Annotated in this window: 210 protein-coding genes and 7 tRNA genes (2 of these 217 only partly in view); 82 read left to right on the top strand and 135 right to left on the bottom strand. The window is 36.8% G+C overall.

Translation table 11 applies throughout. The annotated features are described in order from the left end of the window. Positions 1-709, bottom strand: the start of a protein-coding gene (locus EPI11_RS06825; RefSeq protein ID WP_128389195.1) for a redoxin family protein. The gene continues 1,502 nt to the left of window position 1, outside the view; the window shows 709 of its 2,211 coding nt (coding positions 1-709); the start codon lies at positions 707-709; the stop codon falls past the left edge of the window. 22 nt (positions 710-731) lie between these two features. Then, entirely contained in the window at positions 732-1,643 is a 912-nt protein-coding gene (locus tag EPI11_RS06820; protein WP_128389194.1) for an ABC transporter ATP-binding protein, read from the bottom strand. A 93-nt stretch (positions 1,644-1,736) separates the two neighbouring features. Here EPI11_RS06820 and yaaA point away from each other — a divergent pair, with 93 nt between their 5' ends. Continuing rightward, positions 1,737-2,495 carry a peroxide stress protein YaaA gene (gene yaaA, locus EPI11_RS06815; protein ID WP_128389193.1) on the top strand — a complete coding sequence of 253 codons (759 nt, stop codon included), beginning with the start codon at positions 1,737-1,739 and terminating at the stop codon, positions 2,493-2,495. Positions 2,496-2,510: 15 nt separating this feature from the next. Further along, positions 2,511-3,017, top strand: coding sequence for a VOC family protein (locus EPI11_RS06810; RefSeq protein WP_241657592.1), 507 nt, complete (start codon positions 2,511-2,513; stop codon positions 3,015-3,017). Positions 3,018-3,228: 211 nt separating this feature from the next. Here the strand turns inward: EPI11_RS06810 and EPI11_RS06805 are convergent, their stop codons facing one another. The 6 genes from EPI11_RS06805 to EPI11_RS06780 all read right to left on the bottom strand — a co-directional run bounded on the left by EPI11_RS06805 (position 3,229) and on the right by EPI11_RS06780 (position 8,935). After that, on the bottom strand, positions 3,229-3,519 hold the full coding sequence (locus EPI11_RS06805; protein ID WP_128389192.1) for a DUF3861 domain-containing protein: 291 nt from the start codon (positions 3,517-3,519) through the stop codon (positions 3,229-3,231). Between the two features lie 12 nt (positions 3,520-3,531). Further along, the gene (locus EPI11_RS06800; protein WP_128389191.1) at positions 3,532-5,124 is read right to left on the bottom strand and encodes a DHA2 family efflux MFS transporter permease subunit; all 1,593 of its coding nucleotides are present in this window, start codon (positions 5,122-5,124) and stop codon (positions 3,532-3,534) included. Position 5,125: 1 nt separating this feature from the next. Then, complete coding sequence (locus EPI11_RS06795) at positions 5,126-6,205, bottom strand: HlyD family secretion protein (protein WP_128389190.1); 1,080 nt, start codon at positions 6,203-6,205, stop codon at positions 5,126-5,128. Between the two features lie 5 nt (positions 6,206-6,210). After that, on the bottom strand, positions 6,211-7,560 hold the full coding sequence (locus EPI11_RS06790; protein WP_128389189.1) for a TolC family protein: 1,350 nt from the start codon (positions 7,558-7,560) through the stop codon (positions 6,211-6,213). Beyond that, positions 7,550-8,173, bottom strand: a complete 624-nt coding sequence (locus EPI11_RS06785) for a TetR/AcrR family transcriptional regulator (protein WP_128389188.1) — start codon at positions 8,171-8,173, stop codon at positions 7,550-7,552. The genes EPI11_RS06790 and EPI11_RS06785 overlap by 11 nt, the downstream gene beginning before the upstream one ends. Positions 8,174-8,365: 192 nt before the next feature. Further along, positions 8,366-8,935 (bottom strand): anthranilate synthase component II, encoded by a 570-nt coding sequence (locus EPI11_RS06780; RefSeq protein WP_128389187.1) that lies wholly within the window; start codon positions 8,933-8,935, stop codon positions 8,366-8,368. Positions 8,936-9,211: 276 nt separating this feature from the next. On the opposite strand from EPI11_RS06780, the gene epsC reads away from it, so the two are divergent. Further along, positions 9,212-10,027 carry a serine O-acetyltransferase EpsC gene (epsC, locus tag EPI11_RS06775; protein WP_128389186.1) on the top strand — a complete coding sequence of 272 codons (816 nt, stop codon included), beginning with the start codon at positions 9,212-9,214 and terminating at the stop codon, positions 10,025-10,027. A 10-nt stretch (positions 10,028-10,037) separates the two neighbouring features. Further along, a complete protein-coding gene (cysK, locus tag EPI11_RS06770; protein WP_128389185.1) occupies positions 10,038-10,946 on the top strand; it encodes a cysteine synthase A in 909 nt (302 codons plus the stop codon). Positions 10,947-11,112: 166 nt separating this feature from the next. Here the strand turns inward: cysK and EPI11_RS06765 are convergent, their stop codons facing one another. The 3 genes from EPI11_RS06765 to EPI11_RS06755 are packed head-to-tail and all read right to left on the bottom strand — an operon-like array spanning position 11,113 to position 12,833. Next, positions 11,113-11,682, bottom strand: coding sequence for a YceI family protein (locus tag EPI11_RS06765; RefSeq protein WP_128389184.1), 570 nt, complete (start codon positions 11,680-11,682; stop codon positions 11,113-11,115). Between the two features lie 38 nt (positions 11,683-11,720). Next, positions 11,721-12,359: an NAD(P)H-dependent oxidoreductase gene (locus EPI11_RS06760; RefSeq protein ID WP_128389183.1), complete on the bottom strand. Its 639-nt coding sequence runs from the start codon at positions 12,357-12,359 to the stop codon at positions 11,721-11,723. An 18-nt stretch (positions 12,360-12,377) separates the two neighbouring features. Beyond that, on the bottom strand, positions 12,378-12,833 hold the full coding sequence (locus EPI11_RS06755) for a MarR family winged helix-turn-helix transcriptional regulator (protein ID WP_128389182.1): 456 nt from the start codon (positions 12,831-12,833) through the stop codon (positions 12,378-12,380). A gap of 140 nt (positions 12,834-12,973) precedes the next feature. Between EPI11_RS06755 and EPI11_RS06750 the strand changes: the two genes are divergently transcribed. The 3 genes from EPI11_RS06750 to EPI11_RS06740 are packed head-to-tail and all read left to right on the top strand — an operon-like array spanning position 12,974 to position 14,498. After that, positions 12,974-13,540, top strand: a complete 567-nt coding sequence (locus EPI11_RS06750; protein WP_128389181.1) for a redoxin domain-containing protein — start codon at positions 12,974-12,976, stop codon at positions 13,538-13,540. A gap of 9 nt (positions 13,541-13,549) precedes the next feature. Then, positions 13,550-14,155 (top strand): thioredoxin family protein, encoded by a 606-nt coding sequence (locus tag EPI11_RS06745; RefSeq protein ID WP_128389180.1) that lies wholly within the window; start codon positions 13,550-13,552, stop codon positions 14,153-14,155. A 28-nt stretch (positions 14,156-14,183) separates the two neighbouring features. Beyond that, positions 14,184-14,498 (top strand): rhodanese-like domain-containing protein, encoded by a 315-nt coding sequence (locus EPI11_RS06740; RefSeq protein WP_128389179.1) that lies wholly within the window; start codon positions 14,184-14,186, stop codon positions 14,496-14,498. 109 nt (positions 14,499-14,607) lie between these two features. On the opposite strand, the gene EPI11_RS06735 is transcribed toward EPI11_RS06740, so the two are convergent. Both EPI11_RS06735 and EPI11_RS06730 read right to left on the bottom strand, forming a co-directional pair. Continuing rightward, positions 14,608-15,045, bottom strand: coding sequence for a DUF1456 family protein (locus tag EPI11_RS06735; RefSeq protein WP_128389178.1), 438 nt, complete (start codon positions 15,043-15,045; stop codon positions 14,608-14,610). Between the two features lie 126 nt (positions 15,046-15,171). Next, positions 15,172-15,966 carry an alpha/beta hydrolase gene (locus tag EPI11_RS06730; protein WP_128389177.1) on the bottom strand — a complete coding sequence of 265 codons (795 nt, stop codon included), beginning with the start codon at positions 15,964-15,966 and terminating at the stop codon, positions 15,172-15,174. 2 nt (positions 15,967-15,968) lie between these two features. Between EPI11_RS06730 and EPI11_RS06725 the strand changes: the two genes are divergently transcribed. Both EPI11_RS06725 and EPI11_RS06720 read left to right on the top strand, forming a co-directional pair. Continuing rightward, positions 15,969-16,421: a TerB family tellurite resistance protein gene (locus EPI11_RS06725; RefSeq protein WP_317125634.1), complete on the top strand. Its 453-nt coding sequence runs from the start codon at positions 15,969-15,971 to the stop codon at positions 16,419-16,421. A 19-nt stretch (positions 16,422-16,440) separates the two neighbouring features. After that, positions 16,441-17,004, top strand: coding sequence for a hypothetical protein (locus EPI11_RS06720; RefSeq protein ID WP_128389175.1), 564 nt, complete (start codon positions 16,441-16,443; stop codon positions 17,002-17,004). 29 nt (positions 17,005-17,033) lie between these two features. Here the strand turns inward: EPI11_RS06720 and EPI11_RS06715 are convergent, their stop codons facing one another. Further along, entirely contained in the window at positions 17,034-18,911 is a 1,878-nt protein-coding gene (locus EPI11_RS06715) for a mechanosensitive ion channel domain-containing protein (protein ID WP_128389174.1), read from the bottom strand. A gap of 206 nt (positions 18,912-19,117) precedes the next feature. Here EPI11_RS06715 and EPI11_RS06710 point away from each other — a divergent pair, with 206 nt between their 5' ends. After that, positions 19,118-19,450, top strand: a complete 333-nt coding sequence (locus tag EPI11_RS06710) for a YegP family protein (RefSeq protein ID WP_128389173.1) — start codon at positions 19,118-19,120, stop codon at positions 19,448-19,450. A 64-nt stretch (positions 19,451-19,514) separates the two neighbouring features. Here the strand turns inward: EPI11_RS06710 and EPI11_RS06705 are convergent, their stop codons facing one another. The 13 genes from EPI11_RS06705 to EPI11_RS06645 all read right to left on the bottom strand — a co-directional run bounded on the left by EPI11_RS06705 (position 19,515) and on the right by EPI11_RS06645 (position 34,076). Then, positions 19,515-19,976, bottom strand: coding sequence for a GyrI-like domain-containing protein (locus EPI11_RS06705; RefSeq protein WP_128389172.1), 462 nt, complete (start codon positions 19,974-19,976; stop codon positions 19,515-19,517). Between the two features lie 37 nt (positions 19,977-20,013). After that, on the bottom strand, positions 20,014-20,784 hold the full coding sequence (locus EPI11_RS06700) for a hypothetical protein (protein ID WP_128389171.1): 771 nt from the start codon (positions 20,782-20,784) through the stop codon (positions 20,014-20,016). Positions 20,785-20,789: 5 nt separating this feature from the next. After that, complete coding sequence (uvrB, locus tag EPI11_RS06695; RefSeq protein WP_128389170.1) at positions 20,790-22,775, bottom strand: excinuclease ABC subunit UvrB; 1,986 nt, start codon at positions 22,773-22,775, stop codon at positions 20,790-20,792. An 86-nt stretch (positions 22,776-22,861) separates the two neighbouring features. Beyond that, a complete protein-coding gene (locus EPI11_RS06690) occupies positions 22,862-23,524 on the bottom strand; it encodes a thiamine diphosphokinase (RefSeq protein WP_128389169.1) in 663 nt (220 codons plus the stop codon). Positions 23,525-23,681: 157 nt separating this feature from the next. Further along, entirely contained in the window at positions 23,682-24,506 is an 825-nt protein-coding gene (locus tag EPI11_RS06685) for a DUF4249 domain-containing protein (RefSeq protein ID WP_128389168.1), read from the bottom strand. A 114-nt stretch (positions 24,507-24,620) separates the two neighbouring features. After that, positions 24,621-25,448, bottom strand: coding sequence for a DUF4249 family protein (locus EPI11_RS06680; RefSeq protein ID WP_128389167.1), 828 nt, complete (start codon positions 25,446-25,448; stop codon positions 24,621-24,623). Positions 25,449-25,486: 38 nt separating this feature from the next. After that, positions 25,487-27,865 (bottom strand): TonB-dependent receptor, encoded by a 2,379-nt coding sequence (locus tag EPI11_RS06675; RefSeq protein WP_128389166.1) that lies wholly within the window; start codon positions 27,863-27,865, stop codon positions 25,487-25,489. A 687-nt stretch (positions 27,866-28,552) separates the two neighbouring features. Beyond that, positions 28,553-30,778 (bottom strand): NADP-dependent isocitrate dehydrogenase, encoded by a 2,226-nt coding sequence (locus tag EPI11_RS06670; protein WP_128389165.1) that lies wholly within the window; start codon positions 30,776-30,778, stop codon positions 28,553-28,555. Between the two features lie 278 nt (positions 30,779-31,056). Next, positions 31,057-31,281: a hypothetical protein gene (locus tag EPI11_RS06665; protein WP_128389164.1), complete on the bottom strand. Its 225-nt coding sequence runs from the start codon at positions 31,279-31,281 to the stop codon at positions 31,057-31,059. A gap of 121 nt (positions 31,282-31,402) precedes the next feature. Further along, positions 31,403-31,756, bottom strand: coding sequence for a 50S ribosomal protein L19 (gene rplS / locus EPI11_RS06660; RefSeq protein ID WP_128389163.1), 354 nt, complete (start codon positions 31,754-31,756; stop codon positions 31,403-31,405). Between the two features lie 230 nt (positions 31,757-31,986). After that, complete coding sequence (gene trmD / locus EPI11_RS06655; RefSeq protein WP_128389162.1) at positions 31,987-32,661, bottom strand: tRNA (guanosine(37)-N1)-methyltransferase TrmD; 675 nt, start codon at positions 32,659-32,661, stop codon at positions 31,987-31,989. 122 nt (positions 32,662-32,783) lie between these two features. After that, positions 32,784-33,236 (bottom strand): DUF1569 domain-containing protein, encoded by a 453-nt coding sequence (locus EPI11_RS06650; RefSeq protein WP_128389161.1) that lies wholly within the window; start codon positions 33,234-33,236, stop codon positions 32,784-32,786. A gap of 39 nt (positions 33,237-33,275) precedes the next feature. Then, entirely contained in the window at positions 33,276-34,076 is an 801-nt protein-coding gene (locus tag EPI11_RS06645; protein WP_128389160.1) for a class I SAM-dependent methyltransferase, read from the bottom strand. Between the two features lie 111 nt (positions 34,077-34,187). Here EPI11_RS06645 and EPI11_RS06640 point away from each other — a divergent pair, with 111 nt between their 5' ends. Both EPI11_RS06640 and EPI11_RS06635 read left to right on the top strand, forming a co-directional pair. Then, entirely contained in the window at positions 34,188-35,120 is a 933-nt protein-coding gene (locus EPI11_RS06640) for a peptidylprolyl isomerase (RefSeq protein ID WP_128389159.1), read from the top strand. Positions 35,121-35,248: 128 nt separating this feature from the next. Continuing rightward, the gene (locus EPI11_RS06635) at positions 35,249-35,794 is read left to right on the top strand and encodes a hypothetical protein (RefSeq protein WP_128389158.1); all 546 of its coding nucleotides are present in this window, start codon (positions 35,249-35,251) and stop codon (positions 35,792-35,794) included. Positions 35,795-35,820: 26 nt separating this feature from the next. On the opposite strand, the gene EPI11_RS06630 is transcribed toward EPI11_RS06635, so the two are convergent. The 3 genes from EPI11_RS06630 to EPI11_RS06620 form a co-directional block, all read right to left on the bottom strand. Beyond that, on the bottom strand, positions 35,821-36,201 hold the full coding sequence (locus tag EPI11_RS06630; RefSeq protein WP_128389157.1) for a GreA/GreB family elongation factor: 381 nt from the start codon (positions 36,199-36,201) through the stop codon (positions 35,821-35,823). Between the two features lie 13 nt (positions 36,202-36,214). Then, complete coding sequence (locus tag EPI11_RS06625) at positions 36,215-37,765, bottom strand: FMN-binding glutamate synthase family protein (protein WP_128389156.1); 1,551 nt, start codon at positions 37,763-37,765, stop codon at positions 36,215-36,217. 257 nt (positions 37,766-38,022) lie between these two features. Beyond that, positions 38,023-38,577 (bottom strand): thioredoxin family protein, encoded by a 555-nt coding sequence (locus EPI11_RS06620; RefSeq protein ID WP_128389155.1) that lies wholly within the window; start codon positions 38,575-38,577, stop codon positions 38,023-38,025. A gap of 57 nt (positions 38,578-38,634) precedes the next feature. On the opposite strand from EPI11_RS06620, the gene EPI11_RS06615 reads away from it, so the two are divergent. Further along, positions 38,635-38,967 carry a tRNA-binding protein gene (locus EPI11_RS06615; RefSeq protein ID WP_128389154.1) on the top strand — a complete coding sequence of 111 codons (333 nt, stop codon included), beginning with the start codon at positions 38,635-38,637 and terminating at the stop codon, positions 38,965-38,967. Between the two features lie 101 nt (positions 38,968-39,068). On the opposite strand, the gene EPI11_RS06610 is transcribed toward EPI11_RS06615, so the two are convergent. The 5 genes from EPI11_RS06610 to EPI11_RS06590 form a co-directional block, all read right to left on the bottom strand. Continuing rightward, positions 39,069-39,614: a hypothetical protein gene (locus EPI11_RS06610; protein WP_128389153.1), complete on the bottom strand. Its 546-nt coding sequence runs from the start codon at positions 39,612-39,614 to the stop codon at positions 39,069-39,071. 49 nt (positions 39,615-39,663) lie between these two features. Continuing rightward, positions 39,664-39,936 carry a serine hydrolase domain-containing protein gene (locus tag EPI11_RS19085; protein WP_128389152.1) on the bottom strand — a complete coding sequence of 91 codons (273 nt, stop codon included), beginning with the start codon at positions 39,934-39,936 and terminating at the stop codon, positions 39,664-39,666. Then, entirely contained in the window at positions 39,908-40,159 is a 252-nt protein-coding gene (locus tag EPI11_RS19255) for a serine hydrolase (protein ID WP_394343633.1), read from the bottom strand. The genes EPI11_RS19085 and EPI11_RS19255 overlap by 29 nt, the downstream gene beginning before the upstream one ends. 177 nt (positions 40,160-40,336) lie before the next feature. Then, positions 40,337-40,708 carry a PUR family DNA/RNA-binding protein gene (locus EPI11_RS06595; protein WP_128389151.1) on the bottom strand — a complete coding sequence of 124 codons (372 nt, stop codon included), beginning with the start codon at positions 40,706-40,708 and terminating at the stop codon, positions 40,337-40,339. 73 nt (positions 40,709-40,781) lie between these two features. Next, on the bottom strand, positions 40,782-42,539 hold the full coding sequence (locus tag EPI11_RS06590) for an ABC transporter ATP-binding protein (protein ID WP_128389150.1): 1,758 nt from the start codon (positions 42,537-42,539) through the stop codon (positions 40,782-40,784). Positions 42,540-42,734: 195 nt separating this feature from the next. Here EPI11_RS06590 and EPI11_RS06585 point away from each other — a divergent pair, with 195 nt between their 5' ends. The 4 genes from EPI11_RS06585 to yajC all read left to right on the top strand — a co-directional run bounded on the left by EPI11_RS06585 (position 42,735) and on the right by yajC (position 45,681). Continuing rightward, positions 42,735-43,838: a Glu/Leu/Phe/Val dehydrogenase dimerization domain-containing protein gene (locus EPI11_RS06585; protein WP_128389149.1), complete on the top strand. Its 1,104-nt coding sequence runs from the start codon at positions 42,735-42,737 to the stop codon at positions 43,836-43,838. Between the two features lie 121 nt (positions 43,839-43,959). Continuing rightward, a complete protein-coding gene (nusB, locus tag EPI11_RS06580) occupies positions 43,960-44,871 on the top strand; it encodes a transcription antitermination factor NusB (RefSeq protein ID WP_128389148.1) in 912 nt (303 codons plus the stop codon). 22 nt (positions 44,872-44,893) lie between these two features. Continuing rightward, positions 44,894-45,382 (top strand): DUF1573 domain-containing protein, encoded by a 489-nt coding sequence (locus tag EPI11_RS06575; RefSeq protein WP_128389147.1) that lies wholly within the window; start codon positions 44,894-44,896, stop codon positions 45,380-45,382. Positions 45,383-45,399: 17 nt separating this feature from the next. After that, positions 45,400-45,681, top strand: coding sequence for a preprotein translocase subunit YajC (gene yajC / locus EPI11_RS06570; RefSeq protein WP_128389146.1), 282 nt, complete (start codon positions 45,400-45,402; stop codon positions 45,679-45,681). 113 nt (positions 45,682-45,794) lie between these two features. Here the strand turns inward: yajC and EPI11_RS06565 are convergent, their stop codons facing one another. The 4 genes from EPI11_RS06565 to EPI11_RS06550 form a co-directional block, all read right to left on the bottom strand. Then, a complete protein-coding gene (locus EPI11_RS06565) occupies positions 45,795-46,373 on the bottom strand; it encodes a YdeI/OmpD-associated family protein (protein ID WP_128389145.1) in 579 nt (192 codons plus the stop codon). Then, a complete protein-coding gene (pepT, locus tag EPI11_RS06560; RefSeq protein WP_128389144.1) occupies positions 46,373-47,614 on the bottom strand; it encodes a peptidase T in 1,242 nt (413 codons plus the stop codon). Before pepT ends, EPI11_RS06565 begins: the two co-directional genes overlap by 1 nt. Before the next feature lie 167 nt (positions 47,615-47,781). Next, positions 47,782-49,098 carry an SPFH domain-containing protein gene (locus tag EPI11_RS06555; RefSeq protein ID WP_241657591.1) on the bottom strand — a complete coding sequence of 439 codons (1,317 nt, stop codon included), beginning with the start codon at positions 49,096-49,098 and terminating at the stop codon, positions 47,782-47,784. Further along, positions 49,098-50,192 carry a hypothetical protein gene (locus tag EPI11_RS06550; RefSeq protein ID WP_128389143.1) on the bottom strand — a complete coding sequence of 365 codons (1,095 nt, stop codon included), beginning with the start codon at positions 50,190-50,192 and terminating at the stop codon, positions 49,098-49,100. Before EPI11_RS06550 ends, EPI11_RS06555 begins: the two co-directional genes overlap by 1 nt. Before the next feature lie 145 nt (positions 50,193-50,337). On the opposite strand from EPI11_RS06550, the gene EPI11_RS06545 reads away from it, so the two are divergent. The 3 genes from EPI11_RS06545 to guaB all read left to right on the top strand — a co-directional run bounded on the left by EPI11_RS06545 (position 50,338) and on the right by guaB (position 53,875). Next, positions 50,338-51,366 (top strand): quinone-dependent dihydroorotate dehydrogenase, encoded by a 1,029-nt coding sequence (locus EPI11_RS06545; protein WP_128389142.1) that lies wholly within the window; start codon positions 50,338-50,340, stop codon positions 51,364-51,366. A 65-nt stretch (positions 51,367-51,431) separates the two neighbouring features. Next, a complete protein-coding gene (locus EPI11_RS06540; RefSeq protein ID WP_128389141.1) occupies positions 51,432-52,295 on the top strand; it encodes a hydroxymethylglutaryl-CoA lyase in 864 nt (287 codons plus the stop codon). A gap of 107 nt (positions 52,296-52,402) precedes the next feature. Beyond that, positions 52,403-53,875 carry an IMP dehydrogenase gene (gene guaB, locus EPI11_RS06535; RefSeq protein WP_128389140.1) on the top strand — a complete coding sequence of 491 codons (1,473 nt, stop codon included), beginning with the start codon at positions 52,403-52,405 and terminating at the stop codon, positions 53,873-53,875. 270 nt (positions 53,876-54,145) lie between these two features. Here the strand turns inward: guaB and EPI11_RS06530 are convergent, their stop codons facing one another. From EPI11_RS06530 to purB, 4 genes are read right to left on the bottom strand one after another with little or no spacing between them, the layout of a single operon-like run. Next, positions 54,146-56,029 (bottom strand): monovalent cation:proton antiporter-2 (CPA2) family protein, encoded by a 1,884-nt coding sequence (locus EPI11_RS06530; protein ID WP_128389139.1) that lies wholly within the window; start codon positions 56,027-56,029, stop codon positions 54,146-54,148. A 1-nt stretch (position 56,030) separates the two neighbouring features. Next, positions 56,031-56,633 (bottom strand): NAD(P)H-dependent oxidoreductase, encoded by a 603-nt coding sequence (locus EPI11_RS06525; protein ID WP_128389138.1) that lies wholly within the window; start codon positions 56,631-56,633, stop codon positions 56,031-56,033. Between the two features lie 6 nt (positions 56,634-56,639). Continuing rightward, positions 56,640-58,877 (bottom strand): cation:proton antiporter domain-containing protein, encoded by a 2,238-nt coding sequence (locus tag EPI11_RS06520; RefSeq protein WP_128389137.1) that lies wholly within the window; start codon positions 58,875-58,877, stop codon positions 56,640-56,642. Positions 58,878-58,886: 9 nt separating this feature from the next. Next, positions 58,887-60,242 (bottom strand): adenylosuccinate lyase, encoded by a 1,356-nt coding sequence (gene purB, locus EPI11_RS06515; RefSeq protein WP_128389136.1) that lies wholly within the window; start codon positions 60,240-60,242, stop codon positions 58,887-58,889. A 127-nt stretch (positions 60,243-60,369) separates the two neighbouring features. Here purB and EPI11_RS06510 point away from each other — a divergent pair, with 127 nt between their 5' ends. Beyond that, positions 60,370-61,317, top strand: coding sequence for a hypothetical protein (locus EPI11_RS06510; RefSeq protein WP_128389135.1), 948 nt, complete (start codon positions 60,370-60,372; stop codon positions 61,315-61,317). A gap of 10 nt (positions 61,318-61,327) precedes the next feature. Here the strand turns inward: EPI11_RS06510 and EPI11_RS06505 are convergent, their stop codons facing one another. From EPI11_RS06505 to EPI11_RS06495, 3 genes are read right to left on the bottom strand one after another with little or no spacing between them, the layout of a single operon-like run. Beyond that, the gene (locus EPI11_RS06505) at positions 61,328-62,023 is read right to left on the bottom strand and encodes an SIR2 family NAD-dependent protein deacylase (RefSeq protein ID WP_128389134.1); all 696 of its coding nucleotides are present in this window, start codon (positions 62,021-62,023) and stop codon (positions 61,328-61,330) included. Between the two features lie 9 nt (positions 62,024-62,032). Continuing rightward, positions 62,033-62,818: an anti-sigma factor gene (locus tag EPI11_RS06500; protein ID WP_128389133.1), complete on the bottom strand. Its 786-nt coding sequence runs from the start codon at positions 62,816-62,818 to the stop codon at positions 62,033-62,035. After that, positions 62,815-63,348 (bottom strand): RNA polymerase sigma factor, encoded by a 534-nt coding sequence (locus tag EPI11_RS06495; RefSeq protein WP_128389132.1) that lies wholly within the window; start codon positions 63,346-63,348, stop codon positions 62,815-62,817. Before EPI11_RS06495 ends, EPI11_RS06500 begins: the two co-directional genes overlap by 4 nt. A gap of 52 nt (positions 63,349-63,400) precedes the next feature. On the opposite strand from EPI11_RS06495, the gene EPI11_RS06490 reads away from it, so the two are divergent. After that, positions 63,401-64,075 (top strand): TrmH family RNA methyltransferase, encoded by a 675-nt coding sequence (locus tag EPI11_RS06490; RefSeq protein ID WP_128389131.1) that lies wholly within the window; start codon positions 63,401-63,403, stop codon positions 64,073-64,075. 3 nt (positions 64,076-64,078) lie between these two features. Here the strand turns inward: EPI11_RS06490 and EPI11_RS06485 are convergent, their stop codons facing one another. The 6 genes from EPI11_RS06485 to EPI11_RS06460 all read right to left on the bottom strand — a co-directional run bounded on the left by EPI11_RS06485 (position 64,079) and on the right by EPI11_RS06460 (position 68,767). Continuing rightward, entirely contained in the window at positions 64,079-64,849 is a 771-nt protein-coding gene (locus EPI11_RS06485; protein ID WP_128389130.1) for a carboxypeptidase-like regulatory domain-containing protein, read from the bottom strand. Positions 64,850-64,925: 76 nt separating this feature from the next. Beyond that, complete coding sequence (locus tag EPI11_RS06480; RefSeq protein ID WP_128389129.1) at positions 64,926-66,818, bottom strand: DEAD/DEAH box helicase; 1,893 nt, start codon at positions 66,816-66,818, stop codon at positions 64,926-64,928. A gap of 99 nt (positions 66,819-66,917) precedes the next feature. After that, on the bottom strand, positions 66,918-67,490 hold the full coding sequence (locus EPI11_RS06475) for a non-canonical purine NTP diphosphatase (protein WP_128389128.1): 573 nt from the start codon (positions 67,488-67,490) through the stop codon (positions 66,918-66,920). Positions 67,491-67,492: 2 nt separating this feature from the next. Further along, the gene (locus tag EPI11_RS06470; protein ID WP_128389127.1) at positions 67,493-68,044 is read right to left on the bottom strand and encodes a hypothetical protein; all 552 of its coding nucleotides are present in this window, start codon (positions 68,042-68,044) and stop codon (positions 67,493-67,495) included. Beyond that, on the bottom strand, positions 68,020-68,427 hold the full coding sequence (locus tag EPI11_RS06465) for a DUF2752 domain-containing protein (RefSeq protein ID WP_128389126.1): 408 nt from the start codon (positions 68,425-68,427) through the stop codon (positions 68,020-68,022). Before EPI11_RS06465 ends, EPI11_RS06470 begins: the two co-directional genes overlap by 25 nt. 1 nt (position 68,428) lies before the next feature. Continuing rightward, a complete protein-coding gene (locus EPI11_RS06460; RefSeq protein ID WP_128389125.1) occupies positions 68,429-68,767 on the bottom strand; it encodes a TM2 domain-containing protein in 339 nt (112 codons plus the stop codon). Positions 68,768-69,021: 254 nt separating this feature from the next. Here EPI11_RS06460 and EPI11_RS06455 point away from each other — a divergent pair, with 254 nt between their 5' ends. Continuing rightward, a complete protein-coding gene (locus EPI11_RS06455; protein WP_128389124.1) occupies positions 69,022-70,287 on the top strand; it encodes an aminotransferase class I/II-fold pyridoxal phosphate-dependent enzyme in 1,266 nt (421 codons plus the stop codon). Positions 70,288-70,402: 115 nt separating this feature from the next. Here the strand turns inward: EPI11_RS06455 and EPI11_RS06450 are convergent, their stop codons facing one another. Both EPI11_RS06450 and EPI11_RS06445 read right to left on the bottom strand, forming a co-directional pair. Continuing rightward, on the bottom strand, positions 70,403-71,521 hold the full coding sequence (locus EPI11_RS06450; protein ID WP_128389123.1) for a GTP cyclohydrolase: 1,119 nt from the start codon (positions 71,519-71,521) through the stop codon (positions 70,403-70,405). A gap of 6 nt (positions 71,522-71,527) precedes the next feature. Then, a complete protein-coding gene (locus tag EPI11_RS06445) occupies positions 71,528-72,502 on the bottom strand; it encodes a transporter (RefSeq protein ID WP_128389122.1) in 975 nt (324 codons plus the stop codon). A gap of 120 nt (positions 72,503-72,622) precedes the next feature. Between EPI11_RS06445 and EPI11_RS06440 the strand changes: the two genes are divergently transcribed. The 6 genes from EPI11_RS06440 (at position 72,623) to EPI11_RS06415 (ending at position 79,818) form a co-directional block, all read left to right on the top strand. Next, positions 72,623-72,886 carry a DUF4834 domain-containing protein gene (locus EPI11_RS06440; protein ID WP_241657590.1) on the top strand — a complete coding sequence of 88 codons (264 nt, stop codon included), beginning with the start codon at positions 72,623-72,625 and terminating at the stop codon, positions 72,884-72,886. A 125-nt stretch (positions 72,887-73,011) separates the two neighbouring features. Further along, positions 73,012-75,510 carry a YfhO family protein gene (locus tag EPI11_RS06435; protein ID WP_128389121.1) on the top strand — a complete coding sequence of 833 codons (2,499 nt, stop codon included), beginning with the start codon at positions 73,012-73,014 and terminating at the stop codon, positions 75,508-75,510. A 32-nt stretch (positions 75,511-75,542) separates the two neighbouring features. Then, positions 75,543-76,823 (top strand): glycosyltransferase family 4 protein, encoded by a 1,281-nt coding sequence (locus EPI11_RS06430; protein ID WP_128389120.1) that lies wholly within the window; start codon positions 75,543-75,545, stop codon positions 76,821-76,823. 405 nt (positions 76,824-77,228) lie between these two features. Continuing rightward, positions 77,229-77,711, top strand: coding sequence for a hypothetical protein (locus EPI11_RS06425; RefSeq protein ID WP_128389119.1), 483 nt, complete (start codon positions 77,229-77,231; stop codon positions 77,709-77,711). A gap of 137 nt (positions 77,712-77,848) precedes the next feature. Next, the gene (locus EPI11_RS06420) at positions 77,849-79,096 is read left to right on the top strand and encodes a glycosyltransferase family protein (protein ID WP_128389118.1); all 1,248 of its coding nucleotides are present in this window, start codon (positions 77,849-77,851) and stop codon (positions 79,094-79,096) included. Between the two features lie 2 nt (positions 79,097-79,098). Continuing rightward, positions 79,099-79,818, top strand: coding sequence for a glycosyltransferase family 2 protein (locus EPI11_RS06415; protein WP_128389117.1), 720 nt, complete (start codon positions 79,099-79,101; stop codon positions 79,816-79,818). Between the two features lie 83 nt (positions 79,819-79,901). Here the strand turns inward: EPI11_RS06415 and EPI11_RS19220 are convergent, their stop codons facing one another. After that, the gene (locus EPI11_RS19220; RefSeq protein ID WP_128389116.1) at positions 79,902-80,570 is read right to left on the bottom strand and encodes a DnaJ domain-containing protein; all 669 of its coding nucleotides are present in this window, start codon (positions 80,568-80,570) and stop codon (positions 79,902-79,904) included. Positions 80,571-80,668: 98 nt separating this feature from the next. On the opposite strand from EPI11_RS19220, the gene EPI11_RS06405 reads away from it, so the two are divergent. After that, positions 80,669-81,544 carry a GIY-YIG nuclease family protein gene (locus EPI11_RS06405; protein ID WP_128389115.1) on the top strand — a complete coding sequence of 292 codons (876 nt, stop codon included), beginning with the start codon at positions 80,669-80,671 and terminating at the stop codon, positions 81,542-81,544. A 38-nt stretch (positions 81,545-81,582) separates the two neighbouring features. Here EPI11_RS06405 and EPI11_RS06400 read toward each other — a convergent pair whose 3' ends face one another. The 4 genes from EPI11_RS06400 to uvrA all read right to left on the bottom strand — a co-directional run bounded on the left by EPI11_RS06400 (position 81,583) and on the right by uvrA (position 86,245). Continuing rightward, positions 81,583-81,951 carry a VOC family protein gene (locus tag EPI11_RS06400; protein WP_128389114.1) on the bottom strand — a complete coding sequence of 123 codons (369 nt, stop codon included), beginning with the start codon at positions 81,949-81,951 and terminating at the stop codon, positions 81,583-81,585. A gap of 366 nt (positions 81,952-82,317) precedes the next feature. After that, positions 82,318-82,704 carry a hypothetical protein gene (locus tag EPI11_RS06395; RefSeq protein WP_128389113.1) on the bottom strand — a complete coding sequence of 129 codons (387 nt, stop codon included), beginning with the start codon at positions 82,702-82,704 and terminating at the stop codon, positions 82,318-82,320. A 162-nt stretch (positions 82,705-82,866) separates the two neighbouring features. Further along, positions 82,867-83,259 (bottom strand): SseB family protein, encoded by a 393-nt coding sequence (locus tag EPI11_RS06390; RefSeq protein ID WP_164879121.1) that lies wholly within the window; start codon positions 83,257-83,259, stop codon positions 82,867-82,869. Positions 83,260-83,455: 196 nt separating this feature from the next. After that, positions 83,456-86,245 (bottom strand): excinuclease ABC subunit UvrA, encoded by a 2,790-nt coding sequence (gene uvrA / locus EPI11_RS06385; protein WP_128389111.1) that lies wholly within the window; start codon positions 86,243-86,245, stop codon positions 83,456-83,458. 94 nt (positions 86,246-86,339) lie between these two features. Here uvrA and EPI11_RS06380 point away from each other — a divergent pair, with 94 nt between their 5' ends. Beyond that, complete coding sequence (locus tag EPI11_RS06380) at positions 86,340-86,870, top strand: DMP19 family protein (protein ID WP_128389110.1); 531 nt, start codon at positions 86,340-86,342, stop codon at positions 86,868-86,870. 78 nt (positions 86,871-86,948) lie between these two features. Here the strand turns inward: EPI11_RS06380 and EPI11_RS06375 are convergent, their stop codons facing one another. Beyond that, a complete protein-coding gene (locus EPI11_RS06375) occupies positions 86,949-87,749 on the bottom strand; it encodes a T9SS type A sorting domain-containing protein (RefSeq protein WP_164879120.1) in 801 nt (266 codons plus the stop codon). A gap of 256 nt (positions 87,750-88,005) precedes the next feature. On the opposite strand from EPI11_RS06375, the gene EPI11_RS06370 reads away from it, so the two are divergent. After that, the gene (locus tag EPI11_RS06370) at positions 88,006-89,271 is read left to right on the top strand and encodes an ADP-ribosylglycohydrolase family protein (protein ID WP_128389108.1); all 1,266 of its coding nucleotides are present in this window, start codon (positions 88,006-88,008) and stop codon (positions 89,269-89,271) included. Next, entirely contained in the window at positions 89,268-89,729 is a 462-nt protein-coding gene (locus EPI11_RS06365; protein WP_128389107.1) for a hypothetical protein, read from the top strand. Before EPI11_RS06370 ends, EPI11_RS06365 begins: the two co-directional genes overlap by 4 nt. Before the next feature lie 220 nt (positions 89,730-89,949). Here EPI11_RS06365 and EPI11_RS06360 read toward each other — a convergent pair whose 3' ends face one another. Beyond that, positions 89,950-90,753 (bottom strand): T9SS type A sorting domain-containing protein, encoded by an 804-nt coding sequence (locus EPI11_RS06360; RefSeq protein WP_128389106.1) that lies wholly within the window; start codon positions 90,751-90,753, stop codon positions 89,950-89,952. A 220-nt stretch (positions 90,754-90,973) separates the two neighbouring features. Here EPI11_RS06360 and EPI11_RS06355 point away from each other — a divergent pair, with 220 nt between their 5' ends. The 3 genes from EPI11_RS06355 (at position 90,974) to EPI11_RS06345 (ending at position 93,282) form a co-directional block, all read left to right on the top strand. Beyond that, the gene (locus tag EPI11_RS06355) at positions 90,974-91,906 is read left to right on the top strand and encodes a S66 peptidase family protein (protein ID WP_241657589.1); all 933 of its coding nucleotides are present in this window, start codon (positions 90,974-90,976) and stop codon (positions 91,904-91,906) included. Continuing rightward, positions 91,907-92,380 carry a DUF1905 domain-containing protein gene (locus tag EPI11_RS06350; protein ID WP_128389105.1) on the top strand — a complete coding sequence of 158 codons (474 nt, stop codon included), beginning with the start codon at positions 91,907-91,909 and terminating at the stop codon, positions 92,378-92,380. A 317-nt stretch (positions 92,381-92,697) separates the two neighbouring features. Beyond that, positions 92,698-93,282, top strand: a complete 585-nt coding sequence (locus tag EPI11_RS06345; RefSeq protein WP_128389104.1) for an RNA polymerase sigma factor — start codon at positions 92,698-92,700, stop codon at positions 93,280-93,282. A 215-nt stretch (positions 93,283-93,497) separates the two neighbouring features. Here the strand turns inward: EPI11_RS06345 and EPI11_RS06340 are convergent, their stop codons facing one another. Continuing rightward, positions 93,498-94,160 carry an endonuclease III domain-containing protein gene (locus tag EPI11_RS06340; RefSeq protein WP_128389103.1) on the bottom strand — a complete coding sequence of 221 codons (663 nt, stop codon included), beginning with the start codon at positions 94,158-94,160 and terminating at the stop codon, positions 93,498-93,500. Between the two features lie 33 nt (positions 94,161-94,193). Between EPI11_RS06340 and bcp the strand changes: the two genes are divergently transcribed. Further along, entirely contained in the window at positions 94,194-94,646 is a 453-nt protein-coding gene (gene bcp / locus EPI11_RS06335; protein WP_128389102.1) for a thioredoxin-dependent thiol peroxidase, read from the top strand. Positions 94,647-94,705: 59 nt separating this feature from the next. Here bcp and EPI11_RS06330 read toward each other — a convergent pair whose 3' ends face one another. The 4 genes from EPI11_RS06330 to EPI11_RS06315 all read right to left on the bottom strand — a co-directional run bounded on the left by EPI11_RS06330 (position 94,706) and on the right by EPI11_RS06315 (position 97,507). Then, positions 94,706-95,104: a hypothetical protein gene (locus EPI11_RS06330; protein WP_128389101.1), complete on the bottom strand. Its 399-nt coding sequence runs from the start codon at positions 95,102-95,104 to the stop codon at positions 94,706-94,708. A 112-nt stretch (positions 95,105-95,216) separates the two neighbouring features. After that, the gene (locus EPI11_RS06325; RefSeq protein ID WP_128389100.1) at positions 95,217-96,311 is read right to left on the bottom strand and encodes a transglutaminase domain-containing protein; all 1,095 of its coding nucleotides are present in this window, start codon (positions 96,309-96,311) and stop codon (positions 95,217-95,219) included. Positions 96,312-96,329: 18 nt separating this feature from the next. Continuing rightward, entirely contained in the window at positions 96,330-97,094 is a 765-nt protein-coding gene (locus EPI11_RS06320) for a 5'-methylthioadenosine/adenosylhomocysteine nucleosidase (protein ID WP_128389099.1), read from the bottom strand. A gap of 2 nt (positions 97,095-97,096) precedes the next feature. Then, positions 97,097-97,507, bottom strand: coding sequence for a winged helix-turn-helix transcriptional regulator (locus EPI11_RS06315; RefSeq protein ID WP_128389098.1), 411 nt, complete (start codon positions 97,505-97,507; stop codon positions 97,097-97,099). A gap of 81 nt (positions 97,508-97,588) precedes the next feature. Between EPI11_RS06315 and EPI11_RS06310 the strand changes: the two genes are divergently transcribed. Beyond that, complete coding sequence (locus EPI11_RS06310) at positions 97,589-98,482, top strand: NmrA family NAD(P)-binding protein (RefSeq protein WP_128389097.1); 894 nt, start codon at positions 97,589-97,591, stop codon at positions 98,480-98,482. A gap of 20 nt (positions 98,483-98,502) precedes the next feature. Here EPI11_RS06310 and EPI11_RS06305 read toward each other — a convergent pair whose 3' ends face one another. Then, entirely contained in the window at positions 98,503-99,972 is a 1,470-nt protein-coding gene (locus tag EPI11_RS06305; RefSeq protein WP_128389096.1) for a TonB-dependent receptor, read from the bottom strand. A gap of 87 nt (positions 99,973-100,059) precedes the next feature. Here EPI11_RS06305 and EPI11_RS06300 point away from each other — a divergent pair, with 87 nt between their 5' ends. The 3 genes from EPI11_RS06300 to EPI11_RS06290 are packed head-to-tail and all read left to right on the top strand — an operon-like array spanning position 100,060 to position 101,866. Next, positions 100,060-100,824 carry an MBL fold metallo-hydrolase gene (locus EPI11_RS06300; RefSeq protein WP_128389095.1) on the top strand — a complete coding sequence of 255 codons (765 nt, stop codon included), beginning with the start codon at positions 100,060-100,062 and terminating at the stop codon, positions 100,822-100,824. A gap of 9 nt (positions 100,825-100,833) precedes the next feature. Then, positions 100,834-101,334 carry a hypothetical protein gene (locus EPI11_RS06295; RefSeq protein WP_128389094.1) on the top strand — a complete coding sequence of 167 codons (501 nt, stop codon included), beginning with the start codon at positions 100,834-100,836 and terminating at the stop codon, positions 101,332-101,334. A gap of 40 nt (positions 101,335-101,374) precedes the next feature. Then, on the top strand, positions 101,375-101,866 hold the full coding sequence (locus EPI11_RS06290; protein WP_128389093.1) for a hypothetical protein: 492 nt from the start codon (positions 101,375-101,377) through the stop codon (positions 101,864-101,866). A 26-nt stretch (positions 101,867-101,892) separates the two neighbouring features. On the opposite strand, the gene EPI11_RS06285 is transcribed toward EPI11_RS06290, so the two are convergent. From EPI11_RS06285 to EPI11_RS06230, 12 genes are all read right to left on the bottom strand, one after another. Beyond that, positions 101,893-103,728 carry an LA_2272 family surface repeat-containing protein gene (locus EPI11_RS06285; RefSeq protein WP_128389092.1) on the bottom strand — a complete coding sequence of 612 codons (1,836 nt, stop codon included), beginning with the start codon at positions 103,726-103,728 and terminating at the stop codon, positions 101,893-101,895. A 14-nt stretch (positions 103,729-103,742) separates the two neighbouring features. Then, positions 103,743-104,723 (bottom strand): FecR family protein, encoded by a 981-nt coding sequence (locus tag EPI11_RS06280; protein ID WP_128389091.1) that lies wholly within the window; start codon positions 104,721-104,723, stop codon positions 103,743-103,745. Further along, entirely contained in the window at positions 104,723-105,298 is a 576-nt protein-coding gene (locus tag EPI11_RS06275; RefSeq protein ID WP_164879119.1) for an RNA polymerase sigma-70 factor, read from the bottom strand. Before EPI11_RS06275 ends, EPI11_RS06280 begins: the two co-directional genes overlap by 1 nt. Positions 105,299-105,571: 273 nt before the next feature. Beyond that, positions 105,572-106,600, bottom strand: a complete 1,029-nt coding sequence (locus tag EPI11_RS06270) for a sterol desaturase family protein (protein ID WP_128389090.1) — start codon at positions 106,598-106,600, stop codon at positions 105,572-105,574. Between the two features lie 13 nt (positions 106,601-106,613). After that, positions 106,614-107,297, bottom strand: coding sequence for a DUF6134 family protein (locus EPI11_RS06265; RefSeq protein WP_128389089.1), 684 nt, complete (start codon positions 107,295-107,297; stop codon positions 106,614-106,616). A gap of 246 nt (positions 107,298-107,543) precedes the next feature. Further along, entirely contained in the window at positions 107,544-108,308 is a 765-nt protein-coding gene (locus EPI11_RS06260) for a glycoside hydrolase family 16 protein (RefSeq protein WP_128389088.1), read from the bottom strand. A 9-nt stretch (positions 108,309-108,317) separates the two neighbouring features. Then, positions 108,318-110,618 (bottom strand): beta-glucosidase BglX, encoded by a 2,301-nt coding sequence (gene bglX / locus EPI11_RS06255; protein WP_128389087.1) that lies wholly within the window; start codon positions 110,616-110,618, stop codon positions 108,318-108,320. A 92-nt stretch (positions 110,619-110,710) separates the two neighbouring features. Further along, positions 110,711-112,357 (bottom strand): glycoside hydrolase family 16 protein, encoded by a 1,647-nt coding sequence (locus tag EPI11_RS06250; RefSeq protein WP_128389086.1) that lies wholly within the window; start codon positions 112,355-112,357, stop codon positions 110,711-110,713. A 4-nt stretch (positions 112,358-112,361) separates the two neighbouring features. Further along, positions 112,362-113,909 carry a hypothetical protein gene (locus EPI11_RS06245; protein ID WP_128389085.1) on the bottom strand — a complete coding sequence of 516 codons (1,548 nt, stop codon included), beginning with the start codon at positions 113,907-113,909 and terminating at the stop codon, positions 112,362-112,364. 6 nt (positions 113,910-113,915) lie between these two features. Beyond that, the gene (locus EPI11_RS06240; RefSeq protein ID WP_128389084.1) at positions 113,916-115,418 is read right to left on the bottom strand and encodes a RagB/SusD family nutrient uptake outer membrane protein; all 1,503 of its coding nucleotides are present in this window, start codon (positions 115,416-115,418) and stop codon (positions 113,916-113,918) included. Positions 115,419-115,422: 4 nt separating this feature from the next. Further along, complete coding sequence (locus EPI11_RS06235; RefSeq protein ID WP_128389083.1) at positions 115,423-118,488, bottom strand: SusC/RagA family TonB-linked outer membrane protein; 3,066 nt, start codon at positions 118,486-118,488, stop codon at positions 115,423-115,425. A 243-nt stretch (positions 118,489-118,731) separates the two neighbouring features. Continuing rightward, on the bottom strand, positions 118,732-121,533 hold the full coding sequence (locus tag EPI11_RS06230) for a helix-turn-helix and ligand-binding sensor domain-containing protein (RefSeq protein WP_241657588.1): 2,802 nt from the start codon (positions 121,531-121,533) through the stop codon (positions 118,732-118,734). 384 nt (positions 121,534-121,917) lie between these two features. Between EPI11_RS06230 and EPI11_RS06225 the strand changes: the two genes are divergently transcribed. Then, positions 121,918-122,448 carry a hypothetical protein gene (locus tag EPI11_RS06225; protein WP_128389082.1) on the top strand — a complete coding sequence of 177 codons (531 nt, stop codon included), beginning with the start codon at positions 121,918-121,920 and terminating at the stop codon, positions 122,446-122,448. Between the two features lie 47 nt (positions 122,449-122,495). Here EPI11_RS06225 and EPI11_RS06220 read toward each other — a convergent pair whose 3' ends face one another. Next, positions 122,496-122,771 (bottom strand): ATP-dependent Clp protease adaptor ClpS, encoded by a 276-nt coding sequence (locus EPI11_RS06220; protein ID WP_128389081.1) that lies wholly within the window; start codon positions 122,769-122,771, stop codon positions 122,496-122,498. A 22-nt stretch (positions 122,772-122,793) separates the two neighbouring features. Further along, on the bottom strand, positions 122,794-123,627 hold the full coding sequence (prmA, locus tag EPI11_RS06215) for a 50S ribosomal protein L11 methyltransferase (protein ID WP_128389080.1): 834 nt from the start codon (positions 123,625-123,627) through the stop codon (positions 122,794-122,796). A 197-nt stretch (positions 123,628-123,824) separates the two neighbouring features. Between prmA and EPI11_RS06210 the strand changes: the two genes are divergently transcribed. Then, complete coding sequence (locus EPI11_RS06210) at positions 123,825-125,045, top strand: porin (RefSeq protein ID WP_128389079.1); 1,221 nt, start codon at positions 123,825-123,827, stop codon at positions 125,043-125,045. A gap of 122 nt (positions 125,046-125,167) precedes the next feature. Continuing rightward, positions 125,168-126,664 (top strand): aminotransferase class V-fold PLP-dependent enzyme, encoded by a 1,497-nt coding sequence (locus EPI11_RS06205; RefSeq protein WP_128389078.1) that lies wholly within the window; start codon positions 125,168-125,170, stop codon positions 126,662-126,664. Here the strand turns inward: EPI11_RS06205 and EPI11_RS06200 are convergent. Further along, complete coding sequence (locus tag EPI11_RS06200; protein WP_128389077.1) at positions 126,654-127,547, bottom strand: lysophospholipid acyltransferase family protein; 894 nt, start codon at positions 127,545-127,547, stop codon at positions 126,654-126,656. The two genes, EPI11_RS06205 and EPI11_RS06200, sit on opposite strands and share 11 nt — an antisense overlap. A gap of 114 nt (positions 127,548-127,661) precedes the next feature. Here EPI11_RS06200 and EPI11_RS06195 point away from each other — a divergent pair, with 114 nt between their 5' ends. Next, complete coding sequence (locus tag EPI11_RS06195; protein WP_128389229.1) at positions 127,662-128,285, top strand: rhomboid family intramembrane serine protease; 624 nt, start codon at positions 127,662-127,664, stop codon at positions 128,283-128,285. A 58-nt stretch (positions 128,286-128,343) separates the two neighbouring features. Next, positions 128,344-129,036, top strand: a complete 693-nt coding sequence (locus EPI11_RS06190) for an SIMPL domain-containing protein (RefSeq protein WP_128389076.1) — start codon at positions 128,344-128,346, stop codon at positions 129,034-129,036. Between the two features lie 184 nt (positions 129,037-129,220). Here the strand turns inward: EPI11_RS06190 and EPI11_RS06185 are convergent. The 6 genes from EPI11_RS06185 to EPI11_RS06160 form a co-directional block, all read right to left on the bottom strand. After that, positions 129,221-129,301 (bottom strand) — tRNA-Tyr (locus EPI11_RS06185). A 299-nt stretch (positions 129,302-129,600) separates the two neighbouring features. Further along, positions 129,601-131,934, bottom strand: a complete 2,334-nt coding sequence (locus EPI11_RS06180) for a T9SS type A sorting domain-containing protein (protein ID WP_128389075.1) — start codon at positions 131,932-131,934, stop codon at positions 129,601-129,603. A 113-nt stretch (positions 131,935-132,047) separates the two neighbouring features. After that, on the bottom strand, positions 132,048-133,646 hold the full coding sequence (locus tag EPI11_RS06175) for a tetratricopeptide repeat protein (protein ID WP_128389074.1): 1,599 nt from the start codon (positions 133,644-133,646) through the stop codon (positions 132,048-132,050). Positions 133,647-133,806: 160 nt separating this feature from the next. Continuing rightward, on the bottom strand, positions 133,807-134,967 hold the full coding sequence (locus EPI11_RS06170) for a TlpA disulfide reductase family protein (RefSeq protein ID WP_128389073.1): 1,161 nt from the start codon (positions 134,965-134,967) through the stop codon (positions 133,807-133,809). A gap of 78 nt (positions 134,968-135,045) precedes the next feature. Next, on the bottom strand, positions 135,046-136,461 hold the full coding sequence (locus EPI11_RS06165; protein ID WP_128389072.1) for an MBL fold metallo-hydrolase: 1,416 nt from the start codon (positions 136,459-136,461) through the stop codon (positions 135,046-135,048). Positions 136,462-136,512: 51 nt separating this feature from the next. Further along, positions 136,513-137,310: a sulfite exporter TauE/SafE family protein gene (locus EPI11_RS06160; RefSeq protein WP_128389071.1), complete on the bottom strand. Its 798-nt coding sequence runs from the start codon at positions 137,308-137,310 to the stop codon at positions 136,513-136,515. Between the two features lie 314 nt (positions 137,311-137,624). Here EPI11_RS06160 and EPI11_RS06155 point away from each other — a divergent pair, with 314 nt between their 5' ends. From EPI11_RS06155 to EPI11_RS06145, 3 genes are all read left to right on the top strand, one after another. Continuing rightward, the gene (locus tag EPI11_RS06155; protein WP_128389070.1) at positions 137,625-138,899 is read left to right on the top strand and encodes a Glu/Leu/Phe/Val family dehydrogenase; all 1,275 of its coding nucleotides are present in this window, start codon (positions 137,625-137,627) and stop codon (positions 138,897-138,899) included. Positions 138,900-139,027: 128 nt separating this feature from the next. Continuing rightward, positions 139,028-139,351, top strand: a complete 324-nt coding sequence (locus tag EPI11_RS06150; RefSeq protein ID WP_128389069.1) for a hypothetical protein — start codon at positions 139,028-139,030, stop codon at positions 139,349-139,351. Between the two features lie 142 nt (positions 139,352-139,493). After that, positions 139,494-139,901 carry a hypothetical protein gene (locus tag EPI11_RS06145; protein WP_128389068.1) on the top strand — a complete coding sequence of 136 codons (408 nt, stop codon included), beginning with the start codon at positions 139,494-139,496 and terminating at the stop codon, positions 139,899-139,901. Between the two features lie 35 nt (positions 139,902-139,936). On the opposite strand, the gene EPI11_RS06140 is transcribed toward EPI11_RS06145, so the two are convergent. Both EPI11_RS06140 and arsC read right to left on the bottom strand, forming a co-directional pair. Continuing rightward, entirely contained in the window at positions 139,937-142,495 is a 2,559-nt protein-coding gene (locus EPI11_RS06140; protein ID WP_128389067.1) for a TonB-dependent receptor domain-containing protein, read from the bottom strand. A gap of 65 nt (positions 142,496-142,560) precedes the next feature. Further along, positions 142,561-142,902 carry an arsenate reductase (glutaredoxin) gene (gene arsC, locus EPI11_RS06135; protein WP_128389066.1) on the bottom strand — a complete coding sequence of 114 codons (342 nt, stop codon included), beginning with the start codon at positions 142,900-142,902 and terminating at the stop codon, positions 142,561-142,563. 75 nt (positions 142,903-142,977) lie between these two features. Here arsC and EPI11_RS06130 point away from each other — a divergent pair, with 75 nt between their 5' ends. Both EPI11_RS06130 and EPI11_RS06125 read left to right on the top strand, forming a co-directional pair. After that, on the top strand, positions 142,978-143,907 hold the full coding sequence (locus tag EPI11_RS06130) for a CPBP family intramembrane glutamic endopeptidase (protein WP_128389065.1): 930 nt from the start codon (positions 142,978-142,980) through the stop codon (positions 143,905-143,907). Continuing rightward, complete coding sequence (locus EPI11_RS06125; RefSeq protein WP_128389064.1) at positions 143,900-144,946, top strand: AMP-binding protein; 1,047 nt, start codon at positions 143,900-143,902, stop codon at positions 144,944-144,946. The genes EPI11_RS06130 and EPI11_RS06125 overlap by 8 nt, the downstream gene beginning before the upstream one ends. On the opposite strand, the gene EPI11_RS06120 is transcribed toward EPI11_RS06125, so the two are convergent. From EPI11_RS06120 to EPI11_RS06105, 4 genes are all read right to left on the bottom strand, one after another. Continuing rightward, complete coding sequence (locus tag EPI11_RS06120; protein WP_128389063.1) at positions 144,943-146,562, bottom strand: M1 family metallopeptidase; 1,620 nt, start codon at positions 146,560-146,562, stop codon at positions 144,943-144,945. The two genes, EPI11_RS06125 and EPI11_RS06120, sit on opposite strands and share 4 nt — an antisense overlap. 56 nt (positions 146,563-146,618) lie before the next feature. Continuing rightward, a complete protein-coding gene (locus EPI11_RS06115; RefSeq protein WP_128389062.1) occupies positions 146,619-147,272 on the bottom strand; it encodes a class I SAM-dependent methyltransferase in 654 nt (217 codons plus the stop codon). A gap of 85 nt (positions 147,273-147,357) precedes the next feature. Beyond that, complete coding sequence (locus EPI11_RS06110; RefSeq protein WP_128389061.1) at positions 147,358-148,290, bottom strand: alpha/beta hydrolase; 933 nt, start codon at positions 148,288-148,290, stop codon at positions 147,358-147,360. A gap of 134 nt (positions 148,291-148,424) precedes the next feature. Beyond that, positions 148,425-150,053, bottom strand: coding sequence for an acyl-CoA carboxylase subunit beta (locus tag EPI11_RS06105; RefSeq protein ID WP_128389060.1), 1,629 nt, complete (start codon positions 150,051-150,053; stop codon positions 148,425-148,427). A gap of 199 nt (positions 150,054-150,252) precedes the next feature. Between EPI11_RS06105 and EPI11_RS06100 the strand changes: the two genes are divergently transcribed. The 5 genes from EPI11_RS06100 (at position 150,253) to EPI11_RS06080 (ending at position 155,106) form a co-directional block, all read left to right on the top strand. Beyond that, positions 150,253-150,897 carry a DUF47 domain-containing protein gene (locus EPI11_RS06100; RefSeq protein ID WP_128389059.1) on the top strand — a complete coding sequence of 215 codons (645 nt, stop codon included), beginning with the start codon at positions 150,253-150,255 and terminating at the stop codon, positions 150,895-150,897. 25 nt (positions 150,898-150,922) lie between these two features. Further along, on the top strand, positions 150,923-151,990 hold the full coding sequence (locus EPI11_RS06095) for an inorganic phosphate transporter (RefSeq protein ID WP_128389058.1): 1,068 nt from the start codon (positions 150,923-150,925) through the stop codon (positions 151,988-151,990). A 63-nt stretch (positions 151,991-152,053) separates the two neighbouring features. Continuing rightward, on the top strand, positions 152,054-152,980 hold the full coding sequence (locus tag EPI11_RS06090) for a phospholipase A (RefSeq protein WP_206619100.1): 927 nt from the start codon (positions 152,054-152,056) through the stop codon (positions 152,978-152,980). 104 nt (positions 152,981-153,084) lie between these two features. Then, a complete protein-coding gene (locus EPI11_RS06085) occupies positions 153,085-154,587 on the top strand; it encodes an aldehyde dehydrogenase family protein (protein ID WP_128389057.1) in 1,503 nt (500 codons plus the stop codon). A gap of 144 nt (positions 154,588-154,731) precedes the next feature. Next, a complete protein-coding gene (locus EPI11_RS06080; protein ID WP_128389056.1) occupies positions 154,732-155,106 on the top strand; it encodes a DUF779 domain-containing protein in 375 nt (124 codons plus the stop codon). Here the strand turns inward: EPI11_RS06080 and EPI11_RS06075 are convergent. The 3 genes from EPI11_RS06075 to prfB form a co-directional block, all read right to left on the bottom strand. Next, positions 155,103-156,023: an AraC family transcriptional regulator gene (locus EPI11_RS06075; protein WP_128389055.1), complete on the bottom strand. Its 921-nt coding sequence runs from the start codon at positions 156,021-156,023 to the stop codon at positions 155,103-155,105. The two genes, EPI11_RS06080 and EPI11_RS06075, sit on opposite strands and share 4 nt — an antisense overlap. A gap of 55 nt (positions 156,024-156,078) precedes the next feature. Then, positions 156,079-157,311 carry a GAF domain-containing sensor histidine kinase gene (locus EPI11_RS06070; protein WP_128389054.1) on the bottom strand — a complete coding sequence of 411 codons (1,233 nt, stop codon included), beginning with the start codon at positions 157,309-157,311 and terminating at the stop codon, positions 156,079-156,081. Between the two features lie 234 nt (positions 157,312-157,545). Continuing rightward, a protein-coding gene (gene prfB, locus EPI11_RS06065; protein ID WP_128389053.1) for a peptide chain release factor 2 occupies positions 157,546-158,647 on the bottom strand; the annotation gives its coding sequence in 2 pieces (ribosomal slippage) (positions 157,546-158,583 and positions 158,585-158,647; 1,101 coding nt in all). Between the two features lie 50 nt (positions 158,648-158,697). On the opposite strand from prfB, the gene EPI11_RS06060 reads away from it, so the two are divergent. Continuing rightward, positions 158,698-159,723 (top strand): threonine aldolase family protein, encoded by a 1,026-nt coding sequence (locus EPI11_RS06060; protein WP_128389052.1) that lies wholly within the window; start codon positions 158,698-158,700, stop codon positions 159,721-159,723. A 135-nt stretch (positions 159,724-159,858) separates the two neighbouring features. On the opposite strand, the gene EPI11_RS06055 is transcribed toward EPI11_RS06060, so the two are convergent. Further along, a complete protein-coding gene (locus EPI11_RS06055) occupies positions 159,859-160,185 on the bottom strand; it encodes a YbaB/EbfC family nucleoid-associated protein (RefSeq protein ID WP_128389051.1) in 327 nt (108 codons plus the stop codon). A 73-nt stretch (positions 160,186-160,258) separates the two neighbouring features. On the opposite strand from EPI11_RS06055, the gene EPI11_RS06050 reads away from it, so the two are divergent. Together EPI11_RS06050 and EPI11_RS06045 are read left to right on the top strand one after the other, a co-directional pair. Continuing rightward, positions 160,259-162,391 (top strand): S9 family peptidase, encoded by a 2,133-nt coding sequence (locus EPI11_RS06050; protein ID WP_128389050.1) that lies wholly within the window; start codon positions 160,259-160,261, stop codon positions 162,389-162,391. Positions 162,392-162,471: 80 nt separating this feature from the next. Further along, positions 162,472-163,512, top strand: a complete 1,041-nt coding sequence (locus EPI11_RS06045) for a PLP-dependent cysteine synthase family protein (protein WP_128389049.1) — start codon at positions 162,472-162,474, stop codon at positions 163,510-163,512. A gap of 236 nt (positions 163,513-163,748) precedes the next feature. Here EPI11_RS06045 and EPI11_RS06040 read toward each other — a convergent pair whose 3' ends face one another. The 8 genes from EPI11_RS06040 to gcvT form a co-directional block, all read right to left on the bottom strand. Then, positions 163,749-164,474: a head GIN domain-containing protein gene (locus tag EPI11_RS06040; RefSeq protein WP_128389048.1), complete on the bottom strand. Its 726-nt coding sequence runs from the start codon at positions 164,472-164,474 to the stop codon at positions 163,749-163,751. A 236-nt stretch (positions 164,475-164,710) separates the two neighbouring features. After that, a complete protein-coding gene (locus tag EPI11_RS06035) occupies positions 164,711-165,769 on the bottom strand; it encodes a DUF4097 family beta strand repeat-containing protein (RefSeq protein WP_128389047.1) in 1,059 nt (352 codons plus the stop codon). Continuing rightward, the gene (locus EPI11_RS06030) at positions 165,750-166,298 is read right to left on the bottom strand and encodes a hypothetical protein (protein ID WP_128389046.1); all 549 of its coding nucleotides are present in this window, start codon (positions 166,296-166,298) and stop codon (positions 165,750-165,752) included. Before EPI11_RS06030 ends, EPI11_RS06035 begins: the two co-directional genes overlap by 20 nt. After that, entirely contained in the window at positions 166,298-166,849 is a 552-nt protein-coding gene (locus EPI11_RS06025; protein ID WP_128389045.1) for an RNA polymerase sigma factor, read from the bottom strand. The genes EPI11_RS06030 and EPI11_RS06025 overlap by 1 nt, the downstream gene beginning before the upstream one ends. 151 nt (positions 166,850-167,000) lie before the next feature. Continuing rightward, entirely contained in the window at positions 167,001-167,711 is a 711-nt protein-coding gene (locus EPI11_RS06020; RefSeq protein WP_128389044.1) for a YebC/PmpR family DNA-binding transcriptional regulator, read from the bottom strand. 113 nt (positions 167,712-167,824) lie between these two features. Further along, positions 167,825-168,391 (bottom strand): DUF937 domain-containing protein, encoded by a 567-nt coding sequence (locus tag EPI11_RS06015; RefSeq protein WP_128389043.1) that lies wholly within the window; start codon positions 168,389-168,391, stop codon positions 167,825-167,827. A gap of 151 nt (positions 168,392-168,542) precedes the next feature. Next, a complete protein-coding gene (locus EPI11_RS06010) occupies positions 168,543-170,585 on the bottom strand; it encodes a S41 family peptidase (RefSeq protein ID WP_128389042.1) in 2,043 nt (680 codons plus the stop codon). A gap of 6 nt (positions 170,586-170,591) precedes the next feature. Continuing rightward, positions 170,592-171,674 (bottom strand): glycine cleavage system aminomethyltransferase GcvT, encoded by a 1,083-nt coding sequence (gene gcvT / locus EPI11_RS06005; protein WP_128389041.1) that lies wholly within the window; start codon positions 171,672-171,674, stop codon positions 170,592-170,594. A 160-nt stretch (positions 171,675-171,834) separates the two neighbouring features. Here gcvT and EPI11_RS06000 point away from each other — a divergent pair, with 160 nt between their 5' ends. Further along, the gene (locus EPI11_RS06000) at positions 171,835-173,334 is read left to right on the top strand and encodes an NAD(P)H-hydrate dehydratase (protein ID WP_128389040.1); all 1,500 of its coding nucleotides are present in this window, start codon (positions 171,835-171,837) and stop codon (positions 173,332-173,334) included. A gap of 68 nt (positions 173,335-173,402) precedes the next feature. Next, positions 173,403-174,911 carry a histidine ammonia-lyase gene (hutH, locus tag EPI11_RS05995; protein ID WP_128389039.1) on the top strand — a complete coding sequence of 503 codons (1,509 nt, stop codon included), beginning with the start codon at positions 173,403-173,405 and terminating at the stop codon, positions 174,909-174,911. Positions 174,912-175,032: 121 nt separating this feature from the next. Here the strand turns inward: hutH and EPI11_RS05990 are convergent, their stop codons facing one another. The 6 genes from EPI11_RS05990 to EPI11_RS05970 all read right to left on the bottom strand — a co-directional run bounded on the left by EPI11_RS05990 (position 175,033) and on the right by EPI11_RS05970 (position 180,651). Further along, positions 175,033-175,569, bottom strand: a complete 537-nt coding sequence (locus EPI11_RS05990; RefSeq protein WP_128389038.1) for a hypothetical protein — start codon at positions 175,567-175,569, stop codon at positions 175,033-175,035. A gap of 3 nt (positions 175,570-175,572) precedes the next feature. After that, positions 175,573-175,980, bottom strand: a complete 408-nt coding sequence (locus EPI11_RS05985) for a hypothetical protein (RefSeq protein WP_128389037.1) — start codon at positions 175,978-175,980, stop codon at positions 175,573-175,575. A 27-nt stretch (positions 175,981-176,007) separates the two neighbouring features. Beyond that, entirely contained in the window at positions 176,008-176,373 is a 366-nt protein-coding gene (locus EPI11_RS05980; RefSeq protein WP_128389036.1) for a DUF1304 domain-containing protein, read from the bottom strand. 11 nt (positions 176,374-176,384) lie between these two features. After that, the gene (locus EPI11_RS19250; protein ID WP_394343631.1) at positions 176,385-176,576 is read right to left on the bottom strand and encodes a GldL-related protein; all 192 of its coding nucleotides are present in this window, start codon (positions 176,574-176,576) and stop codon (positions 176,385-176,387) included. Position 176,577: 1 nt separating this feature from the next. Continuing rightward, positions 176,578-177,945, bottom strand: a complete 1,368-nt coding sequence (rimK, locus tag EPI11_RS05975; RefSeq protein WP_128389035.1) for a 30S ribosomal protein S6--L-glutamate ligase — start codon at positions 177,943-177,945, stop codon at positions 176,578-176,580. Between the two features lie 156 nt (positions 177,946-178,101). Beyond that, positions 178,102-180,651, bottom strand: a complete 2,550-nt coding sequence (locus EPI11_RS05970; protein ID WP_128389034.1) for an ATP-dependent Clp protease ATP-binding subunit — start codon at positions 180,649-180,651, stop codon at positions 178,102-178,104. A 280-nt stretch (positions 180,652-180,931) separates the two neighbouring features. On the opposite strand from EPI11_RS05970, the gene gyrA reads away from it, so the two are divergent. Together gyrA and EPI11_RS05960 are read left to right on the top strand one after the other, a co-directional pair. Then, positions 180,932-183,487: a DNA gyrase subunit A gene (gene gyrA / locus EPI11_RS05965; RefSeq protein WP_128389033.1), complete on the top strand. Its 2,556-nt coding sequence runs from the start codon at positions 180,932-180,934 to the stop codon at positions 183,485-183,487. A 15-nt stretch (positions 183,488-183,502) separates the two neighbouring features. After that, positions 183,503-184,792 (top strand): tetratricopeptide repeat protein, encoded by a 1,290-nt coding sequence (locus tag EPI11_RS05960; RefSeq protein WP_128389032.1) that lies wholly within the window; start codon positions 183,503-183,505, stop codon positions 184,790-184,792. 85 nt (positions 184,793-184,877) lie between these two features. Here EPI11_RS05960 and pheT read toward each other — a convergent pair whose 3' ends face one another. The 4 genes from pheT to EPI11_RS05940 form a co-directional block, all read right to left on the bottom strand. Then, positions 184,878-187,301 (bottom strand): phenylalanine--tRNA ligase subunit beta, encoded by a 2,424-nt coding sequence (gene pheT, locus EPI11_RS05955; RefSeq protein ID WP_128389031.1) that lies wholly within the window; start codon positions 187,299-187,301, stop codon positions 184,878-184,880. A gap of 104 nt (positions 187,302-187,405) precedes the next feature. Then, positions 187,406-187,867 (bottom strand): hypothetical protein, encoded by a 462-nt coding sequence (locus EPI11_RS05950; protein ID WP_128389030.1) that lies wholly within the window; start codon positions 187,865-187,867, stop codon positions 187,406-187,408. 16 nt (positions 187,868-187,883) lie between these two features. Beyond that, complete coding sequence (locus tag EPI11_RS05945) at positions 187,884-189,572, bottom strand: T6SS effector amidase Tae4 family protein (protein WP_128389029.1); 1,689 nt, start codon at positions 189,570-189,572, stop codon at positions 187,884-187,886. A gap of 135 nt (positions 189,573-189,707) precedes the next feature. Beyond that, a complete protein-coding gene (locus EPI11_RS05940; protein ID WP_128389028.1) occupies positions 189,708-190,775 on the bottom strand; it encodes an NAD(P)H-dependent flavin oxidoreductase in 1,068 nt (355 codons plus the stop codon). 92 nt (positions 190,776-190,867) lie between these two features. Here EPI11_RS05940 and EPI11_RS05935 point away from each other — a divergent pair, with 92 nt between their 5' ends. The 4 genes from EPI11_RS05935 to dnaK all read left to right on the top strand — a co-directional run bounded on the left by EPI11_RS05935 (position 190,868) and on the right by dnaK (position 197,335). Continuing rightward, complete coding sequence (locus EPI11_RS05935; RefSeq protein WP_128389027.1) at positions 190,868-193,369, top strand: M14 family zinc carboxypeptidase; 2,502 nt, start codon at positions 190,868-190,870, stop codon at positions 193,367-193,369. A gap of 89 nt (positions 193,370-193,458) precedes the next feature. After that, positions 193,459-194,223, top strand: a complete 765-nt coding sequence (locus tag EPI11_RS05930; RefSeq protein ID WP_128389026.1) for a DUF2490 domain-containing protein — start codon at positions 193,459-193,461, stop codon at positions 194,221-194,223. A 64-nt stretch (positions 194,224-194,287) separates the two neighbouring features. Beyond that, positions 194,288-195,265 (top strand): endo alpha-1,4 polygalactosaminidase, encoded by a 978-nt coding sequence (locus EPI11_RS05925; protein WP_128389025.1) that lies wholly within the window; start codon positions 194,288-194,290, stop codon positions 195,263-195,265. Between the two features lie 180 nt (positions 195,266-195,445). Continuing rightward, positions 195,446-197,335 (top strand): molecular chaperone DnaK, encoded by a 1,890-nt coding sequence (dnaK, locus tag EPI11_RS05920; RefSeq protein ID WP_128389024.1) that lies wholly within the window; start codon positions 195,446-195,448, stop codon positions 197,333-197,335. A 184-nt stretch (positions 197,336-197,519) separates the two neighbouring features. Here dnaK and EPI11_RS05915 read toward each other — a convergent pair whose 3' ends face one another. From EPI11_RS05915 to EPI11_RS05900, 4 genes are all read right to left on the bottom strand, one after another. Then, positions 197,520-198,206 (bottom strand): carboxypeptidase-like regulatory domain-containing protein, encoded by a 687-nt coding sequence (locus EPI11_RS05915; protein WP_128389023.1) that lies wholly within the window; start codon positions 198,204-198,206, stop codon positions 197,520-197,522. Positions 198,207-198,333: 127 nt separating this feature from the next. Continuing rightward, positions 198,334-199,095 carry a C40 family peptidase gene (locus EPI11_RS05910; RefSeq protein ID WP_128389022.1) on the bottom strand — a complete coding sequence of 254 codons (762 nt, stop codon included), beginning with the start codon at positions 199,093-199,095 and terminating at the stop codon, positions 198,334-198,336. A gap of 167 nt (positions 199,096-199,262) precedes the next feature. Next, positions 199,263-200,441, bottom strand: a complete 1,179-nt coding sequence (locus EPI11_RS05905; RefSeq protein ID WP_128389021.1) for an acetyl-CoA C-acyltransferase — start codon at positions 200,439-200,441, stop codon at positions 199,263-199,265. 191 nt (positions 200,442-200,632) lie between these two features. After that, positions 200,633-201,052: an OsmC family protein gene (locus EPI11_RS05900; RefSeq protein WP_128389020.1), complete on the bottom strand. Its 420-nt coding sequence runs from the start codon at positions 201,050-201,052 to the stop codon at positions 200,633-200,635. Between the two features lie 146 nt (positions 201,053-201,198). On the opposite strand from EPI11_RS05900, the gene EPI11_RS05895 reads away from it, so the two are divergent. Beyond that, a complete protein-coding gene (locus EPI11_RS05895) occupies positions 201,199-202,173 on the top strand; it encodes a hydrogen peroxide-inducible genes activator (RefSeq protein WP_128389019.1) in 975 nt (324 codons plus the stop codon). A gap of 60 nt (positions 202,174-202,233) precedes the next feature. Here the strand turns inward: EPI11_RS05895 and lpxD are convergent, their stop codons facing one another. After that, the gene (gene lpxD / locus EPI11_RS05890; protein WP_128389018.1) at positions 202,234-203,226 is read right to left on the bottom strand and encodes a UDP-3-O-(3-hydroxymyristoyl)glucosamine N-acyltransferase; all 993 of its coding nucleotides are present in this window, start codon (positions 203,224-203,226) and stop codon (positions 202,234-202,236) included. Positions 203,227-203,552: 326 nt separating this feature from the next. On the opposite strand from lpxD, the gene EPI11_RS05885 reads away from it, so the two are divergent. Together EPI11_RS05885 and EPI11_RS05880 are read left to right on the top strand one after the other, a co-directional pair. Next, the gene (locus EPI11_RS05885; protein WP_128389017.1) at positions 203,553-205,142 is read left to right on the top strand and encodes an ABC-F family ATP-binding cassette domain-containing protein; all 1,590 of its coding nucleotides are present in this window, start codon (positions 203,553-203,555) and stop codon (positions 205,140-205,142) included. Between the two features lie 102 nt (positions 205,143-205,244). Further along, a complete protein-coding gene (locus tag EPI11_RS05880; RefSeq protein WP_128389016.1) occupies positions 205,245-205,721 on the top strand; it encodes a hypothetical protein in 477 nt (158 codons plus the stop codon). A 110-nt stretch (positions 205,722-205,831) separates the two neighbouring features. Here the strand turns inward: EPI11_RS05880 and EPI11_RS05875 are convergent. The 12 genes from EPI11_RS05875 to tsaD all read right to left on the bottom strand — a co-directional run bounded on the left by EPI11_RS05875 (position 205,832) and on the right by tsaD (position 212,125). Then, positions 205,832-205,905 (bottom strand) — tRNA-Arg (locus EPI11_RS05875). A gap of 24 nt (positions 205,906-205,929) precedes the next feature. After that, positions 205,930-206,004, bottom strand: a tRNA-Pro gene (locus tag EPI11_RS05870). 6 nt (positions 206,005-206,010) lie between these two features. Next, positions 206,011-206,094: transfer RNA gene (locus EPI11_RS05865), tRNA-Ser, on the bottom strand. Between the two features lie 57 nt (positions 206,095-206,151). Then, a tRNA-Arg gene (locus EPI11_RS05860) sits at positions 206,152-206,225 on the bottom strand. A 26-nt stretch (positions 206,226-206,251) separates the two neighbouring features. Further along, positions 206,252-206,326 (bottom strand) — tRNA-Pro (locus EPI11_RS05855). An 8-nt stretch (positions 206,327-206,334) separates the two neighbouring features. Continuing rightward, positions 206,335-206,418, bottom strand: a tRNA-Ser gene (locus tag EPI11_RS05850). A 155-nt stretch (positions 206,419-206,573) separates the two neighbouring features. Then, the gene (locus tag EPI11_RS05845) at positions 206,574-207,143 is read right to left on the bottom strand and encodes a hypothetical protein (protein WP_128389015.1); all 570 of its coding nucleotides are present in this window, start codon (positions 207,141-207,143) and stop codon (positions 206,574-206,576) included. Positions 207,144-207,229: 86 nt separating this feature from the next. Next, complete coding sequence (locus EPI11_RS05840; protein ID WP_128389014.1) at positions 207,230-208,411, bottom strand: THUMP-like domain-containing protein; 1,182 nt, start codon at positions 208,409-208,411, stop codon at positions 207,230-207,232. Between the two features lie 2 nt (positions 208,412-208,413). Continuing rightward, positions 208,414-209,505, bottom strand: a complete 1,092-nt coding sequence (locus EPI11_RS05835; RefSeq protein ID WP_128389013.1) for an AI-2E family transporter — start codon at positions 209,503-209,505, stop codon at positions 208,414-208,416. Between the two features lie 97 nt (positions 209,506-209,602). Beyond that, the gene (locus EPI11_RS05830; protein ID WP_128389012.1) at positions 209,603-210,241 is read right to left on the bottom strand and encodes a DUF4159 domain-containing protein; all 639 of its coding nucleotides are present in this window, start codon (positions 210,239-210,241) and stop codon (positions 209,603-209,605) included. A gap of 155 nt (positions 210,242-210,396) precedes the next feature. Next, the gene (locus EPI11_RS05825) at positions 210,397-211,101 is read right to left on the bottom strand and encodes a 16S rRNA (uracil(1498)-N(3))-methyltransferase (protein WP_128389011.1); all 705 of its coding nucleotides are present in this window, start codon (positions 211,099-211,101) and stop codon (positions 210,397-210,399) included. A gap of 1 nt (position 211,102) precedes the next feature. Next, a complete protein-coding gene (gene tsaD, locus EPI11_RS05820) occupies positions 211,103-212,125 on the bottom strand; it encodes a tRNA (adenosine(37)-N6)-threonylcarbamoyltransferase complex transferase subunit TsaD (protein ID WP_128389010.1) in 1,023 nt (340 codons plus the stop codon). Between the two features lie 173 nt (positions 212,126-212,298). On the opposite strand from tsaD, the gene EPI11_RS05815 reads away from it, so the two are divergent. From EPI11_RS05815 to EPI11_RS05795, 5 genes are all read left to right on the top strand, one after another. Beyond that, complete coding sequence (locus tag EPI11_RS05815) at positions 212,299-216,747, top strand: translocation/assembly module TamB domain-containing protein (protein WP_241657587.1); 4,449 nt, start codon at positions 212,299-212,301, stop codon at positions 216,745-216,747. Positions 216,748-216,956: 209 nt separating this feature from the next. Continuing rightward, positions 216,957-217,943 carry a 6-phosphofructokinase gene (gene pfkA, locus EPI11_RS05810; RefSeq protein WP_128389008.1) on the top strand — a complete coding sequence of 329 codons (987 nt, stop codon included), beginning with the start codon at positions 216,957-216,959 and terminating at the stop codon, positions 217,941-217,943. A 31-nt stretch (positions 217,944-217,974) separates the two neighbouring features. Then, positions 217,975-218,976 (top strand): type I glyceraldehyde-3-phosphate dehydrogenase, encoded by a 1,002-nt coding sequence (gene gap, locus EPI11_RS05805; protein WP_128389007.1) that lies wholly within the window; start codon positions 217,975-217,977, stop codon positions 218,974-218,976. Between the two features lie 151 nt (positions 218,977-219,127). Beyond that, entirely contained in the window at positions 219,128-219,979 is an 852-nt protein-coding gene (locus EPI11_RS05800) for an N-acetylglucosamine kinase (RefSeq protein ID WP_128389006.1), read from the top strand. A 6-nt stretch (positions 219,980-219,985) separates the two neighbouring features. Continuing rightward, positions 219,986-220,360: a methylglyoxal synthase gene (locus tag EPI11_RS05795; RefSeq protein ID WP_128389005.1), complete on the top strand. Its 375-nt coding sequence runs from the start codon at positions 219,986-219,988 to the stop codon at positions 220,358-220,360. On the opposite strand, the gene EPI11_RS05790 is transcribed toward EPI11_RS05795, so the two are convergent. Together EPI11_RS05790 and EPI11_RS05785 are read right to left on the bottom strand one after the other, a co-directional pair. Beyond that, positions 220,341-220,721: a RidA family protein gene (locus EPI11_RS05790; protein ID WP_128389004.1), complete on the bottom strand. Its 381-nt coding sequence runs from the start codon at positions 220,719-220,721 to the stop codon at positions 220,341-220,343. The two genes, EPI11_RS05795 and EPI11_RS05790, sit on opposite strands and share 20 nt — an antisense overlap. A gap of 108 nt (positions 220,722-220,829) precedes the next feature. After that, positions 220,830-223,481 carry a putative LPS assembly protein LptD gene (locus EPI11_RS05785; protein WP_241657586.1) on the bottom strand — a complete coding sequence of 884 codons (2,652 nt, stop codon included), beginning with the start codon at positions 223,479-223,481 and terminating at the stop codon, positions 220,830-220,832. A 182-nt stretch (positions 223,482-223,663) separates the two neighbouring features. Here EPI11_RS05785 and EPI11_RS05780 point away from each other — a divergent pair, with 182 nt between their 5' ends. The 7 genes from EPI11_RS05780 to EPI11_RS05750 form a co-directional block, all read left to right on the top strand. Beyond that, a complete protein-coding gene (locus EPI11_RS05780; RefSeq protein ID WP_128389002.1) occupies positions 223,664-224,806 on the top strand; it encodes an N-acetylmuramoyl-L-alanine amidase family protein in 1,143 nt (380 codons plus the stop codon). A gap of 75 nt (positions 224,807-224,881) precedes the next feature. Continuing rightward, entirely contained in the window at positions 224,882-225,856 is a 975-nt protein-coding gene (locus tag EPI11_RS05775; protein WP_128389001.1) for an MlaD family protein, read from the top strand. A 35-nt stretch (positions 225,857-225,891) separates the two neighbouring features. After that, entirely contained in the window at positions 225,892-227,223 is a 1,332-nt protein-coding gene (locus EPI11_RS05770) for a (Fe-S)-binding protein (RefSeq protein WP_128389000.1), read from the top strand. Next, positions 227,223-227,669: an LNS2 domain-containing protein gene (locus EPI11_RS05765; protein ID WP_128389227.1), complete on the top strand. Its 447-nt coding sequence runs from the start codon at positions 227,223-227,225 to the stop codon at positions 227,667-227,669. The genes EPI11_RS05770 and EPI11_RS05765 overlap by 1 nt, the downstream gene beginning before the upstream one ends. Positions 227,670-227,677: 8 nt before the next feature. Continuing rightward, on the top strand, positions 227,678-228,472 hold the full coding sequence (locus EPI11_RS05760; protein WP_128388999.1) for a (Fe-S)-binding protein: 795 nt from the start codon (positions 227,678-227,680) through the stop codon (positions 228,470-228,472). Between the two features lie 10 nt (positions 228,473-228,482). Then, positions 228,483-228,965 (top strand): ABC transporter ATPase, encoded by a 483-nt coding sequence (locus EPI11_RS05755; RefSeq protein WP_128388998.1) that lies wholly within the window; start codon positions 228,483-228,485, stop codon positions 228,963-228,965. Positions 228,966-229,051: 86 nt separating this feature from the next. Further along, positions 229,052-230,686, top strand: the 5' portion of a protein-coding gene (locus tag EPI11_RS05750) for a glycoside hydrolase family 3 N-terminal domain-containing protein (RefSeq protein ID WP_128388997.1). Its footprint extends 1,269 nt past the window's final position; 1,635 of the gene's 2,904 nt are visible here — the first part of the coding sequence; the start codon lies at positions 229,052-229,054; its stop codon lies off the right edge, out of view.

Genomic DNA, 230,686 nt, shown 5'->3' with positions numbered 1-230,686 from the left:
TCAGGGTTTCAGAGTAGGTAATCCAATACCCTAATTGGCTGCCTTTTTTAAAGGTAGCTACTTTATCTAGAAGCTCCAAAGGATAATAATCAGGAGTTACATTAAATACTTTCAAGAAAATAAATGCCAGTAATAAGAAGAAGCCAATAAGTATCGACCAGATAAAGCTAGGCAGCAATACCGAAATAACATACTGGAAAGCCGTAAGGAATAATCCGGCAAGAAACAATCGTGCAATGATCCAGAATAATTCTGAAAAAGCAAAATTTGTAGTAGCATCCTGCGGAATACCCTTAATTAAGCTTACGATCCAGGCACCAAAATAACCCATAATGACAAGTGAAAGGATGGCGATGAGATTAGAGATTAGCACTACTGAAAATTTGGAAAAATATATAGATATTTTTCTGACGGGCTGTGTTTCCATGAGCTGCCACCCTCCGTTTTTATGATCGAGTTGCGTAATACGGCTTACAGTAATGATAATAAGTAGTGGGAAGAAAAACCCGGCAAACGGCTCTAATAGTCCTTCTATGTAAGATACATAATAATTATAAGGCAGAGATGAACCTGGTTTTTCTTTTTCGAAAAACTGAATGATAGTCCATATAATAGGGCTAATTACTCCCAGTATTATACTGAGCATATAAATGCCTGTACCTTTCTTTTTGATATGTTCTGCTTTTAGGGCAGTTATAAAGTTTTGCATTGTTATAGCAGGTGTTGAGGTGTTATTTTTGATTTACTAAAGTCATGAACCATTCTTCAAGACCGTCCAGTATTTTAATTTCATACAGGTGGGCGCCTTGTGTAATTAGATTCTTTGCAAATTCCGGGATAGCTTCCCTGTCCTGAAGTTCCAGTGTTATCTGAGTAGCATTCTGCAGTTCTGCAGTAGGGTGGTTTTCCATTAATTTTTCATTCCAGTGTGTTGCATCTTTAACAGTTAGCTGTATTTTACACGCTCCTGACTTTTTACCCAACTCTTCAATAGTACCTTCAAAACGTAGTTTACCTTTGCTAATGATCCCTACATGGGTACACATTTTTTCAATCTCAGCCAAAAGATGGCTTGATACAAAAATAGTAACACCTTTTTCACGGTTCAGCTTAACCAGCAATTTCCTTATGTCCTGGATACCGTTAGGATCAAGGCCGTTTACAGGTTCATCCAGTAATAAGAGTTCCGGTTCATTAAGCAGTGCCATTGCAATAGCAAGACGTTGTTTCATCCCTAATGAATATTGTTTTGCTTTGCGTTTAGCATCTCTGGAAAGATCAACCAGCTCCAGCACCTCATCAATTCTGCTCTCAGGAATATTGCGCAGCTTTGCAATGTATTTAAGATTGTTATATCCGCTAAGGTGCAGGTAAAGCGCAGGGCTTTCTACCAATGATCCTATGTTGTCAAAAACCTGAGGTAATTGATCTTTTAACGGTTTTCCAAAAATACTAATGGCATCGTGCTGTTCAGGAATTATTCCGGTTAACAGCCTCATAGTTGTCGATTTTCCGGCTCCATTTGGGCCAAGAAAACCATATATGGATCCTTTAGGGATATTTAATGAAACATCCTCTAGTACCTTTCGGGACTTTGAATATTGAAAATTGAGCGATTTTGTCTGGATAATGTAGTCCTGCATTTTTCTATTGGTTTGGTATTGGCTAATATAGGAAAATACTTATTGTACAAGTGCTTTTTGCGTAGTACTTTTGAGAAGCATAAAATAAGATTCATGAAAATTGTTATATCGCCCGCCAAATCGCTGGATTTTGAAACCAAATTACCATCACGTAAAAGTACTCAGCCTGCTTTTTTAGAGCAATCAGAGGTTGTTCAGGAAACACTTAAACACAAAACACCGGCACAACTGAGTGACCTAATGGCAATATCGGGCAAACTGGCCGATCTGAATTGGCAGCGTAACCAGGAATGGAAAACACCTTTTACTACAAAAAACGCCCGCCCGGCAGTGTATGCCTTTAATGGTGATGTATATATCGGGTTGGATGCTTATACTATACCTACAGCAAAACTGAATAAGCTCCAGGATACTTTGCGAATACTTTCGGGCTTGTATGGTTTATTAAAACCATTGGACCTTATACAGCCGTATCGCCTGGAAATGGGAACTCAGCTTTCTGTAAACGGAAAAAAGAATTTATATGAGTTCTGGAAACCTACCATTACAGAGGCTCTTAATGAAGAGCTGAAAGAAAACGAACTATTTATAAACCTTGCTAGTAAAGAGTACTTTGATGCCGTTGATATAAAAGTACTTAAAGTACCGGTTATAACACCTGAATTCAAAGATTACAAAGATGGTGAATTGCGCATGGTAAGCTTTTTTGCCAAGAAAGCTAGGGGTATGATGGTACGTTATATAATAGACCATAATGTAAAAACGCTTAAAGGATTGAAAGGGTTTGATTATGATGGTTACAAGTTCGATCCAAAACTTTCTAAAGAAAACACTTTAGTGTTTACCCGATAGATGTTCTATATAACAATGAAGATAGCAAAAACATATAAAGCAATCATAGGTATCTTCCTTATGGTTGCTTTATCTATATCCTGTAAAAAGGAAACAAGTAATTCTAACTTTAGCAATTCATCTGACAAAGTAAAAACAAGTATGAAAAAAGTATCTAATCCGGTGGTGTATTTTGAAATTCCGGTAGCGGATATGGATAGGGCAGTACAGTTTTACTCGGCCGTTTTTAATTTTGAGTTCAGGAATGACATTATAGATGATAATGAAATGGCTCTATTTCCTTTTACTGATGAAACCGGAGGGATTTCCGGAGCATTAGCAAAAGGGGAAATCTACAAACCAACAATAAACGGAACGCTAATCTATTTTGCAACGGAAGATATTGACCAAACCCTGAAATTAGCAGTAGAGAATGGAGGAGAGGTATTGTATTCTAAAACTTCAAATGGTGAATTGGGCTTTGTTGCCGAATTTAAGGATAGTGAAGGCAACCGGATCGCACTCCACATGGATGCCAGATAAGCATTGCTTAGAAGCCCTTCGACAAGCTCAGGGTGACAAGCATTGTGTTAATACTACAAATATTGGAATAAAGAGTCATACCGAGCTTGTTGAAGTATGACTCTTTATTTATATGTTTTTGTTATCACCTCATAAAAAGAAAACTCCGGAGCTGTAAAGCATCCGGAGTTTTCACACCAAACCAATTATTATAATGTACTGCTTAAATCAATTAAGTTGATTTAAGCTTTTTCATAAAATCTTTAAATGCCGGAAGGAACTCTTCAAACAAAGGGTTTTCCTTATTTCTAAGCATTACTTCACTAAACATTTTAAGTCCGATAGCAAATTCGATCTCCTGGTTTTTATCATTAAAAAGACTGCGCTCCTGAAGCTTTTCTATGATAGAGAAGATATTATCATGGTTATTAAACTCAACCTGTACAGGTTCATGAAGCATTTCGTCTTTTGGACTGTGCTTATGTTCCAGTGTAATTTTATAATGGTTATACTTATCGTTCATACTTTTTTGTTTTTAGTGCATAGCATCAGCGATATCAATTTTTCCTTTACCTCGTTTTACAAGCAGTATAAATGGTATACATACAAGGAAAAGAATACCCAGGTACATAAAAATATCCATGAACGACAATACAGTTGCCTGTTTTGTTACCGACAGATCCATTACCTGATGTGCTTTTGCCAAAGCTTCACTGGCACTAAAACCTTTTGCCATGAATCCTTGTTTTAACTGCATTATACGCTGCTGTACTTCAAAACTGGTCGTATTCAGGTTTGAAACCAAATCTACTCTGTGCTGCTGCCCAAAACGTGAGATGAACGTAGTAATGATGGCAATACCAAACGATCCACCTAATTGACGCATCATTCCGGTAAAGGCTGCACCTTCACCAATACTTTTTCCTTTAAGGGTAGATAATGACAGGGTAGTTATAGGTACAAACAATAAACCTAATCCCATACCACGCAATATTAGTGGCCAGAACATATGTTCAGCACCTGTATCAGGTGTTAGTACATTATGCATCCATAAGGTGAATCCAAAGAAAATAAGGAAGCCAAGGGCTACCATATACGTCTGCGGAATACCTCTCTGTATCATTTTACCAATAATAGGCATCATGAAAGCAGTTGTCAGTGAACTTGGTATTAAAAGAAGTCCTGTATCTAATGCGTCCCAACCTAAAACCGACTGTGTATATATAGGCACAATAAATGTAGTTCCATACAGTCCGAATCCTAAAATAAAACACATTATAGTACCAATGCGAAGGTTACTATCGCCTAATACCTTAAGGTTTACAATGGGGTGGGCATACGTCATTTCTCTCCAAATGAACCCTAATAGTCCAAAAACAGTTACCACACTTAAGGTAACGATGGTGCCGTCTGCAAACCAGTCGTCCTGTTGTCCATGTTCAAGTATATACTGTAATGATCCAATAAATGCAGCTAATAAACCTATACCCAGCCAGTCTACCTGATTGGCTTTAAGTTTTTCGCCATATTTAGGACTTTTTACATACATAAGGGTTAATAATGTTGCTATGATACCCAATGGAATGTTGATGTAAAATATATAAGGCCATTCGTAATTCTTAATGATATAACCTCCTAATGGCGGACCAAGGGTTGGGCCTACAATTACACCCATACCATAAATAGCCTGTGCCATTCCTCTTTTAGCTATTGGGTAGCTTTCAGTAATAATGGTTTGTGCCGTTACAAGAAGTGCACCACCACCAAGTCCCTGTATAAAACGGAAGGTCACCAGTTCCCATATGTTTGTTGCGTTACCACATAAAAATGAGGCCACCGTAAAAATAATAATGGATACTGCAAAATAGTTTCTTCTCCCAAACTGCTGCGAAAGCCAGCTTGTCATGGGGATTACAATTACGTTAGCAATGGCATAGGCGGTAATAACCCATGCAACATCTGTTAGTGTTGCACCCAGGGTACCGCGCATGTCGCTTAATGCTACGTTTACAATAGTGGTATCTACAATTTCAAGCAGCGCACATAGTACTGCCGTTATCGTAATGATAACGCGCCTGAAGCCATATTCTACCAGACTATCGTCTGCTGTTGCTGCTACTCCTGCCATATTATTTTACGTGTACGTCTACTTCTACGTTCATACCCGGGCGAAGCAGCTTGATTTTTTCTTTATCGTTATTCTCTGTAAGGCTGATTTTTACAGGAAGCCTCTGAATTGTTTTCACAAAGTTTCCGGTTGCGTTATCTGGAGGTAGTAAAGAGAAACGTGATCCTGTTGCAGGAGAGAAAGAGGCAAGAACACCTTCAAACTTCACATCTGGGTAAGCATCTGCAATGATGGTTACTTTTTGTCCTACTTTCATTTTGTTAAGCTGTGTTTCTTTAAAGTTAGCTACAACCCATGCATCCTGATTGTTGATGATATAAAATAAAGCCTGACCCGGTTGTACCAGTTGTCCTGGCTGAATGTCTATAGTTGCTACCTGCCCGTCAATAGACGCAGTTACTACCGTGTAAGTAAGATTAAGTTTTGCAGCATCAAGCATTGCCTGTGCTTTTTTGATGTTGGCAGCAGCCACATCAACTTGCTTTCCTGTTACGTTAGATCTTGAAACGATTACGTTTTTTTGATAGTTGCTGGCGTTTTCTGCCTGCTGTAATACTTTCAATTGTGCTTCTGCTTCCTGTTTTGCTGCCTGGGCCTGTTCAAACTGTTGTTTGGTTATAGAGTGATTTTTGTACAGGTTTTCAAAACGCTGAAAATCATTCGTAGCTCTCCAAAGTCTAACTTTAGCTGCTTCAATGTTTCCTTTAGAAGATTGTACATTCGCTTCAGATACCGAAATATTTGCCGATGCACCACCTGTATCTGCTTTAGCAGCTTCAAAACTTCCTTCTGCTGCTGCAAGTGCCGCTTTAGCTTCTTCAACTCTTACTACATAGTCTTTGTCATCAATTGTGAAAAGCGTATCTCCTTTTTTAACGAAGTCGTTATCTTTTACAAATACTTTAGTTATGTATCCGGTAACTCTTGGAAGAATTGGGTTCATGTTTTTTTCTACCTGGGCATCATCTGTTTCTTCATGAGCCAGGGAGTGCATGTATTTGTAAATTCCGTAAGTAGCGCCCAGCACAACCAGGACGATAAGTATAACAAGGAACTTTTTATTTGTCGGTTTCTTTTCCATGGTGATTATTTTGTAGAGGTAAGATTAAAAGAATTAGTTAGTTTACCCGATGCGTTAAGCAGTTCATAGTAACGCTGGGTGATATCGGCTTTAGAGAAAGCCTCGTTTATTTTTGATTGTAATTGCTGAACATCGGCATCAAGAAGGTCGTTAGTATCTACCAGTCCGTTTTCATATTTGTCCTTAACGATTCTGTAGTTTTCTACAGCCTGTTCTACAGCTTCTGTATAAACTTTGTTCTGCTTTAAGCTCAGGTTGTAGTTTTCAAGCGACTCCTGAACTTGTACCTTCACATGATCGGTAAGTATTTCTACCTGTTGTCTTGTTTCTTCGGCACGGCTTTCTGCAGCTTTTACTTTTTTGTTGTTCTTAAAGATGTTAGAAATGTCATACGACACGCCTATGCCAACATTAACGGCATTATATACCTGAACCACGTTTTGAATATCTAAAGCGATGTAGCCCGCTGTAAAGGCGATTGAAGGGTAGTAGTCACCCTTTGCAATCTTTACATTGGATTCGTTTGCTTTTTGCTGCCATCTCAAAGCTTCAAGATCGCTGCGTTGTGCAATAGCCTCATTTTGGGTTACAGATGGCGTTACACTACCGGCGTTCTTAAAGTAAGCTTCGCTTGGTGTCACCTGAGTACCTTCCGGAAGCTTTAGAAGCGTTATTAGCTGATAATTGATGGTAGACACCTTTTTGTTAGCATCGTCGAGTGTGAGCTGTATATTGCTTGCCTGAAGCTGTGCTTTCAAAAAGTCGTTGCGGGCTAATAGTCCGTTTTTCTCCATAGCGCTAAAATCGGCAACACGCTGGTTGGCACTTTTCAAATTCTCCTGTACAAGTTTAACTGACTCCTGTGCTTTGTACAAATTAGTGTATAACATGATTGTTTGTAATGCTACCTGTTCTTTAGCATTTGCAGCATTAAAGGTTTGTGCCTTGTACATGTTCTCTGAAGCATTTACGCTATTCTTTAATTTAAAGCCCGAAAAAATAGGCATGCTAAGAGAAGCCTGAGCCATCATGATACGGTTAACCTCTGGTGAAGCATTTGCTTTTTCACCTTCGGAAGGGGTACTTTCATTACCCAGGGAGGTCCTAAGGTTTATGGTAGGATTTGTGATCCTCATGTACTGACCTGAGACTTTAAAGTCGGGGTAGATATTGTTTTTAGCATTATCCAGGTCAAATTTAGATGTGGCTATTCTGGCATCTGCCAGGCTTGCCTCGTTACTTTTTGTAACTGCCAGCGATATAGCCTCATCCAGTGTAAGCTGTTTTTTTTCCTGTGCCTGTAGTGTTAAGGCAAAGAAAAGCAGGCCGCCGGGCAGTAAATGTTTAATTTTCATGTACTAAAAGCGCTTTAATGGTTTGTTTAATATGAGCTGTAAGCTCGTTCTTGATGTAGTTTTCGTATTCTTCTTCGGTTTTGATTCCAAGGACAGGTTCAAAGAATGGCTTGTTCATTTGGAAGTGTACTAGAGTGCCCATTATCGTTGGGGGGATAAGAGTGATGTTTACATCTTTCCTAAAGTGGCCCAATTCCTGACCTTCCTTTATAATTTTCGTAAAGGCTTGTAGGTTTTCATATTTCACATCTTTAAATGCATTCATATCCATTATTCTTTTCTTGGTAGAAAGTTCAAAATGGAGAATCTGGTACATGCATTTGTTTTTGTTTATCCGCGAGATGTAAAGATCAATCAGGCGTTCTACTTTTTCGATAGGAAGAAGGTCTTCCTTAAAAATGTTTTCGAGTTGGATTTTCATACCCGAGGTGCGGTGTATGATGAGTGCTTCGAGCAGCTTTTCTTTCGAACCAAAGTAGTAGGATATCATTGCGATATTTACCGAGGCTTCTTTAGCGATCGTCCTGATGGAGGTACCATCATAGCCATCTTCTGCAAACAGTTTTTCTGCAGCCTGCAGAATGTCTATTTGTTTGTCATTAAATTCAGTCATATACTGTTTTCTAAATTCGTCTACAAAGTTAAACAATCGTTTAAATTAAACATTTGTTTAACCTCTCCATTAACAGGTTATTAACAGAAAACGCTGTAGAAAACAACTATAGTATTTTTCTATAGTTATATGTTATGTTTTTGTTTTTCAGATGTATTGTGTATTTGTGTTAAAGTAAAACTTTATTGTTATTTATAGCCTGATCCAATTGGCTAATATTTTCTTTCCACTTGGTGTTAGCACTGATTCCGGATGAAATTGTACTCCTCTAACGTCGTATATTTTATGTCTGAGTGACATTATATTCCCTTCTTTATCGGTTGAAGTAACCTCTAAAACGTCTGGTAAAGTGGTTGGGTCGACACTCCAGGAATGGTATCTTCCTACCTCTATCTCATGACTTAATCCAGTAAAAAGAGGTTCGTTATCGACTATAATATCGATGGTTGTACCTATGCCGTGATACACTTTTTCAAGGTTAATAAGACTACCCCCAAATACCTCCGCAATTGCCTGCTGGCCAAGACAAATTCCAAGTATACTTTTTGTTGCAGCATACTCTTTTATGATGTCTTTTAATAGTCCGGCTTCATTCGGTACGCCTGGCCCCGGTGAAAGTAGCAGCTTGTCATATTGTGCAGGTTCGTCTATTGATAATTCATTATTTCGTAGCACAGTAACCTTGCAGTCAAGGTCTTCCAGGTAATGAACAAGGTTGTAAGTAAAGCTATCGTAGTTGTCGATGACTAAAATTTTCTTCATAAAATTGGGTATCAGGCTGCAAATGTATAAAACATTTACTTCTTGATTTGAGAATGTTATTAATCTACTAAATTAGTAGACTATGTGATATTTTTAGCTACCTTTGTTCTTCTTTAAACAAAAATCGCAATGAAATTTACACCGGTTTATCTGGCATGTTTATGTTGTTCTCTCAGGTAGGGGGTGCATTTGCTATGGTATAAATTAGGTTTAAATGATATCTAATTAACGCAAAAGCTCCTCTCAAAAGAGGAGCTTTTTTATTTGAATTATACAATGAAACATCCTGTTTACAGCGCCAACTATTTAAAATTCGGCGTGCTGCCAGACAAGGCAAAAACTGAATATTGGATAGAAGAATTCTTTAAATGGCTCTTTTGTATTGGTGAAGAATATACCGATTATGACTATTTTTTAGGGAAAGAAAAAGAACTTGAAAGCATAATGGATAACCTGCTTTATCGTGCAGGTTTAAATAAGGTAGAAATTAATGTATTGATCTTATCTTTAAAAGATAAGGTTAGTATACTTCATGAAAAACTTGAAGATGATTTAAAAGCCATATTTGAATTCGATCCAGCAGCAAAATCGCGATCGGAAGTGCTTATTTCATACCCCGGTTTCTTTGCTATTGCGGTTTATCGTATGGCTCATGAACTATGGCAAAACAATGTACAGGTATTACCAAGAATGATGAGTGAGTATGTACACGGCCGAACCGGAATAGACATCCATCCGGGGGCAATAATTGGAGAACGTTTTTTTATTGACCATGGTACCGGTATCGTAATTGGGGAAACATCAATCATTGGCAATGATGTAAAAATATACCAGGGAGTTACACTTGGAGCGCTAAGCGTAAGCAAGGCAGAAGCATCCGTAAAAAGGCATCCCACCATTGGGAATGATGTTACTATTTATGCTAATGCGACTATACTTGGCGGTGCTACCGTAATTGGTGATGGCAGTATTATTGGCGGCAACGTATGGATCACTAACTCGGTTCCGTTCAATTCATTGGTATACCATAAGAGTGAGATCACCATAAAAAGTAGGGAAGTGTTCCCTGAACCTTTAAATTTTGTAATATAAAAATCAATATATGAAAGCGAATAACATTTTAGAAACTATAGGTAAAACGCCACATGTAAAACTAAATAAACTATTTCCTAACCGTAATGTATGGATAAAACTGGAACGAAATAACCCTGGTAACAGCATTAAAGACAGGATCGCACTGGCCATGATAGAAGATGCCGAAACAAAAGGAATCTTAAAGCCGGACAGCGTTATTATAGAGCCTACATCGGGAAATACTGGTATTGGTTTGGCATTGGTAGCAGCTGTAAAAGGATATAAACTGATCCTTGTAATGCCGGAATCCATGAGCATAGAACGTAGAAAATTAATGTCTATCTATGGTGCAGAATTTGAGCTTACACCACGTGAAAAGGGCATGAAAGGTGCTATTGAAAAGGCTGCGGAGCTTACGGCATCTACACTCAATGCCTGGTCACCACGCCAGTTCGATAATCCGGCTAATGTTGAGGTACATAAAAAAACCACTGCACAGGAGTTAATAGCAGATTTCCCTGAAGGAATCGATTATTTAATTACCGGAGTAGGTACAGGAGGCCATATTACAGGTATAGCAGCTATTTTAAAGGAGAAATTCCCAAACACTAAGGTATTTGCCGTTGAGCCTGAATTATCTCCTGTATTAAGCGGAGGAAGTCCGGGACTGCACCCATTGCAGGGAATAGGAGCAGGGTTTGTGCCTTCTATTTATCAAAGTGAACTTATTGACGGCGTTATACAGGTAGGGAAAGAAGAATCCTATGACTTTGCGAGAAACGTTGCAAAACAGGAGGGAATACTTGCAGGAGTGTCTACTGGTGCATCATTAGCAGCGGTTAATAAAAAACTAAGTGAAATACCACAGGATGCCGTTGTGGTTACTTTTAATTATGATACGGGTGAGCGTTATCTTTCTATTGAAGGATTATTTTAAAGGATATTAAGTAAAACAAGGTTATATATGTGAAAAGACCTGGCAGATTATTATCCGTCAGGTCTTTTTTTATATTCCTCCTGCTCTAAGGGGGCAGAAGAGCAGGAGACAAAATAAAACCCCGATAGTATTACCAGGGTTTTATTTCAATTTAAAAATCTAAATATTAGAACTGTAAGTTAACAGTTAACTCAAATTCATCATAGATAGCTTTGTCTCCAATGCTTTCGAAGAAGCTTTTTGAAGCATATTCGATACCGTATTTAGTTCTGTCTACTTTAAATGTTGAAGTTGCAGAATTCTTAGCTACAGTAAGGTCAAAAGTTACCGGTTTAGTGATGTTTTTTATTGTAAGATCAGCAGTTACTGTATAAACACCTGCAGTTTTAGCTTTTACCGATTTGAAAACGATTTTAGAAGTAGCAAATTTATCTGTACCAAAGAAATCAGCAGCTTTTAAGTGTCCTTCTAATTTTTCTTTACCTTCACCTGCTTTAAGATCGGTTACAGTGATAGAATTCATGTCTACAGTAACGTTACCGCCTGATAATTTTCCAGCTTTAAAGTTAAGAACACCATCTTTAATGCTGATAGTACCTTCGTGTTTTCCAGTTAATTTTTCACCAACCCAGCTAATTTTACTTTTAGCAGCGTTAATTTTTTTGTCCTGAGCTGTAGCAGTCATTGTTGTTACTGCCAGTACTAATGCAATTGCAATTGTTTTAAGATTCTTCATCGATTTAATTGTTTTTAAAATTTATTTTGGGTTATTAATTAAAGAGTAATAAATAGTTCTTCGTTTGACTTTCTCACTTTAGCAGCGTGCTGCATAAGGTCTTCTTCATGACGGTAACCTACAGTAGCTATAACGGCTGCATTAAGTCCAAGTGCATCTAATCCAAGGATCTCATTAAACTGAGCAGCGTTAAATCCTTCCATAGGAGTAGTGTCAATCTTTAAAAGAGCAGCAGAATTGATAAGTGTAGACAATGCAATGTACGACTGTTTTGCTGTCCATGCATTTTTGTCTTCTATTGATAGACTTCCTAAAAATCCTGAAAGATAATCACCAAGTCCTTTTAAACTTTCCGGCTCAACACCTCTTATTGTACTGATATTATTGATATAATTGTTTATTTGTATATTGCCAACATTCGTTTCATTAGCAAAAACAAACAGGTGAGAGGCATCCATGATCAAATTTTGGTTGTTACCTCCGGAAGCTTCTTTAAGTTTTGCACGAACCTCCGGGCTTTCAATAACAAAAATCTTATAAGGCTGTAACCCAACAGAAGAAACACTAAGCTTTACGGCTTCTTTAAGGGTATCAATATCTTCTTTAGACACTTTTTTTGAAGTATCATATTTTTTAGTGGCATAACGCCATTTTAAACTTTCTATGTAATTGGTCATAATTTTAAATCTAATTTATTAAAAAGTCCTGTATTTTTCTAACAGGATGTTTAGTTCTTCCAATTGGCTTTGCGTGAGGTTATTTGAAAATTTTTCCTCGTGCTTTTCTACATTAGGATCAAGCGCTTTTAAAAGTTCCAATCCTCTTTCTGTAATCAGTATCTCCATCTTTCTACGGTTCTCCTCACATATTCTGCGGGTAACCAGTCCTTTTAGCAATAATTTGTCTACTAAACGCGTGGTATTGCTTGTTTTTGCAATCATTCGTTCCTGTATCACACACATGTTTGCCGGTTGTCCTTTTTGCCCTCTTAATATCCTCAGTACATTAAACTGTTCAGATGATAGGTCATGCTGCTTTAGGACTTCGTTAAAACTCTCGGCTATAATATTTTGCGTGTACATAATATTAAGCAGTGTCTTTTTACTTAAAGACATCGCGGTAGTTGATTTTATCACATCTTCTATTTTCATATTTGTAAGTACAAAATTTGTATGTACAAATGTAGTGCTATTTATATTTGTATGTACAAGTGTTGTGTTAAAAAAAGCTTAAAATTTATAAGGGCATATTTTTTGATCTAATTTTAGAGAGTTAATAAAGCCTATTGATTATGATAAACAAATGGAAAAATAAGGTACTGTTACTACTGTTTACAGGTAGTGTGATCGTGTCCTGCAATAAAAAAGAAGATAAAGCAGAAGAGGTTGTGGTAGAAAAGTCACAGGAACCAAAACCTTTAAAAGTATATACTAAAGATGGTGTAAGTGTTAAAGCATATGACTTTGATAAGCTGGAATATTTCCTGACTCAAAAAAATGACACTACCTATGTGGTGAATTTTTGGGCAACATGGTGTGTTCCCTGTGTGGAAGAGCTGCCGCATTTTGAAAAATTGAATGAAAAGTATAAAGATGATAAGGTAAAAGTAATGCTGGTGAGCCTTGATATGTATAAGATGGTAGAGAGCAGGCTGCTGCCTTTTATTAAAGAGAAGCAGCTAAAGTCTGATGTGGTGTATTTAAGAGACCCAGACCAAAATACCTGGCTGCCAAAAGTAGATTCTACTTGGACTGGTGCTTTACCGGCTACCTTAATATATAATAAAGACATGCGTAAGTTCTACGAACAGTCTTTTACTTATGACGAATTAGAGAGAGAAGTAAGCAATTTTAAATAATTATATTTTATGAAAACAATAAAAATTTTAGGAGTATTTATAATCGTAGGACTTTTGGCTGCTTTTACAGTGAAGCCAACAGGTTACAAAGTAGGAGATATCGCAACCGATTTCAGCCTTAAAAATGTAGACAACAAGAAAGTATCTTTAAAAGATATTAAAGATGCTAAAGGATATATTGTTGTGTTTACTTGTAATCACTGCCCGTATGCTGTTGCTTATGAAGACAGGATCATTGCACTTGATAAGAAATACAAGAAATTAGGATACCCGGTAGTAGCGATCAACCCTAATAATCCTGAGAAACAAAAAGACGACAGTTTCCCTAAAATGCAGGAAAGAGCAAAGGAGAAAAAATTTGCTTTTCCTTATTTATTGGATGAAGGACAGAAGATTTATCCGCAATATGGTGCTACAAAAACGCCTCATGTATATCTGCTTCAAAAAACAGCTAAAGGTAATGTAGTAAAATATATAGGAGCTATTGATGATAATTATGAAGATGCAGCAGCTGTAAAACAAAAATATGTAGAGAATGCAGTAGATGCTTTACTTAAAGGTAAAGAAGTTCCTGTAAAAGAGACTAAGGCTATTGGCTGTTCAATAAAAGCATAATACCTTTGCGAAAAATAAACACACAAGCATGAATATATCACAACAGGAATGGTTGGAAAAAGTACAGGAAGACAGCAATGCTGTAATATTAGACGTTCGTACCGAAGACGAGTGGAACCGCGGTATTATACCTGGAGCCATTAATATTGACATTTACAAAGGACAGGGCTTTATATATGCTGTAGAAGAGTTGGATAAAACCAAAAACTACTATGTATATTGCGCGGCCGGAGCCCGTAGCGGTCAAGCTTGTAATATTATGCAGCAGCTTGGTTTCGAAACTACTTACAACCTTATAGGAGGAATCTCTCAGTGGAATGGTCCGGTAGTGTCACCAGAATAATACAAAAAAAGAGCCCTAGGTCTTTTTTTGTATATATATACATATATGAAAAGAAACGGCTGTCTAAATAAATAGACAGCCGTTTTTATATGTTAGGAAAAGCTAATGCTTACTTCTTCTTTAGTTTACCGTTATTGAATTTTACTTTTTCAACAATTGGTTCCGGTTTTTTAGGACGTTGTGGCGGGCCTTTCATCGGTGGTTTTTTACCGGCAGCAGGCTTTTTAGGTTTGTCGTAAGGAACAGCAGGCGGTCTATCGTTACTTTGTGTATTTTGTTTAATGGCAGCCTTGTTTTTCTCAATGATATCCATTGCATTCGTAGGGTTTTCTTTAGTACCTCTTAAATGGATTACAAGTCCGTTAAGAAAGTTACGCAATACCTGGTCACCACACTCCATAAAGTTTGGGTGGTCAGCATTGCGAAAGAAAGCGCCAAGTTCTGCTTTTGATATCCTGAAATCTACAAGTTCTAAAATCTCTACGATTTGGTCATCTCTTAGCTGCAGCGCTACACGAAGCTTTTTGAATACATCGTTGTTGTTCATCTCCATTATTTTTTTACAAAGGTAGTGTTATTTGTTGATTTGAATAATCTTGGAGCTATTATCTGTTAAATTATAGTTTACAAATAGGTGTATTCCGATTAAAAACTTCAAATACTACCTAATGAATTATTCCATCAGCCACAAATAGGCTTCAGCAAACTCTTTGGCCCAAAGGGTTTCATTGTGCCTGCCATTGTGTACTATTTTTTTGTGTACTTTTTTCTTATTGATCTTGTCTAATACCAGTCCTACCATACGATTCATGTCGGCTACCATGTCATTACTTTCATGGTCTCCTGCCATAAAATACATTTTGGCATCGAGTTTAGGAGTGTTATGTACCAAATCGTATATTTCTTCGCCAAACCAAAATGAAGGGGAGAAGATACCTGCTTTTCCAAATATTTTTGGATATTTTAAAATAGCATAGAAGGAAACTAATCCGCCTACAGAACTCCCGAATATGGCCGTGTTTTCCCGATTCTTTTTGGTACGATAGTTCTGATCAATATAGGTTTTAAGAGTGTTTACAAGGAATTCGAGGTAATTATCAGCATTACCGCCCCCATACTTTTCGCTTATGTAAGGGCTGAGCTCGTCTACACGTTTATCGTCACCATGTTCAATGCCTATTACTATTGTTTTGGCTTTAAGGCTGTCCAATTGCTCATCGATACGCCAATTGCCTGAAAATGCTGTGGTTCCGTCAAAGATGTTTTGTCCGTCGTGCATATAGAGAACGGGATATTTTTTGGTACTATTGTTATAGTCCTCAGGGAGGTAGACCCAAATTTTCTTTTCGGTTTTTAGCTGTGGCGCATTAATGGTAAATGTCGACACGTTTTTAGAAAGGTTATCGTCGTGAGCATTTGTATTCATAATGGTAAGATACAAAATAAGCACTAAAAATTTATGGCTCATATTTGTTTGTTTTTTTAGGTCAAAAGAATAAATTAGCTGAAATTAACAATTCAATGAATACTTACGAAGAGAAATTAAGCCTATTGTCTGAAATGATTGCCTTTGCCAGAATTGACGGAGAGATACACGAACGTGAATTACAGTTTCTCAGCATAGTGGCATCACAGCTTAGGATTGAGGATAGTGTTTTTAAAAGTCTTTTCGACCAGGCGGCAAAAAAAGTAATCATCAAGTCAGAACATCAGCGTATACTACAGTTTTATAGGTTAGCATTATTAATGCAGGCCGATGGTGTACTGCATGATAACGAGCAGGTAGCTATTCGTGAAATGGGTATCAATATGGGATTAAGCCCTTTTGCTATGAAAGGTGTGTTAGTAGAGATGAAGCGTTCTCCAACGGGGATGATCGACCCGGATATTATAATGGCGCTTTTCAGGGCACAACAAAACTAACAATCAACCTATACCAATTATGAAAAAACTACTGTTTCTATGTGCTTTTGTATCTGCATTCAGTGCTCTGGCACAGGAAAGTTCTGTTTCTGAAGTTTCAAAAGATCAAATTTTCGCTGTAGACGCTAATAGCATTGCTACTCTTGCTAAGAATTCAGATAAAAAGAACACGTTGTTTTTTACGTTTGGTATTTGGTGTGAACCTTGCCGACTCCATTTACCGGGAGCTATTAAACTGGCTAAACAACATGATCTGGATTTTTATGTTCTCCTTGTGGATGGGATGACTACAGATCGTGTACGGATGGCATACCATCATATTAAAGAACTGGATCCAACCATAAAAGTCGCTGTTTTGAATGATGCTGTTTATGGTGAGAAGCTGAAAAAGAGGAATAAAAAGTTTGTGACAGAGATAACGCCGCCTCAATTTGAAAATATTGATGACTTTTCAAAGTATATCCTATTGAATAAAGCAGGAGAAGTAATTTTAGTTACTAGCTGGAAAGACAATAAGGATAACGATTGGAAAGATGATACTAAGATGCAGAAGGAAAAAATAGTTCCGTTATTAAGTAAATAAAAAAGGCTCCATAAGGGAGCCTTTTTTATTTAAGGGTTCTTATCTCCTTTAATATTTACATTAAAAGGAGGCGCCTGATAGTCTTTAGCTAAGTAGTCTGCCGGTATGGTTGTCATGCTTCCGTCACGGGCCGCCCTGTAATGAGGTGACATGATCTCGATTCCTGCTTCATTAAAGGTGTCCTGAATGTTTTGATGGAGATCTGAATAAATGGCTGCCTGTTTGTTAGGTTCTTTTGTATAGGCATTGATTTGGTAACCTACATAAAAATCATCAAGACTGGTTTGCAGAACGAAGGGTTTAGGTTCTTTTAAAAGAAGATTGGTTCTGTCTGCAGCGGTAATCAATGCCTGATAAACGTCTTTCCATGGTACATCATAACCAATTGTTACGGTTGTATGAAGTATCAGTCCCTTTTCTACTGTATCACTGCTGTAATTAATAGTGTGGCTGCTCATTACCGTTGAGTTGGGAATCGAAATAATCTCATTTTTAATGGTACGTATACGGGTAACCAGAAGCGATTTTTCGATAACATCACCCACAACCTCACCGATTTTTACCCTATCGTTAATTTTGAATACGCGCATATAGGTAAGAACCAGTCCGGCCATGATATTGGATAGTGACCCCATAGAACCAAATGTGAATAAGAATCCAAGAAATACCGATATTCCCTGAAAAATGGGAGAGTCACTGCCGGGCAGGTAGGGAAAAATTACGACTACAAGGAAAGCTAATATTAGAACACGAAGTATTTGATAGGTAGGGTTGGCCCAGTCCGGATAAAAGCCATTAATGGTTAAGTTTCCTCTCGCAATCTCTGTTTTTAGGAAACGTGCAAATTTTAAGATGTACCTGAATACTACAACCAAAACAATAATGGTGATAAGGTTAGGCAGGTAATTCCAGAATCCGAAAGCGATTTTTTTAACCGGATTAAGTATATAACCGAATAAGGCATCGGCAAAATTCTCTGTCCATGGGAAAATGCCAAAAAGTATTGGTAAAGTAATGTAGATCAATAGAAGGATGAACATCCATTTTACAAGCGTGTTAAGCATGATGAGTACTCTTACCTGCCTTCCTGCATCAAATAATTCATAGTTTTTAATTTTGATGCCTTTAATTTTTTTGTCCTGTTGTCCCTGGATCTTTGTAGCAGTCCATCTGAAAAGTTTATTTGAAAAATAGATCAAAAGACCTAACAGGCTAATTACTAGTAGTGCAAGCCCCACTTCTTTTACTAAGGTACTAAAACTGGTTTCTTTGCGGTATTGGGTAATCTCGTCGGCAATTATTTTTTTATAGACTTTTGCAAGTTCCTGTTTGGTAGTATTGTTCCAAAGGGCATCGTTTTCTGAAATACTAATAATAGTATTTTCGCTATACATTAGGTCTATAGTGGATTCTGCTTCAGTGATAACAAGTGAATCGGCTTTAAACTTATAGTTTTCTCCCAGTGCTTTTATACGGCCGGTAATGGCGTGGGCCCTCTCCATAGCAGAGAAACTGCCTTGTTTGGTATAAATGGAAAATAACGTATCGTTAAAAAATCCTGTTACTGGATATGGTTTGGCTTTGGCTCTTAAGGCATCGATCTCAGCCTTTTTTGCTGCCAGCCTTTTTGCATCGCGGTCGTTTAGTTCCTGAAGCTTTTGCTGTAACTCTTCTTTCTTAAGGTTATCGGTTGTTTTTAGGGATAATAATTGCTTTTCGAGCGCAGCACGCTTCACAGAATCTGCTACACGCTGCTGTTCTATTAATGCAATTTTGGTATTATAAGCGTCGAGCGTTGCAGCATTGATGGAATCATTGTGTACTGCAAGACTGTCTTTTTGCGCAAATACCATTGTTGAAAACAACAAGACAATAAAAACGAAAGCAGCATGGTAATTTTTTTTCATTATACAAATATTAGTTACAGATAACGTATAAATATATGAAAATTCTGATTGCTAAAAGAGTGATAGTGAGTTGGTTTTGTAGCTTAAAAGTCTTAAAAAAATGTTATTTTTTTAACAGTATTTAATAAAACCCGTAATTTTCATACTAACTTATTGTATAAGTTTTATATTATAATCAACCTTAATAATTTAAAACCAATTAAAACATGGGAAAATTTGTAATTACCAAGAGAGCAAATGGTGAATTTCAGTTCAACTTAAAAGCAGGGAATGGCCAGGGAATCCTTGCAAGCGAAGGATATTCTTCTAAGTCTGGATGTGAGAAGGGAATTGAGTCTGTTAAGAAAAATTCTCAGGATGATTCTCAGTTTGATAAACTGACAGCAAAAAACGGAAAGCCTTACTTTAACCTGAAAGCCACAAACGGACAAATCATTGGTACCAGTGAAATGTATGAAAGTACTTCGGCAAGAGATAACGGAATCGAATCTGTAAAAACGAATGCACCTACCGCTACTATTGACGACCAGACAGCCTAATTTCCAAAAAACTAAAAACCATCTTAATCATTTCTATTAGGCAATGATTAAGATGGTTTTTCATTTATTTTACGGCCAGAAAAATGTCTACTTCAGCATTGTTCCAGTCGTGACTTCGTGAGCCATATACTTCAAAGTCATAGGTGTAAGGTCTGTCCATTCCTGATTTCCAAATGCTTCTCCATGCCTCAGCTATACAATTAGGCATTTGGCCTTTTGCTACTATTTTTTGATAGTCCTGCTCCGGTATCACTAAACTGTCCAATCCTTCCGGTGTTTGGGTATCTTCACTTACTTTACAGCCAATGAAATAGGAGTAGGGTTGGGTATGGTCGCCATCATAATCGAAATAAACGGCAACAACTTCTTCTGTAAGCTTGTTTGGGATTTTTGCATAAACACCTTCTGTTTCAAAACGCTGCCAAAGGCTGCCACAGTCAATACCTGCCTGTTCGTTTTCGTTGGTTGTCTTTTTGCCTAAATTAAGACCTATCAGTTTGAATTGTGGTTGTTTTATTAATTGCATTTTTGTTTGATTTTAAATTGAGTATTAGAAAAGTTTATCAATTATTTGACATAATGAATCCAAGGAATTCTTCCCCAAACTCTGTAATACTCATTATTTCAAAAGCTTTATAGCCAATACTACCAATTCCATAATCTAATAAGAGACCCTTCGAGTAAAGACGTTGTTTGTGAAACATAAATTTTTGGTTGGTAATACCATAATGATCAGCTTTACGATTTTTTTTCAGAGGATCTAGTTTTTCTTTTAGTTCCTTAATTTCAACTTTTAATTTTCCTTCTAAACTTTCAACTTTAGAATTTTCGGTAATAAAATTCTCTTTTTTTTGTTCTTCTAAAATACTAGATAGTTCCCTTTCAAGTTCTCTTTTTTTATTAGTTTCTCTCTGAAATTTGCTATTAAAATGCCTATGCTCAAATAAAATAAAAAGTTCTTTTTCTGACAATATGGTAATTAAGTCCAAATATAAGTCTAATAATTCAGTCTCATTTGTTGGATTATTTAACTCTTGTACAATGATATCTTTGAAACGATTGAGTTTTTCCTCAGATTTTGTTGTAACTACTCTCTTTAAAATAGATTCAAATAAATCACTAAAATCCTCTGTTTTTATATTATCAATATTTACATCGGTTTCTTGAGTTATACTTTTGGCTAATATTTCTATAAACTTATTTAAACGATTTTGTTTTACTCGGCCATTATAATCAAAAACTAACTCTGTTAGAGCTGTACCGGCAAAAGGAATAGTACTAAATCCAGTTTTAGCAATACTAACCAATGTTTCTTTTGTATCAAATTTTGTCATTTTAATTATATCTTCTCCTGTAATACTTTAATTTCATCCCTTAGTTTGGCTGCCTGCAGGAAATCAAGGTCTTTGGCTGCTTTCTCCATGTTTTTGCGTTTGTCACGTATTATCTTTTCGATATCGCCTTTTGCCATGTAAGTAGTATCGGGTTCGGCAGCGATTTTAGGTGCATGTTCAATCTTATAAGCGTTGCTTTTACCTAAGGTGTTTTTCTCTATCTTTTTGTTCAATGCCATTGGTACACGACCGTGCAGTACATTATAGTTGTGCTGTTTTTCACGTTTGTAGTTGGTTTCGTCTATGGTGCGCTGCATACTGTCGGTAATTCTGTCGGCATACATTATTGCTTTTCCATTTACGTTACGGGCAGCACGACCTACAGTTTGGGTTAGCGATCGGGTGCTTCGTAAAAATCCTTCCTTATCGGCATCCAGTATGGCTACCAATGATACTTCAGGTAGATCGAGTCCTTCACGTAAAAGGTTGACGCCTATAAGTACATCGAAAATACCTTTACGTAAATCCTGCATAATCTCTACACGTTCCAGGGTATCTACCTCAGAGTGGATATATCTACAGCGAATTGATAGTTTGGTCAGGTATTTAGCAAGCTCTTCGGCCATACGTTTGGTAAGAGTTGTTACCAATACACGTTCGTCTACTTCAACGCGCAGCTGTATTTCTTCGATAAGATCGTCTATCTGGTTAAGACTTGGGCGTATTTCGATAACAGGGTCAAGCAGTCCTGTTGGACGTATTACCTGTTCTACATAGACACCACCACTTTTTTGAAGTTCATAGTCGGCAGGGGTAGCACTTACGTACACAACCTGATTCTGCATGGCCTCGAATTCCTCGAACTTAAGCGGACGGTTGTCCATTGCAGCCGGTAATCTAAATCCAAATTCTACAAGGTTCTCTTTACGCGAGCGGTCGCCGCCATACATAGCATGTACCTGCGATACGGTTACGTGACTTTCGTCGATCACCATAAGGTAGTCTTTAGGAAAATAATCCAATAGACAGAACGGACGTGTACCCGGAAGCCTGCGATCCAGGTAACGGGAATAGTTCTCGATACCGGAGCAGTAGCCCAATTCTCGAATCATTTCGAGGTCAAAGTTAGTACGTTCTTCAAGGCGTTTTGCCTCTAAGTGTTTGCCTATTTGTTTAAAATATTCTACTTGTTTTACCAGATCCTGCTGTATGTCCCAAATGGCATTTTGCAATATATCCGGACTTGTAACAAACATATTGGCAGGGTAGATGTTCAGTTGTTCGTATTTCTCAATCACTTTCGCTGTTTTGGCATCAAAAGCTTCAATTTCTTCAATTTCATCTCCAAAAAAGTGGATTCTGAACGGCTCATCACCATAGCTTGGAAATACTTCTACAATATCACCTTTTATGCGAAAAGTACCGGGTGTAAAATCGGCCTCTGTACGGGAGTAAAGACTTTGTACCAAACGATGTAAAAGCTTGGTGCGCGAGATCATTTGATGACGCTGTATCGAGATTACGTTCTTTTGGAATTCTACGGGGTTACCAATACCGTAAAGGCAGGAAACCGAGGCAATCACGATAATATCACGTCTACCCGAGAGTAGAGATGAGGTAGTGCTAAGACGCATTTTTTCCAGTTCCTCATTAATGGAAAGGTCTTTTTCTATATAGGTTCCTGTTACTGGAATATAGGCTTCGGGTTGGTAGTAGTCGTAGTAAGATACAAAATATTCTACAGCATTTTCAGGAAAAAACTGCTTGAATTCACTATACAGCTGTGCTGCAAGCGTTTTATTATGTGCCAGTACCAGTGTGGGTTTTTGTACTTCCTGGATAACATTGGCCATGGTAAATGTCTTACCCGATCCCGTAACCCCTAATAGGGTTTGGAAACGTTCGCCTTCGTTAAGTCCTGCACTCAGTCGTTTTATTGCTTCGGGCTGGTCGCCCATAGGCTGGTAATCCGATACTACCTTGAATTTCATTCTATTCTGCTTTTCTACAAATATAATAATTAGTATCCAGTTGGCAGTGGTCGTATTGGGTTTTAGAGAAGTGTTAACAGAGGTGTTTAGTCATAGCATTCCATCATTAGCAGGTCGCCTTCCTGATGTTCGATCATAACGATACCATCATTCAGGGCTTCATTGCTGCTTCCGGTGCGATAGCCTATAGTAAGTTCGTCATTATCCAGTTGGTACTTTAAATTCTTACTGCTGATACCTTTTACCTTTCCGATTGGAATAAGCGACAGGGGGGTACCCGCAGGATACCATTTTTCAAACTTTTGCTGTAACAGGAATATTTTAGAATGATCATCCAGGACCACGATTTTGATGAGATCCCGGTAACGAACTATGTTTGTAATATTGGTAATAGTATGGTCGGCACGGCGTCCGGTTGCCCATATTACATTAGCAGCAGGAAATTTACGTTCTATGAGGTAATCTAAGGCTTTTTCGAGATCTGTTTTATCCTGGTCGGGAGTATGTACAATTTCCAACGGATACTGCATGTCCCGATAGTATTCGGGGTCAAAACCCCGATCGAAATCGCCCAGCAGTACATCTACTTTAATACCCAGCTCCATGACACGTTCTATGGCACTATCCAATACAACAACAAGGGGAGACCATTCCAGTAATTGACCTAACAGCTCTTTACTGCAGGCTGCACCATTAGCAATTATTAATGCTGGTTCCTGGTCGTCGCGAACAATGTGGTGTGATGACATAAAGTGAGGCTAAAGTTTACAAAGTCATAAGGTAGTAGGCCCTTAAAAAAGGATCAACCTGATTTACCGATTGATCCTTTACAAATTTAGTATAAATTATAGTAGCAAATGCTGACTTTAGAACTTTACTCTTATGGTTTTAGGAGTAATAAAGGTTTTATCGTACTACATACTCTATTGTCGAAACCTGAGAGAGGCGGAAATATCCATAAGCGAAATTAGAAGCAGCACTTTGATTAATCATATTACCCCGAACCTGTGATGGTGGCACTTCGAATGGACCCTTATTTCCTTCTGATATCATGGAGAAAATTTTACTCATGTAGTCATAATGTTGAGAAGAGATGCCGTATAGCTCAATTCTTATTTGGTCGTCTTTAACAAGGTCATCAAAAATCCTTACAGTATTCGTGTAGTTTCCGTTTACAAAACGATCATTAAATACTGCAGACTGTCCTGTCTTTCCATTTCTTATAAAACGGTTCAAATAGAAATTGTTTTCACCGGCAGGGTCATTAAAATAGGCTTTTATCGTCATTAGGTCTTTATCTATTATAGACCCGTCTAACTGTTGATCTACATCTAAAAGATCAGGTACCGGCAGCATGGTTTCGATCGCAGTATAAGTCTGGTCATTGTAAACTACAGTAAGAGTATAAGTTTGGTTTATTACAGGTAGAAAATAATCGCAGACATAGGAGCCTTCATAGCCTTCAAATTCTTTAAATCTAAATATCCTGCCTTTAGGATTGGTTATATAAACAGTTGCTCCTGCAACCGGAGGAATCACTTTACTGTAAAAGCTGGTTGTAGTACTTAGCTTTATAACCTGATAATTTCCTTTACTACCTTTTAACCAGTTTAATGAAGCATCAACAACTAATTTTGGCTCTGCGGTATCCATATCGATATGGACAACTTCTTCACAGGATATAAACAAAAGTGAGAGAATGAGTGAGAGAATGAATAAAACTTTTTTCATCAGCAGCAATTTATTCCAAATATAGTGAAAACAAAACTTCACATATTTGGTTTACAGTTTGATACATGAAAAAATCCACCCTTTTGGGTGGATTTAAATTATTCTGGCTAATTATTATTGTATTGTGTACTCCAACTTATCGCTTTCGCTAAGACGGAAGTAACCGTAAGCAAAATTTTTACTGTTCGTTTGGTTTACCATATTACCACGAACATTAACAGGAGGCGTTTGAAATGGTCCGCTGCCGGCACCACCTTCAACCATGGATATTACTATCGACATATAATTGTTATACCTTTCAGAGATACCGTATAGATTAAGGCCAACAACATCACCGGCTTTAAAATCTTCATTGTCTATAAAGTCAAACATTTCATTTCCCTGAAAGAACTCATCGTCCAGTACATTATAATCAGCATATGGTAATACATCAGTATCATAGCGAATCAGATAAAAGTTGTTTTCAGCAGGATTGTCCATAAAGAAGAAACGTATTTCAATATCTTCATTTAAAAAGCCGCCTTCGTTATCCTGAATGACGCGCGATATTTTTGGAACTGCATATAGTTTTTCTGTGGCATTATACGTTTCTCCATTATGCATTACGGTTAATACATAGGTGTTGTTTATTACAGGTAGAAAGTTATTACAAAAGTATTCTCCTGTACCTGCAGTTTCAGTAAAGTTAAAAACAGTATTAGTAGTGGTGTTGGTAATAAACACTGTTGCTCCAGATACTATTGGAATGTCTTTACTGTAATATCCTGTAGTGGTTGTTAGCTTTATTTTTTGCTGACTGCCGTCAGTTCCTTTTAGCCAGTTGATCGATGCATCTACTACCAGTCGTGGTGCTGCAGTATCAAGATCTACGTCAACAACTTTCTCACATGCTGTAAAGAATACAGCTGTTAGAATTAAAAGTATATATTTTATATTTTTCATTGTGGTATGTTTTTTACCCTTTTGGATGATGGGGGTGACTAAAATTTAAAGTTGTAGGTTACACTTGGGATCATTCCGAAGATAGACAGCCTGCTTGCCTCGTTTGCTCCTGTCTTATCATTTTGTCTAAAGGTCATAGATGCAGTATTTTGTCTGTTATATAGGTTGTAGATACTGAATACCCATTCACCCTGCCATCCTTTTTTCTTATCAGGTTTTGGAGTATATGTTGCTGAAACATCTAAGTGGTGGTACATTGGTAAACGGTCACCATTTCTGTCTCCATAAACTGGTACGTTCACATCACCATATTGGTAGTATCCTTCTGGAAATGTTGCCGGCTGACCTGATTGTAGTGCGAATATTGCTCCAAAAGACCATTTTTCTGTGTGCTGATAAGCACCTGTAATTGATATGTTATGAAGCTTGTCATAACCAGCACGGTACCAGTTGCCATTGTTTATGCCAGTTTCACCAGGAGCTCTACCCGGAGTTTGCTGCTCAGTACGTGATAAAGTGTAAGATAGCCATCCTGTAAATTTCCCTGTGTTTTTACGTAATAATACTTCAAGTCCGTATGATCTTGCACGGCCATTAAGAACAACCTGTTCAATAGCTTTGTTGGCAATCAGGTCTGCGCCGTCTATATAGTCAATTTTGTTTTTTACTTTTTTATAAAACGTTTCTACTTCAAGAGTATAGTTGTCGTCTTTAAAGTTTTTAAAATATCCTACTGCTACCTGATCCAATAACTCTGGTTTTATAAAGTTATCACTCGGTGCCCATACGTCCAGTGGAGTAGGTGATGAGGTATTTGTTATAAGGTGCAGGTATTGTGCCATACGGTTATAGCTTGCCTTAACTGACTGACTATCGTCCAGTCTATAAGCTACACCTACTCGAGGTTCAAGGTTATTAAAATCGGCAATGGTTTTACCGCTGCCATAATGTTGTGTACCTGTAGGTGTGGCTTTCTCGTATATTTTTAGTTCATCGTCAAACGCTACCGGCTGGTTGTTAGCATAAGTATTCATGTTTTGTGAACCCAAACGATAGAACATACTGTAACGAAGACCGTAGCTGACTGTTAAGTTCTCAGTAAGTTGATGTTCTGCATCAATATATAAGGCTGGCTCAAAAGCATATTTTTTCTCTAACTGATCATGATTAATTGCAGAATCTTTACCGGTTGGTGATACTGTTCCCGGGTTAAAATCATAATAGATCGCGTTAAGGCCATAATTAAGCTTAAACTTATCTGTAAGATAATGTTTAAGGTCATATTTAAAGTTGTAGTTCTTAATACCTGAATCCCATTTAAGTCCAATAAATCCAAGTTCTAAGCCATAGTAGTAGTCACTGTATATCATACTCATGTTAGAGAATAGCCTGTCATTAAACAGGTGGTTCCAGCGAAGGTTCAATACGGCATTACCATATACATTGGTAAAACTGTTGCTGATGTCGAAAAGGTCACGCCCAAAATACCCCGACAAGTAAATATTATTGTTATCGTTTAATTTGTAGCTCAGTTTAGTATTAAGGTCATAAAAGTAAGCCGAGTTGTCGTTGTTTGCCAGTTTAAGGAAAAGGTGGGCATATGATGCTCTACCACCTATAAGAAATGAACCTCTGTCTTTTACGATAGGACCTTCGGCTAATATCCTACTGGATATTGCTCCAATACCACCAGTCATATGGTATTCTTTTTTATTACCTTCTTTCTGGTAGATATCCAATACAGAAGATAACCTTCCTCCATAACGGGCAGGAATGCCTCCTTTGTATAGTTTCATGTCTTTAATTGCATCGGCATTGAAAACAGAAAAGAATCCGAAAAGGTGGGAAGAATTAAAAATAGTAGCTTCATCTAATAATATAAGATTCTGGTCTGCAGATCCACCACGTACGTTAAAGCCTGAAGATCCTTCACCGGCATTTGTAACACCCGGTAACTGCAGGATCGACTTCAGTACGTCAACTTCGCCCATTACTACAGGCATTTTCTTAATTTCTTCTGCAGTCATTCGGTTAACACTCATTTCCGGCCTTCTTATTTCGGCTCTTTTTCGGTTGTCCGAGATTACAACTTCCTGTAATTCTTCACTATTTGTACTAAGGTTAACATTTTTACGCACGTTACTCTTTAATTCTATAGTTTCCTCTTTTGTTGCAAAGCTTACATAGCTAATTTGTACTGTATAGGTGCCTGCCGGGAGTGAAATGGAATAGAAACCATACTCGTTTGTAGTAACACCTTTTTGAAGTTCTTTAATATAAACACTAGCTCCAATAAGTGTTTCATTACTACTGTCATCGGCAATGGTACCGCTAAGAGTGAATTTTTCCTGTGCAAACACAGTACTAAAGATCAGTAGAAGGAGCATCGTGAGATATCCTTTTTTTTGTAAAATCATGATGTGGTTGTTTGATTTGATTTATTGATGATTGAACTTTACGTTGTGAAATTTTAGAACGAACCGTAATCTCTTTTTTGTGTTAATTTATCTGACAAACCTGATAACGCAGTAAGACGTGAAATAGTACTATATGTTACAGGGTCTGCTGTTTTTAACGAAAAAGGCTACGATTCTCTTTTTATAATTTTTTATGTTCTATGAGTTCTTGTTGTTCGCTTACTTCATTGATAAGTATAGGTCTTTTTTTAGTTTTTCGTAGCATTAACTGGCTAACATTCATTTCAGGTACTTTTTGCTGTAAGATCATGATGTGTTTTGTTTAATTGATGATTGAACTGTTGCTATAGTAGTAATACAACCGATTTCTATTTTACCCCTATGTCCTTTTTCATTTTTTTTAAAAAATTTTCAAAATGCTATTTAGGGCTCTATTATTATGTGGTAAATCTACTATAAATGAGAGTAATAAATATTTTGTTTTTGACAAACGGCACCCAAATACTTTCAAAATGTAAATAAACGGGGATAAAGCATTCATCAAAATGAATAGGGAGGTTATTTTTAATGCAAAGCAAACCTTTTCAGGCAGCATCGGCAATACTGAATTATCAGTATATTTTCTGCGGTAAAAAAAAAGCTATCCCATTTGGGATAGCTTTTGTATAGTTGTTAGCGGGTAAAGGCTTAAGCCAGTTTCGCTAAAATTGCATTCAATGTATCACTTGGTCGCATTGCTTTGTCAGTAAGCTTAAAGTCAGGGTGGTAGTAACCGCCTATTTCCTGAGATTTACCTTGTGCTCCGATAAGTTCAGCATCAATTTTAGCTTCATTTTCACTAAGAGCCGCAGCAATTGGTTCAAATTTAGCTTTCAATTCTGCATCTTTATTTTGAGCAGCAAGTGCTTGAGCCCAGTAAAGAGCAAGGTAAAAATGAGAGCCACGGTTATCGATCTGTCCTACTTTACGGGCAGGAGATTTATCATTTTCAAGGAATTTCTCGTTTGCAGCATCAAGTGTTTCAGATAGAACTAATGCTTTAGTATTACCTAAAGACTGTCCTAAATGCTCTAAAGATACCCCAAGAGCAAGGAACTCACCCAGAGAATCCCAACGCAAGTAACCTTCTTCAACAAACTGCTGAACATGTTTTGGAGCAGAACCTCCGGCACCGGTTTCAAATAAACCACCACCGTTCATTAATGGAACGATAGAAAGCATTTTTGCAGAAGTACCAAGTTCAAGGATAGGGAAAAGGTCTGTTAGGTAATCACGCAATACGTTTCCTGTTACAGAGATCGTATCTTCACCTTTAATGATTCTTTCTAACGTAAAGTTAGTAGCATCAACAGGGTTCATGATTCTTATGTCTAATCCGTTTGTATCGTGGTCTTTTAAGTAAGTGTTTACTTTGTTGATGATCTGTACATCGTGTGCTCTGTTCTCGTCTAACCAGAAAATAGCCGGAGTAGCAGATAATCTTGCTCTGTTAACGGCAAGTTTAACCCAGTCCTGAATAGGAGCATCTTTAGTCTGACACATTCTGAAAATATCACCAGCTTCAACGTTTTGCACCATTAATACAGTACCGCTGTTGTTGTCAATTACTTTAACAACTCCATTAGCTGTTAACTGGAACGTTTTATCGTGAGATCCGTATTCTTCAGCTTTTTGAGCCATAAGACCTACGTTTGGTACACTTCCCATTGTTGCAGGGTTAAATGCACCATGTTTTTTACAGAAATCGATAGTTGCAACATATACGCCAGAGTAACTTCTGTCCGGGATGATTGCTTTAGTGTCCTGACCTTTACCGGCAGCATTCCACATTTGCCCTGATGTACGGATCATTGCAGGCATAGAAGCATCTACAATAACGTCACTTGGTACGTGCAGGTTGGTAATTCCGTTATCAGAGTTTACCATAGCGATAGCAGGACCGTTTTTGTAAACTTCGTCAATAGCAGCTTTAACTTCAGCTTCTTTAGCATTTCCTGCTATTTTAGCATAAACATCACCAAGACCGTTACGGGTATCAACACCTAGTTCAGCAAACAGAGCTGCATATTTTTCAAATACATCTTTAAAGAATACTTCTACTATAGCACCAAAGATGATAGGGTCTGATACCTTCATCATTGTTGCTTTTAAGTGTACAGAGAATAATACACCTTTGCTTTTAGCATCGATAACTTCTTTAGCGATAAAATCTTTTAATTTTTTAATGCTTAATGCAGAGCTATCAATGATCTCGCCTGCTTTAAGTGGTGTACTTGCTTTAAGAACGGTAACAGCACCGTCGTTTGCGGTAAATTCAATTCTAACATCAGTTGCGTCTTTAATGGTAACTGATGTTTCGCTGCCATAAAAATCACCTTCTGCCATGCTGGCAACGTGTGTTTTAGAGTCAGTGCTCCATGCGCCCATAGAGTGAGGGTGTGCTTTAGCATAGTTCTTAACAGCTCTTGGAGCTCTACGGTCAGAGTTTCCTTCGCGTAATACCGGGTTAACTGCCGATCCTAAAACTTTAGCATATTTTGCTTTTACAGCTTTTTCCTCGTCCGTTTTTGGGTCTTCCGGGAAATCAGGAATGTTGTAACCTTGTTCCTGTAGCTCTTTAATAGCTGTTTTTAATTGTGGTACAGAAGCAGAAACGTTAGGTAATTTAATAATGTTTGCTTCCGGAGTGTTTGCAAGATTACCAAGTTCGGTAAGTGCATCACCTACTTTTTGATCATCTGTAAGGTGTTCAGGGAAATTAGCAAGTATCCTTCCGGCAAGAGAGATATCACGTGTTTCAACCTCTATTCCAGCAGGTGCAGTAAAGGCCTGAACAATTGGAAGGAAAGAATGGGTAGCCAGCATAGGGGCTTCATCAGTTATCGTATAAATGATTTTTGATGTTTTGGACATTTTTTCAAGTTTTTAATGACCCTTTCAGCAAACCTGCCGAAAGGCTGATTATTAATAAGTTATATCTGTTTGTTTGAGTTGCTTACAGATAGGCCGTTTAGCATAAGCTAAAGTTTGCCCAATGAAAAAGCAAGGCTCGCAAATATAGGGAAATCTAACGTAATAGGTTGTTTGTAAAATGGTAAAAAAACGTTTGAAATTTTACGAATTACAAAGTTTTTAAAGCTCAGAATAAGGATATGTCAGATTGCCGAATAGTAATAGAAAGGCCAATACTTTTATGGCTTTTCTTTCAGCTGGTTTATCCTTTCCAATAAAACATTGGTAAACTCTTTGGTGATTACCTTGTTTATTTGTCCTTTACAGTCAGGGATAGAGTAGTATCTTACGTGTGTAAGCTTTGCTTTTGCGCTTACAACTTCTTCAACCTCATAGATATGCTTGATGTTTACAAAGTGTACACCACCGCGTATATCGGCTATTTTTATAAAAATTGGATCCATGCCCAAAAGTACTAAAATATACCGAGGCAGCATATCGTTTAGCATCTTAATCAATTAGGATAGGGTACAAAAAAAATCCCATGCAATGCATGGGATTCTATATGTATTCTTGGATAAAAGATTATCTTCTTCTTTTTTCTTTGATTTTAGCTTTTTTACCAGTAAGATCTCTGAAGTAGAATATACGAGCTCTTCTAACTTTACCTCTTTGGTTAACTTCAACTTTTTGAAGTGCAGGCATGTTTAATGGGAAGATACGCTCTACACCAACAGCACCTGACATTTTACGGATTGTAAAAGTTTGAGTGATACCAGCGCCTCTTTTTTGGATTACAACTCCTTTGAAGAACTGTGTTCTAGTTTTTTCACCCTCTTTAATTTCGTAGTACACAGTGATAGTATCACCAGCTCCAAACTCAGGGAAATCTTTTTTTGTTACAAATTCGTCTTGTACAAATTTTACTAAATCAGACATGATTTTTATTTTTAAATTATTGATTCAGAGCAACATTCACGAGTATCGCCAGAGGTTAATCCGAAATAGGGTGCAAATATAATTATTTTTTTGAAGTAACAAAAGTTTTAGGTTTAAAGTTTTATTTGGGTAAGTTTTTGATTTTTAACAATATAGCTGTTTTTTGGAAAGCGCAGTTATAAAAACTTTACAGATCAGAAACTTTGAAATCTGAAAACCTGAACAAAAAACTATTCTAAAAGATCAGGTCTTCTTGTTTTTGTGTGCTCAAATGCCATGTCTTCGCGCCATTTGTCAATATGAGCAAAGTTACCGCTTAATAATACGTCAGGTACTTTCCATCCTTTATATTCTGCAGGACGTGTATAGATAGGAGGGGAAAGCAGATTATCCTGGAAACTATCTGTAAGTGCTGAGGTTTCATTGCTCAATACACCAGGTATAAGGCGTATAATAGAATCGGCTACCACAGCTGCTGCCAACTCGCCACCCGAAAGAACGAAGTCGCCAATCGAGATCTCTTTGGTAATAAACTGATCGCGTACACGCTGATCTACTCCTTTATAATGACCGCAAAGTATAATGATATTCTCTAAAAGTGACATACGGTTGGCCATGCTCTGGTTAAGGGTTTCGCCATCCGGACTCATATATATAACCTCGTCATAATCGCGTTCTGCTTTTAGCTTAGAAATACAGGCATCAATAGGTTCTATCATCATTACCATACCTGCACCGCCACCAAACTGATAGTCGTCTACGTTTTTGTGTTTGTTGGTGCTGTAATCCCTAAGGTTGTGCAAATGCACCTCTACGATGCCTTTATCTATGGCACGTTTAAGTATAGAGGCTTCAAATGGGCTTCTTAGTAATTCGGGCAATACGGTAATAATATCAATACGCATTTCTTAAGATTCAAAGTTTAAAGCTGCAAAGGTACAAAGATTTTAAAGCATAAAGCAAAAGGCATAAATTTAGGTGTATTCCTTAACTTATGCCTTTATTTACTTTATCTAAAGAGATGCTATTATACCCCAAATTGTTTTAAATGGTGGTCAAGATGTTTCCATTGTAGGGTGTCCCATTCCTGTATGGTCATTTCACCAAAGAAAGGATGCTTTTTATTTTTAATAAAGGCTTCGCCTTCCTGAGCAAATTTAGAAACCAGTTCTATAAGTCCTTTTTTAGCTTCTTCAAAGTTCGGTTCGTAGTTAATGATGAACTCCTTAGAAGTAGGTAAGTCCTTTTTTAAAGGCTGAGAATCGGTTAATTGCTTTTTTGCCGATCTGGCAAAGAAAAAGCTTATCAGCCAGTTTGATTTTAATTTTAATGTTCCCTGAGCTACCTTAATAGGCTGCTGGCAGTGTTTTAGCATCTGACTCACAGTCATTTTGCCCCATTGCGACAGGGTTATAGGAGTTAACTGCTCTATACGGTCAATTATATCTTTATTATCCTTAGGATTAAACAGGCTTTTCATATTGTAAAATTTAATAGCAAAAGTAACGATTATTTGGTGTTATTTTTTTGTTGCTTTAACAGAGTATACCATTGGAATATTATTGCCTAATTGAATGATCCTGTACTTGCCCGGTTCAAATTCTTCGGTATTTCTAAAGCAATTGTAAGGCGAGTAATCAAACTCATTTAACTCATTAATTTCCAGTCCGCTTTTTATCAAATTGTTTATTACCTCGCTCATGGCATGGTTCCAGGTTATCATTTCGTTTTCTAACGGAGCGCTCACATCTGCATACGTGCCAATTTCACTTTCAATAATGGCATCGGCTTTAAAATAGTTGTAACCGATTTTTTCGAAATTATCATCAAACATCCAAACCACAGGATGGAACTCGGCAAAAACAAACGTGCCTCCGGGTTTTAGGAAATGTGAAATGGTTTTAGCCCATTTTCCCAGATCCGGCAGCCAGCCAATAGTGCCATAACTTGTAAACACAACATCAAACTGTTCGTTTAGAACTTCATGTAAACTGTATACATCAGAACAGATAAAACGTGCCGGCACACCTGTGCTGGCTGATAGGTTGCGTGCTTCTTCAATGGCTTTATCCGAGAAGTCTACTCCTGTAACATCGGCACCAAGCCTGCCTAATGATAATGTGTCCTGCCCAAAATGGCATTGAAGGTGCAGTATTTTTTTACCGGTTATATCGCCTAACAGCTCCAGTTCGATACTATTAAGCGTAGATCGGCCTTCCAGGAATGAAGGTGTGTCATAAAATTCAGAATTTACATGAACTTCTGTCTTCTGGTTCCATGCTTTTTTGTTTATATCTATATAATTATCTTCTTTATTCATTCTTAAGTTCAAATTTTTAAGATTCGAATTTACATTTTTGTTATGACATTGCAATATGCAGGGTAGAGAATTAATTTGTAAATTTGCATCTTCAAATAAACAATAAGCATAATGGAAAACGGAATTTACGCAAAATTCAATACAGCAAAAGGAACTATTCTTGTAAAGCTGACACATGATAAAACACCGGGAACGGTAGGTAACTTTGTAGGTCTTGCTGAAGGCAACCTTGAGAACAAAGAAAAACCACAGGGGAATCCGTTTTACAACGGACTTAAATTTCACCGTGTTATTCCTGATTTCATGATACAGGGCGGATGCCCTAAAGGAACAGGTACAGGTGGACCGGGTTACCAATTTGATGATGAATTTCACCCGGAATTAAAACACGATAAACCAGGAGTATTATCTATGGCTAACTCTGGACCGGGTTCTAACGGCTCTCAGTTCTTTATTACACACGTTCCAACGCCATGGCTTGATAACAAGCATACTGTTTTTGGACATGTTGTAGAAGGTCAGGATATTGTGGATGCTATTGCAGGTGATGATGCACTTGAAAGCATTGAGATCATTAGGGTAGGTGAAGAAGCTCAAAAATGGAATGCTATTGAGGCTTTCAGGACTTTTGAAGGTTCTCGCGAAAAAAGAGTTGCAGATGCTGCTAAACAAGCTGAAGAGGCTATGGAGAAACTTGCTGCAGGTTTTGAAAAAACAGAAAGTGGACTTCGTTATAAAATGATCCAGAAAGGTTCTGGTAAAAAAGCTGAAAAAGGAAGAACAGTTTCTGTACATTACTCAGGCTCTCTTGAGAACGGACAGGTGTTTGACTCTTCTTACAAAAGAAAACAACCAATTGACTTCCCTCTTGGACAAGGTCATGTGATCGAAGGATGGGACGAAGGTATCGCTTTACTTCAGGTAGGTGATAAAGCCCGTTTTGTTATTCCTTCTCACCTTGGTTACGGTTCTCGTGGTGCAGGCGGTGTTATTCCTCCGGACGCTACTTTGATCTTTGACGTTGAGTTAATGGATGTAAAATAATACTGAATATTAGTTATATAATAAAAAGGCAGCTCTTTGGGCTGCCTTTTTTATTGTTATTGGATTTTCTTGGAATACTTTTTGAAAGATGGCTGTAGAGCTTTACTTTTGCGCTAATATTATTATTTATGAGATACAGTATCCTTATTATAGTTTTCCTTTTTACATTTTCGGTAAAGGCTCAGGTTATGCATTGTGGTTATGATTTTACATCATACATTGTACTGGACATACATGAAGCAGGAAAAAAAGAAAATATTAAAAATTTAAGAGTTACTGTGGTCGACAGTAAGGGTAATGACCTGATCAATGTGAATAATCTTTACAGCTTTAGAAACGCTAACGAGCCAATGATATTTACGTCAAACTATTTGATAGGTGACGACAATAAGAGGCTGGCTGAAGGAGCTGTTGCAAAAAAAGAACGTTACTTTTTTCCATTTGCTAAAGACAATTACCTGCTTTCTATAGCTAATACTTTTCCTGCTGATAATTTCTCTGTAAAGATCCAGGATGTTGATGGTAAAGAGAATGGTGGAAAATTCAAGACGGTAATATTGCCGCTTTACAGCTTTAATATGTACATACTTTGTTCTAACGAAAGTCAGACTGCTGCTATGAAATTTGGCCGTAAGATGAATAAACCGGTAGATGTAGTACTCGAAAGAGAATAATACTACTGCAAGGTTATATAGTAGTATTAGTTTGTTACTTCAACGATCTTTATGTTTTTAACGCCGGCAGGCATTTCCCAGACTACTTCGTCGTTTTTGCTGAAGCCGATAAGGGCTACACTTAGTGGGGCAAAAACGGATATTTTACCTTCTTTTACATTTGATTCACGTGGTAAAACTATTTTAATTTTTAGTTTTTGTCCGGTCTTAATGTCCTCAACTTCTACGTTTGAGTTGATCTGTACTATGGTTTCGGCAATTGGCTTATCTGTTTTATCGATAATAGCCCTGTTAAGTTCAGATGACAGTTGGTTTACTTCTTTAGCTATCCTTGCGTCGGTATTGTTTTTAATTAAATCCCGCAGAATGGTATAGTCATTTAGTGTAAGCGTTGGAATAGGATTCATGTTTTATATCTTTTTAAAAATTAATTAATTCTTGATTTTTATCGCTCTGGTACATTTCCTGAAAACTTTTGTTTTGGCTGTGATCTACTCTTTTAAAGAATACCTTAGGGTTAACCTGATGTATGTTTTCAAAACCGCAGGCACCAATGAACTCAGCGAGAGCCTTCATTGTGTTTTTATGGAAATTAGCCACACGTTCTGTCTTATCGGTGATATCTACACCTTTGTATAGGTTCTTATCCTGCGTTGCAATACCAACAGGGCATTTTCCGCTGTCACACTGTAATGCCTGTATGCAGCCAAGAGAAAACATCATTGCGCGTGCACTGTAGCAGGCATCAGCTCCAAGAGCGATCGTTTTTGCAATATCAAAGGCAGAGATGATCTTACCGGAAGCAAAGATCTTGATATGTTCCCTAACGCCATATTCTTTAAGAGTAGCGTTTACAAATGTCAGGGCATCTGATAAGGCCATACCCATGTAATCGATAAATTCTAAAGGAGCGGCACCGGTTCCGCCTTCTGCACCGTCAACGGTAATGAAATCAGGGATAATTCCTGTTTCTATAATAGCCTGCGCGATAGAGGTGAATTCTTCTTTTTGCCCGATACAGATCTTAAATCCTACAGGTTTACCTCCGGATGATTTACGCAGCTGGTTTACAAATACCAGTAATTCAAAGGCATTAGAGAATGCACTGTGAGATGATGGTGAATGCACATCGGTATATGGTTTTATAGCCCTTATTTTTGCAATTTCAGGTGTGTTTTTCTCTGCTGGGAGTAAGCCACCGTGCCCTGGTTTTGCACCTTGAGAAAGTTTTATCTCTATCATTTTTACGGTAGGCAGGGTTGCTCTTTCTTTAAATAATTTTTCAGAGAATGTACCGTCTTCATTTCTACACCCAAAATAACCTGTACCAATCTGCCAGATAAGGTCACCACCCTGTAAGTGGAAGTCACTAATACCGCCTTCGCCTGTATTGTGAGCAAAGTTTCCTTTTTGAGCACCTTTGTTCAATGAGGTAATGGCAGTTTTACTAAGCGCTCCATAGCTCATAGCGCTAATATTAAGTATACTGGCGTTGTAAGGCTGGTCGCACTGCGGGCCGCCTACCATGGTCCTGAACTTATCACTGGCTGCTTTTTTAGGGTAAATAGAGTGCGCTGCCCATTCGTAACCTATCCTGTTGGGATCGTCCTGCATACCAAAAGAAATGGTCTGCTTTTGGTTCTTAGCCCTTTGATAAACAATAGAACGCTGTCTTCTGTTAAAAGGTTTTCCGTCCAGTTCTCCTTCAAAAAAGTATTGGCGGAATTCCGGTCGTACCGATTCAAACAAATAGCGAAGCCTTCCTACTACAGGATAGTTCTTTTTAATGGTGTGTTTTGTTTGAAGACTGTCTGAAGTGGCAATTGCCAATATAAGCACAGGCAATACAACAAAAGCGATATTAATTTGTTTGGTAGCTGCAAAAAACAAAATAGCAGCTAAGAAAAGGATTGACAGAGACCATATAATTTGGCGTGCTGTCAATGAAGCTAAAAACTTTTTAACTAACATGATATAAAAAGATAAGGTAAAACGAAAAAGGTTCAACGAACCTAAATAAAGATTATGGTAAAATTATTCCCCTGATTGTGTAGTTGTTGAAATAAGCAGGGGGCTTATGTAATGAAGGCCTTACTGTGTGAAATAAGCACAATAAAGCTGTTCCTTTTGTAAAAAGGAGCAGGTATGGCGTTATGTGCAGTGTTGGATATCATTAATTGATGTATTTCACGCTGCAAAGGTAATGAAGATTTATAGTATAAAAAAAACTACTTCCACTTTATATTACATCCTAAACTTGGTTTTTGATAACCGGGAATGCTGCGGTTATATAAAACGCCGTCTATTGCCGTACGAAGATCGCTTCCGCTAAGAGGGATATTGTTGCCGGGGCGGGAATCGTCAAGTTGACCGCGGTAAACTAACTTGTCCTGAGAGTCGAAGAGGTAAAAGTCGGGAGTACAGGCAGCGTCATAAGCTTTTGCGACTTCTTGTGTGTTGTCAAATAGGTAAGGGAAGTCCATTTTGTTTTCAAAGGCAAATTCGGTCATTTTATCAGGTGCATCCTGTGGGTAACGTTCGGGATCATTACTGCTTATAGCAATAATGCCAATGCCCTGAACGCGATAATCGTTGGCGATCATTATTATTTCATCCATAACATGCAGTACAAAAGGGCAGTGGTTACAAATAAACATAACCAGTGTGCCTTTGTCGCCTTTTAGGTTGGCAAAAGAGTAATGGTTATTAGAATTAGTATCCTTAAGCCAAAAAGCCGGAGCTACTGTTCCTAAAGGGAGCATATTAGAAGGTGTATTTGCCATTGTTATAGAAAACTTTTATTTTAGCAAAATACGATAATTACACTTAATAAAAAAACTATGTTGACCTGGGAAGAATTTGAAAAAACTGAAATGCGTGTGGGTACTATTTTGGAAGCGAATGATTTTCCTGACGCAAGGAAACCGGCATATCAGCTTACAATTGATTTTGGAACAGAGATAGGTATTAGAAAATCATCGGCACAGATAACAAAGCGTTATGCTAAAGAAGACCTTGCAGGCAGGCAGATCGTTGCTGTGGTTAACTTCCCGAGAAAACAAATAGGTAAATTTATGAGTGAGTGCCTTGTGCTTGGTGCAGTAGGAGAGAAAGGTGACGTTATATTATTGGCACCCGATTTTAAGGTAGAAAACGGTTTGAGAATAGGGTAGTTGGAAGTTTCTTAATTTTGTTGTTTAATTTTCCAATAAATCAGTCTCAATCAAAACCTATGTTAGCTACTGTATTTGTTTTAATTGCATTATTTGCCAGTTTATATTGCAAATGAATAGCTAATATCTGCCAAGTATTTTGGTCTGTCGATACTCGACTTGATTATAAATTCGAATGTTGGTTCAAGTCCTGATTGTTGAATTGTCTGTCCACCTAAAACAGAAACTGAATACCAGCCATTTTCAAGTTTAATTGTTGCAGTTCTAAATTTCTTTAAATTTTCGATTTGCTCTGCTGTAAATTTTCTCAGATATGGCATTGTAAATAAATAAATCTGTCCGCTTTCAACTTTTAAGCAATACCCGTCTTGCTGAACTTGTAATTTATTTCCGTCTTTAAGTAATTCAGGTGTGTCGTCCGATAGATTAAAATAAATGGTATATGGTAAATTTTCAACCCCTGAAAGCGGAACAATAATTCCGTCTTCAACAACTTTGTCACCAGTTTCGTTTGTTGTGAATTCTGTCAGCAAATCATCAGGTAAATTATTTTTATTCTTGTAACTAAATAAACAGTCTGGGTCGCCCAAAATTAAATAGTCCATTAAGTCATTTAATACCTCCTCAAATTTATAAAGTCGTTTCATGGTTGATGTTTATTAATATAGCAACTAATATTTGGTAGTGAACAGCTATTTATTTTATTAGAGAACTATTCATTATAATTTGTCTTATACTTTTTTGAAAGTGATAAACAATATTAGTATCTCGATTATAAATATTTTTCAATATTATTATGTTTAGTTTTTCGGATGGAACGTAAATTTTCAAACTAACAAAACCTATTCCCCTTCCTGCATGTCCAATATACCTTCCTGGTTCTTTTTCATTAATATTTACTCCATAACCGTAGTTTGATTTATTTTCACTAAAAGTAAAATCAGAGTCGATGATTTTTGAAGTTGCCAACTGAATCAGCCCATGTTTGTTTCAAATCGGGTAAGTATGTTTTAATTGACTTATACAAATCAATGTTTCTTTTTTCAACTTCTTTTAAAACTAACACTGCTGTAATCTGTTTATTATTTGGACTGAATGCGAAAATTGTCCTTTGGAGTAAAAGATTTTTTTTAATATCAGAATATCCTGAAGCTTTCGAATACTTTGTTTTCCCGTCTTTAGTTATAAAAATTACTCCATTAAAACGTCTAGGGTTTGTTGTTTGAATTAAACCGTCTATCTTGGAAGAGTAGTCATCACTTTTTTGTCCGTAACTATTACAGCTTATTAAAATGGTTACTAAAAAAAGTCCAAAAACCTAAAAGGAATCCGGACTTCATCATAATTTGTAGTTTTTTGACGGGTTGGTTTAGATATCGTCAAAATTTACATCGGTAAAACTTTCGCTGGTAACAGCTTCTTCACCTTTTTCACCAAATAGTTTTCTAAAATCTTTTTGGTGTCTTTCAGAGATTACTTCTTCACCCTTATGATTAAGTACATAAGAGGTCATTTCGTCAAGTATTTCTCTAAAAGCAGCGAAATCTTCCTTGTAAAGATAAATTTTGTGCTTTTTAAAGTGGAAAGAACCATCTTCTTCAGTGAATTTTTTGCTTTCGGTAATGGTTATATAATAGTCATCAGCCTTAGTCGCCCTTACATCAAAAAAGTACGTTCTCCTACCTGCCCTTAAAACTTTAGAAAAGATCTCTTCCTTTTCAAGCATGTCATTTTCTCTCATAATCCTTCGTTCTTTTATTTGGTTTATGTAGCAACCAAAAATCTAAAAAAAATCTAAATAATGCAACAAAATACTACATTTCTTTTTCAGAAAGTTGTTTTAAGTATAATTCTTTGTAATATCCTGTTTGGTTTACAAGTTGATTGTGAGTTCCTTGTTGTAGTATTTCACCGTCTTCTATGATCAGTATTTTATCTGCATTTTTAGCGGATGATACCCTGTGGCTGACAATTATAGTTGTTTTATCCTTGCAAAACTCTAAAAGGTTATTCAGTATAGCTTCTTCTGTCTCGGTATCTACGGCAGAAAGGCAGTCGTCCAGTAAAAGTATAGGAGCGTCCTTGATCATTGCCCTGGCGATAGATACACGTTGTTTCTGACCTCCTGAGAGGGTTATTCCGCGTTCTCCAAGTATGGTTTCGTATTGTTTGTTAAACCCGATGATGTTGTTGTGTACTACAGCTTTTTTTGCAACAGTGATCACCTCGTCATCGTCAGCGTCTTCTTTTCCAAATTTTATATTGTTTTTAATGCTGTCGGAAAATAGGAAAGCATCCTGCGGTACAAATCCTATGCTGTTACGCAGGTCATATAAGTTTATAGCTTCAATTTCTTCGCCATCAACGGTGATGCGGCCTTCTTCTACATCATACAGCCTGCTGATAAGTGATAATATGGTTGATTTACCGGAGCCCGTACGTCCTAAAATTGCCAGTGTTTCACCTTTGTTTACGGTAAATGATACATTTTTAAGAGCTGTAATATTAGTATCGTCGTAAGTGAAAGTTACATTTTCAAAAGCAATTTGTCCTAATACCGTTGTGTGGTTTGGATTGTTGTTTTTAATATCCGGTTCTATCTTAAGGAATTCATTGATCCTTTTTTGAGAAGCTTCTGCTTCCTGAACCATAGATGATATCCATCCTAAAGAGGCAACAGGCCAGGTAAGCATATTGATGTACAGGATGAATTGTGCTACGATACCAATGCTGGCAATGCTGCCGTTCATGTACATCATACCTCCAACGTAGATCACTACAAGGTTACTTATACCGATAAGTAATATCATGAACGGACCAAAAAGGGCGCTTATTTTTGCAAGGCTAAGGTTTTTCTTAACGCTGTCTCTCGAAAGTTCTTTAAAATCATTTCCTTTTTGTTCTTCAAGGGCATATGCTTTTGTAACACGAATACCCGAAAACATTTCCTGTGTAAAACTCGAAAGTTTAGAAAGGTTTTGTTGGTATAAAGTACTTCGTTTGTTGATCTCGCTGCTTATCCAGTAAATGCTGTAAGCAAGTATAGGGAGTGGCAGCAGGGTGTAAAGTGTAAGCTTTGGAGATATAGAGTACATGTGTACGCTTATTACAGCGAAACTTATCACAGTATTCAGGGCATACATGATCGCAGGGCCAACATACTGGCGTACTCTTCCTACGTCTTCGCTTATACGGTTCATAAGGTCACCTGTACGGTTTTTTTTGTAAAAACTAGGTGAAAGGTTCTCATACTGGCGAAAAATCTCGTTTTTAAGGTCGAATTCTACATTTCGGGACATTACGATTAGTGTCTGGCGCATAAAAAACGTAAGTACTCCTCTGATAAGGGTTGTTGCTATAATCAGGAATAAGTTGTAGAGAAGTATGTTCTTTATTGTAACGGTAGATGCATTGTCCTGTTTCAGGAAATCCTGAACTGAGTTAATTGAATTAGCAATAAGCTGAGGAGTAAATAAAGAGAAGATTTGCGCTACAATCGTAATCAATAATCCTAGAAGAAATTGAAATTTATATTTAATAAAATATTTGTTTAAATACTGAAGTTCTTTCATTTTGTGTTTAAAAATATGTATTTTATTGCATCTAAAATGTTAAAATACACGGGTTTAAATGTTTTTTTATTATTTGCTGTAATCGTCTTTTATTAGGGAATGTGTAAAAAAAGCGATTTATTTTACCGTATCTTAATTATATGTGTAATTTTGTAACCTGTTTTTGAATAAATTTCAAATTTAAAAATTATTATTATGATAACAGAAGTTATTAAGGCTAACGAACTTACTAAGATCGACCCTGTTTTTGGACAGGCATCTTTTAATGACCATGAGCAAATCGTTTTTTGCCATGACAAAGATACTGGTTTAAAAGCAATAATTGGTATCCACAATACAGTTTTAGGACCAGCATTAGGTGGTACTAGGATGTGGAAGTATGCTAATGAATGGGAAGCTTTAAACGATGTTTTGAGACTATCAAGAGGTATGACTTTTAAATCTGCTATTTCAGGATTAAACCTTGGTGGTGGTAAGGCTGTTATTATAGGAGATTCTAAAATCGACAAAACACCTGAAATGATAACCAGCTTTGGTAAATATGTAAATTCTTTAAGCGGAAGATACATTACTGCTGAAGATGTAGGTACAACTACACAGGATATGGACCTTATAAGAGACGTAACACCATACGTTACAGGTATATCTGAAGAAAGAGGCGGATCAGGAAATCCATCACCTGTAACTGCTTACGGAGTTTACATGGGTATGAAAGCTGCTGCAATGCACCAGTTTGGATCTGATAAACTTGCTGGTAAAAAAGTATTGGTACAAGGTACAGGTCACGTAGGTGAAACACTTATTGACTACTTAACAAAAGAAGGTGCGCTTGTACAGATATCTGATATTAACGAAGCTAGAATGCAGGAAGTATCGGCTAAATATGGTGCTGCTATATTTACTGGTGACGATGTATACAGTGCTGATGTTGATATTTATGCACCATGTGCACTTGGAGCTACAATAAATGATGATACTATAAACAAGATCAGAGCTAAAGTTATTGCAGGTGCTGCAAACAATCAGTTAGCTAATGATATTGTTCATGGAAAAATACTTCAGGAAAAAGGTATCCTTTATGCTCCTGATTTCCTTATCAATGCAGGTGGTATTATCAATGTATATGCAGAAATCGTAGGTTATGACAAGGCTGAGGCAATGAGAAGAACTGAAAATATCTACAATACTACACTTGAAATTTTCAATGTTGCAGAGTCTAAAGGTATCACTACACAACAGGCTGCAATGGCAATCGCACAACAGCGTATTGACGATAAGAAAAAAGAAACCGCTAAATAATTAGCGTAAAAAAAATAGTATTCTTAATTTTGCGGAGCGAAAGAGTTTTTCTTTCGCTCCCTTAATTTTTAAAAGTTCTTATAGACGGATGTTAAACAGAAGACATATTCGAGTTAAAGTGATGCAGTCAATTTATGCCATGCATCAAAATGATTCAGACAATCTTGAAAAGGAAGAGAAGTTCTTATTCAATAGTATTGAAAACATTCGTGATCTGTATCTTATCATGCTTTCCGCACTTGTGGAGATAAGAAACAGTGAAGAGAAATTTATTGAAAAATCGAGCCAAAAACATTTGGCAACTCCCGAAGAGCGCAATCCCAACAAAAAATTCATCAACAATCAGGTACTTCACCTTCTTTCAGAAAGTAATGCACTTAGTATTGCAATGGAAGACTGTAAGATTACCAACTGGCAGAATAATGATGATTATATCCTGCTGTTGCTTGAGGAGGTTAAAAAGAGTGAACTGTATCAAAAATACATGCACAATAAGGTAAACAATTTTGAAGAAGACCGTGAGTTTATTGCTGACCTATTTACTGAAGTGATAGCGCCAAATGACAAACTTTACGAATATCTTGAAGATCATAAACTAACGTGGATAGATGATATTCCGGTAGTAAACACATTAATAAACAAACAGCTTAGAGTGATATCTCCGCAAGGAAAAGATGCATTCTATGTGCCTAAATTATATAAAGATTCTGATGATAAGGACTTTGTGCGTGACCTGTTTAGAAAAACAGTGCTTAACGACGTAGAACTGGCTAAAGAATTTATTGATAAAACACCAAACTGGGATACAGAACGTATTGCAGAGCTTGATGCGATTATCCTTAAAATGGCGATATGCGAATTTTTAAAATTCCCGTCTATTCCTGTTAAAGTTACTATTAACGAATATCTTGAGATTGCAAAAGAGTATTCTACACCAAAAAGTAGTATTTTTATCAACGGAATACTGGACAATCTTGTTAAAGACTACCAGGCCAGTAATAAATTAATAAAGACCGGAAGAGGTTTAATGTAAAATAGATTAAAATTTTTAAGTTATGTTGAAAAAATCTGTAGCTATGTTTGCCATAGCATCTCTAGTGCTTACAGCATCATGTAAAAAAGAAAATGCAGCGTTACGTATAGATGATGAAACTGCAAAAAAAGCTGAAATCGCTCATGCTGAGTCAGGAAACTTACCAGTAGCTAAATTTGATACTATGGATCATGATTTTGGGACGATCAGTGAAGGCGATAAAGTACACTATACTTATAAAGTATCTAATGCTGGGACAGCTGATCTTATCATAAGTGAAGTAAAACCAAGCTGTGGTTGTACTGTGCCTGATTATACAAAAACACCAATTAAACCGGGAGAAAGTGGAGAAATAGCAGTGACTTTTGACTCTACAGGAAAAAGCGGCAGCCAGCAAAAAACGGTTACCGTAACACTTAATACCGAAAAGGCTACTGAAACACTTAAGTTTTCAGCTAATATAACACCTAAGGCAGGTGGTGTAGGTGTAATACCGGCACCGTCTAAATAATTAAATATAAAAATATAATGGGTCAGATAACACAGTTTTTACCAATACTATTAATGTTTGTGGTTGTTTATTTTTTAATGATCAAACCGCAGCAAAAAAGGGCTAAACTTGAAAAAGAGTTTGAGAAAAACTTAAAAGTAGGCGACAGAATTATTACTAAAAGCGGAATACATGGAAGAATATCTGAACTTGCAGATGATTCTTTAGTGATAGAAACAATGGCAGGAAAGCTTAAAATGGAGCGTTCTTCTATTTCTCTTGAACTTAGCCAAAAATTAAATACTGCTGGTAAAGCATAAATAAAAATCCCCATCAACTGATGGGGATTTTTTTTAAACAGTCCCATTTGGTTTGTCTAGATGGGACTGTTTTGTTTGATACCCTTCGACAAGCTAAGGGGTGACTAGGTGTATTATCTGTACTTATCATTAAGTCCAATGCCTTCTAATATTAAGGGCTTTACTTTTTCTAAGCGTGCGATTATGGTTTCCTGACGTTTAGCACTCCCTACAAATTCTGTAAATTCTTTTTGCTTATAAGGTGTGAATTTAGCAAAAGCAGCAGAAAGTTTGCTTGATGCGTCTAATTCTTTCTGTAATGCCTCGGGAATGGAAAAAGCTTTCTTTTCGGGCTTTATAGCTAATCCGGCTTTTTCATTCGCTATAGCTTCCTTAATGTATTCCAGTACCAGTTTACGGTCTATATCGGCTACGGAGGCGAATCTCCATTGGCGTAATGATTTAGTAGTTCCCTCCTGTGCATTTACAAGAATACCTGCCTCATCTTTCAGGAAAACACCTTTAAAGAACCAAATAGTGAAAAAGTTTTTGAAGCCGCCTATACCCAAAACGTTCTTTCCGTTTATGGTATAGGCAGGACCACCCCATTTGGTAGTTTCAGCCAATTCGGTGGTGTTGATGATCGACTTTAAAATTTCTAGTTCATCACTCCATTGGCTGTTTTTATTCCAAATGTACTTTTCTTTTTCCATTATTTCTTTTCAGCAGTAAGCTCAGCGATCTTCACAATCACTTCTATAGCCTTTTGCATGCTCTCCACCGGTACATATTCATATTTACCATGGAAGTTATGTCCGCCTGCAAAAATGTTAGGGCATGGAAGCCCCATGTATGATAATTGAGAACCATCTGTACCACCACGAATAGGCTTGATAAGTGGTTTGATACCTAATTCGTTCATTGCTCTTTCTGCAATATCAACAATATGCATAACAGGCTCTACTTTTTCTTTCATGTTAAAGTAAGAGTCTTTTACTTCAGCAATAGCGATATCTTCACCAAATTGCTTTGCAAATTTCCTGTTTATTTTTTCGGTGATCTTTTGAACCAGTTTTTTTCTTTTTTCGAATTTTTTACGGTCATGATCACGAATGATAAGCTGTACTGTAGTTTCTTCGATGCTTCCGTTTATCCCCACTACGTGGAAAAAGCCTTCGTAGCCTGATGTTTTTTCTGGAACTTCTTCTTTAGGGAGTTTAGAGATAAATTTGTTAGCAATAAGCATAGAGTTGATCATTTTGCCTTTTGCATAACCCGGGTGAACGCTTTTTCCTTTAAAAGTTATTTTAGCACCGGCTGCATTAAAGTTTTCGTACTCTAATTCGCCTATCTGGCTTCCGTCCATAGTATATGCCCATTCAGCACCAAACTTAGCTACATCGAATTTATGTGCGCCACGGCCTATTTCTTCATCCGGGGTAAACCCAATACGGATCTTACCATGTTTAATTTCCGGATGCTGGATTAAGTACTCCATTGCAGTTACAATCTCAGTAATACCGGCTTTGTCGTCAGCACCAAGAAGCGTTGTACCGTCTGTAGTAATTAGGGTCTGTCCTTTGTACAATAACAGGTCTTTAAAGTAGTTTGGAGAAAGAACAATGTTTAATTCTTTGTTCAGGATAATATCGTTACCGTCATAGTTAGGTACTATTTGCGGTTTTATGTTTGCCCCTGTAAAATCGGGAGTGGTATCAAAGTGAGAAACAAAACCGATAACCGGTACTTCATGGTCTACATTAGATGGCAGTGTAGCCATAATGTAAGCATTCTCGTCTATAGTAACATCGTCAAGTCCTATGTTTTTAAGTTCTTCAACAAGTTGGTTAGCAAGATCCCATTGTTTTGCTGTACTTGGGGTAGTGTCTGAATTTGGATCAGATTCGGTGTCAACAGTAACATAACTGATAAAACGGTCTATAATGTGCTGCATCTTTTAATTTTAGTTTGTAATGAAGCACAAATTTACGATTTATTTGCTTTTTACTCTAAAATTGTATCAAACAATAATTGAATTAGTCAAGCTTTTTATTGTATTTATTAGACTTTTTAAATATAAAATAAGCCTCATGAGAGTGAGGCTTATATGTTTTTTGTTTATTATTTTTTATTCAGATTTATGGCTGACGTTTTTACACTTTCAGATGGTGCAGGCGGTGGTGGCGGTACTTGTGCAAATACTCCTGCCAGTTCAGTGATATCTCCTGCAAGTATCCATTCTGTCATTCCCTGCTTCCAGGCATGATGTAATTTAGTAAACTGTCCTGTAATTGCATATTCTTTTAATTGTTCCAGCGTATAAGGGCCTGATTGCTGTCCATTCAGTGCGATGTGATACATTAAAATAGGAGGTGAGGGAGGTGTATTGTTAGTACTGTTCATCATGTCGCCTAATTGATCTCCCATTACTCTGCCCATAGCCATACCTGTCATAATACCTGCCGGGTTGAATCCGGAACCACCACTTAGGTTTCCGTCACCTATTCCTCCTAAATTACCGGAAGCAGATTTTAGAACTTCTGTTTGCTGGTTTAGTTTGTGAACAGCAAAATTTTTGCCTTCAACACCCATTTCCATGTCTTTACGCTGAATGCGGGTTGTTTCATCCAGATTGGTGATCTCTATGCCTGTTTTTGCATCAATAAAGCGCGATTGCTGGTCGGCAGTCGTTTTCTTGAGCTGCATATAGTTAGGATGGGTCTTGTCTATTTCTATGGCAGAAATATCAATACGTTTCAGGTTAATACCAAAATCATTCTGTATTGCAGATTGTATTTTTTCCTGAAGTATAGTATTGATCTCGTCTATTTTTCTTTCCATCTGTACTACAGGAATACCTGTGTCAGTTGGGAGATTTAAAATTATAGATTTCGCTTTACGGGTAAAAAAGTCTTCAATTTGTCTTTTAAGATCGCTAATTTCAAAATTGACAAGACGGTTTAGTTTTATGAAATTCTTATAATCTGTAATGTTAAAAGTGATGGTACCACGTATGGCACACGGTATGCCAAGATCTATAATCCTTGGGTCAAACACGTCAAAGTAAGGGATTCCAAATCGTATCTGGACATTGCCGGAAAGATTAATGAAATAAATCTCTGCCTGAAACGGAGATTCGCCCCCGTAAGCCAGGCCAATAAACTCAGTAAGGATAGGTAAGTTTATTGTTTTAATGAGTTTATCTACGGGGCCAACAATGTAGTCCATCATAGCGCCGTCTTGCTGTTTATAAACAAAAACAGCAACTTCGCCTTCTTTTACTCGCAGGGTGCTGCCAAAACGTATGGCATTTTCTTTATCAGAAGAATTTGCAATACCGTTAGGACTCCATTTATGTACTAAATACTCCTGTTCATCACAGCGGATAACATCCATGAATCCGCCTTCACTATTACCAAAGAAATTCATTATGCCCATTATTTTTTGCTTTTTTTCTTAATATCTTTTTCTACTGTTTCAGCAAGTTTGATTAAATCGTCAAGTTTAGATTTTTGAAGAGAACTTGCGATTTCAGCTCTTTCTCTTGCTCTTTTAAAGTCTTTGTTGTCAATAAGTTCTGTTACTTCTTTTTCTATGATAAGATCTATTTTATTCTTCATTTTATCATTATCATAACTACGTCCGCTAATGTCTTTTATTTTGGCAGCAAGCAGAAGTGCACCATTATAATCCGAAGCATTAGTTAAACTGTCAATCTCCATGTCTTGCAGCTTGTCAAGATATTGTTCTCTTTCAGCTATATCTGTTACTCCTGCTGCGGCTATTTTGGCTTTACCGATACTATCACTTTTTATAAGCCTTTCCGTTTTTTCTTCAGCGGTTTCAACTTTTTTTGGAGCATCGGGAAGTTTCGGGATATTAGAAAAAATGTAAATAATTAATGCGGCAAGACCAAAACTAAGTGCGCCTATTTTTATACTGGCTTTATCGCGTTTTTTTGTTAAATCTATTATTTGCCTGGTTGTAGTATCAAGATAACTATTGATTTGTCTGTCAGCACCATATTTTTGTCGTAATTGGTTTATTTGGGTAGTAGTCATTAAAACAATTGAGTCAAACCCTTTCCTGTTTGCATCAAACAGGCTCTCTTTTTTAATTACTTTTTTATAGATTATATACAATCCAAGCGTTACTAGACTCAATAATGTAGTTGAAAAAACATCAGATGCACCTGGTGTAGGTACATAACTAAGTCCTAAAACACTATTGTCAATTTTTTTCATAGAAACATCTAATGTTTCTGTGCTTTCTTTTGAAGAAGTGTCAAGCACATAATCGCATGATGGACATACCTTACTTAGACCTTTTAAAATTTCACCACAACCCGGGCATTTGTTCGGCTGAGGCTTTTTTTTATTTTGTTCGTATAATTTTCCTTCAAGGATCATTTCAAGCTCGTCTGTGTCAAATCCCTGCTGTTGGGCTTTTCTAAACAAAACTTCTCTGTCTTTGTCACTTATATAACCATCTGCAAGGGCATATTCTACTAATTTTTCTAATTCAGGATTCATTAAAAGAGGTACTTTTATTTAATTGGTTGACCAAATTTACACATTGAACCTTATTTTGCAAGTTTTTACATCCTAATTTAAAAAATATAAAAAAACAAATTCATTTTTATTTTTTTACTTTTGCAGTTAGCAAACAAAACAGTCTATGTACAAATCGCTTATCAGGCCCATCTTATTCCGTTACGATCCGGAAAAAATCCACCATTTCACCTTTTCATCTATTCGTTTTTTAAATAGTATTCCGGGATTTCCGGCGATTTTTAAGTCGATTTATGAAGTAAATGACCCGCGATTAGAGCGTGAAGTGTTTGGGCTGAAGTTCAAAAACCCTGTTGGCCTTGCCGCAGGAATGGATAAGGATGCAAAACTGTATAAAGAGTTGTCTGATCTTGGTTTTGGTTTTATAGAAATTGGAACGCTTACACCTAAACCTCAGGACGGGAATCCTAAAAAGAGGCTTTTTCGTTTGCGTGAAGACAGTGCTATTATTAACCGAATGGGTTTCAATAATGGGGGGGTTCAGGAAGCGGTAGAGCGTTTAAAAAAGAATCCTAAAGGCAAAGGGCATGTACTTATAGGCGGTAATATTGGTAAAAATAAGGTAACTCCTAATGAAGATGCTGTAAGTGATTATGAGATATGTTTTGATGCATTGTATCATTATGTTGACTATTTTGTAGTAAACGTAAGTTCGCCAAATACACCAAACCTTCGCGAACTTCAGGATAAAGAACCGCTAACGCGATTGCTGCAAACATTGCAGGATAAGAATGCGGCTAAGCCAAAACAAAAACCGATACTGCTAAAAATTGCTCCCGATTTAACTGATGAGCAGCTTCTGGATATTATCGATATTATTAAAACTACTGGTATTGCAGGAGTAATTGCTACCAATACTACGATCTCAAGAGATGGATTACAATCTGAAAATAAAATTGAAATGGGCGGATTGAGTGGTAAGCCACTTGCAAAACGTTCTACAGAAGTAATTCGTTTCTTATCTCAAAAAAGTAATAATGCTTTTCCTATCATTGGAGTAGGAGGAATTCATACTCCCGAAGATGCTCTTGAAAAACTGGAAGCGGGTGCAAGCCTTATTCAGTTGTATACCGGCTTTATTTATGAAGGTCCGGGACTGATAAGAGATATTAATAAGAAGATTTTAGAATCTTAGGTACTGTGAAACTCAGAAAAAACGTTTTCGGAAATAAGACAAAATCTTATTATCTTTGAGCCTTTATGGAAAAGATTAAAATTATAGAATGCCCAAGAGATGCCATGCAAGGTATCAAAACCTTTATTCCTACCGAAAGGAAAATTAACTTTATCCAGTCGATCTTAAGGGTAGGGTATGATACTATTGATTTTGGTAGTTTTGTTTCACCAAAAGCGATCCCGCAGATGCAGGATACTGCAGAAGTACTGGCAGGACTTGATCTTTCTACAACACAAAGTAAACTACTGGCTATCATTGCCAATACACAAGGCGCACAGTCAGCTGCTGAACATAAAGAAATACATTATTTGGGATATCCTTTCTCTATTTCAGAGAATTTCCAGATGCGTAATACCCATAAAACCATTGCCGAATCGCTTGTTACACTTGATGAAATACTAAATATTGCCGATGCTTCAAGCAAAGAAGTGGTGGCTTATCTTTCTATGGGTTTTGGTAATCCATATGGTGATCCATGGAATGTGGATATAGTAGGAGATTGGACAGAAAAATTGGCTTCTATGGGAGTGAAAATCTTGTCATTGTCGGATACTGTAGGAAGTTCTACTCCCGATGTGATTGATTACCTTTTCTCTAATTTGATTCCGAAATACCCTAATATCGAGTTTGGAGCACATTTACATACTACGCCGGATAAGTGGTTCGAAAAAATAGATGCAGCTTATAAAGCAGGCTGTAAACGTTTTGACGGGGCTATACAGGGCTTTGGCGGATGCCCCATGGCTACAGATGATCTAACGGGTAATATGCCTACAGAACGCATGTTGTCCTATTTTACTGCTGCAAAAGCAGATACTAATATGAATCCAATGAGCTTTGAGAGTGCTTATAACGAAGCGAGCAAAATTTTTAACGAGTTTCACTAAGAATAAATTTGACTGATAGCACTATAATTATATTTTATAAAACTATCATAATAACATTTAATTTAAAAGTAGTATATTTGCATGCAATTTAACTACAAATTGCAACAATGAAAGCACATACAACTAAAATCATCGGCGAAGGACTTACCTACGATGATGTTCTATTAGTTCCCAACTATTCTGAAGTACTACCACGCGACGTTAGCATCCAGTCTAAATTCTCAAAAAACATAACACTTAATGTTCCTATAGTTTCAGCAGCTATGGATACTGTTACCGAAAGCGCAATGGCTATTGCTATGGCTCGTGAAGGCGGTATAGGTGTATTACATAAAAACATGACGATCGAGCAGCAGGCAACTGAAGTTCGTAAAGTAAAAAGAGCTGAATCGGGAATGATCATCGATCCTGTAACGCTTCCATTATCAGCAAACGTAGGCGATGCTAAAAATGTTATGCGTGAGTATGGTATTGGAGGTATTCCTGTAGTTGATGCGGATGGTATCTTAAAGGGAATCGTTACTAACCGTGACCTTCGTTTTGAAAAAGAAAATAGCCGCTCGATTCTTGAGGTTATGACTACTGAAAATTTAGTAACTGCCGGAGAAGGAACTACACTTGAAGTTGCTGAAGGTATCTTACAAAAAAATAAAATTGAAAAATTGCCGGTTGTAAACAGTGATTACAAACTGGTAGGCCTGATCACTTTTAGGGATATAACAAAACTTACTCAAAAACCTATCGCTAATAAAGACCGTTTTGGAAGACTTCGCGTTGCAGCTGCACTTGGTGTTACTGCCGATGTAGTTCAAAGAGCGGAAGCACTTGTTAATGCTGGTGTTGATGCAGTAATTATTGATACTGCACACGGACATACACAAGGTGTGGTAACCGTATTGAAACAAGTAAAAGCTAAATTCCCGGATCTTGACGTTGTAGTTGGTAACATCGCTACACCGGAAGCTGCATTGTACCTTGCTCAAAATGGTGCTGATGCTGTTAAAGTTGGTATCGGTCCCGGTTCTATCTGTACTACTCGTGTAGTTGCAGGTGTTGGTTTTCCACAATTCTCAGCTGTTTTAGAGGTTGCTGCTGCTCTTAAAGGCACTGGTGTTCCTGTTATTGCAGACGGTGGTATCCGTTATACGGGTGATATTCCTAAAGCACTTGCTGCAGGAGCTGACTGTGTAATGTTAGGTTCTTTACTTGCAGGTACTAAAGAATCTCCGGGAGAGACTATAATATTTGAAGGAAGGAAATTTAAATCATACAGAGGTATGGGATCTGTAGAGGCGATGAAAGAAGGCTCTAAAGATCGTTACTTCCAGGATGTAGAAGATGACGTTAAAAAACTTGTACCGGAAGGTATCGTGGGACGTGTACCTTACAAAGGTGAACTTTTTGAAAGTATGCTTCAGTTTATTGGCGGACTTCGTGCCGGTATGGGCTACTGCGGATCTAAAGACATCCCTACTTTACAGGAAACAGGCCGTTTTGTACGTATCACTTCAAGTGGTATTTCAGAAAGCCATCCTCACAATGTAACGATAACTAAAGAAGCACCTAACTACTCAAGGTAATTCTAAGTAATAAGTATAACTAAAAAGGCCTAAAATATAGCTAGCTATATTTTAGGCCTTTTTAGTTATACTTATTGTTAATTAATTTTTGGAATGCGCTTCGACAGGCTCAGCGTGACAATACGTGAAAAATAATAGTAAAATGATTTAATTTAGGATGAAAGCAGATAACACGGATTGAGCAGATTATCGCTGATTCTTTCTATTATAAATGCTGCTCGACAATGTGTTGTATGATATCACTGCCTTTTAGATCTTCTCTTTTACCTTTTATAATGCTTCCCCTTCTTCTTCCTTTTTAATATCTACACTTTCCCAGGCATGGTCATTGGCACCAAGCTGTGCATAGAGGTCATTTCGTAGTAACTGTTCCTGTAATTCAATTTCTTCCATGGAAGTCATAAGGAATGCTTTTTTGTCGTGGCGTTTTTTAGCAAGCCTAAAAATGGACTGTTCGTCATATTTTATAAAGCGCTGTCCCTGTCGGGTCGCGGTGTAACGTCTGTGTCCCAGTTCTACAAGGGCATCAACTCCCAGATGAACGGCACTGTACATATTTTCCCTGTAGAAATCTTTTACGCCCATATCGACCAACTCGAACGCATCGCTTCTGTTTCGGGCTCGGGCAAGTACTTTTAGGTGTGGGAAATGTTTCTTGATCAATTCTACAACTGCAAGGTTTACTTCAGGGTTGTCTATCGCAGCAATAAAAAGCTTGGCGTCTTCACATCCGGCGGCCTTTAGAAGCTCTAATCTGGAAGCATCACCATAATACACCTTAAAGCCCATTTTCCGTAAGGAATCCACCCTGTCGGAGTCCATGTCAAGTACGGTTGCAGGAATACCGTTGGTTTTTAATAATCGTCCGATAGTACTGCCGAAGTTTCCAAATCCGGCAATAATCACATCGTTTTTCTCATCGATAGTGTCATATTTGTTCTTATTCTTTTGTTTTTCTTTTACGCCAAAGAAAGGATCAATCCATTTCTCATTGATCAATAATAAGAACGGTGTTCCCATCATACTTATGGCAATAACTGCCATCATCTGGTTGGCAAGTATGGTAGGGAGCAGATTAAGCTGTATGGCAAAGCCTAGTATTACAAAGCCAAATTCTCCTGCCTGGCTCAGTGCAAAGGCAAAGAGCAGGTTCTGATCGGAGCTTTTCTTATATATTTTTCCAACCACAAGAAGTACGAAGAATTTTATGCCGTTAAAAATGGTTGAAAATACAATGATAAAGATAGGGTCGGCGATTATCAGACTAAAGTTAATAGATGCGCCTACACCGATAAAGAACAGTCCTAAGAGTAATCCTTTAAATGGAGCAATATCGCCTTCCAACTCATGCCTGAATTCACTATTAGCCAATACTACACCTGCCATAAACGCACCAAGAGCAGGACTTAATCCTACAACCTGCATTAAGTAAGAAACACCCATTACCAGCAATAGGGCAGATGCCGTAAAAAGCTCCTGCAGCCTTGTTCTGGCAACAATATGAAGTAGGGGTACGATTATGTATTTACCACCAAAATAAATGGAAACGATACTGCCAAAAACGATAAGCGTCTGTATCCATCCGGGAAAATCGGAGATAAGGGATTGATGCAATTCTTCATTACTAACACTTCCTCCTGCCATAAGAGGCAGTAATGCCAGTATAGGGATAACGGCTATATCCTGAAAGAGGAGCACGGCAAAAGCAGATCGTCCCATTGAGGTTTGTGTAAGCCCTTTTTCTTTTAACGTCTGTAAAACAATAGCAGTAGAGGAAACGGATAACGCAAGAGAGATGGTTAACGTGGTTCGCCATTCCCATCGCAATACGATGGAACAGGCGATAAACAGGACTACTGTGGTGATTATTACCTGTAGTGAACCGATTCCCATAATAAACCGCCTCATTTTCCAGAATTTTTTAGGATCGAGTTCAAGCCCGATAAGGAAAAGCATCATGACAACACCAAACTCTGCAAAGTGCATTATATCCTGCCCTTCCTGCCCAATGAAACCTAATACATAGGGGCCTATAATAATACCGGCAAACAAATAGCCTAATACAGAACTTAGCCCAAGTTTTTTTGCAATAGGCACGCAGACCACAGCTGCAGCAAGGTAAATTATAGCCTGAAAGAAAAACCCGTCTTCCATATTAGCCTAGTTTAGTTGTAAACCAATCGTTAAAGTAGTGAAAACCTTCCACTTCTGAAAGATCTAATTCCTGATGTTCTAAATAGTCCAGTACCTGGCCGTATAGTTTTCCGTTTTTGTAGTACCCTTCCTCATTCATGGAGTGTGTACCATGTACCACAAAAGGAGGTAGGTAGGTCATATTGCATTTTTTTACTGTTTGGCTAAAAGGTAGCAGCAATTGAGGTATGGTAAATTTGTCACGCCCTGTGGACGAATAGTTTTCTTTTTTTCCTCCCGTAGTTATAGACTGTAGTAAAAGTTTTCCCTGAAGGGCAAATCCTTCTTTGCCATATGCCCATCCGTGTTCCAGTACAATATCGATCCACTGTTTTAAAAGCGGAGGACAGCTGTACCAATACATAGGATGGTGCCAAATGATTATATCGTGTAGCATAAGGAGTTCCTGCTCCCTTTTCATATCAATGTCAAATTCAGGATATTCCTGATAGAGGTCATGAAATGTTATATTAGGTGAGTCAGGAATGTTTGAAACCAGTGCATCATTAGCATTGGATTTTTCAAACAACGGATGTGCAAATACAATCAATATTTTATTTGGCATACATTTTTAGCATAGTTTACAGTACTGACTGATCAATTGTTTATCGCCTACGAGCCATATGGTGTCGTTCTTGTTCAGTATAAATTCCGATTCAGGGTTTAGTATCCTTTCATTATTACGTTCAATGCCTACTACAAGTCCATTTGTTTTTTCTCTTAATTGTGCATCTCTGATACTTTTGCCTGCAAAGTCATCGCTTGTGATCTGTATTTTTTGGAGCACAACTTCACTTGCTTTGGTTTCATCAAGCGATCTGCTTTTTTCAATATAGCTTTCAAAAACAAGGATCTGTTCGTCGGTACCGATTATATACAAAATATCCTTAGGGAATATTACTTCGTTTCGGGATGGCACGTTGATCATTTTTTCGCCACGCTTTATGATGGCAATGTTTACACCCATAGTTTCCCTAAGACGCAGTTCACTTAATGTTTTCCCAACGATATTAGATTCGGAAGGCACTTCGAAGATTGCCATGTGTCCATCCCAGGGGGTAAGTTCGCTTCTTCTGCGAAGCTTTTCAGATATTTCCCTACTATTAAGATTTTTGATAAAGTGATTTTCCAGATAGTAGTATACTTTCTGTAGTTTCTTTGGAAACAGGATACCACCTCCCACAAGAACAATTAATGCACCTAATGCAATGAAAGGCGATAGGAAACTGTTTAGTAATAATCCTAAATAGAAAAGGGTAAGGCATATTCTTATGAATAAGATCAGGGTTACCGGACCCTTGTATTTGCTGTTTCGTTTAATTTCGTCCATTGCTTTTATGGCAACTCGTCGTAAGGCAAGTGCCCACAAAAAAGGCGACAATACAATGAACATTACTACAGTAATCAGTATTCTGTCCCACTGTGATTCGGAAGATTGTGGGATAATGTAACGGGATGACAGTATGATAACGCCAAGAATAATAACCGAGTGAATAACGATCTGAATAACATTTGCTTTTAGAAATATTTTCCAGTTACTCTCCGATTTTATGGTTTGGGCACTATAGCTGTAATCTTCAATTCGTTTAAGGATTTTCTCAGGTAGGATACGTTCAATAAAACTATATATACCTGAAGATGATTTTATAAGAAATGGTGTGGTAAAAGTAGTTATAGCTGATACAGCGACTACTATAGGGTAAAGGAATTTACTGGTTACGCTTAAAGACATTCCCAGTGTGGCTATAATGAATGAGAATTCACCAATTTGCGCAAGGCTTGTTCCAGCCTGTACCGATTGTTTTAATGGCTGCCCTGATACTAATGCGCCAAAAGTTGTAGACATTGTTTTCCCGAAAATGGTAACAATCGTGATGATAAGAACAGGAAGCCAGTATTCTGCAAGGGTTTGTGGGTTGATTAACATACCCACGGAAACAAAGAAGACTGCACCGAATAGATCTTTTACAGGTTTAACCAAGTGTTCTATACGTTCTGCTTTAGTGGTTTCAGCAATGATAGATCCCATGATGAATGCTCCAAGAGCAGGAGAGAAGCCGGCTGCACTTGCCAGCATAACCATCATTAAACACATTGCCAATGCTACAATAAGCATGGTTTCATCATTAAGCAGGTTCTTTGCTTTTCGAAGGAATGTAGGAACAAAGAAGATACCTGCAATAAACCATAAGATAAGGAAGAATACCAGTTTTACAGCAGACTGCATCAGTTCGATACCTGAAAACTGCTGACTTACAGATATGGTGGTGAGAAGTACAAGGAGTAAAATGGCCACGATATCTTCTACGATAAGAGCGCCAAATACAATTCGGGCAAACTTTTGACTTTTTACACCAAGTTCTTCAAATGCCCGTATAATAATAGTGGTAGAGGATACTGAAAGAATGGCTCCGAGGAAAATACTGTCGATTTGTGACCATCCTAAGAGTTGACCGGTCAAGTAACCAAGCCCTATCATGCAGACAATTTGAATGGAGGCGGTTATGGATGCAGAACCGCCAACCTTCATAAGTTTTTTAAAGCTAAACTCGAGCCCCAGACTGAATAGAAGTATAATAACCCCTATTTCTGCCCAGACTTCAACGTTGTGAATGTCTTTTACTGTTGGAAACAAATAAAAATGTGGACCCGCTAAAAATCCGGCTATAAGATAACCTAGTACAAGCGGTTGTTTTATTTTTTTAAAAAGTAAAACAGCAACCCCCGCTGTCATTAAAATAAGCCCCAAATCGCCTATAAGTGGATATAAATGATGAGAAGTTTCAGTAACAGCGGTGGTGTCTAGCATATATTATTTTTAGTGTGGTGAGATTCCTAAGTAGTTAGCCGGTGTGATGTTTAATAGTTCAGCTTTTATTTCCTCGCTTACCTTAAGGTTTCCAATGAAAGTATGGATGGCATTTTTATCGATCACCTGATTGGTCCTGGTAAGATCTTTTAGTGCTTCATACGGGTTAGGGTAACTCTCACGACGCAGGATGGTTTGAATCGCTTCGGCTACTACAGCCCAGTTTCTCTCAAGATCTTCGGCAAACTTATCAGCGTTCAATAATAGTTTGTTAAGGCCTTTTAAAGTAGCTTCAAAAGCTATTATAGTGTGCCCCATTGGTACACCGATGTTTCTTAAAACAGTACTGTCAGTAAGGTCACGCTGTAATCTTGATAGCGGAAGTTTAGCTGAAAGGTGTTCGAAGATCGCATTAGCGATACCTAAATTACCTTCTGAGTTTTCAAAATCGATAGGGTTAACTTTATGTGGCATGGCAGATGATCCAATTTCGCCTGCTTTTATTTTTTGTTTAAAGTAATCCATAGATACATACGTCCAGATGTCCCTGTCAAGATCAATCAGGATCGTATTGATACGTTTTAAGGCATCAAAAAAGGCTGCAAAATGGTCATAATGTTCAATCTGTGTAGTAGGGAATGAATGTTTAAGCCCTAGTGTGCCTTCCACAAAATTATTACCAAACTGTCTCCAGTCGGTCTTTGGGTAAGCAACAAAATGTGCATTAAAGTTTCCGGTTGCACCACCAAATTTAGCAGCAAAAGGAACGTTGAACAATAATCTTAACTGTTCTTCAAGACGTTCAACGAATACCAGGATCTCTTTACCCAAACGGGTAGGAGAGGCTGGCTGACCGTGTGTGCGTGCCAGCATAGGGATTTCTGCCCATTCTACGCTAAGCTCTTTTAATTTTGCAATAAGCCCGATAAGGGAAGGCATGTATACATTTTCAAACGCTTCTTTTGTAGAAAGCGGTATGGCTGTATTGTTGATGTCCTGAGAAGTTAACCCGAAATGGATAAATTCTTTGTAAGCATCAAGGCCAAGTTTTTCGAAGCCGTTTTTTATAAAATACTCCACGGCTTTTACGTCGTGGTTCGTCGTTTTTTCTATTTCTTTTATCTGAAGCGCATCTTCACTGGAAAAGTTCTTGTACAGGTCACGTAATGGCCCAAAAGTGCTTTTATCTACGCCCGTAAGCTGCGGTAAAGGCAGTTCGCATAATGCTATGAAATATTCGATTTCCACGAGTACGCGGTATTTAATCAGGGCTTCTTCAGAAAAATAGCCTGATAATGCTACAGTTTTGTTCCTATATCGTCCGTCGATAGGTGATATAGCATTCAGTTCAGATAAATTTTGCATTGTTATAATTACTAAATATGGGTATATCCGCAAATATAAGGTTTTGAAGTCAGAATTAAAAAAGCTGAAGAAGTTAAATTGCGTTAATAGTTAACTATATTGCTTATAAAATTCAAAGCTTTTAAAAATGTCCGGACAGTTTATAAATAGTGAGAAACTGATACTATTCGTTTTTGTCTTTTGGTTTTATTTTATAGGTTGCTTCGCTCAGAATGCAAGGGATATTTTTATTAAAGATTCTATTTACCCGATATTGAATACTGAAGCAATTAAAAATAAGGCAGAATATTTAAAGCTCAAAGAAGGAATCGTAAAATTGGAAAAGCAGTATGGTTATGAAACCAACCTGAAAAAACGTATTCTCGAAGCAGCTTATGTCCATAATGATATTACTTATTTTAAGGCTGAACTAACCCTACTTGTAAAAGACCACGGTTTTGACGTGGCCTACATGAGCGGGGATGAAAATTACTATTCGGCAATTATGAAAGGTGCATTGACAAAATGGTTCAAAGAAATGTATCTTAAAAGTCATTCTGAATGGCTGAATAATAATTTTGATAAGCAGATTGAATTAAGAAAGCTTAATGCGATTCATGAAAAAGACCAATTTGTTACTTCTTTTGCTATGAATGTGCTTAATGTTCCAGGCTTAGATACTGCACAGAAGGATGCCGTTAAAGAGCATTTAGCAGAGTATCATTATAAAACGCTGCTTCCTGTACTGGATGTTGTAAAGACGAGGAACCTACTCCCTAATGATAAAAATTTTGCGGTACTACAGAACAATTATGATACCGCACTGATTCATAATTTACAATTTAAGGGAAATATGGATAGGGTATGGGAAATCCTGTTTCCGGTTTATAAAAATGCTTATATGGCTTACGATATTACTAATGTGATGTTTCAGAATTATGACTTTTACCACTATCAGCATTATGGAACACAGGTTTTTGATTCCTATACCATAGACCAGATACCGGAACAGTCCAGGAAAGGTAATAAAGCGATTCCTGTTGAGGATGCTGTGTGGTTGGGGAAACTAAAAAAAGAGTTTAAATGGACAGAATAAAATCTGTTATTTAAAATTCGATCTCTTTTAATTTTGCTTTGATAATTTCCATCCCGGCAGACGCGGAAAGTTGAAATACCTCCAATGGATTCCTGAGGTTTGGGATAGATGCAGGGTTTGGATCTATGTAATAAATTGGCGTAGTAGATTTAGCAAAATCTATAAGCCCAGCTGCCGGATATACCTGCATTGATGTGCCTATTATTATAAGACAATCGGCTTCTTCTACTATACCTATAGCATCTTCAATTGCGGGCACTGCTTCGCCAAACCATACAATATGAGGGCGTAACTGGTATCCGTCTGGGTGAAGATCGCCCGGATTGATGTCTCTTCTCCATTCGATAACACCATGGTCGTTTAATACGCTGCGTGCTTTAAGCAGTTCGCCGTGAAGGTGGACTACTTTAGTGCTTCCTGCACGTTCGTGAAGGTCGTCTACGTTTTGGGTAACGATAGTAACATCAAAGTCTGTTTCAAGCTCTGCAGTAATGGTATGTGCTTTATTGGGTTCAACTTCAAAAAGCTGCTGTCTTCGTTTGTTGTAAAAGTCTAATACCAGCGCCATGTTTTTGTTCCAGCCTTCCGGGGAGGCCACATCCATTACGTTGTGGCCTTCCCATAACCCGCCGGCATCGCGAAATGTTTTAATGCCACTTTCGGCACTAATTCCCGCTCCGGAAAGTATGACTAGTTTCTTCTTCATGTAGTGCTGTTATACTTTACCTAATGTATATAGTTGTTCAAGTGTTGGGGTAGCGCTACCACCGGCTGGTTCAAGTGTGATACCAAAAGCCTGTGCCTGATCGTAGTTTTCTACCTTTAAAATACCATTGTTTGCATTTTTGTTATCTATTACACCTATGCTTGTAGGAGTAAGCGGATCAAGTTTAAGTGCCCATATTTGATACACTTTTCCTTCAGGAGGTTCAGGTAAACCGGCCATATCGACATAGATTTCTTTCTTGTTGCTGTTTACATATACTTTAGCATAAGCATCCGGAGCAACCTGTTGTCCTGCCAGTTGGATAACAGTACTGTATTTATCCCTTACTATAGCAAGCGCTTTTTCATCTTCAGTTTTCTTAACCTGTAAATCGGCTAACATGGACTGAAATTTGGTGCGCTCTGCAGATACTGCCTGTACTTCGTCTTGTGCTTTGTTGTATTGGTTGTACTGGAATCCAATTCCAAGTAACAGTACCGCAGCTGCTGCCCAGCCAATATAAGGCGACATGCTTTTTTTGCGTGGTTCCAGCGGAATAACACCGCTGTGTTTTTCTATCAGTATGTTGCGTATCTTTTGGTAATTTTCTGCCGAAAGATGCGGTGCTATACTGTATGACAGGTTTATGACGGCTTTCTCTATAGAAAGTATCTCTTCCTGCACCTCCGGGTGCTTGTCTGCCATTTCTTTTACTTCGTTATTTTCGGCCTCCGTAAGTAATCCGAAAACATAAAGTTCAAGTATTCCCGAGTCTATATATTCTCTCATGTTCATTGTACTTGTAAAATTGTTCTCAATTCGCTAATGCAATTCCTGTTTTGTGTCTTTACAGTGCCTAACGGTATTTCAAGCTCATCAGATGCTTCCTGCTGTGTATACCCTTTAAAGAATAAAAGATCTATCAGGCGGATACATTTTGGTTTTAACTTCTTAATAAACTCTTTAATACCAATAGCGTCTATTTTGTTAGTCGCACTTGTATTGTAATCAAGTATATGTACGAAATTGTCTGAGGATAGGTTTTTTAAACTGTTATTATGTCCTTTAGAACGGAGTCTGTCTATGGACGAATTGCGCGCGATATTGAGTATCCAGGTATAAAAACGACCTTTGCTTTCGTTGTATGAATCGATATTCTTCCAGATTTTGACAAATACTTCCTGTAGTATATCTTCACTTTCTTCCTTGTCTTTAAGGAGTGTAAAAATAACGCCATATAGGCTTTTTGAATACATGTCATACAGGGTAGTGAACGCTTTCCCGTCTTTTTTGTAGATTTGCTGAAGTAATTCTTCCTGTGTCATAGGTTGGTTTTGGTTGCCCTAATATAATAAAAAATTTTAACGCTGTACAGCAATGGATAATACATTCGATATAAAGTATCTAAATTACCTTGAAACGATTATAACCGAGAATAGGAGTGAAAAATTTTTAAAGGTGCTGTCACAGCGCACACGTCATTTTACGGTTGCTGTAGAAGATATTTTTCAGCTTCATAATGCAAGTGCTGTAATGCGCAGCTGTGAAGTTTTTGGTGTACAGGAACTTAACGTAGTAGAAGAAAAATATGGTAAGACCATTGATAAGGAAATTGCTATGGGCGCTCAAAAATGGGTAGATGTAGAACGTTTTAATAGTGTTACCAGTTGTATTGATACACTTAAGGCGAAAGGATATCGAATTATAGCGACTTCACCACATGAAGATTCCTGCTTTATGGACGATTTTGATATAACACAGCCTGCAGCCTTATTTTTTGGTACCGAAAGATTAGGATTATCTGAAGAGGTGTTAAGCCGTGCCGACGGTTTTCTTAAAATACCAATGTGCGGATTTACGGAAAGTTTAAACATATCCTCATCAGCAGCTATAATCCTGCAAAATCTTACAAGCCGATTACGAAAATCGGATGTTAAATGGCAGCTTAGCGAAGATGAAATTATTGAAAAGCGTATTGACTGGGCACGTAAATCAATAAAAGACATCGATTATATTACCCAAAGATATATGGAAAAAGCAGGAGAGGTGTAAGGTTTACTTACGGTTAAGTGCTTTATATTCTTCATAACAGCCGCTGATGGCATCCATGATCTGGAGGTCGTTTGCGGTTTTAATAAAAGCTTCAGAGTAATTGCAGCGTTCTAATATGTCTGCAATTTCATCTTTGGTAACTCCTAATAGTGCAGCGAGTGTTTCGCGGTCAAACTTTGATGCAAGAGCATTTCTTACCGCGTCATCTTTTTTCATTTCCCTTAACCTGCGCATTTCTGTTGGTTTCTTGCCAAAGAGATTGTGTAATAAGTCGGCAGGGTTAAAAATAGAGCTCAATACCTTTTTAAAAGCGTTAGGAGAGTTTTCTCCGCTTTCATAGCCTTGAGATAGGCCTGATATGCTGTAACGGTAATTTTCTTTTATAGGCGCCAGCTTGGAATCTATCTGAAGGTAGCCGGTAAGGTTGTATTTGCTGATGATGACCTCTTCGAGTGTAAAGGCTCTTTCTGTAAGCGGTATTTTGGTAACGTTTTTATATTTTATCCAGTCGTTAGCAACACGCACCTTGATGGATTGATAGCCTATAATTGACAAATGCAGTGTGTCATTTGCGGCGGCGTCAATGGTAAAGTTACCGCGGCTATCGGTCACAGTTCCTTTTACACGGTTAATATTGATAACATTTACTCCCGGTACAGGTTGTAAAGTGGCTTCATTTACTATTATTCCGGTAATTTTTTCAAGAGACTGAGTGTCCTGAGCAAAGGAATAAGTGGAAACTAATAAAAATAAAAAAACTACAAAATATCTCATTGACTGTTTATGTTTTGTAAAAGTAATAAACAAACGGGATATTTTGTAGTTAGTATAAAATTATATGAAATAATTTTTAGCTTCTTCTAGGTCTTCTCTCTCTTGGAGCTGATGATGAAGGAGAATCAGTTCTTCTTGGAGGACGTCCGCCTGGGCTAGTGTTTCTGTCGCCGCTTCTGCCACCACCGAAAGATTCGCCACCTCTTCTTTCACCACCACCGTTTCTGTCTCCGCCGCCTCTAGGTCCTCTGTCATCTCTTCTTGGTCCTCTGCTGTCGTTGCTTCTTCCGAAACTTCCACCGCCACCGCCGCTTCTACCGTTATGGTCTCTGCGTCCGCTGTTTCTGTCGTTACCATTGTTTTGAGAGATCTCAACATTAATCCTTCTACCTTCCATCTGGAAGCTGTTTAGTACCTCAAGAACGCGTTCTGTATGTTCAGGTTCAGTGTTAAAGAAAGAGAAACCTTCTTTTACATCTACTTTAAATACATCGTCACGACCTAAGCTAAGTGTGTCACGAAGGAAATCTTTAAGGCTCATCCAGTCGAAGTTATCTCTTGAACCAATGTTCACGAAGTAACGAACTGCACCGCCATCGCTTCCGCCTTCTCTTGAAGAGCTTTCACGTCTGTCAGATCCTGCAGATTGAGCAGATAAATCTCTGTTTTTCTTGTAGTAATTGATGAATCTGTTGAATTCTACCGATACCATTTTCTTGATAAGCTCTTCTTTTGTAAGATCTTTCATTACTTCATAGATAGCCGGAAGGTACGTGTCAATTTCGTGCTCAACTTCAACATCTTTTATCCTATTAGCAAGGTGGAATAGCTGTATTTCACAGATTTCTATTCCTGAAGGAATCGTTTTTTCCTGAAACTTCTGCTGTATGATCCTTTCAATTGCTGATATTTTACGTAATTCACTTTTCGTGATGATAACGATAGAAGTACCTAATTTACCTGCACGACCTGTACGGCCACTACGGTGATTGTAGGTTTCTATTTCGTCAGGTAACTGGTAATTTACAACGTGTGTAATACTGTCTACGTCGATACCCCTTGCTGCAACATCTGTTGCTACAAGCATCTGGATTTGTCTGTTACGGAAAGATTTCATTACAGAGTCACGCTGTGCCTGAGAAAGGTCACCGTGTAATGCTGCTGCATTGTATCCGTCTTCGATAAGTTTTTCGGCAACTGCCTGAGTGTCTCTTTTAGTACGGCAAAATACAACCGAGAAAATATCCGGGTTAGCATCTGCTAAACGTTTTAGTGCTTCGTAACGGTCACGGGCATTTACAAGGTAAAATTCGTGAGATACAGTAGAAGAACCTGAGTTTTTATGACCTACTGTAATTTCAAGTGGTTTTCTCATGAATTCTTTAGCGATCCTGGCAACTTCCTGTGGCATAGTTGCAGAGAATAACCAAGTGCTTTTGTCGTCAGGAGATGTAGATAATATGTTTACGATATCATCATAGAATCCCATGTTAAGCATCTCATCTGCTTCGTCAAGAATACAAAAATCGATTTTAGATACATCTACTAGGCCACGGTTAATCATATCCTGCATCCTACCCGGAGTAGCTACGATAATTTGTGCGCCACGTTTAATGTCTCTGGCTTGTTCTGTAATACTAGCTCCACCATATACTGCAACGGTATTAATACCTTTGATGTATTTAGAGTAAAGTTTGATCTCGTTTGTGATCTGCAAGCAAAGCTCACGTGTTGGTGATAAAATTAATGCTTGTGTGTTCCTGTTTTCAGGATCTATTTTCTGGATAAGCGGAAAACCAAATGCAGCGGTTTTCCCCGTCCCAGTCTGGGCTAATGCTACAATGTCTGTGTCTTTTTCCAATAATAGGGGAATCGCTTTTTCCTGTACTTCTGACGGATTCTCAAATCCTAGATCGTTTATCGCCTTCAGAAGCGATTCATTCAATCCTAATTGTTCAAATTTATTCATATATAATTTTAAAATAGGTGCAAAGGTACTGTTAATTAGCGAGATATGCTAATATTAGGTGTTGTTTTATTTTAAAAGAATAAATTGAAAATCAGAAAGTTACATTTTCAAGAAGTCGATAAGTTGTGTTACGGCTCTTCCGCGGTGGCTAAGCTGCGCCTTTTCGTCGAGTGAAAGTTGTGCGAAAGTGGTATTTAATCCTACGGGTTTAAATATGGGATCGTAACCAAAACCTTTATCTCCAGTTTTCTCTGTAGTAATTGTTCCGTCTACAATTCCTGTAAAGAGGTTTTGTTTTCCATTAAGGTTTAATGCAATAACAGTTTTAAAACGTGCATTACGGTTGGTGCTGTCTTCCAGTGCTTTGAGGAGTTTGTCCATATTATCTTCGGCACTTTTTTGTTCTCCTGCATAGCGTGCAGAGTATACACCCGGTTCTCCGTTCAATGCTTCTACTTCAAGTCCTGTATCATCGGCAAAACAATTATATCCATAACGGCTGGTTACATAATCGGCTTTAAGTATAGCATTACCTTCGATAGTGTCTGCTGTTTCCGGAATTTCTTCATGACAGCCAATGTCTTCCAGACTTAATAATTCTATTTCGGGTGGAAGCTGGTGTTTTATTTCCTGTATCTTATTTTTATTGTTTGATGCAAATACAAGTTTCATGCTTATAATTTATAGGGATTACGGTCTTCTTTACTGCAAAGACGGTCGGTAAGAGACGCAATGCCAAACCAGCGTATGTTTTCACCTTTCTTTACTCTTGATGAGGTGTAAATAACAACAATGAATTCGGTACAGTTTAAAAGTATTATAAAGGTAATGTACAGCCAGTAGTAAAGCGTTGCTCCGCTGTAATCATCAAATATGGTTGCATTGTCTGCGAAGTATCTTTTTGGGATTTCTGTGATACCGAAAAAACCACGTCCTCCAAAAATAACTCCCAGTGTCCATGCAACTGCTACGCTGTTAAAAGGAATTAACAATGCCTGGCCAATAGTAGCCTGTATGCAATGCCATCTGATAAAATAAGATGATTTTCTGTGTGCCAGATAATAGCCTATAGAGGCAAAAAGATTTATAATTGGGAAAGGTAATCCGGCAATAACTGCAACAACAGCCATAAGATAGCTTCTTGATGCTTGTTCGTATTCATTTGGATGAATGAATTCCGGAGTTTCTTTAATGGTGTCTTTTATAATCCCTTGTGTATATTCCATGCCCAGTTTATTAGTATTAAAATGATAAGGGTAATGGCTACCCATTTGATTCGTACTATGTTTTCAAATTTTTTGTAACTCTTATATAATGTGTCTTTTTTGGTGATCACATCATACAAAAGCCAAAAAGGAGCAATGAGCATTATGGCAGCCATAAGTACTCCAATTGGATTTAATAGCACTGCATCTGTGAATTTACCTTGAGATAGTAAAAGTACAGATCGTGTGCTGCCGCAAGAAGGGCAGGCTATACCGGTAGCATTTTTAAATATACATGGAGTAAAACTGTGATTGAGTATTTTGTGATACGAAAACCATAGTACCCAGCCGTAACCGGCTAATATTCCTAACGCTAAAAGCAGGTATAGCCTGTTTCTTGTCATTTTATGAAAGGAATACCTGTAGTTTTTCCATGTTTTTTTGACGGGCAATGTCCATGATAAGGAACCAGTCTACAATTGTCCATACACCTAATCCGCCACAAGTAAGTAGTTTTGCTACACCAAGGCCAGTATCACCTACAAGGAAACGATCGATACCGAAACCTCCTGCTAATATAGATACAATAAGGATTGTGGTAGGATCTTTTAATTCTACAGACTGTATCATAATCCATTTAGAATCGTCAGTTGCCAGAAGTTTTTCACGAATATAGTTCAGGTGTTGTGCCTGGAAAAATTTCGCGTTGGTCATTAAGTACATGTCTACTTTTTGTGCGTCCATCTTTTTGATTGTTTTGGTTGTTATTATCGGTAAAACTATAAAAATATTTTTACAGTTATGTTTTTAAATTTTAAAACACATTAAATTCATTGAAAACGTAATAGTAAAATGAGCTCTAAATCGCTTGTTTAAAGCTTGTAGTAAATTAGTCGCAAAACTTCTTTTTTTATTACATGCCATATTAAAAATATTATGATGTAACCAATTTAATAATTACTTTTGGTGCGTTTTTTAAAGCACACAAAACTATAATTATGGTAAAAGATCTTTTTGAAAGGATACAAAAAAATAAAGGCCCATTAGGAATGTGGGCTTCTCAAGCAGAAGGTTATTACGTTTTTCCTAAACTGGAAGGCCCGTTATCTAACAGGATGATGTTTCATGGTAAAGAGGTAATTAACTGGAGTATTAATGATTATTTAGGTTTAGCAAATCACCCGGAAGTAAGAAAAGTTGATGCTGAAGCTGCTGCCGAATATGGCGCCGCTTACCCAATGGGAGCAAGGATGATGAGTGGTCATACAACTAAACATGAGCAGTTGGAAAACGAACTGGCTTCTTTTGTACAAAAAGAGTCGGCTTATCTTTTAAACTTTGGTTACCAGGGAATGGTGTCTATCATCGATGCACTGGTTTCTAAAAACGATATTATTGTATATGATGTAGATTCTCATGCCTGTATTATAGATGGTGTTCGCCTTCATATGGGGAAACGTTTTACTTATAAGCACAACGATATTGAGAGTCTTGAAAAAAACCTTGAACGCGCTGTAAATATGGCAGAAACTACCGGTGGTGGTATTCTTGTTATTACAGAAGGTGTTTTTGGTATGAGAGGCCAGCAGGGAAAACTTAAAGAGATTGTTGCTCTTAAAGAGAAATATAACTTCAGGCTGTTAGTAGATGATGCACACGGTTTTGGTACACTTGGTAAAACAGGTGCCGGAGCAGGTGAGGAGCAGGGCTGTCAGGATGGTATTGATGTTTACTTCTCTACTTTTGCAAAATCTATGGCAAGCATAGGAGCTTTTGTAGCAGCAGATAAAGATATTATCGATTTCCTTAAATATAACTTACGTTCACAAATGTTTGCTAAGGCATTACCAATGATGTTGGTATTAGGAGCTTTAAAGCGTCTTGAAATGCTAAGAACAATGCCAGAGCTTAAAGATAAACTTTGGGAGAATGTTAATGCGCTTCAAAACGGACTTAAAGAAAAAGGATTTAATATTGGTGACACGAATACTTGTGTTACACCTGTTTACCTTGAAGGAAGTATTCCGGAAGCAATGGTAATGGTTAACGACCTTAGAGAGAACCATAGCGTTTTCCTTTCTATCGTTGTATATCCTGTTATTCCAAAAGGAATTATCCTTTTAAGAATGATACCTACAGCTACTCATACTTTGGAAGATATTAACCAGACACTTAGCGCTTATGAAGCAATACGTGTAAAACTGGAAAATGGTACTTACAAGAAAATTGCCGAGCAGACTACGGTTGACGTGTCTGCAACGTAATCTAAAATATATACTAATTAAAAATCCCGACTGTCCTAACAGTCGGGATTTTTTTTATAACTATAAAAAAGCCCTAAGCCCTTAAGGTTTCAGAGCTTTTATAATTCAAGATTTACTATAAATCCTTTTTGTATGTTTTTCTGCGTTTGTGTATAACAGGATCAAAATGCTTCCAAATGTTGTGTATGGCATGATTGTCTGCCAACTCCGGAGTTCTAAAGCAGTTTATGATGCCGTTCTCTGTAAATGTATTGTAGTATTCTTCAAATATTATAGCGGTAACTCCTTTGTTTTGGTATTCCGGATGGATGCCTATAAGGTAAAACACTACGTCTTTGCTTGTTTTCCTTGCTTTTAAGAGATGAATGAAGCCAAAAGGGAATAGTTTACCATTCGCTTTTTTAAGAGCCTCAGAGAAAGAAGGCATAACAATACTAAAAGCAATCAGGTTTTTATCTTTGTCTTCTACGAACTTAATGTACTCAGGGTTGATAAAGCTGATGTATTTCTTTTTGAAATATTCTTTCTGTATGTCTGATATCGCTACAAACGATGATAGTTTTTCATACGATGCATTAAAAAGGTCGAACATCTTGTCTACATAGGGCATCACGTCTTTCGTTTTGTTAAAAGACAGTGCTGTAAGATCATATCGTTTTTTAATAAGTGCGCTTGCTTTTACAAACATTTCAGGTTTAACGTTAGCAAAAGGAAATTTACTTTCTATGTATTCTTTTTCTGTAACATAGCCCAATTGCTCGAAATGATCTTTATAGTAAGGGTAATTGTACCAGGTAATCATGGTACCCATTTCGTCAAAGCCTTCAACGAGTACACCTACTTTGTCCAGATTAGAAAAACCTATTGGTCCTTCTACATATTCAAGGTTGTGCCTACGTCCAAGCTCGTATACTTTTTCAAGCAGGGCTTTTGTTACTTCGATATCGTCGATAACATCAAACCATCCAAAACGAACTTTTTTCTTTTCCTGAACATTTATTTCCTGCCAGTTTACTATCGCGGCGACTTTGCCTACAATTTTATTATCCCTGTATGCCAGGTAATAATAAGCTTCGGCATGCTCAAATGCCGGATTTTTTGTTTTATCAAAGCCTTCCATTTCTTCGGCAATAATAGGTGGTATCCAGTACGGATTACCTTTGTAAAGGTCAAAAGAAAATTTTATAAAATCTTTAATTTCTTTTTTCGTCTTAGCTTCTTTAATTGTAATCATAATTATTTATTCTCCCTCAGGTGATACATCGTCAAGACGCTTTTTATCTTCTTTTTCTTTGTTCTTTTTATCCTTCTTTTGTTTTTCGTTCATCCCTTTTTCAAGGTCAGAATCGCCTGGTAACAGGATATCTCTGTAATCGGCATCAAAACGCCATGAAAAGCCTACGCCACCGTATAATATTGATGGAGTATCTTTAAAATTGGTGCTTATGGAAGCATCCAGTTGCATGTTGTCGTTAAGCAAATGAGCAGCCCCCAATCTAAAAATACCATCGGAGTAAAAATCACTTTTATATCCCTGTACTTCTACAAATCCAGACCATTTAGCGCTAAAAGCCCTGGTTAGGGTAGATATAAGTCCGTAACTTGGATAGTCTGTCGTTACTTTGTCGGCAATAATGTTGTTTACCCATACAATGTTGCCAAAACGATTGTGGGTTATAACCATTACTTTTGGGCTAAGCCCATCTTCCGGAAATGAATAAGGATTATTTTTTCCTATTATATTTGCACCTGCATATACCGAAACTGCAGGAAGAATACTGTGCCATTTAAATTTATGGTTGGCTTTCCAGCTGTAAATGTTTACCTCGGGTTTGTAGTTTTTATTAGGGTCGTAAATTAAGTACTTGGCACCAATGGTAAACTGTTTAAAATCATTACGGTTGGTGGTATATATTGCATCTTTAAACTGGTCAAACTGGTATTGTACATCTACAATAAATTCCAATTGCTCAAGAAAAGCACCATAACGAAGGGTAAGGTCGAGACCAAGGCCTTTGGTTTTATTGTTAAGTACATCGTGCTTTTCTTTAATGCCGTATATACCGGTTTCTACCTGCATGACAGTTTTTCCGACAGAGAAGCCCCCCATCGATTCACCGGGGCGGTTAGAATTTATCTGGTCAGTATACTGAGCATGAGAGAGAGCAGAACTTAATAGTAGGGCAAGCGGAAATATTTTCTTTATACCGATCATGTTTGGCTCGTTTATTGGTTGGAAATAACTATGGTTTCCCAAAAGTAGTATATTTTATTATTAATTTAAGAGCCATGATTTAATTTTAAATAACAGATTACCTATTTTTGATAAAATTTTATGATAATGGAAACCGCCTCATTTACTGGATTTATAAAAACATTATTTTGGTTAATCCTTGCGTATTATGTAGTTAAGTTCTTAATCAAGATGTTTGCTCCTGTGCTTTTACAGCAGGTAGTGAAAAAAGCAGAACAAAACTTTCAGCAACAGCAGCAACAATATAGCCAGCAGCAACAACAGGCTTATACAGCCCCAAAGCAGGAAATGCCCAAAGAAAAAAAGAAGGTGGGCGAATATATTGATTACGAAGAAATTGAATAAAATGATACACAGCCTTTCTGACAAGAAAGGCTTTTTTATGACCAATAGTTATTAATTGCGCCACAATGACAGACCGTTTGTGGAAAATTAAGTATCTTCACGGCGTTTTTTTACAAAATTTATTTATGAAGAATATCAATAAGCTCTACCCACATTTTCTAGCAATTATTGGATTTGTAATTGTATCTCTAATATATTTTTACCCTGTATTGCAGGGCAAAAAGATCTATCAGTCCGATATTGCCCAATATACCGGGATGGCTAAGGAACAGAATGATTTTCGTAAACAAACAGGTGAAGAACCGTATTGGACAAACAATGCCTTTGGGGGTATGCCTACCTATCAGTTAGGGGCAAATTACCCACACAATTATATTAAGCAACTGGACAGTGTTATTCGATTTTTACCACGTCCGGCAGATTATTTATTTCTATATTTCTTAGGATTTTATATTCTAATGCGAGCTCTTAAGGTAGATCCGCTTAAAGCCTTTTTTGGGGCACTGGCGTTTGGATTATCGACCTATCTGGTTATTATTTTAGGAGTAGGGCACAATGCAAAAGCACATGCCATTGCTTATATGCCTATGGTTGTAGCGGGTGTGATCCTGGTTTTTCAGCGAAAGTACCTTGTTGGCGGACTGCTCACCTTGCTTGCTTCGGCACTGGAAATCAATGCAAACCACTTCCAGATGACCTATTACCTTCTTTTACTTCTTTTAGTGTTAGGTATTTATTTCATTGTAGATATCGTTAAAAAGAAAGAATACAGGCATTTAGGTATTTCTGTAGGAGTACTTGGAATTGCAGCATTGCTGGCTGTGGGTATGAATGCTACCAGTATTTTAGCTACCGCTGAATATACACCGACGAGTATCCGAGGAAAAAGTGAGCTGACCTTTAATGCTGACGGATCTCAAAACACTACAAACTCTGCTATGGAATATGACTATATCACCGAATATAGTTATGGTATTACTGAAAGTTTTAACCTTATCGTACCGAGATTATTTGGTGGAGGAGGTCGTGAAAACGTAGGTAACAAATCACATTTATACGAATTTATTACAGAGCAGGGCGCATCTCCGGTAGAAGCCGAAGAGTTTGCTGCTAATGCAATGACCTATTGGGGTGACCAGCCTATTGTTGAGGCTCCGGCTTATATTGGAGCCATAGTATTCTTCCTGGCTGTACTGGCTTTATTTATTGACAAACGAAAAATTAAATATGCTTTCCTGGCAGGAGCAATTCTTTCGCTATTGCTATCATGGGGTAAAAATTTCCCGGGACTTACTACATTCTTTATTGACTATGTGCCGTTGTATGACAAATTCAGGGCGGTATCTTCAATACAGGTAATTATAGAATTGTGTATGCCTGTATTAGCCTTTATGGGGCTTCAATCGTTCTTTAAATTAACGAAAGAAGAGCAGTTTAAAGGATTATGGATGTCGGCAGCTACGGCGCTTGGAATCATAGTGTGCCTGTTCCTTTTCAAAGGAGCGTTCAATTTTACAGGTGGACGTGATGCCCAGTTTTTAGAGATGTATGGTGAAATGGGACCTGCTTTTGTAGATGCCCTGAAAATACAACGAAGTGATATGTACACGTCAGATTTATGGCGTTCAGGAATATTGATACTAATAGCAGCAGCAGCATTGTGGTTCTCGATGAAGAACAAAATATCACATATTACTGCAGTAGTTATTATTGGAGTTTTCATGGTTGGAGATCTTTTCTTTATTGACAGAAACTATGTAAATAAAGAAGATTTCGTTTCTGCAAGAGAAGTAGACAGACCTTTTGAAGCGACACCCGGTGATACTTTTATACTTCAGGATACGACACACTACAGGGTGTATGAAGTACAGGGCCGATTAGCAGGTAGAACATCTTACTTCCACCAGTCTGTAGGTGGTTATAGTGCAGTTAGGCCAAGAAGAATGGACCAGTTATTTATTTACAATGTAGAAACAAAACTGGCCGATGTTATTGGTAAAGTAAACCAGGAGACCATGTCGTTAGGAAGTTCTATCCCAACACTGGATGTACTGAATGTAAAATACATATTATTACAGTCTAAAGATGGTGAATATGTGCCGTTTACAAACCCTTATGCTAACGGTGCTGCATGGTTTGCTAGTAACGTAAAAGCAGTAAGTACGGCAGACGAAGAGATTAAAGCCTTAAATACAATCGATCCTAAAAAGGATGTGATTATTAATAAACTGGAGTTTCCGGATGCTATAACTAAAACTGCTTATGCTGTAGACAGTACAGCTACAATAACACTTGATTCTTATAAACCAAACGATCTTAAATATACGTCAAACAACAAGAACGAAGGCTTAGCTGTGTTCTCGGAAGTATACTATAAGAATGGATGGAATGCTTATATTGACGGTAAACTAACGCCACACTTTGAAGCAGATTACACCATTAGAGCGCTTAAAGTACCTGCCGGAAAACATACTATTGAATTCAAATTTGAACCACAGGTGGTAAAAACAGGAAGTATTATAGCGTTAATCAGTACGTTGTTAATGCTGCTATTATTAGCGGGAGGTATCTATTTCGAAAGAAAAAAGAAGCTTGTTAATAATGATACTAAAGAAACAGTTTAAGACTATACGTTTAATAATCAGTTAACTGTAATTTGAAAAAAGTACTTATCATAACCTACTACTGGCCGCCTGCAGGAGGGCCGGGTGTACAGCGCTGGCTTAAGTTTGTTAAGTACCTGCCGGGTTTTGGTATAGAACCTATTGTATATATTCCTGAAAATCCAACGTATCCATTATTGGATGAAGGATTACTTAGCGAAGTTAGTCCGGATGTAACGATCCTGAAGAACAGGATCATAGAACCTTACGGATGGGCTTCGGCATTTTCCAAAAGCAGTACAAAAAAAATAAGTTCGGGTATCATACCACATAAAAGAAAACAGTCTTTTTTGCAGCGTATCATGCTGTGGGTGAGAGGAAACCTTTTTATTCCCGATGCCCGCGTATTATGGGTAAAGCCGTCAGTAACTTACCTTTCTAAGTATATTTCAGAGAACGCAATTGATACCATTATCACTACCGGGCCGCCACACAGTCTGCATCTTATTGGGTTGAAGATCAAGGAAAAACACAATATAAAATGGGTAGCCGATTTCCGTGACCCGTGGACAACGATAGGCTATCATAAGGCATTGAAATTGTCATCTTTTGCAGCTAAAAAACACAGAACCCTTGAAAAAAAGGTGCTTACTACTGCCGATACTATCCTTGTTACCAGTCCTACTACAAAGCAGGAATTTCAAGCATTGACAACCAAGCCAATTGCTGTAATAACAAATGGTTATGATGTAGAAACAATAGCTAAACATCCTTTGGATGAGCAGTTTACAATAGCACATATAGGTTCGTTCCTGTCGGAGCGTAATCCGCGTATCCTATGGAAAGCATTATCAGAATTGATAGCTGAAAATTCAGAATTTAAAGCTCATTTCCAGTTAAAACTGATAGGTGCTGTAAGTAGAGAAGTGCTTGATGCTATTGAAGAGTTCGAGCTATCAGGCTATATCAATAATAGGGGGTATGTCTCGCATAGTGAGGCTGTTTCTGAACAAAGAAAGTCACAGGTATTGTTGTTGGTTGAGATCGATTCGGAAGAAACCAAATGCATTATTCCAGGTAAATTGTTTGAATATATGGTATCAGAAAGGCCAATTCTGGCGATAGGTCCCGAAGAAGCAGATTTTGCAGCAATTATCAAAGCTACAAATACAGGCATCTTTATTACTTATGACGATAAAGACAAGCTTAAAGACTCCATTTTATTGTATTTTAATCAATACCTTCAAGGTAATCTTAAAGCGAATGCTATAGGACTGCAACAGTATTCCCGTAAAAATTTAACGGGGCAGCTAGCCCAATTACTTAAGAATTAATTTTCCACTTTTTGTTTCTGATATGCACTTTTTGAGTGAAATAATAATTCTGCTTAAAAGTTTTATTACTAATGGTTTGTAAAGTAATTGTCCACTTTTGGTACATTTTAATATGATGCCGAAGCTTTTAAAGCCTAATCTGCTAAAATGGCAGTCTAAATTTTTTAAAAAATAACATTTTATTATTTTACGATATAGCATAAAAAAAGCCCGTCACTCTTATGAAGTGACGGGACTTAACAAACCAACCAACCAATTATTAACAAACCTCATGATAAATCCTGAGATTTGATTAATACAGTACAAGTTGCGTGCCAAACTTTATATTTGTGTAATTATTTTTATTACAATTGAAAATTATTTCGAAACCAGTATATTTAAAGTATCGTAAACTAATGATAACCCATGACTCATTTTACAGCTAGATTTGAAGATAATAAATGTATCATCCATAATGGGACTGCTATACTTGGGGTAATACAATTTGAAGATAAAAGACGGATTGTAGCCAGCCTGATTTTAGAGAACACTATTTTCAGCGCACATCCGGCAAGTTCCAGTGATAAGAATATCGTGATCACCGCTAATGATGCTATTCTTCTTAAATTCAAATTCGATTATCTGTGGGGAGGTGCATCGCTATATGTGTATGATGAACCTACAGGATATAAAATTACCGGTAAGGCTTTCAAGCCCGGTTCGCGATTGGTAGATATAGATGGTAATGACTTGATCGTGGTCGTTAACGCTTCCAAATGGTCAGAAAACCAAGGATTAAAAATGGAGGTTATAGACACTCAGGTAACTGCTTTTCAGATAATAACTACAGTATATTATCATCTCTATACATCAGCATCAAAATTGTATAGTATGGTAGGGATTGTTTAAGAAAATCTTTGGTACAGTTTATAAGGTAATTAAGCCGTAGAATATAGCTCCTTTACTCAATGCAAATTTTAGTTTTAGAAGAAACACAGAAAAATCTCACTATCAAAAAAAAAAGCTATTTTTACAAAAAATTGTGAATGAGAACCTTTCTATTGAAGTATAAATACCAAATTTTAATAATTTTTTTGGGCTTAATATGGATAACGTTTCTTAACGAATTACTACAAATAAAAAACCAAAATATAATTTATTCTGACTCGGATAATTATAGGGAAGCAGCAAGTTTTTTTTACCACGGATTTAAAGTACATCATTACAGGCCTATTGGTATGGCTCTTATTTTTGGCCTTCCTTATCTCTTTGGAGGTGATGATACAGCGATCTACAATTTTAGTTTTATTATAAACATAATTTCCTGGCTGGGTATCGCTCTACTGTTATTCAGTTTTTTAAAAAAATATCTTTCACAAAATAAGTCATTGCTTTTTACGCTGCTGTTTTATACGATATTAGGGTCTGCGTTTGTCAATTTTCATTTGCTAACCGAAAGTATATTTACTTTTTTGATACTGCTGTCTTTTTATTTAATAGACAAATACTATACAAGTAAATCATTTAATTACCTGGCATTGGCTATAAGCATTTTGCTTTTTACGGTAGTTATAAAACCGGGAGGAATGTTTTTTGTTGTTGTACTTACAATTTTCTTTAGCAGGATACTCATTAAAAATTATAATAAGATCAGTACTATTTTTATATACCTGAGTTTAGGGCTTATAGTATTTCAGGGTGTTAAAATGAAAGCGCAGTACGGTAACTTCACGATTAGTTATATTGACGGCATTACCTACTATAATTATCTGGGTAGTAAAGCCATCTGCTTAAAAGAGAACAAAGAGTTTAATCAGGGTGAGAACAAAAGGGCTGATTATATTTTTAGCCTTCCATTACCCGAAGGAAAAATAGTTGCGGCAAAAGATGCAGTAGAACAGCTTAAAAATAACAGTATAAATTTACTAAAAGCTTATTTTCTGGATATTGCCGATAATACGAAAAGCCCGAGTGACTGCATAAGCATATGCACAAACATAGACGGGACAGCCTATTTTGAATTTGTAAAAAAATCGATGGTGATACTTTCAAAGTACCAAAACAGATTTTTTACACTTATTGGCTTTATATTGGCACTCTATTACTGTTTAAGATCCTACAAAAAGCCTGATATTTACACCTTAATGGGGCTTTATATTTTATACATCATGGCAACTTCAGGTATTTCAAGTCAGCAGGGTGACCGGTTCCATATTGTTTTCTTTCCGGTTGTTATTATCCTGATGGGCAAATTGTATGCTGAGAAATATAAGAAAACTACTTTACAAGCTTAAAAATGAAAAAACTATCTATAATTATTCCTGTTTTTAACGAAGCAAAAACTGTTCATTTAATACTGAATAAAATAAAAGCTACTGTTTTACCGGAAAGCATTACCAAAGAGATCATAATAATAGATGATCACTCTACAGACGCTACTGCTAATACAATAGAGATTTATATGGCACAAAACCAGGATATGGCGATGTCTTTTTTCAGGCATGATAAAAACAAAGGAAAAGGTGCTGCATTACATACAGGAATAAAAGAAGCTACAGGTGATTTGATTATCATTCAGGATGCCGACCTGGAATATGATCCTAATGAATACAATCTGCTTTTAAAGCCTGTATTAGATGGGCATGCCGATGTAGTTTACGGTTCGCGCTTTATGGGAGGCAATGCACACAGGATATTGTTTTTCTGGCATACTATAGGGAACAGGTTCCTTACCTTTTTATCGAATATGTTTACCAATCTGAACTTAACAGATATGGAAACCTGCTATAAATTGTTCGATGCAAATGTATTAAAGTCATTAGATCTTAAAGAAAGACGCTTTGGTTTTGAACCCGAAGTAACCGCTAAGATTTCCCGTATAAAAAAAATAAGGATTTATGAAGTTGGGATCTCTTATTATGGAAGAACCTATGATGAAGGAAAAAAAATCAATTGGAAAGACGGAATTAAAGCGATCTACTGTATTCTTAAGTATGGTGCTTTAGGAATAAAATAAACAGGATTTTATTTGATTGTAATACAAGACACAGCATTGTTGTGTCTTTTTTCTTTTGTAGTTTTAACGATTGTCTGCTAATATTACAAGAGCATAAGTAGTATAAGAAGAATAAAGAGCAGGAATAAAAAGAAAGCGGGTTTATTCGATTCACTTTCGCTGGAAGTTTCAACTGCTTTTTGATTAAGGAATTTCTCAGTCTTTTTAGTCAGTACCGCAATTTTTTGTATGAATCTGGGATCACCATCGGCAACTTTAATCAATTTTTCATGAATGGTATAGCGTGATTCATCAGGCAGGAATACACAGGATACCAGTATTTCATCCAGTATCAGGTTATTCGTGACAACATCACTACCATTAACTAAAATCGCAATGGTTTCTTCAGATAACAAGTCGTCAATGATCTTAAAAAGTGCCGCTTCATTAATGTATCCACCCGCATTAAGCACTTTTGTTTTGATCCTTTTAAAGAGTATCAGGAAAGTTACCGGAGCTGCTTTACCTGAAGAAGAAGGGTTTTTACCGTTATAATGGCTTTTATTGCCCTGCGTATAATCGTAGGCATTTCTTTTAGGAGCATCACCAAGGATAATATACGATTCAGAGATCAGCTTGAACCGCTCTTCGCTAGTTGTATCACCGTCATTTCTATCAGGATGGTATTGCAGTGCCAGCAGCCTGTACGCCTTCTTAATTTCGTCCTGAGAAGCGTCACGCTTAACGCCAAGTATTTTATAATAGTCCTTCATGTAGGCCGCTGTTGGAACCGTAAAAATAAGATAATAGTAGCGTTGAGAGAAGTTTTTTTGAAGTTTAGTATTATATTTGATTCTTACAAAATTAAAAAATGAAGTTCGGTAAGACAATTAAAATATTTTTGATAGACGGAGATCCAAATGGAAGAATGACTTGTGAGTTATCAAATTGGACAGGGAAAGCATATAAAATTCCAAGGATAAAGATAAAAGATTGTTCGGATCGTGAAGATTTAAATAGTACAGGTGTTTATCTTCTTTTTGGAAAAGATCAAGATAATAATGATCAAGTATACATAGGAGAAGCAGAATCTGTGCTTAAACGTTTAAACCAACATCTTACTCAAAAAGATTTTTGGAATGAAGCAATTGTATTTATAAACAAAGATGAAAACTTGAATAAAGCTCATATTAAATACTTAGAGAACAGGCTTCATAATATTGCTAAATCGGCTAATCGTTATAGTATTGAAAATTTTATAATACCAACTAAATCTTCTATATCGGAATCGGATACAGCAGAAATGGAAGAGTACTTAGAAAATATAAAAATGTTGGTTAGTACCTTAGGACATAAATTATTCGATGAAAAAAGAGAAATTAAGCCATTAATTAAACAGCAAACGTTCTATATAAAGGCAGCTAGAGGAGCTGACGCTCAAGGAGAGCCAACCTCTGAAGGTTTTGTTGTTTTTAAAGGGTCTAAAGCATCTTTGGATACTGTAAATTCTGTAACTCCTTCATTTATTAATTTTAGAAATTCTTTAATCAATAAAGAGGTATTAAAGTCTGATGGAAATGTTTATGTATTTACTGATGACTATATTTTTAGTAGCCCGTCCACAGCAGCTGTAGTGGTTATGGGGCGTAATGCTAATGGACTTACAGAATGGAAAATGATATCTGGTCAGACATTAAAAGAATATGAAGCTAATGATCAAACGAAAATCTTAATTGATAAATTATAACGCAAAGTTATATTACGCTTCGACAAACTCAAGCCATATTAAAGTTGCTTAAACTCCCCTACATGCCATAATATGCCCGAAGGATCGTGTATAAAACATTCACTGCCCCAATCCAGGTGTACAATAGGTTTGAGTCTTACGTTTTTGTATTTAGCGGGCAGGTTCAGAGAAATAAGGTCGTCCCAAAAACGGTTTACATCGTCTACTTCCATAAAAAGCATGGTATTGTTTACCCAATCCGCATTGTAGTAATCCTGCAGGTAAAATGCCATAGTCCCTGTTTCAAATACAGACATATCAGGAGATATTTCCGTTTCCTTAAAGCTAAGCTCACGGTAAAAGCTGCGGGATACTTCAAAGTCTTTGGCTCCTATAAATGGACGTATTGATTTCGCTCTATGTTCCATTGCTATTAATTTTATACGTTAAATATAAGTAAAAGCCCAATTCAATTTAAGAAGGAGCTTGTATTTATATTGTCAAATAAGATTATTAACGAGTCAGCCTGAGCCTGTCGAAGGCCTAACCAGACGGGGTTAATTGTATCGCGCTTCGACAAGCTCAGCGTGACTATAAGTAACTAAGAGAATGGGATCTTGTTTATTTATTGTCTTTTCTATCAGAAATAATGTTATTAATGAGTCAGCCTGAGCTTGTCGAAGGTCTATAGAGATTAGATTTATATTATAATTGTACTGTGATTTGAGTCCCGATAGCTATCGGGGCAGCGTGACTATGAGAAACTAAAAATTAGGGACAGGACTTTGTCTGTTTTATCCTATTCCGATTGCCTTTTTCAAAATATCAACACCTAGATCAAGGGCAAGATCGGTTAATTTTTCATAAAACAGATCTGTCATTTTTGATACTTCCTCTAGATTTTTTTCCCTAATTCTTCTCTCTTCCTCTATATCCGCTTCAAATTCCCTACGGGTTTTTATAAGGCTGTTTTTTATATTGTCCTTAAATTGGATGGCCTTATCAAAATTTGTATGGACATATAGATATAATTTTTCTGCCTTTTCCAGACTACTTCCATCCTTAACAAGTTGTCGCACTATTTGTCCATGGCGTATATTATTTAGTATATCAGCAATAATAGTTTCATATAGAATCACCAAATACAATCTTTCTGCATATTTAAGATCAAGGTAATTCATAAGTTGATGGAAATTAATTATGGTCTAAGAGTTAAAATTAGAAAAATAAAACCCATGCTTAATCAGTTTTTCAAAAATCAGGTATTTGTACGTAGTCAATAGCGCACAAAAAAGCTCCATTCAATTAAGAATAGAGCTTTGTTGTTATAAGTATACTATTTTTTACTCCCTGTTTTGTTCTAGAACAAACATTGTAGGCGATCCGCTATTGATAACAATTCTTCCAATAGCCGTTTCTTCACAAAGTTTTAGTACATCTTTTGACTCAAGCATTTTATAAGGAATAGGTTGCTTTGCCCAGCTGAATAGCGCGTTTTCATCTGTAAATGCTCCTAATACGGTTACACCGTCAATATTAAATACACTGGATAGCTTAAGTGTTTTTCCTCTATTTTCTGTAACCGGTTCTTGATTTTCCTGGCTGTCATTCTGAGATGGCAGCAACAGCAGTGAATCGCCATTGAGAAGTTCCAGTATTACATTTTTATAGCTATCACCCTTTCCGTTTTGTTTCTGATATATGTCTAATAGAGTAGAAAGTTTACTATTTTTCAATTTGATAGGTTTATTTTATTTTCAGATAATTTATTAATGCGGCTATTCAATTATGAACAGTTTTTGTGTTTTTAGGTCTTTGTCATTTCGACCGGAATGAAATGGAGTGGAGAAATTTTTAAAATTATTGAATTTCCTTTGTTTCACTGCGCTTCAATCGGAATGACAATAAGATCTCTCTCTTCTGACTTCCTAACTACAGTTTCTCTTTCAAATACTTTCCAGTAACTGATTTAGGATTCTTCACCACTTCTTCCGGTGTACCGAAAGCCATCAGGTGACCACCATTTTCACCGCCTTCAGGACCAATGTCAATAATATAGTCGGCGCACTTAATAAGATCGAGGTTGTGTTCAATAACAATGATCGAATGTCCTTTATCCAATAAAGCCTCAAACGAAGTCATCAGTTTCTTGATATCATGAAAATGCAAACCAGTAGTAGGTTCGTCAAATACAAACAACGCTTTGTCTTTGGTCGCCCCCTTAACAAGGAACGATGCCAGCTTGATACGCTGTGCCTCACCACCCGAAAGGGTAGAAGACGACTGTCCTAATTGTACATAACCTAAACCTACATCCTGTAAAGGCTGCAATTTGGTCATGATCTTCGTTTGCTTGTGCTCGCTAAAGAACGCCACAGCATCATCAATAGTAAGTGAAAGGATATCGTCTATATTCTTGCCTTCAAATGTAACTTCCAGTACTTCTTTCTTAAAGCGTTTGCCATTGCAGGTTTCACACTCTAAATGTACATCGGCCATAAACTGCATCTCGATGGTAACTTCACCTTCACCTTTACAGGTTTCACAGCGTCCGCCATCTACGTTAAATGAGAAATGTTTGGCCTGGTATCCACGAATACCGGATAGTTTCTGTTTAGAAAACAAATCACGGATATCGTCATAGGCTTTGATATAGGTAACCGGATTCGAACGCGAGCTGCGCCCGATAGGATTCTGGTCTACGTACTCAATATGTTTTATATGCGAAAAATTACCCTGCAGTTCAGTAAACTGTCCGGCTTTTTCGCCCATACCATCCAGTTTTTTCTGCATGGCAGGGAAAAGTATCTTTTTTACGAGTGTACTCTTTCCGCTTCCTGAAACCCCTGTAATTACAGTAAGGCAGTCCAATGGAAAAGTAACATCGATATTTTTAAGGTTGTTTTCACGCGCCCCAATTACATCAATATGGTTCTTGAACTTACGGCGCTTTTTAGGGACACTGATCTCAAGATCACCATTCAGGTATTTCGCAGTAAGCGAATCCGATTTCAGGATCTCGTCATAAGTTCCCTGTGCTACAAGTTCCCCGCCAAGGGTTCCGGCTTCAGGACCAATATCAATGATCATATCGGCCGCTTTCATGATGTCCTCGTCGTGCTCTACCACAATAACGGTGTTGCCAAGGTTACGAAGGCCTTCCAGCACTACAATAAGCCTTTCGGTATCTTTTGGGTGAAGCCCGATACTTGGTTCATCCAGTATGTACATCGAGCCTACAAGGCTGCTGCCCATAGAGGTAGCAAGGTTAATACGCTGCGATTCACCACCCGATAGTGTAGCCGATTTACGGTTCAGTGTCAGGTAATCCAGACCCACTTCCTGTAAAAACCCAAGACGGTTATTGATCTCTACCAAAAGCCTTTTTGCCACTTTAGCATCAAATTCTGATAGTTCAAGCTGTGCAAAAAAATCGGCAAGGTTTTTAATCGGCAGGTCAACCAGGTCAGATATGGTGCGGTCGTTTATTTTAATGTAATTCGTTTCCGGTCTAAGGCGTTTGCCTTTACACACGGGGCATTTGGTTTTACCACGGTAACGCGAAAGCATTACACGGTTTTGTATCTTATAGTTTTTCTCTTCCAGTTCGGCAAAAAAGTCATCAAGGCCTGTAAAGTACTTGTTGCCTTTCCAAATCAACAATCGATCACTTTCAGACAGCTGGAAATAAGGCTTATGGATAGGGAAATCAAATTTATGTCCGTTGTTTACTAATTGGTCACGGTACCAGCCCATGCTTTCACCACGCCAAGGGAAAATAGCATTCTCATAGATAGAAAGTGCTGTGTTAGGTATTACCAGTTCTTCATCAATACCAATGATGCTGCCATAACCTTCGCAGGAAGGACAGGCACCATAAGGATTATTAAAGCTAAACAGGTGTACGTTAGGTTCGGGGAAAGTAATGCCGTCCAGTTCAAAATTATTACTGAATACAAGACGTCTTCCGGTCGATACCTCTTGGAGGAAAGTTTCGCCTTTACCTTCATAGAAAGCAGTTTGTATGGCATCTGCAAGACGGTTATAAAACTCTTCCTCGTCTTTAACTACGATACGGTCGATAATAAGCAGTACTTCCTTATTGGCGAAATCAACATCGGTAATTTCGTCAAGGCGCAGCATTTCATTATCTACTAAAATACGTGCGAAACCCTGTTGTAATAAAACGCCTAGTTTCTCTTCTAGTGTACGCCCTTTTTCGGTATGTACAGGAGAAAGCAGCAGCCAGCGGCTTTCCGGTTCCAGTTTCTGAACTTCAGCAACTACATCGGTTACCGTGTCTTTTTTTACCTCACGACCCGAAACAGGGGAGTAGGTGTGCCCAATACGGGCAAAAAGCAGTTTGAGGTAATCGTAAATTTCTGTACTGGTACCTACGGTAGAACGTGCATTGGTTGTGTTTACCTTCTGTTCAATAGCAATGGCAGGAGCAATACCTTTAATGTACTCTACTTTTGGTTTGTCCAAACGACCAAGGAACTGGCGTGCATAAGAGGATAAGCTCTCTACATAACGGCGCTGTCCTTCGGCATACAGGGTATCAAAGGCAAGGCTCGATTTTCCGGAGCCCGAAAGCCCGGTAATTACCACCAGCTTGTTACGCGGAATAGCCACATCCAGGTTCTTGAGGTTGTGCAGCTGTGCGCCTTTTATAAGTATATTTTTCTTAGGTTCGAGTTTAGAAAAATCAGTCTTTATCATAAGAATAATTGAATACGCAAAGATATGGTTTTCAGCCGTAATTTTTGTTAAGGGAAATGAAAGGAAGTTTTTATATTTGAGATAAATTAATTAAATGAAAATAATAGTAATGGCTTTGATATTTACTTTGTTTACAGGATGTAATCAGGATCGAAATGTTAGGAAACCCGATATCGATAAACTGCTAAAATCTACAGATATGAATAACAGTATAATCGTAATGGATACTTATCTGGGAGAATTATGTTCTTATGGTGATGATATGGAAAAACTAAATGAATATCAGCAAAATTTTTATTATATACAATTGCTTGAAGCGGAAGTTAACAATGGCGGTTTCGATCAGTATTTTTATAATTCGGGAGGAGATCATGCATTAGAAACTATCAGAGGGTTGAAGGCTATAGGGGCAGATAAAACAGCTAAGCTTTTACAGGAAGCAATGAACCAGTTTCCTAACGGTGAGGTGCCGAAATATAGGGAGATAAGAATTTCTACGCTTGAAAAAATAAGACCCGAATCTGAGAAAGTATTTGAAAAACTTGATGATGCTTTTTACACTTATGAAGATGATCTGAATACCCTTAATATGGAATATATCAGAATGTATAAAAATCACTTTTAAAAGGCTGCTTCTGTAATAATAACAATTAAGAATAAAAGGAATTCAACACTACTCTGATTTATAATAAGAGTAGTTAGCTTATTGCAGTACTAGTTTTTTAGATTCCGAAAAGCTTCCGGTTGTTACTTTTATAATGTACATGCCGGCTGATAAAGAAGACAGGTTCAGGTTTTGTGCTCCGGTGCCATTTAGTTCTCCTGTATATACTTTCATGCCGGTAAGAGTGTAGATGTTTACATCGGCTTTGGAGTCAAGGTTGCTGTTTATGGTAATGTTTCTGTCGATTGTGGGGTTAGGGTAGATGCTAAACGATGTTTTAGCGAAATCTTTTGTCCCTGCCACAGCATCATATTTTATATTATCAATACCGGCAAACATTTGTGTTGAATTTGAGGAAAATAAAATGGCAATATATTTTTGGTCTACATCTGCATCAATTATCATAGTATGAGTTACCGGTTCGTTAGGTACAACCATCGAACTGGTTATAGGTGTAAAAACCCGGGTATTGTCGAGCGTATTAAACGTTCCTACCGTAAAGAGTATGATATTAGGGTTAAATATGCCGTTTGTGAGGATCTTGAAAATATCAAAAGAAAATTGGTGCTGTGCGTCTATTGAAATAAGCTCAGGCGTAACAAGGTAACTGCTGCCATTCTGCATCATTGCATTATAGAACTGTGCATATTGATTGGGCGGGGTTCCTCTTTCCTCTGTATGGATAAAAGCACCTATAACCGTCCAACAGTTTTGCGGGAAACCACCAAAAGGAACGTTGAAGCCACTAAAATCTTCGTCTAATGTTGCTACCGGATCGCATTGCGAATAAGAAACCATTCCTACCAGAAGGGCTGCATAAAAAAGTATATATTTTTTCATACGAATAGTATTTGTAAGGTTCATAATAGTAATAAAAGTAAGGAATATATTTTAATTCCTCTGTTAATTTTAAATATATGTTATTGATTTTTAGTTATTTATGGTTTATCTGGCTCTCTTTTATGTCTTTTTATCGTATTGTATAAAAGCTTATAATGTCAATATGGTATAAGCAAAGTTTACTATGATTGGTATTGATTTGAATACTTATATTTGACCGACTTTGATAATTTCATCAATATTAGTAATCGCAACTATGGATAGTAAAATTAAATCTGCACTTTTTGGAGTTGCCATTGGTGATGCGTTGGGAGTTCCAGTAGAGTTTACAAGTAGGGAACAACGTCGTCGTGAACCCGTTGATGATATGTGGAGTTATGGAACCCATGACCAACCTGCAGGGACTTTCTCTGATGATGCATCACTTACATTTTGTCTTGCAGAGGCACTTTCTATAGAATTTGATCTGAATGTAATTGCACAAAATTTTATAAAGTGGTATTATCATGCCTATTGGACTGCACATGGAGAAGTTTTTGATATAGGCATCGCAACGAGGCAGGCAATAGACAGGCTTGCCAAAGGTGAGCAGCCGGAATTTGCAGGAGGGTTTGAAATATCTTCAAATGGTAACGGTTCACTAATGCGCTTACTGCCACTGCTTTTTTACATAAAAGATAAGTCTACTGAGGAACGATATACAATTACGAAACTGGTTTCTTCGATTACCCATAGTCACATACGCTCAGTGATATCTTGCTTTTACTATCTTGAATTTGCAAGACATCTTTTAAATGGTAATGATTTAACCTACATATATGGTCTCCTTAAAATAGAAATAAGCGATTTTCTTAAAAGTAAAGAAATCAATAAAGACGAAATTGCAATTTTCGACAGACTTTTTAAAAGAGATATTTATAAACTAAATGAAGATGAGATACAAAGTACTGGGTATGTTATTCATACTTTGGAAGCGTCTTTGTGGTGTTTGATGACTACGACAAGTTATAAAGAAGCAGTTCTAAAAGCGGTTAATCTTGGAGATGATACAGATACTACTGCTGCAGTAACAGGAGGGCTAGCTGGTCTTTTATATGGTTATGAGAATATCCCCAAGCAATGGCTTAGTAAGCTGGCAAGACACAATGATATTGAAATTCTGGCCCAAAGAATGAATAAAAGATTAATAATGCAAAATTCAGATTTTATAGCCGTTTTAAAATATAAGACTACTGAAGAAGGAGGTCGTGAAACTGCTGCTAAGTCGGGTTATCGTCCTGCTGTAAAGTTTAGTTTTGATAAAATGCTTACAAGTGGTATACAGACTTTCATTGATAAAGAACAGATTTACCCGGGAGAAAGTGTTGAGGCTTATATGAAAATCCTTTCGGCACCACATTTTTATGGACGTTTAGAAGAGCGTATGGAATTTATATTTACTGAAGGCGATCATATTATTGGAACAGGGGTAATAAAAGAGATTTTAAACCAGTATTTAAAAGTGAAAGAAATAATAAAATGAAAAAAAATCTAATTATATTTTTTGCACTCTTTTTTTCAACATGCAGTCTTTATTCTCAGAATAGAACAATTAATGGAAAAGTGATATCTGAATTTTTTGAAACGATGCCGGGAGTGTCAATTATAATCAATGATACAATTAAAATAGGAGAAACAGATTTAAATGGTGTTTTCAAAATAGATTTACCTGTTTATGCAAAAAAAATCTTATTTAAGTCACTCGGCTTAGACCCAACAATTGTAAAACTCATTGACAAATGTGATGAAGTTGAAGTTGTAATGATGTTAACTGCTACGTATGATTTTATAACTCTTAAGAAAGCTGATAGGCTTCGAATGAAAAGATTTAAGAAACTACCATCATTACATAAAGAAGCATTTAAGCAAGCTTTATTTAATACAAATAAAGCTTGCTATTCGCAAGAGTTTATATCTTATTATTCTAATGATTGGAATTAGTTATTTCTGCAAAATTGAGTTCTTTTCAAAATTGCTTATAATATGTTTTATTAAATCAATCCTATTTGTATATATGATAAGTATTTGATTTGAGTTTTAATAAGAATAATAACAATAAACTTTCCTTTTTTTGTAGCATAGTTTATTGTTATTAACCATTATAAGTCTCCAAAGAGAAAAAAACTCTTTGTTTAAAGCAAGTTGTTTTTAGCTTTATTGCTTATCGCAGTATTAGTTTTTTAGATTCTGAAAAGTTTCCCGCACTTACTTTTATCATATATATACCGGCTGATAAAGAAGACAGGTTCAGGTTTTGTGCTCTGGTGTTGTTTAGTTCTCCTGTATATACTTTCATACCGGTAAGTGTATAGATGTTTACGTCTGCTTTGGTGTCAAGGTTGCTGTCTATTGTAATGTTTCTGTCGGTAGCTGGGTTAGGGTAGATAGTGAAAGATGTTTTTGCAAAATCTTCTGTTCCCGAAACAGCATCATATTTTATATTATCAATACCGGCAAACATATGTGTTGCATTTGCAGAAACTAGAATTGCAATGTATTTCTGATTTACATCTGCGTCAATGATCATAGTGTGAGTTACTGAATTGTTGGTTACATTAGTCGTGCTGCTAACGGGTGTGAAAACTCGGGTATTGTCGAGCGTATTAAACGTTCCTACCCGAAAGACCATGACGTTAGGGTTAAATGTGCCGTTTACCGAGGGAACTTTGTAAATATCAAAAGAAAATTGATGCTGTGCGTCTATTGAAATGAGTTCCGGCGTAACAAGGTAACTCCCGCCATTTTGAATCATTGCATTATAGAACTGTGCATATTGATTAGGTGGGTCTCCTCTTTGCTCTGTATGAAAAAAAGATCCTATAACCGTCCAGCATTGCTGCGGGAAAGCTCCAAAAGGAACGTTGAAGCCACTAAAATCTTCGTCTAATGTTGCTACCGGATCACATTGCGAATAAGAAACCATTCCTACCAGAAGGGCTGCATAAAAAAGTATATATTTTTTCATACGAATAGTATTTGTAAGGTGAATAATAGTATAAAATTAAGGAATATATTTTAATTACCTTGTTAAATATATGTGTATGTTGTTGGTTTTTAAATGTTTGTGGTTTTTTATGTTATTCTTTTTCTAAGTTTTAAAACTTGGAATCTCAATAAGTATCATGTAAAGTTTAAGCTGAGAGCTATTGATTTGTACTACCAATAATTCTTATATTTGAATGATAATGGAATACGTCATTCGTGTTCTGATCTATTCATTAATGACAACACCAACCTACCTAAAAGAAGGCGATAAAGTCGGGATTGTAAGTACCGCTAAACGCTGTGAACCTCACGAAATAAATGACGGTCTGGCTTTACTTAAAAGCTGGAGACTGCATCCTGTACTTGGAAAAAATGCTTTTGCATCACACGGCTTCCTTGCCGGAACTGATGAAGAACGCTTATCCGATCTTCAGCAAATGCTGGATGATATTACTATTAAAGCGATCTTCTTTACCAAAGGAGGTTATGGTACTTTACGTATTATAGACAGCATTGACTGGACGGCTTTTAAAGCCAACCCGAAATGGCTTGTGGGTTATAGTGATATTACGCTGCTGCACAGTCATATCCATAATTTCGGAATAGAAAGCCTCCATGCAGTCATGCTGCAGGGAATTCCTAATAGCAATGCTGCATCTTCTGAAACCATTCGTGTAGCGCTCTTCGGCGAAAGCCTATCCTATAATATCCAAAACCTGCCTGATAATAAAACAGCCCCTGGTATACTGGAAGGCATATTGGTAGGAGGGAACCTTTCCATGATGTATGGAATTGTAGGTTCTGGATCGGATATTGATACGAACGGAAAGATATTGTTTATAGAAGATATCGACGAATACCTGTACCATTACGACAGGATGCTCATCTCCCTGAAAAGGGCTGGAAAATTATCTGGAATTAAAGCGCTCCTTGTAGGCGGCATGGTCGATATAAAAGAGTCTACGATACCATTCGGTAAAAACGATACCCAGATAACCCTGGAGCATTTTGACTGCCCGGTGTATTTCGGAATCCCATCCGGGCATACAGACGATAACCGCGCACTCATTATGGGGCGAAACATATCAATTAGCCATACTGCACAAACTGTTACCCTTAAATTCGATAATTAATTGGAACCGCTAACCAATAGAGAATACCAACTGGAACGCTTTCCAGGAAAGGGAGGGTGGACATATGCTGCCATAACCGATATTCAGAAGAACAAAGAAACGGCTTTTGGTTTTGTAAAAGTAAAAGGTACTATTGACGGTTATCCTGTAAAAAGTTTTAACCTGATGCCTTTAAGTAATGGTAATGGTATGATGATGGTTGTTAAGGCCGAGATCAGGAAAACGATAAAGAAGGATGAAGGTGATTATGTACACATAACGCTTTATGCTGATAATGATCCTTTTATAGTGCGCGAAGACTTTAAAGAGCGTTTGCAGGAACATAAAAGTGCCTATGAGGCTTTTATAAAATACAAGCAGTGGGAACAACGAATGTGTATTGAATGGATCTATTCCGCTAAAAGGGAAGAGACGATAGAGGAAAGAATTAAAAAGACAATTGGCAGGGTTTTAAGGAGGGAGAAGCTGCTTTAGCTGTTAAAATGATTAAAAAACAATAGTATATATTGTCTTTTGATTACTTTTTTAATTATAATGTAAATATTTTGCTATTTAATAAAACGTTGATTTTCCTTACATTACGTTGGTTTTACTATAACTTTTAGATATTTATTGTACTATTGCTGTTAAAATTTAAATTTATTATTGTTGTTTATAATTTTATTATGCTATATTTGGCATATCATTAATCTTTAATTAACACATTCGCCTATACAAAAAACTACTTTTTAGAAACATAGTTTCTGGATTTTTACCGAAAATAAATTCAAAGAACCTAAAAAGTATTTGCTATGGCTAATGTTGTAATCCTAGACGCAGTTCTGGTTAAAAATTATGTTGCTGGAGACGAAAACGCTCTTGCTACTTTAATCAAAAGGCACCAATCGAAAATTTACGGTTTTATCTACTCAAAAGTAACAGATAGAGATATTGCAGATGATATCTTTCAGGATACTTTTATCAAAGTGATAAAAACACTTAAGTCTAATGCTTATAACGAAGAAGGCAAATTCCTTCCATGGGTTATGCGTATTTCGCACAATCTTATTGTAGATCATTTCAGGAGGAATAAAAAAATGCCAATGTACCGTGAAACTGAAGAGTTTTCCATCTTTTCTATTATGACAGACAACAGTCCGAATATAGAGAACAGGATAATTACAGAACAGGTAGAAAACGATTTGCAACGACTTATTCAGGAACTTCCGGACGATCAGAAAGAAGTACTGCAAATGAGAATATATCAGGATCTAAGTTTCAAAGAAATAGCCGATTTAACTGGGGTTAGCATCAATACTGCCCTTGGTAGGATGAGATATGCTCTCATGAACCTTAGAAAGGTTATCGAAAAAAATAAAATTATTTTAACTAATTAGACAATATTAGAAAGCTGCTTTGCGTTGTAGTAGGAAATAAACAAATTCTATTCGATGGCAAAACTTTACTCTAAGACAAAATTAGCAGCTCCAAAAATGTTACCTAAGCAAGAAACCATAGATTTTTTACTTAACTATTCTAAGGCACTCAAGATAGTTAAAACAAGCAATGGTACATTCGAGAACATAGCTAATTAAAGAAAAACCTCCCGCAATTAACGGGAGGTTTTTTTATTATAATACTCTTCAATTACTGATTTTCGCCCTATTGTTTTGGTTATAATATCTTTTTCAAGATCCCATCCTCTGGCGGGTGAGTATTGTCTTCCATACCATATGATCTGGAGATGAAGGTCATTCCATAACTCTTCCGGGAACAAACGTTTGGCATCTTTTTCGGTTTGTACAACGTTTTTTCCGTTGGTAAAACCCCATCTGTACATTAATCGGTGGATATGTGTATCTACCGGAAAAGCCTGAATGCCAAATGCCTGGGACATTACCACACTGGCAGTTTTATGACCTACAGCCGGAAGTTCCTCAAGATCAGGGTAATTTGCAGGAACCTGTCCGTTGTGTTTTGCAATTAGTATTTCCGAAAGGCCATGTATTCCTTTAGCTTTCATTGGCGAAAGCCCTACCGGACGTATAATATCACGAATTTCTTCTACCGATAATTTTACCATAGCATATGGATTATCGGCTCTTTCAAATAATAGTGGTGTAATCTGGTTTACGCGTACATCGGTACTTTGAGCACTCATCAATACTGCTATGAGCAATGTATAAGGGTCTTTATGATCCAGTGGTATGGGTATAGTAGGGTAAATTTCTTTGAGTGTATCAATTACAAATTGTACCTTTTCTGCTTTAGTCATTTTCACTATTTTTATAAAAACAAATATACACTTATGATAACACTTTCAAAAGGAGATAAAGCACCTGATTTTTCGGGTGTCGACCAGGATGGTAACACACATGCATTAGCCGATTATAAAGGGAAAAAACTAGTTGTATTCTTTTATCCAAAAGCAAGTACGCCGGGCTGCACAGCCGAAGCGTGTGACCTGCGTGATAATTTTGAGCGTTTTAAAGCGAACAACTACGAGCTTTTAGGCGTAAGTGCAGATGATCAGAAGAAACAGGCTAAGTTTAAAGAGAAATACAATTTACCTTTCCCGCTTCTTGCAGATGTAGATAAAACGGTAATTAATGCTTTTGGTGTATGGGGTCCCAAAAAGTTTATGGGGCGTCTTTTTGACGGAATAAACCGAACTACTTTTGTGATTGATGAGAACGGAATTATCGATGAGGTTATAACTGCTGTAAAAACAAAAGCTCACGCCGATCAGTTATTAAAATAATAGAAATGCACCTAATAGAGTAAAGGGTTGATTGGTTCTATAGGTGCATTCTTTAGTTCTTAAAATAAAGGCAGTTTACCTGAAAATGAAATTACGCCCGAACGGGATACTTCAGGTTTCGACTCATTTGTTATGGTAAAGCTAACCGGGTGATAACCTTTTGTTCCCGGGTAAGCCAGCCTGCCTTTTATTTGTAATGTAACATAACCGCTTCCATCGGTTTGAGTAATCTGGTTGTCAATAACAAACCAAAAAGGAATATCTTGAATGGTAAATTTTATATTATTACTGGCTGAAATTAATCCATTACTGTCTTTTAAACAGGCGGTTATAAGGAGGATAAATTCGCCATTATCATCTAATCCCGCTGTGTCAACTAAAGGCTTAGCAGGAAAATAAGAAATTGCACAGCCTACACTTGTCTTTTTTTCAATACTGTACTGTCTGATTATAGCCATGATTAATATTTTATTATTCAGTAATTTGGGGAATATCAAATATCGATAGCTTAACACAAAAATAATAGCGTGGAAATACCTGTTTTTGCGCTTTAATTTAAAACAGGTAATTTTACTTAATGACTTTTACGTTGAAACGTAATATAGGTTGGTATTCAAATAGAATATCAATATGTCGCAGTCTTTTATCATCTACTATATATTCAAAAGTATAAATGCTGCCATCATTTTTAAAATCAACGTATTTTTGTTTTTTCATCAATTCTTCATCCCAAATTTTGTTCTTCTTTTTAATTGTCCGCCATGGCTTTGGGTTCGACTTGAGATTGGTGTTTATTTGAAAACGATGCACATTTTTTTTGTAATTTATAGCGAACCGGATAGTGTCGCTTACTTTAGCTGTAACAATTCCGGAATCAGGTTGAAGGATATCTAAATGAGGTATCTCAGATGATTTTATGAATGCAGTATTCTTATAAATTTCTTTCGCTATTTTATAAGGAGTGTGTTTTACCCAGATAGAATCTTTAGGGAAATGATTACGGGATAGCTTATCCATAGGCGTAAGCCAGTAAAAATCATTGTACCGGGACACAAATTTTTCAAGTTTTTTGTCTTCTCTCTCAATGCAGTACCCTGCTGCCCACGTAGCATCCACATAATAGTAGTTTCCGTCAATAAGAACTACATTCCAGGCATGGTTTAATTCGCCCATTTTTCCAACATGATAGGGCTCATTTTTGGTATAGCCTGTTACGATCGAATTTTGTATTCCAGCATAATCGCACATGCGCTTAAACAGCCGTGAATAGCCATCACAAATCGCTATTTTTTTTGAAAGTACTCTGGCCAAATGATCGTCCTCCCATTTAGCCCATTTTAAATCGCAATTATCCTTTTTCCTGCATTTAGGGTATTTTGTTTTCTTTTTTTTGTTTATAAATTTATAATCATACCCAATGTTATGGCTTATCCAGATAAAAATGGCACGGCTTTTCTCAAATTCTGAGCTATAATTCCGTGTCAATTCTGAAGTTAATTGTTTTAGGTTATTTTTATAAGTGACTGTTCTTGCCAGACTGTCTATCTTTCGATAATTAAATCCTTTTGGGTTTTCATTTATTGGTAAATCAAAAGTTGTGCTATCAGTCTGAGCCAAAAATGACAAATGAAAGAATAGAAGTGTAACTTGAAAAAGTATTTTCATGAAGAATAATGATATCTACTATAACTGATGAAGTAGTTGTTTTACAATGCCAACAGAGTATTTGCTTGAAACCTTTTTTATAAATAGAGGAAAGTCAATGTGCGATTGTTCATCGGCTGCATCAGAAATGGTTCTGATAATCAGAAATGGAACAGCATACTCATGGCATACCTGTGCTACTGCAGCTCCTTCCATTTCTACACACAATATTGTTGGCAGGCTGTTGTGAAGCTGCTCTTTTTGCTTGTTGTTGGCAAAGAACTGGTCACCACTGGCAATATCGCCAATATGCAAATTCGGTGTATTAATACCAAACTGAGCCAATACTCCCTCTCCAATAAGGTTTTTCAGTCCGTTATCAAGAATAAGTGGGTTGATAGCTTCTTTAGCGTGTTTTAGTTTTTCGGCATCAGATTCAAAATAGGTTTTTCCTAAAAGCGGAATCTCAAATTGCTGCATTAACGGGCGTGCATCCATATCGTGTTGATACAGTCGCTTTCCAATAACAATATCACCAATGTTCAATGTAGGGTCTATGGCACCGGCCACACCGGTAAAAAGAACTTCACTTACATTAAATACATGAATTAGCGTAGATATAGTAGCTGCTGCGGCTACTTTGCCCCAGCGCGAAAAAACAACAATAACATCGATATTATTTATAGTGCCCGATGTATAGGTACGCATACCAAGAGTGACTTCTTTAGGGTTTTGCAGTAAACCAATTACACCATCAATTTCCTGGGGCATGGCACCCATAATGCCAATAATTCGGTCTTTCATATTTATACTTGTTTTCCAATAGGAGGAAACCCTTCCAGATCCTTAAAAAAAGGTTTGTTGTTTTCTTTGCTATCCTTTACAGCCCACACAGCCATAGCATACAATACCGGACCTAAGGCCGTACCTGACTTACTGAGGCTATAAGTAACATGAGGTGGAACCACCGGTTTTGCAATACGAATTACAAGGTCGTCGGCTTCCAGTTGCTTTAAATGTTGGATGAGCATCTTTTCTGTAATGCCGGGAATCGACTTTCGTAGTTCACCATACCTTTTGCTGCCTGCTAATAAGTGGAACAGAATAATAGGTTTCCAGTACCCGCCAATTTTTTCCATAACATAAGTTACGGGACATTCTTCGTGGGCGAGTTTCTTGTTTTCCTGAATAGTAGAATTTTCTTTAACTTGCGTCATAGTGATACATACTTTGGGGTAAGTACTTGCATATAAGTAAGTACAAATATACATTTGTTCCCGAAACCAAAACATATAAAGATGAAAATTATAGTAACAGGATCTTTAGGAAATATTAGCGGACGACTAGCAGAACAACTAGCGCAAAAAGGACACGATGTAACAGTTATCAGTCACAATCAGGATAAAAAAGCAGCGATCGAAGCAATAGGAGCGAAGCCAGCTATAGGTTCGCTTAGTGATTACGAATTTCTTTTAGGTGCTTTTCAGGGAGCTGATGCCATATATTTAATGACTCCTCCAAATTATCAGACCGATAATTTAAAAGAAGCAATGATTGCAATAGTAGAAAATTATGCAAAAGTAATTGAAGCTGTTAAGGTAAAATACATTGTAAACCTGAGTGGTATTGGAGCTCAGAGTCCGCAGGGATATGGTCCGTCAAGTGCTTTTTATTATACAGAGGCAATGCTTAATGAATTGCCTGAAACGAATGTGCTGCACCTGCGTCCGGGGATGTTTTACAGCAATTACTATGGAAGCGCAGCTATGATAAAACACATGGGTTTTATTGGTAATAATTTTGAATCGGATAAGGTTATTGTAATGACGCATCCTCATGATATTGCTGATGCAGCTGTTGAGGCCTTCGAGACACTATCTTTCTCGGGCAAGCAAATACGCTATGTTGCCAGTGATGAGTTAACGGGAGCACAGATAGTTGATACAATAGGTAGTGCTATTAGTAAACCTGATCTGCATTGGGTTGTTTTTTCTGATGAAGAATTGATCCAGGGAATAATGCGAAACGGATTCTCACATCATATGGCTTCTAACTTTGCCGAAATGGGTACAGCTATTAAAGAAGGAAAGATCTGGGAGCAGTACCTTGAGAATAAAGGTAATGCTTATGGTAAAATAAAATTTGCCGATTTTGCTAAAACAGAGCTGGCGCCGTTTTATAAAACCTTATAAATAAAAAAAGCGGAGTAAGCCTAAGGCTGCTCCGCTAATGATTTTTTAGGATCGTATCCAAACAGATGGTTCTGTTTAATGATATCAGCAATACCCGGAGGAAGCATTTCTTCCCATCCTGATTTTCCTTTGCTGATCATTTTAAGGACTTCACGCGAGAAAATGTCAAGATGGTCCTGTTCAACTTCAGTAATATCGATCACTTTTCCATTGAATTTAAAGAACTTGTACAGCTCTTTCATTCTAGGATGTACTTTTAGATTTTCAGAATCAATTACCTGTCCGTCTTCATCTTTCATTGGGTATAAGAATACCTTAAGGTCACGGTAGAATAATTTACCAAAGGCTTCCAGTATTCCTCCACTCAGGTGGCGGTAGTATTTCTCGTCAAAAATATCAACAAGGTTGCTCACACCCATTGCAAGTCCCATACGGGCTTTGGTATAACTGGAAAAATATTCTACAACTTTATAATATTCCTGGAAGTTAGAGATCATTACGGTTTGTCCAAGAGAGCAAAGCAACTCAGCCCTGTCCATAAAGTCACGCTCGTCGATCTCACCTTCAGAACGCAGATTGGATAGTGTAATTTCAAAAATCACCAGTGCTTTATCTTTATCTACCTTATTTTCTTCAAGGAACATTTTATATGATTTCTCATACATGTCCATGTTTACCTTAGTAACAGGACGGAAACTTCCTCTAAGGGCAAGTATATTCTTTTTATACAGAACTGCTGCGGGTAATACATTATGGCCATCAGGGTTAAACATAACCGCATCGGTCATACCGTTTTTAACCAGCTGAAGGCTCATTAATCGGTTGTCTACATCAGCAAAACGCGGGCCTGAGAAGTTGATGGTGTCAATTTCAAGCTGGTCTTTATCTAAGTGGTCATACAGGTAACGCAATAATTTTTTAGAATCGTTGTATTTGTAAAAAGCACCATAAATAAGGTTAACACCTAATATACCAAGGGTTTCCTGTTGTAAACGTGCATCATTTTCTTTAAAGCGAATGTGCAGGATAATTTCATTATAATCTTCATCAGGCTCAACCTGATACTTAATGCCTACCCATCCATGGCCTTTAAATTGTTTTGCAAAATCTATGGTAGCCACAGTATTAGCATAACTAAAGAACATTTTGTTGGGGTGCTTTTCCCTGTTCAGTCTTTCTTCGATGATCTCAACTTCGTGCGTAAGCATTTTTTTAAGACGGCTTTCGGTAACATACCTTCCGTCTTCCTCTACACCATAAATCGAGTCGCTAAAGTCTTTGTCGTAAGCAGACATCGCTTTCGCTATTGTCCCCGATGACCCGCCGCTCCTGAAAAAATGACGCACAGTTTCCTGTCCGGCACCAATCTCAGAGAAGGTACCATAGATGTTTTTATTAAGGTTAATACGTAGTGCTTTGTCTTTAATAGAAGGTACATGTTCGATTACCCTGTCACCCTTTAGGGTTATGTCTGCATCGGTTAATTTCATAGAAGGAAAATGATATATTGCAAAGTTAGCAAAACAGCACGTTTTATAAAACAAATAATGCTATTTTTGTAAAAAAACAACCCTGTTTTGAAAGTTTGGTTTTTAGGTACGGGAACATCACAAGGCATACCGGTAATAGGCAGTACTCATCCTGTTTGCCTTAGTAATGACCAGCGTGACAAACGCCTGCGTGTATCCGTATGGATACAGTGGGACGATGCTTCGTATATTATAGATTGCGGTCCTGATTTCAGGCAGCAAATGCTTACCTGCCAATGCCAAAAACTTGACGGAATCCTTTTTACACACGAACATTCAGATCATACTGCAGGAATTGACGACATAAGGCCGTTTGTGTTCAGGCAGGGCGACATGCCTATTTATGCTCATAAACGTGTAATAGAAAGCCTTAAAAAGCGTTTTGATTATATCTTTGAAGAAGAAGACAGGTATCCCGGAGCACCTTCAGTAACTATCCATGAAGTAGATCGCAGCAACTATTTTACCCTTGCAGGTAAAATAGTTGTTCCTATACTTGTTATGCATGGCAATCTCGAAATTTTCGGCTACAGGATTGATGACTTTGCCTACATGACCGATGTTAAATTTGTTCCTGATGCTGAGGCGGAGAAATTAAAAAGAGTCAAGGTATTAGTAATAAGTGCCCTTCGTGAACAACCGCATGAAACACATTTTAACCTTCAGGAGGCCCTCGATTTTATAGCAAAAGTACAGCCGGAACGCGCTTATCTTACTCATATTAGCCATCTTATGGGTTTTCATGCAGAAGTGCAGGAAAAACTCCCAAAAAATGTATTTTTGGCCTACGATAATTTACAAATAACAGTTTAAGACCATATCATGAAAAAGAACCTATACTTATATCTTTTTATTTTCGCATTGCTAATAAATGTGTTCACCTACATGTTCTTTACAAACAAGCAAAAATTTGAAGACAAGAAGGTAGAAGAGGCGCATGCAAAAGTTAAAGTGATAAAAGACAGCATCACGATAATTAAGGCAAAAAATGCGGATGAAAATTATTTCTCATTAGAGAATAATAGAAATGCAATTGATTATTTTGCAGGTAAGGATGTTCCTGCCATAGCTATTAAAATAAGAGATGCTATTTATGCTAAAAATATAAATCCTGGCGGAAATCCTTTAATTGAATACCCGGCAATGGATGGTAAAGTATTTACAGTTAGTAAAATAAAGATATTAAACCACAGATGGATCATTCTTGATTTTTCTAATGGTTTAAGGTGGGGCGAAACGCTTCTTAAATATTTTATCGAAGAAGACGGGACAATAACTTTTAAAGCTGTAGATTCAGTTTTATATCCTTTCGAGCCGTATTAATATTTTTTGTACTTTAGTTTCCCTTTAATTAATCCCTGTTATGAAAAAACTGGTTTTGCTTTCGGCTTTAAGTATATTTATGTTTTCCTGCGATTTTATATTAAAAGATCGTAAGAATACTGAAGTAGAGGTAAACCCAAACGAGAAAGTAGTTTTGGGTAACGATAAAGATGCCCAGGGCTGTGTTGCCTCTGCAGGTTATAGATGGTCAGATCTTTTTAAAGAATGCATCAGGGTTTTTGAAGAAGGTTACCGTCTTAATTCTATCGATGAATTAGCAGGGGAGAGTACTTCAAAAAGCGCTTTTGTAGTTTTTGAAAAAGAAGATGGCGACAGAGCTGAATTGTTTTTGCCGGATGGCTCTAAATCGATCATACTTACAAGAGATACTAAAAACGGAGCTTTTAAAAATAAGGAGTGGTCACTACAGCTTAAAAGCGGCTACAGCCTCAAAAAAAATGGTGAACTTCTTTTTGCCGGTGCAACCATAAAAGAAGACCAGATAACCGGAGACGACAAAGAAGAAAGCTAGGAAATTTTTTTTAGAATAATTTAGTCTTATAAAAGAGTAATACCAAAACTCCACCCAATCCATCCAATCCTGTTCTTGTTTTTATACAAATGAAAACGTTCTGTTCTGTTCTCAATAAATTTATAAGCAGCATTGGGTAACGATATGTCTTTTTGCTCAGAAGAATACATATTGAATGAAGGCCCTGTAAATATTGCCAGGCGTTTAAAAATGCGATAGGTAATAGGTGCGTCAAATTTTAGTAAGAGATTAGTGTCCTGCCATTTATCAAGATAAAGATAGTGTACTGTAAATTCCGGGTTAATACTTATCCTGCCGCCAAGCGGTATATTCTTTCCTACTCCAACCCCCATAGAAAAAAGCTGTTCTTCATTATTGTGTGCAGTTGCTCCTGCACTTAGTATTGTATACAGTTTATTATCTCCCGTTTTTATAGCAATGTTTACGTTCGTAAGTTCATTGGTAGAAGTACTAAGTTTTTTGTAACCACCTTTTTTAAAGTTCAGCAATCCTATACTGTATCCGGCTATAGTATCTGATACATTTACGATACCAAACTGGACGCCATCTATTTTTCGGGCATAATTAACAGCACCTACCTGTAAACCTCTGGCATTTTTACGCACGCTGTTGTAGCCCGCAGTAAACTGAAGTCCGTTTAAAGAATCTTTAATTACATTATAACCGGCAGACATCTGTACGCCATAGAGATTTTGTCCTATGTTATTATAACCTGCATTAATCTGTATACCTGTCATTGTACCTTTAACGCTGTTGTAAGCGTCAGACATCTGTACGCCATGAGCATCTTTCTCTACTTTGTTGTAACCCGATGTTAATTGTATACCATTCATAGTTCCCCGTAGGCTGTTATGTCCGCCACTTAGCTGTATCCCTATGAGGTTACCCATGGAATTATTGTATATACCACCCAGCTGCACTCCGGTAACATTACCACCTGCGGTATTAAACAGTCCGGCAAGCTGTAGTGCCTCTACGTTCATTTTATTGATATTATACAATCCTGCAATTTCAAATCCTCTTACACCGGCACTATAACCGCCAATGATGTTGAGGGAAAAATTATTAACGATCTGTGCGTTCATCATACCGTGAGTACTAATACTGGGTATTAATGAAAACTGGATTGGAGCTTTTGCAATAACACCACCAAGGTTAAGTGATTGAAGTTTTTGCCTTGATGAGATAAACAAACGGCCTAAACCTGATTTTTCGATATTAGAAAAATCACCCACAACATAATCAAGCAGGTTGCTTTTCTTTCCTTCGTCTACAACAACCTCAGGAAGGAACATACTGGTAACACTTTTGTAATTTTCTTTTGTAGCGGTAAGTTCTATAGGTTGAGGCGTATGTTTTATACGCATTACAAAATTTCCGTTTTTGTTGGTAAGTGTAGATTGTAGTACGTTTTTTTCGTATACACTGGCATTGGGAATCCTTAAGCTAGTGTTGGCATCAATAACATAGCCTGTAATAAGGCAGCTTTCACCAATATTTATATTCTTTTCCAGTATAAGAATAAGTTCCAGAGGGGCATAACGTAAAACAACAAAGCCTGCCGTTTCTTTATATTCGTAACGCTTATCTAAGACCTGGTCTAAAACATTTTCGATAGTAGCGCTTTCCGCAGAAATAGAAATGATGCTGTCGCGCGGAACAAGTTTACTGTAGTAAGCAAATTTAAAATTTTCCTTTTGCTCCATCAGGTCAAATACTTTACCTAATGGCTGTCTGTTTGCAGCAATTGAGATCTCTTTTGATAAAATAGACTGCGCCTCCGCATGAAAAGTCGTGCTGAAAAAAAGGATAACAGTAAAAAAAATAAAAATTGACCGCAAGTTATGTTAACGTATTATTCTAATATAATCTGATTGTTTTTCCGTTCTACTTTAATTCTAAAAACATCACTAATCACACTAAGTATCTCATTAAGAGATTGATTTTTAAAAGTCGTTGTTATTGGTTTTTCCTGTAAATCGGTTCCTTTAATAACAATGTTTACATTGTAAATTTCATTAAGGGCATCTACAAGTTCCTGTAAAGGAGTTCCATTACAAACTAACTCATTATTTCTGTAATAATTGTACAGCCTCCCTTTACTTATACCTTTTATCAGTTCCGGATGCTCATCTTCTATAATTACTTTTTCCCCTTTTGTAAGCTCTACCGAGTCAGACTGTCTGCTTACCTTAACAATTCCTGTTTCAACTTCTACTGTCGTTTTCCCATTTTTATTTTTCACATTAAAAGAGGTTCCCACTACTTTAACCGTTACATTATTGATTTGAATAATAAAAGGTTTCTGTTTATCTGGTGCAACATCAAAAAATGCTTCTCCTTTCATAGTAACTGGCCGTGTGGTTCCTTCAAACTTACTTGCAAAAGATATTGACGAATTTTTATTTAGAGTAACAACAGTACCATCAGGTAAAGTTTCGGTTAAAATAGTATTTGTCGCAAATACCTCCCTTTCTGTTACACTATTTCCAAGAAAAGTATAGACAAGATAACCAATAGCACTAATAATTAAAAAAGAAGCAGCAATGCGCATCCATCCAAAAGAGGCTTTTTTCAATTGTATCACAGGTACAGGTTTGGCTTCAGTATGCATGCGGTTTTGCATACGCAGCCATGCCGCATTTTCGTCTACAGTTGAGTTTGCTGCAATATCAAGGCTTTTATCCCATATTTTTTTAAAATCATTGTAATATTTCCGGTTAGCATTATCAGTATCCAGCCAGTTTTTCACAACATCATTTTCATTTGCATCGGTTTCTCCTACCAGATATTTCACTAGCAGGTCATCATTTATATGTGGGTAATTTTGGTTCATTATTTCTGAATTAAATAGGGGATAAATAGGAGGAAAGGTAAAAATTCAACAAGTTTCAATCGCATTACTTTAAGTGCTTTTCCCATTTGGTTCTCAACGGTCTTTACCGAAATATTCAATTGATCTGCAATTTGCTGGTATTTTAGCTGTTCAAAACGGCTCAGTTGGAATATGATCCGGCATTGCTGCGGCAATTCATTAATTGCTTTTTGAATTTGTATTTCCAGTTCGGATGCAATCATAGTAGCGGAAGCATCATTAGACGCTTCAGCATGATTTGAATAGTGTTCCTGAAATGAAGATTTCACTTTTTGGTGTTTAATGTGATTAAGACTTTCATTATGGACAGATCGATAGAGATAAGCCTTGAGCGAGTCGTCAATTTGCAGCTGATCTCTTTTCTCCCAAATCCTAAAAAACACATTTTGAACAATTTCTTCTGCTATGATATCTTCCTTTATAAAGGTATAGGCATAGGCGTGCAGGTTCTTAAAGTAAAGTTTAAAAACCCTTTCAAATGCAGCCTCGTTACCCTGCCGGATTAAAGTAAGAGAGTCGTTATTTTGATATTCCACTTATACTATTTGACATTCAAAATCAAAGATATGCACTTTTTTGTGTTTTATGATTTACCTGTTCATGGTAAATTGGGTTAGTTTCTAATTTTTGTTAATCATAATATATAAAATTGTGGTTTGCCAGTATCGATACAAATGTATCAATACAAAAATCGGCAGTTATGTCGGTGTCCAGACTAAATTCATTAAAACTAATTGTACAGCTGTTGTCAAAAAAAGTAAAAGCCAGTCCCTGATCTCTTCCTGATACGACGATAGTTTGATTACCTGTTATTTGGACAGAATTGTTTTTTTGGATAAAGTATTCAAAGATCTGTTTTTGAAACTGGCGCTGCTCTCTGGTTGTTTGCATGACGTTCTTATTATGTTATACTTTGGTTGTTTGATCTTCATTTTTGCAATAATACCCGGACTTGCAAAAACGAAATATAATTTTTTGCGTAGTCCTTTTGCTTCTTTTACATCGGCTATAATGTCTTGAAATTCATGTATATTGAGGTAAACGGGATCACTTTTACTTTTTAACGGATTTGTAATGCCATACACAGGCTTTTCTTCTTCATATTGAAATGAATTGAACAAGTGATCCCAGATCATAAAGGTTGCTCCAAAATTCTTATCAATGTATTTTTCCTGGCTCCCATGATGTACCCTGTGATTGGATGGCGTACCAAAATATTTTTCAAAAAAAGGATGTAGTTTATCTATACTCTCTGTATGTACCCAGAACTGATATAATACACTTAGCTGGCTTGCAATAAGAAACACTACAGGGTGGAACCCAATAAAGATTAACGGAATAAAAAAAATCACTTTTGTGTACTGAAACCAGCTCTGTCTAAAACTAACTGTCAGGTTATAGTGTTCAGCCGAATGGTGTACCACATGGGTTGCCCAAAAGAATCGGCAGTAATGTGATATCCGATGGCTCCAATAGGCACAAAAATCATACAGTATAAAACAGGGAATAAGCGACCACCAGCTAAATTCCATACGGTAGGGCACAAGGTTATAAATTAATACAATGCTATAAAACATACCTGTCTTCAACAGTGTATTTATAGTTAAGTTTCCTACTCCAATAAACACAGAGCCAATAGTTTCTTTTCGATCATGACTTTTGTGTTCAAAAAAATAAAACATCACATACTCCAACAGCGTAAAAAAGGCTACAAAAGGTAATGCATATAAAATAAGATTAGGCGCATTCTGCTCCATCTCATTTATGCTGTCTATAGATATGGAAGCCGACCCCAAAAATTGCAATTGGGTAGTCCAGCTAATAATAGTTGCTTGCATAGATTGATGAGTTTTATGCGATTTGGATCTGGATGGTATAAAGACTACTATGTATTTCTACTTTCTGGCAAATGCCGTTCTGAAAGTGATAATCGTTATAATTTCCGTCAGGAAGTTTAATCCGGTAACTATGGCTGGCCAATTTTTCTATTGCAAGGAATTTTTGAAAGCTGTCCGAATATACCCGCTGCTGGTTAGTAGGTTCTTTGCTGTACAACATCATTAGGTTGTAATAAATAGGCTCTTTAAAAAAGCCCTCTTTTTTCTCGGCGATTATTTTATAATGAGGGTCTGTAAAGAATGTCGATTTACTAACCTTTTCCCGCCCGTTTACATGACGTTTTACATAAGAAGAGATAAGTTTACCGTTTTTATAATAAGAGCTCTCTTCGGTCTTTACATCAACATCAAACACCATTTTGGTATTTACCTGAGATGATATTTTAAGGAACATTTTGTCATTTTCTACTTTTTGGTACAATTGCATTTCTCCAATAACATTTCCATTTCGGGAAATGGTATAGTTTGTATTCTTTTCCTGAGCCTGCAGGGACATAAAGAAGAATAACGGGATAAGAAGGAGTTTTCCTTTTTTCGTAATTAACTGATTGCGGAAGTGATCATTACAGCTTCCAATTGTTATTTCGGTATATTCTCTGAATACCCGGAATAAAAAAATGTTACTACTGTGTGCCATGATTTGATTGATTGATTGATTGATTGATTGATTGATTGATTGATTGATCTGTGTTATAGTAGTAATACACCTCATTTCAACTTTACCCCTATGCCTGTTTGTATAAAAAACAAAGAGCCCTGTAAAATCAGGGCTCTTTGAGTGAAAAAATAATATATAAAGTAAGGTTATGTTTAGTTTATTCCATTAAAAAGGGGATCCTTGCATGATCCCCTAACTAACAAACTCAACAAATGAAAAACAATATTAGTTAGAATACACCTTGATGTAATCTACTATAAATTCCTGAGGGAATATGGTGTCATTTACTTTAGGACCGCCAAAGTTTCCGCCCACAGCAACATTTACAATAAAGTAAAAGGGCTGGTTAAAAGGCCATACTTCTACAGTCTTGTTTTCGGGAGCAAACGTGTAAACCGATTTACCGTCTACAAAAAACTCAATTTGGCTGGCAGTCCAATTAATCCCATAGGTATGAAAACCTTCTTCTATTTTAGGGAATTTTGTTTTCTTAGAATTTATGGTTTCGCCATGACTGTCCTGTGTATGTAGTGATGTAAATACTGTATGCGGTTCTTTACCCACATATTCTAAAATATCGATCTCGCCGGACATTGGCCAGCCGACTTCTTTTATATTAGAACCCAGCATCCAGAAAGCAGGCCAAATGCCCTGCCCGGTAGGTAGTTTTGCCCTGGCTTCTATATATCCATATTTAAATTCTTTTTTACCTGCTGTAGTAACACGGGTAGAAGTATAGGTATCACCATCTTTTTTGGCAGTAATTATTAAATGCCCGTTTTCAAGGCGGTGATTGGTTTTGGTATATTCCTGGCGCTCATTGTTACCCCATCCGCAAACGTTAGGGCATCCGTCACCAAGCTCATAATTCCAAACCGACTCATTAAGGGCTTTGCCGTCAAAATTCTCTTCCCAGATCAGTTTGCCTTTTTTTACCTGTGCTGTACCTACAGCACCTGCAAGTAAAAATAGTATGGATAATCGTTTCATAGTTTTATATTATTTAGAGTAGCTAAATGATCTTTCAAGCTCTGTATCAGAGCTTCCGCCTACAAACACTTTAAAATCACCCGGTTCTGCTTCCCATTTATCATTAACGGTATAAAATTCTATTGTTTTTTCGTCTATAGTAAACGTTACTGTTTTTACCTGTCCTGCTTTTATTTCGGTAAGCTCAAAACCTTTCAATTCCTTTACAGGTCGTGTTACAGATCCGAATAGGTCGCGTATATAAAGCTGAACCACCTCTTTACCATCTACAGTACTGTTATTTTTTACGTCAACACTCACAGTTATCTTTCCGTTGGATGCAAAAGCATTGGAACTTAGTTTTAAGTTCGAATATTCAAATTTAGAATAGCTCAAACCATGACCAAAAGGATATTGCGGACTATTTTCTGAATCGATATAATGTGCCCAGAAAACACTTTCAGTAGGAGTATCGCCTCCAGGTCTTCCGGTAGATTTATGGTTGTAATAAATAGGCACCTGCCCTACATTTCTAGGGAAGGTCATAGGCAGTTTACCACTTGGGTTATAATCACCATACAATACCTGTGCAATAGCATTACCGCTTTGTGTACCCAACTGCCAAGCCTCAACGATTGATGGAACATTCTCAGCAGCCCATGGTAAAACTAAAGGTCGCCCATTGGTAAGTACCAAAACAATGTTAGGATTTGCTTTATAAACCGCTTCCAGTAATTCCTGCTGTACGCCCGGTAAGCCAAGCTGTGTACGGCTTCTGCCTTCGCCGCTTTGAAGTCCATGTTCGCCTAAAACCATAACAACCACATCGGCTGCTTTTGCAGCGTTTACCGCTTCATTAAAACCGCTTTTATCGGTCGTGTTGATCTTTGTTTCCACAATGAATTTTGGAGTGCCTAAAGCAACATCAGCGCCTTTAGCATAAACCAGTTGGTTCCCGGTATATTTGCGCATTCCTTCCAGTACAGATATTGCCGTATTGTCATCGGCTGCAATCCTCCAGCTTCCAAGCGGACTGGTTTTATCATCTGCTAATGCTCCAATAACCGCAATTTTCTGTCCTTGTTTTTTTAAAGGCAGCAGGTTCTTTTCATTTTTAAGAAGTACGATCGATTTTTTTGCCATATCAAGAACCCCATCCTGGAATTCCTGTTTGCCAATTGTTTGCTTCTCACGTGCTTCGTCACAATATTTATATGGATTATCAAATAACCCCAATTGGAATTTTACTCTCAGAATACGGCGTACAGAATCGTCTATTTTATCTTCAGATACTTTACCTTCACGAACGAGTGCCGCAAGATATTCTACATAACCTGATGATTCCATATCCATATCGCTTCCTGCGTTAGCAGCCTGCTCCGTAGCCTGTTTAAGGTTTTTAGAATATCCATGGCCTACCATTTCACCTAAAGAACCCCAGTCAGAAACAATGAATCCTTTAAAATCCCAGTCTTTTTTAAGTATTTCTCTTTGTAAGTAAGCATTTCCGGTTGCCGGTATACCATCAAGATCATTAAATGAATTCATGAAGGTTAGAGCACCAGCCTCGGCAGTAGCCTTAAAAGGAGGGAGGATGATATTGTGCAATGTATTATGGCTCACTTCTACAGTATTATAATCTTTACCCGATTCTGCAAAAGCATAACCTGCAAAGTGTTTTACACAGGCGGCAAGACTAAGCTCACCCAGGTCACCCTGAAAGCCTTTTACACGGGCAACACCAATCACACTGTTTAGGTAAGGATCTTCTCCTGCGCCTTCCATAACGCGTCCCCAGCGTGCATCTCTGGATACATCTACCATCGGGGCAAAAGTCCAGTTAAGGCCTGATGCTGCAGCCTCAGCAGCAGCAATCTCTGCCGATCTTTGTATGGCCTCCATATCCCAGCTTGCCGCTTCTGCAAGGGGTATTGGGCTTATGGTCTTATAACCGTGAATAACATCAAAACCAAAAATAAGCGGAATACCCAGACGGGTTTCTTCAACAGCCATTTTTTGGAGTGCTTTTACATCTTTTACACCTTTTACATTAAGCATGGAGCCTACCCATCCTTTTTTAAGATGTTCATATTTTTTTGCGGCCTGTCCCTCTTTAGGTACTGGTCCGGTTACATCCCAAAAACCGTTGTATTGATTCATCTGGCCCACTTTTTCTTCGAGGGTCATAAGGCTGAGTAATGAATCTACTTTACGGTCTATAGAAAGTTTACCTGTATTTTTAACAGCGGCTATATTTTGTTTTGCAGTACTGCAGCTAATCCCTAAAGCCAGCAGGGCAGCTAAAACATATTTTGGTAAATTATATTTCATTATAATTTTTTAAAAAAGCTCAATAGGCAGGGAGGCTAGTTGTTACTAACCTCCTGGCTATTGAAAATAAGTGAATTATAGAGAACAGATGTTTATTGGAAAACCTTTACATAATCAACCTCCATGGCTGATGATACAAATCCCGGTGCAATAGCACCACCATAATTACCTCCCATGGCAACATTTAGTATAAGGAAGAAATTAGCATTAAAAGGTTTCGATGCATCATTAGCAAAAGTGTAGTATAGAGTACCATCAATAAAGAACCTTATTTTTTCGGCATCCCATATTGTTTTATATATATGGAAAGTCTCAGAAACATCAGGGATATTGGTAAAGCCTCCCACACCACCGGCACCCGAATGTCCAGGGTAGTGCAGGGTAGCGTGTACTTCGCCCTGCTTATTGCCTATGTGCTCCATCATATCCAGCTCACCACAGGCAGGCCATTGCTGCGTTGCATAGTTGGCGCCAAGCATCCATAATGCAGGCCAGGTTCCGCTGCCTTTAGGCAGTTTGGCCTTAATTTCAATTTTTCCATATTTAAAGTCGAACTTACCTTCGGTTTTCATACGGGCAGATGTGTATTGTTTCCCGTCAAAAGCTTCAGCTTTAGCCGTAATTTTAAGCATACCGCCAGATACTACAGCATTTTCGGCCTTATACGATTGCGCTTCGTTATTACCCCATCCGCTTTGTCCTGTACCTAATTCCATTGTCCATTTGGATGCATCAGGTGCACCATCAACATCAAATTCATCAGAAAATACAAGGTTTGATGGCTCAGGATTGCTGGCCTGTTTTTGCTCTTCAATGGTTTTAGTTGTAAAAGTATGGTACCAGGCTAGGGTAGGATCATTACCCATTACAGCTCTAACCTGCATTTCTGTTGCAGTTATTTTAAGTATTTCATAAGTTGTAGCACCTACATAATAGCCCATAAAGCCATTATCAGCAAAAGTCATCGAAGTCCCTCTTGTCTTACCGGTAGGTACTACAGAGTTGGAAGGGCCTAATGTTACTGTTTTAAGTCCCGAAGTATCATAAGTAAGACAAAGATCCTGAGATGTATCTCCACTTCCACCAACACTGTTATAAGATTTGTTGAAAAAAGCGCTTCCATCAGTATCTAACTTAAATTTGATCGTTTCTCCCTCTAAAGAGAAAACTAATTTCTCTAAATAAAGGCAGCTGCTTGAACCAAGTTCTTTTTCGAATGGTGCTGCACCATAGAATTTAGGAATAGCATTGTCATCAGAGTTGTCATTTGGTCCTACTCCAAGGTGGCCTTGTTTAGAAGCTGCCCAATACCATGTTTTGGTAGAACCGGCAGTTAAAAACTGAATCGCTTCAGGATCAGAGAAATCACTGTATACAGTTACTTCTATAGAGGTATTGGTAGCGGTACCGCCTGTGCCATAAGCTACAGCCGTTACAGTATAGGTATTTACACCATTTTTAGTAAACTGTTTGGTATATTCTCCTGATGGCGAATTTTCAGATGTTTCGTCGCTAAATAAAAACTTGTAGCTTGTAGCATTATCTGCAGTAGCTTTAAGTATTACTTTTCCAGATCCGTCTCCGTCAGGGTTTGCTGCATCTTTACCTACAATTTCATAAGAGATCGTTAGGTTTGTAGGGGATACAATGGCACCAAAGGTTTTATCGTCTTCCTGGCAGCTGCTCACTAAAACAAGCAGCATAAGGAACTTTGTTAAGTTTTTTAAGGTCTTTTTCATAGTCTTAATTAGATTGTTTTACGTCATCATAATAGTAGCTTGCTCCGGTGCCCGAAGTTCCAAAATCAAAGAATATAACGACCATTTGGTAAGGAACAGTGGTATTTACAACATCGGTATAGTCAAATGTCAGTTCTTCCCATTCGTTTGCAACCGTTGTATTCACAGATTTCTCTATTGAAACAGAGTTGTCATTATGTTTTTCCAGTTTAAGCAATACAGGTATGTTTGCTGCAGGTGACCATACTTTAACTTTTAGTTTCTTCTGTACAGAAAAATCAATAGGAGCAACAAGTGGTAAAGAAACTCCCGCCCATGTTTCAGATCCTGTTGGTTTGAGCATTTTTGCAACATTAGCACTTGTATTAATTCCACTAGCATCCGGGTTAGCAACTTTAGAACCTACTGCACTACCAAAACCTACAAGGTTATAATCAACATCATCTTCAAAAGTTACAGGAAGTGGATTAACCGAACTAAATTGTTCGATATCATCAAAATAATAAGTGTCTCCGCCACCTACAACGTCAAAATTGAAGAACAGGATCACTTTAGAGTATTGTTTACTAAAATCGGCAGCAGACAGGTTATAGCTAAGCACTTCCCATTGGTTCGCAACTGTTGTAAACTGGTCTATTTCATGGTTGATAGTGCCATCGGTTAGGTTCTCTATTTTCAGTTTAACCTTAACACCCGCAGCCGGTGACCATACTTTAAGCCTTATCGATTTAAAAGTATTAAAATCAATTACCTCATCTAGTGTTATTGTAGTTCCTGCCCATGTTTCTGCACCTGGGTTCTTAACTGCTTTTCCAACTCTTGTACTAGTGTTTATTCCACTTGCATTAGGATTGTCTATAACACTCGAAGATGCATTTCCAAAATCAGTAAGGGAGTAGTTAAGTGTTGCACTTTCAAAATTAATAGGAAGTAGCAAAGGATTGGTAATTGTTACATTTTGTGTAAAGGTTTTAGTTGCAGCACCTCCACTGTAGGCTACTACTTTTACTTCATAGGTGCCTATCGCAGCATAGGTATGCTTAATGGTTTCTCCTTCGTTAAACTGTACAGGGGTTTCATTCTCTCCTTCGCCAAACCATACTTCAAAGAAAGCTTCAAACTCGGCTTTTGCAGCTACATCAATAGAGAAAGAATCTCCTGTTACAGGTGTAATAGTTACAGCAAGGTTTTCAGGCTCTCTAAACGATACAGTTAACTGATGAATATACTCAGTAGTTTTACCGTTAATGGTTGTACCAATTACTCTCACGCTGTAAACGCCTTCAGCATAGGTATGGTTAATGGTTTTCCCTGGGAAAACCCTTGATGGCTCTGCAGTGCTGTCACCAAAGTAGATGTCATAACTACCAACACCTTCGCCACGAGGGGCAATGGTTACAAGTCCTGTATTATCCTGTGTAATAGTAAATAAGGCCGATACATTAGTTGGAGCACCTACGTTTTCCAAGCTATCCAGGCTATTTTCATCGTCTGAACAGCCAAACATGATTGACGCCAGAACAAAAGTTATCAGTATTTTAAATTTTTTCATAATGTCTTAGTTTGCGTATAAAGGATTTTGTTCCCATTTGTCGTTAGAAAAACGAATCTCTTCGATAGGAATAGGGAAGAGGTTGTTTTTACCTTCTACGTACCCCGGAATTGTTCCGGCAGCTTTACCTGTCCTTACAAGGTCAAAGAAACGATGTCCTTCGCCTAACAATTCTCTTCTTCTTTCGTCTTGGATATCCTGAACCAGTTCGTCTCCCGATGAGGTAATATCATGGTTGTTATCTCCAAAAGCTCTTCGTCTAACTTCATTAAGATAGGTTTGTGCTTTCCCCGGATTAGAAGTACTAAATGCTTCGGCAGCCATTAATAAAACGTCTGCATAACGAATAGCACGGTAGTTATTAGGGTTGGTAAGGTTAAGGTCACCTGCAGCTTCTTTACTTCTTTTTCTAGGAATATACTTTCTGTTAAAACGTCCGGTATCTTTATACCCAGGACTGTAAACAGCATCAGATTCTGCTGACCAATCCTTCATATTAAGAATAGTATACTTTTTTCTGGTATCGCCATCTTCATAAATAGCTTCTGCTTCTGCTGTAGGAACATTAAAGCTAAAACCGGGAGTAAACAATGGACCTTCATAATTTCTTGGACCACTAAAACCTACAGCTACATTACCTTCACTACATTGAAGGCATCCAAATCCTGCTCCTTCAACATCAGTATATTGTATTTCGAATACCGATTCTTTTCCGTTTTCACCTACTTCTTCAAATAAATTGCTGTATTTGTCTTTATCAGCAGCGTTAGATTCTTTTACTAAAGCATAATTACCACTGGTAATTACATTTTCAAGCATTGGTCCGGCAAGATCAAATTTCTTTTGGTACAGGTACACTTTTCCAAGCAATGCCTGTGCAGCTCCTTTAGTAACCCTGCCTACCTGAGGTGCAATAGGGTTAAGGTCTGCAATAGCAAGCGTAAGGTCATTTTCTATAGCTGCATATACTTCTTCTTTAGATGATCTTGGAGTAGTAAGCTCATCACCTAATTTAAATCGTGCATCACCCTTCATCGGTATGCCTCCAAACCATTTTACAAGCTCAAACTGGTAGTAAGCGCGAAGAAAACGTGCTTCGGCTATTATTTGTGCTTTTCCCGAAAACTCTGTTTTATCTTTAAATTCAAGAATATAGCTCGCTCTGTTTACGCCAGCAAACATCCAGTTCCATATATCTCTAAGATTAGAATTTACAGGAGTATGTGTCATCAAATCTACTTGCTGCCATCCTATAACGTCATTTGCATCACCACCACCACATACGGTATTGTCCGAAGCAATTTCTCCTAAAATAGCATTTGCATAAGTAGATTGTAAAATATCATAAGCAGCAATTAAACCTTTATAATATTCTTCTTCCGAGTTAAAATAGTTGTCAGATCCTATAGAGTAAAGAACATCTCTTTCAATAAAATCATCACTGCAGGATATTGATACTGTTGTTATAAGGCTAAAAGCCAATATGGCTGTTAATATTTTTCTTTTCATTTTTTTAGAAATTAAGATTTAAACCTAATAGAAATGTTCTTGGAACCGGATAAAAACCGTAATCGATTCCTGAAGCCAGCGGGTTGTTATTTGTTGCTCCCGGGTCAAATCCTCTGTATTTTGTAAATGTATACAGGTTGTTAACACCTGCATATAGTCTTATTTTTGTTATACCGGCTCTTTTTGTAAAGTCTTCATTAATAGTATAACCTAACTGTACGTTTTGTATTCTTAAGAACGAAGCGTCTTCAACAAAATAGTCAGAGAATATGTTGTTAGATGTAGCCCCTGTAGTAACTCTTGGCACAGTAGTACTTGTGCCTTCACCATGCCATCTGTCAAGCGTATAGTTAAGTTTATTTACATCGGGTACATTTCTTTCATAGTTTCTTACCATATCATTACCAATAGATGCAAAAGCATAGGCTGCAATATCAAAGCCTTTATAGCTCATTTGCAGATTAAAGCCCATAGTAGCGTCCGGTATTGGGTCACCTAGATTTGTTCTGTCGTCGGTAGTAATTTTCCCATCACCGTTAACGTCAGCATACCTGATGTCTCCCGGCTGTGCAGCTGTACCAAGTGCACTTTGATCTGGATGCGCAGCTACCTCAGCAGCATTTTGAAAAATACCATCGGTTTTATACCCATAAAAGTATCCTAAAGGTTTTCCAACTTCCATTCTGGTCATTGTTGGCTGTCCTACACCAAAAGAGCCGCCTTCTACAATTCCGGTACCATTGTTTACTTTGTAAACCTCATTTTTAAGAAAAGTAACATTATAGCTTGCACTGATATTAAAGTTGTCTCCAATTTTATCTTTAAAAGATAAAGCAAGTTCAAGACCTCTGTTATCTACACCTCCGGCATTATAAGTAGGATTTTGTCCACCTGGGCCGTTAGTACCAATAATCCCTGTGATAGGAGTATTAGGAATTAAAAGGTTTTCTCTACGATCAATAAAATAATCGGCTGTAAATTCAAGTTTATCATTGGCAAGCCTTAAGTCTAAACCAACATCAAATTTTTTAGCCTCTTCCCACTTAAGATCTTTATTGGAAAGAGCCCCAATTGCAGCACCTTGTACTAGCTGACCATTAAGTACATAAGTAGCTTCACCATCCAGTAATCCAATGTATCTGTTATTCCCTATAAGGTCATTACCCAAAACACCGTAGCTGGCTCTAAGTTTTGCAAAACTCACTGTTTTAGATTCTCCGTAAAAAGGTTCATCAGAAATAATCCATCCTCCTGTTACCGAAGGGAAATAGGCTACTCTATTTGCAGGACCAAATCTTGTAGAAGAATCTCTTCTGATCATACCAGATAATAAATACCTTCCTTTATAATCATACTGAATTCTCCCAAAATAAGACAATCTTCTTTCATCATAAGAGTAAGAATTTGCAGTTTTAGATTCAGAAAAACCGGTTGTAAGTCGTATGTCTGCAAATTCCCATGAGTTATTTGGTACATCAAAGCCTGTAGCATATAAACCTTCACCCCATGATTTAAAAACAGTCATACCTCCGGTTACAGTAAAGTTGTGTGCATCGTTGATTGATTTTTTATAAGTTGCAAACAAATCATAAGTATAATCATTGTCATGGAATGCATTCTGATTAACACTGCTTCTCACATTATCAAACACTTTACCTCCATAAGAAATTTGCTTGTTAAAAACTCTTTCTCGGGCATTTTGTGTATTAAAACCTAAACGATTGGTAATAACAAGATCTTTTATCAGTTCATAATCAACCGTTATATTACCATTTAATTTCTTGAAATTATATTCATTATAGGTATTTGCTATTTGTGCTAATGGGTTAATTACCTCATTACCTAAATTACTACCTGGGTTTGTGTTACCTGTCGGCAGTACTGTATAATCTCCTTTATCATTAAAAGGGGTATAGATAGATGGAGTATTTATAGCATTAAATAATACAGATCCAAGAACATTTTCGTTAAACGATTTTCTCTCAAATTGAGTGTAAATAATGTTTGTACTTAGTTTTAACTTGTCTGTAAGGTCTGTATTTAAACCTAAACGGGCAGTATTTCTAATAAAACTGGATTTATTACCTCCAATAATACCTCCCTGATCTAAATGTGATCCGCTTGCACTATATGACGTTTTTTCGCCACCACCCGTAACCGAGAAATCATGGTTAATAACAGGTACTCCTTTATCAAATACCTGATCCTGCCAGTTTGTACCCACACCCAAACCGGATACGTTTGGAAACGGAATATTCTGACCGCCGTTAGCATAACTTTCGTTTAGTAATAAAGCATATTCTGTAGCATTTAGAACATTCATCTTTTTAGATGTTTCCTGAAATCCTGTATAGGTATTATATGAAAAAGCAGTTTTGCTGTTTTTTCTACCTTTTTTGGTAGTAACCAGGATTACACCATTTGCTCCAATAGTACCGTAGATAGCTGCTTGAGCATCTTTTAGTACTGTAATGGTCTCAATGTCATTCGGATTCATTAATCCGAAATCGGCTGTGTTATTTAAAACATAACCATCTACAATAACTGTAGGGTCTGCATTTCCATTAGTACCAATACCTCTAATACGTATGGTAAGATTTGCACCCGGTGCCCCGGATTGTGTTGTAACATTAACACCCGAAACCGTTCCTTGTAGCGCCTGTTCTACTTTAACAGGGTTTAGCTTTTCTAACGTTTCGCTGCTTACTACACTTACAGCTCCTGTAACTTCCCTTTTTTTCTGGGAGCCGTAACCAATAACCACGACTTCTTCTAAGGCTTTGGCATCTTCTTCAAGGCTTACCGTTATGGTTTTGCCCGTTACAGCCATTTCTTTGGTTTTATAACCAAGATAACTAAAGACCAGAGTAGAACCTTGGGGTACCGATAAGGTAAAGTTTCCATCCATGTCTGTTGCTGTACCTATTGTAGAATTTTTTACAGTGACATTTGCACCGGGTATAGGTAATCCGGTGGCCACTTCATTTACTTTACCGCTAACTTCTATATTCTGCGCAAAGCAAAATGTTGAAACAAACAGGAAAGCAATTAAGAATAGTTTTGACTTCATGTAAAATTGTTTTTTGTGATTATCTAAAATTATATCACAATTATTTATATAGATGAAAAAGAACCTCTACAAAAAATATACATTTCGAAATTAACTAAGATAAAACCCAATTAATCAATATAAAGCCAGTGTTAACAGTATCTTAAGAGAATGTGAATGAAAGGTGAAATAGTTACGAAAACCTTGTAAATAGTACTTTTGTATAGGTAATGTATAGGTAGGTATCCATTGTGTTGAGGTTAACTATATAGAAAGAATGTACTCAACAAGACTATGTTCATGAGGTAATTCCATTTTTTTGCGCAAACGATATCGTTTTATCTCGACACTGCGAACAGAAATATTAAGCAGCGGTGCAATTTCCTTGGATGATAAATTGAGTCGGAGGTAAGCACATAATCTCAAATCATTTGGAGTTAACAACGGATGTGCCTTTTTTACCTTTTTTAGGAAGTCTTTATCGGCGTTGTTAAATGCCTCTTTGAACATATCCCAGGTGTCGTCCTCATTAATGTTTTTATTAATGGTTGTAATAACCGATTTTACATTTTTGTCATTGCTTTCATCTGTTTTCTTTAAATCGTCCTTGATCATAGAAAGCAATTCATTCTTTTTAATAAGATTCATGGTAGAAACGGCCAGTTCGCGGTTTTTACTTTCAAAATCCTGCTCCAGCTGAAGATTCTTTACCTTCATTAGTTCCTGCTCGTTTTCCAGCTCTTTTATTTCTAAAAGCCTGTTGTTTTCCTCGATCAGTTTTTCCTTTTGCCTGTGGTAGTAATTTTTGTAAGCACGGTTTATAAGATAAGCAGCGATTAACGCGAGTATTAAATAAATGATTAATGCAATAGTTGTAGCATACCATGGTTTAAGTATGGTAAAAGAATATTGTGCGATATTATTAGAAATAGAATTTCCTGTTTTTGCACGTACTTTAAAAACATAATCGCCCGGTGGCAGGTTTTTAAAAGTTATATAAGGTTTAGCATTCCATTCACTCCATTGCTCCTGCATGCCTTCCAGTAGATATTGAAATTCTGCATTTACATATTTGTTGTATTCCGGCACGGTAAAAGAAAAAGTCAGGTTGTTTTCATCATATTTAAAACTTCCTTCTCCAGCTATAGGTTTAGAAACCGTATTTTGGTTAAGCAGGTTGGTAGCTACGTTTGTAATGCTAATGTTGTAATTGGTAAAATTAAGACCGTTGAGGTTAATGGTGTAATAACCGTCTGTTGTTCCTACCAGATAAGTATTTTGAGTTATTTGAGTAATATTCTCAAACCCCAGCATAGAATTAGTAAGGGTAGAAGGAATAGGGATTACATTGTGCTTTAGCTCTGAATTGAGTTTGCCTGCCGAAAAATAGTTGATATAGTTTTTGGTGAAAAACCATAATTTTCCTGATTTGTCCGGGGTAAGTTTTCCGGATGTGTATTCGTCTTTCGAAAATACTTTCGAAAGCAGTTCTTGTTTAACAAATTGTTTTGTTTTTTGGTCTACTTTAAAAAAGCCCTCTTTAGAGGCATAATAGATTATATTATTAAACTTACTAAGACTTGCATTCTTTCCTTTAACAGGAGACTTGTAAGCTACAAATTTGGTAACGCTTGTATAATTTTTATCTACAGCTATTCTAAAAACGCCTTTATATTCATGGCTTATGTAAATTTCATTGGCACCTGCTATTTCAAAATAGCGGCTGGAATAGTCAAAACCTTTTATCCAGTTTCTAAATTCCCATCCTAAAGCAGTTTTTTCAAGTACAGCAATCCCATGATAACTCCCTTGTAATAATAAGTCCTTATCGTATGGATGCTTTTCAAACTTCCAGGTTCCTGAACCCGAAAAAATTTGTACAGCTGTATTGGTATTTATTACATAAGTACCCGAATCATGCCCGCAAAATAGGGTACCATCATTTTCATATAATGACCACACCTGTCCCTTAGTACCGGGGATGAATTTAAAATCTTCATTACTCGTATAGTTTTTATAAAACAATCCCTGATTTGTACCTACATAAAGTAATTCTTTGTGAAGTATAGAGGCATATACAGTACCTAAAAATCCGGTATCGTCTACAAAACTCCGCACTGCAGATTGAAGATTAATACAGTTAATACCATTATCAAGCCCTATCCACAGGTTTTTATCATGATCTTCATATAAAGAGAGCGCGGTATTATTGCTTAGTCCTTTGTTTTGAGTAATATGGTATTTTATTTTACCGTCGCTGTTAAGAATAAATATTCCGTTAGAGACCGATCCCAATGCCAGGCTGCCATCGCTAAGCAGCTGTCCGCTGTAAATACTGCTTGTTTGGAGCTCATTATCTGCCTGAGTATTCCATTTGGTTATAGTACCGTTTTTATATTCAAACAGTCCATTGTACTGTGTTTGTAAAAGGAGTCCTTCATTTCTGGGATATATATTTACAATTTTATTCTTTAAAATTACAGGATCAGTGCTAATAGTTTTGCTTTTGCCGTTTTCAATTTCAAAAAGACCTGTTCCAAAGGTTTGGTACAAAATGGTATTGTCTACCATAAAGATCTTGTTTACACCGGTTTTGGGCTTAATAATATTATAGGTTCCGGCTTTACTGTCATAAACAAATATCTGGCTTAACGATTGAAAAATGATCCATTGGTCATATTGTGCTATGTTCCAAAATTGCTCATCGTCTAAAATTTTACTGCGTATTGATTTACTTAGTGAGAAGTATTTTAAAATTCCTTCAGCATTTCTTTCCCAATAACCAAACTCCATATAGCAGCCGGTATATATCTTCTTGCCGATGACTTTAACTGAGCGTATAATGGTTTCGTTAGGAGATGGGTATAAGCTCCATGCCATACCATTGTATTCTAACAGGCCTTCGTTATTCGCAAAATACATAAAACGGCTGCTGTCCTGGGCAATCATCCAGTTTTGATTTCCGGCATTATAATTTCCGGCATTAAACTTAACAATAGGGGGTAGTTCCTGAGTAAATCCGGCAACACAATAGAATAATAATAGGAGTAATGATTTTTTTATCAAAACGCGAAGATTAAATTAGAGATGAAGTTACGAATATACGATTTGAAAATAAAGTTTAAAAAGATCAATAGTCTTAGAAACTCCGGTAGTACTTCTAAAACTGGCTGAATTAAAATGTATGAAAACAGTATATGTGCTTTCTTTTGTAGTAATAGCAAAATTTAGAGCTAACTGTTAAGGAATCTGTTAAAAATAACGTGTTTGGGGTTAAACACCATAAATAATGCAAAAGCACGGCAGGTACTGAATTATAACCGATTATGACCATTTTAAGATTAAATTAACCGTTAAAGTAAGTTTAAATAACTGTTTCTTAAAGGTTATCAAGGGTGCTCTTGGCTAGATTTGCTTTACTAACATTTACTTAATTTAATTTTTAGCAACATGAAAAAGATCAATTTATTAGTTTGTACGCTTGCAGTGGCAGGTTTAGGTTTTACATCGTGCAGCGATGATGACAATGACGCTAACGACAATGTACGTATTGAGGGAACTTACGTACTAGATGAGGTGAATACAGCAAAAGCTACAGATTTTGATATGAACGGGGTACTTCATATTGACCAGATGGAAGAATCGAAATGCTATGATGGAGGTAAAGTAGTTTTAAATGCCGATGGTACTTTTACATACGTAATTAAAGGCATTTTGGTAACAGATGGTACAGCAGGCTGCTCAGAAACATTTACAGCTTCTGGATTATACAAAGCAGAAACAGCTGCTAACAGTAAAAATTCTCTGATTACACTTACTTACACTAATCAAAAAGGTGATCAGGAAGTAAGAGTATTTACAAAAATTGGAGATGAGCTTATTTGGGAAGACAACACTATTTTGTCTTCATATCCAGACAGAGATGCAAATGGTGCAGCAATACTTACTCAGGGAAGAGTACAGTATGTGTTTGATAAATAAGATTTCAAAGCATAAAAAAAAGGATGCCATTTGGCATCCTTTTTTATTTATACTATTTCAGCACTAAGGCCGGCTGCCAGCAAGCGGGTGCATTGGGGCTCCAGTTCTTTATATTCACCTGTTTTAACAGTGCATTTGCCGTTATAATGTACAATAAGTGAACATTGTTCTGCTTGCTCAGCAGTATGCTTACATACGCTCATAAGTGTATCGATAACGTGGTCAAAAGTATTGACTTCGTCATTATACAACACAATTTCATTATTAAAAGAAATTAATTCTTCAACTAATACTTCTTCTAATTCTTTTTCTTTGGTACTCATATTCAATGCTTAATCTAAAATGCTAATTTACATATTTTAGCGAAACCCAATTATTTCGGCTAAACTTTTTTACAAAAGTAAGCCCTTTTTCTGTACACGAAGCATCAATAGCAGGGATATCTTCTTCATAAAAACCGCTTAATAGTAAAAGGCCTCCTTTATTTAGGCAGTCTATATATTGCTGCATGTCGTTTAAAAGAATATTACGGTTAATGTTCGCAATAATAAGGTCGTAGGTTTTGCCTTCAAGTAATGCTGCATCGCCTTCATAAACAGTAATGTTTGTACAGTTATTACGCTCAGCATTTTCTATAGAATTAAGATAGCACCAGTTATCAATATCTATAGCATCAATAGGTTTTGCACCTTTCATTTCGGCAAGTATGGCAAGTATTGCAGTGCCACAACCCATGTCTAATGTTTTCATGTTCTCAACATCTGTTTCAAGCAGGTGTTGTATCATCATAAAAGTAGTTTCGTGGTGACCGGTACCAAAACTCATTTTCGGTTCAATAACAATGTCATATTTAGCATCGGTCTTTTCATGAAAAGGAGCGCGCACACGGCAGGTATTATCTACGTCGATTGGTTCAAAGTTTTTTTCCCACTCTTCGTTCCAGTTTACCTGTTCTATTTCTTCAAATGTATACTGAATGTCAAATTCCGGAGATTCAAGAATTTGTATATCCTTTAAAATATTTTCACTCCAAAGTTGTTTTTGCACAAAGGCAGAAAAACCATTTTCGGTTTCTATAAAACTCTCAAAAGGTGTTTCTTCCAGTTGGGCAATAAGAATTTCAGATCCCGATTCTTTCGGTTCTATAGTAAAATGGTATCCTATATATATATTCGACATAACTTTAATTTTCCGCAAAGGTAATATTATCATAACATTGGATTGCAACAATTAATATTAAGTTTGCGCAAACTTTACAATGCTTCACTAAGGGATGATTTTTTAGACGTATATTACTTAATCTTTTTACTTAATCTTTCTGGAGCGCGGTTTGAATTTTGCGGCAATTAACACTTAAATTTTGAAACTGGTATTAAATGAAAAATATCTTTACGTTACTAATTATCTTCTTTAGTCTTGCGGCAGCAGCCCAGGTAGACATTAAAAAAACAACAAAAGACAACGACCTTAAGCTGTCTGCACTTCCTTATTACAATTATGGTAAAGGGGTAGGGCTAACTTCTCCGGACAGTATTTTCCAGTTCAATATTCGTTTCAGGATGCAAAATCGTGCAACTTATATTCAAAATGAGGGAGAAGATGGAGCTATAGATGCACAAATTCGTCGTTTAAGGCTTCGTTTTGATGGTTATGTGGGGAATCCTCACTTTATCTATGCCATTCAATTGTCTTTTGCGCCAGGAGATGTTGGCGAGGTTAAAGACGGAGAAAATCTTAATATAATACGTGATGCGGTTGTGTTTTATAGACCTAACAAACACTGGAACTTTGGTTTTGGTCAAACAAAACTGCCGGGTAACCGTCAGCGTGTAAACTCATCGGGAGGTTTACAGCTTACAGACAGGACTATTAATAATGCAAAATTTACAATCGATAGGGATTTTGGTTTTCAAACCCATTATCAAAATGAGCATGATAATAAATTATCTTATAATGTAAGAAGTGCAATATCTACCGGAGAAGGCCGTAACTCTACAGATAAACCGGATAACGGACTGGCTTACACAGGAAAAGTTGAGTTATTTCCTTTAGGAGTTTTTTCAAAAGACGGCGCTTTCTTTGAAGGTGATCTTAAAAGAGAACCTAAACCTAAATTCATGCTTTCCGGTGCTTATCAGTTTAATAATAAAGCAAGGCGTACGGGTGGACAGTTAGGCGATGATCTTTTCCAAAAAAGAGATATGCAGTCTATTTTATTGGACGGAATGTTTAAATACAATGGATGGGCTTTTATGACTGCTTATATGCAGAGAATAGCAAAAGACCCAATCACAATAAATCCGGATGATGCAACGGATATTAAGTACATCTTTACCGGTAGCGGATTCGATTACCAATTGAGTTACCTGCTGCCTTCTAATTATGAGATCATCGGGCGCTTTTCTACCCAAAAAGTAAACAATGATATTAAGTTATTGGCTCCTGATGCAAAACAATACAGTATCGGTGTTACTAAATATGTGTGGGAACATGCATTTAAAGCACAAATGGAACTAACAATGGATGACCTGAATTATTTTGACGGGTCTTCAAAACAAAACTGGTATGTACGTTTCCAGGTAGAAATCGGAATATAAGTTATAAAATCCTGCTCAGGCAGGATTTTTTGTTAATAACTGTTTCATAGACCTGATGCAATGAAATATTTGCATTTATATCGTTTTTATTTTAATAAATTTGCAATGTTAATAGCTAATTTATGTTACAGACTACAGATATCGTGCTTACTAGTGAATTGGAAAAATACTTCCAAAAGTTCAGGGAAAATATTGTTGGAATAGACCAGGAGTTTGTTTCTCCGTTTGGGAAACAAAAAATCATTTACACAGACTGGACTGCCAGTGGTAGACTGTACAGACCTATTGAAGAAAAACTATTAAACGATTTTGGTCCTTTCGTAGCCAATACACATACTGAAACTACTGTTTCGGGTACTGCAATGACAAACGCATACCACGAAGCACGTCATATCATCAAAAAGCATGTAAACGCAAGCAGTGATGATGTTTTAATTACAGACGGTTCTGGAATGACAGGCGTAATTAATAAATTCCAAAGGATCTTAGGGTTAAAAGTGCCTGAAAATCTTAGAGCATTTACAAATGTTCCCGAAGAGAAAAAACCTGTTGTGTTCATATCGCACATGGAGCACCATTCTAACCAGACCTCTTGGTTAGAAACAATTGCAAATGTTGTGCTTATACCGGCATGTGCACAGGGGCTTATTTGTTTAGACAGTTTTAAAGAATTATTGGAAGAATATAAAGACCATACTATAAAAATTGCATCTGTTACAGCATGTTCTAATGTAACAGGTATAAAAACCCCATATTATGAGGTTGCAAAATTAGTACACCAGTATAATGGTGTATGTTTTGTAGATTTTGCCTGCTCAGGACCTTATGTTAAAGTAGATATGCATCCTGAAGACAGCGAAGCATATCTGGATGCTATTTTCCTTTCTCCGCACAAATTCCTTGGAGGGCCTGGAACGTCAGGAGTATTGGTATTCAATAAAAAATTATACAAAAATATGGTACCCGATCACCCGGGAGGAGGAACGGTAAGCTGGACCAACCCTTGGGGTGAACATAAATATCTTGACAGTATAGAAGAACGTGAAGATGGGGGTACTCCTGGCTTTTTACAGGTAATTAAAACAGCATTGGCTATCAGGTTAAAAGACCAGATGGGTATCGATAATATCCTGAGAAGAGAAAAAGAAATTACCGATTATATTTTTGAGAGCCTAGGCAGTATATCAAACATAAACATACTTGCGCCGCAGCACACAGAACGTTTAGGTGTTATCTCATTCTTTATAGATAATCTGCACTTTAATTTGGGTGTGAAATTATTGAATGACAGGTTTGGTATTCAAACGCGCGGCGGATGCAGTTGTGCCGGTACATACGGGCATTTCTTACTGCACGTAGATCAGGAGCAGTCTAACTATCTAACAGGAAAAATAACATCTGGAGATTTAATTCAAAAACCGGGATGGATACGAATGTCAATTCACCCTACAACTACAAATGCTGAAATTCAGTATGTATGCGACAGTATTAAGGCACTAGCCGAAAATCATACAGAATGGGCTAAAGATTATAACTATAACAATTCATCGAATGAGTTTGCTCATGTAAACGCAGCAGCATTTGAGAATAATATGGTTAAAGAATGGTTTACGCTGTAACAGGAGGATCGTTCTTACGGTGTTTAAAGCGCTTGTGTGTCCATAAGTAATACTCAGGCGCTTCCAGTATCTGAGCTTCAAGAAGCTTAATAAAACAGTCGGTTATTTCAAAGTTAGGTACTTCTTTTGGGCTATCTTCAAAAGCAATAAAGCGAGCTTTATAATAACCTCTTTTTATTTTAGCACCTTTCACAAACATAATATTCATGTCTAGTTTTTTGGCAAGCATTTCTGCACCTACGTGTACAGGAACTTCCATGCCAAAGAATTTAGTCCAATGAATTGTGCTGCCCAGTTTAGGCGACTGGTCACTTATAAAACCATAAAAGCCTAAAATTCCTTTTCTCTTGTTTTGAAGCATAAGAGGAACAGTCTCTCTTGCCGATACAAGATTGGCATCAAACTTACCGCGTATTTTCTTTACAAGTTTATCAAAATATTTATTTCGGATTACTTTATAAACACCAAATCCAGTATGGGTAGTAAGGTATTTATTCATTATAAGCAGCCACTCATAGCTGCCATAATGGGCACAGATAAGCGAAACACTTTTTCCTTTTTCCTCATATTCGCGTATCATTTCGATGTTATCAAAAGTAAAACGCTTTTTTAATTCTGCTTCAGATATAGATATCGTTTTAAGCATTTCAAACAAAGTGTCGCAAAAATGGCTGTAGAATTTTTTTTCAATTTCTCTACGTTCTTCTACGTTAAGGTGTCTTAGCGTAAGCCTAAGATTTTCTCTTACAGTCTTTTTTCTGTAGCCTACAACTCTATATACCAAAAAGTAAGTAATATCAGAGAGAAAATAAAGCACCCTGAAAGGCAGGATCGAGATAAACCAAAAAATAGGGTAGATCAATATATAGGCTAAAAGCTGCATTCTTTTTTATTGCAAATATACTTTTTATTATTAATTTATAGTTTGTTAAGGTGTTTACAGCAAAAAATACGTTTTCATTGGTTAAATTTACACTTTCAAAAAATAGCTATGAGTATTGATTTGGTTTTAATAGTTATGATTGCTATAAATGCAATTGTAAGTTTCAAAGGATTTAATGATGAATCTTTTTTCAGAAAGTACGAATTCCATATAGGCAGTATAAAAGCAGGGGAGCAGTATCGTATGTTTACATCGGCATTTCTTCATGGCGATTTAATGCACTTGGCCTTTAATATGGTTACGCTGTATTTCTTTGCGCCGGTAGTAATATATACCTTAGGTATTGTTGGCTTTTTACTGGTTTATTTTACGAGTTTAATCTGTGGCAGCCTGTTAACGTTATATTTTCATAAAAATGATTATTCATACAGGGCAATTGGAGCGTCGGGTGCTGTTATCGGAGTGCTGTTTTCTTCCATATTAATTAATCCTGATATGAGTATCAATTTCATACCCGGATATATTTTTGGCGTAATTTATTTGTTATTTTCCATATATGGCATGAAATCTAAGTCAGGTAATATTGGGCATACAGCTCATTTTGGCGGAGCTATTGGCGGCTTTTTAATTACACTAACGAGGATGCCAAATATTTTATACGATAATACATTGGTGGTTATGTTTTTAGCAGCTCCTATTCTTGTTTTGCTAGTCATGGCAAAGGCAGGAAAGTTGTAAGTTTGTAAAACTGGCACGTAATTTGAAATTCTCATAGAAATCTAAAATCAAAAATAAAATGAAAAAAATCGGATTAGTAGTATTTGTGTTCGTAGCAACATTAGCAAATGCGCAGGTAACTCAGCAAAACATGCAGCCGCAGATATCAGTATCAGGAGAAGGTAAAATATCAGTAGTACCAGACAGGGCAGATATTACCGTTGGTATTGAAAATATAGGAGCTGATGCCGCAGAAGTAAAGAAAAAGAACGATGCAACTGTAGATGCAGTAATCAAGTATTTAAAAAGTATTAAACTGCCTGCTGAAGACTACCAGACACAAAGAGTAAGCCTAAACAGGAATTATGATTACACAAAGAAGAAATATAGCTTTGTGGCTACTCAAACTATAGTGATCCGCTTAAAAGATATTACTAAGTATGATGCGATGATGATAGGGCTTGTAGATGCCGGTATCAACAGTATACAGGGAATTGAGTTTAAAACCTCTAAACAGGCTGAATATGAATCAGAAGCTCGTGTAAAAGCAGTTGCTCAGGCTAAGTTAAAAGCGAATGATTATGCTGGTGCTCTTAATCAAAAAGTAGGAAAAGCAATTGTGGTTACAGATAATACACAAACGTACTACCCACGAATGATGAGTGCAATGAAGATTGAAAGTGATAGCGCTGCCGGTGCACAAAGAGAAACATTGGCGATAGGAGAGATTAATGTTACCGCCAATGTGAGCATAAGTTTCGAATTGAACTAACAATAGTATATTTTACCTAAAAAGCCCGCATTTGCGGGCTTTTTTTATGCGTGAAAGGTAGAATTATTATTGGGCTATATGGCTCTTTAAACGTAGTAATATAGCTTTTGAATATGTTTGCGTTTAGATGTATAAGATGTAGTGTATAAAATAAAAAAACCCGAATCATATGATTCGGGTTTAGTGGGGAGAGTAGGATTCGAACCTACGAAGGTTTCCCAGCAGATTTACAGTCTGCCCTCGTTGGCCGCTTGAGTATCTCCCCTTTTAGCGCTTACTTGAGTATGTTTACCTTTGCTATTGCGAGTGCAAATATAGTACTGTTTTCTAAGTATACAAACATATTTGAAGGTATTTTTGCAAGTATTTTTTAAGTTGTTGAAAGTTAAATAAATAAAATTGTACAAAAATAAAGTTTGTGTAAAGTTTTCTTCATAAGGGTGTGTTTATTCAATAAAAGTCTCTCAATAGAAAGGGGAAAATTATTTTAAATTAAGCCTAAAAAAGAAAAGCCAGTCATTTTGACTGGCTTTTTCAACATGAACTATTCCTAAAAACTATTAACTATTGTTTTATTAATTTTTGAGTACCGGTATTATTATTACTATCTTTTACTTTGATATAATAAATACCATTGCTTAAGCCGGAAACATTAATTGTCGATTTATTTTTTGAATTTAAAACCTGTTGTCCAAGATTATTAAATATCTCAACTGTTTCTATAGTAGCATTATTATTCGCTCTAATATTTAAAACTTCACTGGTTGGATTCGGGTAAATTAGTATTGAGTTTAAACCGTTACCAAATTCCGGAGTACTAAGGCCTTCAAAATTAACTTTCATTTTTATAACGCCTAAGTCGGTAGTACCTAAATATACATCTGCCGAATCTCCATCAAACTTAACAGCACTTGATGTTACAATGGCATGGAAAAACTCGTTTGATGTTTTCTCTGTCCAGGTTGTTCCACCATCTGTAGAAAAGATAATTTTAGCATCAATATCATATAACGTTTGTACTACAGCTACAATGTCCCCGCCTGTTTTTGTTGAATGCCACACTTTACTAACAAACGACTCATAAATTCTTGACCAGGTAGTTCCGCCGTCTAAAGAAGTATAGATACCATTAGATGCTCCCATTGTAATTTGATTGGCATTTAATGGATTGTACTCCATAGTTATTCCAATATTTGGAAGTTGAAGATCGCTTAGTCCGTTTGTAATTAACGTCCATGTTGTACCGCCATCGGTAGTTTTATATAGTTCTGCCCCAACAGTAATAATAATTTTATTAGAATCAGTTTTATCAATAAGCACACAGTTCAGGTAATCATTGTTTACAGGTAATGTAATATCTGTAACTAATGGATTGGTAAGATCGGTAAAATCAATTTTTCTCAGGAAGCAGTTTACACCATCAAAAGTAGCAAACCAGCCTATTTTTGTATTGTTAGAATCTGTAACCGCAGCAGTCATAAGCTGATCGAATGTACTGTAAATAACATCTTTAGTTACTCCATGATCATTGCTTACATTTATAGAATTGCCCATCCAGCCGCCCTGATAAGTATACACCCTGCCCGGGATGTTCTTATCTGCAACCATTTTATAACCGCCTTCGCCCATTGGTACTTCATCAATAGCCAGCATATCAGTTGTAGTCTCTGTGTTTGTTACCAGATTTCTGTTTACATAACCCCATTGTGCACCATAGTATAAATGCTGCTCACCAGATAGATCAACTAAGTTCATATCTCTGGTTGCGTTAAAATAAGGATTAGAAAGGATGGTAGTAGTAAGTCCACCATCTGTAGAACGCAATGGGTACCAGGTATTATTGATAAGCATTTCGTTTTTATCGGTAGGATTTATAGCCAAACCGGTAGGGATATAATAATTGAATGTAGCAGGAGAAGGGTAGCCTTCGTAAATCGTATTTTGCCATGTTACACCATTGTCAACAGTCCTGATGATCTGGTTGTCTTCAAGAACAACAATATTGGTAGGATCAGTTGGGTTGAATGTTATCGAAAAGATTGCGCAGTAGCCTCCTAAGGCTGCATATTGGTTCCACACTAAAGGAATAATATTCCAGGTTAAACCTCCGTCTAAAGAGCGGTAAAGTGCTTCTTCCTGGTCAAGATAAGCCCAGCGTACACCGGTTCCAACAAGGATGTCGTTAGAATTAGAAGGATTCACAACTACAGTTTGTAATATCAGTCCGTCTAAAGTTAATGTCCAGGTTTGTCCTGCATTTGCAGATACCAATAAACCGCCATCCACATTTCCTGCTCCACCATTTCTGGCAATGTATAGTTTGGCAGCATTGCTTGGATCAATTGTAATATTGTTTACAATAACATCTTCATCATTTGCATTATCATACACTGTAGTCCAGTTAGTACCACCATTTGTAGTGTAAAATACTTTATCGTCACTACCGGATGCTAAGAGCATTACCGTATTTAATGTACCGTCATTAAAAATTTCATACTTATTAAAATTTCTCCCCGCAGTAATTTCCGGCATACTGTATTCTTTAATAACTGTTACAGTAATTATATCGATAACTTTTAGTTTATTCAGGCTGCTCCCTGGACCATAATATTCTACAAAACTTAAAGCTGTACCGTTTTTAGCCAGTTTCATATCCTTTATGATAGGATCATAATTTGTTAAAGCAGGGGTGTACAAAACATTCCAGCTTACACCATTATTGGTAGATGTCATAATGTGTTTGCTTAAAGTGCTTGCATATACTTTGTTTTTAATAGCGGCATCATATACAAAGTTGGTCAATCGGCCATATTGAGGTGACCCGCTAAATTCCAGTTGCGCAAACGAATGCTGCGCCGCTGCCAGAAAGACCAGCAGCATTAATGTAATTTTTTTCATTTCTTTTGATAGTTTAATTGTTAAGTCAAAGAACCAAATAGAAAATGATACTAAGAGTTAAAAACACTGGAATAAACACGACTTTCGTCAGGAAAAAACAGGACGTTTTATCTTTAAAGTATTGATATATAATTGTATAGTTCTAATTCGTCTGGTAAATCCATTTTTTTGCTAATGCGTTCCCTGCGTTTTCGACAGGCTTCCGGAGTAATGTTTAGAAGAGTAGAAATCTCTTTTATGGATAGATCCATATACAGGTATAATATAAAACGAATGTCATTTGAAGTAAGATTATTGTGCTTTTCTTTCAGCTTAATTAAGAACGTATGATTCACTTCTTTAAAATGGGTCAGAAAATCATCCCATTCATTTTCGCTTCTCAATTGTTTTTTGAGTTTTAAGATATAGCTCTTTATAGCCTGATTATTGGCAATTTCTGTTTGTGCAGAAAGTGAATTGATAATATCTTCAATCAATTCATTTCTATTGGCTGCCTGTAATGCCTTGGCGGCAATTTTTCTGTTCTTGGATTCTATTTCGCTTTTAAGTTGTTTTTCTATAATCAGCTTTTCATTTTTTTCATTTTCTAATTCCAGGGCTATAATTTTTTGGTTATGCTCTGCAATGATTCTTCTTTGCCTGAATTTAATAATCGTATTCCTTAAAGCCCAAATGGTAACTAGAATAATAATAATGGCCAGGCCAATAAGTATCAGGTTCAATCTGCGTTCCTGTTCCAGTTGCCTTTCTTTTTCGTTAAGTTCTTTTAAGTCATTTTGCAGCTTTAATTTGGTTTTAATATTGTCGAATATGATTCTGCTTTTTATCTTGTTCAAAGAATCTTTCGTTACATAACCCTGATCCTTAAATTTAAAAGCCTTGTCATATTCTTTGTTTTTTAAATAGAGTTCTGATAAGCGTTCATACAGGTCGATTTTTTTTTGAAGATCTATGTTTACTTCCAGTGCTTTTTGAGCCATCTGAATGGCCAGCGGCATGTTATTTTCATATACTTCGTATATATTTGAGAGAAGTAAATAGCCTTTAACTTTGTATTCTGTATATTCTGCAATAACAAGTTTAGGAACCAACGCCAGAATCATTTGTTTTGCTTTAGAATACTCTTTTTTATTAATGAGATTTTCGGCTTTAATGATCTGAACTTCATAAGTAGCACTGGAATCCTTTTTAACTAACGGTTCTGCAATTTCCAGATAAGTATCGGTTTTGGCAATTTGCCTTGTTTCATTGTATACTGAAGCAAGGTTTACAGCATATATACCTATTTTAAAACTATATTTATTTTGTTTTGCAATGTCATATGCTTTTAATAGGTATTTTTCAGCCTCATTATACTTCTTTTCCTTTAAATACAGTAGCCCAATATTGTTTAGAACAATCATTTCATAGTTGCTGTCCAATGATTTTGAGGCAATGGCGTAGGCTTCAAAATAATTCTCAATAGCCTCGCTGTATTCAAGGAGGTAATAATAGTTTAAAGCAATATTGTTTTTTATAAGGAAAAGCTGTTTTGGCCAGTTGTGTCCTTCAGCAATTACTTTAGCTTTGGTTAAAAGTTCTAAAGATTTAGAGAATTCCTGATTGTATAATGCATCAATACCTGTAGCTATGAGTTTTTCACAATCTTCCTTAGGCGCAGCAGCCTGTATAGAAAATGTAAAACATAAGAGTAGTATAAGGTATTTCAGCATATACCAAATGTATTAAAATTTTAGGTTTTAACAATATGGGGAGAAGTATACCTACTCAAATTGAATATATTTCTCTATCAAATGTATAAACAGGCAAACTACTGTAAACAAAAAAATCTCCCGAAGGAGATTTTAAAGTATTATAAATATAAAGCGAAAATTATTTAGCTAAAAGCTCTTTTACTTTAGCTTTAAGTTCTTCGCCTCTTAGGTCTTTTGCAACGATTTTACCTGCAGCATCAAGTATAAATGTAGCAGGAATAGATTTTACACCATATTGAGCAGCGATAGGCTCATCCCAAAATTTAAGGTTAGATATTTGGTTCCATGTAAGTTTATCAGCTGCGATAGCTTCTTTCCATTTAGCGCCATCTTTATCAAGAGATACACCAATAATGTTTAAACCTTGTTTGTGAAGCTCATTGTATAAAGCCACAACATTAGGGTTTTCCATTCTGCATGGTTTACACCATGAAGCCCAGAAATCAATAATGGTAACTTTACCCATAGATTCTTTAAGTGATATACTTTTTCCATCAGGATTTGGAGCGCTAAATGCAGGAGCTGTAGCACCTACTTCAACACTTCCTGCAGCAGCAGGAGCCGTAACAGCAGCTATAGGTGTTTTAGCTTTTTCTACAAGTTCACCAAGTTCTTTACCATCTGTGGTCTTTTTAAGTTCCGGATCAAGAGCATCATATTTCTTTTTCATTTCTTCATATGGCATTTTGTCCATAGAGAATGCTTGTTTTAATAATAAGATAGTAATATAAGCTTTTGGGTTTTTTTCGATAAATTTATCTGCAATAACTTTCATGTCACCACCAATAGCTTCATATTCTTTATTCAGCCTGTTCATAACAACGGTATCGTTAGTTTTGTAGGCATTCATCATTTCTGTTTGGTTTTTCTTCTGGAATGACATCATTCTTTTTCTTAAACCATTGATGTCATTATAGTACTCTGTAAGTTTATCGTTATTGTAAGTACCTGTTTTAGTAGTCTTGTAAAGAGAATCTTTATCTATACCTATAGCAATTTCACCTTCTTCAAGTATAAATTCTGCTTTGCCTTGTAAATCCTGAAGTTGTAAAAAACGTAATCCAGGCTCTTTAGCTTCGCCTTTAAAAATAAATTTACCATTTTCAATTTTAACAGTATCAACAGGAACATATCCCATTGGAGTTTGTTTTTCAAGAACTACATCTTTACCGTTTAAAGAAGGATCTACAGTTCCGGTCACTTCAAACTGGTTATCACCCAGCTTGTTGCATGACACAACAAAAGCGGAAGCTGCAAGAATTAAAAGAAATTTTTTCATTTGTTTTTTGTTTATATATAATGCAAAAGTATTTAAAAATCAATTGATAGGAACATTCCTAAAAAAAAATATTTTAGGTTATGATCCTGAGCAGGCAGGCTGTATCAAAGTAGTAGGGGCAGTGGTGTTTTTAATTCCTCCAAAACCTTTTTCTACATTGATTATGTTATGGTATCCTCTTGCTTTTAATATCGATGCCATGATCACAGATCTGTATCCTCCGGCACAGTGAAGATAAAAATCTTCACCTTTAGGAACTTCAGCTAACTGTTCGTTTACAAAATCCAATGGGATATTAACGGCATTTATAACATGTCCTCCATTAAATTCTCCGGGTTTTCTTGAATCTACTACTATTTTTTCTTCTTTAGCTAATCCTTCTGCAAAAGCATCCGGAGATATAGATGTAACGCTGTCGGTCTCATATCCCGCTGCTTTCCATGCTTCAATACCATCTTTAAGATAACCAACGCTATAATCAAACCCCACGCGGGCTAGTCTTGTAATGGTTTCTGTTTCTTTACCTTCAGGGGTTACCAATAATAAAGGCTGGTTTACATCCCTTATAAGAGCACCTACCCATGGAGCAAAGTTTCCGTGAAGTCCTATAAATATAGATCCGGGAATATGCTCTTTTACAAAATCATCTTCATGTCTCACATCGAGTATTAATGCTTCAGCTTCGATAGCTTTAGCTTTAAATTCATTTGGAGTAAAAGCAGTTTGTCCTTTTTCGATAATAGAATCAAGGCTTTGGTAGCCCTGTATGTTTAGCATTACATTTTGTGGGAAATAAGCCGGAGGCGCGCCAAGACCATCAAGAAGTTCCTTTATAAATTCTTCTTTGGTCATGTCTGCTCTTAAAGCATAATTCACTTTTTTCTGGTTACCCAGCGTATCGGTCGTTTCCTTGCTCATGTTTTTACCACATGCACTACCGGCACCATGGCTAGGGTAAACTATGATATCGTCCGGTAATGGCATTATTTTATTTCGAAGAGAATCGAACAGGTGAGAGGCAAGAATTTCCTGAGTTAGCGTTTCTGTTAATGCCTGAGCAAGATCCGGGCGACCTACATCTCCAATAAATAAGGTGTCTCCGGTAATAATACCATGTATACTGCCATTATCCTGTAATAATAAATAACAGGTGCTTTCAAGTGTATGGCCGGGAGTATGTATGGCTTTAATAGTATAGCTGCCTACTTTAAATTCCTGACCGTCTTCAGCAATTGTAGCTTCAAAATCAGGCTTAGCAGTAGGTCCGTATACAATTTTGGCTCCGGTTTTCTTAGCCAGATCCACGTGACCCGATACAAAATCGGCATGGAAATGTGTTTCAAAAATGTATTTTATAGTGGCATTGTCTTTTACAGCCCTGTCAATATAAGGTTGTATCTCTCTTAAAGGGTCAAAAATTGCAACTTCGCCATTGCTTTCTAAGTAATAGGCTGCCTGTGCAATACAGCCGGTATATATTTGTTCTATTTTCATGGTATGGATATTAAAAAGTATAAATCAACACAAAGTTCAAGCCAAAAATAACTAAAATCCAATGATCTCTTTAGAGAGAATAAAGGCTGCCATAAGTAGTATAAACCACCCAAATCCGCGTTTTAGCTGTCTTCCATTTACAAACCTGTGCAGATATGTTCCTGCAAATATACCAAAAACAGAAATCACAGTAAAGGATAAAAGAAAATGCCAGTCGATGTTTATAGTTTGTACATCACCGCAAAAACCTGTAATTGAATTTATAGCAATGATAAACAGCGATGTACCTATAGCTTTTTTCATTGGTAGACCTCCAAAAAACACTAACATAGGTATCATAAGAAAACCGCCTCCGGCACCTACAACTCCCATAAATATCCCTACGGCAGCAACGCTGGGCAGTACAAAAGCATAATTTAGTTTTTTAACTTCATCAATACGCTCATCGTTAGTTTTTCGGGTCAGTACTGATATAGATGCCATTAACATGATAATGGCAAATAATACCATAATAAAGGTATTTCTATGCAGTATAACGATATCTGTATCTATAATTATTTCAGGAATGGCAGGCACTATATATCTTCTTGTGAGATAGACTGCTATAAAAGAAGGAATTGCTATAAGAAGTCCTGTTTTATATGCAATGTTTTGTTTAAAATGATTTTGGATACTTCCACAGGCAGAAGTAGTGCCTACTATAAAAAGAGAATAGGCTGTTGCAATTACAGGATTAATGCCCATAACATAAACTAAAAGGGGGACTGTAAGTATAGATCCGCCACCACCCATTAAACCGAGTATAAGACCTATTATAAAAGCACCAATGTATCCTGTAACTATCTCCATTTTAAGTGTTGAACCCGTAAATTAAAGCATAAAACCGATTAGTAATTTGTCAGCTAACAAATCTCACTCTGTGTTTCTTGTGTATTTTACTGGTTTTAAGTTAGTTGTATTCCTGTTGCGAAATTATAATTTACGATATAATCAGTTTGGTAGACTTTTTGCTGTTATAAATTATAGCAATCACAATGATATGTTTTAATTTTTGTAAAATTATTAATTCAAACGATTAAGTTATCACAAACTTATATTTATATTTGTGATGTTTTTTAAAAAAATTAATATTTTATTATAATTTCAGTTGTAAGTAAAAATTTATGGCAACAGCAATAAAAGCCCGTCTGGGCATGTATGAAAACGTAAAGAACCAGTTCGAAAAAGCGGCAGCGCTTATGGGTCTTGACGAGAGTGTTAAAAAGATCCTGTCAATTACAAATAACGAGATCGTTGTACATTTTCCTGTGAAAATGGATAATGGACAAGTAGAGGTATTTACAGGATACAGAGTTCAGCACAACAATGCATTAGGTCCTTACAAAGGTGGTTTAAGATACCACCCAACTGTAGATATCGATGCAGCCAGAGCACTTGCTACCTGGATGACATGGAAAACATCTCTTGCAGGTCTTCCTTACGGAGGTGGTAAAGGTGGTATTCAGATCGATCCTAAAAAGTATTCGCAGGGTGAGCTTGAAAGAATAACAAGACGTTTTACATTTGCTCTTGGTGATAATATTGGTCCTGAATATGATATTCCTGCACCTGATGTTAACACAAATGCTCAAATGATGGCTTGGATAGCAGATACTTATATGTCTACTAAATCTCCGGCGGAGCGTTCTAAAAACCAACACGTTGTTACTGGTAAACCAGTAGGGTCAGGTGGTCTTGAAGGCCGTGACAGAGCAACCGGTTTTGGTGTTGTTGTAACACTTGAATCATGGGCTAATGTAAAAGGCACTTCTCTGGAAGGTAAAAGATACATTGTTCAGGGATTTGGTAACGTAGGCTACTGGGCTGCTCATTTCATGAACAAAAACGGGGCTATCCTTGTTGGTGTTCAGGATGCAACAGGTACTATCTATAATCCTGAAGGAATCGATCCTGAAGCTTTATTACGCTACCAGACAGAAACTGCAACGATTACAGGCTACAAAGGTACTCAGAACTACAAGTCTGATGAGTTCTTTGGTATTGACTGTGATATAGTTATTCCTGCAGCATTAGGTAATCAGATTACCGATGAAAATGCAGCTTCAATCAAAGCTCAGGTTATTGCTGAAGGTGCAAATGGTCCTATCGATACTGAAGGTGAAGCTATTCTTCTTGCTAACGGTGTAGATATTATTCCAGACATTCTTTGTAACTCAGGTGGTGTTATTGGCAGCTACTTTGAGTGGCTTCAAAACCGTAACGGTGAGATATGGACAATGGACGACGTTATCGTTAAACTAAGAAAGAAACTTGAAGATGCTTTCAGCAGAGTAATAACTTCTTCTGTTCAGTACAAAACAGACTGGAGAACTGCTGCTTATATTCAGGCATTAGTAAGGATTGAAATGGCTTACAAACAAAGAGGTATCTTTCCTTAATGGAAAATCCAAATATTCAAAAGGCGCCTTTATGGCGCCTTTTTTGATTATAATATTACGTCCTTTTCCGAATAAGAAGTATTGCTATGGTGGAATAGGTGGAATAACAGAAATTAAACTATAATAAAATGAAATACTTTTTAATATTTGCATCGTTATTATTTTTATCATGTACAAATGATAAAGATAGAATCAGTAGAGTAGAAGAATTTCTTGGGACAGATTTACCCACGAACTATAAAATGGATTATAGTGAAGATATGGGGTTAGATATGATAGAAATTACTTTAGAAGAAAATGATTTTAATGAGCTGTTAAAAAAAATTGATACGAGTAAGTTTGAAAAATCAGAAACAGATTATTACAAAAATACTGAAGGTGAAGGGGATGATGTTACACGTATTCTGTTTTTAACAAAAGAACATAAAATCAAATATTCTGAAAAATGGTAATTAGAGTAGTAATTAAACGTAAATCCAATAAATACCGCATCAAACTTAATTGCATTTTGTCTAAACTTTAAGATACACGCTACGTGGCTCCTTTTTTTAGGTTGTAATTCGGTATATTTGAGTAAACATAATCCTGACTGATATGAAAAAACTATTATTTACTATCGCGATTATTACAGGAGTTGTGGGCTATGGCCAGGCATTACCTGATAAATTAGAATTGGCATCTAAAGATGTGCATATAAGTGATAATTCAGATTTTCTGCCTATAACAGTAGATCTAACCTATTGTTCTAAAAATTATAAGGATGTTTTTGGTACATATAATTATACCCTCGATAGTAATAATTTCGGACAGCGAAATGTTTATGTTGGACATAATGATAAATATTATTATTTGAATAACTCTACTTTTATAATGGATATGCAACCGTCAGGATTGAACTCTTTTAATTTTACTGATAATGCTGATTACCTCGGAGGTTTGTATTCGGCAGTGCAACTAATATTTAGTGATAAGGTGGATTATACTAAACGCAGGCGTAAATAAAAAACGGGCTTATTTCTAAGCCCGTTTTTTATTTTTTATCCTCCCATAAATTCATCTCCGCCATTATCCTGTTGTTCCTTCTGTTGTTTTTGCTTATCGTTCTTGTTCATGTTAAAACGATAGGTAAAGGAAACGGTAACCTGGCGTTGTCTCCACTGCATTTCGCTATGTGATCTCAATTCACCCGGCAGGTAGGTTTCATTTTTCATCTTTCTGGAGTTAAAAATATCCTGTACGTTAATGCCTATTGTAGCTTTGTCTTTAAGAATATCTTTACTTAATGAGGTATTTGCACTGGCAACACCTATTCGTTTACCCTGAGCCGTATTTTGAGGTGCTTCATAATTACCGTTCAGCTGCCAGTCAATTTTTAAAGGAAGGGATATTTTAGAGTTTACCCTTGTTGTCCAGCTGTAGGCCGTACGGTTAAGGTTTATAAAATCGTTTATAGTGTTTCCTTTTCCATCTACGTAGGTAAAAGTATAATCACCTTTTGTTTCGTTTCTGTAAAAATTAAAGTTACTGTTAATTCTCCACCATTTAAACGGAGTATAGTTTACATTGAATTCAAAACCAAAACGGTACTCTTTTGCAAGGTTAACAGGTGTGGTTAGTATTATAGGTGTTTTAATATCTTCTCCATCTACTATGGTAACATTTCCTTGGGGATCAGTTGTGTCAAGTCCGCCTACCTGTTGAACAGCAAAGTCGCCCGTTGCTCTTCTGATGAACTGGAAAGTATCATCAGTTATATTCATATATGCAGAGCTGCTAAGTGTTACTTTGCTCCATTTTTTAAGGAAACCAATATCGATGGCATTGGTCATCGATGGGTCAAGATCCGGGTTACCACGGAAGATATTAATATTACTCTCCAATCCTGAGAATGGGTTTAAGAAACGGCCTCTTGGACGGTTAATACGTCGGCTATAGCTAATGCTTGCACTTGTACCTTCATTAAACTCATAAGTAAGGAATGCACTTGGGAAAAAGTTGTTGTATCTCTTATTGTTATAGTTACTTGAGTCTAATAGGTTAACATCAATATTTGAGTCTTCCCATCTAAGTCCGAACAGGTAAGAGAATTTACCCATTTTAGACCCAAACTGAGAATATAGCGCGTTTACTTTTTCCTTGTATTGTAAAAAGTTAGAGTAGTTTTTATTGTTTTCCCAAATGCCGCCGTTAAGTATTTCGGCTTTAGCATCAGTTTCCATTGTAGTAAAGCTGCCACGGTATCCTGCTTCAAAACGGCTGTTTTCTCCTAGCGGTAAAACATAATCAGCCTGAATAAGGGCGCGGTTTTCGTCTTCATCATTAAAGGTTCTTTCATTGCTGTTTACAAGGTTTGGAGAACCTAAAGTAATATCATTAATAATGGCATTTTCGTCGTCCATACTTTTAGATACCGAAGCATCTATCTTAAGTTCATGGCCTTTGTCGTCAAACTTTTTTATTAAATTGGTAGAGAATCTAACATTGGTGTCTTTTTCATCTTCCTCATTGTAACGGTAACGGGTACTTTGATAATTATGATTAGCATCATAATTATCAAAGTAGGTTTTAGTAGGATTGTCGCCGTTATTTTTTCTAACAGAAACAGAGTTGGTCCATGTAAGGGTTTTGTCTAAAAACCATTCAGCACCAAAGCTGGCATTAATTCCATTCTGTTTACGTTTACTTATTCTTTTCTCATTAACAAAATTACGGGTAGTATTGTCTTTATTCAGGTATTCAGTATTGGTAAAAGAGTTTCCGGGACTGTTCCTGTAGTTGTATCCTAAATTAGAAAACAGGTTAAAATTTTCACTTCTATAGTTAAGGTTAGCACTTATTCCATGATTATCAGGATTACCGGTACTGGCAACAACAGATCCGTTAAAACCATTAGCCGAACCTTTTTTAAGGATGATATTAACGATACCTCCACCACCTTCTGCATCATAACGTGCAGATGGATTGGTAATTACTTCTACTTTATCTACAGAATCTGCAGGTAATAGTCTTAATACATCGGCTACATTACTTCCGGCAAGGCTTGATGGCCTTCCGTCAATTAATATGGTAACGCTTTGATTTCCTCTAAGAGCTACATTACCCTCAGCATCTACAGATACAGACGGTACATTATCAAGAACATCACTCACAGTACCACCCTTAACCATCATGTCTTTACCCACAGAGTACACTCTTTTATCGAGCTTGATCTCCACAGTAGAGCGTTCGGCAACAATTTCTACATCATTAAGCATTGTTGCATCAGATGCCATAGCGGTTACACCCAGATTGGTATTTCCTGTAATTTCTTTTGCTAGTATAGCAGTAGGCTTAAACGATATGAAGTCAAATTTTATATTGTAAATACCGGGAGCTACATTAATACTATATTCTCCATTAGCATCTGTCATTGCTCCGTTTATGGTAACGTTAGCAGTATTTTGTATGGTAACTGTAGCAAATTCCAATGGTAGTTTTGTGTCCTGTTCAATAAGTTTTCCGGTTATTTTAACCGTATTGCCTGGATTACCCTGAGCAAATACTGCAAAAGCAGATAATAAAAAGAGCAGTACTACAGATTTCTGTAAATTCTTCATGTAAAAATTGGTGATTTTGGATTGTCTCAACAAAAATCAAGACGTAATAGAATAGGTTTGTAAAATTATAGAATCTCATTAACCCTCTCCACAGGGCGTGCAATCACGGCTTTGTCGCCATTAACTACTATAGGACGCTCAATCAGAACAGGATATTGCACCATGGCATCAATAATCTTGCCATCACTTAAATCTTTTCCTTTATAATTTTCTATCCAAATGCTTTCTTTTTGCCTAATAAGTTCTATTGGCTTTATATTCAGCTTTTTAATCAACGAAGTAAGTTCGTCTTTTGTTAAAGGTTCGTTAAGATATTTTACTGTAGTAAAAGTTCTATCCTGAAGTTCCAGTAGCTGCATGCATTCACGTGACTTACTGCATCTTGGGTTGTGGTATATCGTGATCATTTAATTCTTTTTGCAAAGTAAGTTATTATAAATGGAAATTTGAAGTAACTTAGTGCTAACAAAATTTAAAATTATATGTTTATTGAGCAGGCCTACAGCAAAAAGTTTGACATTATTAAATACCTACCTATACCAATAATCTTTATGCTGCTTATGCTGCTCAATTATGTTGCAGTTGTAGCTCTTAATCTAGATGTTGATAAACTCATACAGGATGAAATTACCCGAAAAGGTACAAATCGTGTATTTTTTGAAACAATGTTGCCACTCGCAATTTTTTTAATTATGCTTTTGGTTTGGGTTAAGTTTGTTAATAAGCAAAGCATAAGAAGCCTTACTACTGCCAGGGAAAAAGTAGACTGGAAAAGGATTTTCTTTTCTTTCGGGCTGTGGAGTGCAGTAACCATCCTTCTTACTGTCGTGGCCTATTATGCAGAACCGGCTAATTATGAAATTAATTTTAAGCCTGTTCCATTTGCTATACTAGCTGCTATTGCTGTAGTGCTTGTACCAATGCAGACAAGTTTTGAAGAATACCTGTTTAGAGGATACCTTATGCAGGGGATAGGTATAGCAACCCGCAGTAAGTTAATACCATTAATAACAACATCGGTTATGTTTGGGGTAATGCATATTGCGAATCCTGAAATAGAAAAGCTAGGGTATATATTGCTCTTATATTATATAGGAACAGGTTTTTTCCTGGGAATAATGACATTGATGGATGACGGTATGGAGCTTGCGCTGGGTTTTCATGCAGCAAACAATCTTGTTACAGCATTACTTATAACATCAGATTGGACTGCATTGCAAACCGATTCTGTATTGAAAGACTACTCAATACCCGATGCGGGTTTTGATATTTTGCTTCCGGTGTTTATTGTTTATCCTATACTTTTATTTATTTTTAGTAAGAAATACAAATGGTCCGGCTGGCGCGAAAAGCTAACCGGAAAATTAATACTGAAGGATACTAATAACGAAACAGGATACAGCCATGATTAATCCGGATTATCACTTTGTGCACAACCGTTTCAAATTAAACGGTTTTCACCTTAACGAAGACGACCTTTGCCGTATAGCCTATAGTTTTATTAAAGAGGGTGAGCCTTTTGAAAGAGCATTAGGTGATTTTTTATTGGACTGGTTTGACCAGAACAGCTTTATAGAAATGCAGACGTCGGGTACTACAGGAACTCCAAAACCTATAAGAGTAGAAAAGCAGGCTATGATAAACTCTGCAATGGCTACAGGCACTTTTTTCGACCTGTATCCGGGTATTAGAGTCTTACATTGTTTGCCTACACAGTATGTAGCAGGCAAAATGATGTTAGTAAGAGCTTTTATTTTGGGATGGGACATGGACATTACAGCACCCGTATCAAATCCTTTAGAACGCAATGATCAGGAATATGATTTTGCCGCTATGGTTCCTTTACAGGCACAGCATTCGCTTGAAAAACTTCATAAAATAAAAAAACTGATATTGGGTGGGGCAAAGGTAAGTCAGGCATTGTCTGATCAGCTTCAGGTTTTGCCTACAGAGATCTACGAAACATACGGTATGACCGAGACCATTACTCATATTGCTGCAAAGAGAATAGGTGAGGAAGCTTTTACCGTTTTACCTCATGTAAATATAAGTGAAGACGACAGACATTGTCTTGTTATTGATCCTTATGCTATTTGTGATGAGCCAGTTGTTACAAATGATGTAGTTAAAATTATAGATGACACTCATTTTATCTGGCTCGGAAGACATGATAATGTTATCAATAGCGGTGGTGTTAAGTTATTTCCTGAACAAATCGAAGAAAAACTATCGAAGAATATAAGCAGGCGTTTCTTTGTAAAAGGAATTCCGGATGAAACACTTGGCGAAAAACTCGTTCTTGTTATTGAAGGCGAACCTTTTGATATTGATACAACTGTTTTTGCTCAATTAGGCAAATATGAAAAACCCAAAGAGGTTCTTTTTGTAAAAGAATTTACGGAAACCGAATCGGGTAAAGTAATAAGAGATAAAACTTTAGCTTCTGCCTAAAGTTTTTCGAACCTTACATAATATTTGCTTTTTTGAAGATTAATTTCATCAGGATTAAAAGCATTTATGGTAACAGTTTGCCAGGTATTGGTTGCATTAAGCCTTATTTCTTTATCATTAACAGTTATGCCTACTGGCATAGCAAAATTTTGCACATCAGTTTCCCAGCGGTATTCTAACTTGCTGTCATTTAATTTTACCTGTAATTTCGGTATGTCTTTGTAGCGCAGGTATTGGTCAAAAACAGGAGTAAGATTCATACCTGTTTCTTTGCTAAAAAAGGCAACAACGGTTTCGGTATCTATGACTTGTTTCTTATAGGTTTCAGAGTATTTCAGAAGCATCTTCCACCATTTCTGGTCGTCATTTACAATATGTCGTAATGTATTAAGTAAAAGTGCTCCCTTGTAATACATATCGCCTGAGCCTTCTTTGTTTACCCCAAAAATTCCTATAACAGGTTTATAGTTGCCTACATTTCTTTGTTGTCCTGTTATGTATTGCATTGCTTTATCATATCCTAAAAGACACTCCACAAAAACAGACTCACTATACGTTGTAAAGCCTTCGTGTATCCACATATCGGCAATATCCTTAGAGGTAATACTATTACCAAACCATTCATGCCCGGTTTCATGTATAGTAATATAGTCAAACGTCATTCCGATACCTGTGCCGGTCATATCACTGCCCAAATATCCTTTTCGGTATTTATTGCCATAAGCAACAGCACTTTGATGTTCCATACCCAGATAGGGTGTTTCTACCAGTTTATAACCATCTTCAAAGAACGGATACTTTCCAAATTTCGACTGAAAACAATCCATCATAGGTTTAACCTCTTCAAAATGTTTGCGTGCTTTTTCTTCGTTTTTGCGAAGTACATAATAGTCAAGGTCTAGACCTTTATAATTATCATGTATGTGGGCATAATCTGCAATGTTTAGGGTTATGGTATAATTATTTATAGGATTGATTACTTCCCAATCCCATCGGGTATAACCATTTTTAAGGTCTTCACTTCCTTTAAACCTTCCATTAGAGACATTCATTAGTCCGTTTGGTACAGCTACTTTAATAGAAGCACCTCTGTCCGGCTCATCTGTTTGGTGATCTTTAACCGGATACCAAAGACTTGCACCTGTACCCTGTACAGCAACACCTATCCAGGGCTTTTGTTCGCTGTCTTTAGCGAATACAAAACCACCATCCCATGGAGCATTTTTTGCTACTACTGGTTTACCCGAATAGTAAAAACGCAGTTTTTCTTCAGAGCCTCTTTTAAGTTCAGAGGCGAACGTAATAAAAACAGCATCATTATCTCTTTTATAAGCCAGTTTTTTACCTTTAAATACAATACTGTCTACCTGCATATTTTCGAATAGATCCAGCTGGATTCTGCCTGTTTTTTCCAGTACCTTAAAAGTAATATCATTATAACCGCTGATAAATTTCTTATCCGGGTTAACCGTAATATTAAGATCATAGCGCTGTACGTCAAAATTGGTACGCTCAAGTCGGAGTCCACCCTGAAGACTGTCCCGTCTTGTAAAAGTTTGGGCAGAAATATTGTAAATACTAAATAAGGTAAGCGTAAAAAGAAAGACTTTCTTCATGACACAAAAAGTTTATATGCTATTGGTTATAAAACGGAAGTATTTGTTACGATATGCTATGATTTTTTAGCAGAAAGGATAATAAATTCTCTTTCTATCTTTTCGCCACTATTACTGGTTACAAGTTCTTTTTCGACGTTCGCTTCTAAAATAGTAAAACCTACATTTTCTAATAATTGTATTACCGTTTCAACATCATATAGCACAAAGCCAAATTTTGCAAAAGGTATATGCTGCATAGTGCTTTTCGGGATGAATCCAATAGATACAATGCCATCAGGTTTTAAAACACGGCTAAGTTCATGAACATAATCCTGAGGGTCGTTCCAAAAATAAATGGTGTTACAGGTAAAGATCTTATTAAAGTGATTTTCGCTGAAAGGAATGTGTTCACCATCTGTTAAACGGAAAGAAACATTTTCATATGCCGTGTTTAGTTTTTCAGCTTCTTCAACCATAGTTTCAGAAATGTCAATACCAAAATATTCCAGGTCGGTTACGCTGTTTATAATATCTTTTACATGGCTTCCATTACCAGGACCAATTTCTAGTATTCGATCTCCGTTTTCCAGTTTAATGCTCTCAATGGCTTTATTAATGATATTGCTATTTGTAAAGTTCATCATTTCGCCTACTTTAATCCCGCTTTCTCCATCAGGGCAGCGAAGCTGCTTAGCCAGTTCCCGCAGCTCTGTTTCTGTTAATTTCATAACATTCTAATTAAGATACTATTTAGAAGGGAAAGGTAAAAAAGATATTTGAGTCTGTTGGTATCAATTGCTATTTACGGGATTATTATTTCTGAGATTTTTTAAAGTCTTTTTTGCCTTTATACAAAAAGGTTAATACTTCATCAAAACGTTCCTGCCATGCTTTTTCTGTATGTTCAGCATTTTCAATTTTTTTCGTAATCCAGTTACTATTATTATACCCTTTAATTTTCATAATATTATCAATTGCTTTTTGATGCACTTCATAATATTGATCTATGCTTTTTGTACCATGATCAAAATAGATGCGATGATTTGAGGGAGGAGGCAGGTTTTCGAAAACATATTTTTTAATTCCTTCAGACAAGGGCATATAAGTGTTGTCAAACAATAGAGGCCAATGTGTAGACATACACGCTGCCTGTCCAAAAATATTAGGATACTCGCAAATGGCATATAACGAAATAAGAGCTCCCATAGAGCTTCCACAAATACTGGTGTTTTCAGGATCAGAAAGTGTACGGTAATTTTTGTCGATATAGGGTTTTAATTCAGAAACTAGGAATTTAAGATACTCGTCACCTAATAGCTCACTATCCTTAATTTTTTCCTGCTGTTTAATTTTTTCAAATACCTTAAGGTCTTTTTTGCTGAAATTTTTGGCAGCTTTTTCAGGAAAGTATTCAATGAAACGTTTATCGGTGTTCCATATAGCTACAATAATAAAAGGTTTTATCCTTTCGTCGGCTATCATTTTTTTTGCAGTACTATCAGCTTTCCATGCTGCGTTATGCGTTGATGTTTCCGGATTAAAGATGTTTTGGCCGTCCTGCATGTACAGCACCGGGAATTTTTTTGTTGGATCTTTAGTGTAAGAAGGAGGTAACCAGATTTCAATGTTTCGTGCCTTGACGAACTTTGATTTAAAGCCCTCGATCCCAACTGTTTTGCTCTTAATTTGAGCAAAACAGTTAAAGACCGCGAGCAATAGCAGCAGTTTTGTTAGTACAGATTTCATTTCGTTTGTTTAGTTTAAGTGCTTAAAGATAACAGGTATGTGAATTAAAAATATCACATTATGTTAAATCGCTGACACGTTACTGCATTAAACGCCGATTAATCCCTAAAAACAAATTTTTATAACAAAATAAATTAAACCTGTATAACACCAAGGTTAAATTGTTTCTCTATTGGAGCATGATTAGCCGCTTCAATTCCTAAAGATATCCATTTACGGGTATCTAAAGGATCGATAATACCGTCTGTCCATAATCTTGATGCTGCATAATAAGGAGATACTTGTGAGTCGTATCGTGCTTTGATCTTATTAAATAATTCAGCTTCTTTTTCAGGAGTAATTTCTTCACCTCTGGCTTTAAGTGATGACGCTTCTATCTGCATTAATACTTTTGCAGCCTGAGTACCACCCATAACGGCAAGTTCTGCACTTGGCCATGCAAATATTAGTCTTGGGTCATAGGCTTTACCACACATAGCATAGTTACCGGCGCCATAAGAGTTGCCCACAACTACTGTGAATTTAGGTACTACAGAGTTACTTACTGCATTTACCATTTTAGCACCATCTTTAATGATACCTCCATGTTCTGATTTAGAACCTACCATGAATCCGGTAACATCCTGAAGGAATACTAACGGAATTTTCTTTTGATTACAGTTCGCTATAAAGCGTGTTGCCTTGTCTGCACTGTCAGAATAAATTACTCCGCCAAACTGCATTTCACCTTTTTTAGATTTCACCACTTTACGCTGGTTGGCTACAATACCTACAGCCCAGCCGTCTATACGTGCGTAACCTGTAATAATAGTTTGACCGTATCCTGCTTTATATTCGTCAAAATCACTGTTGTCTACGAGTCTTTTAATGATTTCCATCATATCATACTGTTCAGAACGTGATTTTGGAAGAATACCATAAATATCTTCTTCCGGTAGTGCAGGTTTTTCTGCTTTCACACGGTTGTATCCTGCTTTATTATAATCGCCTATTTTGTCTATAATGTTCTTTATAGTGTCAAGGGCGTCTTTATCGTCTTTAGCTTTATAATCTGTAACGCCTGATATTTCGCAATGTGTAGTTGCTCCCCCAAGTGTTTCGTTGTCAATTGTTTCGCCAATCGCAGCTTTAACAAGGTAACTTCCTGCAAGGAATATACTTCCTGTTTTGTCTACTATAAGTGCTTCGTCGCTCATAATAGGAAGGTAAGCACCTCCGGCAACACAGCTGCCCATTACGGCTGCAATTTGGGTTATACCCATGCTGCTCATAATAGCATTGTTACGGAAGATACGCCCAAAATGTTCTTTATCAGGGAAAATTTCATCCTGTAATGGCAGGTAAACACCTGCACTGTCAACAAGATAAATAATTGGCAAACGGTTTTCCATAGCGATTTCCTGTGCACGAAGGTTTTTCTTTCCTGTAATAGGAAACCATGCACCGGCTTTTACAGTAGCATCATTAGCTACTACTATACATTGTTTACCGCGAACATAGCCTATTTTTATAACTACACCACCCGATGGGCATCCGCCATGTTCGGCATACATGCCATCACCTACAAAAGCACCAATCTCAATGCTTTTGCTTTTAGGGTCTAAAAGGTACTCTATGCGCTCTCTGGCGGTCATTTTGCCTTCGTTATGAAGCTTCTCAATACGTTTTTCACCGCCGCCTAATTTTACTTTAGCCAGTTTTTGTTTAAGATCAGATAATAAAAGTTTGTTATGGTCTTCGTTTTTATTGAAGTTAATATCCATGGTATAATGTATATTTGTCTAATGAATGTAAATTTTGAGGTGCTAAAATACGAAAACGTTTGATAGTACAAGAAATTATTGCGAATCCTATTTTTTTTTTGGCTTAGCAATTCCTTAAAATTAATAACTCCATGTTCATGATTGCTTAATGATTTCTTAACATTGGAAAAGTACATTTGCAACATCAAAAATCAATGTAATGTCTATAAACAGCATCTTCCAATTTCTTGTACCAAAAGATAAGAAATTTTTCCCCCTTTTCGAGCAAGCAACAACTAACTTAGTTATACTTGCCGAAACTCTTCACGAAGCAGTAAATGCACCTAAAGACGAAAGGGAAGCATACTACAGGAAAATAGAAGAATTAGAAAGTATTATTGAAGAAATAGCACACAAGACTAATCTTGAACTTAGCAGAAACTTTATCACTCCGTTTGACAGAGAGGATATCCATGCGCTAATCACTGCTATTGATGATGTGGGTGATTACCTTTATGGAGCTGCTAACAGAATGAGACTGTATCAGGTAGAAAAAATCACCAAGTCTATTAGAAAAATGACCGAAATTACTCTTGAAGCTTGTCAGCTTATACAGGTTGCGGTTGTCGATCTTAAAGACATGAATAATCTTAAAGGTATCACAGATGCCTGCAAAAGAATCAACAAACTTGAAAATAAATCGGATAACGTTTTTGATAAGGCTGTAGCCGATATCTTTGAAAATGAAACCGATGCAAAAAACATCATTAAATACAAAGAAGTATTATCTGCACTGGAATCAGCTGCTGATAAATGTAAAGGAGTAGCGAATGTACTGGAATCTATCGCAGTAAAACATTCATAAATCACAACCATAGAAAACAATCACTATGTTTACGCTTCTTGTAATTATTATTATTTTAGCACTGGTCTTTGATTATATCAATGGATTCCATGATGCTGCAAACTCCATAGCGACCATCGTTGCAACAAAGGTGCTTACACCTTTTCAGGCAGTACTTTGGGCCGCATTTTTTAACTTTCTAGCTTATTTTATCTCTAAGTATTGGATAGGCGAGTTTAAAATTGGTAACACAATCGCAAAAACAGTAAGTGAAGATTTTATAACCCTTGAGGTTATTCTTGCCGGACTTATTGCTGCAATTACCTGGAACTTATTGACATGGAAACTTGGTATACCATCGTCTTCATCCCACACACTTATTGGTGGATTTATGGGAGCTGCATTGGCTCATGCCTTTACCATTCCGGGTGCCGATATTAATACTGTAATCAACTACGCAAAAGTTATTCCTATAGTACTATTCATCTTTGCAGCACCTCTTATAGGTATGGTGGTGGCCTATTTTATTACCATTCTTATACTTAACATCTGCCGTAAAGCAAACCCTTCTAAGGCTGACAAATGGTTTAAAAGACTTCAGTTAGTGTCTTCTGCATTATTTAGCTTAGGTCACGGTGCAAATGATGCTCAAAAAGTAATGGGTATTATAGGTGCGGCTGTTATTTTTTACGAGATGAAAATTGGTAATGCAGCCTACTTATCTCTTGAAAGTGCCGATCGTTTCTCTTATTTTGTAGATCATTACGCATGGGTGCCAATAACGAGTTTCCTTATGATTGGTCTTGGTACAATGAGTGGTGGTTGGAAAATTGTTAAGACCATGGGGTCTAAAATCACAAAAGTAACATCATTAGAAGGTGTAGCTGCCGAAACTGCCGGAGCTGTTACATTATATACTGCAGAACATTTAGGTATTCCTGTATCTACTACACATACTATTACAGGTTCTATTATAGGTGTTGGTATTACTAAAAGAATATCAGCCGTACGTTGGGGAGTAACTATAAGCCTTCTTTGGGCATGGATACTTACTATACCTGTATCGGCAATAATAGCAGCGATCATGTATTATGTAGTTTCGCTTTTTACATAAGAAATTTCCTTTAAGATAATTTAACAGACATAATAAATATATTTGTTTACAAATATATTTATTATGTCTGTTTTTTTACATACATCCCGCAAGCAAATATTCCTTTTTGCACTTCTTTTTCACTTTGGTTATACGAATGCCCAGGTAAGTTCGTTATTTGATAATGAGCGTCCAAAATCGATGTCACAGCGATGGGAACTCGATACACTTACTTCTTCGGGTACCTTCCTGATTACACCTTATAAACCTGTTTATGTGCTGCCTATGCGGTGGTCGAGCAATCCCAATGGTCAGCCACATAGTGGTAATCCTGATCCCAAGTATAATGTGGCAGATAATCTTGATCTTAACAATCTTGAATCCAAATTTCAATTAAGCTTTAAAGTGAAAGTCCTGCAGAGTATCTTTTGGGGGCATGGCGATCTATGGATGGCTTATACCCAAAAATCACATTGGCAATTGTATAACAAGAGTCTTTCCCGTCCTTTTAGGGAGATCAATTATGAACCTGAGATCATTTTAAACTTTGCTACAAACTTCGAGCTTTTCGGATTCAAGAATCGTATGGCAGGAGTAGCATTTAATCACCAGTCTAACGGTAGAGGTATACCATTATCCCGAAGCTGGAACAGAATTATCTTTCATGCTGGTTTTGAAAAAGATAACTGGCAGGTATATCTACGCCCATGGTTTAGATTACCTGATGATCCTAAAGAAGATGATAACCCTGATATTGTAGAGTATATAGGTCGTGGTGATGCCACGGTAATTTATTCTCTGGGTACTAATATATTTACATTAACGGCAAACAGTAATCTATCATTTAACAGGCATTTTAAAGGCGGTGCAGAGTTTTCCTGGTCACGAACGCTTAGCGGTAATCTTAAAGGATATTTGCAAATTACTCATGGGTATGGAGAAACACTTATAGATTATAACAATAGACAAACTACAATAGGTTTAGGGGTATCGCTTGTAGAGTGGTTATAAAAATTGTCCTATGTCAATTTTGTGCTATCGATTGAAAGATTAGTGCTATACTGAAACGATTGAGTAGTTTAACTTTGGTAAACAACAAATAAACTATTTAACTTATGAGCATAGTACAACGTCCTGAATTTAAGGAAAAGTATGATAATTTTATTGGAGGTAAATTTGTTCCTCCGGTTAAGGGTGAATACTTTGACAATGTTTCACCAATAGATGGTAAGGTGTTCGCTAAAGCGGCACGCTCTACTAAAGAAGATGTGGACCTGGCTCTTGATGCGGCTCACGAAGGTTTTAAAACCTGGGGTAAGGCATCTCCAGCTTTTAGAAGTAATGTTTTAAATAAAATAGCCGACATCATGGAGGCTAATCTTGAATATCTGGCAACAGTTGAAACCATAGATAATGGTAAAGCCATTCGTGAAACACTGGCTGCTGATTTACCCCTGTGTATTGACCATTTCCGCTACTTTGCAGGAGTTATAAGGGCAGAAGAGGGTTCTATTGCAGAACACGATGAAAACACTGTTAGCATCGTGTTACACGAGCCACTTGGAGTTGTCGGCCAAATCATTCCCTGGAATTTTCCGTTATTAATGGCTACCTGGAAAATTGCTCCTGCAATTGCTGCCGGTAATTGTACTGTAGTAAAAGCGGCAGAGCAGACTCCGGTATCTATACTTATATTAATGGATCTTATAAAAGATGTGGTTCCAGCGGGTGTTATCAATATCGTAAATGGCTTTGGTATCGAAGCAGGAAAACCACTTGCCACCTCACCTAAAATTGCAAAAGTTTCTTTTACAGGAGAAACAACTACAGGAAGGCTTATCATGCAGTATGCCGCCGAAAATATAATTCCTTCAACAATGGAATTAGGTGGGAAATCGCCTAACATTTTCTTTAAATCAGTTGGTGATGCAGACGATGATTTCTTCGATAAAGCAGTAGAAGGTGCTGTAATGTTTGCCCTGAATCAAGGTGAAATATGTACGTGCCCTTCTAGAATGCTGGTTCATGAAGATATTTATGATAAGTTCATTGCAAGGGTTATAGAGCGCACAAAGGCTATAAAAATAGGTCATCCGCTGGATAAAACCGTTGCTATGGGAGCGCAGGCATCTAACGATCAATACGAAAAAATAAAATCATACCTTAAGATTGGCAAGGAAGAAGGCGCCGAAGTGCTTACAGGTGGTGAAGTAAATATACTGGAAGGCGATTTAGGTACCGGATACTACATACAGCCTACTATTTTTAAAGGCCACAATAAAATGAGGATCTTTCAGGAAGAGATTTTTGGACCGGTAGTATGTGTTACTACTTTTAAAACGACCGAAGAAGCTATAGAAATTGCCAACGATACCTTATACGGTCTTGGTGCAGGAGTATGGACGCGTGATGCGCACGAACTGTATCAGGTACCACGTGCTATAAAAGCAGGTAGGGTATGGGTTAATAATTATCATGCTTACCCTGCTCATGCACCATTTGGTGGATATAAAAAGTCAGGATTTGGTCGTGAAAACCATAAAATGATGCTTGACCACTACAGGCAGGCAAAAAATATGCTTATTTCTTATGACAAGAAAAAGCTAGGATTTTTTTAGATTTTAAATGTTTTGTTGGCAGGCAGCTTAATACTGTCTGTTTTTTTATTTTGTTTGGTTCAATAAAGGTTTACAGGTAGTGCTCTTTAGTCCCTTGGCACTGCCTGTTCTTTATTGAAAGCGTATGCTTTAAAAATTTATAAAATGTTTAAAAGAGTTGATATAACCAATGAAGCCATTGTACTTGTAAAAGAATTGCAGGGCAGGTATGGCGAATTAATGTTTCATCAAAGCGGTGGCTGTTGTGATGGCTCTCAGCCTATGTGCTTTGTTAAAGGCGACTTTAAATTAGGGTATAGTGATGTATGCCTGGGTACAGTTGAAGGCTGCGAGTTTTGGATGAGCCGTGACCAGTTTGAATACTGGCAGCATACACATCTTACACTGAATGCTATCGATGGCAGAGGAGCGAGTTTCTCGCTTGAAATCCCGCTTGGCAAACGTTTTATGACCGATTCACGACTATTTACGAGTGAAGAGAGTAATAATCTGGAACCGCTTGGTTATATCGAAGACTAGTTAATATACAGTTGTTGGTATTGTTTTGGGGTGATACCTTCGTACTTCTTAAACAACCTGATGAAATAATTGCAATCATCAAACCCCGACATAAAGCACACTTCATTGATTTGTATCCCTGATGTTTTAAGCAGTTTTTTAGCCTGTTTAATTTTCTCGGTTAAAATAAATTCTATCGGGCTCATGCCTAACTCCCTTTTAAAATAACGATAAAACGAGGTGGTACTCATACATGCCTTATCGCTTAACTCTTTTATACTAATGTTTTTCGTTATATTTTTTCTAATGTATTCTGTAATGATATAAATAGCACTATCTGTTTCTGCTGTAGCGGTATTATGGTCTATGCGCTGTACCGTTTGCGTTTGTATGATCCTTACTAATAGTTCCTGCAAAGCAAGATCTACTAAAGCATCTTTGGTAACTGAATAGCTCATGCATTCCCTAATAAGTTTATTGATCGTCGATGCCAGTTCTGTATTATTGTAAAAAGAGTAATTTTCATGGTTTAGCTTCCATATCTCATCTTCTTTTGGATAACGTTCATTCAGGAAGGCTAATGTATTGTTGATCTTGTTATGATCAATAGCCAGAGCAAGGCATTGTGTGGGGTTTTTAATAGTGGCTTCAGGGAAATCGATCTTCATTTCCACGTTCGAAGGAACAATTACAGTTTCTCCCGGTAGATAATCAAATCCGGGATCATCAAATAAATGCATTACTTTTTTGCCTCTAAGCATACTGGTAACAACAAGATCGTTAAATTTTAGAGGTACTAAAACAGATTCCTGATAGGTCTCAAAAAGATTTAGTTCGCAATTGTCCAGCGAATAAATGGTTCTGTTCTCTACAAGCGTCTTTAATGATTTTTCACTGGATAGTGAAGGTGCATCCAGTAATGTCCTGCGATTATTCATATCACTAATTTAAGACCTTTAAATTAGTGATATTTAATGATTCAGGAAAATTTTATCAGTTAAATTCGGCTATGGCTTCAATGTCATTGGGTGTTGTGTATTTTAATGGCAACGACACAATAAACGTAGCACCTTTATCTTTACCAGGACTCATAGCATAAATATTACCCCTGTGTAATTCAATAAATGATTTAGATATCGATAAACCGAGTCCGTTTGAAGTTTCTTTACCGGTAGGTTTAGAACTCAATTTGGCAAATTTGGTAAATAGCTTTTGAATATCATTAAAATTCAATCCCTGTCCTTCATCCTTTACCTCAATGTGAATATAATTTCCGGCTTCACGGGCAGAAACTTTTATACAACTGCCATGGTAAGAATACTTAATAGCATTGCTTAGAAGGTTGTGTAATACATCTGATATTTTAGATTTATCACCTTCAATACATGGAAGTGACTCATCACAATGAAGTTCGATAACCTGTTTTTTACGATGGGCTAAAAGTTCAAAATTATTAAGCAGCCTCGTAAACATATCCCTGAGGTTTATTTCTTCTATAGAAAGTACCAGGTCTTTTTCTTCAAGTTCAGATTGTTTTAAAAGATCGGATAGCCTTTTTTGTATTCTAGCAACCGACGATTTGATCATGCCGGTCATTTTATCTTTGGTTGTAATGTCTTTTCTTATAATATCGTTGGCCAGGTTTATAGATGCCAAAGGATTCTTTATCTCATGAAGCGCAATATTCATAAGATTGATTTGTGATTCAATGGATTTTCTATAGCGCAGCCTGTTCTCGAGTTTATCGATGATAATTTTAGACAAGGTCTTAAGCATGTCTAACTGAAGGTTTGTTGCTTCACGGGGAACATAATCGGCAACAGAAAGTACACCAACATTAAAACCTTCTGGCGATTTAAGCGGTACACCTGCGAAGAAGCGAATACCGTTTTCACCTTTTATAAATTGATTTTCCATCAGCTCTGGCTGGGTATGGGTGTCATTAAAGACAGTTACATCGTCATTAAAGATGGTCAGGGAAGATAATGTGCCCTCACGTTCTACTTCATTTATAGGTAAAGCACTTAAATTTGATTTTAAAAATGCCCTGTCCTGATCTATAAAAGTTATAAAAGCGCAGGGTGTATTAAAAATTTGTGAAGCCATAAGGGCTATCTTGTCGAAAGTATCTTCAGAGTGAGTATCTAATATTTGATACTCCTTAAGTTTTTCCAGCCTATGGATTTCTTTAAGAGGTAATGTAATATCGGGCTTTCTATAAGTCATGGTGTGTTAAGGGGTTACAAATTCTACCTTATATTGTTTTCCGAAAGTACCGAATTTACGATTTTATTCTGACAAAAAAACGTTAACGCAGAATGTTGTAACAAAACCTGCAGGATTTTGTAAACATGAAAATTGTACAGAGAAGTGATGATTTTACAGATTATAATAAATCAATAAAAAATCCCCTTAAATTAATTTCAATTTAAGGGGATTGTAGTATGTTTTGAGCAATCGTTATGATTCTTCCGTTTTCTGTCCCATCATCATGAGGTAAGCTTTCAGGAATTCATCAATGTTTCCATTCATAACTCCGTCTACATCGCTGGTTTCATATTGGGAACGCACATCTTTAACGAGTTTATAAGGATGCATTACATAGTTACGTATTTGTGAACCCCATTCGATTTTCATCTTGTTGGCCTCGATCTCATCGCGCACTGCCTGACGTTTTTTAAGTTCAATTTCATACAATTGGGATTTAAGTAACTGCATAGCTTTGGTTTTATTATCCAATTGCGAACGGGTTTCGGAGTTTTCGATGATAATTCCGGTAGGGTGGTGGCGAAGACGCACTGCCGTTTCTACCTTATTTACATTTTGTCCTCCCGCACCACTGGAACGCATGGTTTCCCATGAAATGTCAGATGGGCTAATATCGATTTCAATGGTATCATCGGCTAATGGGTATACATATACTGAGGCAAATGAAGTATGTCTTTTTCCGTTACTATCAAAAGGGGAGATGCGCACCAGTCGGTGTACACCGTTTTCACCTTTAAGGTAACCAAAAGAATAATCGCCTTCAAACTCAAGAGTTACGGTTTTAATACCCGCCACCTCACCAGCCTGAAAGTTAAGTTCACGTATTTTATAACCTTCTTTTTCACCCCACATCATGTACATACGCATAAGCATAGCAGCCCAGTCACAGCTTTCGGTACCACCGGCACCTGCTGTAATTTGTACTACTGCACTAAGGCTGTCACCTTCGTCGGAAAGCATGTTCTTGAACTCTAAGTTCTCTATATGTGCTATGGTAAGTTTGTATAATTCGTCGAGTTCTTCCTCTGTTGCATCCCCTTCTTTTACAAATTCGTAAACGATTTGTAGTTCTTCGGCCATAGCATTGCCTTTTTCATAATCTTCGACCCATTTTTTCTTAGATCTCAGGTCTCTTACAATGATTTCGGCCTGTTTGGCGTTATTCCAAAAGTCAGGTGCAAAGGTTTTTTCTTCCTCGTTGGTTATCTCAATTAACTTTTTGTCGATGTCAAAGATACCTCCTCAGCGCACCAAGACGCTCTATAATACCTTTAATTTGTTCGGTATTTGTCATAAATAATGTAGTTTTGTACAACGCAAAAATAAGCTATCCTTTTCAATTATATGGAAATAAATTTAGTAAGTGATACGGTAACTAAGCCTGGGCATGAAATGCTGCAGCAAATGTTCAGGGCAAAAGTGGGTGATGATGTTTATAAACAGGATCCTACGGTTATAGAACTTGAAGATACAGTTGCAGGACTTTTCGGTATGGAAGCTGCATTATTCTTCCCATCGGGTACTATGGCAAACCAAACGGCAATAAAATTACACACAAATCCGGGTGATGAGCTTATTTGTGATAAGTGGGCACATATTTTTAATTATGAAGGTGGGGGTGTCGCGGTAAATAGCGGTGTTTCCAGTAGGTTAATAGATGGTCATCGAGGTATGATTACTGCCAATCAGGTTCATGAAGCAATCAATCCTCCCGATTTTTATCATAGCCCTTTAACAAGTCTTGTATGTATTGAAAATACAACAAACAAAGGTGGCGGAGCGTGCTACGATTTACAAACGCTTATGGAAATAGGTGAGGTTTGTAAGGCAAACAATTTAAAATATCACCTTGATGGAGCCCGATTATGGAACGCATTAGTAGCCAAAAGACAGCATCCCAAGCAATTTGGGGAACTATTCGATACTGTTTCGGTATGTTTATCCAAAGGATTAGGAGCTCCGGTTGGATCACTTTTAGTAGGTAAGCACGAACATATACAGAAGGCGTTGCGTATTAGGAAAATATTTGGCGGCGGTATGCGCCAGGCAGGCTATCTGGCAGCTGCCGGATTGTATGCACTGCAAAATAACGTAGGCCGATTGGAAGAAGACCATAGGCGTGCCAAGCAGTTAAGTGTTTTTCTTGAGCAATTACCGTGGATAGAAAAAGTAGAGCCTGTAGAAACCAATATTCTTATATTCTCTATAAAACCTCAATACAGCGAGGCTGCTCTTGTAGAAAAACTAAAACAAAAGAGTATTTTTATCAGCTCTTTAGGAAGAGGCAAGTTAAGAATTGTAACACATTTAGACTATAAAGAAGTAATGCACAATTATGTGTTAGAAACATTGCAGAAACTTACGTTTTAGACATAAAATAATTAGATCTTAGTATTAATATGCTTTAACAAAGATCAATTTTATTTATAAAAAACAGAAAACGGATATAATCTTAAAATGCTTATATCCGTTTTCTGTTTTACAGGTATCAAATCATCATCTTAATTATTTAAACATGCCGTCAAGTCCGGGTATATTTGGCATCCCGTCTTGTGCAACAGCAGCCAGTTCAGCTTCATTAATAGCAGATGCTTTTGCTATAGCTTTATTAAGTACCAATACAAGATAATCTTCTAGCTGTTCTTTGTCTTCGAGTAAACTATCATCTACAGTGATAGAGCGGATACTGCGGTTTGCTGTTATCGTTACTTTTAACAGTCCGTCATTGCTTTGTTCGTCTACAAGCACTGTGTCAAGCCTTTTCTTAGTCTCTTCAATTTTTTGCTGGGTTTCTTTAAGTTTACCCATCATTCCCATGATATCTCCAAACATTTTTATGAATTTTATAAGTTATTTATATTGCAAAAGTATTAAATTGCAGGGTTATATACCAATCGATAAAACAATGAAAAAACATTTACTTTTAAGTTGTGTATGTGTTATTTTTGCAGCAAATGCTCAATCTAATAAAACAAAAATGCTTGAAACCATCACTCCGCCGCTTGCTAAAGTTAAACAAAAAACACTTGAAAAGCACGGCGATGTTCGTATAGATAATTATTACTGGCTAAATGAAAGAGAGAATCCAGAAGTTATTGATTACCTCAATAAAGAAAACGATTATTACAACACTATGACAGCCGGCTCAAAACAATTCCAAAAGGATTTGTTTGAAGAAATGAAGAGCAGAATTAAAGAAGATGATTCTTCTGTACCTTATTTTTATAACGGTTATTTTTATATAACCCGTTTTGAAAAAGGTAAAGATTACCCAATCCATTCCAGAAAAAAGGGAAGCCTTGACGCCAAAGAAGAAATTTTATTCGATTGTAATGAAATGGCAAAAGGGCATACTTATTTTCAACTTGGTGGTTTAAATATTAGTGAAGATAATAACTGGGCGGCTTTTGGTGTAGATACTGTTTCAAGGAGACAATATACCATTCAGGTAAAGAATCTGGTTACTAACGAAATTCTTCCTTTAAAAATTGAAAATACTACCGGAGGTTCAACATGGGCCGGCGATAATAAAACATTATTTTATACCCGAAAAGATCCTGTTACCCTGCGTTCTGATAAAGTTTACAAGCATAAACTAGGTACAGATGCCACTAAGGATGCTGAGATCTTCCATGAAAAAGACGATACCTTCAGTACATTTATTTACAAAGAAAAATCAAAAAAATACTTGGTAATTGGGTCATCAAGTACACTTACAAGCGAGTTCAGAATACTGGATGCAAACACTCCGGATGGTGAATTTAAAGTGTTCCAACCAAGAAAAAGAGGGTTAGAGTACAGTATATCACATTATGGCGACAATTTTTATATTGTAACCAATAAGGATAAAGCAACCAACTTTAAATTAATGATTACGCCAGAATCTAAAACAGGTTCTGCAAACTGGAAAGACCTTATTCCACATAGAAAAGATGTGCTTTTAGAAGATATTGAAATCTTTAAAAACTACTTGGTAGTTTCTGAACGTAGTAACGGACTTAATACCATAAGAATTCGCCCTTGGGATGGAAAAGGGGAATATTATCTGCCATTTGAAAGCGAAACCTATACAGCAGGAACTTCTACCAATCCTGATTTTGATACAGAGATACTTCGTTACAGTTACCAGTCAATGGCAGTGCCGTCGTCGGTAATTGACTTCAATATGAAGACGAAAGAAAAAACGATACTGAAAGAACAGGAAATACTGGGTGGCAAATTCGATAAGAACAACTACACCGAAGAAAGGGTGTGGGCTACAGCTAAAGACGGTACTAAAGTGCCAATTTCTATGGTTTATAGAAAAGGCATAAAGAAAGACGGCAAGAATCCTTTGCTGTTATACGCTTACGGTTCGTATGGAGCTTCTATGGACCCTTATTTCTCTTCTATCAGACTTAGTCTGCTTGATAGAGGATTTATCTACGCTATCGCTCATATTAGAGGCGGGGAAGATTTAGGTCGTGAATGGTATGATAACGGTAAACTGCTTAAAAAGAAAAATACATTTACTGATTTTATTGACTGTTCAAAGTTTGTGATTGAACAAAAGTATACATCACCGGAACATTTATATGCCGAAGGCGGTTCTGCTGGGGGATTACTTATGGGAGCTGTAGTAAACATGGCACCGCAATTGTATCATGGGGTTATTGCTCAGGTAGCATTTGTAGATGTTATTACTACAATGCTGGATGACAGTATTCCATTAACAACAGGAGAATATGACGAGTGGGGTAACCCAAATGATAAAAAATATTATGATTACATGAAATCATACTCACCTTATGATAATGTAACAGCGCAGGAATATCCTAATATGCTTGTTACTACGGGTCTTCATGATTCGCAGGTGCAGTATTGGGAACCGGCCAAATGGGTAGCGAAATTAAGGGTAACCAAGACAGGAAATAATCTTTTGTTCCTGGATACCAATATGGAAGCTGGTCATGGAGGTGCATCAGGAAGATTTGAAGCACTTAAGGAAGTAGCCAAGGAATACAGTTTTTTATTAGATTTGGAAGGAATTAAAAAGTAATTAAATTTTTTTTTGTTAGATTTGCAAAGTTTTGAGGTCACTAAACTTTGTAGATAGTTTACCTTACTAACTTATTTTTTATGAAAGAAGAAATAAAAGCCTATAATAATGTGTTGGAATTAATTGGTAATACACCTCTAATTAAGCTCAATAAAGTTACAGAAGGATTACAAGGGAATTTTTATGCTAAAGTAGAAGCTTTTAATCCAGGCCATTCCACTAAAGACAGGATAGCGTTATATATTATTGAAGAAGCAGAGAAAAAGGGAATCCTTAAACCGGGAGACACTATTATCGAAACTACTTCAGGCAATACTGGTTTTAGCTTAGCGATGGTAAGTATTATTAAAGGCTATGATTGTGTACTTGCAGTAAGTTCTAAATCCTCAAGGGATAAAATAGATATGCTGCGTGCAATGGGAGCTAAAGTATATGTTTGTCCTGCAAATGTTTCTGCAGACGATCCACGCTCTTACTACAATGTTGCTAAAAGGCTTCATGAAGAAATTAAAGGATCTGTTTATATTAATCAATACTTTAATGATTTAAATGTAGATGCACATTATAAAAGTACAGGCCCTGAAATATGGGAGCAGACAAATGGTATGATAACTCACCTTGTAGCCTGTAGTGGGACCGGAGGTACAATATCAGGAGCTGCACGTTTCCTTAAAGAGAAAAATCCTGCAATAAAAGTTCTTGGTGTAGATGCTTATGGTTCGGTATTAAAAAAATACCACGAAACTAAAGAATTCGACAGTGAAGAAATTTATCCATACAGAATAGAAGGATTAGGCAAAAACCTTATCCCAACTGCTACAGATTTTGATGTGATCGATAAATTTATCAAAGTATCAGATGAAGACAGTGCGCATACAGCAAGGCATATAGCTAAAACAGAAGGTCTTTTTGTAGGTTATACAAGCGGAGCTACTTTTCAGGCTGTAAAACAATATGCAGAAGCTGGAGAATTTGATGAAAACAGCAATGTTGTATTAATTTTCCCAGATCACGGATCGCGTTACATGAGTAAAGTATTTAGCGATGAATGGATGAGAGAGCAAGGATTTTTTGACAGCGTTAACTTGGAAGAGGCACAAAAAATTGAATTTATAAAGTAATAAATTCACTTAAATATATAAAAACTCCGAAGAATATTCTTCGGAGTTTTTTTTGAAACTAACTCAACTAACCCTTTTGTGATGCATATTGATTTATAAATACGAATCACAGTACTAAATTATTACCTTTAATAGTTATAAACAATACCTATAAGTAGGTATTCTAATCATTGAAAACAAAAAGCCTGTTCGTATTTGAACAGGCTTTGATCAAAAAAAACATCTACCCAAAGTCATCAATCGTGGGTGAAATTTCCAGATCCTGAAAACTTCAGGTCGGTTTCTTCAGGTCTTCCGGAAAAGGCAATATTACCAGATCCGACAATTCGACCCTTTATTGCTTTTGTACTGTTTACTTTTGCTTCACCCGCACCAGATACCGATGCAATTACATTTTTAGCTTCAAGCCCATTGGCTTTTACTGTACCGGATCCTGCTATTCTACAGATAAATTTTTGGGAAGTTCCACATATATTGATTGTTCCTGAACCTAATACCCACACTTCCGTATTCTCTGCTTTTATTGTAGCGTTAATTGTTCCGGGGCCATCTACAGTAGCTTTAAAGTTTTCGTTTTTAAGAGTACGACGCGAATTGATGCTTCCACAACCTATAAGTGCAACATGTTCCATACGGTTATAAGGAACTTTAATTCTTATTTTATTGCCTCTGCTAGGGTTTACAGGCTGCTCATTTCGAGTAGAAATAGATAAGGTACCCTCGGTAACTTCCATGGTTGTAAGATGCAGTATATTTTCATAACCTTCAATACTAATTGTTCCAGGTTCGCCGTAAACAAGATCTACTTCAAAAGGGCCATTAACTTTAAGTTTTGTGTAAGTGGTGTTTACCTTATGTGTTTCTTTAATAAGGTTTCCATTGCCAACCAGGGTAGTTTTTTCCTGGGAGATTGCAGTTTGGGCAAAGAATAGCCCTACTGCTACTAATGCGGCTAGTTTCATAATAATTGGTCGTTTTTTGATTCCTTACAAGTGAGGAACTGATTGGTTTGATTAATTGTAATACCTGTGATGAGCAGGACTGCCTGATGAGAGCAGATTTTAATTTTTGATTGTTGATTGAACTCCGCTGTTTTATCAGCTTCTGATTTCCCCAGTGATGAGTTGGGTAAACCTGTTATTATGTAGACGCTTACGCTTTAGCAAAGGTTATATAGAAACTGGTTTTTAACACGTTTTTAACTTTTTCCAAGAGCGATATTGCCATACTCAGTCTTGATGTACATGCGGTTAACACCGGATGATCTATTGTACCCTTTATAACTTGCACTGGTATCTCTAACGCTTTTTTCAGTGAATTTAAATCCTCCGGTGCCGTTAACATTACCATATTCTGTATGAAACTCAAAGTCAAAAGCATAATCTTCCTCATACTTTACAGTTACATTAGTATAAGATGCATTGATCGCTACATTTTTAACCGATTTATCAAGCGCTGCAATCCTAACATCACCATAGTTGCAGGTAGCATTAAAAGAACCACTTACCTGACCAAAGCGTAAGGCTGAATAATCTCCGGATCCAGTTGCTTTTCCAGACTTTTTAACACTAAGGTCTCCATATTCAGTTTTATAGGTTAGATCCTGAACTTCATCGAGATTCATTCCTGTATACTGTCCTTGTAATTTTAGCGTTCCGGCTTTCCCTAGCTTAAATGTAGAATACTGTACGTTCACACTACCGGATTTAATATAATTAATCCTTGAAGTATTGCTATACTGAAGCATGATTGTATTACCGTCGGCATTTAATTCGTCAAGATTAATATCACCATATTGACAGTCTATTTTTGCCTTACCATATATTTTGCCGGTAATTACCCCTCCATACTGGTTGGTTAGATCAATAGCGCCCTTTTTAGGAATTTTAATGATATAATTAATTTCAATACTCATGTTGTTACCGTTAACACTATTGTCGATGTTTGTACGGGCACTTAAAAGTGATTTTGTTGCGTTAATATCAATAAGAATACCTGCAAGCTTTTTGTTTACTTTATCTTCGTTGTTACCGCTTACGGTTATGGACACATCGATAGACATTTTACTTTCATCCCAGGTGGTAACATAGATGTTGCCAAACTTATTGTTTACATCCAGTCCGCAATTATCATTCACTAAGTAAACTTTATTTATCTTTTTCTCTTTAGTGTATTTTCCCTTTACGCCATTACCAGCCAGAGTAATACAGGGTAGCATAAGCAATACGAGTAATATATTATGTCTGATTGTTTTCATGGTAGTTTTCTTTTATTTTTTTTACATTTTCAATCTTCACCAGTACATCTTCAAGAAAAGATATTCTTGTTTGAAAATTGGTTATCATGGCATGGATTAATTGTTTGTTTTCGCCTTTTTGAGCTAAATCACGTGTAATTTTATTATAATCTTTTTCCAGGAGCTGCATGTGCACGAGCGCATCCTGTACAAGTTTTTTAGTTTCAGGGCTGTTTTCTTTTTCAACCTTAGCTAATTCTTTATTTATTATCGAAGCAAAATAGACCTGGGTTTCTTTTGCCTTAGGCGACATAGCCACAGTATGGTTATCCGTTTTAGGATTAAATACTAATAGCATTCCTAACATGATTACAATGGCAGCTGCAGCAGGTACTGCAATTTTGTAAAGCAGGTTTGTCTTTGCTTTTTTCTTTTTGCCGGCAAGCCGGTCAAAAAAACGATCTTCATGTCCCGCGGCCGGTTCATCAATGTCCCATTCACCGTTAAAACGGTTAAACATTTCGTCAATGTTTCTCTTTTCATTATTCATTAGGCATTCAATTTTTTAAGCAGGCTTTCTTTTGCCCTGCTTATGGTTGTTCGGCAATTGCCGGAGGTAATTCCCATAATTTCGCTAATTTCTTCATGGTCGTATCCCTCAATAAAAAACAGGGTTAGCGCTATCCTGTAGTTTTCTTTTAAAGACTGTATTGCAGCACCTACTTGTTGGGCTTTTAGCTGCTGGAAATCCAGCGCTGCATCTTCATTAGAGCTTTCGTCTTCTACCTTGTATAAAACGCTGTCAAGAGACTCTAATGCATTTTTATTAATTTTCTTGTAGTTGTCCAGACTGTGGTTGACCACAATTTTTTTTAACCATGCGCCAAAAGTGACTTCTCCTTTAAATGTATCCAGTTTTGTAAACGCTTTCATAAACGATTCCTGCATGATATCTTCTGCCCAATGGCTGTCCTTTACAATACGAAAGGCAGTATTGTACATGGGTTTATAATACCTGTTATAAACCTCAAACTGTGCATTTCGGCTGCCCTCTTTGCATAGCTTTAGTAAAGAATCAATATCCTGGTTTGCGTTTGTCAACTTTAATTGCTTGGTTTATTATAATGACTGTTCTAATTTAGTATTGTTACAGTTTTGATTAAAATAATGTTACGAAAATGTACATAAAAATAAAAAAGCGCCTGATAATCAAGCGCTTTTAAATATATTATTTTTTTAAAAATAGCAGTAGCTATTCTTTCATTGTATGATAAACATTCATAACGTCATCATCTTCTTCTATTTTTTCCAATAGCTTTTCTACATCAGCTACCTGGTCTTCAGTAAGTTCTTTAGTAATCTGTGGGATTCTTTCAAAACCAGAAGAAAGTATTTCAATACCTCTGTTTTCTAATTCTTTCTGAATAGAGCCAAAGCTTTCAAAAGGAGCATACATCATAATGCCATCTTCGTCTGCAAAAATTTCTTCTACTCCAAAGTCAATCATCTCCAGTTCCATTTCTTCAACATCTTGTCCTTCAGATGGGATACGGAAATTGCAGGTGTGGTCAAACATAAATTCAACAGATCCCTGTGTACCCATAGTACCATTACATTTATTAAAATAACTACGAATGTTAGCTACAGTACGATTATTATTATCGGTAGCAGTCTCAATAAGTATAGCAATACCGTGAGGCGCATAGCCTTCAAATAAAACCTCTTTAAAGTTTGCAGAGTCTTTATCAGATGCTTTTTTAATAGCTCTCTCAACATTCTCTTTAGGCATATTTGCAGCCTTGGCATTTTGTATTACTGCCCTTAAACGCGAATTACTTTCAGGGTTAGGTCCGCCTTCTTTAACGGCCATCACTATATCTTTACCAATTCTTGTAAACGTTTTGGCCATTGCCGACCAACGTTTCATTTTTCTGGCTTTTCTAAATTCGAATGCTCTTCCCATAATTAATTTGTTTGCAGCACAAAAATAAACTTATTCCCTGTTTCTGCAAAAACAAATTGGTGTTTATAATAACAGTTTTTTAATGATTTATAAATTTGAGTAGCAAAGCGGTATCATTTGCCCATAAGTTTATTAAAGAAGCCGCCTAGTCCACCGGATTTTTTAGAAACAGCAGCCATTGCGTCGCTCATATCTACCTTGCCATCATTGTTTTGATCTAAGCCAAACTGAGTACCATATTTAGATATAGCATCCATAATACCTCCTCCTGCTTTACTGTCGCCTCCGGAAATTGCTCCGATTATATCAGAGATCTGAAAACTGGAATCATTGGGGTCTTTCGCTTTATTTACTAATGATCCCATTACTTTCGGAATTAAATTATTTGCAACATTTGCGGAAGTATCGGGACTTAAACCAAATTTATTTCCAAGATTTTCAGATAGCTTATTTGTAATATTTTTTACAGCCGGGTTTGAATTGTCTGTAGCATTATTACCTTGAAATAGTCCTGCTAAATCAGAAATATTACCGTTTGAGACCATATCCTTTAATCCTGAAAGTATAGAGCTGCTTGCTTCATTCATTACAGCTTCATTTTGTTCATTTGGAATTTGTGTATTATTGACCACACTATCTGTTCCAAATTGTTTTACTAAATTTGTTAATTGATCTAACATGGTTGCTATATTTAATTGATTGTTAAGTAAATATAGAAAAAAAAGATTTACTTTTTGTTTTTCAATAATTAATATATCAACTCAGTTTGTATTACAAGGTTTAGGTAAAGCTTGTTGTACAGGCTTACTTTTAAGTAGTTTAAGGTATATTTTAATTATTTTTAAAGCTATTCACATCTCTTAATATGTTGATAGCTTCATTAATATAGGCATCGGTTTTTGCCGCTTTCATTTTATAGCTGTTCGCTTTCTTAAGATAGGAATCTTCCCGTTGCATCTCTGCTGCAAATGTAGTTTCCCGTATTTTAAATTGCTGTTCCTTTTCGGTAGCATCACTTATGTTTTTCCATAGGTCATCCATAGAATGTACATCGGTAAAAACAGTGTCGAAATAAATAGGTAATGGCGCTTTAGGCCCATTATATATATCATTTATCCTATCGTTAACCGAACTGATAAGTAGGAAATCTAAGTTTTTTGATACCCGATCTTTACTTAATGCAATAGCTTTTTTAGTTTTTGTATCGGGTAATTTTGTAAATGTAAGGTTCACATTTAGTGAGTCATTTTTTATTGCTGTTGGCATACTGCTCTCGCGAGGTAATAAGTCATTAAAAAAAGAAGGCAGTTCTACATCTGGTATAATGCCAATATATTGACTGCTTTTTCCTGTTACCCTGTAAAATTTATCAATCGTTACTTTTACAAAATCTTCAGGGCTGTCCTCTTCCAGCGGAAGTATAGTTTGCATGGTTGCTTTACCCAGTGTGGTATTACCCACTATAAGCGCACGGTTATAATCCTGCATTACACCTGCAAAAAATTCACTGGCAGAAGCCGAAAACCCATTAACTAAAACAACCATCGGACCCTCATACAGCATTCCGCGGTTGTAATCCTTAATCACATTGTAAGACATTTTTTGATCTGTAACTATGGCTATAGGGCCAAAGTTTATAAACATCCCGGCCATACGGATAACTTCATCCATTGAACCGCCGCCATTAAACTGAAGGTCAAGGATAAGGCCGGTAATGTTATCTTTTTTTAGCTTAATGACTTCTTTTGCAAGATCATCGGCACAGCCTTGTTTGGTAGTACTGTCAAATGCCGAATAAAAACTTGGAATTTTTATATAACCTATCGGGTTATTATCACCCAATACAAAGCTATAAACACTGTTGTCATCAGCTTTCATTATTTTTTTTATCAGATTTACAGAATATACCGTTCCGTCTTTTTTACGAAGAGTAAGAAATACTTCTTTGTAAGTGTCAGAATTTACTATATCGGTAATGGCTTCCAGCGATGTGCATGTAACTGCATATTCTAAATTGTTAGCAGCCAGTTTAATCAACTGATCGCCCTTATCTATTTTTTCGGTTTCATAAGCTGGGCCACCAGGAACCAGTTCTTCTACAATAATTTCTTCTTTTTCGTTTTGACTCACATATAAACCTAAAGAATAATTCTCTGTAGATATTGAAGATACAAACGAAGCCTTTTCGTTATAGTTAAAGTAGGTAGAGTGCGGATCAAAATAAGAACAGAAGGTAGAAAAGAAACGGTTGTAAATACCACTGTCAAATCCTTCGGGAGGGTTTAGTTGTCTGTTAATACGGCACAGGTAACTTTCCAGTATTTTATTTCTCGAAATGATACCTAACGATTCAAGATACGGTTTTAGCGCTTTATCATTTTTACTGAGTTTGGCAATATCTTCAAGAATATCGTAGGTAATTTTTTTGCGAAGATATTTCTTTATCTTTTGCGCGTCTGTGTGGTAAGGAAAGGTTTTCTTAGAATAGTAAATAGTATCTTTAGTATAGTAGTGTTGTGGTTCTTGCGCTATTTCCTGTACAAAGGTTTTATTGCGTTCTAGTGCAATTTGATAAGCCGAAATGAAATCATTTAAAAAAGAGCAGTCTTTTTTAAGCAGGTAATCGTCAATCTTGTATTTATGAATAGCCAGCTGGTCATATTCCTGTTGTAAGAACAAGGATCTGTTTTCATCCAGTTCATCCATAATGGTTTCAAAAACATAAACCGATAGACTATCGTCTACCGGTTTAGGCTTGAAATGTCTCTTTTGGAGAACATCATTAACTTTATAAAAAATATCACATGCTTTTTCATGTTTTTGTGCCTGTAGAGCAAAAGATATTAAAAAAGCGAGTGCGAATATTTTCTTCATAGAGTTTTATTTTTTATAAAAAGGCAGCTTCACCACCTGAGCAGGAATATCATTTTTCCTGATTCTAATGAAGATCTGACGTCCTTCTGCAGCAAATTCAGTAGGAACATAACCTAAACCAATACCTTTGTTAAGCGTTGGTGCCATAGTACCTGATGTTACTATACCAATTACGTTACCGTCTTTGTCTACAATTTCATAATCATGTCTTGGAATACCGCGTTCAGTAAGTTCAAAACCTACAAGTTTTCTGGTCACACCTTCTTCTTTTTGTTTTTTAAGTGCTTCAGAGTTGGTAAATTCTTTATTGAATTTAGTGATCCAGCCCAAACCAGCTTCAAGAGGAGAAGTAGTATCGTTAATGTCGTTTCCGTAAAGGCAGAAGCCCATTTCAAGACGAAGGGTATCACGTGCAGCAAGACCAACTGGCTTAATACCAAAAGCAGCTCCGGCTTCAAACACCTTGTTCCAAATTTGCTCTATCTCTGTGTTTTTTGCATAAATTTCAAAACCACCACTTCCGGTATATCCAGTTGCAGAGATAATTACATCCTGTACACCTGCAAAATCAGCTACTTCAAAATGGTAGTATTTAATAGCTGCAAGGTCAATAGAGGTTAACGGCTGCATTGCCTCAATAGCTTTAGGCCCCTGAATAGCAAGCAGTGAATAATCGTCAGAGATATTGCGCATATCTGCACCTACATCATTTTTAGACGATATCCAGTTCCAGTCTTTTTCTATGTTAGAAGCATTTACCACTAAAAGGTACTGCTCTTCTTTCATTTTATATATAATAAGATCATCTACTATACCTCCATTTTCGTTGGGCAGGCAAGAGTACTGAGCTCTTCCAATAGTTAGCGTTGACGCATCGTTTGAAGCAACTTTTTGTATAAGATCCAGTGCTTTTGGCCCACTGATTAAAAACTCACCCATGTGCGAAACGTCAAAAACGCCTACACCGTTCCTTACGATTTCATGTTCTAAGTTTACTCCTTCATATTGAACAGGCATATTGTAACCTGCAAACGGAACCATCTTGGCACCAAGGCCCTCGTGAATGTGCGTAAGCGCAGTATTTTTCATCTAATGTTAAAATAAAGTTTGAGGTTGCTAAATTATTGAAAAACTACCTGAAACCGTAAACAAAAATCAATAATCTTTAAATAACCGCCTACCAAAGTTTCGTTAAATTGTTATTGCCGCTGTTTATTGTAATAAATTTACATAAAACCACTTAATTGTTATGAAAATTTTTAATGCTGTGCAGATAAGACAAGCCGACGAGATGACTGTTACAAAACAAAACATCACATATAATGATCTTATGGAAAGAGCCGGCAGAGAGGTTTTTTTATGGCTAAAAATGCAGTTTCCTGATAAAGAAACTATTTTTCATTTTTTTTGCGGACAAGGCAATAATGGTGGTGACGGACTTGCAGCTGCTCGACTTTTGCAGACCGATAATTACAAAGTTGTATTGGATATTATTGAAGATGCAGGTAAACCTACTCCTGCCTTTACAGCCAATTTAAAAAAGATAGAAGAGGCTGGAATCCAATCCAATCAAAATACAGTTTATGAGTATGAAAAAGGGAGATTGGTTTATATCGATGCTCTTTTTGGTATCGGACTTACAAGAGACCTAAACGATGCTATTAAACAGGCCATAGAAAATATCAATAACAGGGAAGCTATCATAGTATCTATAGATGTTCCATCCGGAATGTTTATGGACAGAAAGACTGATATTGCTGTTAGATCTGATGTTGTACTTACATTTCAATTCCCTAAGCTGGCTTTATATCTCCCGGGTAATGCTTCTTTTGTTAAAGAAGTTGCCGTACTGGATATTGGGCTTGACAACGAGTTTATTAAAAACACTGTTACCGATTTTTATTTTACTGATGAATTTGAAGCTCAGAGCCGCTATAAGCCTGTTACACATAACGCACACAAAGGAACACAAGGGCATGCGCTTATTATTGGCGGAAGCTATGGTAAAATAGGAGCGATATGCCTTTCGGCAAAAGCTGCACTTAAAAGTGGCTGCGGATTGGCAACGGCTTATTTACCTAAGTGTGGTTATACAGTATTGCAAACATCTTTTCCTGAAGCAATGGTGCTTACCAATGGAGAAGAACACATAACACAAATCAGTTTTGATTTTCAGCCAAAAGCTATTGGTATCGGTATGGGATTAGGGCAGCATCAGGAGACACAAAAGGCATTGTACGATTTTTTAAAAATAGTTTCAGTCCCTTTGGTGATTGATGCCGATGCGCTCAACATACTTTCTTACAATAAAGAATGGCTTAAACTGCTTCCTGAAAATACTATTTTAACACCACATCCTAAAGAATTGGAAAGACTTATGGGAAGTTGGAAAGATGATTTTGAGAAAATTGAAATGATGAAATCATTCTCAAAAGAATATAAATTGGTACTTATCGCCAAAGACGCATATACAATGATAGTGTATAATGGTACGGTTCATATTAACTCGTCTGGAAATGCTGCACTTGCAACCGGTGGAAGCGGTGATGTGCTTACGGGTATTATTACAGGATTGTTAGCTCAGTCCTATAGCCCTGTAGATGCAGCAATATTTGGCGTTTACCTGCATGGCCTTACAGCTGATATTGGTATCAGGGAAACGGCAAAACAAGTCTTTATAGCGTCTGATATTTTGAAATATATGGGAAAAGCATATATGGATATAGAGGCAAAGTGCAATCTAAAATGAAAATTTGCCAAAAAGGTTGTTTTTTAATTATGGTTTATTGAATTTTGGCATCTTAAATAAACCCTACCATGGAAACAATACATTATATCAGTAGCGAGCTCTTATCGCTTGAAATTGTGAACGATATACTTACTCAGGATAAAAAATTAGCATTATCTGAAGAGGCAAGAGCCAATATAGAAAAGTGCCGTACTTATCTTGATGAGAAAATGAAATCTAATAATGATCCTATTTATGGTATCAATACTGGATTCGGTTCGCTATATAATGTTAAGATATCTAATGAAAACCTTTCGCAGTTACAGGAAAACCTTGTAAAATCACATGCTTGCGGTACAGGAGAAGAAGTTCCTGAAGCTATCGTAAAGATCATGCTGCTTTTAAAGATACAGTCACTTAGTTACGGGCATTCGGGCGTGCAGCTTGAAACGGTAGAGCGTCTTATTGATTTTTATAATAACGATATATTCCCGGTAGTTTATACTTTAGGTTCTCTAGGCGCATCGGGCGATTTAGCTCCATTAGCCCATTTATCCTTACCATTACTTGGTGAAGGAGAAGTAAATATGGACGGTTTCCGTCAGCCGGCACAAAAAGTGCTTGACAAAATGGGGTGGAAGCCTATCATAATGAAATCTAAAGAAGGATTGGCTTTGCTTAACGGTACTCAGTTTATGAGTGCTTATGGTGTATATGTGTTACTGAAATCAGTTAAGTACAGCTACCTTGCCGATGTTATCGGTGCAATTTCCCTTGAAGGTTTTGATGGTCGTATAGAGCCGTTCAACGAGCTTATTCACATGGTACGTCCGCACAAAGGACAAATTGTTACTGCAAGACGTTTTAACGAGCTTCTTGAAGATAGTGAGATCATCGCACAGGCAAAACAGCATGTTCAGGATCCTTACTCTTTCCGTTGTATACCTCAGGTACACGGTGCTACAAAAGACACCATCGATTATGTTAAGAAGGTTTTCCGTACAGAGATCAACTCGGTTACAGATAATCCAAATATTTTTATAGAAAGCGACCAGATCATATCCGGAGGTAATTTCCACGGACAGCCATTAGCACTTACGTTAGACTTTTTAGGAATAGCCCTTGCTGAGCTTGGCAGTATCTCCGAAAGAAGAACCTATCAGCTTATTTCAGGTCTGCGCGGACTACCGCCATTCCTTGTAAGTAACCCGGGTCTTAATTCAGGATTTATGATACCTCAGTATACTGCAGCAAGTATTGTAAGCCAGAACAAACAGTTGGCAACTCCGGCAAGTATAGACAGCATAGTATCGTCTAACGGGCAGGAAGATCACGTGAGTATGGGAGCTAATGCAGCTACTAAAGCACTTAGGATTATTGAGAACCTGGAGCGCATACTGGCAATAGAACTTATGAATGCTTCTCAGGCATTAGAATTCAGAAGACCATTAAAGTCAAGTGACTTCCTTGAAATGTTCATTAAATCATACAGAGAAGAAGTGCCATTGGTTACTGAAGACAGAATACTCCATTATGACATAGAAAACACGATAGGTTTTCTTAATAACTTACAGATAGACGAAGTCGTATTCGAATAAGAAAAAAGCTCCCATGAAAGTGGGAGCTTTTTGTTTTTATCTATGGTTTTTTATTTCTCTACGACATCATCATGAAGGTTTTTGCTAGCAAGTCTTCAATAAAATCAATTTAGTATGGATGCTAACTCTTAACTGTGCTTGGCAAAAAATCTTTTTTCATTATCTTTCTGGAAAGTAAGAGTAGTATAATTGTATTTATAATAAAAAGATAATAACCATATTTTATCTGATTGAGATCTTCCAGTATTTCTGCGAAATAAAAAGATAACATTGGAAATATAACTAACACAAGGTTGATCAGGCTTAATAGGTATATAATTCTAAATTTATTTTTGAAAGAAAAATAAAATAGGATTATAGAAATGATTAAAACAATAAAAAAACACAAGAAATAATAAAAACCTGAATCGGATAAGTCTTGAAGTTCAAATTTATTGAATATATAAAAAGCCATTTCATAGCCACTTGCAGTATTGCCTTTTCTGCTTTCAATTAATGATTTTTCCTGTTCAATACGTAGTTCTTCAGGTGTTACAGTAATTCCTTTTTCTACTGTTCTTTTTAGGAGGTTTTTATCAGAGCACGTTTGAAAAAATGGACATAAAAAAATTAAAAAAGTTAAGCCTGCAAGTAGTCTTACGATAGTTTGTTTTGACATGAATTAATTGTTCTTTTCCTTTACTAAATATACTTCATCAACCCTTCTAAATTTAGGGTTGTTAGCTACTGTCGCTTTTTGAATGTAGGAGTCGTCTTTTGTTTTAGTGATTTTCACGGTCATGGTTCCAGCCTTAAGCACCTCTTTGTTTCTGGCAGCGGTGGCAGGAGTAGGACTCACGGTGTAAGTACAGTTGTCTATCCATACAATGTCAAAATCGTAGGCTTCGTCTGCATCTTCCATTTTTTCAGTCTGTTTATCGCCTTTACGGGTAATAATACATACTTTTTTTGTTTTTGGATCGGTTAGCTTGAAAGTTCCGTTTTTAAATTTAGAACAGTCAATACTTTGGCTGTAGCTAAATATAGAAAATAGCAGCATGAATGCCGAAAATGTAATTTTTCCAGTCATAAATTATAATGATTTAAAAATGGGTGATTAATAGTTAACTAAAAGAGATATCAATCCCAATGCCGCAGGGAGTGATTGTACATACAAAATAGTTTTTTGTACGGTAGCCGCACCATAAATACCGGCAATAAACACACAACCTAAAAAGAAAGCAGCTACATTAATGCTCCAGTCAGCATCTGTTATAAGCAGTGACCAAATTAGGCCTGCTGCCAGGAAACCATTGTATAGTCCCTGGTTAGCCGCCATTGGTTTTGTAACTTCAAATAAGTCTGCAGGAAATTTCCTAAACACTTTTTTCGCCTTTGTCATCCATCCAAACATCTCAAGCCACATTATATAAATATGAATAAGGGCTACAAAAACAATGATTATTTTAGATAGGATTGTCATGACAATAACTTTTAGTTACTACTTTGTTTTTTATTATTAAAAAATACTTTTACAAGTATTAGTATTGCCGATAATAATACCAAAAATGCTCCTATGAACTGAATGAAGCTTGCACCAGGCCAATGCATAATTTTAAAAAGAGATCCTACTATATAAATGATAGTCCCTATTATGCCTGGTATAATTAAGGCAAAAATTTTCATACTATTTCCATTTAAAGTTCTTTTCTATAGCAAGGATCATCTCTCCGGCAATATCTTTATTAGTAGCGCCTTCTATGCCTTCGAGCCCTGGTGAGGAATTCACTTCAAGCAATAGGGGTCCTTTAGACGAACGAATAATGTCTACGCCTGCTACCTTAAGGTTCATCGCCTTAGCAGCCTTTATAGCAATGCGTTTCTCTTCGGCAGTCGCTCTTATTACAGAGGCGGTTCCGCCAAGGTGGATGTTGGCTCTGAACTCTCCCGGAAGTGCTTCACGCTGAATAGCAGCCACAACTTTACCATCGATTACAAAAAGGCGTAAATCCTTTCCGTTAGCCTCCTTAATAAATTCCTGTACCAGGATGTTAGCATTTAAGCTCTTAAATGCATTAATAACACTCTCTGCCGCTTTTTTAGTTTCGGCCAGTACAACACCTTTACCTTGCGTACCTTCAAGTAATTTTACGATAAGCGGAGGTCCGCCCACCATTTTTATAAGATCATTTGTGTCTAATGGTGAATTAGCAAAACCTGTAGTAGGAATTTCAATACCGCTATTAAGAAGCAATTGAAGCGAATATAATTTATCTCTTGACTGAGTGATTGCAGAAGACGAATTAAGACAGAAAACCTTTAACGCTTCAAAATGACGTGTAAGCGCACAGCCATAAAAAGTCATGCTAGGGCGGATACGGGGTATAACGGCATCAAAATCATTTAATATTCTGCCTCCACGATAATGAATTTCAGGAGTGTGTGCATCCAGTTTCATATAGCAGTACTTCAGGTTAAGGAAGTGCATTTCATGACCCCTCATTTCTCCTGCTTCCATAATTCTCCTGTTGCTGTACAGCTCAGGATTACTGGCAAGAACGCCTATGCGAAGTCCTTTTTTAGGTTCTTCACTTTTATCGTAATATTCCTGTAGTTTTTCTTTAGTAGGTTGTCCAAGCAGGTATTTTTGTTCTGGGTCTACTAATAAGCGACCGCTCATGGCTTCACGTCCTAAAAGCATCCTGAAACCCATAGAGTCACGATTGGTCAATGTTAACTCTACATTCCAGTTAGTTTCGCCTATTTGTATCTCTGCTCTTATAACATAACGCTGTTCGCGGAAACCACTGGAGCTTTTTACAACACGTTTATCTACTAATGGAGCCTCACAATGTATAATTGTTTTAGTGTTATTCTGTATGGGATTGATGTCAAATTTCACCCAATTTTCACCCTCTTTTTGGAAAGGGGAAATGTTAATGGCGTGAAGGGCAGATGTTTTTGCCCCTGAGTCTACACGTGCCTTTACGGTAGGTATTCCCAGATGTGGGAATGCGCACCATTCTTCACTTCCTACTATTACTTTGTTAAGCATTTTTGTCTAATTATGTAATCTAAATTACTACTTTTTTTAAATGTAAAGTGGTCTCTGCGCTTTTTTATTGAAATTTAATGTAATCATAATGAAATAAAAATCCCCAAAGAGATTTAATTCTTTGGGGATAATATAGTTACAATGAAAATTGATGTGTTAACTCGCAGGATTTTCTGCTTTTTTGATGGTTACTACTAACTCGGTAGCATTTTCATCAAGATCCATGAAAATTTCATCACCTCCTGAAATTTTAGAAGTAATAATCTCTTCAGCAAGTGTGTCTTCAACATACTTTTGGATCGCTCTTTTTAAAGGCCTTGCACCATACTGTTTGTCAAATCCTTTTTCAGCAATAAAGCTCTTCGCTTTGTCAGATAATGAAATGGTATAGCCAAGATCTCTAATCCTTGCATAAAGTTTGTCAAGTTCGATATCGATAATAAGATCGATATGTTCTTTTTCAAGAGGATTAAATACAATAATATCGTCTATCCTGTTGATGAACTCCGGAGCAAAGGTTTTTTTAAGGGCAGCCTCAATAACACCTTTTGTATGATCGTCTGCCTGAGCTTTTTTAGCCGATGTACCAAAACCTACTCCCTGGCCAAAGTCTTTAAGCTGTCTTGCACCTACGTTAGATGTCATAATAATGATCGTGTTCTTAAAGTCAATTTTACGACCTAAACTATCAGTTAAATAACCATCGTCCAGTACCTGTAGCAGCATGTTGAATACATCAGGGTGTGCTTTTTCGATCTCATCCAGCAATACAACGCAGTATGGTTTTCTTCTTACTTTTTCAGTAAGCTGTCCACCTTCTTCATAGCCTACATATCCCGGAGGTGCTCCCACAAGTCTTGAAATAGCAAATTTCTCCATGTATTCACTCATGTCAATACGAATAAGCGCATCTTCAGAGTCGAAAAGCTCTTTTGCCAGTACTTTTGCCAATTGGGTTTTACCAACACCTGTCTGACCAAGGAAGATAAATGAACCGATTGGTTTGTTAGGGTCTTTTAGTCCGGCACGGTTACGCTGAATAGACTTTGCAATTTTAGCTACAGCTTCACTTTGACCGATAACTTTATTACTGATCAGTTGAGGAAGTTTAGCCAGTTTGTTGCTTTCTGTTTGAGCAATACGATTTACAGGGATACCTGTCATCATAGACACTACATCGGCAACATTATCTTCGGTTACGAGGATACGGTTGTTTTTAGAATCTTCTTCCCACTGCTCCTGAGCAATAGCAAGGTCTTTCTCAATGCGTTTTTCGTCATCACGAAGTTTTGCAGCCTCCTCATATTTCTGTTTTTTAACAACAGAATTTTTAAGTTCACGCACTTCTTCCAGCTGTCTCTCAAGGTCCAGAATTTGTTTGGGCACATCAATATTAGTGATGTGAACTCTCGATCCTGCCTCGTCAAGAGCATCAATAGCCTTGTCCGGAAGGAAACGCTCAGACATGTATCTGTTGGTTAACTTCACACACGCTTCGATAGCCTCAGGGGTATACGTTACGCTGTGGTGATCTTCATATTTGTTTTTGATATTGTTAAGAATAGTAATCGTTTCTTCTACAGATGTAGGTTCCACAATTACTTTTTGGAAACGTCTTTCAAGTGCTCCGTCTTTTTCAATATACTGTCTGTACTCATCAAGGGTAGTGGCACCAATACATTGGATCTCACCTCTTGCTAAAGCTGGTTTAAACATATTACTGGCATCAAGTGAACCTGTAGCTCCGCCTGCTCCTACAATAGTGTGTATCTCATCTATAAAAAGAATGATATCGTCATTTTTTTCAAGCTCATTCATTACCGCTTTCATACGCTCTTCAAACTGTCCGCGGTATTTTGTACCTGCCACTAAACTGGCAAGATCAAGTGTTACCACGCGTTTGTTAAAAAGAATACGCGATACTTTTTTCTGAATGATACGCAGTGCAAGACCTTCGGCAATAGCCGATTTTCCCACACCCGGTTCACCAATTAATAACGGGTTGTTCTTTTTTCTTCTGCTTAATATTTGTGAAACACGCTCAATTTCTTTTTCACGGCCCACTACAGGATCGAGTTTTCCTTCTTCTGCAAGTTCGGTCAAATCACGTCCAAAGTTATCAAGAACCGGAGTTTTTGATTTTTTGTTGTTTTTGGCGCCGGAAGAAGGATTATTGAATGTGCTTTCACGCAAGCTTTCATCTTGTCCTGCATCGTCGTTATACGATTCTGCTTTAGGCAGATTTTCCAAGTAATCTTCTTCGTTTGATGTCATACTGATAAATTGTTCTTTAACTGTTTCGTAATCAATTTTTAACTTGTTAAGCAATTTTGTAGTAGGGTCATTTTCGTTGCGTAAAATGCAAAGTAATAAATGTGCAGTACTTATTGATGTGCTCTGGAAAACCTTAGCCTCAAGGAATGTTGTTCTTAGGGCTCTTTCTGCCTGGCGGGTTAAATGAAGGTTTTTCTTTTCATTATTGCGTTCGGCATTAGGATTCGCGGGGCTTAATATCTCTACTTTTCTGCGCAAATGATCCAGGTCAACAGAAATGTTGTTTAAAATGGAAATGGCTTTGCCGTTCCCGTCTCTCAAAATTCCTAACATTAAATGTTCTGTACCAATAAAGTCATGCCCAAGGCGAAGAGCTTCCTCTTTGCTGTAGGTAATCACATCTTTAACTCTTGGTGAAAAATTATCATCCATAATGTTATTTTTGATAGTGTAAATTTAACTATTTAGGTAAGATTTTACAAAAACCATACCTAAATGAAGGTACTGACAGTATTGCAAAATGTACTGTCATGCTAAGAGACGAAAAAAAAGTTGAAAATAAAAGCAAAATCGTATTACTTTATTAACTATTGCTGGGGTTTTGACTGTTAATAAAACGTATAAAAAATTACTTTTAATGCCTCTGAATGCTATTTAAATTACGTATATTGGCACGTTTTGTAATAACTATAATTTTTTAATATAACTACTTATGTCTGAAGGAGAAAAGTTAATTCCTATTAACATAGAAGACGAAATGAAATCAGCTTACATTGATTATTCAATGTCAGTTATTGTATCAAGAGCGCTTCCGGATGTTAGAGATGGCTTGAAACCCGTACACCGAAGAGTACTTTATGGTATGTATGAATTAGGGGTATTCTCTAATAGGGCCCATAAAAAATCTGCAAGGATTGTAGGAGAAGTATTAGGTAAGTTTCACCCACACGGAGATACATCTGTATATGATGCAATGGTGCGTATGGCTCAGGAATGGAGTCTTCGTTACTTACTTGTAGATGGCCAGGGTAACTTTGGATCGGTAGATGGTGACAGCCCGGCAGCAATGCGTTATACAGAAGCAAGGATGCGTAAGATCTCTGAAGAGATTATGGCCGACCTTGATAAAGAAACAGTAGATTTTCAGTTAAACTTTGATGATACATTACAGGAGCCTACAGTAATGCCTACAAGGGTGCCTACACTTCTAATAAACGGAGCATCCGGTATCGCAGTTGGTATGGCTACTAATATGGCACCACATAACCTTACAGAGGTTATTAATGGTACATTAGCTTATATTGATAATACAGATATTGAAATAGACGAACTGATTACTTATATCAAAGCCCCGGATTTTCCAACAGGGGGTATAATATATGGGTATGAAGGAGTTCGTGAAGCATTTAAAACGGGTAGAGGCAGAGTTGTTATAAGAGCTAAAACCAATTTTGAAGAAGTTGAAGGAAGAGAATGTATTATTGTTACAGAGATTCCTTTCCAGGTGAATAAAGCCGACATGATCAAGAAAACAGCTGATCTTGTTAACGATAAAAAAATTGAAGGCATAGCTAACATCCGCGATGAATCGGATAGAAATGGTATGCGTATCGTGTATATCTTAAAACGTGATGCGGTGCCTAATGTGGTGCTTAACACACTTTATAAGTATACACAACTACAGTCTTCTTTTAGCGTAAATAACATTGCTCTTGTTGCAGGTAGGCCGCAAATGCTAAACCTGAAAGATCTTATCCACTATTTTGTGGAGCATAGGCATGATGTAGTTATCAGAAGAACCAGATTCGATCTTCGTAAAGCCGAAGAACGTGCACACATATTAGAAGGTTTAATTATTGCATCAGATAATATTGATGAGGTAATTGCCCTAATTCGTTCATCTAAAGATGGTGAAGAAGCTCGTGGTAAATTGATGGAGCGTTTTAACCTTTCTGAGATTCAGGCAAGGGCTATCGTAGAGATGCGTTTAAGACAGCTTACAGGACTGGAACAGGATAAACTTCGTGCGGAATATGAAGAGATAATGAAATTAATAGCTGAATTAAGAGCTCTTTTAGCAAGTAAAGAGTTAAGAATGGAGCTTATTAAAACTGAACTTGTTGAAATAAGAGATAAATATGGTGATGACCGTCGTTCTCAAATCGAGTACTCTGGGGGTGATGTAAGTATTGAAGATCTTATTGCTGATGAGAATGTTGTAATCACAATTTCTCATGCAGGTTACATTAAACGTACACCACTTTCTGAATACAAAACTCAAAATAGAGGCGGAGTAGGTCAAAAAGGAGTGGCAACGCGTGACCAGGATTTCCTTGAACACTTATTTGTGGCAACAAACCATAACTATATGTTGTTCTTTACTCAAAAAGGAAAATGTTTCTGGATGCGTGTTTATGAAATTCCGGAAGGAAATAAAACAAGTAAAGGACGTGCAATCCAAAACCTTATTAATATCGAAAACGATGATAAGGTAAAAGCATTTATATGTACTCAGGATCTTAAGAACGAAGAATATATCAATAGTCATTATGTTATTATGGCTACTAAAAAAGGTATCGTTAAGAAAACTTTATTAGAGCAATATTCACGACCAAGGTTAAATGGTATTGCCGCTATTACAATCAGGGAAGATGACGAGTTACTAGAAGCTAAATTAACTAATGGTGAAAGTCAGGTGTTAATCGCAGTTAAGTCAGGTAAACTTGTTCGTTTTGAAGAAGGTAAAACCCGTCCTATGGGTCGTAGCGCTTCAGGGGTTCGTGGTATTACGTTACAGGATGAGGCAGATGAAGTAATCGGCATGGTTTCTGTAAATGACATGAACAGCGAAATACTTGTAGTATCTGAAAACGGATATGGTAAACGTTCAAGTCTTGATGATTACAGAATTACAAACAGGGGTGGTAAAGGTGTAAAAACCTTAAACATTACTGATAAAACCGGCAAACTTGTATCTATTAATAGTGTTACTGATATAGATGATCTTATGATCATTAATAAATCAGGACTTACAATTAGAATGGAAGTTTCAGATCTTAGGGTTATGGGTAGAGCAACACAGGGTGTTCGTCTTATCAATATCAAAGGAAACGACTCTATTGCTGCTGTAACAAAAGTTATGCGTGAAGAAGAAGTCGTTGAAGGTATTGATGGTGATATTGACGATTTAGAAAATGCTACGGATACTATAGTTCAGGAGGAAGAAACTGAAACAACAGAAACAGAAGAAGAAAAAACAGAAGAATAATTTAATAAATTGACTATGAAAGGTAAATATGCAATCGCTGCAGCTTTACTGTTCTCTTTAAGTGGTTTTGCACAGAAAGAAGAACTAAAAGCATTAAAAAAACTTGACGATAAAGAGAAGCCAACGGCTGCTGATTTTCAGGAATACAAAAGGCTTTTAACTGAGGTAGAGCCTAAAATGGAAGCTTCTACTTTAGAACAGCAAATAGAGTTCAATTACTATAAAGGGACATTTGCTCTTGTGGAAATGCAGATGAATCCTGCTATGGCACAGATGAATTTTTCTGTAATGATGAAACACCTTAATAAGGTGATTGAGCTTGAAAAAAACGGTAAGAAAAAATATACCGAGGAAATTCAGAAACAAATTTTTCCAGAAGTTAAAACGGCTATCTTAACTATGGCTAACCAATTGGTTGATCAAAAAAAGTTTAAAGAAGCAGGTATGTATTTTGCAAGTGCTTATAAAATTGAGCCTAAAGATTATTCTATACTATATAATGCGGCAGCTTCGGCTGTAAACGCTCAGGACTATGATAATGCACTTAAGTATTATTTAGAGTTAGATCAATCAGGTTTTACTGGAGCGAGTACAGCGTTTACTGCTAAAAATAAAAAAACAGGAACAGTTGAAGGTTTTCCAAATAAAGCTACGAGGGATATTGCCGTAAAGACTGGAGAGTACATAGAGCCTAAAGACGAGAAAGTACCTTCTGTAAAAGGAGAGATCGTTAAAAATATAGCACTTATCTACGGTCAGAAAGGTGAAACTGAAAAAGCAAAACAAGCTATGGCTAATGCCAGAAAAGCGAACCCGGACGATGTAAGTCTTCTTATTGCTGAAGCAGATCTTTACTTGAAAACTAAGGATAATGAAATGTATAAAAAGCTAATTACGGAAGCTGTACAAAAAAGTCCTAATGATGCTGATTTGTTCTATAACCTTGGGGTTGTAAGCTCTGAGACAAATAAAGAAGAAGCAATAAAGCATTATAACAGAGCTTTAGAGATTAATCCTAATTATGTTAATGCTCTTATTAACTTAGGTGTTTTAATGCTTGCTGATGAGCAGAAAATCGTTGACGATATGAATAAAATTACCGGTACAACTGCTAAAGATAATCAGCGTTATGATGCATTAAAAGCTCAAAGAGATGGTCTTTATAAAAAATCACTTCCTTATTTAGAGAAAGCGTATAAAATTGAACCGGACAACCAGTATGTAATATCTTTACTAGCCAGTGTTTATCAGGCTTTAGAAAGAGATGCAGACTACAAAGTAATGAAAGCGAAAATAAAAGCATAGTGTTTTAATTTTCTATCATGATAATAAAAAAAACCTCGCTACAATGTAACGAGGTTTTTTTTATGTGATATATAGAGATGGTTTGCTATCTCAATTGAGCACCGGTTTCTTTTTCCAGGTTTACTCTTATCTTAGTCATGATCTTATCTATCTGTTCATCTGTAAGCGTTTTACTGCTATCCTGTAGCATAAAGCTCACAGCGTATGATTTTTTACCTTCAGGTAAATTGCTGCCTTCATATACGTCAAACAGGCTTATATCTTTTAATACAGTTTTTTCAGTTGCTCTTGCTATGGTAAAGATGTTTTCAAAAGAAACTCCTTGGTCAACTAATAGTGCTAAGTCTCTTCTAACCTCAGGGAATTTAGAGATTTCAGCATATTTTATTTTCCCCGATACCAATTTGATGATCGCATCCCAGTTAAAATCAGCATAGAAAACATCTTGTTTGATATCAAATTGTTTTAGAATTGATTTTTTAATCGTTCCAAATTCTACAAGTATTTCGTTACCCATAGAAAGTCCGATACCTTCTGCAAAAACATCATTAACAACTGGCTGCGATTGTATTTTTGTTACTCCTAATCTTGAGAATACAAGGTTAACGTAACCTTTAAACATAAAGAAATCTGTCGGTTTTTGAGCGTATGACCAGCTTTCAGCAAGTCTGCTTCCTGTTACCGTAAGAGTGAAGTGTTTGTTCTCATCATTACCCGATGGCAGTTTGTGGTACGTTTTACCAAATTCAAATAATTTAAGATCAGATCTTCTTCTGTTGATATTGAACGACACTGCTTCTAATGCACTAAATAATAATGACTGCCTCATAGCAGAAAGATCATTACTAAGCGGGTTAAGAATAATTACATTGAACTCTTCTCTAAGGTTTTCTGATAATTTTGCATAATCTGGCGTGGTAAGAGAATTGGCCATCATTTCATTGAAGCCAAGCGATACCATTTGTGCTGCTATAATATTTTGCAGTTTGTAATCTTCATTACGTGCTGAATTAGAAATAGAAGCATTTAATTTAGGAGTAAAGGTGATATTGTTATAACCATAAACTCTCAATATTTCTTCTATAACATCTATCTCACGGGTAACATCTACACGGTATGCCGGAATAACAAGTCCAAGACCTGCATCAGACATCGTGCTTATTTTTATATCCAGCGATACCAATATTTTCTTAATTGTTTCCTTAGAAAGTTCCTGACCGATAGTTCTGGTAACATTACTAAAGTTTAGCAGAACTGAATGATCTTCGATTTTCTTAGGACAAATGTTCTCAATGTCAGAGGTGATCTCACCACCGGCAGTCTCCTGTATAAGTAGTGCAGCTCTTTTAAGCGCATATTCTGTAATAGTTGGGTCTATACCTCTTTCAAAACGGAAAGACGCGTCTGTGCTAAGTCCGTGACGTTTTGCTGTTTTACGTATTGATACAGGATTAAAGTAGGCACTTTCAAGGAATATAGACGAAGTGCTTTCGGTAACTCCTGATGTTTTACCACCAAAAACTCCGGCAATACACATTGGTCCGCTTTCATCACAAATCATTAAGTCTTCTTCGTGAAGTGTTCTTTCAACGTCATCTAAAGTTACAAACTTAGTACCTGCTTCAACGGTTTTTACAATTACTTTGTTTCCTTTAATTTTTGCAGCATCAAAAGCATGTAGAGGCTGACCTAAGTCATGCAGTACATAATTGGTAACGTCTACAATATTATTTTTTGGTGTAAGCCCAATAGCTTTAAGTTTATTTTGTAACCATGCCGGTGATGGTTTTACGGTAATACCTGAAATAGTAACACCGCAATATCTTGGAGCAAGTTTGCTGTCTACAACCTTAACGTCCATTTTAAGGGTACGCTTGTCTACCCTGAAGTTACTTACAGATGGTGTAAGCAATTCTGTATTTACATTTTTTTGAGAAAGACCGGCACGCAGGTCCCTTGCAACACCCCAATGACTCATAGCATCGGCGCGGTTAGGAGTAAGGCCAATCTCAAATACTTCGTCTACTTCAATGTTAAATACTTTAGAAGCGGGAGTACCCGGCTTAAGGTCTTCTTTAAGTACCATGATACCGTCATGACCCTGGCCCATGCCAAGTTCATCTTCGGCACATATCATACCATGGCTGTCTTCACCGCGAATTTTTCCTTTTTTGATCTGGAAAGCATTTCCTTCTTTGTCATATAAGGTCGTACCAATCGTTGCAACAGGAACTTTTTGTTCCATAGCCACATTAGGTGCCCCACATACTATTTGTACAGGTGTGCCGTCTCCAAGGTCTACTGTTGTAATCCTCAACCTGTCGGCATTTGGGTGCTGAACGCAGGTAAGTACGTGACCTACCACGACGCCTTCAAGCCCGCCTTTAAGTGATTCAAACTTTTCTACACCTTCTACTTCAAGACCAAGGTCAGTAAGGAGTGCAGCAGTTTCTTCAGATTTCCAGTCTAATTTTATAAATTGTTTTAACCAATTGTAGGATATACGCATTGTAGTTTATTTTAAAAGCATGCAAAGATAAGGATTGCACTTTTGTTATGCGAATTTATAAAAAGAAAAAGCAGCCTTTTAAGACTGCTTTTAAAGATATTATTTTATTGCAACATTTTACAAATCTCTGCCTTAGTTGGATTTAAATATATATCATTTATATTATTCATGTAATATCCTTTATATCGATGTTCTTTTTCAAAAATTTCTTTATATATACCTGTATAATCTATGTCAGAAATTACAAAAAAATCACTATCTATTAATTTGACTCTTCCGGTTATATACGAAACAAATTCTAAAAATAACTTTTCTTGCTTTTCTTTAGGTATATCAGTTGGTATGTTTATGAAATAAGGTTTTAAATGTTTGTTTTTAAAGCATTTATTTACATCATGCTTTTGATTTATTATAACAAAGAACTTACTAACACGATAAATATCATCTTTAAAATCTAATGTAGTATATTTAATTTTTTGATTCTCAAATAAGAATATCTCATCAGATTTTGTTTGAGCTGATGCATTTTGTAGAATGAACATGAAGATGATAAATAAAATTCTCATAAATATATTTTTTTAATTAATCTAATACCCAAATATTTACTTCTGACGCATGTGGGAAGTAACACCAAGCAGCACATGTTATGCCATCATATTTATCACAATGGCCTGATGCTTTAAAAGAAATAGGGTCTTTTGGGAGCATAGTAAATATACCTTTTTTTCCTTTAATTGCAGTTTCAAAATCTGCTCCATTTGTGCCACCTTCAGTGTATTGAAAGTGTTTAGTGTTTAATGGTGTAGTCAATGAAGCAGGATTGGTTCCAAAAGTTTCTTTCATCCATGAATTTAATGCTTTAGCATTTAAAAAATAAAATTTACCATCGGCGCCTTTTAACGTAATAGGATCTCCATTTGGATAATAGAGTTCAGGAATCACAATTCCGGCACCATTTAAGGCGATTGATACTTTTAATGCACAAGGGTTGTTCGTTTGTCCAGGATAATCAATCCTGGCCTGTAAAACGGCTCCGCCAACATGGTTAAAAACATTGTCAGCACCTGTCATATAGCTCCCGTTTGGATTTCTAGGATAAGCAGCGTCAAATGCCTGCCAGGTTGGTAAATTTTGTGGAGGGAAAGATAGATTCGGGTTATTCCAATAGGAGGCGTTGTAACTTCCGTCTTTACCTTCGGAAATTCCCATATACCAATTTTCAAACTGTTCAGGAGTAGTATCAGGATTGTTTTCTAAATAATCTAATGCCCATAATAAAAACTCTACATCGCCATTAAGAAGAAGCTGTTCGGCATGTGCTTTACTCTCGTTAGACCATCCATTCTTTAAAAGATATTGTAAAATAGGCTTTCTTAGCTCCGAATCCTGCATTGCCATACGTCCATCACTCTTAAGGAATTCATAGTAAAAAGCCTCTTCCGGTGTTTTTATATTTAGTACGGGTTTTGTTAACCCGCCTTTCACAAGAGCAAAATCATTACCTGGATTAAAAGTAGGAGGTGTATAGCCTGAACCGCCTACTTCGCCGCCGCCGCCAGATCCAATCTCCGGACCTATAGGGTCATCATTACCTATATCGATAAGTATTGACCTTGTTATTGCAAGCACCTGTGCTTTTTTGGAAACGGTGCACTGGTGCCATTTTCCCATATTAGTACCATTATGTTCTCCACTTCCACAAGGTACTACTATTATTTGGGTGTAGAATATTTGTATAGTTCTCGATAATAAATCATTCGGGTTAAACTCTTTTAGTACAGTCCTGCTAACATAGCCAGTTATATTTGTAGGTTCATCATTTAGTATAGCTGTTTTGTTTTCTTCCGTTAATTCATATTTATATATGGCTACTGTATAGCTTCCGTCATCTTGTGAACTTAAAACTAAATTCTCAGTTGAGCCATCTTTGTTTCCCAAACGGGTTATTGGAAATGTTAATGAGTGATAATTACCGTTATCGAGCCTTAAAATTTTGGATGTATCAATAAAAATATCATAATCAGGATTGTAAATACTCCTGTCTGATGAACCAGGATTCTTTTCATTGATAATTTTTGCCAGCAATTCTTTTACTTTAGGCATTGCTTCAAGATCCGCTGTGGTTAGGTATTTTTCGGTGATTACCGGGTAATTATTAACATTTTTTTCCTGATTTTCATTTTGTTTTTCATCGTCCATCTGGCATCCGGCAAATAGGACTAAAATACACATTAGTAGCCCAAAGCTTATCTTTCTTATATTATCTTTCATTTATGTTTTGTTATTGTGTTTATTATTAGTTAATTAAATATTTGGCAAACATAAACGAAAGAGCTTTTTGTAAGATATTACATATGTGTTAAATAAAAGTTAATTGCGGAAAAACCGTAAATATTGTTTTTGTAATTAAATTGATTTTATACTTTCAGTCTGTTTTATTAGTTCCTTAAATATATCACTGCAGGTTTCCAGTTTAATTTTTGGAGCCGATTGACCAGACCACATATTGGTCAGTTGGTTATTATCCTGTTTAATTGCAGCGGCTCTAATGGGACCGGTAATGCTATTCTGGATAGTGTATTCAGGGATTGTTAGTCCGGATTGTTCTGTCTCGGTCATAAACGTATTCCTGATCCCTCGTGCCCAACGTCCGGAAAATGCCTTTGTAAGCTGAGTATCGGTATCCTGAGCCTGTAACAGCCGGTCTTTATAGGAGGGAATTGCCAAGCTCTCATTACTGGGAATAAAAGCAGTCCCAATTTGCACAGCAGAGGCTCCCAATATAAAAGCTGCTTTGATAGTCCTGCCGTCGTTAATGCCTCCGGCTGCAAGAACCGGGATAGAAACATTATCAACAATTTGGGGGAGCAAAGACATCAGACCAACTTGTGGCAATGGTTCATCATTTATAAAAGTACCTCTGTGACCTCCGGCTTCAACACCCTGAGCGGTTATTGCATCGATACCTGTATCTTCAAGCAGTTTGGCTTCTTTTACAGAAGTTGCAGTGCCAATAAGGATTGCACCATTATTTTTTAATTGTTTAATACAATCATTATCCAGCCACCCGAACGTAAAGCTCACAACCGGAATGTTTTCTTCAATTAAAATATCAATTTGTTCCTTGTAGGAGTAAAAAGTAAAGCTTCCGGGAGATTTTCGGTCAAATTCTAAATTGTGTTTTTTGCCAAGTTTATCCAGGAAATCCTGAATAGCAAGGGCTTCTTCCAGGTTAACGTTATCCAAAGCATTTACAAAAAGATTGACAGCAAAGGGTTTATTGGTCAGGGCTTTGGTCTTTTGAATGCGTTCTCTTGTTATTTCGGGCGAAAGCCCACCAACAGGCAGCGACCCAAGTCCGCCCGAGTTAGAAACAGCAGCGACCATTTCGGGAGTAGTTACACCAAGCATTGGTGCCTGTATAATAGGATATTGAATACCTAATAGTTTTGTGAGTTTATTTTGCCAGATCATTGTTTATTCGATAATACGTCTACTCAAATATAAGGTATAATTAAGTCGCAACAAATTAAATTCCTACATTTGGAATCTATAAAACAGAGTTCATGAAAAATGTTTTTTTCGCTATAGCTTTAGTGTTCAGCATATCATTACAAGCCCAGCTTAAAAGTCCGGAAGAATTTTTACCCAGCTATGGTAAAACGGTAAGCTACTACTATCAGGTTGAGAATTATTTTGGACACCTTGTACAAAATTCAGAATACATACAACACAAACCGTACGGGCAAACAACCCAGGAACGAGGGCTGAATGTATATTATATTTCGACACCTGAGAACCTGCGTGATCTGGAAAACATACGCCTCAATAACTTATATCAGATAGGTATGGGGGATACTAAACCTGCAACAATAAATGATAAAGCAATTATATGGTTAAGTTTCAATGTTCATGGAAATGAAATTGGGGCTACAGAAAGTGCCATGTCCGTTGCTTATGAGCTCATAAATCCTGAAAATAAAGAGACTAAGGAGTGGTTAGAGAATACCATTGTTATTTTAGATCCATGCCTTAACCCTGATGGATTTTCACGTTATGGAAACTGGCTTAGGGATATATCAGGTAAAAATACACATCCCGGAATTTATGACAGGGAACATATAGAACCATGGCCGGGAGGCAGGCAGAACCATTATGCTTATGACCTTAACCGTGACTGGGCATGGCAGACACAGATTGAAACCCAGCAGCGTATGCTTCTTTATAACGAATGGATGCCAATGGTTCATGTAGATGTACATGAAATGGGATTTAATGAACCTTATTTCTTTCCGCCAGCAGCAGAACCGATGCATGAGTTTATTACCGATGCCCAAAAAGACTTTTACAATAACATAGGCGAAATGACAGCCAAAAAGTTTGATAGCGAAGGATGGAATTATTATACCCGTGAGCGATTCGATCTTTTCTATCCAAGCTATGGTGATACGTACCCTACTTTTAATGGAGCAGTAGGTATGACCTATGAACAGGGAGGTATAGGTGCAGGCCGTGCTATAACTATGACTAATGGCAACCTGTTAACATTACAGGACAGGATAGACCACCATACGGCAGCAATACTAACGGCTGTAGAAACTACATCCTGGCAAAAAGATAAACTAGTTAAGAATTTCAGGTCGTACTTTAAAGAAGGAAAAGAAGAGCCAAAAGGTAAATACCGTACTTATGTTGTAAAAAACAGCGGTAAAACAGAACAATTGGCGAGATTGCTAAAACGAAATAAGATAGAATATGCTTATGCTGCCGAATCTAAAAAAACATCGGGATATCATTACCAAAGTGATGCTGTTAAAGATTTTACGATAGAACCAAATGATCTTATTGTAAGTGTTAATCAACCAAAAGCTACACTAACACAGGTATTGTTTGAACCGGCTCAAAAATTAACCGACAGTCTGTCGTATGACATAACTGCATGGGCATTACCTCATGCCTATGGTATAGAGAGTTATGCCCTAAAAGGGAAACTATCTATCGATATTAAAAAGGAGATATCACGTAAAGGCAAATTTGATTACGAAAGGCTTTATGCTTATTACGTACCCTGGAATGGCAGAGCATCGGCAAAAGTCTTGGGATTAATGCTAAAGAGCGGAATCAAAGTACGTTCTTCAAGGAAAGCATCTGCGTTCAGGGGAATAAAAGTTAGCCCGGGCGATCTGATGATCTTAAAAGGAGACAATCCTCAATTGAGTGATTTTAAAAATGTCATGGAAGTTTTCCTAGATAAAAAGCCCGATTATGAAGTTGTAGAAAGCGGATTTTCTTTATCCGGCGGCGACCTTGGTGGTGAGAATTATCCACTGATAGAAACACCAAAAGTATTGTTATTGGCAGGAAGGAGCGTTAGTGCTACAGATTTTGGGCAGGTTTGGTTCTATATGGATGAGGTTATTAATTATCCGGTAAGTATAGTGGAGGTACAGGATATGGACAGAATAAGATTATCAGAATTCACAACCATTGTGCTTCCGGATGGCTGGTATAGCTTATCAGAGTCAGACAAAAAAAATATTGATAATTTTATTGATAATGGAGGTAAAGTAATTGCTATCGCAAATGCCCTTAGTATTTTTGAAGACAGACCTGGTTACAATCTGACAAAATTTGCAACTAGCGAAGCGAAACTACTTGAAACAACAGCAGAGGATGAAGAAGTGCTTCAATCCCGCTTTTATGATTATCAAAATGCAGAAAGACGTGCGTTATCAGGATCTGTTCCGGGTGCGATTGTAGAGAATGTACTGGATAAAAGCCATCCATTGGCTTATGGATTGGGAGATAAATACTTCAGTCTTAAAACATCTGATAGCCGTTATGAGTTATTAAAGAATGTATGGAATGTGGCTTATGTTCCAAAAGGCTATAAGAACTTCGGATTTATAGGTAAAAGCCTTAAAAAGAAACTGGAAAATACCGTCACTTTTGCAGTACAGCAAAAGGGCAGAGGGCAGATAATATATATGGTAGATAATCCGCTTTTCCGTGGTTTCTGGGAAAATGGGAATTTACTGTTCAGTAATGCGTTGTTTTTAGTAGATTAATTTTAAATAATAAGGTTTATTCTCTAAAATTAAAAGTTCCTAAATCTTTACAGATTCGCCTATCACATTTGTAATATAATTTTAAGCAAATGATGATGCGTACTCTTTTATTAACCCTATGTTTTATTTTTAGTTTGCCTGCCCTTGCACAACTGAGTCCGCCCGGACTTGGTAAAACCAATACTGCATTTTGGTCAGCAGTAGGAGTAAAGCAAAAATTAGACAAAAAAAATAGCTCTACAACCTATTTTGGAATGGGGCGTATTAGTGGCGCTCAAGGGAGTAATCCTTTTAGTATGCCTTCTATAGTTGTTGTAAATCAGGAATTTTATCATAAATTGAATGCCAATTGGACGTATAGTGCTGCGCTTAGCTACCGCAGGCAGCATGAATATGATGAAAGTTTTGATAAGGAGAAATCTGTTGTGGTAAATCAGGAATTCAGGTTGTACGGAAGGTTACAATATGCAACCAACATTGGCAACTCAAAATGGACAACAACTCTGCGTCAGGAAGTCAGGAAATTTTATACGGCAGATTTTGATCAGGTACTTGACGGATTGCAATTGCGCACACGATTAAAGACACAATTGCTTGTACCTTTGGATAATGATTCTGAAAACAGTTTAGTAGGAAGTGCAGAGGCATTGTTTGCTATGACAAATGACAGTGATGAAGGCTGGGGGAGTCCTGAATATAAAGAAAGCAGATTTTGCCTGTACTACAGCTATTCACCGGATAGCTTACCGGTAACTTTTGATGTGGGTTATATGAATGATCTTATAGGTTACGGACATCATATCAGTGATGTGAGTTATCTTGCTGTAGACATCATAATAGAAAATCCTTTTTAATTACTGGGAAAATGGCATAGCGTAATAAAAACTATTATTTTGTGTTATTATTGAAAATAATATAATGAAAAGTATAGCAGGGATTTTTGTTTTTTTTCTTTTTATCGGTTGTGGCAGTGATGATAATGGTGATGGGAATAACCAAAATGAGAATCGTGATTACAAGCAGAATATGCGTGACTTTGTAATTGGCATCAGCGAAAAGGCGAAAACGATCAATCCAAACTTTATTATCATTCCACAAAATGGTATCGAGCTGGTCACTAATAATGGTGAGGTATCAGGATTGCCAGATTCGGCATACCTATCAGCTATTGATGGTAATGGGCAGGAAGATTTTTTGTATGGTTATAATAATGACAACGATGCTACTCCCGCTAACGTGACAAACTATCTGAAAGGATTTTTGGATATTTCTAAAAATGCAGGTAATACAATACTGGCTATCGATTATTGTTCTACACCATCTAAAATCAGTAATTCCTATTTAGTAAATGGTACAAACGGATATGTGTCATTTGCTGCAACACAGCGAAACCTGAATATAGTTCCGGATGCTGTCCCTAATAACGTTAATGCTAATGTCATTACGTCTTTAAGTCAGGCAAAAAACTTCCTCTACTTAATAAACCCTGAAACTTTCTTGTCTAAATCGGCATTTATAGATGCAGTAACGGCTACTAACTATGATGCCGTTATTATGGACTTATTTATTAATGATCAATCTTTCACTGCAGCTGAATTAAATCAGCTTAGAAATAAAGCTAATGGAGGTAAAAGATTGGTTATATGCTATATGTCTATTGGAGAGGCAGAAAATTACAGGTATTACTGGCAGTCGTCATGGAATTCCAGTAAGCCTGCATGGCTGGCAGCGGAAAATCCGGACTGGCCGGGTAATTATAAAGTAAAATACTGGAACGAAGATTGGCAGGGACTTGTTTATAAAAACAATGATTCTTACTTAAGTAAAATAGCAACAGCAGGATTCGATGGTGTTTATCTGGATATTATAGATGCCTTTGAGTATTTTGAAAAGTAATTTTTAGACTTTTAAGTCTGAAAGCAGGCTTTAAAAATGTCATGTTGTCATATAAAATTCCTTATTTCTGACATTTTTTAGTTGTTTTGCGTCTTGGCACAAAGATTGACTATGGTTCAATGTTCGCAGAACAGTAATAATTAAGAATTCAAAAATAAGAAATAATAAAACCAGAAAAAGATGAGTAAAATAATCGGAATTGACTTAGGAACAACAAACTCGTGTGTTTCCGTAATGGAAGGTAACGAACCAGTTGTTATTCCTAATGCTGAAGGAAAAAGAACTACCCCATCAGTAATTGCATTTGTTGAAGGCGGGGAGATCAAAGTTGGTGATCCTGCAAAAAGACAAGCAGTGACCAATCCTACAAAAACCATCGCTTCTATTAAGCGTTTCATGGGTAATAAATTTACCGAAAGCTCTAAAGAAGCAAGCAATGTTCCTTACAAAGTAGTTAAAGGAGATAATGATACACCACGTGTTGATATTGATGGTCGTCTTTACACTCCACAAGAACTATCTGCAATGACATTGCAAAAAATGAAAAAAACAGCTGAGGATTACCTTGGATACACTGTAACTGAAGCGGTTATTACAGTACCGGCTTACTTTAATGATGCTCAGCGTCAAGCTACTAAAGAAGCAGGTGAAATTGCTGGTCTTAAAGTTAGAAGGATCATCAACGAACCTACTGCTGCTGCTCTTGCTTACGGTCTTGATAAAACAGGTACAGATCAAAAAATTGCTGTATATGACCTTGGTGGTGGTACATTTGATATCTCTATCCTTGAATTAGGAGATGGTGTATTTGAAGTACTTTCTACAAATGGTGATACTCACCTTGGAGGTGATGACTTTGACCAGGTAATAATTGACTGGTTAGCTAATGAGTTTAATACTGAAGAAGGTATTGATCTTCGTAAAGACCCAATGGCTTTACAGCGTCTAAAAGAAGCTGCAGAGAAAGCTAAAGTTGAGTTGTCTTCGTCTACACAGACTGAAATCAACCTTCCTTACATTACTGCAACTGCATCTGGACCAAAACACTTAGTTAAACCATTAACTAGAGCTAAATTTGAACAATTAGCAGATACTTTAGTGAAACGTTCTATGGAACCGGTAGCTAAAGCTTTAAAAGATGCAGGTCTTTCTACATCTGATATTGATGAGGTTATCCTTGTAGGTGGTTCTACACGTATACCACGTATCCAGGAAGAAGTTGAAAAATTCTTTGGTAAAAAACCATCTAAAGGAGTTAATCCTGATGAGGTTGTAGCAATTGGTGCTGCTATCCAGGGAGGTGTACTTTCAGGAGACGTTAAAGATGTATTACTTCTTGATGTTACTCCACTATCTCTTGGTATCGAAACTATGGGTGGTGTATTAACTAAATTAATAGAATCTAATACTACAATACCAACTAAAAAATCTCAGGTATTCTCTACAGCTTCTGACAACCAGCCGTCTGTTGAGATCCATGTACTGCAAGGTGAAAGACCAATGGCAGTAGATAACAAAACAATAGGTCGTTTCCACCTTGATGGTTTACCACCTGCACAAAGAGGTATTCCTCAAATCGAAGTAACATTTGATATTGATGCTAATGGTATCATCAAAGTATCAGCTACTGACAAAGGAACTGGTAAATCTCATGATATCCGTATCGAAGCTTCTTCAGGATTAACTCCGGAAGAAATCGACAGAATGCGTAAAGAAGCTGAAGCTAATGCTGATGCTGATAAAATTACAAGAGAAAGAGTTGAAAAACTAAACGAAGCTGATGCTATGATTTTCCAAACGGAAAAACAATTAACTGAGTTTGGCGATAAACTATCTCAAAGTAATAAAGATACCATCGGAATGGCACTTACTGAGCTTAAAATGGCTTACGAAGGTCAGGATGTTGCTACAATTGAGACAGCTTTAGCAAAAATCAATGAGGCATGGAAAAATGCTTCAGAAGAAATGTACAAGCAAGGTGATGCTCAACAAGGTGGTGCTCAGGCACAGCCGGAAGCACAAGCTGAAGGTGACAACGTTCAGGATGTAGACTTCGAAGAAGTTAAATAATCATACTGATCTTCAGTATTGAGAAATAGAAAACGCCCCGCAATTGCGGGGCGTTTTTGTTTATTATGATACTATTATAAAGATTTCTTCTGCCGTCGAAATAGCAGTAACGTTTTGTAATTCTTTAGCGAATTTGTGAAAAAATGTTTTGGAAGACTAAAGATAATAAAATGTATGTATTTGATTACCTGAATATACTGCCTATTGAATTAAATATCTTACCAAAGAAGCTTCTTTTCTGTACAATTATAATATCACCTTGCAATTGATATTCTTCTTCATTCATTATAATGGTGATCTGTTTTGTCTCATTCACAGTATAATTTTCATCTTTATAACCTATGTAAGAAATTTGTAAAACCTCTCCTGGATTTGCCTCTATAGAAAATCGCCCGTCAAGATCTGCCTGTTTTCCTATAGATGAATTTTTAATTTTAATAAGTGCTCCGGGTAAAACCTCCCCCAGCGAATTAGAGACAGTTCCTGTGATTATAGGTCTTGGTGAGGCAACTTTACCTAATACTATTCGTGTATTGTTATTTTGATGTTGTTCTGTACTTAAAGGAGTCTGTGCTAATGCCTGATTAGTTCCTACAGTCAGTAAACTTATTACTGCTGCGCTTGCAGCTACCCACACAGCACTTTTTTCTTTAGGGACAATAAGGTCACGATCGATTTGTGTTAGTGAAAATCGTCCACATGCATTTTCGGTATTTTTTAATATGGAAGCTATTTCCCTATCAGACGAATTTGTAAAATCGAATACCTTTTTTTCGCAGGAAGCACAAAACCTTCCTTTATCTACAGCTGTCATTTGCTGCCAGTTTTCATGGCAGGGTGATGGAATTGATATCTGGATCGGCTTTTTCATAATTCTGGTCAATTAATATTACTTATTATATAGATGAATTAATCCTGCCAAAGGTTGGGATGGGATATCAATTTTTTTTATTTTCACTAATATAAATAAAAAAGCAGGTTAAAAAACCTGCTCTGAACTATATGATTTTTTTAATCACACGAAGTTTATGTGAATGTCTTTTGGTGTCGATATTATAAATGCCCAAATGATCCAGACGATCGATGCGTACTTTACCATGCGCATGGATAATATGGTTGTCTTCCATTATTATACCCACGTGGATAATTCTCCCTTCTTCGTTATCAAAAAAGGCTAAATCACCCGGTTCGCTTTCTTCGATAAAACTAAGTGCTTCGCCCTGGGTCGCCTGTTGTGAAGCATCTCTTAGCAGGGAATAGCCATTTAGTTTATATACCATTTGTGTAAACCCTGAACAATCCAGGCCGAAAGGCGTTTTTCCTCCCCATAAATAGGGTGAATTCAGGTACATGAAAGCAGTATGGATCAGGTTCTCTTTAGAGGTAACTCCAGAAGCTCTTAAACCCTCGAATATATATTGTTCAGTATTTATACTTGGCTGGTCTAAAAATGTTAATGAAGATCCCATTGGGATCGATAATAACTGATTATTAGGTGTTGTAAGGTACTCAATAAGGTCAGCGTTCAATACAGCTGGTTTTGTGCTAAGTGTGTTGTATTCTGTCTCGCTGATGGTTTTAAACTGTTTGTTGTCTATCCATCCGTTGTAACTATCATATGCCAGTTCAATGCGTGACCATTTTTCAGTTTTTTCTAAAATTTTAAAATGCTCACCAAAGAGTACCTGCGACGTCATTTCGCTTCTGTCACTTGGTTCTAAACGTAGGGGCACAATGGCAAGATTACAAATACCAAACATCCTTATTACTGAGTATTTTATGTTTTTTATTAGAAAGAGCAGTATTTTTAATAGTTAACGCTGCTCTCAGATACTACAAATATAGTAGGAAAATCTGGAAGCAGCGTTATATACTGAAAGCTGTTTTAACGAAGTTAATAACAACTTTTTATTTTAAATCGAATAGATTAAGCGCGTTCGATAACAATAGCCGAAGCACCACCACCACCATTACAGATAGCAGCACCACCAATTTTAGCATTGTTTTGCTCAAGTACATTGATAAGTGTTACAATGATTCTTGCACCAGAACATCCTAGCGGGTGACCTAAAGATACAGCACCACCGTTTACGTTAACTTTTGCAGCATCAAGACCTAATATTTTCATATTAGCAAGACCTACTACAGAGAATGCTTCGTTGAATTCAAAGAAGTCAACATCATCTTTAGTAATACCCGCTTTCTCTAATGCTTTTGGCATTGCTTTAGCCGGGGTAGTAGTGAACCATTTTGGCTCCTGCTCAGCATCTGCATAACCTTTTATGTAAGCAAGAGGCTTAAGTCCAAGTGAATTTGCTTTTTCTTCACTCATTAATACCAATGCAGCTGCACCGTCATTAATTGTAGAAGCATTAGCAGCTGTTACAGTACCGTCTTTAGTAAATACAGCGTTTAATGAAGTTATTCTGTCAAGTTTCACGTTTGTGTATTCTTCGTCTTTAGTAACCATGATTGGGTCACCTTTACGCTGCGGAACAGCAACTGGTACAATTTCGTTATCAAATTTACCTGCATCCCATGCACGTGCAGAACGTTGGTAAGATTCGATAGCAAAAGCATCCTGCTCTTCACGTGTAATATTATATTCTGTAGCACATAGATCTGCACATACGCCCATAGCGTTGTTATCATATGCATCTGTAAGTCCGTCTTTTTGTAATCCGTCTACCATAGTAGCAGGACCAAATTTGTAACCATTTCTCATGTGCACATAATGAGGTATAAGGCTCATGCTTTCCATACCACCTGCAACAACGATCTCTGCATCACCGCATTGAATCGCCTGAGCAGCCTGCATAACGGCTTTCATACCTGATGCACATACTTTATTTACTGTAGTAGCAATAACCGAATCCGGTAATCCAGCAAACTTAGAAGCCTGTCTAGCCGGAGCCTGACCTACGCCTGCCTGTACTACGTTACCCATTATAACTTCGTCTACAAGTTTTGAGTCTAAATTAATTTTTTCAAGCGCTCCTTTTATTGCAGCTGCTCCAAGTTGAGAAGCCGTTACGGTAGATAATGCGCCCATAAAACTTCCTATAGGTGTACGTACAGCCGAAACGATTACTACTTTCTTATTCATGGTATATAGTCTTTTATTTGTTGAAGTTGCGAAATTAATGAATTTTGATTCGAATAAAAATAAAGTATTTAAAAATATTCTTTAAAAGAGATGATTTGTTGAATATTGATGAAAATTACTTTGCTTTTTACTCATGCATAAAAACAAACCCTGCCATTAGGCAGGGTTTGTTTATTTATAAAATAGCTGTATTAAGCGACTAATGTAGCCGATAAGCTAATTTCTGCGTTAAGCAATTTAGAAACAGGACATATCTCTTTTGCTTTTTGAGCTGCTGTCTGGAAATCCTGTTCTGTAATTCCCGGTACATTAGCTTCAAGTTTAAGGTGGATTTTTGTAATTGTACCATCTTCAAATGTTACCTGGGCTTCTGTATCAAGATTATCAGCAGTAAATCCAAGTTCGTTAAGGATAAAACTTAGCTGCATTGTATAGCATCCTGAATGTGCCGCTGCAATAAGTTCTTCCGGATTGGTACCCACACCTTCTGCAAAACGGGTTTTAAATGAAAGTTGTGCTTTATCTAATGTAGTACTTTGTGTAGAGATGTTTCCTGTTCCTTCCATTCCTGTTCCTTTCCAATTTGCATTTGCTCTTCTTGTAAATTTCATGATAATTGTTTTTTGTAGTTATTAATAATTAAAGTTAAATGAATTATTTAATTGTAATGTTTTCATTTTAATAGGACAAAGTTATGTTACATGGCTTTATCAATCAAATTAATAATTTTTTATCTTTATAAAAATAATTTATAACAATGACGATTCAACAGTTTAGGTATATTATAGCTTTAGATGAACACAGGCATTTTGCAAAAGCTGCCGATGTTTGTATGGTAACGCAGCCAGGTCTAACTATTCAGCTTAAAAATATGGAAGAGGAGATCGGGATAAAAATTTTCGACCGTACCAAGGTACCTTTGAAACCTACGCTTTTAGGTATTGAGATTATAGCGCGTGCCAGAAAGGTATTGCGCGAAGTTGATGCAATACGTGATTTTGTCGTAAATCAGAAAAATGATTTGGAGGGTGAAGTTACCCTTGGAGTCATTACAACATTATCGCCGTATCTTATCCCTCAATTTATAAAAGCAATGAAGGATCTTGTACCTAAAATGCATTTTAATATTATTGAAACTGGTACCGGACAATTGTTGGAAGGGTTGCATACAGGAACTATTGACATCGCTCTCATGGCGACACCTACCGGAATATCAGGATTAAAAGAATATCCGGTATTTAATGAACCTTTTGTTGCCTTTTTACACAGTAGCCATTCAATGGTGGCACAGGAGTATTATGAAATGAATGAAAAAGACAAGCCATATCTTTTGCTTTTACAGCACGAATACTGTTATAACGCTCAACTGCTTGATATTTGCGGACTGGAACAGCAGCGTGACAAACAGCTGGATCAGTTTAGTTATGATATCAATTCTATTGAGACTTTAAAAAATTTGGTTCGTGCTGATCTTGGTTTTGCAATTATTCCTCAGCTTTCAATTCTTAATGAAAAGGATGATAGCCTTTTTAAACCTTTTAAAGATCCAAAACCTGTAAGGGAAATAAGTTTGGTGGTAGCGGATACTTTCTCGAAAAAATTATTGCTTGAAAAAATGAGCAAGACAATCTGGAATTGTCTTCCGGAAAATTTGAAAGAGAATTTTAGTTATCGTAAAATTCAATGGAATGATTCGCCTTATTTTATTAAAGCTACCAATAGTTTTAAATAAGCAAAAAAACAAAACCCACCAATTGGTGGGTTCTGCAGGTAGTCTATGTTTAGTTTAAGTTTACTTTGTTGCGGCCAGTTTTTTAAGTACTGCCCATTGTTTTAATGCACTTCGTGCTTCTACAGCAGGGTATCCCAGCATTGTTTTTCCTGCTTCCACATTTCCTGCAACGCCCGATCCTGCGCCAATTGTCGCACCATCACCAATAGTAGTATGATCTTTAATAGAAGCGCTTCCGCCAATAATAACACCATTACCCAATGTAACAGATCCTGCAAGTCCGCTATTACCGGCCATGATACAGAATTTACCTAATACACTATTGTGACCTATTTGTACCAAGTTGTCTATTTTACATCCATCACCTAATATAGTTGAACTGAATTTACCTCTGTCTACACAAGAGTTAGCACCAATTTCTACACCGTTACCAATAACGACATTTCCAATTTGAGGAATTTTAACCAATCCGCGTTGTGCGCAAGGGGTAAAACCAAATCCATCTGCACCAATGGTTGCATTAGGGTGAATGATACAGTAAGCACCTATATGGCAACGCTCACGCACCACGGCACCAGACCATAGTATTGTGTTTTTACCTATAGTGCAATGATCAAGCACTGTAACATTTGGGTATATAATTACATTTTCGGCAATCTTAGTATGAGGGCCTATATAACAGCCGGCACCAATTCTTGTACCTTCGCCAATAATTGCCGTAGGATGTACTACTGCTGCAGGGTGTATCGCATCGTCAAACTGTGGAGGTACAGGAGCAAAAAGATCCAAAAGCTGTGCCATTGCCAGTTCGGCATTTTTTACTTTTATAAAAACTCTATTTTCACCCGGTTCAATTTCAATATCTTCATTCACTACGGCAGCAGCAGCTTTAGATGCCGGCCATAATTTTTCATATTTTTTGTTGCCAATAAAAGATATTTGATCACTGCATGCAAGTTCAAGCTGCTGAGGTGAAGAAATTTGATTATTAGTTGTACCAACAATTGTCCCATTAAGCAGTGTATTGATTTCTTCAACCGAATATAACTTCATGTATTTATATATTTTATTAAAATTGTATTAGTAAAAATGTATAATTGATGTTCAAATGTTAATGAAATCTTAATATTTCGGGGTAAATATAGAAAATGTATAAGTTAATTTTTTATTTTTTTTTAAAAATCACTAAAATACTTTCGATTGTGAATTATTGCGATAATCAAACAATAGAAAAAAGTCTAATAAATGATTTCAATTTTTATATATTTGCCTTACTAATCAAAAAGATACATCAATGTATATATAATTTCTTTTCAGGATAAAAAAATGGAACTCATTTACTGGGTTCTGTAATTATTCATTCTTCAAAGAAAGAAATTATGATTATTCTTCAAAATGTTACTTATATACATAATAACGGAGATTTACTGTTTTCTGATATAAACCTTATTGTTAATAAACAGAATAAAATTGCATTAATTGGTAATAATGGTGCAGGAAAATCTACACTGCTTACTATTTTGGCAGGTAATCTGCTTGTCTCAAAGGGGATTATAAAAGCAAATTCTAAGCCTTACTATATACCTCAAATTTTTGGGCAGTTTAATGATTATAGTATTGCCGAGGCACTTCAAATAGAAGATAAATTGAAAGCATTTCAGGAAATTCTTAAGGGGAATGTTACTGAAGCAAATCTATTATTACTTGATGATGATTGGTCTGTTGAAGACCGCTGTAAAGAGGCCTTTGCGTATTGGAAGCTTCATGGCTTGAGCCTCAGTCAGAAAATAGGATCATTAAGTGGAGGCCAGAAAGCAAAGGTATTCCTGGCAGGTATTAGAATACATTGTCCTGAAATTGTTTTATTGGATGAACCAAGCAATCATTTGGATGCTGCAGGCAGGGGTATTCTATATGATTATATAAAGACTACTACAGATACATTAGTAATGGTGAGTCATGACAGGGCTTTATTAAATCTTTTTACCACTACTTGTGAACTCAGTAGAAATGGGATAACTGTTTATGGTGGTAATTATGATTTTTATAAGGAACAAAAAATGATTGAAAACGAAATTTTTAATCAGGATCTAAAGAATAAAGAAAAAGCATTGCGTAGAGCAAAAGAAATAGAAAGGGAGTCAGTTGAGCGGCAGCAAAAGCTGGATGCCAGAGGGAAGAAGAAGCAGGAGAAAGCCGGACTTCCTACGATATCGATGAACACACTAAAAAATAATGCTGAAAAAAGTACCTCACGATTGAAAGGTGTTCATGCCGAAAAAGTGAATTCCATTTCGGAAGATCTACGTGTGTTGCGGGCAATACTGCCTGATATGGATAAAATTAAAATGGATTTTTATAATTCAAACCTTCATAAGGGCAAGGTGTTGATTACGGCAAAGGATGTTAATTTTGGCTACAATGAAGCCTTGTTGTGGAAGCAGAATTTAAATTTTCAAATAAGAAGTGGCGATCGTATCGCTATAAAGGGATTGAATGGCTCCGGTAAAACAACTTTGATCCGTATGATCTTAGGTGAACTTGTTCCGCAATCAGGAACTATGGATAGAGCAGGTGTTAAATCTGTTTATATTGATCAGGATTATTCGTTAATAGATGGTAAGCTGAGTGTTTATGAACAGGCACAGCAATTTAATTCAGGCGCTTTACTGGAGCATGATATTAAGATTCGTTTAAATCGTTTCTTGTTTACAAGAGATTATTGGGATAAGTTATGCAGCACTCTTAGTGGGGGAGAAAAAATGAGGCTGATACTTTGTTTGTTGACTATAAATAATGATGCACCCGATAGTATTGTATTGGATGAGCCAACGAATAATCTCGATATTCTGAACATAGAAATTTTAACTGTGGCAATTAATTCATATAGAGGTACGTTGATAGTTGTGTCGCATGATGAATATTTTTTAAAGCAGGCAGGTGTTGATAACTCTATTGTTTTAGAATAAAGTTATCTCTATTTTTTTGATTAATTCCAGGTTAATAAATAACTTTTTATTAATGTTTTACTATTCTAATTTTTTGTAAATTAGAGCTTTAAACCTATAATTATGAAAAAAATACTTTTGTTACTTTTAGGGTTAACCTGCTTTATTGGTAATGCCCAAACGGTTGAATCGGTAAAGTCTGCAAGTAAAACGAAATCTAAAGAGGTTGCAGCAGAAGCCCAGCAAAAAAAGAAAGAGGCTAACGCTAAAGTCGAAACGGTAAAAGCAGATAGTAAAGCAACAGCTAAAGAAGCTGCTGCAGATGCTAAGAAAAAGAAAGAAAAAGCTGAGGCTAAAGCTGAGAGTGTAAAAGCGGATGCTAAGATAAAAAAGGAAAAAGCTGAAGCTAAAGCTGAAACAGTAAAATCAGACACTAAAGCGGCAACAAAAGATGCTACAGCTGAAGTAAAACAGGAAAAGAAAAAGGTAGTAACTAAAGCGGCAGAAAACAGTGACGGAACAGTTACAGTTAAGGGTTATACCCGAAAAGACGGTACTGTTGTTAAAGGTTACACAAGGAAAGCTCCTAAGAAAAGTTAAAAAATAAGCTCCAGTGATGGGGCTTGTTTTTTATAGATCAAATTGTGTTTTACTTTATTTAAAATATATAAAATAACAAAACCCACTCAATGAGTGGGTTTGTAATGATGTGATCGCGTCAGGATTCGAACCTGAGACCGCCTGCTTAGAAGGCAGGTGCTCTATCCAGCTGAGCTACGCGACCTTGGGATACATTTCTAAAATGTTGTCGGGGTGGCAGGATTCGAACCTGCGACCTCCTGGTCCCAAACCAGGCGCGATAACCGGGCTACGCTACACCCCGAAAAAGCGGAGAGACAGGGATTCGAACCCTGGCGACGTTTGCACGTCGACAGATTAGCAATCTGCTCCGTTACCACTCCGGCACCTCTCCTTTGAAAATAAAAAATTAAAAACAAAAACCCACTCGGTGAATGGGTTTGTAATGATGTGATCGCGTCAGGATTCGAACCTGAGACCGCCTGCTTAGAAGGCAGGTGCTCTATCCAGCTGAGCTACGCGACCTTAAAATACATATCATTAAAATATTGTCGGGGTGGCAGGATTCGAACCTGCGACCTCCTGGTCCCAAACCAGGCGCGATAACCGGGCTACGCTACACCCCGAAAAAAAGCGGAGAGACAGGGATTCGAACCCTGGCGACGTTTGCACGTCGACAGATTAGCAATCTGCTCCGTTACCACTCCGGCACCTCTCCTGCTTGCTAGAAGAGTAAGACTCTTTTTGCGATTGCAAATGTAGTAGTTGATTCCCTTATCTACAAGTATTTTTAAAGGTTTTTTTGCTTTTTTTTTTATGCCTGTGTAAAGTAATTAACATTCAGTGTGATACTGAAACTTTACAAATGTAAAATTATTGAATACATTTCAGGAAATTCATGAAATAGGACTCAGGAAAGTATTTTTTAGACATGCTTTCACTTTGTAATTCTTTTTTCATTGGATAATCTACACTCTCATTTACATACTTAACACGTATAAATGATATAGGGTATTTTTCCAGTTCCTCTAAAGAACCCTTTGTAAAAAGAAAAGTTCCGGTAAGTATCCTAATGTTGTTCTTTTCTGTATTGTCATAAATCAGGCTCGAACACTGTTCATCGAGTGCGCTTATAAGGGTAATAATAGTACCATTTAAAAGCTGAATATATATTTTTGAAGTTTTATCCAGGCAGTATGATTTTGGGAATTCTTTACTTTTAGCCAGCATTTGGAAATTTAAAAGAGGCACGCCGTCATTGTTACTTAATGAAAAGAACATGAATTGAGAAGTGTTTCCAAAGACTTTCTCATGCATTAAGTACTCTTTAGTAGACTTTATTTCTTTATTTTCTTCAGTAGTCACTATAGTATACTGGCAATCTTCCTGTGCATTTGCTATAAACGAGAGCCCTAAAAGCAAGGATAAAAATAGTTTCTTCATTATGGTATTTAAATTGTTTTAAACATTTTCAAATATAGACAAAATGATACATCTTGTCCCATTTGCTTTTTTATTGCTGGTATTAATTAATCGGCTTTGGTGCAGATAAGAACTATCTTTTCATTTTTCGCATTGGTCGTAAAAAAGGTATAGCTGTCGCCACCATCTTTAATCTTCCACTTTTTACGAATGTCTTCTACAGATAATGGAAAATTACGAACAGTAATGTTCATTTTCTTACCTTCAGCATACTGTTTCATTTCTGGCTTTTGATAAGGCTGTATTTCGTTTATAGTAAAACGCCTGCCTGGGAAATCAATATATTCATCAGAGGTGTACAATTGTGTATGCTTGTGTAGTTTAGTAACCTTATAATGACGTGCTACAGCATCAAATGCTCCAGATTTCATGATGGCACTATTGGGTTCATAGAGGTATTTCTTAGGTAAAGAATAAGGAGCTTCATCGGCGGGTTCATAAGAAGCTGTGAATGTGTCTTCTTTATCTTTTGTAAGATTTACAGCTGTAAGCAGGGGTGTTCCTTTAAAGCCTTTTTCTAAGAGCCATAAAAGCTCTTTCACTTCATTATTTATAGCAACAATATGTATTGAACTTACTGAGTGCAGCTCGTTTAATCCTGCGCTTATATCGAGTAATGGAGCGGTTTTGATAAGGATGTTGTGGGTATATTTAAAATAAGTATCTAATAAATCGGGAACATTAGGAAGGCAGTCCTGCAGCATAAAAACCTTTCCTTTAGCGTCACTTCTTCGGGAAGGGTCAATGTACAGCCAATCCCACTTTTTATTAAGCAGGTTGAGCACATCTAAACTGTCGCCGGGAAGGCATTCAATATTATCTGTGCCTAAGGTCTTAAAGTTATGAGTAGCAATAGCAGAAAGCTCAAAATTGAGTTCGCAATGTTTTACTTCGTTTACTTTTTTGGAAAAATAGTAATCATCAATACCAAAACCTCCGGTAAGATCAATAAGACTTTTGCCTGAAATTAATCTGGCTTTATATTGTGCTGCAGTTTCTGACGATGTCTGTTCTACCGATACCCTGGAAGGGTAGAGGATATTTTCGGTGGTGTACCAAGTAGGCAGTTTGTCTTTAGCCTTTTCGCGCGCTGCGATCTGATTTAGTATTTGGGTCCATTCAATATCCGGGAATGGATTCTTTAACAAGGCAAGCTGTGTCACTGATTTGCCTGTGTTTTCCCGAATGTATTGCTGTATTTTAGATGATAAAAGTTTAGAGAAAAGCAATGCTATATGTCTTTAGTGAGTAATTTAACCACTGGATTTTGAGGGAAAAACTCTTTAGCAACAACCTTAATAATCGTATATAAGGGGATAGCTACAATCATGCCGAGTACTCCAAACAAAAATCCGCTTGCCAAAATTACTATAAATATTTCTAGTGGATGCGAATTAACACTGTTAGAAAAAATAAGCGGAGATGTTATATTGTTGTCTATAAACTGCGCTATGCAGTACCCTATAAATACATAAAGTGTAGTAGATAGCATTTCGGCCTGTGTTTCAGGACCTATATTACCTAATAGCGTGAGTAGTATAACTAAAACTGTTGCGATAAGCGGACCTATATAAGGTATGATGTTTAGTAGTGCTGTAATAAAAGCAATAATAAAAGCATTTTCTACACCAAATATAAGTAACACAATAAGATATAATACAAACAGTATAGACATTTGTATTATAAGACCAATAAAATAACGGCTTAACAGGTAGTTGATCTTTCTAAATGAATTAAGTATTTTATCTTCATGTGCATCTGGTAATATTTTTTTAGCACCAATGGTAAATAATTTTCTGTCTTTAAGGAAAAAGAAAGTAATAAACATTACAGAAGCAATACCCATACCGAAGCCGCTTAGAATACCTAATATGGAATTAATAAAGTTAGGGATAAAATTAAAATCAAGCTTTGAGGTAAGGTCAGCCTGTTTCATTAATTTTTCTGCATCGATATTATGTCCTGAAAAATAGGCATTAACGTTATTGACCATATGATTAAAGTCCTTTTCCAGTTTTCCGGTATCTAAAAGAGAAAGGTTTTCACTTTGTGATACAATAAGCGGAACAAATAACATTATAAAACCGACTAATAGTGAAATGAAAAATACCAACGCAACAATTACTGCCAGTGTATGAGGCAATTTTAATCTTCGCTGTAGGAAAGTAACAACCGGACTGGCTATCATGCTTAATATAAGTGCTACGAAAAGATAAAGTATAACTGTTTGTACCCGATACAGTAAATACATGAGTATACAAAATGCTGTAGTTATAGCTAAAGCGCGCAATATGCCATTAGCGATTGTTTTTGAGGTAATCATAATTGTTTGGGTGTTTGTATACCGAATGTATGAAAAAAAATCAGAATAGGTATTTTGCTTTAATACAACATTATGAAATTACATCTCTGCGATAGTATTAATTTTTAAAGGCGTAGTTTACAATGTTGGCTCCCATTTTTAAGGCTTTTTCGCGTACTTCTCTTGGGTCATTGTGTACTTCCTGGTCTTCCCATCCATCACCAAGATCGGTCTCAACAGTATAAAGGCAAACAAGTCTTCCTTCAACAAAAATTCCCCATGCCTGTGGTGGTTTGTTATCGTGTTCATGGATCTTAGGTATTCCTTGTGGGAAAGCAAACGGGCCTTTAAAAATATCGTGGCTTGCCGGTACTGCAACCAGTTCTTTATCGGGAAAGACTTTTATAAGTTCTTTTCTGATATACTTATCCATACCATAGTTATCATCAATATGCAGGAATCCGCCCGATGTAAGGTAGTTTCTAAGATTTATTACCTCATTATCACTAAATACAACATTACCGTGACCTGTCATGTGTATAAAAGGATAGGAAAAAATATCCGGGCTGTCTACTTCTACAACTGCTGTTTTAGGATTTATCCTGGTATTGATGTTCTGATTGCAAAACTTAGCAAGATTAGGTACCGAGGTGGGGTTGCCATACCAGTCACCACCGCCTGAATATTTTAGAACTGCAATTTCCTGTGCCGAAAGCAAAACCGGAGTAAGAAGAAATATATAGAGAAGTTTTTTCATTTTATCGATTTGTGCTGTAAATATAATAAAACTCATGGAATGCAGCGATACTCATTGCGGGCAGCTAATGAAGCAATCTTACAAGGCTAAAAAAATAAGCAACCTAAAATGTGTTTAGATTGCTTATTGCTTATTTTTTAGTTGACTGAAGATTTTTATTCATTCACGAAAGCCACACTATGTGCTGCTACTATAGCCGCTGTTTCTGTACGTAATCGTGTGTTTCCAAGTGATACAGGAGCATAGTTTTGTTGTAGTGCTAATTGTATCTCTTTTACAGAAAAATCACCTTCAGGGCCTATAAGGATCGTTAGTTTTCCGGCAGGTTTTATAGCATTTTTGAGTAATGTCTTTTCTGTTTCTTCACAATGGGCTATAAAAAGCTGTCCTTCGCGTTGTTCATTTAGAAATGTACTGTAAGGAACAGGTTCGTTTAGTTTTGGCAAATAAAACTGCAGCGATTGCTTCATAGCTGTTTGTACTATCTTCTCAAAACGGTCGGCTTTAAAATTGGTGCGCTCTGAATGTTCGCAAATAATAGGTGTAATTTCACTAACACCAATTTCGGTTGCTTTTTCAAGGAACCATTCATAACGGTCGTTAAGTTTTGTTGGAGCCACAGCCAAATGAAGCGAATAAGGAGCAGGTTCAAAAAACTGCTCTTTAATTACGTTTACCTCACATTTTTTTTCGTTACCAAAGGTGATTTCCGAAGTAAATAAAAAGCCCATACCGTTAGTTATCTCAATGGTATCGCCTTCTTTTTTCCGTAGCACTTTGATAATGTGCCTGCTTTCTTCTTTATCAAAAAGAAACGTTGTGTCGCCAGATTTTATATCCTGGTTGTAAAATAACTGCATATTAAAGTTCTATCCTTGCTTTAGATGTGACAGAGGCATCGTTAAACATATGTTGTAAATATTTCTGGTAGCCTACAATGCCAATCATGGCGGCATTATCGGTTGTGTATTCAAATTTTGGTATAAAAGTTTTCCACCCGTATTTTTTTTCAGCTTCCTTGAGTGTGTTTCTAATACCGCTGTTTGCAGATACCCCGCCACCTATCGCTACTTGGTTGATTCCTGTTTCTTTTACTGCTAGCTTTAATTTATCCATAAGGATATTGATAATAGTGTATTGTATAGAAGCACAGATGTCATTCATGTTTTCTTTAACGAAATCAGGGTTTAGGGCAACATTTTTCTGTACAAAGTAAAGTATCTGGGTTTTTAGTCCGCTAAAGCTAAAATCCATTCCCGGTACTTTTGGTTTGGTAAAAGGAAACGCCTTTGGATTACCAAGTTGTGCATATTTGTCTACTAAAGGTCCACCCGGGTAAGGCAAACCAAGAATTTTGGCACTTTTATCGAAGGCTTCTCCAACGGCATCATCGGTCGTTTCACCAATAATTTCCATATCGAAAAAGTCTTTAACTGTAACAATTTGTGTATGTCCGCCACTAATGGTCATTGCGAGGAACGGAAATTGAGGTTTATCAAAGCCTTCTTCGTCTATAAAATGGGCTAAAATATGGGCCTGCATGTGGTTAACAGCGATTAGCGGTACATTGAGTGCAAGAGCCATAGATTTAGCAAAAGAACTGCCTACCAGTAGTGATCCCATAAGTCCGGGACCCTGAGTAAAAGCTATAGCGCTAAGCTGGTCCCTGCGAATGTTTGCTTTGGTAAGCGCTACATCTATAACAGGTACTATGTTTTGCTGATGGGCACGCGAAGCAAGTTCTGGTACCACACCGCCATATTGTTCATGAATAGCCTGTTGTGCAACAACATTTGACAGCACTTTACCGTTCTCAAGTACAGCGGCTGCAGTGTCGTCACATGAGCTTTCAATTGATAATATATATATGGGTTTTACAGACATAATATGAGGCACGAAATTTGAATTATAAAAAAGACTTAAAGCGAATTTAACAAGTATTAAAATTACCTACTTTTGTTGAATGTTTGCTGTAGCAGCGAAAGCACAAATTTAAAACAATTAGCAGTATCAAAAAATTTAAAAAAATAGTTATTCGTACGATAATAGTAATTATCGTGTTTTTCCTGCTATTGGGTATTGCTTTATCATTGCCAATCGTTCAAACAAGCATAGCAAAATATGCTACTGAAAAGCTAAATAAAGACTTCGGAATTAATCTTCAGATAGAAAAAGTAGCAGTTTCAGTTTTTGGCGGAGTTAAGTTAAAAGGTTTGCTAATACTGGATCATCATAATGATACATTAATTGCTGCAAACAGGCTTCAGACTAATATTTTAAATATTAGAGGATTTGCTGATAGCAAATTAAAGTTTGGTAGTATTAAAGCTGATCACCTTAATTTTCATATGAAAACTTATAAAGGTGAGAAAACATCTAATCTTGATGTTTTTGTAAAAGCTTTTGATAATGGAAAGCCGGGGTCGGGTAAATTCAGGTTAAAATCATCTGATCTGATAGTAACAAATGGTAGATTTCGTCTTACCAATGAAAATGCCGTAACGGCACGTATACTTGATTTTAAGAAACTTAACGGAGAACTTAAAAACTTTTATATCAAAGGGAGTGATATAACTGCAGATATAAGAAAATTATCGTTATTGGACCACAGAGGGCTGTTCGTTCAAAATTTGAAGGCTCAGTTTTCGTACAACAAAAAGAATATAAAACTCCATGCTTTAGAACTTGTTACGGCTGAATCGGCTTTAAAAGGTGATGTGAAACTTACTTATGGTAAGGGGGATATGAAGGATTTCGTAAATCGTGTTGATTTCGATTTTCTTGTAGACAGGGCTACGGTATCCTCTAACGAATTGAATTATTTTTATAATGAATTTGGTAAAGACCAGAAATTTTACCTTTCTACACGTCTTAAAGGACCGCTTAATGATTTTGTACTCCATGACCTTAAACTATTAGACGCAAATGAGTCTGAAATTATAGGTTCTATAAATTTTAGGCATTTGTTTGACAAGCAGGGTCCGGGCTTTTATATGAATGCTAATTTTGATAGGGTTACTTCAAATTACAGCAATCTTAAAGGGATAATGCCAAGGATATTGGGCAAAAGTTTACCTGTTTTGTTGGAGAAATTTGGGCGTATAGATCTTGTAGGTGATGTTGTGCTTACTAAAACTGATCTTACAACAAAAGCTTACGTAATGTCTGAACTTGGTGAAGCAGAGGCAGATATATCGGTTAAGGATTATAATAAACCCAACACTGCCAGTTATTTAGGAACTATAGACCTGCAGGGGTTTAATCTTGGTAAACTTACAGATAATAAGATGTTTGGCCTTGCTACTCTGCGTATTAATGTAGATGGTAAAGGCTTTAATCAAAAATCATTAAATACAGTTGTAAAAGGAGATGTAACACAGTTCGCATTGAATAATTATAACTATAAAAACATAACTATTGACGGACAGTTAAAATGGCCTTATTTTAATGGTAAGCTAAACAGTAACGATCCAAATCTTAGAATGTCGTTCGATGGTTTACTGGATATGAGCAATAATAAAAGAGATTATGATTTTCATGCTAAAATAGATTATGCTGATTTGCATATGTTAAATTTCATGAAGAAAGATACTCTTGCGATATTTAAAGGTGATATACTATTTGATGCCAGAGGAAATACGCTGAATGATTTGGCAGGAAAGCTTCAGATATCAAGTCTATCTTATCAAAATAATAAAGACAGCTATTATTTTGAAGACTTTTTAATAGAGTCTTCATTTGACGAAGAGAACGTAAGAACTATAACTGTTGACTCTAAAGATATTATTGAGGGTAGCGTGCGTGGTATTTATGATTCTAAAGAAATTGTAAAGTTGTTTGAAAATGCTTTAGGCAGTCTTTACACCAATTATTCACCACATAAAGTGAAGAAAGGGCAATTCCTGGATTTCAATTTTATTATTTATAATAAAATCATAGAAGTTCTGGTTCCTGAAGTTGTGGTTGGCGATAATACCACATTGAAAGGAAGGATCAATGCCGATAAAGGGGAGTTTGTAGTGGCATTTGATTCTCCTAATATTGCTACATTTGATAATTACTTTAGTAACATACAAATTGATGTAAATAATAAGAATCCGTTATATAATGCCTATGTAAGTATGGATAGTATAAGGATGAAAAATTATAAGATCACTGATTTTAATCTTGTAAACGTAACCCAAAACGATACACTATACCTGAGATCTGAATTTAAAGGCGGCGAAAAAGCAAAAGACTTTTTTAATCTGAATCTTTATCATACTATAGATCAGGATAACAAATCGGTAGTAGGGTTTAAAAAGTCTGAGATTAACTTTAAAGATTATTTATGGTATATCAATGAGAACGATACCCGCGAGAATAAAATAGTCTTTAATAAGAAACTGACCGATTTTACAATCGATAAAATTACCATGTCGCACAACGACCAGATGGTAGAATTAATGGGAGTTCTTAGAGGTAAAGATTATAAGGATGTTAAACTTACGTTTAATGATGTCGACCTCCATAAAATAACACCCACAATAGATAGTCTTAGTTTTGGCGGAAGACTTAATGGAGAAGTGAGTCTTAAACAGAATATGCAGGAATTCCAGCCGGCATCTAGCTTAACGATAGATTCCCTGAAATTAAATAAATTTAATCTGGGAGATCTTAGTTTACAGGTTACCGGAGATAATTCGTTTCGAAAGTTTAATGTGAACACTTCACTAAGCAAGGATGATGAAGAAAACTTCTATGCGAACGGTGCTGTAGAAATTGTAGATAAACAAACATTACTTTCTATCGATGCAGGCTTCTCTAACTTTGATATCAGCCCGTTAAGTACTTTCCTTAAATCTGTTTTCCCAGAGATACGGGGTAAGGCATCGGGTAGGGCAGCTATAGTAGGTAATGTGAAGAACCCCGAAATTGATGGCAGGCTTTATCTAAAACAGGGTGGACTTAAAGTAGGCTATCTTAATACCGATTATAATTTTGAAGAGAATGCAGTTATAGATCTTACCGAGGAGAATATTTTCTTTAGGAATAACGAACTTACAGATACTAAGTATAAAACCAAAGGAAGGCTTCATGGTAATGTGAAGCATAAAATGTTTAAAAACTGGGAACTGGAGGATCTAACCATAGAATCTGACAGGTTACTCGTTCTTGATACAAAAGATTCAGATGATGCAATGTATTATGGTACAGCCTTTATTAAAGGTAAAGCTGTTATTGATGGGCCTACAAGTTCATTACTTATAACTGTTGATGCAAAATCTGAAAAAGGAACTGATATTAAAATTCTGTTAAACAATACCAGTGCAGCAGGGGGTAGTGCGAATTTTATACATTTTTTAAGCCCTAAAGAAAAAGAGAATAAGCTTAAAGGGATCGTGCAGGAGTCATCACGGACTTATAAAGGTTTAGAGATGAAATTTGAACTTGATGTCACTCCTGACGCTAAGCTTGAAGTTGTTATCGATAAGAATACAGGACATAGTTTAATAGCTAAAGGAAATGGTACCCTCTTATTAGATATTAATACTATGGGTAAGTTTAACATGTGGGGGGATTTCTCTGTACTCGATGGGCAATATAATTTTAAATATGGCGGATTATTTGATAAAAAATTCACTGTAAAAAGAGGTGGCGCTATAAACTGGGAGGGAGACCCTACGAGAGCCAGACTTAATATAGAAGCTGTATATAAAACTCAGGCGAATCCATCGGTACTTTTAGAATCGCCAACCTTTAACAGAAGTATTCCTATTGAAGTTGGCATTTTACTTAATGGTACCATTAATAACCCTGAACCCGATTTTAGCATCAATTTCCCAGGCGTAAGTTCAGTGCTAAAAGCGGATCTTGAATACAGATTGAGCGATATGAGTACAAGACAGACGCAGGCATTATCTTTATTATCTACTGGTAGCTTTATAAGCCCTAACAATGCAAATACAGCAGTATATGGCAGTTTATTTGAAAGAGCAAACAGTTTGTTCAATGATCTTTTTGCTGATGAAGACGGCAAGGTTAAAGTAGGTTTCAATTATGTTCAGGCCGATAAGAATCCGTATGTAGAAACTACATCACAGGTTGGTTTAACGCTTTCATCACAAATTAATGAGAGGATTACAGTTAACGGCCAGTTAGGGGTTCCGGTTGGAGGTCTGAACGAATCGGTTATTGTAGGTAATGTTGCTGTAGAGATGCGACTGAATGATGATGGTACACTTAAAGGCCGTGTGTTTAACCGTGAGAATGATATTAACTTTCTTGGTGAAGGTATAGGATACACCCAAGGAATTGGACTTACATATGAAGTAGATTTTGATACACTGCGTGAGTTGATGCAAAAGATATTTAATAAAACAAAAGCAGCGAATGTAGATACTACAGGAAATGATATACCGGACTCTGACCTTTCTCCTGAATTTATAAAATTTGCCGAGAGTAGGAATAAGAAAAAGACAAATCCTAAACAAAAGGAGCCGGAAAAAATCCCTGAAACTGATTAATCATTCGTTTTAAGATCTGAAAATTTCACATTGTATAAAAAAAAGCAGGTATTTCTGAGAGAGATATCTGCTTTTTTGTTTTGTTTAAGATTTGTTTAAGAAAAACTTATTAACGAAAACGTTTGAAATGTTGCAGATTTGATAATAGAATTTTAAATCAGATAAATAAATCATATTAAATTATTAATTTTACGATTAAATACTAAAAAATGTCAACTAAAGTAAAAAAAATAGGCGTGCTTACATCGGGTGGAGATGCACCTGGAATGAATGCAGCTATCAGGGCGGTTGTACGTACCTGTGCTTTCCATAATATTGAATGTGCCGGTATCTACAGAGGGTATCAGGGAATGATAGAAGGAGATTTTAAAGAGATGGGTGCACGTAGCGTTAATAACATCATTAACAAAGGCGGTACTATATTAAAATCAGCAAGATCTATGGAATTCATGACTCCTGAAGGACGTAAAAAAGCGCATGAGAATTTAGTAAAAAACGGTATCGATGGATTGGTTGTAATTGGTGGTAACGGTAGTTTCAGCGGAGCGCTTTTATTTAATCAAGAATTCAATTTTCCGGTTATTGGTATACCGGGAACTATAGACAATGATATTTATGGTACAAGCCATACTTTAGGATATGATACTGCTTTAAATACAGTAGTAGAGGTTATAGATAAAATTAGAGATACTGCAAGCTCACACAACAGACTGTTCTTTATAGAGGTTATGGGGCGTGATGCAGGGCATATTGCGCTTAATGCAGGTATTGGTGCAGGAGCAGAAGAGATCTTGATTCCTGAGGAAGATATGGGACTTGACAGGTTGTTGGATTCTTTGAGAAAAAGTAAAGCATCCGGGAAGTCATCAAGTATCGTGGTTATTGCCGAGGGTGATAAAATAGGCAAAAATGCTTTTGAACTTAAAGACTATGTAGAAGAGAACATGCCGGAGTATGATGTACGGGTATCTATATTAGGGCATATGCAGCGCGGTGGCTCACCGTCTTGTTTTGACAGGGTTTTAGCCAGCCGACTTGGTGTGAAAGCCGTAGAGAGCCTTTTAGATGGAAAATCAAATTACATGGCAGGACTTTTAAAAGACGAAATTGTGCTCACTCCACTGGAGCAGGCCGTTAAAGGCAAATCACAAGTGGATAAAGAATTAATTCGTGTATCAGACATCGTTTCGATATAAATCCAAAAAAAACAAAAAACATCTATTCACAATGACAAAAGTTAAACTAGGAATAAACGGTTTCGGCAGGATTGGTCGAATTGTTTTCCGCGAAACCTTCAACAGGGATAATGTTGAGGTTGTAGCAATCAATGACCTACTGGCTGTAGACCATTTAGCCTACTTATTAAAATATGATTCGGTACATGGTCGTTTTAACGGTACTGTTGAGGTTAAAGATGGGCAGCTTTATGTAAACGGTAAGCATATCAGGGTAACTGCAGAAAAAGATCCGAAAGGCCTTAAATGGGACGAAGTAGGTGTAGATGTAGTGGCAGAATGTACAGGTATATTTACAACATTGGAAACGGCTCAGGCTCACATTGACGGAGGTGCGAAAAAAGTTATTATCTCTGCACCATCGGCAGATGCGCCAATGTTTGTAATGGGGGTAAACCATGAGAAAGCTACAGCAGCGGATACTATTGTATCTAACGCATCCTGTACTACAAACTGTCTTGCGCCGCTTGCAAAAGTGATCAACGACAATTTTGGTATTGTAGAAGGTCTTATGACAACCATTCACGCTACAACGGCTACACAGCTTACTGTAGACGGACCGTCAAGAAAAGATTTCCGTGGAGGAAGAGCAGCATTGCTTAATATCATTCCTGCAAGTACAGGTGCTGCAAAAGCAGTAGGTAAAGTAATTCCTGAGCTTAACGGTAAACTAACAGGTATGTCTATGCGTGTTCCTGTAGCAGACGTTTCTGTAGTAGACCTTACTGTGAAATTAAGTAAAGAAACTACTTATGAGGAGATCATGAGTGTTCTTAAAAATGCTTCTGAAACAAACATGAAAGGTATTCTTGGGTTTACTGAGGATGATGTAGTGTCTCAGGACTTTATTTCAGATTCAAGAACGAGCATTGTAGATGCTAAAGCCGGTATTGGTCTTAATTCTACTTTCTTTAAAATTGTTTCCTGGTACGATAACGAGTACGGTTATTCAAGCAAACTAGTAGATCTTTCGGTGCACATTGCATCTTTATAATATTTTTATAACTTGTCCCGCTTTTCGTGAAGAAAGGCGGGACTTTGTTTTTTATAAACGGCTTAAAGTTTAGTTAACTAAAATATAATCGATTACGGTGATTATAGAGGTAGTTTAAGTTAAAACTTAATCCAAAACTAACCCAAATAATATGAAATTATTAGTAGACAGTGGCGCTACAAAAGCCGACTGGATTGCACTGGATGAAGATGGCAACCGACTTTTTAATACACAAACTCTGGGTTTAAGCCCTGAAGTTATAAATAGGGAAGAGGCTATTGAAAGGCTGGAAGCCCGCTTTGATATTTACAATAATAGAAATGAGGTAACAGCGCTTTATTTTTATGGTGCCGGCTGTGGTACAGACAGGATGAAAATTTTTATGAAAGACATCTTTCAGGAATTTTTTCCAAATGCAGATATTACTGTAAAAGAAGATACCTATGCTGCGGCTTATGCTACAAACCCAACAAACGATAAAGCGATTATTTGTATTCTTGGTACAGGGTCTAACTGCAGCTATTTTGATGGTGTAGAGTTGCACCAAAAAGTACAGTCGTTAGGCTATATTGCGATGGATGATTGCAGTGGTAATCGTTTTGGACGTGATTTGGTACGTGCTTATTATTTTAATAAAATGCCTGCTAATCTGGCAAGGATATTCGAATCAGAATATAATTTAGATCCGGATGTTATAAAACACAATTTATACAAAGAGCCAAATCCTAATGCCTATTTAGCTACATTTGCTAAGTTCCTTATTCAGCATAAAGACGATGCCTTCATTAAAGGTCTTATTGTAGATGCAATGCAGGTATTTGTAGATAATTATATCACTCAGTATGAAAATGCACGTGAAATTCCTATTCACTTTGTAGGATCGATAGCATTTTACCTGAAAGCAGAACTTGCAGAGGTATTAGAAAAAAACAACCTTATATTAGGGAATGTTTTAAGAAGGCCTATTGACGGTCTTATAGAATATCACGAAGTAAATAAATAAAATAAAATGGAAATTGCCATCATTGCTCACGACGGTATGAAAGCCGAAATGGTTCAGTTTTTAAACAAGCATAAAGATATTCTCATTAAAGAAAATATTAAGCTTATTGCTACCGGTACAACGGGAAGTAAAGCTGAAAAAGCGGGTTTTAAGGTAAAGAAAATGCTTTCGGGGCCATTAGGAGGTGATGCACAGATTGCAGCAAGAGTAGCAGAAGGTAAAACTAAAATGGTGTTCTTTTTTAAAGATCCTTTAGCAAGCCATGCTCATGAAGCCGATATTAATATGCTGATTAGGGTTTGCGATGTGCACAATGTGCCACTTGCCACAAACCCTGCATCGGCAGATTTATTTTTAATTGCTATAGCACAGCAATCATAGAGATTTCCACATTTACATTCTTAGGCAGTTTTGCCACCTGAACCGTTTCTCTTGCAGGAGCGGTTTTTTCGTTAAAATAAGCGCCATAAACACCGTTTATCTTTACGAAGTCGTTCATGTCGCTAATAAAGATAGTAGTCTTTATAACGTTCTCAAAATTCATTCCGGCAGCATCCAGTACCGCTTTCATGTTTTCCATAACCTGCTTGGTTTCTGTTTCAATATCTCCAATCACTAATTCTCCTGTTTGCGGATCCAGAGCAATTTGTCCTGAAGTATAAAGTGTGTTACCTGATAAAACAGCCTGGCTGTATGGCCCAATAGGAGCAGGGGCTTTGTCTGTAAAAATTATTTTTTTCATGGTTTATTATTGACGTTTACTGCAAATATAAAAAAGCATAAGCTTACAACCTTTAGAAAAATAATAAAGGTATTAATGTTGAAAAATATAGTTCGGTGTTTTTTGTTCTTACTGAAGTCTTCTGTCCGGAACCTGGCGTTTATCCCATTTGATATCGCTAAGCACAGATGATTTGATACCAATAAAGAAGCCCCAGTACATGTTCGTACCAAAAGGAACCCAGTTAAAGTCCATTCTCCAGCTTAAAAGGTCTCTTTCAAAACGAAGTTGGGTAAATGTTACCCCATTTTGCACGAAGTCATAACCTGTAGAAACACCCATTTTCCAACGCGGGGTGATATCCACATTACCGGATACCATTAGGGAACTGCCGGATATTTTCTTTTCCCGCCTGTCGTTAGAATAGGTTAGGGAGTAGGCCATTGTAAGATCCCAGGGGATTTTGGCATTAAAAAATCCGCCGCTGGATTTATCTGGTTTTTTATTTTCGTCTTCTTCTTTAAACATGCTGGTCCTGTTATCGCTAAGATCGCTTGCTCTACCAAAAAGATCATCTTCACGGCCGCCATTACGGGCTGTTTGGTTGTTTTTATCCTTATCATCTCCATTGCCATCAGTACTTGCCAAAGAATAGTTTAGTGTAACGTTTGCGCTGGTTAACCTAAACAAGCTACCGCCGTTATTTATATTGTAAACATCAATTCTTCTGTTTGCGTTGTCAAGGGCATAAGGATCCAGAGTAGCAGCAAAGTTAAGATTCATTTTTTCTTTAAAAAGGTTAGTACCAGCAGATACTCTTAGTGGTGACCATGCCAAAGAATCGGCTGCCATATTATAACTTGTAGTGAAGTTCAGGTTATTTAAAAGCATAACCTTTTTAGCCTCTTTTGCGTTTTCATCATCGTCTCTCACTTTTGCTTCGAAAGTATTATTTACAGAGATACCAATGTTGTTAGAATAGGATTGACTTGGCGCGCCAAAAAGTCCATTTTCAAAGCGTGTATATGATCTGTATTGTGTACCAGTAGCATCAATTTCATAGGTGTCATAATATTGGTCGAAACTAGGAGTGTAGGTATAAGAAATCGATGGACGCATTACATGGCGTATTGCCTGGATTTTTTTATCGGCACCAAAATCATATGTACCATATATCGTTGTACCAATACTTGACGAGAAATTATAGGTTCTGAAAGAATCAAATCCTCTTATATTATTTATAAGAGTATCTTTATTGGTAATTGGGTTGAATTCTCTTTTAACGGTATTCATTACCCATGTTTCCTGATAGTTAGTTCCCGCAGAAACACTAAAGTGCTTAAAAATTTTAAAATTGGTGCTTATTGGAATACTATGTTGCATACCCACTTTAGCATCTCTAAACATTTCAGATTTAAAGAAAAGCGAATCAGTTGTTTTAATTCTGTTTTCTCCCTTAAGATTGTACTGAAGGTTAATATTTTTTATAATACCTTTTTTTGGAGCATCTGCAGCTGCAAATGGAAATATCCTGTCTACACTAGCCTGTAATGTAGGAAGTGTCATGTTTATTTCCTGAGTATTTGTGTTTTGGTTGTGAGTAGCTGCTAAGGAGATATTTACCTGTGGTACGGTTTGAAATGTTTTGGAATAGTTAACAGATGAATACAGTATGTTGTTTAGAGTAGATCCAACATTATTCATATTAAGTGAATTCTTAAAATATTTACTGGATCCTAAATTCACACTAGCCGAAAATTTTGAATTAGGGTTTGCTTTAGAGTCCTGGTTATGTGTCCATTGTATATTGTACTGATTCTTTCGTTCATAATCAGGCAGTCCGCGTTCACTTGTAATAAGATTTTCAAAACGGATGTTTATATTACCATTGTATTTGTACTTATTGGCATAGCTGGAATCGAATCGAAGTCCGTAACTTCCATTAGTGTAATAATCTCCTGTAACTGCAAGATCATAATAATCACTCAATGCAAAGTAATAACCTCCATTTTGAAGAAAATAGCCCTGCCTGTTATTATCACCAAATGTAGGTACTATGAAACCTGATTCGGCTTTTTCACTCATAGGGAAAAAGGCAAAAGGTAAAGCTAAAGGGGTTGGTACGTCTGCAATCCACATATTTGTAAAGCCTACAACTACCTTCTTGCCGGGCACAAGCTTTATTTTCTGAGCCAAAAAGTAGTACTCAGGGTCTTTAATATTTTTTGAGGTGGTGAAACGTGCATTTTTTATAAAAATAACCGAGTCATTCTCTTTTTTGGTGACCTCGCCAAATACCCTGAATTCTCCTTGGTCCGATCGGGAGTTCCATATCCTGGCTTTTTTGGTTACGGTATTAATATGTATAGAATCGGCTTCTACAATATTGGTGCCTTGTTTAAAATAGGGGTATTGGGAATAATTACCCAAAGAGTCTTTAATCCTTCCGGCATAAACTTCGTTTTTTTCGTAGTTCATTACAATTTTACCTGCCTTAAGTTCTATATCTTTATAGTACAATTCGGCTTTATTGTAAAGTTCAATCTCTTTTTTTTCCTGATCTATTTTTTCGTAATCTTCCGCTAAACGCCTAATAATTGCATCAAGACCATCACTCTTTTTTTTATTTGTGTCGTTAACGGTCGTTGCTGTTGGCGGCGGAGTTGTTGCAGGTTTCGGAGCTATAGAAATGCTCTTTGTGATACTATCCTTCTGTTTTACAGAGGGTATGGCGTGCTTTGTTGAAGGTATTTCCTGCGCCGAAAGTTTCAAACTTCCCATTGTTAGGAAAATTGATAATAAAACGATATGAAATAAGTTTGTACGCAACGGTTTTAATACTATTTTTGTAAAAATGTGGCTTATTTTCGAAGTGTCAAACTTACAATTTTTTTAGCAAAATAAACCACTAAATACAATTATAACACAAGTAGCATAATATCTATATTACAATGACAGGGAACATGAAATTAAAACTGGCTTTTTTAACATTCATTATATTTTCTACCGCTTCGTTTGGACAGGGCAACTCAAAATTCAAGGTTGTACTTGATCCCGGGCATGGGGGTAAAGATTATGGTGCGATCTACCATGGATTTATTGAGAAAAATATCGCATTGAATGTAGCTTTAAAAGTAGGGAAGCTTTTGGAAAAAGATCCGGCTGTAGATGTTATTTTCACAAGAAAGACTGATGTTTTTATTGAACTAACAGAGCGTCCTAATATTGCAAATAAAGCAGATGCTAATTTGTTTGTATCAATTCACTGCAATGGAGAGGTTAAAAAAACGGCATTTGGTACAGAAACATTTGTAATTGGTACAACGAAAAATGCATCTCAACTTGAAGTGGCTAAAAAGGAGAACTCGGTTATAACACTTGAGAAAGACTATAAGGTGAAGTATGCAGGTTTTGATCCAAACGCTCCGGAGACCTTAATAGGTATAACGATTCAGCAGGAAGCATACAGAAGCCAGAGTATTGATTTAGCCAGTAGAGTAGAAGAAATATTTAAGGAAGATCTTAATAGGAACAAAAGAGGAGTTAAGCAAGCACCATTTTGGGTATTGCATAAAACAGCTATGCCAAGTATTCTTATAGAAATGGGATTCATTTCTTATCTGCCTGAAGGTACCTATTTAAATTCTGATGAAGGACAGGACGATATGGCGAAGGCTATAGCAAAAGCAATATTGTCGTATAAAAAAGAATATTTTGTTAACGGCGATAACTCTCAGGATGAAACACCTGTTATTGTTATTGATAAAAAACAACCAAAAGTAGAAAAGCCCGAAGTTGTTGAAAAGCCTTCTAAAAATACAGAAAGCAACACGCCTGCTGCATCTGCAAAAGGAGTAGTGTTTAAAGTACAAATTGCTGCAAGTGGTAAAACGCTTGAGTTGGTTCCTTCAAACTTTAATGGACTTAGTAATATAACTAAAGATGCAAGCTCTGCAGTAATTAAATACTATTATGGAGATACATCTGAATATAATAATGCAAAAGAGCTGCAGGAGCAGGCTAAAGCAAAAGGCTATTCATCAGCATTTATAGTAGCATTTAAAGATGGAAAGAAAATAACTGTACAGGAAGCTTTAAAAAAATAGCAGTATAAAGCTTTAAAGCAATATTCACATTATTATAAAATTATTGTCCTACATTTGTTAAAAATTTATTCCATTTTGAAAGTATCTAGAGAAGTTAAAACCGCGGTATTAGTTATAGGAGCCATATTATTATTTATATGGGGATATTACTTTTTAAGAGGCAGGGACCTATTTAATTCCTACAAAACCTATTACGTTACATATACAGACGTTGAAGGGCTTTCTCCTTCGGCACCCATTACTTTGAATGGTCTTGTTGTAGGTAAAGTTACAGGTATATCATTTAAAAGTTATGAGACTGGAGAGCTGCTGATAGAAATGCAGGTTAAGACCGATTTCCCTATTTCAGCGACCAGCCATGCAACTTTATATGAACCAAGTTTATTAGGTGGTAAGCAAATTGCTTTAATTCCTGATTTGAAAAATACTACTCCGGCAGAAGATGGAGGCTTTTTATTGAGTGGTTTAAAACCCGGAATGTTATCTGTAGTAGGTGAAAAACTTTCGCCACTGCAAACTAAGGTAGAAGCAACTGTAGTATCTGCAGACAGCCTTCTTAAAAGCGTGAGTAACGTTCTGGATTTAAAAACGCAGGAAAACCTGCGTGTAGCCATTGCAGAAATGAGCGCTACTATGAAGCAGTTTAACCAGGCTGCAACTTCTTTAAACGGAGTTATAGCTGGTAACAAGGCTAAAATCGACGGTACTATGAGTAATCTAAATCGTACCAGCGCTAACTTTGCTCAACTATCGGATTCGCTTAATAAAGCTAATCTTGGGCAGGCAGTTAAAAATCTTGAAAAAACGCTTACTAACGTTGATAAGATGATTAATGATGTAGAAGCAGGTAAAGGTACATTAGGTAAGTTAATGAAAGATGAAGCTATGTACAATAATCTTACGGCAGCTTCAAATGAGTTGAAACAATTACTTGCTGACGTTAAGAACAACCCGAAACGTTATATTCATTTCTCTGTGTTTGGTAAGAAAGGTACTCCTTATAAGGAGCCTGTAGAGACAACTACTACTCCAGAAGAAATTAAAAAGTAAATTAGGACAGGACTTACACCCAATCACCTTTGTGTATGAATTATATTGATAATATTCTTTTTGTTATCCTCCTTGCGTTGGGTTTTGGCTACTTTGCCATCAACGTAAAAAAACTTGTGCGTAATATTAAATTAGGCCATGATGTAGACCGTAAAGACAATCCATCAGAACGTTGGAAAAATATGGCCATGATTGCTCTTGGGCAGTCTAAAATGGTTAGAAGACCTGTTGCCGGTGTATTACACATTATTGTATATGTAGGCTTTGTAATTATAAACATTGAACTTCTAGAAATAATAGTTGATGGTATTTTTGGTACACACAGGTTATTTTCATTTATGGGAGGCTTTTACAGTTTCCTTATAGGCTTTTTTGAGATCTTAGCTTTTGGTGTTATTGTTGCTATTGTTGCATTTTATACCAGAAGGAATATTATAAAACTTAAAAGGTTTATCCATAGTGATCTTAAAGGATGGCCAAAAAGCGATGCCAATTATATTTTATATTTTGAGATTAGCTTAATGGTTTTGTTCCTTACTATGAATGCTGCCGATCATTACCTTCAGGGTGTTGGTGCACATCATTATATTAAGGCAGGGGCTTTCCCAATTTCGAGTTTTATATCTCCAATTTTTTCAGGTATGTCTGAAGGTACTGTGATCTTTATCGAAAGAGCAGCATGGTGGCTTCACATTATTGGAATACTGGCATTTATGAATTACCTGTATTTTTCTAAGCACTTACATATATTGCTTGCATTTCCTAATACTTACTTTGCAAATCTTAAGCCTAAAGGGAAATTTGAGAACCTTGAGTCGGTTACGAATGAGGTTAAAATGATGATGGATCCAAATGCTGATCCTTTTGCTGCTGCGCCTCCAATGGCTGAAGGCGAAGTGCCTGCTAAATTTGGAGCCAGCGATGTACAGGATCTTAACTGGGTTCAGTTACTGAATGCCTATACTTGTACTGAGTGTGGACGTTGTACCGATTCTTGCCCTGCAAATATTACAGGTAAAAAACTTTCGCCAAGAAAGATCATGATGAGTACCCGTGACCGACTTGAAGAAGTGGGTAAAAACATTGACAAGAATAAAGGAACTTTTGTAGACGATGGAAAATCGTTACTTAATGATTATATAACTCCTGAAGAACTATGGGCATGTACAACCTGTAACGGTTGTGTTGAGGCCTGCCCGGTTAACATTGACCCGCTTTCTATTATTATGGATATGCGCAGGTATCTGGTTATGGAGCAGAGCGCAGCGCCTGTAGAACTGAACGGAATGATGACGAATATTGAGAATAATGGAGCTCCATGGCAGTACAGCCAAATGGACAGGTTAAACTGGAAAGACGAAGCATAATGAAAGCGGAAGAGATTGAAAAGAATTTACAGCCAATTACTGAAAATGGCGAACACTTAAGCCCTATACTTCCTGAGGGAATTAAGAATTACCTGATTGATATTGACGGAACTATTTGTGATGATATTCCTAATGAGGAACCGGAAAGAATGGCAACGGCAGAAGTATATCCTGATGCGCTTGTAACACTTAACGGATGGTATGATGAAGGACATGTTATTTTCTTTTTTACATCACGTACAGAAGCACATAGGGAAGTAACAGAAGAATGGCTTAAAAGACACGGTTTTAAATATCACGGTATGCTAATGGGCAAACCCAGAGGCGGAAACTACCATTGGATAGATAATCATCTTGTTAAGGCTACCCGCTACAGAGGCAAGTTTACAAACTTAATTGAAAAAGAGGTTACCATACAGGTTTTTGACGACGGTAAAGACGAATAAATAATATTATGACTCAGGAAAATTTTACAGTTCCAACTATGGCCGATATGATGGCTACAGGTCAGTCACCGGAAGTTTTGTTCTGGGTAGGCTGTTCTGGTAGTTTTGATGACAGGGCTAAAAAAATTACGAAAGCATTTGTTAAAATATTAAATAGTGCCAAAGTGCCTTTTGCGGTTTTAGGAACAGAAGAAAGCTGTACCGGAGATCCTGCAAAAAGAGCAGGTAACGAATTTTTATTTCAGATGCAGGCAATGACTAACATTGAAGTGCTTAATGCATACGATGTTAAGAAGATTGTTACGGCATGTCCGCATTGCTTTAATACCATAAAGAATGAATATCCTGAACTTGGCGGAAACTATGAGGTTGTGCACCATACCCAGTTTTTAAAATCATTACTGGATGATGGCAGACTAAGTATTGAAGGAGGCCAGTTTAAGGGTAAAAAGATAACGTTTCATGACCCATGTTACCTGGGGCGTGCAAACAATATATATGAAGCACCAAGAGATCTTATGGAGAAGCTTGATGCGGAATTAGTAGAGATGAAACGCTCTAAATTAAATGGTCTTTGCTGTGGCGCCGGTGGTGCACAGATGTTTAAAGAACCGGAGAACGGTAACAAAGATGTAAATGTGGAGAGGACAGAAGATGCCCTTGAAACACAGCCGGATATTATAGCAGCCGGCTGCCCATTTTGCAATACGATGCTTACAGATGGTGTTAAGGCAAAAAACAGGGAGCATGATATAAAAGTAATGGATGTGGCAGAGCTTATTGCCAATGCGAAGGATTTATAAGAAAAAAATTATGTACGTTCCCTTTGATACACTACCTGAAGAATCCAGAATATGGATTTACCAGTCTAACAGAAAATTCTCTGATGAGGAGATCGCTGAAATAGAAGAAGCATTAAAAAGCTTCCTTGAAAATTGGGCTGCACATGGTGCAGGTCTTGAAGCGTCTTTTGAAACGAAATACAATAGGTTTATTATTATTGCAATTAATCAGGAAACTCAGGCAGCTACAGGCTGTTCTATTGATGCTTCTGTGCAGTTCATTCAGGAGCTGGAGCAAAAATATGGTGTAGACTTACTGGATAAAATGAATGTCACCTTTAAGCTTGGCGATCATATTGCTCATAAAACGCTTATTGAGTTTAAAAAAATGGCTAAAGAAAAAGCAGTATCGGCAAATACGATAGTGTTTAATAATTTAGTGAATACAGTAGGAGAATGGCAGGATTATTGGGAAGTACCTGCTGGAGAGAGCTGGCATAGCCGTTTTTTTTAAACAGCTATTCCATCTGTACAGAATATAAGAATCATCATTATACATTAGGTAATGATGATTTATTATTTATAAAATACAATTATTTAATGAGGTTTTCCATATTAGTTTTCTTGTTTGCCATCCAGGCGGTATCTGCCCAAAAGGCTAGAGTTTTTAGCGATTATAAAACGGTTGCCGAAAAAAAATGGGTGGATAGTGTTTACAGTAACCTGTCTTTCGATGAGAAGTTGGGGCAGCTGTTTATGGTAGCAGCATATTCGAATAAGGATTCAACCCACGTTAGAGGAATTGATAAATTAATTACCGATTACAAGATAGGGGGACTTATTTTTTTTCAGGGAGGACCTGTTAGACAGGCAAAACTTACCAACCGTTTTCAGAAAAAATCGAAACTGCCATTATTTATAGGAATTGATGCTGAGTGGGGTTTAAGCATGAGGCTTGATTCTACCTATCGTTATCCATGGAACATGACTCTTGGTGGTGTTCAGGACATGGCACTGATTGAAAAAATGGGGCAGCAGATGGCCATACAGGCAAAAAGAATGGGTATCCATTTTAATTTTGCTCCCGTTTTGGATGTGAATACCAATCCGGCGAATCCTATTATTGGGAATCGGTCTTTTGGAGAAGATAAGATCAATGTGACCGATAGGGCATTGGCGTTAATGCGCGGTATACAAAGTCAGGGTGTATTTGCCACGGGTAAACACTTCCCTGGACATGGCGATACAGCGACGGATTCGCACCATACACTTCCTTTCCTTCCTTTTACAAAAGAACGACTGCATGATATTGAGTTTTATCCTTATAAAAAACTATTTAGTGAAGGCCTATCCAGTATAATGGTTGCACACCTTAATGTGCCTAGCCTGGAGCCGACCAAAAACTATCCTACCTCATTATCTTATAATGTAGTGACTAATCTTGTACAGGATGAAATGGGCTTTAAAGGGCTTATTTTTACCGATGCACTGAACATGAAAGCAGCCAGCAGTTTTATGCAGCCAGGTGACGTTGACCTTGAAGCGTTCCTTGCGGGTAATGATGTATTGCTTTTTGCAGAGAACGTTCCTGTGGCCATCGAGAAATTCAGACAGGCTTATAATGATAGTATCCTTTCGAATGATCGTTTGGAACTTTCGGTTAAAAAGATACTGGCATACAAGTACAGGGGCGGACTTAATAAATATACTCCGATCGATCTTAAAAACTTATACAATGACCTTAACGGACATGAGTATGATGATTTAAATTATCAGCTGTATGAAAATGCAGTTACCGTTCTAAAAAATGAAAAGGATATCGTTCCGATCATGGAATTAGAGAACGAGAAAATAGCTTATGTAAAACTAGGTGATGATGATGGATCTGTTTACCTGAGTACACTTCAAAAATATGCCGATGTTACCGAAGTTCAGGCAGACACTCTTCGCGTATTGACAGAAAGACTTAAACCATATTCAACCGTTATTATAGGTTACCATAAAGCAGATGGTGCATGGAAAAAGCATGACCTTTCGGCTAAAGAATTGATATGGCTTGATACTATTGCTAAAAACAAAAGAGTAATTTTTACAGTATTTGCAAAGCCTTACACACTGATCCCTGTAAAAAACTTCAGGAATATAGAGAGTATAGTAATGGCTTACCAAAACAATGTTATGTCGCAAACTGTGGCTGCTGAGATCGTTTTTGGAGCATTAGGGGCTAAAGGAAAA

The sequence above is a fragment of the Flavobacterium cerinum genome (genome assembly GCF_004028155.1).
In the GTDB taxonomy this organism is placed as follows: domain Bacteria; phylum Bacteroidota; class Bacteroidia; order Flavobacteriales; family Flavobacteriaceae; genus Flavobacterium; species Flavobacterium cerinum.
Note: the sequence above shows the minus strand (reverse complement) of the source record. Positions and strands in the feature narration are given on the sequence as shown.

Bases quoted from the DNA above. Each gene is read 5' to 3' on its own strand.
- EPI11_RS05900 (WP_128389020.1), bottom strand. From the start codon at position 201,052: ATGAAATTTACAAGAAGAGCAAATGCAAATTGGAAAGGAACAGGAATG.
- EPI11_RS06315 (WP_128389098.1), bottom strand. From the start codon at position 97,507: ATGACGCAAGTTAAAGAAAATTCTACTATTCAGGAAAACAAGAAACTC.
- EPI11_RS06020 (WP_128389044.1), bottom strand. From the start codon at position 167,711: ATGGGAAGAGCATTCGAATTTAGAAAAGCCAGAAAAATGAAACGTTGG.
- EPI11_RS06270 (WP_128389090.1), bottom strand. From the start codon at position 106,600: ATGCAAGCAACTATTATTAGCTGGACTACCCAATTGCAATTTTTGGGG.
- EPI11_RS06325 (WP_128389100.1), bottom strand. From the start codon at position 96,311: ATGAAAATACTTTTTCAAGTTACACTTCTATTCTTTCATTTGTCATTT.
- EPI11_RS06165 (WP_128389072.1), bottom strand. From the start codon at position 136,461: ATGAAAATAGAACAAATATATACCGGCTGTATTGCACAGGCAGCCTAT.
- EPI11_RS05910 (WP_128389022.1), bottom strand. From the start codon at position 199,095: ATGTTTGGTATTTGTAATCTTGCCATTGTGCCCCTACGTTTAGAACCA.
- EPI11_RS05915 (WP_128389023.1), bottom strand. From the start codon at position 198,206: ATGAAAAAGCCGATCCAGATATCAATTCCATCACCCTGCCATGAAAAC.
- uvrB (WP_128389170.1), bottom strand. From the start codon at position 22,775: ATGAAATTCAAGGTAGTATCGGATTACCAGCCTATGGGCGACCAGCCC.
- EPI11_RS05905 (WP_128389021.1), bottom strand. From the start codon at position 200,441: ATGAATAAGAAAGTAGTAATCGTTTCGGCTGTACGTACACCTATAGGA.
- gyrA (WP_128389033.1), top strand. From the start codon at position 180,932: ATGTCTGAAGGAGAAAAGTTAATTCCTATTAACATAGAAGACGAAATG.
- cysK (WP_128389185.1), top strand. From the start codon at position 10,038: ATGAAAGCGAATAACATTTTAGAAACTATAGGTAAAACGCCACATGTA.
- EPI11_RS06495 (WP_128389132.1), bottom strand. From the start codon at position 63,348: ATGACACAGGAAGAATTACTTCAGCAAATCTACAAAAAAGACGGGAAA.
- EPI11_RS05925 (WP_128389025.1), top strand. From the start codon at position 194,288: ATGAAAAGTATAGCAGGGATTTTTGTTTTTTTTCTTTTTATCGGTTGT.
- EPI11_RS06015 (WP_128389043.1), bottom strand. From the start codon at position 168,391: ATGTTAGATCAATTAACAAATTTAGTAAAACAATTTGGAACAGATAGT.
- EPI11_RS06060 (WP_128389052.1), top strand. From the start codon at position 158,698: ATGGAAATAAATTTAGTAAGTGATACGGTAACTAAGCCTGGGCATGAA.
- EPI11_RS06480 (WP_128389129.1), bottom strand. From the start codon at position 66,818: ATGAATAAATTTGAACAATTAGGATTGAATGAATCGCTTCTGAAGGCG.
- EPI11_RS06395 (WP_128389113.1), bottom strand. From the start codon at position 82,704: ATGAATTACCTTGATCTTAAATATGCAGAAAGATTGTATTTGGTGATT.
- EPI11_RS06490 (WP_128389131.1), top strand. From the start codon at position 63,401: ATGGATAATACATTCGATATAAAGTATCTAAATTACCTTGAAACGATT.
- EPI11_RS05770 (WP_128389000.1), top strand. From the start codon at position 225,892: ATGAATTATATTGATAATATTCTTTTTGTTATCCTCCTTGCGTTGGGT.
- uvrA (WP_128389111.1), bottom strand. From the start codon at position 86,245: ATGATAAAGACTGATTTTTCTAAACTCGAACCTAAGAAAAATATACTT.
- pheT (WP_128389031.1), bottom strand. From the start codon at position 187,301: ATGCGTATATCCTACAATTGGTTAAAACAATTTATAAAATTAGACTGG.
- EPI11_RS06650 (WP_128389161.1), bottom strand. From the start codon at position 33,236: ATGAAAAGCCTGTTTAATCCTAAGGATAATAAAGATATAATTGACCGT.
- EPI11_RS06820 (WP_128389194.1), bottom strand. From the start codon at position 1,643: ATGCAGGACTACATTATCCAGACAAAATCGCTCAATTTTCAATATTCA.
- EPI11_RS06120 (WP_128389063.1), bottom strand. From the start codon at position 146,562: ATGAAGAAAGTCTTTCTTTTTACGCTTACCTTATTTAGTATTTACAAT.
- EPI11_RS06545 (WP_128389142.1), top strand. From the start codon at position 50,338: ATGTACAAATCGCTTATCAGGCCCATCTTATTCCGTTACGATCCGGAA.
- EPI11_RS06155 (WP_128389070.1), top strand. From the start codon at position 137,625: ATGGCAACAGCAATAAAAGCCCGTCTGGGCATGTATGAAAACGTAAAG.
- EPI11_RS06780 (WP_128389187.1), bottom strand. From the start codon at position 8,935: ATGAAGAAAATTTTAGTCATCGACAACTACGATAGCTTTACTTACAAC.
- EPI11_RS05795 (WP_128389005.1), top strand. From the start codon at position 219,986: ATGGAAATTGCCATCATTGCTCACGACGGTATGAAAGCCGAAATGGTT.
- EPI11_RS06205 (WP_128389078.1), top strand. From the start codon at position 125,168: ATGTTACAGACTACAGATATCGTGCTTACTAGTGAATTGGAAAAATAC.
- EPI11_RS05895 (WP_128389019.1), top strand. From the start codon at position 201,199: ATGACGATTCAACAGTTTAGGTATATTATAGCTTTAGATGAACACAGG.
- EPI11_RS06810 (WP_241657592.1), top strand. From the start codon at position 2,511: ATGAAGATAGCAAAAACATATAAAGCAATCATAGGTATCTTCCTTATG.
- EPI11_RS06425 (WP_128389119.1), top strand. From the start codon at position 77,229: ATGACTCATTTTACAGCTAGATTTGAAGATAATAAATGTATCATCCAT.
- EPI11_RS05970 (WP_128389034.1), bottom strand. From the start codon at position 180,651: ATGGATGATAATTTTTCACCAAGAGTTAAAGATGTGATTACCTACAGC.
- EPI11_RS06175 (WP_128389074.1), bottom strand. From the start codon at position 133,646: ATGCTGAAATACCTTATACTACTCTTATGTTTTACATTTTCTATACAG.
- EPI11_RS06000 (WP_128389040.1), top strand. From the start codon at position 171,835: ATGAAAATTTTTAATGCTGTGCAGATAAGACAAGCCGACGAGATGACT.
- EPI11_RS06445 (WP_128389122.1), bottom strand. From the start codon at position 72,502: ATGATCGGTATAAAGAAAATATTTCCGCTTGCCCTACTATTAAGTTCT.
- EPI11_RS06525 (WP_128389138.1), bottom strand. From the start codon at position 56,633: ATGCCAAATAAAATATTGATTGTATTTGCACATCCGTTGTTTGAAAAA.
- EPI11_RS06380 (WP_128389110.1), top strand. From the start codon at position 86,340: ATGAAAATAATAGTAATGGCTTTGATATTTACTTTGTTTACAGGATGT.
- EPI11_RS06435 (WP_128389121.1), top strand. From the start codon at position 73,012: ATGAAGAATATCAATAAGCTCTACCCACATTTTCTAGCAATTATTGGA.
- EPI11_RS06585 (WP_128389149.1), top strand. From the start codon at position 42,735: ATGATAACAGAAGTTATTAAGGCTAACGAACTTACTAAGATCGACCCT.
- EPI11_RS06010 (WP_128389042.1), bottom strand. From the start codon at position 170,585: ATGAAGAAAATATTCGCACTCGCTTTTTTAATATCTTTTGCTCTACAG.
- dnaK (WP_128389024.1), top strand. From the start codon at position 195,446: ATGAGTAAAATAATCGGAATTGACTTAGGAACAACAAACTCGTGTGTT.
- EPI11_RS06720 (WP_128389175.1), top strand. From the start codon at position 16,441: ATGAAAAAACTACTGTTTCTATGTGCTTTTGTATCTGCATTCAGTGCT.
- EPI11_RS06610 (WP_128389153.1), bottom strand. From the start codon at position 39,614: ATGAAACGACTTTATAAATTTGAGGAGGTATTAAATGACTTAATGGAC.
- EPI11_RS06340 (WP_128389103.1), bottom strand. From the start codon at position 94,160: ATGACTAAAGCAGAAAAGGTACAATTTGTAATTGATACACTCAAAGAA.
- EPI11_RS06420 (WP_128389118.1), top strand. From the start codon at position 77,849: ATGAGAACCTTTCTATTGAAGTATAAATACCAAATTTTAATAATTTTT.
- EPI11_RS06685 (WP_128389168.1), bottom strand. From the start codon at position 24,506: ATGAAAAAAGTTTTATTCATTCTCTCACTCATTCTCTCACTTTTGTTT.
- EPI11_RS06800 (WP_128389191.1), bottom strand. From the start codon at position 5,124: ATGGCAGGAGTAGCAGCAACAGCAGACGATAGTCTGGTAGAATATGGC.
- gap (WP_128389007.1), top strand. From the start codon at position 217,975: ATGACAAAAGTTAAACTAGGAATAAACGGTTTCGGCAGGATTGGTCGA.
- EPI11_RS06485 (WP_128389130.1), bottom strand. From the start codon at position 64,849: ATGAGATATTTTGTAGTTTTTTTATTTTTATTAGTTTCCACTTATTCC.
- EPI11_RS06330 (WP_128389101.1), bottom strand. From the start codon at position 95,104: ATGGCTATAATCAGACAGTACAGTATTGAAAAAAAGACAAGTGTAGGC.
- EPI11_RS05930 (WP_128389026.1), top strand. From the start codon at position 193,459: ATGATGATGCGTACTCTTTTATTAACCCTATGTTTTATTTTTAGTTTG.
- EPI11_RS06180 (WP_128389075.1), bottom strand. From the start codon at position 131,934: ATGAAAAAAATTACATTAATGCTGCTGGTCTTTCTGGCAGCGGCGCAG.
- EPI11_RS06210 (WP_128389079.1), top strand. From the start codon at position 123,825: ATGAAAAATATCTTTACGTTACTAATTATCTTCTTTAGTCTTGCGGCA.
- EPI11_RS05760 (WP_128388999.1), top strand. From the start codon at position 227,678: ATGACTCAGGAAAATTTTACAGTTCCAACTATGGCCGATATGATGGCT.
- EPI11_RS06540 (WP_128389141.1), top strand. From the start codon at position 51,432: ATGGAAAAGATTAAAATTATAGAATGCCCAAGAGATGCCATGCAAGGT.
- EPI11_RS19250 (WP_394343631.1), bottom strand. From the start codon at position 176,576: ATGAAAATTTTTGCCTTAATTATACCAGGCATAATAGGGACTATCATT.
- EPI11_RS06115 (WP_128389062.1), bottom strand. From the start codon at position 147,272: ATGAAATTAACAGAAACAGAGCTGCGGGAACTGGCTAAGCAGCTTCGC.
- EPI11_RS06735 (WP_128389178.1), bottom strand. From the start codon at position 15,045: ATGAACAACAACGATGTATTCAAAAAGCTTCGTGTAGCGCTGCAGCTA.
- trmD (WP_128389162.1), bottom strand. From the start codon at position 32,661: ATGCGTATTGATATTATTACCGTATTGCCCGAATTACTAAGAAGCCCA.
- lpxD (WP_128389018.1), bottom strand. From the start codon at position 203,226: ATGAAGTTATATTCGGTTGAAGAAATCAATACACTGCTTAATGGGACA.
- EPI11_RS06520 (WP_128389137.1), bottom strand. From the start codon at position 58,877: ATGCTAGACACCACCGCTGTTACTGAAACTTCTCATCATTTATATCCA.
- EPI11_RS06795 (WP_128389190.1), bottom strand. From the start codon at position 6,205: ATGGAAAAGAAACCGACAAATAAAAAGTTCCTTGTTATACTTATCGTC.
- EPI11_RS06630 (WP_128389157.1), bottom strand. From the start codon at position 36,201: ATGAATCCTATTCCAACGCTTACACTAAATGACTATACCATTCTGCGG.
- EPI11_RS06715 (WP_128389174.1), bottom strand. From the start codon at position 18,911: ATGAAAAAAAATTACCATGCTGCTTTCGTTTTTATTGTCTTGTTGTTT.
- EPI11_RS06260 (WP_128389088.1), bottom strand. From the start codon at position 108,308: ATGAAACGATTATCCATACTATTTTTACTTGCAGGTGCTGTAGGTACA.
- EPI11_RS06645 (WP_128389160.1), bottom strand. From the start codon at position 34,076: ATGAATAAAGAAGATAATTATATAGATATAAACAAAAAAGCATGGAAC.
- EPI11_RS06555 (WP_241657591.1), bottom strand. From the start codon at position 49,098: ATGGGCATAATGAATTTCTTTGGTAATAGTGAAGGCGGATTCATGGAT.
- pfkA (WP_128389008.1), top strand. From the start codon at position 216,957: ATGTCAACTAAAGTAAAAAAAATAGGCGTGCTTACATCGGGTGGAGAT.
- EPI11_RS06730 (WP_128389177.1), bottom strand. From the start codon at position 15,966: ATGAGCCATAAATTTTTAGTGCTTATTTTGTATCTTACCATTATGAAT.
- EPI11_RS06235 (WP_128389083.1), bottom strand. From the start codon at position 118,488: ATGAAGTCAAAACTATTCTTAATTGCTTTCCTGTTTGTTTCAACATTT.
- EPI11_RS05765 (WP_128389227.1), top strand. From the start codon at position 227,223: ATGAAAGCGGAAGAGATTGAAAAGAATTTACAGCCAATTACTGAAAAT.
- EPI11_RS06455 (WP_128389124.1), top strand. From the start codon at position 69,022: ATGGTAAAAGATCTTTTTGAAAGGATACAAAAAAATAAAGGCCCATTA.
- EPI11_RS05785 (WP_241657586.1), bottom strand. From the start codon at position 223,481: ATGGGAAGTTTGAAACTTTCGGCGCAGGAAATACCTTCAACAAAGCAC.
- EPI11_RS06665 (WP_128389164.1), bottom strand. From the start codon at position 31,281: ATGGATCCAATTTTTATAAAAATAGCCGATATACGCGGTGGTGTACAC.
- EPI11_RS06790 (WP_128389189.1), bottom strand. From the start codon at position 7,560: ATGAAAATTAAACATTTACTGCCCGGCGGCCTGCTTTTCTTTGCCTTA.
- bcp (WP_128389102.1), top strand. From the start codon at position 94,194: ATGATAACACTTTCAAAAGGAGATAAAGCACCTGATTTTTCGGGTGTC.
- EPI11_RS06450 (WP_128389123.1), bottom strand. From the start codon at position 71,521: ATGATTACAATTAAAGAAGCTAAGACGAAAAAAGAAATTAAAGATTTT.
- EPI11_RS06265 (WP_128389089.1), bottom strand. From the start codon at position 107,297: ATGGCACACAGTAGTAACATTTTTTTATTCCGGGTATTCAGAGAATAT.
- EPI11_RS06345 (WP_128389104.1), top strand. From the start codon at position 92,698: ATGGCTAATGTTGTAATCCTAGACGCAGTTCTGGTTAAAAATTATGTT.
- EPI11_RS06705 (WP_128389172.1), bottom strand. From the start codon at position 19,976: ATGCAATTAATAAAACAACCACAATTCAAACTGATAGGTCTTAATTTA.
- EPI11_RS06245 (WP_128389085.1), bottom strand. From the start codon at position 113,909: ATGAAAAAATTTAAAATACTGATAACTTTTGTTCTGGCGTCAATCATG.
- EPI11_RS06740 (WP_128389179.1), top strand. From the start codon at position 14,184: ATGAATATATCACAACAGGAATGGTTGGAAAAAGTACAGGAAGACAGC.
- tsaD (WP_128389010.1), bottom strand. From the start codon at position 212,125: ATGTCTGTAAAACCCATATATATATTATCAATTGAAAGCTCATGTGAC.
- EPI11_RS06170 (WP_128389073.1), bottom strand. From the start codon at position 134,967: ATGAAAAAATTTCTTTTAATTCTTGCAGCTTCCGCTTTTGTTGTGTCA.
- EPI11_RS06700 (WP_128389171.1), bottom strand. From the start codon at position 20,784: ATGACAAAATTTGATACAAAAGAAACATTGGTTAGTATTGCTAAAACT.
- EPI11_RS06675 (WP_128389166.1), bottom strand. From the start codon at position 27,865: ATGATTTTACAAAAAAAAGGATATCTCACGATGCTCCTTCTACTGATC.
- EPI11_RS05985 (WP_128389037.1), bottom strand. From the start codon at position 175,980: ATGACTGGAAAAATTACATTTTCGGCATTCATGCTGCTATTTTCTATA.
- EPI11_RS06470 (WP_128389127.1), bottom strand. From the start codon at position 68,044: ATGGAATATACACAAGGGATTATAAAAGACACCATTAAAGAAACTCCG.
- EPI11_RS05825 (WP_128389011.1), bottom strand. From the start codon at position 211,101: ATGCAGTTATTTTACAACCAGGATATAAAATCTGGCGACACAACGTTT.
- EPI11_RS05885 (WP_128389017.1), top strand. From the start codon at position 203,553: ATGATTATTCTTCAAAATGTTACTTATATACATAATAACGGAGATTTA.
- EPI11_RS06160 (WP_128389071.1), bottom strand. From the start codon at position 137,310: ATGGAGATAGTTACAGGATACATTGGTGCTTTTATAATAGGTCTTATA.
- EPI11_RS06550 (WP_128389143.1), bottom strand. From the start codon at position 50,192: ATGAATCCTGAATTAGAAAAATTAGTAGAATATGCCCTTGCAGATGGT.
- EPI11_RS06250 (WP_128389086.1), bottom strand. From the start codon at position 112,357: ATGAAAAAGACCTTAAAAAACTTAACAAAGTTCCTTATGCTGCTTGTT.
- EPI11_RS06640 (WP_128389159.1), top strand. From the start codon at position 34,188: ATGGAAAACGGAATTTACGCAAAATTCAATACAGCAAAAGGAACTATT.
- EPI11_RS06035 (WP_128389047.1), bottom strand. From the start codon at position 165,769: ATGAAAACAATCAGACATAATATATTACTCGTATTGCTTATGCTACCC.
- nusB (WP_128389148.1), top strand. From the start codon at position 43,960: ATGCAGTCAATTTATGCCATGCATCAAAATGATTCAGACAATCTTGAA.
- bglX (WP_128389087.1), bottom strand. From the start codon at position 110,618: ATGAAATATAATTTACCAAAATATGTTTTAGCTGCCCTGCTGGCTTTA.
- EPI11_RS06085 (WP_128389057.1), top strand. From the start codon at position 153,085: ATGAGCATAGTACAACGTCCTGAATTTAAGGAAAAGTATGATAATTTT.
- EPI11_RS06095 (WP_128389058.1), top strand. From the start codon at position 150,923: ATGTTTACGCTTCTTGTAATTATTATTATTTTAGCACTGGTCTTTGAT.
- EPI11_RS06710 (WP_128389173.1), top strand. From the start codon at position 19,118: ATGGGAAAATTTGTAATTACCAAGAGAGCAAATGGTGAATTTCAGTTC.
- EPI11_RS06125 (WP_128389064.1), top strand. From the start codon at position 143,900: ATGATTAATCCGGATTATCACTTTGTGCACAACCGTTTCAAATTAAAC.
- EPI11_RS06030 (WP_128389046.1), bottom strand. From the start codon at position 166,298: ATGAATAATGAAAAGAGAAACATTGACGAAATGTTTAACCGTTTTAAC.
- EPI11_RS06505 (WP_128389134.1), bottom strand. From the start codon at position 62,023: ATGAAGAAGAAACTAGTCATACTTTCCGGAGCGGGAATTAGTGCCGAA.
- EPI11_RS06590 (WP_128389150.1), bottom strand. From the start codon at position 42,539: ATGAAAGAACTTCAGTATTTAAACAAATATTTTATTAAATATAAATTT.
- EPI11_RS06080 (WP_128389056.1), top strand. From the start codon at position 154,732: ATGTTTAAAAGAGTTGATATAACCAATGAAGCCATTGTACTTGTAAAA.
- EPI11_RS06310 (WP_128389097.1), top strand. From the start codon at position 97,589: ATGAAAATTATAGTAACAGGATCTTTAGGAAATATTAGCGGACGACTA.
- EPI11_RS06805 (WP_128389192.1), bottom strand. From the start codon at position 3,519: ATGAACGATAAGTATAACCATTATAAAATTACACTGGAACATAAGCAC.
- EPI11_RS06745 (WP_128389180.1), top strand. From the start codon at position 13,550: ATGAAAACAATAAAAATTTTAGGAGTATTTATAATCGTAGGACTTTTG.
- EPI11_RS06440 (WP_241657590.1), top strand. From the start codon at position 72,623: ATGATAATGGAAACCGCCTCATTTACTGGATTTATAAAAACATTATTT.
- rimK (WP_128389035.1), bottom strand. From the start codon at position 177,945: ATGCTTAACAAAGTAATAGTAGGAAGTGAAGAATGGTGCGCATTCCCA.
- EPI11_RS05830 (WP_128389012.1), bottom strand. From the start codon at position 210,241: ATGAAAAAACTTCTCTATATATTTCTTCTTACTCCGGTTTTGCTTTCG.
- EPI11_RS05755 (WP_128388998.1), top strand. From the start codon at position 228,483: ATGTACGTTCCCTTTGATACACTACCTGAAGAATCCAGAATATGGATT.
- EPI11_RS06355 (WP_241657589.1), top strand. From the start codon at position 90,974: ATGGAATACGTCATTCGTGTTCTGATCTATTCATTAATGACAACACCA.
- EPI11_RS06200 (WP_128389077.1), bottom strand. From the start codon at position 127,547: ATGCAGCTTTTAGCCTATATATTGATCTACCCTATTTTTTGGTTTATC.
- epsC (WP_128389186.1), top strand. From the start codon at position 9,212: ATGAAACATCCTGTTTACAGCGCCAACTATTTAAAATTCGGCGTGCTG.
- EPI11_RS05935 (WP_128389027.1), top strand. From the start codon at position 190,868: ATGAAAAATGTTTTTTTCGCTATAGCTTTAGTGTTCAGCATATCATTA.
- EPI11_RS06615 (WP_128389154.1), top strand. From the start codon at position 38,635: ATGTTGACCTGGGAAGAATTTGAAAAAACTGAAATGCGTGTGGGTACT.
- EPI11_RS06625 (WP_128389156.1), bottom strand. From the start codon at position 37,765: ATGTTAGTTAAAAAGTTTTTAGCTTCATTGACAGCACGCCAAATTATA.
- EPI11_RS06320 (WP_128389099.1), bottom strand. From the start codon at position 97,094: ATGAAAGACCGAATTATTGGCATTATGGGTGCCATGCCCCAGGAAATT.
- EPI11_RS06760 (WP_128389183.1), bottom strand. From the start codon at position 12,359: ATGACCAATTACATAGAAAGTTTAAAATGGCGTTATGCCACTAAAAAA.
- EPI11_RS05880 (WP_128389016.1), top strand. From the start codon at position 205,245: ATGAAAAAAATACTTTTGTTACTTTTAGGGTTAACCTGCTTTATTGGT.
- purB (WP_128389136.1), bottom strand. From the start codon at position 60,242: ATGCAAAATTTATCTGAACTGAATGCTATATCACCTATCGACGGACGA.
- EPI11_RS06370 (WP_128389108.1), top strand. From the start codon at position 88,006: ATGGATAGTAAAATTAAATCTGCACTTTTTGGAGTTGCCATTGGTGAT.
- EPI11_RS06070 (WP_128389054.1), bottom strand. From the start codon at position 157,311: ATGACTTATAGAAAGCCCGATATTACATTACCTCTTAAAGAAATCCAT.
- EPI11_RS06090 (WP_206619100.1), top strand. From the start codon at position 152,054: ATGTCTGTTTTTTTACATACATCCCGCAAGCAAATATTCCTTTTTGCA.
- EPI11_RS19220 (WP_128389116.1), bottom strand. From the start codon at position 80,570: ATGAAGGACTATTATAAAATACTTGGCGTTAAGCGTGACGCTTCTCAG.
- EPI11_RS06750 (WP_128389181.1), top strand. From the start codon at position 12,974: ATGATAAACAAATGGAAAAATAAGGTACTGTTACTACTGTTTACAGGT.
- EPI11_RS05960 (WP_128389032.1), top strand. From the start codon at position 183,503: ATGAAAGGTAAATATGCAATCGCTGCAGCTTTACTGTTCTCTTTAAGT.
- EPI11_RS06360 (WP_128389106.1), bottom strand. From the start codon at position 90,753: ATGAAAAAATATATACTTTTTTATGCAGCCCTTCTGGTAGGAATGGTT.
- EPI11_RS05800 (WP_128389006.1), top strand. From the start codon at position 219,128: ATGAAATTATTAGTAGACAGTGGCGCTACAAAAGCCGACTGGATTGCA.
- pepT (WP_128389144.1), bottom strand. From the start codon at position 47,614: ATGCAGCACATTATAGACCGTTTTATCAGTTATGTTACTGTTGACACC.
- EPI11_RS05790 (WP_128389004.1), bottom strand. From the start codon at position 220,721: ATGAAAAAAATAATTTTTACAGACAAAGCCCCTGCTCCTATTGGGCCA.
- EPI11_RS06050 (WP_128389050.1), top strand. From the start codon at position 160,259: ATGAAAAAACATTTACTTTTAAGTTGTGTATGTGTTATTTTTGCAGCA.
- EPI11_RS06295 (WP_128389094.1), top strand. From the start codon at position 100,834: ATGAAAAAGAACCTATACTTATATCTTTTTATTTTCGCATTGCTAATA.
- EPI11_RS05780 (WP_128389002.1), top strand. From the start codon at position 223,664: ATGAAATTAAAACTGGCTTTTTTAACATTCATTATATTTTCTACCGCT.
- hutH (WP_128389039.1), top strand. From the start codon at position 173,403: ATGGAAACAATACATTATATCAGTAGCGAGCTCTTATCGCTTGAAATT.
- EPI11_RS06500 (WP_128389133.1), bottom strand. From the start codon at position 62,818: ATGAACATGAGAGAATATATAGACTCGGGAATACTTGAACTTTATGTT.
- yajC (WP_128389146.1), top strand. From the start codon at position 45,400: ATGGGTCAGATAACACAGTTTTTACCAATACTATTAATGTTTGTGGTT.
- EPI11_RS06690 (WP_128389169.1), bottom strand. From the start codon at position 23,524: ATGTCATCACACCACATTGTTCGCGACGACCAGGAACCAGCATTAATA.
- EPI11_RS05990 (WP_128389038.1), bottom strand. From the start codon at position 175,569: ATGTCAAAACAAACTATCGTAAGACTACTTGCAGGCTTAACTTTTTTA.
- EPI11_RS06220 (WP_128389081.1), bottom strand. From the start codon at position 122,771: ATGAGTACCAAAGAAAAAGAATTAGAAGAAGTATTAGTTGAAGAATTA.
- EPI11_RS05945 (WP_128389029.1), bottom strand. From the start codon at position 189,572: ATGAAAGATAATATAAGAAAGATAAGCTTTGGGCTACTAATGTGTATT.
- EPI11_RS06280 (WP_128389091.1), bottom strand. From the start codon at position 104,723: ATGAACCAAAATTACCCACATATAAATGATGACCTGCTAGTGAAATAT.
- EPI11_RS06075 (WP_128389055.1), bottom strand. From the start codon at position 156,023: ATGAATAATCGCAGGACATTACTGGATGCACCTTCACTATCCAGTGAA.
- EPI11_RS06105 (WP_128389060.1), bottom strand. From the start codon at position 150,053: ATGGATATTAACTTCAATAAAAACGAAGACCATAACAAACTTTTATTA.
- EPI11_RS06595 (WP_128389151.1), bottom strand. From the start codon at position 40,708: ATGAGAGAAAATGACATGCTTGAAAAGGAAGAGATCTTTTCTAAAGTT.
- EPI11_RS06290 (WP_128389093.1), top strand. From the start codon at position 101,375: ATGAAAAAACTGGTTTTGCTTTCGGCTTTAAGTATATTTATGTTTTCC.
- EPI11_RS06130 (WP_128389065.1), top strand. From the start codon at position 142,978: ATGTTTATTGAGCAGGCCTACAGCAAAAAGTTTGACATTATTAAATAC.
- rplS (WP_128389163.1), bottom strand. From the start codon at position 31,756: ATGTCTGATTTAGTAAAATTTGTACAAGACGAATTTGTAACAAAAAAA.
- EPI11_RS05980 (WP_128389036.1), bottom strand. From the start codon at position 176,373: ATGACAATCCTATCTAAAATAATCATTGTTTTTGTAGCCCTTATTCAT.
- yaaA (WP_128389193.1), top strand. From the start codon at position 1,737: ATGAAAATTGTTATATCGCCCGCCAAATCGCTGGATTTTGAAACCAAA.
- EPI11_RS06460 (WP_128389125.1), bottom strand. From the start codon at position 68,767: ATGGACGCACAAAAAGTAGACATGTACTTAATGACCAACGCGAAATTT.
- EPI11_RS06055 (WP_128389051.1), bottom strand. From the start codon at position 160,185: ATGTTTGGAGATATCATGGGAATGATGGGTAAACTTAAAGAAACCCAG.
- EPI11_RS06305 (WP_128389096.1), bottom strand. From the start codon at position 99,972: ATGAAATTAACCGATGCAGACATAACCCTAAAGGGTGACAGGGTAATC.
- EPI11_RS06400 (WP_128389114.1), bottom strand. From the start codon at position 81,951: ATGGAACATAGAGCGAAATCAATACGTCCATTTATAGGAGCCAAAGAC.
- EPI11_RS05940 (WP_128389028.1), bottom strand. From the start codon at position 190,775: ATGATCTGGCAAAATAAACTCACAAAACTATTAGGTATTCAATATCCT.
- EPI11_RS06110 (WP_128389061.1), bottom strand. From the start codon at position 148,290: ATGAAATCTGTACTAACAAAACTGCTGCTATTGCTCGCGGTCTTTAAC.
- EPI11_RS06150 (WP_128389069.1), top strand. From the start codon at position 139,028: ATGAAATACTTTTTAATATTTGCATCGTTATTATTTTTATCATGTACA.
- EPI11_RS06140 (WP_128389067.1), bottom strand. From the start codon at position 142,495: ATGAAGAATTTACAGAAATCTGTAGTACTGCTCTTTTTATTATCTGCT.
- EPI11_RS06465 (WP_128389126.1), bottom strand. From the start codon at position 68,427: ATGACAAGAAACAGGCTATACCTGCTTTTAGCGTTAGGAATATTAGCC.
- EPI11_RS06190 (WP_128389076.1), top strand. From the start codon at position 128,344: ATGAAAAAAATCGGATTAGTAGTATTTGTGTTCGTAGCAACATTAGCA.
- EPI11_RS06510 (WP_128389135.1), top strand. From the start codon at position 60,370: ATGTCCGGACAGTTTATAAATAGTGAGAAACTGATACTATTCGTTTTT.
- EPI11_RS06765 (WP_128389184.1), bottom strand. From the start codon at position 11,682: ATGAAGAATCTTAAAACAATTGCAATTGCATTAGTACTGGCAGTAACA.
- EPI11_RS05950 (WP_128389030.1), bottom strand. From the start codon at position 187,867: ATGAGAATTTTATTTATCATCTTCATGTTCATTCTACAAAATGCATCA.
- EPI11_RS06405 (WP_128389115.1), top strand. From the start codon at position 80,669: ATGAAGTTCGGTAAGACAATTAAAATATTTTTGATAGACGGAGATCCA.
- EPI11_RS06635 (WP_128389158.1), top strand. From the start codon at position 35,249: ATGAGATACAGTATCCTTATTATAGTTTTCCTTTTTACATTTTCGGTA.
- EPI11_RS05835 (WP_128389013.1), bottom strand. From the start codon at position 209,505: ATGATTACCTCAAAAACAATCGCTAATGGCATATTGCGCGCTTTAGCT.
- EPI11_RS06240 (WP_128389084.1), bottom strand. From the start codon at position 115,418: ATGAAAAGAAAAATATTAACAGCCATATTGGCTTTTAGCCTTATAACA.
- guaB (WP_128389140.1), top strand. From the start codon at position 52,403: ATGAAAGCACATACAACTAAAATCATCGGCGAAGGACTTACCTACGAT.
- EPI11_RS06375 (WP_164879120.1), bottom strand. From the start codon at position 87,749: ATGAAAAAATATATACTTTTTTATGCAGCCCTTCTGGTAGGAATGGTT.
- EPI11_RS06670 (WP_128389165.1), bottom strand. From the start codon at position 30,778: ATGTCCAAAACATCAAAAATCATTTATACGATAACTGATGAAGCCCCT.
- EPI11_RS06415 (WP_128389117.1), top strand. From the start codon at position 79,099: ATGAAAAAACTATCTATAATTATTCCTGTTTTTAACGAAGCAAAAACT.
- EPI11_RS06100 (WP_128389059.1), top strand. From the start codon at position 150,253: ATGTCTATAAACAGCATCTTCCAATTTCTTGTACCAAAAGATAAGAAA.
- EPI11_RS06045 (WP_128389049.1), top strand. From the start codon at position 162,472: ATGAAAGAAGAAATAAAAGCCTATAATAATGTGTTGGAATTAATTGGT.
- prmA (WP_128389080.1), bottom strand. From the start codon at position 123,627: ATGTCGAATATATATATAGGATACCATTTTACTATAGAACCGAAAGAA.
- EPI11_RS06785 (WP_128389188.1), bottom strand. From the start codon at position 8,173: ATGACTGAATTTAATGACAAACAAATAGACATTCTGCAGGCTGCAGAA.
- EPI11_RS06475 (WP_128389128.1), bottom strand. From the start codon at position 67,490: ATGAAACTTGTATTTGCATCAAACAATAAAAATAAGATACAGGAAATA.
- EPI11_RS06365 (WP_128389107.1), top strand. From the start codon at position 89,268: ATGAAAAAAAATCTAATTATATTTTTTGCACTCTTTTTTTCAACATGC.
- EPI11_RS06040 (WP_128389048.1), bottom strand. From the start codon at position 164,474: ATGAAACTAGCCGCATTAGTAGCAGTAGGGCTATTCTTTGCCCAAACT.
- EPI11_RS06755 (WP_128389182.1), bottom strand. From the start codon at position 12,833: ATGAAAATAGAAGATGTGATAAAATCAACTACCGCGATGTCTTTAAGT.
- EPI11_RS06225 (WP_128389082.1), top strand. From the start codon at position 121,918: ATGAAAAAGATCAATTTATTAGTTTGTACGCTTGCAGTGGCAGGTTTA.
- EPI11_RS06680 (WP_128389167.1), bottom strand. From the start codon at position 25,448: ATGAAAAATATAAAATATATACTTTTAATTCTAACAGCTGTATTCTTT.
- EPI11_RS06575 (WP_128389147.1), top strand. From the start codon at position 44,894: ATGTTGAAAAAATCTGTAGCTATGTTTGCCATAGCATCTCTAGTGCTT.
- EPI11_RS06530 (WP_128389139.1), bottom strand. From the start codon at position 56,029: ATGGAAGACGGGTTTTTCTTTCAGGCTATAATTTACCTTGCTGCAGCT.
- EPI11_RS06145 (WP_128389068.1), top strand. From the start codon at position 139,494: ATGAAAAAACTATTATTTACTATCGCGATTATTACAGGAGTTGTGGGC.
- EPI11_RS05845 (WP_128389015.1), bottom strand. From the start codon at position 207,143: ATGAAGAAACTATTTTTATCCTTGCTTTTAGGGCTCTCGTTTATAGCA.
- EPI11_RS06565 (WP_128389145.1), bottom strand. From the start codon at position 46,373: ATGGAAAAAGAAAAGTACATTTGGAATAAAAACAGCCAATGGAGTGAT.
- arsC (WP_128389066.1), bottom strand. From the start codon at position 142,902: ATGATCACGATATACCACAACCCAAGATGCAGTAAGTCACGTGAATGC.
- EPI11_RS06620 (WP_128389155.1), bottom strand. From the start codon at position 38,577: ATGGCAAATACACCTTCTAATATGCTCCCTTTAGGAACAGTAGCTCCG.
- gcvT (WP_128389041.1), bottom strand. From the start codon at position 171,674: ATGAAAAATACTGCGCTTACGCACATTCACGAGGGCCTTGGTGCCAAG.